216 protein-coding genes and 1 pseudogene (1 of these 217 running past the window's edge) are annotated in these 225,035 nt (G+C 70.5%); 111 read left to right on the top strand and 106 right to left on the bottom strand.

Annotated elements, in window-relative coordinates:
* Positions 1–700: the 3' portion of an HAD-IIA family hydrolase gene (locus tag H5965_RS08045; RefSeq protein WP_310968717.1), read on the top strand. The gene continues 95 nt to the left of window position 1, outside the view; the window shows 700 of its 795 coding nt (coding positions 96–795); its start codon lies off the left edge, out of view; its stop codon occupies positions 698–700.
* A gap of 37 nt (positions 701–737) precedes the next feature.
* Positions 738–1,538 (top strand): metallophosphoesterase family protein, encoded by an 801-nt coding sequence (locus H5965_RS08040; protein ID WP_310968716.1) that lies wholly within the window; start codon positions 738–740, stop codon positions 1,536–1,538.
* On the opposite strand, the gene H5965_RS08035 is transcribed toward H5965_RS08040, so the two are convergent.
* From H5965_RS08035 to H5965_RS07980, 12 genes are all read right to left on the bottom strand, one after another.
* Positions 1,535–1,909 (bottom strand): YccF domain-containing protein, encoded by a 375-nt coding sequence (locus H5965_RS08035; RefSeq protein WP_310968715.1) that lies wholly within the window; start codon positions 1,907–1,909, stop codon positions 1,535–1,537. The two genes, H5965_RS08040 and H5965_RS08035, sit on opposite strands and share 4 nt — an antisense overlap.
* Positions 1,909–2,655 (bottom strand): PhzF family phenazine biosynthesis protein, encoded by a 747-nt coding sequence (locus H5965_RS08030; RefSeq protein WP_310968714.1) that lies wholly within the window; start codon positions 2,653–2,655, stop codon positions 1,909–1,911. Before H5965_RS08030 ends, H5965_RS08035 begins: the two co-directional genes overlap by 1 nt.
* 47 nt (positions 2,656–2,702) lie before the next feature.
* Positions 2,703–4,187 (bottom strand): hypothetical protein, encoded by a 1,485-nt coding sequence (locus H5965_RS08025; RefSeq protein WP_310968713.1) that lies wholly within the window; start codon positions 4,185–4,187, stop codon positions 2,703–2,705.
* Positions 4,130–4,684, bottom strand: a complete 555-nt coding sequence (locus tag H5965_RS08020) for a DUF3558 family protein (RefSeq protein WP_310968712.1) — start codon at positions 4,682–4,684, stop codon at positions 4,130–4,132. Before H5965_RS08020 ends, H5965_RS08025 begins: the two co-directional genes overlap by 58 nt.
* Positions 4,684–5,178 (bottom strand): hypothetical protein, encoded by a 495-nt coding sequence (locus H5965_RS08015; RefSeq protein ID WP_310968711.1) that lies wholly within the window; start codon positions 5,176–5,178, stop codon positions 4,684–4,686. Before H5965_RS08015 ends, H5965_RS08020 begins: the two co-directional genes overlap by 1 nt.
* 72 nt (positions 5,179–5,250) lie before the next feature.
* Positions 5,251–5,952, bottom strand: coding sequence for an ESX secretion-associated protein EspG (locus H5965_RS08010; RefSeq protein ID WP_310968710.1), 702 nt, complete (start codon positions 5,950–5,952; stop codon positions 5,251–5,253).
* Between the two features lie 23 nt (positions 5,953–5,975).
* Complete coding sequence (locus tag H5965_RS08005) at positions 5,976–7,151, bottom strand: helix-hairpin-helix domain-containing protein (RefSeq protein ID WP_310968709.1); 1,176 nt, start codon at positions 7,149–7,151, stop codon at positions 5,976–5,978.
* Complete coding sequence (locus H5965_RS08000) at positions 7,148–7,591, bottom strand: hypothetical protein (protein ID WP_310968708.1); 444 nt, start codon at positions 7,589–7,591, stop codon at positions 7,148–7,150. The genes H5965_RS08005 and H5965_RS08000 overlap by 4 nt, the downstream gene beginning before the upstream one ends.
* Complete coding sequence (locus H5965_RS07995; RefSeq protein ID WP_310968707.1) at positions 7,588–8,163, bottom strand: 4Fe-4S single cluster domain-containing protein; 576 nt, start codon at positions 8,161–8,163, stop codon at positions 7,588–7,590. Before H5965_RS07995 ends, H5965_RS08000 begins: the two co-directional genes overlap by 4 nt.
* The gene (locus tag H5965_RS07990) at positions 8,151–8,366 is read right to left on the bottom strand and encodes a DUF2997 domain-containing protein (protein WP_176174579.1); all 216 of its coding nucleotides are present in this window, start codon (positions 8,364–8,366) and stop codon (positions 8,151–8,153) included. The genes H5965_RS07995 and H5965_RS07990 overlap by 13 nt, the downstream gene beginning before the upstream one ends.
* Positions 8,363–9,967 carry an AAA family ATPase gene (locus tag H5965_RS07985; protein ID WP_310968706.1) on the bottom strand — a complete coding sequence of 535 codons (1,605 nt, stop codon included), beginning with the start codon at positions 9,965–9,967 and terminating at the stop codon, positions 8,363–8,365. Before H5965_RS07985 ends, H5965_RS07990 begins: the two co-directional genes overlap by 4 nt.
* A 37-nt stretch (positions 9,968–10,004) precedes the next feature.
* The gene (locus H5965_RS07980) at positions 10,005–10,904 is read right to left on the bottom strand and encodes a hypothetical protein (RefSeq protein WP_310968705.1); all 900 of its coding nucleotides are present in this window, start codon (positions 10,902–10,904) and stop codon (positions 10,005–10,007) included.
* Between the two features lie 102 nt (positions 10,905–11,006).
* Here H5965_RS07980 and H5965_RS07975 point away from each other — a divergent pair, with 102 nt between their 5' ends.
* A complete protein-coding gene (locus H5965_RS07975; protein ID WP_310968704.1) occupies positions 11,007–12,665 on the top strand; it encodes an AMP-binding protein in 1,659 nt (552 codons plus the stop codon).
* An 89-nt stretch (positions 12,666–12,754) separates the two neighbouring features.
* Positions 12,755–13,894: a hypothetical protein gene (locus H5965_RS07970; RefSeq protein ID WP_310968703.1), complete on the top strand. Its 1,140-nt coding sequence runs from the start codon at positions 12,755–12,757 to the stop codon at positions 13,892–13,894.
* A gap of 159 nt (positions 13,895–14,053) precedes the next feature.
* Here the strand turns inward: H5965_RS07970 and H5965_RS07965 are convergent, their stop codons facing one another.
* Both H5965_RS07965 and H5965_RS07960 read right to left on the bottom strand, forming a co-directional pair.
* On the bottom strand, positions 14,054–15,022 hold the full coding sequence (locus H5965_RS07965; protein WP_310968702.1) for a R2-like ligand-binding oxidase: 969 nt from the start codon (positions 15,020–15,022) through the stop codon (positions 14,054–14,056).
* A complete protein-coding gene (locus H5965_RS07960) occupies positions 15,019–15,618 on the bottom strand; it encodes a TetR family transcriptional regulator (RefSeq protein WP_310968701.1) in 600 nt (199 codons plus the stop codon). The genes H5965_RS07965 and H5965_RS07960 overlap by 4 nt, the downstream gene beginning before the upstream one ends.
* Positions 15,619–15,713: 95 nt before the next feature.
* On the opposite strand from H5965_RS07960, the pseudogene H5965_RS07955 reads away from it, so the two are divergent.
* A pseudogene (locus H5965_RS07955) lies at positions 15,714–16,328 on the top strand (HAD family hydrolase); the annotation flags it as partial.
* Here H5965_RS07955 and H5965_RS07950 read toward each other — a convergent pair.
* On the bottom strand, positions 16,328–16,564 hold the full coding sequence (locus tag H5965_RS07950; protein WP_176174588.1) for a hypothetical protein: 237 nt from the start codon (positions 16,562–16,564) through the stop codon (positions 16,328–16,330). The pseudogene H5965_RS07955 and the gene H5965_RS07950 overlap by 1 nt on opposite strands.
* A gap of 131 nt (positions 16,565–16,695) precedes the next feature.
* Between H5965_RS07950 and H5965_RS07945 the strand changes: the two genes are divergently transcribed.
* Positions 16,696–17,082: a cold-shock protein gene (locus tag H5965_RS07945; protein WP_013230216.1), complete on the top strand. Its 387-nt coding sequence runs from the start codon at positions 16,696–16,698 to the stop codon at positions 17,080–17,082.
* Here the strand turns inward: H5965_RS07945 and H5965_RS07940 are convergent.
* From H5965_RS07940 to H5965_RS07930, 3 genes are read right to left on the bottom strand one after another with little or no spacing between them, the layout of a single operon-like run.
* Positions 17,079–17,555 carry a DUF2771 family protein gene (locus H5965_RS07940; RefSeq protein ID WP_310968700.1) on the bottom strand — a complete coding sequence of 159 codons (477 nt, stop codon included), beginning with the start codon at positions 17,553–17,555 and terminating at the stop codon, positions 17,079–17,081. The two genes, H5965_RS07945 and H5965_RS07940, sit on opposite strands and share 4 nt — an antisense overlap.
* A gap of 11 nt (positions 17,556–17,566) precedes the next feature.
* Entirely contained in the window at positions 17,567–19,492 is a 1,926-nt protein-coding gene (locus tag H5965_RS07935; protein ID WP_310968699.1) for an MFS transporter, read from the bottom strand.
* A 38-nt stretch (positions 19,493–19,530) separates the two neighbouring features.
* Complete coding sequence (locus H5965_RS07930; RefSeq protein WP_310968697.1) at positions 19,531–20,310, bottom strand: glutaminyl-peptide cyclotransferase; 780 nt, start codon at positions 20,308–20,310, stop codon at positions 19,531–19,533.
* A gap of 51 nt (positions 20,311–20,361) precedes the next feature.
* On the opposite strand from H5965_RS07930, the gene H5965_RS07925 reads away from it, so the two are divergent.
* Together H5965_RS07925 and H5965_RS07920 are read left to right on the top strand one after the other, a co-directional pair.
* Positions 20,362–22,218: a DUF3027 domain-containing protein gene (locus H5965_RS07925; RefSeq protein WP_310968696.1), complete on the top strand. Its 1,857-nt coding sequence runs from the start codon at positions 20,362–20,364 to the stop codon at positions 22,216–22,218.
* Entirely contained in the window at positions 22,215–25,022 is a 2,808-nt protein-coding gene (locus tag H5965_RS07920; RefSeq protein WP_310968695.1) for a sacsin N-terminal ATP-binding-like domain-containing protein, read from the top strand. Before H5965_RS07925 ends, H5965_RS07920 begins: the two co-directional genes overlap by 4 nt.
* Here the strand turns inward: H5965_RS07920 and H5965_RS07915 are convergent.
* Positions 25,019–25,246: a DUF2530 domain-containing protein gene (locus tag H5965_RS07915; protein ID WP_310969660.1), complete on the bottom strand. Its 228-nt coding sequence runs from the start codon at positions 25,244–25,246 to the stop codon at positions 25,019–25,021. The genes H5965_RS07920 and H5965_RS07915 overlap by 4 nt on opposite strands.
* Before the next feature lie 82 nt (positions 25,247–25,328).
* Here H5965_RS07915 and H5965_RS07910 point away from each other — a divergent pair, with 82 nt between their 5' ends.
* Positions 25,329–26,798 carry an NCS2 family permease gene (locus H5965_RS07910; protein ID WP_310969659.1) on the top strand — a complete coding sequence of 490 codons (1,470 nt, stop codon included), beginning with the start codon at positions 25,329–25,331 and terminating at the stop codon, positions 26,796–26,798.
* On the opposite strand, the gene H5965_RS07905 is transcribed toward H5965_RS07910, so the two are convergent.
* The gene (locus H5965_RS07905) at positions 26,799–27,371 is read right to left on the bottom strand and encodes a hypothetical protein (RefSeq protein WP_310968694.1); all 573 of its coding nucleotides are present in this window, start codon (positions 27,369–27,371) and stop codon (positions 26,799–26,801) included.
* 108 nt (positions 27,372–27,479) lie between these two features.
* Between H5965_RS07905 and H5965_RS07900 the strand changes: the two genes are divergently transcribed.
* Complete coding sequence (locus tag H5965_RS07900; protein ID WP_310968693.1) at positions 27,480–27,911, top strand: MarR family transcriptional regulator; 432 nt, start codon at positions 27,480–27,482, stop codon at positions 27,909–27,911.
* 113 nt (positions 27,912–28,024) lie between these two features.
* Complete coding sequence (locus H5965_RS07895; RefSeq protein ID WP_310968692.1) at positions 28,025–29,281, top strand: MFS transporter; 1,257 nt, start codon at positions 28,025–28,027, stop codon at positions 29,279–29,281.
* A gap of 239 nt (positions 29,282–29,520) precedes the next feature.
* Here H5965_RS07895 and H5965_RS07890 read toward each other — a convergent pair whose 3' ends face one another.
* The 5 genes from H5965_RS07890 to H5965_RS07870 all read right to left on the bottom strand — a co-directional run bounded on the left by H5965_RS07890 (position 29,521) and on the right by H5965_RS07870 (position 34,099).
* Positions 29,521–30,336, bottom strand: a complete 816-nt coding sequence (locus H5965_RS07890; RefSeq protein WP_310968691.1) for an arylamine N-acetyltransferase — start codon at positions 30,334–30,336, stop codon at positions 29,521–29,523.
* A 105-nt stretch (positions 30,337–30,441) separates the two neighbouring features.
* A complete protein-coding gene (locus tag H5965_RS07885) occupies positions 30,442–31,065 on the bottom strand; it encodes a superoxide dismutase (protein ID WP_003088226.1) in 624 nt (207 codons plus the stop codon).
* 189 nt (positions 31,066–31,254) lie between these two features.
* A complete protein-coding gene (locus H5965_RS07880; protein WP_310968690.1) occupies positions 31,255–31,914 on the bottom strand; it encodes a biliverdin-producing heme oxygenase in 660 nt (219 codons plus the stop codon).
* A gap of 73 nt (positions 31,915–31,987) precedes the next feature.
* Positions 31,988–32,584: a TetR/AcrR family transcriptional regulator gene (locus tag H5965_RS07875; protein ID WP_310968689.1), complete on the bottom strand. Its 597-nt coding sequence runs from the start codon at positions 32,582–32,584 to the stop codon at positions 31,988–31,990.
* Between the two features lie 15 nt (positions 32,585–32,599).
* Positions 32,600–34,099, bottom strand: a complete 1,500-nt coding sequence (locus H5965_RS07870) for a glutamate-cysteine ligase family protein (RefSeq protein ID WP_310968688.1) — start codon at positions 34,097–34,099, stop codon at positions 32,600–32,602.
* Positions 34,100–34,309: 210 nt separating this feature from the next.
* On the opposite strand from H5965_RS07870, the gene H5965_RS07865 reads away from it, so the two are divergent.
* Positions 34,310–35,116: an RNA methyltransferase gene (locus H5965_RS07865; protein ID WP_310968687.1), complete on the top strand. Its 807-nt coding sequence runs from the start codon at positions 34,310–34,312 to the stop codon at positions 35,114–35,116.
* Between the two features lie 31 nt (positions 35,117–35,147).
* Positions 35,148–35,759 carry a DUF2537 domain-containing protein gene (locus H5965_RS07860; RefSeq protein ID WP_310968685.1) on the top strand — a complete coding sequence of 204 codons (612 nt, stop codon included), beginning with the start codon at positions 35,148–35,150 and terminating at the stop codon, positions 35,757–35,759.
* Here H5965_RS07860 and H5965_RS07855 read toward each other — a convergent pair.
* Positions 35,756–37,186 carry a hypothetical protein gene (locus tag H5965_RS07855; protein ID WP_310968684.1) on the bottom strand — a complete coding sequence of 477 codons (1,431 nt, stop codon included), beginning with the start codon at positions 37,184–37,186 and terminating at the stop codon, positions 35,756–35,758. The genes H5965_RS07860 and H5965_RS07855 overlap by 4 nt on opposite strands.
* Positions 37,187–37,226: 40 nt before the next feature.
* Between H5965_RS07855 and H5965_RS07850 the strand changes: the two genes are divergently transcribed.
* Positions 37,227–37,577 carry an MmcQ/YjbR family DNA-binding protein gene (locus H5965_RS07850; RefSeq protein WP_310968683.1) on the top strand — a complete coding sequence of 117 codons (351 nt, stop codon included), beginning with the start codon at positions 37,227–37,229 and terminating at the stop codon, positions 37,575–37,577.
* Here H5965_RS07850 and sepH read toward each other — a convergent pair.
* The 3 genes from sepH to H5965_RS07835 form a co-directional block, all read right to left on the bottom strand.
* A complete protein-coding gene (sepH, locus tag H5965_RS07845; RefSeq protein WP_310968682.1) occupies positions 37,574–38,419 on the bottom strand; it encodes a septation protein SepH in 846 nt (281 codons plus the stop codon). The genes H5965_RS07850 and sepH overlap by 4 nt on opposite strands.
* A 330-nt stretch (positions 38,420–38,749) precedes the next feature.
* Positions 38,750–39,901, bottom strand: a complete 1,152-nt coding sequence (locus H5965_RS07840) for an ATP-binding protein (RefSeq protein ID WP_310968681.1) — start codon at positions 39,899–39,901, stop codon at positions 38,750–38,752.
* On the bottom strand, positions 39,898–40,560 hold the full coding sequence (locus H5965_RS07835; RefSeq protein WP_086844992.1) for a response regulator transcription factor: 663 nt from the start codon (positions 40,558–40,560) through the stop codon (positions 39,898–39,900). The genes H5965_RS07840 and H5965_RS07835 overlap by 4 nt, the downstream gene beginning before the upstream one ends.
* Positions 40,561–40,670: 110 nt before the next feature.
* Between H5965_RS07835 and H5965_RS07830 the strand changes: the two genes are divergently transcribed.
* The 6 genes from H5965_RS07830 to H5965_RS07805 all read left to right on the top strand — a co-directional run bounded on the left by H5965_RS07830 (position 40,671) and on the right by H5965_RS07805 (position 47,632).
* The gene (locus H5965_RS07830) at positions 40,671–41,210 is read left to right on the top strand and encodes a hypothetical protein (protein WP_310968680.1); all 540 of its coding nucleotides are present in this window, start codon (positions 40,671–40,673) and stop codon (positions 41,208–41,210) included.
* A complete protein-coding gene (locus H5965_RS07825; RefSeq protein WP_310968679.1) occupies positions 41,207–42,301 on the top strand; it encodes a peptidoglycan-binding protein in 1,095 nt (364 codons plus the stop codon). Before H5965_RS07830 ends, H5965_RS07825 begins: the two co-directional genes overlap by 4 nt.
* Positions 42,298–42,984 carry an ABC transporter ATP-binding protein gene (locus H5965_RS07820; RefSeq protein ID WP_310968678.1) on the top strand — a complete coding sequence of 229 codons (687 nt, stop codon included), beginning with the start codon at positions 42,298–42,300 and terminating at the stop codon, positions 42,982–42,984. The genes H5965_RS07825 and H5965_RS07820 overlap by 4 nt, the downstream gene beginning before the upstream one ends.
* Positions 42,981–44,186, top strand: coding sequence for an ABC transporter permease (locus tag H5965_RS07815; RefSeq protein ID WP_310968677.1), 1,206 nt, complete (start codon positions 42,981–42,983; stop codon positions 44,184–44,186). Before H5965_RS07820 ends, H5965_RS07815 begins: the two co-directional genes overlap by 4 nt.
* Before the next feature lie 636 nt (positions 44,187–44,822).
* Positions 44,823–46,349, top strand: a complete 1,527-nt coding sequence (locus tag H5965_RS07810; protein WP_310968676.1) for an amidohydrolase family protein — start codon at positions 44,823–44,825, stop codon at positions 46,347–46,349.
* Positions 46,350–46,396: 47 nt separating this feature from the next.
* Positions 46,397–47,632, top strand: coding sequence for a glycosyltransferase 87 family protein (locus tag H5965_RS07805; protein ID WP_310968675.1), 1,236 nt, complete (start codon positions 46,397–46,399; stop codon positions 47,630–47,632).
* Here H5965_RS07805 and serC read toward each other — a convergent pair.
* Complete coding sequence (gene serC, locus H5965_RS07800) at positions 47,625–48,749, bottom strand: phosphoserine transaminase (RefSeq protein WP_310968674.1); 1,125 nt, start codon at positions 48,747–48,749, stop codon at positions 47,625–47,627. The two genes, H5965_RS07805 and serC, sit on opposite strands and share 8 nt — an antisense overlap.
* Positions 48,750–48,951: 202 nt before the next feature.
* Between serC and H5965_RS07795 the strand changes: the two genes are divergently transcribed.
* The gene (locus tag H5965_RS07795) at positions 48,952–49,269 is read left to right on the top strand and encodes a hypothetical protein (protein WP_310968673.1); all 318 of its coding nucleotides are present in this window, start codon (positions 48,952–48,954) and stop codon (positions 49,267–49,269) included.
* Positions 49,270–49,310: 41 nt separating this feature from the next.
* Here the strand turns inward: H5965_RS07795 and H5965_RS07790 are convergent, their stop codons facing one another.
* The 5 genes from H5965_RS07790 to H5965_RS07770 all read right to left on the bottom strand — a co-directional run bounded on the left by H5965_RS07790 (position 49,311) and on the right by H5965_RS07770 (position 54,313).
* On the bottom strand, positions 49,311–50,651 hold the full coding sequence (locus tag H5965_RS07790) for a serine hydrolase domain-containing protein (RefSeq protein ID WP_310968672.1): 1,341 nt from the start codon (positions 50,649–50,651) through the stop codon (positions 49,311–49,313).
* A 242-nt stretch (positions 50,652–50,893) separates the two neighbouring features.
* On the bottom strand, positions 50,894–51,514 hold the full coding sequence (locus H5965_RS07785) for a response regulator transcription factor (RefSeq protein ID WP_310968671.1): 621 nt from the start codon (positions 51,512–51,514) through the stop codon (positions 50,894–50,896).
* A complete protein-coding gene (locus tag H5965_RS07780; protein ID WP_310969658.1) occupies positions 51,511–52,671 on the bottom strand; it encodes a sensor histidine kinase in 1,161 nt (386 codons plus the stop codon). Before H5965_RS07780 ends, H5965_RS07785 begins: the two co-directional genes overlap by 4 nt.
* On the bottom strand, positions 52,668–53,477 hold the full coding sequence (locus tag H5965_RS07775) for an ABC transporter permease (RefSeq protein ID WP_310968670.1): 810 nt from the start codon (positions 53,475–53,477) through the stop codon (positions 52,668–52,670). The genes H5965_RS07780 and H5965_RS07775 overlap by 4 nt, the downstream gene beginning before the upstream one ends.
* The gene (locus H5965_RS07770; protein ID WP_310968669.1) at positions 53,474–54,313 is read right to left on the bottom strand and encodes an ABC transporter ATP-binding protein; all 840 of its coding nucleotides are present in this window, start codon (positions 54,311–54,313) and stop codon (positions 53,474–53,476) included. The genes H5965_RS07775 and H5965_RS07770 overlap by 4 nt, the downstream gene beginning before the upstream one ends.
* A 215-nt stretch (positions 54,314–54,528) precedes the next feature.
* Here H5965_RS07770 and H5965_RS07765 point away from each other — a divergent pair, with 215 nt between their 5' ends.
* Together H5965_RS07765 and H5965_RS07760 are read left to right on the top strand one after the other, a co-directional pair.
* On the top strand, positions 54,529–56,223 hold the full coding sequence (locus H5965_RS07765) for an SDR family oxidoreductase (RefSeq protein ID WP_310969657.1): 1,695 nt from the start codon (positions 54,529–54,531) through the stop codon (positions 56,221–56,223).
* Positions 56,224–56,237: 14 nt separating this feature from the next.
* On the top strand, positions 56,238–56,840 hold the full coding sequence (locus H5965_RS07760; protein ID WP_310969656.1) for a TetR/AcrR family transcriptional regulator: 603 nt from the start codon (positions 56,238–56,240) through the stop codon (positions 56,838–56,840).
* 7 nt (positions 56,841–56,847) lie between these two features.
* Here the strand turns inward: H5965_RS07760 and H5965_RS07755 are convergent, their stop codons facing one another.
* Positions 56,848–57,996: a citrate synthase 2 gene (locus tag H5965_RS07755; protein ID WP_310968668.1), complete on the bottom strand. Its 1,149-nt coding sequence runs from the start codon at positions 57,994–57,996 to the stop codon at positions 56,848–56,850.
* 288 nt (positions 57,997–58,284) lie between these two features.
* On the opposite strand from H5965_RS07755, the gene H5965_RS07750 reads away from it, so the two are divergent.
* Genes H5965_RS07750 through H5965_RS07725 form a run of 6 tightly spaced genes read left to right on the top strand, consistent with a single transcriptional unit; the run spans position 58,285 to position 62,665 of the window.
* Positions 58,285–58,587, top strand: a complete 303-nt coding sequence (locus tag H5965_RS07750) for an urease subunit gamma (RefSeq protein ID WP_310968667.1) — start codon at positions 58,285–58,287, stop codon at positions 58,585–58,587.
* A 10-nt stretch (positions 58,588–58,597) separates the two neighbouring features.
* Complete coding sequence (locus H5965_RS07745) at positions 58,598–58,903, top strand: urease subunit beta (protein WP_086844441.1); 306 nt, start codon at positions 58,598–58,600, stop codon at positions 58,901–58,903.
* Between the two features lies 1 nt (position 58,904).
* Positions 58,905–60,620 carry an urease subunit alpha gene (locus tag H5965_RS07740; protein WP_310968666.1) on the top strand — a complete coding sequence of 572 codons (1,716 nt, stop codon included), beginning with the start codon at positions 58,905–58,907 and terminating at the stop codon, positions 60,618–60,620.
* On the top strand, positions 60,620–61,291 hold the full coding sequence (locus H5965_RS07735) for an urease accessory UreF family protein (RefSeq protein WP_310968665.1): 672 nt from the start codon (positions 60,620–60,622) through the stop codon (positions 61,289–61,291). The genes H5965_RS07740 and H5965_RS07735 overlap by 1 nt, the downstream gene beginning before the upstream one ends.
* Entirely contained in the window at positions 61,281–61,973 is a 693-nt protein-coding gene (gene ureG, locus H5965_RS07730; RefSeq protein ID WP_310968664.1) for an urease accessory protein UreG, read from the top strand. Before H5965_RS07735 ends, ureG begins: the two co-directional genes overlap by 11 nt.
* Positions 61,970–62,665 carry an urease accessory protein UreD gene (locus tag H5965_RS07725; RefSeq protein ID WP_310968663.1) on the top strand — a complete coding sequence of 232 codons (696 nt, stop codon included), beginning with the start codon at positions 61,970–61,972 and terminating at the stop codon, positions 62,663–62,665. The genes ureG and H5965_RS07725 overlap by 4 nt, the downstream gene beginning before the upstream one ends.
* A 42-nt stretch (positions 62,666–62,707) precedes the next feature.
* Here the strand turns inward: H5965_RS07725 and H5965_RS07720 are convergent, their stop codons facing one another.
* A complete protein-coding gene (locus H5965_RS07720; RefSeq protein WP_310968662.1) occupies positions 62,708–63,808 on the bottom strand; it encodes a lipase family protein in 1,101 nt (366 codons plus the stop codon).
* An 89-nt stretch (positions 63,809–63,897) separates the two neighbouring features.
* On the opposite strand from H5965_RS07720, the gene H5965_RS07715 reads away from it, so the two are divergent.
* Positions 63,898–64,608 carry a TetR/AcrR family transcriptional regulator gene (locus H5965_RS07715; protein WP_310968661.1) on the top strand — a complete coding sequence of 237 codons (711 nt, stop codon included), beginning with the start codon at positions 63,898–63,900 and terminating at the stop codon, positions 64,606–64,608.
* Positions 64,609–64,654: 46 nt separating this feature from the next.
* Here H5965_RS07715 and H5965_RS07710 read toward each other — a convergent pair whose 3' ends face one another.
* Complete coding sequence (locus tag H5965_RS07710) at positions 64,655–66,322, bottom strand: hypothetical protein (RefSeq protein ID WP_310968660.1); 1,668 nt, start codon at positions 66,320–66,322, stop codon at positions 64,655–64,657.
* 219 nt (positions 66,323–66,541) lie between these two features.
* On the opposite strand from H5965_RS07710, the gene pdxH reads away from it, so the two are divergent.
* The 3 genes from pdxH to H5965_RS07695 all read left to right on the top strand — a co-directional run bounded on the left by pdxH (position 66,542) and on the right by H5965_RS07695 (position 69,535).
* Positions 66,542–67,219, top strand: a complete 678-nt coding sequence (pdxH, locus tag H5965_RS07705; RefSeq protein WP_310968659.1) for a pyridoxamine 5'-phosphate oxidase — start codon at positions 66,542–66,544, stop codon at positions 67,217–67,219.
* A gap of 482 nt (positions 67,220–67,701) precedes the next feature.
* The gene (locus tag H5965_RS07700; protein WP_396136886.1) at positions 67,702–68,967 is read left to right on the top strand and encodes an MFS transporter; all 1,266 of its coding nucleotides are present in this window, start codon (positions 67,702–67,704) and stop codon (positions 68,965–68,967) included.
* 13 nt (positions 68,968–68,980) lie between these two features.
* Positions 68,981–69,535: a DUF3558 family protein gene (locus tag H5965_RS07695; RefSeq protein WP_310968657.1), complete on the top strand. Its 555-nt coding sequence runs from the start codon at positions 68,981–68,983 to the stop codon at positions 69,533–69,535.
* A 163-nt stretch (positions 69,536–69,698) separates the two neighbouring features.
* Here the strand turns inward: H5965_RS07695 and H5965_RS07690 are convergent, their stop codons facing one another.
* Genes H5965_RS07690 through H5965_RS07680 form a run of 3 tightly spaced genes read right to left on the bottom strand, consistent with a single transcriptional unit; the run spans position 69,699 to position 71,928 of the window.
* Positions 69,699–70,523 (bottom strand): MBL fold metallo-hydrolase, encoded by an 825-nt coding sequence (locus H5965_RS07690; RefSeq protein ID WP_310968656.1) that lies wholly within the window; start codon positions 70,521–70,523, stop codon positions 69,699–69,701.
* Positions 70,520–71,350, bottom strand: a complete 831-nt coding sequence (locus tag H5965_RS07685) for an MBL fold metallo-hydrolase (protein ID WP_310968655.1) — start codon at positions 71,348–71,350, stop codon at positions 70,520–70,522. Before H5965_RS07685 ends, H5965_RS07690 begins: the two co-directional genes overlap by 4 nt.
* Positions 71,350–71,928: a TetR/AcrR family transcriptional regulator gene (locus H5965_RS07680; RefSeq protein ID WP_310968654.1), complete on the bottom strand. Its 579-nt coding sequence runs from the start codon at positions 71,926–71,928 to the stop codon at positions 71,350–71,352. Before H5965_RS07680 ends, H5965_RS07685 begins: the two co-directional genes overlap by 1 nt.
* 66 nt (positions 71,929–71,994) lie before the next feature.
* Here H5965_RS07680 and H5965_RS07675 point away from each other — a divergent pair, with 66 nt between their 5' ends.
* The 4 genes from H5965_RS07675 (at position 71,995) to H5965_RS07660 (ending at position 75,334) form a co-directional block, all read left to right on the top strand.
* A complete protein-coding gene (locus tag H5965_RS07675; protein ID WP_310968653.1) occupies positions 71,995–72,900 on the top strand; it encodes an aldose 1-epimerase family protein in 906 nt (301 codons plus the stop codon).
* Positions 72,867–73,352 (top strand): GNAT family N-acetyltransferase, encoded by a 486-nt coding sequence (locus H5965_RS07670; protein WP_310968652.1) that lies wholly within the window; start codon positions 72,867–72,869, stop codon positions 73,350–73,352. The genes H5965_RS07675 and H5965_RS07670 overlap by 34 nt, the downstream gene beginning before the upstream one ends.
* A gap of 90 nt (positions 73,353–73,442) precedes the next feature.
* Positions 73,443–74,096, top strand: coding sequence for a TetR/AcrR family transcriptional regulator (locus H5965_RS07665; protein ID WP_310968651.1), 654 nt, complete (start codon positions 73,443–73,445; stop codon positions 74,094–74,096).
* Between the two features lie 20 nt (positions 74,097–74,116).
* Complete coding sequence (locus tag H5965_RS07660; protein WP_310968650.1) at positions 74,117–75,334, top strand: amidohydrolase; 1,218 nt, start codon at positions 74,117–74,119, stop codon at positions 75,332–75,334.
* A gap of 48 nt (positions 75,335–75,382) precedes the next feature.
* On the opposite strand, the gene H5965_RS07655 is transcribed toward H5965_RS07660, so the two are convergent.
* From H5965_RS07655 to H5965_RS07645, 3 genes are read right to left on the bottom strand one after another with little or no spacing between them, the layout of a single operon-like run.
* Positions 75,383–75,988, bottom strand: coding sequence for a Uma2 family endonuclease (locus tag H5965_RS07655; RefSeq protein ID WP_310968649.1), 606 nt, complete (start codon positions 75,986–75,988; stop codon positions 75,383–75,385).
* A 34-nt stretch (positions 75,989–76,022) separates the two neighbouring features.
* Entirely contained in the window at positions 76,023–76,556 is a 534-nt protein-coding gene (locus H5965_RS07650; protein ID WP_310968648.1) for a Uma2 family endonuclease, read from the bottom strand.
* Between the two features lie 50 nt (positions 76,557–76,606).
* Positions 76,607–77,743 (bottom strand): acyl-CoA dehydrogenase family protein, encoded by a 1,137-nt coding sequence (locus tag H5965_RS07645; RefSeq protein WP_310968647.1) that lies wholly within the window; start codon positions 77,741–77,743, stop codon positions 76,607–76,609.
* A gap of 101 nt (positions 77,744–77,844) precedes the next feature.
* Here H5965_RS07645 and H5965_RS07640 point away from each other — a divergent pair, with 101 nt between their 5' ends.
* From H5965_RS07640 to H5965_RS07625, 4 genes are all read left to right on the top strand, one after another.
* Positions 77,845–78,426 carry a TetR/AcrR family transcriptional regulator gene (locus H5965_RS07640; protein ID WP_310968646.1) on the top strand — a complete coding sequence of 194 codons (582 nt, stop codon included), beginning with the start codon at positions 77,845–77,847 and terminating at the stop codon, positions 78,424–78,426.
* Positions 78,427–78,467: 41 nt separating this feature from the next.
* A complete protein-coding gene (locus H5965_RS07635) occupies positions 78,468–79,409 on the top strand; it encodes a carbohydrate kinase (RefSeq protein ID WP_310968645.1) in 942 nt (313 codons plus the stop codon).
* Positions 79,410–79,606: 197 nt separating this feature from the next.
* Entirely contained in the window at positions 79,607–80,923 is a 1,317-nt protein-coding gene (locus H5965_RS07630) for a citrate synthase (RefSeq protein ID WP_310968644.1), read from the top strand.
* 61 nt (positions 80,924–80,984) lie between these two features.
* Positions 80,985–82,331, top strand: a complete 1,347-nt coding sequence (locus H5965_RS07625) for a deoxyribodipyrimidine photo-lyase (RefSeq protein WP_310968643.1) — start codon at positions 80,985–80,987, stop codon at positions 82,329–82,331.
* Here H5965_RS07625 and H5965_RS07620 read toward each other — a convergent pair whose 3' ends face one another.
* From H5965_RS07620 to H5965_RS07595, 6 genes are all read right to left on the bottom strand, one after another.
* Complete coding sequence (locus H5965_RS07620) at positions 82,332–83,522, bottom strand: ABC transporter permease (protein ID WP_310968642.1); 1,191 nt, start codon at positions 83,520–83,522, stop codon at positions 82,332–82,334. It lies immediately after the preceding gene.
* Positions 83,519–84,433, bottom strand: a complete 915-nt coding sequence (locus tag H5965_RS07615; RefSeq protein ID WP_310968641.1) for an ATP-binding cassette domain-containing protein — start codon at positions 84,431–84,433, stop codon at positions 83,519–83,521. Before H5965_RS07615 ends, H5965_RS07620 begins: the two co-directional genes overlap by 4 nt.
* Positions 84,426–84,965, bottom strand: a complete 540-nt coding sequence (locus H5965_RS07610) for a hypothetical protein (protein ID WP_310968640.1) — start codon at positions 84,963–84,965, stop codon at positions 84,426–84,428. Before H5965_RS07610 ends, H5965_RS07615 begins: the two co-directional genes overlap by 8 nt.
* Entirely contained in the window at positions 84,962–85,231 is a 270-nt protein-coding gene (locus H5965_RS07605; RefSeq protein ID WP_043776467.1) for a helix-turn-helix transcriptional regulator, read from the bottom strand. Before H5965_RS07605 ends, H5965_RS07610 begins: the two co-directional genes overlap by 4 nt.
* A gap of 68 nt (positions 85,232–85,299) precedes the next feature.
* A complete protein-coding gene (locus tag H5965_RS07600) occupies positions 85,300–86,841 on the bottom strand; it encodes a glycerol-3-phosphate dehydrogenase/oxidase (protein WP_310968639.1) in 1,542 nt (513 codons plus the stop codon).
* A complete protein-coding gene (locus H5965_RS07595; protein ID WP_310969655.1) occupies positions 86,838–87,401 on the bottom strand; it encodes a helix-turn-helix domain-containing protein in 564 nt (187 codons plus the stop codon). Before H5965_RS07595 ends, H5965_RS07600 begins: the two co-directional genes overlap by 4 nt.
* 97 nt (positions 87,402–87,498) lie before the next feature.
* Here H5965_RS07595 and H5965_RS07590 point away from each other — a divergent pair, with 97 nt between their 5' ends.
* Positions 87,499–89,118 carry an FAD-binding oxidoreductase gene (locus H5965_RS07590; RefSeq protein WP_310968638.1) on the top strand — a complete coding sequence of 540 codons (1,620 nt, stop codon included), beginning with the start codon at positions 87,499–87,501 and terminating at the stop codon, positions 89,116–89,118.
* Here the strand turns inward: H5965_RS07590 and H5965_RS07585 are convergent.
* Both H5965_RS07585 and H5965_RS07580 read right to left on the bottom strand, forming a co-directional pair.
* Complete coding sequence (locus tag H5965_RS07585) at positions 89,115–90,212, bottom strand: S-(hydroxymethyl)mycothiol dehydrogenase (protein WP_310968637.1); 1,098 nt, start codon at positions 90,210–90,212, stop codon at positions 89,115–89,117. The genes H5965_RS07590 and H5965_RS07585 overlap by 4 nt on opposite strands.
* Before the next feature lie 301 nt (positions 90,213–90,513).
* Complete coding sequence (locus tag H5965_RS07580; RefSeq protein WP_310968636.1) at positions 90,514–91,368, bottom strand: sigma-70 family RNA polymerase sigma factor; 855 nt, start codon at positions 91,366–91,368, stop codon at positions 90,514–90,516.
* A gap of 78 nt (positions 91,369–91,446) precedes the next feature.
* Between H5965_RS07580 and H5965_RS07575 the strand changes: the two genes are divergently transcribed.
* Positions 91,447–91,896, top strand: coding sequence for a carboxymuconolactone decarboxylase family protein (locus H5965_RS07575; RefSeq protein WP_310968635.1), 450 nt, complete (start codon positions 91,447–91,449; stop codon positions 91,894–91,896).
* A 46-nt stretch (positions 91,897–91,942) separates the two neighbouring features.
* Here H5965_RS07575 and H5965_RS07570 read toward each other — a convergent pair whose 3' ends face one another.
* The 7 genes from H5965_RS07570 to H5965_RS07540 all read right to left on the bottom strand — a co-directional run bounded on the left by H5965_RS07570 (position 91,943) and on the right by H5965_RS07540 (position 100,290).
* Positions 91,943–93,205 (bottom strand): peptidase C39 family protein, encoded by a 1,263-nt coding sequence (locus H5965_RS07570; RefSeq protein WP_310968634.1) that lies wholly within the window; start codon positions 93,203–93,205, stop codon positions 91,943–91,945.
* Between the two features lie 71 nt (positions 93,206–93,276).
* Positions 93,277–93,678: a PaaI family thioesterase gene (locus tag H5965_RS07565; protein WP_191306884.1), complete on the bottom strand. Its 402-nt coding sequence runs from the start codon at positions 93,676–93,678 to the stop codon at positions 93,277–93,279.
* 19 nt (positions 93,679–93,697) lie between these two features.
* Positions 93,698–95,422 carry a TIGR03767 family metallophosphoesterase gene (locus H5965_RS07560; protein WP_310968633.1) on the bottom strand — a complete coding sequence of 575 codons (1,725 nt, stop codon included), beginning with the start codon at positions 95,420–95,422 and terminating at the stop codon, positions 93,698–93,700.
* Between the two features lie 145 nt (positions 95,423–95,567).
* On the bottom strand, positions 95,568–96,383 hold the full coding sequence (locus H5965_RS07555) for a carbohydrate ABC transporter permease (protein WP_310968632.1): 816 nt from the start codon (positions 96,381–96,383) through the stop codon (positions 95,568–95,570).
* The gene (locus H5965_RS07550; protein ID WP_310968631.1) at positions 96,380–97,276 is read right to left on the bottom strand and encodes a sugar ABC transporter permease; all 897 of its coding nucleotides are present in this window, start codon (positions 97,274–97,276) and stop codon (positions 96,380–96,382) included. Before H5965_RS07550 ends, H5965_RS07555 begins: the two co-directional genes overlap by 4 nt.
* Complete coding sequence (locus H5965_RS07545) at positions 97,273–98,562, bottom strand: sugar ABC transporter substrate-binding protein (RefSeq protein WP_310968630.1); 1,290 nt, start codon at positions 98,560–98,562, stop codon at positions 97,273–97,275. The genes H5965_RS07550 and H5965_RS07545 overlap by 4 nt, the downstream gene beginning before the upstream one ends.
* Positions 98,563–98,661: 99 nt before the next feature.
* Complete coding sequence (locus tag H5965_RS07540) at positions 98,662–100,290, bottom strand: long-chain fatty acid--CoA ligase (protein ID WP_310968629.1); 1,629 nt, start codon at positions 100,288–100,290, stop codon at positions 98,662–98,664.
* Between the two features lie 444 nt (positions 100,291–100,734).
* Between H5965_RS07540 and mihF the strand changes: the two genes are divergently transcribed.
* On the top strand, positions 100,735–101,046 hold the full coding sequence (gene mihF / locus H5965_RS07535) for an integration host factor, actinobacterial type (protein ID WP_051767699.1): 312 nt from the start codon (positions 100,735–100,737) through the stop codon (positions 101,044–101,046).
* Between the two features lie 84 nt (positions 101,047–101,130).
* A complete protein-coding gene (locus tag H5965_RS07530; protein ID WP_310968628.1) occupies positions 101,131–102,282 on the top strand; it encodes an isochorismate synthase in 1,152 nt (383 codons plus the stop codon).
* 1 nt (position 102,283) lies between these two features.
* Here H5965_RS07530 and H5965_RS07525 read toward each other — a convergent pair whose 3' ends face one another.
* Together H5965_RS07525 and H5965_RS07520 are read right to left on the bottom strand one after the other, a co-directional pair.
* Positions 102,284–102,970: a 4'-phosphopantetheinyl transferase family protein gene (locus H5965_RS07525; RefSeq protein WP_396136879.1), complete on the bottom strand. Its 687-nt coding sequence runs from the start codon at positions 102,968–102,970 to the stop codon at positions 102,284–102,286.
* A gap of 64 nt (positions 102,971–103,034) precedes the next feature.
* Positions 103,035–103,955: a M91 family zinc metallopeptidase gene (locus H5965_RS07520; RefSeq protein ID WP_310968626.1), complete on the bottom strand. Its 921-nt coding sequence runs from the start codon at positions 103,953–103,955 to the stop codon at positions 103,035–103,037.
* A 167-nt stretch (positions 103,956–104,122) separates the two neighbouring features.
* On the opposite strand from H5965_RS07520, the gene H5965_RS07515 reads away from it, so the two are divergent.
* Complete coding sequence (locus tag H5965_RS07515; RefSeq protein ID WP_310968625.1) at positions 104,123–105,292, top strand: acyl-CoA dehydrogenase family protein; 1,170 nt, start codon at positions 104,123–104,125, stop codon at positions 105,290–105,292.
* Positions 105,293–105,352: 60 nt separating this feature from the next.
* On the opposite strand, the gene H5965_RS07510 is transcribed toward H5965_RS07515, so the two are convergent.
* From H5965_RS07510 to H5965_RS07495, 4 genes are read right to left on the bottom strand one after another with little or no spacing between them, the layout of a single operon-like run.
* Positions 105,353–105,673, bottom strand: a complete 321-nt coding sequence (locus tag H5965_RS07510) for a hypothetical protein (protein ID WP_004561305.1) — start codon at positions 105,671–105,673, stop codon at positions 105,353–105,355.
* Positions 105,674–105,731: 58 nt separating this feature from the next.
* Positions 105,732–106,367, bottom strand: coding sequence for a TetR/AcrR family transcriptional regulator (locus H5965_RS07505; protein ID WP_206785479.1), 636 nt, complete (start codon positions 106,365–106,367; stop codon positions 105,732–105,734).
* Complete coding sequence (locus H5965_RS07500) at positions 106,364–107,887, bottom strand: ATP-dependent acyl-CoA ligase (RefSeq protein ID WP_310968624.1); 1,524 nt, start codon at positions 107,885–107,887, stop codon at positions 106,364–106,366. Before H5965_RS07500 ends, H5965_RS07505 begins: the two co-directional genes overlap by 4 nt.
* Positions 107,884–108,621 carry an enoyl-CoA hydratase/isomerase family protein gene (locus tag H5965_RS07495; protein WP_310968623.1) on the bottom strand — a complete coding sequence of 246 codons (738 nt, stop codon included), beginning with the start codon at positions 108,619–108,621 and terminating at the stop codon, positions 107,884–107,886. The genes H5965_RS07500 and H5965_RS07495 overlap by 4 nt, the downstream gene beginning before the upstream one ends.
* 48 nt (positions 108,622–108,669) lie before the next feature.
* Between H5965_RS07495 and H5965_RS07490 the strand changes: the two genes are divergently transcribed.
* A complete protein-coding gene (locus H5965_RS07490; RefSeq protein ID WP_310968622.1) occupies positions 108,670–110,256 on the top strand; it encodes an amidohydrolase in 1,587 nt (528 codons plus the stop codon).
* Positions 110,257–110,260: 4 nt separating this feature from the next.
* On the opposite strand, the gene H5965_RS07485 is transcribed toward H5965_RS07490, so the two are convergent.
* Positions 110,261–110,581, bottom strand: a complete 321-nt coding sequence (locus tag H5965_RS07485; RefSeq protein ID WP_310968621.1) for a hypothetical protein — start codon at positions 110,579–110,581, stop codon at positions 110,261–110,263.
* A gap of 55 nt (positions 110,582–110,636) precedes the next feature.
* On the opposite strand from H5965_RS07485, the gene H5965_RS07480 reads away from it, so the two are divergent.
* From H5965_RS07480 to H5965_RS07450, 7 genes are all read left to right on the top strand, one after another.
* A complete protein-coding gene (locus H5965_RS07480) occupies positions 110,637–111,077 on the top strand; it encodes a GNAT family N-acetyltransferase (RefSeq protein WP_285986644.1) in 441 nt (146 codons plus the stop codon).
* 40 nt (positions 111,078–111,117) lie between these two features.
* A complete protein-coding gene (locus H5965_RS07475; RefSeq protein ID WP_086839591.1) occupies positions 111,118–111,801 on the top strand; it encodes a metal-dependent transcriptional regulator in 684 nt (227 codons plus the stop codon).
* Between the two features lie 128 nt (positions 111,802–111,929).
* Positions 111,930–112,052 carry a hypothetical protein gene (locus H5965_RS07470; protein WP_310968620.1) on the top strand — a complete coding sequence of 41 codons (123 nt, stop codon included), beginning with the start codon at positions 111,930–111,932 and terminating at the stop codon, positions 112,050–112,052.
* 41 nt (positions 112,053–112,093) lie between these two features.
* Entirely contained in the window at positions 112,094–112,912 is an 819-nt protein-coding gene (locus H5965_RS07465) for an LLM class flavin-dependent oxidoreductase (RefSeq protein ID WP_310968619.1), read from the top strand.
* A 73-nt stretch (positions 112,913–112,985) separates the two neighbouring features.
* The gene (locus H5965_RS07460; protein ID WP_167384931.1) at positions 112,986–113,318 is read left to right on the top strand and encodes a transcriptional regulator; all 333 of its coding nucleotides are present in this window, start codon (positions 112,986–112,988) and stop codon (positions 113,316–113,318) included.
* Between the two features lie 20 nt (positions 113,319–113,338).
* Complete coding sequence (locus H5965_RS07455) at positions 113,339–114,397, top strand: zinc-binding dehydrogenase (RefSeq protein WP_310968618.1); 1,059 nt, start codon at positions 113,339–113,341, stop codon at positions 114,395–114,397.
* A 248-nt stretch (positions 114,398–114,645) separates the two neighbouring features.
* On the top strand, positions 114,646–115,269 hold the full coding sequence (locus H5965_RS07450; RefSeq protein WP_310968617.1) for an alpha-ketoglutarate-dependent dioxygenase AlkB: 624 nt from the start codon (positions 114,646–114,648) through the stop codon (positions 115,267–115,269).
* A 90-nt stretch (positions 115,270–115,359) separates the two neighbouring features.
* Here the strand turns inward: H5965_RS07450 and H5965_RS07445 are convergent, their stop codons facing one another.
* The 5 genes from H5965_RS07445 to H5965_RS07425 are packed head-to-tail and all read right to left on the bottom strand — an operon-like array spanning position 115,360 to position 119,598.
* A complete protein-coding gene (locus H5965_RS07445) occupies positions 115,360–116,196 on the bottom strand; it encodes a biotin-dependent carboxyltransferase family protein (protein ID WP_310968616.1) in 837 nt (278 codons plus the stop codon).
* Positions 116,193–116,804 (bottom strand): allophanate hydrolase subunit 1, encoded by a 612-nt coding sequence (locus tag H5965_RS07440; RefSeq protein ID WP_310968615.1) that lies wholly within the window; start codon positions 116,802–116,804, stop codon positions 116,193–116,195. Before H5965_RS07440 ends, H5965_RS07445 begins: the two co-directional genes overlap by 4 nt.
* Entirely contained in the window at positions 116,801–117,550 is a 750-nt protein-coding gene (locus H5965_RS07435) for a 5-oxoprolinase subunit PxpA (protein WP_310968613.1), read from the bottom strand. Before H5965_RS07435 ends, H5965_RS07440 begins: the two co-directional genes overlap by 4 nt.
* A gap of 1 nt (position 117,551) precedes the next feature.
* On the bottom strand, positions 117,552–118,346 hold the full coding sequence (locus tag H5965_RS07430) for a putative hydro-lyase (protein WP_310968612.1): 795 nt from the start codon (positions 118,344–118,346) through the stop codon (positions 117,552–117,554).
* Positions 118,347–118,356: 10 nt separating this feature from the next.
* Complete coding sequence (locus H5965_RS07425; RefSeq protein ID WP_310968611.1) at positions 118,357–119,598, bottom strand: MFS transporter; 1,242 nt, start codon at positions 119,596–119,598, stop codon at positions 118,357–118,359.
* A 116-nt stretch (positions 119,599–119,714) separates the two neighbouring features.
* Here H5965_RS07425 and H5965_RS07420 point away from each other — a divergent pair, with 116 nt between their 5' ends.
* Positions 119,715–120,437: a GntR family transcriptional regulator gene (locus H5965_RS07420; RefSeq protein ID WP_310968610.1), complete on the top strand. Its 723-nt coding sequence runs from the start codon at positions 119,715–119,717 to the stop codon at positions 120,435–120,437.
* A gap of 214 nt (positions 120,438–120,651) precedes the next feature.
* On the opposite strand, the gene H5965_RS07415 is transcribed toward H5965_RS07420, so the two are convergent.
* From H5965_RS07415 to H5965_RS07395, 5 genes are all read right to left on the bottom strand, one after another.
* Entirely contained in the window at positions 120,652–122,010 is a 1,359-nt protein-coding gene (locus H5965_RS07415; protein WP_310968609.1) for a ricin-type beta-trefoil lectin domain protein, read from the bottom strand.
* Complete coding sequence (locus tag H5965_RS07410; RefSeq protein WP_310968608.1) at positions 122,007–123,866, bottom strand: ricin-type beta-trefoil lectin domain protein; 1,860 nt, start codon at positions 123,864–123,866, stop codon at positions 122,007–122,009. The genes H5965_RS07415 and H5965_RS07410 overlap by 4 nt, the downstream gene beginning before the upstream one ends.
* Positions 123,863–124,930 carry a ricin-type beta-trefoil lectin domain protein gene (locus tag H5965_RS07405; RefSeq protein ID WP_310968607.1) on the bottom strand — a complete coding sequence of 356 codons (1,068 nt, stop codon included), beginning with the start codon at positions 124,928–124,930 and terminating at the stop codon, positions 123,863–123,865. Before H5965_RS07405 ends, H5965_RS07410 begins: the two co-directional genes overlap by 4 nt.
* 25 nt (positions 124,931–124,955) lie before the next feature.
* Entirely contained in the window at positions 124,956–126,167 is a 1,212-nt protein-coding gene (locus H5965_RS07400) for a family 16 glycosylhydrolase (protein ID WP_310968606.1), read from the bottom strand.
* A 935-nt stretch (positions 126,168–127,102) separates the two neighbouring features.
* A complete protein-coding gene (locus H5965_RS07395; RefSeq protein WP_310968605.1) occupies positions 127,103–128,347 on the bottom strand; it encodes an ROK family transcriptional regulator in 1,245 nt (414 codons plus the stop codon).
* A 132-nt stretch (positions 128,348–128,479) separates the two neighbouring features.
* Here H5965_RS07395 and H5965_RS07390 point away from each other — a divergent pair, with 132 nt between their 5' ends.
* The 8 genes from H5965_RS07390 (at position 128,480) to H5965_RS07355 (ending at position 137,808) form a co-directional block, all read left to right on the top strand.
* Positions 128,480–129,667, top strand: coding sequence for an ROK family transcriptional regulator (locus H5965_RS07390; protein WP_310968604.1), 1,188 nt, complete (start codon positions 128,480–128,482; stop codon positions 129,665–129,667).
* Between the two features lie 205 nt (positions 129,668–129,872).
* Positions 129,873–131,543, top strand: a complete 1,671-nt coding sequence (locus tag H5965_RS07385; protein ID WP_310968603.1) for an ABC transporter substrate-binding protein — start codon at positions 129,873–129,875, stop codon at positions 131,541–131,543.
* 17 nt (positions 131,544–131,560) lie between these two features.
* Positions 131,561–132,628, top strand: coding sequence for an ABC transporter ATP-binding protein (locus H5965_RS07380; RefSeq protein WP_310968602.1), 1,068 nt, complete (start codon positions 131,561–131,563; stop codon positions 132,626–132,628).
* Positions 132,625–133,605, top strand: a complete 981-nt coding sequence (locus tag H5965_RS07375) for an ABC transporter permease (protein WP_310968601.1) — start codon at positions 132,625–132,627, stop codon at positions 133,603–133,605. The genes H5965_RS07380 and H5965_RS07375 overlap by 4 nt, the downstream gene beginning before the upstream one ends.
* A 1-nt stretch (position 133,606) precedes the next feature.
* A complete protein-coding gene (locus H5965_RS07370; protein WP_310968600.1) occupies positions 133,607–134,590 on the top strand; it encodes an ABC transporter permease in 984 nt (327 codons plus the stop codon).
* On the top strand, positions 134,587–135,576 hold the full coding sequence (locus H5965_RS07365; RefSeq protein ID WP_310968599.1) for an ABC transporter ATP-binding protein: 990 nt from the start codon (positions 134,587–134,589) through the stop codon (positions 135,574–135,576). Before H5965_RS07370 ends, H5965_RS07365 begins: the two co-directional genes overlap by 4 nt.
* Positions 135,577–135,611: 35 nt before the next feature.
* Complete coding sequence (locus H5965_RS07360; protein ID WP_310968598.1) at positions 135,612–137,015, top strand: GH1 family beta-glucosidase; 1,404 nt, start codon at positions 135,612–135,614, stop codon at positions 137,013–137,015.
* Positions 137,016–137,187: 172 nt separating this feature from the next.
* Positions 137,188–137,808: a DUF2306 domain-containing protein gene (locus H5965_RS07355; RefSeq protein WP_310968597.1), complete on the top strand. Its 621-nt coding sequence runs from the start codon at positions 137,188–137,190 to the stop codon at positions 137,806–137,808.
* Here H5965_RS07355 and H5965_RS07350 read toward each other — a convergent pair.
* Positions 137,759–138,919, bottom strand: coding sequence for an acyl-CoA dehydrogenase family protein (locus tag H5965_RS07350; RefSeq protein ID WP_310968596.1), 1,161 nt, complete (start codon positions 138,917–138,919; stop codon positions 137,759–137,761). The two genes, H5965_RS07355 and H5965_RS07350, sit on opposite strands and share 50 nt — an antisense overlap.
* Positions 138,916–141,258, bottom strand: a complete 2,343-nt coding sequence (locus H5965_RS07345) for a bifunctional salicylyl-CoA 5-hydroxylase/oxidoreductase (protein WP_310968595.1) — start codon at positions 141,256–141,258, stop codon at positions 138,916–138,918. Before H5965_RS07345 ends, H5965_RS07350 begins: the two co-directional genes overlap by 4 nt.
* A gap of 67 nt (positions 141,259–141,325) precedes the next feature.
* Between H5965_RS07345 and H5965_RS07340 the strand changes: the two genes are divergently transcribed.
* Positions 141,326–141,721 carry a RidA family protein gene (locus tag H5965_RS07340; RefSeq protein WP_310968594.1) on the top strand — a complete coding sequence of 132 codons (396 nt, stop codon included), beginning with the start codon at positions 141,326–141,328 and terminating at the stop codon, positions 141,719–141,721.
* Between the two features lie 42 nt (positions 141,722–141,763).
* Here H5965_RS07340 and H5965_RS07335 read toward each other — a convergent pair whose 3' ends face one another.
* Both H5965_RS07335 and H5965_RS07330 read right to left on the bottom strand, forming a co-directional pair.
* Positions 141,764–142,141 carry a hypothetical protein gene (locus H5965_RS07335; protein WP_310968593.1) on the bottom strand — a complete coding sequence of 126 codons (378 nt, stop codon included), beginning with the start codon at positions 142,139–142,141 and terminating at the stop codon, positions 141,764–141,766.
* An 88-nt stretch (positions 142,142–142,229) separates the two neighbouring features.
* Entirely contained in the window at positions 142,230–143,072 is an 843-nt protein-coding gene (locus tag H5965_RS07330) for a PaaX family transcriptional regulator C-terminal domain-containing protein (protein ID WP_310968592.1), read from the bottom strand.
* 52 nt (positions 143,073–143,124) lie between these two features.
* Here H5965_RS07330 and H5965_RS07325 point away from each other — a divergent pair, with 52 nt between their 5' ends.
* The 3 genes from H5965_RS07325 (at position 143,125) to H5965_RS07315 (ending at position 145,001) form a co-directional block, all read left to right on the top strand.
* Positions 143,125–143,802 carry a GNAT family protein gene (locus H5965_RS07325; protein WP_310968591.1) on the top strand — a complete coding sequence of 226 codons (678 nt, stop codon included), beginning with the start codon at positions 143,125–143,127 and terminating at the stop codon, positions 143,800–143,802.
* 121 nt (positions 143,803–143,923) lie between these two features.
* Entirely contained in the window at positions 143,924–144,583 is a 660-nt protein-coding gene (locus H5965_RS07320; RefSeq protein WP_310969654.1) for a hypothetical protein, read from the top strand.
* Between the two features lie 58 nt (positions 144,584–144,641).
* Positions 144,642–145,001, top strand: coding sequence for a PLDc N-terminal domain-containing protein (locus H5965_RS07315; protein WP_310968590.1), 360 nt, complete (start codon positions 144,642–144,644; stop codon positions 144,999–145,001).
* Between the two features lie 164 nt (positions 145,002–145,165).
* On the opposite strand, the gene H5965_RS07310 is transcribed toward H5965_RS07315, so the two are convergent.
* Positions 145,166–145,630 carry a MarR family winged helix-turn-helix transcriptional regulator gene (locus tag H5965_RS07310; RefSeq protein WP_310968589.1) on the bottom strand — a complete coding sequence of 155 codons (465 nt, stop codon included), beginning with the start codon at positions 145,628–145,630 and terminating at the stop codon, positions 145,166–145,168.
* Positions 145,631–145,729: 99 nt separating this feature from the next.
* Between H5965_RS07310 and H5965_RS07305 the strand changes: the two genes are divergently transcribed.
* Positions 145,730–146,152, top strand: coding sequence for a nitroreductase family deazaflavin-dependent oxidoreductase (locus tag H5965_RS07305; RefSeq protein WP_310968588.1), 423 nt, complete (start codon positions 145,730–145,732; stop codon positions 146,150–146,152).
* Here H5965_RS07305 and H5965_RS07300 read toward each other — a convergent pair.
* Together H5965_RS07300 and H5965_RS07295 are read right to left on the bottom strand one after the other, a co-directional pair.
* Positions 146,149–147,315, bottom strand: a complete 1,167-nt coding sequence (locus H5965_RS07300; RefSeq protein ID WP_310969653.1) for an acyltransferase — start codon at positions 147,313–147,315, stop codon at positions 146,149–146,151. The two genes, H5965_RS07305 and H5965_RS07300, sit on opposite strands and share 4 nt — an antisense overlap.
* Positions 147,316–147,394: 79 nt before the next feature.
* Positions 147,395–148,687 (bottom strand): FAD-binding oxidoreductase, encoded by a 1,293-nt coding sequence (locus H5965_RS07295; RefSeq protein WP_310968587.1) that lies wholly within the window; start codon positions 148,685–148,687, stop codon positions 147,395–147,397.
* A 70-nt stretch (positions 148,688–148,757) separates the two neighbouring features.
* Between H5965_RS07295 and H5965_RS07290 the strand changes: the two genes are divergently transcribed.
* Genes H5965_RS07290 through H5965_RS07280 form a run of 3 tightly spaced genes read left to right on the top strand, consistent with a single transcriptional unit; the run spans position 148,758 to position 151,474 of the window.
* On the top strand, positions 148,758–149,642 hold the full coding sequence (locus tag H5965_RS07290) for a LysR substrate-binding domain-containing protein (protein ID WP_310968586.1): 885 nt from the start codon (positions 148,758–148,760) through the stop codon (positions 149,640–149,642).
* A gap of 31 nt (positions 149,643–149,673) precedes the next feature.
* Entirely contained in the window at positions 149,674–150,477 is an 804-nt protein-coding gene (locus tag H5965_RS07285) for an oxygenase MpaB family protein (protein WP_310968585.1), read from the top strand.
* Between the two features lie 31 nt (positions 150,478–150,508).
* Positions 150,509–151,474 (top strand): ATP-dependent DNA ligase, encoded by a 966-nt coding sequence (locus H5965_RS07280; protein WP_310968584.1) that lies wholly within the window; start codon positions 150,509–150,511, stop codon positions 151,472–151,474.
* Between the two features lie 74 nt (positions 151,475–151,548).
* Here H5965_RS07280 and H5965_RS07275 read toward each other — a convergent pair whose 3' ends face one another.
* Positions 151,549–152,304 (bottom strand): CDP-alcohol phosphatidyltransferase family protein, encoded by a 756-nt coding sequence (locus tag H5965_RS07275; RefSeq protein WP_310968583.1) that lies wholly within the window; start codon positions 152,302–152,304, stop codon positions 151,549–151,551.
* A 67-nt stretch (positions 152,305–152,371) separates the two neighbouring features.
* Here H5965_RS07275 and H5965_RS07270 point away from each other — a divergent pair, with 67 nt between their 5' ends.
* From H5965_RS07270 to ribA, 6 genes are read left to right on the top strand one after another with little or no spacing between them, the layout of a single operon-like run.
* Positions 152,372–153,334, top strand: coding sequence for a zinc-binding alcohol dehydrogenase (locus H5965_RS07270; RefSeq protein WP_310968582.1), 963 nt, complete (start codon positions 152,372–152,374; stop codon positions 153,332–153,334).
* Positions 153,335–153,365: 31 nt separating this feature from the next.
* Positions 153,366–153,764: a 6-carboxytetrahydropterin synthase gene (locus H5965_RS07265; RefSeq protein ID WP_310968581.1), complete on the top strand. Its 399-nt coding sequence runs from the start codon at positions 153,366–153,368 to the stop codon at positions 153,762–153,764.
* Positions 153,761–154,828 (top strand): glycosyltransferase family 4 protein, encoded by a 1,068-nt coding sequence (locus tag H5965_RS07260; RefSeq protein ID WP_310968580.1) that lies wholly within the window; start codon positions 153,761–153,763, stop codon positions 154,826–154,828. Before H5965_RS07265 ends, H5965_RS07260 begins: the two co-directional genes overlap by 4 nt.
* Entirely contained in the window at positions 154,825–155,652 is an 828-nt protein-coding gene (locus tag H5965_RS07255) for a class I SAM-dependent methyltransferase (RefSeq protein ID WP_310968579.1), read from the top strand. The genes H5965_RS07260 and H5965_RS07255 overlap by 4 nt, the downstream gene beginning before the upstream one ends.
* Entirely contained in the window at positions 155,649–156,668 is a 1,020-nt protein-coding gene (locus H5965_RS07250) for a lysylphosphatidylglycerol synthase transmembrane domain-containing protein (RefSeq protein ID WP_310968578.1), read from the top strand. The genes H5965_RS07255 and H5965_RS07250 overlap by 4 nt, the downstream gene beginning before the upstream one ends.
* On the top strand, positions 156,665–157,318 hold the full coding sequence (ribA, locus tag H5965_RS07245) for a GTP cyclohydrolase II (RefSeq protein ID WP_310968577.1): 654 nt from the start codon (positions 156,665–156,667) through the stop codon (positions 157,316–157,318). Before H5965_RS07250 ends, ribA begins: the two co-directional genes overlap by 4 nt.
* Here the strand turns inward: ribA and H5965_RS07240 are convergent.
* Positions 157,307–158,005 (bottom strand): creatininase family protein, encoded by a 699-nt coding sequence (locus H5965_RS07240; RefSeq protein WP_310968576.1) that lies wholly within the window; start codon positions 158,003–158,005, stop codon positions 157,307–157,309. The two genes, ribA and H5965_RS07240, sit on opposite strands and share 12 nt — an antisense overlap.
* Positions 158,006–158,033: 28 nt before the next feature.
* Here H5965_RS07240 and H5965_RS07235 point away from each other — a divergent pair, with 28 nt between their 5' ends.
* The 3 genes from H5965_RS07235 to H5965_RS07225 all read left to right on the top strand — a co-directional run bounded on the left by H5965_RS07235 (position 158,034) and on the right by H5965_RS07225 (position 161,634).
* Positions 158,034–158,834: an inositol monophosphatase family protein gene (locus tag H5965_RS07235; RefSeq protein WP_310968575.1), complete on the top strand. Its 801-nt coding sequence runs from the start codon at positions 158,034–158,036 to the stop codon at positions 158,832–158,834.
* Positions 158,835–158,972: 138 nt separating this feature from the next.
* Positions 158,973–160,451 carry a serine/threonine-protein kinase gene (locus H5965_RS07230; RefSeq protein ID WP_310968574.1) on the top strand — a complete coding sequence of 493 codons (1,479 nt, stop codon included), beginning with the start codon at positions 158,973–158,975 and terminating at the stop codon, positions 160,449–160,451.
* A gap of 124 nt (positions 160,452–160,575) precedes the next feature.
* A complete protein-coding gene (locus H5965_RS07225; protein ID WP_310969652.1) occupies positions 160,576–161,634 on the top strand; it encodes a glycosyltransferase family 4 protein in 1,059 nt (352 codons plus the stop codon).
* Positions 161,635–161,845: 211 nt separating this feature from the next.
* Here H5965_RS07225 and H5965_RS07220 read toward each other — a convergent pair whose 3' ends face one another.
* Positions 161,846–165,076: a GH92 family glycosyl hydrolase gene (locus tag H5965_RS07220; RefSeq protein ID WP_310968573.1), complete on the bottom strand. Its 3,231-nt coding sequence runs from the start codon at positions 165,074–165,076 to the stop codon at positions 161,846–161,848.
* A gap of 92 nt (positions 165,077–165,168) precedes the next feature.
* Positions 165,169–166,491: a PLP-dependent aminotransferase family protein gene (locus tag H5965_RS07215; protein WP_310968572.1), complete on the bottom strand. Its 1,323-nt coding sequence runs from the start codon at positions 166,489–166,491 to the stop codon at positions 165,169–165,171.
* A 46-nt stretch (positions 166,492–166,537) separates the two neighbouring features.
* On the opposite strand from H5965_RS07215, the gene H5965_RS07210 reads away from it, so the two are divergent.
* The 7 genes from H5965_RS07210 (at position 166,538) to H5965_RS07180 (ending at position 175,372) form a co-directional block, all read left to right on the top strand.
* Positions 166,538–167,530 carry an aldo/keto reductase gene (locus H5965_RS07210; protein WP_310968571.1) on the top strand — a complete coding sequence of 331 codons (993 nt, stop codon included), beginning with the start codon at positions 166,538–166,540 and terminating at the stop codon, positions 167,528–167,530.
* 201 nt (positions 167,531–167,731) lie between these two features.
* A complete protein-coding gene (locus H5965_RS07205) occupies positions 167,732–168,328 on the top strand; it encodes a TIR domain-containing protein (RefSeq protein ID WP_310968570.1) in 597 nt (198 codons plus the stop codon).
* The gene (locus tag H5965_RS07200; protein ID WP_310968569.1) at positions 168,325–169,947 is read left to right on the top strand and encodes a CATRA system-associated protein; all 1,623 of its coding nucleotides are present in this window, start codon (positions 168,325–168,327) and stop codon (positions 169,945–169,947) included. Before H5965_RS07205 ends, H5965_RS07200 begins: the two co-directional genes overlap by 4 nt.
* Before the next feature lie 9 nt (positions 169,948–169,956).
* Positions 169,957–170,610 carry a hypothetical protein gene (locus H5965_RS07195; RefSeq protein WP_310968568.1) on the top strand — a complete coding sequence of 218 codons (654 nt, stop codon included), beginning with the start codon at positions 169,957–169,959 and terminating at the stop codon, positions 170,608–170,610.
* Entirely contained in the window at positions 170,607–173,717 is a 3,111-nt protein-coding gene (locus H5965_RS07190; protein WP_310968567.1) for a helicase HerA domain-containing protein, read from the top strand. Before H5965_RS07195 ends, H5965_RS07190 begins: the two co-directional genes overlap by 4 nt.
* Before the next feature lie 175 nt (positions 173,718–173,892).
* Entirely contained in the window at positions 173,893–174,072 is a 180-nt protein-coding gene (locus tag H5965_RS07185) for a hypothetical protein (RefSeq protein ID WP_310968566.1), read from the top strand.
* A 100-nt stretch (positions 174,073–174,172) separates the two neighbouring features.
* Positions 174,173–175,372, top strand: a complete 1,200-nt coding sequence (locus H5965_RS07180; RefSeq protein ID WP_310968565.1) for a helix-turn-helix transcriptional regulator — start codon at positions 174,173–174,175, stop codon at positions 175,370–175,372.
* Positions 175,373–175,374: 2 nt separating this feature from the next.
* Here H5965_RS07180 and H5965_RS07175 read toward each other — a convergent pair whose 3' ends face one another.
* Positions 175,375–178,305 (bottom strand): tetratricopeptide repeat protein, encoded by a 2,931-nt coding sequence (locus H5965_RS07175; RefSeq protein ID WP_310968564.1) that lies wholly within the window; start codon positions 178,303–178,305, stop codon positions 175,375–175,377.
* A 145-nt stretch (positions 178,306–178,450) separates the two neighbouring features.
* Here H5965_RS07175 and H5965_RS07170 point away from each other — a divergent pair, with 145 nt between their 5' ends.
* On the top strand, positions 178,451–179,092 hold the full coding sequence (locus H5965_RS07170) for a hypothetical protein (RefSeq protein WP_310968563.1): 642 nt from the start codon (positions 178,451–178,453) through the stop codon (positions 179,090–179,092).
* On the top strand, positions 179,089–180,015 hold the full coding sequence (locus H5965_RS07165; protein WP_310968562.1) for a hypothetical protein: 927 nt from the start codon (positions 179,089–179,091) through the stop codon (positions 180,013–180,015). The genes H5965_RS07170 and H5965_RS07165 overlap by 4 nt, the downstream gene beginning before the upstream one ends.
* Positions 180,016–180,019: 4 nt before the next feature.
* Here the strand turns inward: H5965_RS07165 and H5965_RS07160 are convergent, their stop codons facing one another.
* From H5965_RS07160 to H5965_RS07120, 9 genes are all read right to left on the bottom strand, one after another.
* Entirely contained in the window at positions 180,020–180,475 is a 456-nt protein-coding gene (locus H5965_RS07160; RefSeq protein ID WP_310968561.1) for a hypothetical protein, read from the bottom strand.
* Positions 180,476–180,761: 286 nt separating this feature from the next.
* Positions 180,762–181,361: a hypothetical protein gene (locus H5965_RS07155; protein WP_310968560.1), complete on the bottom strand. Its 600-nt coding sequence runs from the start codon at positions 181,359–181,361 to the stop codon at positions 180,762–180,764.
* Positions 181,362–181,366: 5 nt separating this feature from the next.
* Positions 181,367–182,074, bottom strand: a complete 708-nt coding sequence (locus H5965_RS07150; RefSeq protein ID WP_310968559.1) for a VWA domain-containing protein — start codon at positions 182,072–182,074, stop codon at positions 181,367–181,369.
* Positions 182,071–183,102: a protein kinase domain-containing protein gene (locus H5965_RS07145; RefSeq protein WP_310968558.1), complete on the bottom strand. Its 1,032-nt coding sequence runs from the start codon at positions 183,100–183,102 to the stop codon at positions 182,071–182,073. The genes H5965_RS07150 and H5965_RS07145 overlap by 4 nt, the downstream gene beginning before the upstream one ends.
* Entirely contained in the window at positions 183,099–184,118 is a 1,020-nt protein-coding gene (locus H5965_RS07140) for a serine/threonine protein phosphatase (RefSeq protein ID WP_310968557.1), read from the bottom strand. Before H5965_RS07140 ends, H5965_RS07145 begins: the two co-directional genes overlap by 4 nt.
* A 7-nt stretch (positions 184,119–184,125) precedes the next feature.
* Positions 184,126–185,121, bottom strand: coding sequence for a hypothetical protein (locus tag H5965_RS07135; RefSeq protein WP_310968556.1), 996 nt, complete (start codon positions 185,119–185,121; stop codon positions 184,126–184,128).
* The gene (locus H5965_RS07130; RefSeq protein ID WP_310968555.1) at positions 185,118–187,256 is read right to left on the bottom strand and encodes a hypothetical protein; all 2,139 of its coding nucleotides are present in this window, start codon (positions 187,254–187,256) and stop codon (positions 185,118–185,120) included. Before H5965_RS07130 ends, H5965_RS07135 begins: the two co-directional genes overlap by 4 nt.
* Positions 187,257–187,290: 34 nt before the next feature.
* Entirely contained in the window at positions 187,291–187,887 is a 597-nt protein-coding gene (locus tag H5965_RS07125) for a toll/interleukin-1 receptor domain-containing protein (protein ID WP_310968554.1), read from the bottom strand.
* 396 nt (positions 187,888–188,283) lie between these two features.
* Entirely contained in the window at positions 188,284–192,294 is a 4,011-nt protein-coding gene (locus tag H5965_RS07120; protein WP_310968553.1) for a CHAT domain-containing protein, read from the bottom strand.
* A gap of 125 nt (positions 192,295–192,419) precedes the next feature.
* On the opposite strand from H5965_RS07120, the gene H5965_RS07115 reads away from it, so the two are divergent.
* Together H5965_RS07115 and H5965_RS07110 are read left to right on the top strand one after the other, a co-directional pair.
* Positions 192,420–193,049, top strand: a complete 630-nt coding sequence (locus H5965_RS07115; RefSeq protein WP_310968552.1) for a hypothetical protein — start codon at positions 192,420–192,422, stop codon at positions 193,047–193,049.
* Positions 193,050–193,053: 4 nt separating this feature from the next.
* Positions 193,054–194,199 carry an RES domain-containing protein gene (locus H5965_RS07110; protein ID WP_310968551.1) on the top strand — a complete coding sequence of 382 codons (1,146 nt, stop codon included), beginning with the start codon at positions 193,054–193,056 and terminating at the stop codon, positions 194,197–194,199.
* A 6-nt stretch (positions 194,200–194,205) separates the two neighbouring features.
* Here H5965_RS07110 and H5965_RS07105 read toward each other — a convergent pair whose 3' ends face one another.
* On the bottom strand, positions 194,206–194,409 hold the full coding sequence (locus tag H5965_RS07105; RefSeq protein WP_310968550.1) for a hypothetical protein: 204 nt from the start codon (positions 194,407–194,409) through the stop codon (positions 194,206–194,208).
* Entirely contained in the window at positions 194,406–195,818 is a 1,413-nt protein-coding gene (locus H5965_RS07100) for a glycoside hydrolase family 3 N-terminal domain-containing protein (RefSeq protein ID WP_310968549.1), read from the bottom strand. Before H5965_RS07100 ends, H5965_RS07105 begins: the two co-directional genes overlap by 4 nt.
* Before the next feature lie 267 nt (positions 195,819–196,085).
* On the opposite strand from H5965_RS07100, the gene H5965_RS07095 reads away from it, so the two are divergent.
* From H5965_RS07095 to H5965_RS07060, 8 genes are all read left to right on the top strand, one after another.
* Positions 196,086–198,791 carry a hypothetical protein gene (locus H5965_RS07095; RefSeq protein WP_310968548.1) on the top strand — a complete coding sequence of 902 codons (2,706 nt, stop codon included), beginning with the start codon at positions 196,086–196,088 and terminating at the stop codon, positions 198,789–198,791.
* An 8-nt stretch (positions 198,792–198,799) separates the two neighbouring features.
* Positions 198,800–199,210, top strand: coding sequence for a hypothetical protein (locus H5965_RS07090; RefSeq protein ID WP_310968547.1), 411 nt, complete (start codon positions 198,800–198,802; stop codon positions 199,208–199,210).
* A complete protein-coding gene (locus tag H5965_RS07085; RefSeq protein WP_310968546.1) occupies positions 199,207–199,674 on the top strand; it encodes a hypothetical protein in 468 nt (155 codons plus the stop codon). Before H5965_RS07090 ends, H5965_RS07085 begins: the two co-directional genes overlap by 4 nt.
* Complete coding sequence (locus H5965_RS07080) at positions 199,671–201,377, top strand: Hsp70 family protein (RefSeq protein ID WP_310968545.1); 1,707 nt, start codon at positions 199,671–199,673, stop codon at positions 201,375–201,377. Before H5965_RS07085 ends, H5965_RS07080 begins: the two co-directional genes overlap by 4 nt.
* Positions 201,378–201,397: 20 nt before the next feature.
* Positions 201,398–202,135: a VWA domain-containing protein gene (locus H5965_RS07075; protein WP_310968544.1), complete on the top strand. Its 738-nt coding sequence runs from the start codon at positions 201,398–201,400 to the stop codon at positions 202,133–202,135.
* Positions 202,132–203,106: a protein phosphatase 2C domain-containing protein gene (locus H5965_RS07070; protein WP_310968543.1), complete on the top strand. Its 975-nt coding sequence runs from the start codon at positions 202,132–202,134 to the stop codon at positions 203,104–203,106. Before H5965_RS07075 ends, H5965_RS07070 begins: the two co-directional genes overlap by 4 nt.
* A complete protein-coding gene (locus H5965_RS07065; RefSeq protein WP_310968542.1) occupies positions 203,103–204,077 on the top strand; it encodes a hypothetical protein in 975 nt (324 codons plus the stop codon). Before H5965_RS07070 ends, H5965_RS07065 begins: the two co-directional genes overlap by 4 nt.
* Positions 204,078–204,310: 233 nt before the next feature.
* Positions 204,311–204,811 (top strand): protein DA1, encoded by a 501-nt coding sequence (locus tag H5965_RS07060; protein WP_310968541.1) that lies wholly within the window; start codon positions 204,311–204,313, stop codon positions 204,809–204,811.
* On the opposite strand, the gene H5965_RS07055 is transcribed toward H5965_RS07060, so the two are convergent.
* Positions 204,800–205,603 (bottom strand): zinc ribbon domain-containing protein, encoded by an 804-nt coding sequence (locus tag H5965_RS07055; protein ID WP_310968540.1) that lies wholly within the window; start codon positions 205,601–205,603, stop codon positions 204,800–204,802. The two genes, H5965_RS07060 and H5965_RS07055, sit on opposite strands and share 12 nt — an antisense overlap.
* 171 nt (positions 205,604–205,774) lie before the next feature.
* Between H5965_RS07055 and H5965_RS07050 the strand changes: the two genes are divergently transcribed.
* Positions 205,775–206,155, top strand: a complete 381-nt coding sequence (locus H5965_RS07050) for a hypothetical protein (protein ID WP_310968539.1) — start codon at positions 205,775–205,777, stop codon at positions 206,153–206,155.
* Positions 206,156–206,319: 164 nt separating this feature from the next.
* Complete coding sequence (locus tag H5965_RS07045; protein ID WP_310968538.1) at positions 206,320–207,045, top strand: hypothetical protein; 726 nt, start codon at positions 206,320–206,322, stop codon at positions 207,043–207,045.
* Between the two features lie 41 nt (positions 207,046–207,086).
* Here H5965_RS07045 and H5965_RS07040 read toward each other — a convergent pair whose 3' ends face one another.
* Positions 207,087–207,680, bottom strand: coding sequence for an ImmA/IrrE family metallo-endopeptidase (locus H5965_RS07040; protein WP_310968537.1), 594 nt, complete (start codon positions 207,678–207,680; stop codon positions 207,087–207,089).
* A gap of 19 nt (positions 207,681–207,699) precedes the next feature.
* The gene (locus tag H5965_RS07035; protein ID WP_310968536.1) at positions 207,700–208,170 is read right to left on the bottom strand and encodes a helix-turn-helix transcriptional regulator; all 471 of its coding nucleotides are present in this window, start codon (positions 208,168–208,170) and stop codon (positions 207,700–207,702) included.
* A gap of 244 nt (positions 208,171–208,414) precedes the next feature.
* Between H5965_RS07035 and H5965_RS07030 the strand changes: the two genes are divergently transcribed.
* Genes H5965_RS07030 through H5965_RS07010 form a run of 5 tightly spaced genes read left to right on the top strand, consistent with a single transcriptional unit; the run spans position 208,415 to position 212,067 of the window.
* Complete coding sequence (locus H5965_RS07030; RefSeq protein ID WP_310968535.1) at positions 208,415–209,281, top strand: AAA family ATPase; 867 nt, start codon at positions 208,415–208,417, stop codon at positions 209,279–209,281.
* The gene (locus H5965_RS07025; protein WP_310968534.1) at positions 209,278–209,748 is read left to right on the top strand and encodes a hypothetical protein; all 471 of its coding nucleotides are present in this window, start codon (positions 209,278–209,280) and stop codon (positions 209,746–209,748) included. Before H5965_RS07030 ends, H5965_RS07025 begins: the two co-directional genes overlap by 4 nt.
* The gene (locus H5965_RS07020) at positions 209,745–210,266 is read left to right on the top strand and encodes a hypothetical protein (RefSeq protein WP_310968533.1); all 522 of its coding nucleotides are present in this window, start codon (positions 209,745–209,747) and stop codon (positions 210,264–210,266) included. Before H5965_RS07025 ends, H5965_RS07020 begins: the two co-directional genes overlap by 4 nt.
* Positions 210,263–211,147 (top strand): CBASS oligonucleotide cyclase, encoded by an 885-nt coding sequence (locus H5965_RS07015; RefSeq protein ID WP_310968532.1) that lies wholly within the window; start codon positions 210,263–210,265, stop codon positions 211,145–211,147. Before H5965_RS07020 ends, H5965_RS07015 begins: the two co-directional genes overlap by 4 nt.
* Complete coding sequence (locus H5965_RS07010) at positions 211,144–212,067, top strand: S-4TM family putative pore-forming effector (RefSeq protein WP_310968531.1); 924 nt, start codon at positions 211,144–211,146, stop codon at positions 212,065–212,067. The genes H5965_RS07015 and H5965_RS07010 overlap by 4 nt, the downstream gene beginning before the upstream one ends.
* Positions 212,068–212,199: 132 nt before the next feature.
* Here the strand turns inward: H5965_RS07010 and H5965_RS07005 are convergent, their stop codons facing one another.
* Positions 212,200–212,382, bottom strand: a complete 183-nt coding sequence (locus H5965_RS07005; protein WP_310968530.1) for a hypothetical protein — start codon at positions 212,380–212,382, stop codon at positions 212,200–212,202.
* A 104-nt stretch (positions 212,383–212,486) separates the two neighbouring features.
* Between H5965_RS07005 and H5965_RS07000 the strand changes: the two genes are divergently transcribed.
* From H5965_RS07000 to H5965_RS06990, 3 genes are all read left to right on the top strand, one after another.
* Positions 212,487–215,228: a hypothetical protein gene (locus H5965_RS07000; RefSeq protein WP_310968529.1), complete on the top strand. Its 2,742-nt coding sequence runs from the start codon at positions 212,487–212,489 to the stop codon at positions 215,226–215,228.
* 94 nt (positions 215,229–215,322) lie between these two features.
* Complete coding sequence (locus H5965_RS06995) at positions 215,323–215,937, top strand: hypothetical protein (RefSeq protein WP_310968528.1); 615 nt, start codon at positions 215,323–215,325, stop codon at positions 215,935–215,937.
* Positions 215,938–216,717: 780 nt separating this feature from the next.
* Positions 216,718–218,172 (top strand): HEPN domain-containing protein, encoded by a 1,455-nt coding sequence (locus tag H5965_RS06990; protein WP_310968527.1) that lies wholly within the window; start codon positions 216,718–216,720, stop codon positions 218,170–218,172.
* An 890-nt stretch (positions 218,173–219,062) separates the two neighbouring features.
* Here the strand turns inward: H5965_RS06990 and H5965_RS06985 are convergent.
* The 3 genes from H5965_RS06985 to H5965_RS06975 all read right to left on the bottom strand — a co-directional run bounded on the left by H5965_RS06985 (position 219,063) and on the right by H5965_RS06975 (position 222,748).
* Complete coding sequence (locus tag H5965_RS06985) at positions 219,063–221,153, bottom strand: NACHT domain-containing protein (RefSeq protein WP_310968526.1); 2,091 nt, start codon at positions 221,151–221,153, stop codon at positions 219,063–219,065.
* 354 nt (positions 221,154–221,507) lie between these two features.
* Positions 221,508–221,771 (bottom strand): hypothetical protein, encoded by a 264-nt coding sequence (locus H5965_RS06980; RefSeq protein ID WP_310968525.1) that lies wholly within the window; start codon positions 221,769–221,771, stop codon positions 221,508–221,510.
* Positions 221,768–222,748, bottom strand: coding sequence for a Scr1 family TA system antitoxin-like transcriptional regulator (locus H5965_RS06975; protein WP_310968524.1), 981 nt, complete (start codon positions 222,746–222,748; stop codon positions 221,768–221,770). The genes H5965_RS06980 and H5965_RS06975 overlap by 4 nt, the downstream gene beginning before the upstream one ends.
* A gap of 260 nt (positions 222,749–223,008) precedes the next feature.
* Here H5965_RS06975 and H5965_RS06970 point away from each other — a divergent pair, with 260 nt between their 5' ends.
* On the top strand, positions 223,009–224,067 hold the full coding sequence (locus H5965_RS06970) for a helix-turn-helix transcriptional regulator (protein ID WP_310968523.1): 1,059 nt from the start codon (positions 223,009–223,011) through the stop codon (positions 224,065–224,067).
* 36 nt (positions 224,068–224,103) lie between these two features.
* Entirely contained in the window at positions 224,104–224,757 is a 654-nt protein-coding gene (locus tag H5965_RS06965) for a YdcF family protein (RefSeq protein WP_310968522.1), read from the top strand.
* Positions 224,758–225,035: the final 278 nt, after the last annotated feature.

Below are 225,035 nucleotides of genomic sequence, written 5' to 3'. Positions count from 1 at the left end.
GCTGAAGGCGAACGGCATCGACTTCCTGGTGCTGACGAACAACTCGATCTACACCCCGCGCGACCTGCGGGCGCGGCTGGAGCGCACCGGGCTCGACATCCCCGAGGAGTCGATCTGGACCTCGGCCCTGGCGACCGCGAAGTTCCTCTCGTCGCAGCGGCCGAACGGCTCGGCGTACGTCATCGGCGAAGCGGGCCTCACCACGGCGCTGCACGAGGTCGGTTACGTGCTGACCGAGCGCGACCCCGACTACGTCGTGCTGGGCGAGACCCGCACGTACAGCTTCAGCGCCATCACGCGCGCGATCCGGCTGATCGAGGGCGGCGCGAAGTTCATCGCGACCAACCCCGACGCGACCGGCCCCAGCCTGGAGGGCTCGATGCCGGCCACCGGGTCCGTCGCGGCGCTGATCGAGAAGGCCACCGGCCGCTCGCCGTACTACGTCGGCAAGCCGAACCCGCTGATGATGCGCTCGGCGCTGCGGCGGCTGGGCGCGCACTCGGAGTCGACGCTGATGATCGGCGACCGGATGGACACCGACGTGCACTCGGGCATCGAGGCCGGCCTGCAGACCATCCTGGTGCTCACCGGCATATCCACCCCGGAGTCGGCCGAACGCTATCCGTACCGGCCCACGCTGGTGATCGACTCGATCGCCGACCTGATCGGGCGAACCCAGGACCCGTTCGGCGAAGGCTGACCGCGAGGCGGCTGGCCACAGGGCATATCGTCAGCGGATGAGCAAGTCGACGTACGTCGTCGGCGACGTCCACGGCCACCGTGACGAACTCGCCGACGCGCTGAGATCCGAAGGCCTGGTCGACGAGGAGGACAACTGGTCCGGCGGCGAGGACCAGCTGTGGTTCCTCGGCGACTTCGTCGACCGCGGCCCGGACGGCGTCGGCGCGATCGACCTGGTCATGCGGCTCGAGGCGCAGGCGGCCGAGGCCGGCGGCCAGGTCCAGACGCTGCTGGGCAACCACGAGATCCTCGCGCTGGGGATGTACCACTTCGGCGACGAGCCGGTCCCGTCGGACTTCGGCCCGCGCAGCTTCGCCCGCAGCTGGGAGATCAACGGCGGCCTGCTCTCGGACCAGGACCGGCTGACCCCCGAGCACATCGAGTGGCTGACCGCGCGCCCGCTGGCCGCTGTCGCCGCCGATCACCTGCTCCTGCACTCGGACACGCTGGAGTACCTCGACTGGGGCTCGTCGGTCGACGAGATCAACGAGGCGGCTCGCGACATCCTCGAGGGCAGCGACATCGAGGCGTGGTGGGACGTCTGGCGCCGGATGACGACGCGCTACGCCTTCCGCGGCCCGGACGGCGAGGAAAACGCCCAGAAGCTGATGGACGCCCTCGGCGGCACGCGGATCGTGCACGGGCACAGCGTCATCGCCGACCAGCTGGGCATCCACCCGACCCAGATCGAGGGCCCGTTCCTGTACGCGGGCGGCAAGGCGCTGGGCGTCGACGGCGGCCTGTTCGTCGGCGGGCCGTGCCTGGTGGTCGAGCTGCCGTTCTCGCCGGAGTCCTAGGCGATCTCGACGATCTCCTTGCCGAGCGGCACGAGCGACACCGGGATCAGCTTGAAGTTCGCGATGCCGAGCGGGATGCCGACGATCGTGATGCAGAGCGCGATGCCGGTGAAGACGTGCCCGAGCGCCAGCCACCACCCGGCGAAGACGAACCAGACGACGTTCCCGACGCACGAGGCGGCGCCGGCGTCCCGGCGGTCGACGATGGTGCGGCCGAACGGCCAGAAGGCGTAGCGCGCGATCCGGAACGACGCCAGCCCGAACGGGATGGTGACGATCAGGATGCAGCAGATGACGCCGGCGATCAGGTAGCCGACGGCCATCCAGAAGCCGCACAGGACGAGCCAGATGATGTTCAGCAGCGTGCGCATCAGACGTGCAGCTCCCCGCTCAGGACGGTGACGGCCTGGCCGGCGAGGTGGACGCGGTCGCCGTCCTGGCGGGTTTTCACGATGCCGCCGCGGGAGGAGGCTTGCTCGCCGGTGAGTTCCTTCTGGCTCAGCCGTTCGGACCAGTAGGGCGAGAGGATGCAGTGCGCGGAGCCGGTGACGGGGTCTTCGTCGATGCCGACGCCGGGGGCGAAGAAGCGGCTCACGTAGTCCGTTTCGTCGCCTTGCGCGGTCACCAGGAGCCGTCCGGTCCAGGTGTCCTTGAGCCGGCCGAGGTCGGGTTCAAGGGCGCGGACCGTCTCGGCGTCTTTCACGACGGCGAAGAGGTTCTCGACGCCGCGGCCGGTGTACATGAGCTCGGTTCCGGGCAGGATCTCGGACAGGTCGTCGTCGGTGGGGCGCGGCGGGTCGGAGGGGAAGTCCATCTCGACCCAGCCGTTTTCGGCTTTGGCGCGCAGCTCGCCGCTTTTGGTGACGTAGGTCTGTTCCCCGCCGAGAACGTGCGTGACGGCGAGGGTGGCGTGCCCGCAGAGGGCCACCTCGACGGCGGGGGTGAACCACCGGAGCGACTTCGTCTTTCTGACGAAGAAAGCGGTCTCGGCGTGCTTCATCTCGGCGGCGACGGCCTGCATCCAGGCGGGGTCGGCGGGCTCGTCCAGCAGGACGACCCCGGCGGAGTTCCCGGAGAAGGCGCGATCGGTGAAGGCGTCGACGATGAAGAAGCGCATGTCACCAATGTAGCCGGGCTATTTCGGGTTTCCCTCGGGTCTGTCCCTTAGGTGGTCTCCCCGATGGTCGGCTTGACGACCTTTTCGCCGTCGGGCCCGCGTTCGGGCTTGAGATCGAAGACCTCGTCGTCGACGGCGTACTTGTTCTTGTGTTCTTTGTCGTCTTCCTTCTTTTTCCCGGCCGCCCCCGGAGCGGCGGCCCCGGTGCCGCTTTTGCCCTTGGCCGCGGCGGCCGCGGTCGCCCCGCGCTCGAGCCGTTCGCCGGTCTTGCTGCCGGTTTTGGCGCCTTCCTTGGCGCCATCTTTGGTGCTGTCCGCGCTGCCGGCGCTCCCGGACACCCGCGACCCGGCGAACCCGGAGCCGGCCCGCCCGGCGCTCTTCCCGCGGACGGTGTCCCCGCTGGTCGTCGAGCCACCACCGGCGGTGGTCCCGGGCAAGGCGAGCCCGTCGGGCGTCACCCGGCCGAAGGTGCCGGCCGCGGGGGCGACGCGGAAGTTGGTGTTGCCGCTGAAGGTGCCGGTGCCGCTGCTGCTCCCGGGGGGCACGTAGGTGGGCGGTGGGGTGGGTGCCGGACCGCCCGGCCCTCCCGGCACTCCTGCCCCGCCGGTGCCGGCCGGTCCGCCGGGGACGAAGGTGCCGGTCGTCCCGCCGGTCCCGCCGCCGATGGTGGGGGTGCCGGTGAAGCCGGCGCTGCCGGTGCCGTGGAACCCGCTGACCGAGGTGGAGTCACCTTGCCCGAGCTGAGGAGGCGGGGTGTAGGTGGGCTGGGTACTGGCGGTCTCGTGGTAGGTGGAGTCAAGACCTTGCAGGACCTGAACGGCTTGCTGATGAGCGGCATCGGCCTGCTGCTGCTTGGCCTGGATGCCGACCATCGTCGTGTTCATCCCGATGAGGTTGCCGGATTCGTACTGTTGCCGGGCCTTGTCCATCTCGGCTTGCTGGTTGAAGCCGGTGGGCTCGGGCATGTTGGTCTTGGCGTAGTGGGCCGCCGCCGACTGCTGCGAGTAGTGGTTGGAGACCAGCTGCATGGCGTTGCCGGTCTGTTCGGTGTGGCCGGCGGTGCTCTGGAAGAAGGTGTTCGCCTGCTCGGCCGCGGGCCCCTGCCAAGACCCCCCGGCGGCGGTCGCCGCATCGCGGAACTGGTTGGAGGCATCGGCAAGCCAGTTGCCGTAGACATTGGCCACCCGGCTGCGGTCGTTGATGCCCTCGATGTCGAGGTCCTTGTGGACCATGTCGTAGAGCACTTCGTGCGGGCTGTTCGCGTAGTTCTCGCCAGGAGCCGGTGAATCACTCCGCAAGGTCTGTCCCTCTTGCAGGAGTTTCCCTTGCGCGACCGAGTAGTCCGACGCGGCCTTTTGCGAGAGGTGTTGTGCGTCCTCGTTGCCTTGAAGCTTCTGCTCGGTGGCCGCGTAGTAGTCACCCTCGGACTGGCGGTGCTGCGCCCGGTGCGGCTGACTCATGGCTGGACTCCGTCTCAGTTCTTCGGCAGTAGCGGTTCGACCTTCGCAGCGATGTCTTCGACCTGCTTGCATGCGCTCGCAGTATCAAGATCCGAGCTGAGCACCAGCAGAGCCCGGGAATTCTGCTTCACCTGGAAGCGAATCGAACATTGGCCCGACGAGTGCTGCGGCTCTTGCTCCTCGATTGCGGGGCGCCCGTTGACTTTCCCCTCGCTGGCCTGGCCTGGGTTGTTCACATTGTCCCTGTAGTTCCCGCCGGGTTGGAGGACCAGTGCGACATCCACGGACTGGACGTTGCCGGACGTGGGCTTCTTGGTACCGCAGCCGTTTTTGGAGTCCGCGAGCGTCGGAGTCGCCGGAGGGAAGCCTTGCTCCGCGAGAACCTGGTCGAGAATGGCGCAGGGACTGAGGCCCGCGAACGGATTGTCCGGGTCGCCGGTCGCGGGCGTGGTCGTTCCCGCTGCCTGCGAGCTCGGAGCCGCCTGGCCTCCGACCTCGCTCGCACAGCCCGCGAGGCCTCCGGCGAGAGCCGCAATGGCAAGAACTATCTTGATGCCTCGCGCGGTCACTACTCCTGCAGCCCCTTGTTCATTTGGGCGAACGTCATGCTGTGCGCTTCCTCGGTCTCGCGGTAATTCTTGCGAGCGATGATCATGGCTTCGCGTGCTTGCTGGACACCGTCACGCATCTTGATGAGATTGGGGATCAGCGACTCTTCGTCGCCGTTCGCCACCTTCACGTTGAACTCCGCCACGGCCTTGGCGTACTCGCCACCCCCCATCCGAGCCGGGTTGGCCAGGACGAATACCTCGCGGATCATGCTGTTGTAACCATCGAGGAAGAAGTCGCAGGCTTTCATGTACGCCTGGAAGCCCTCTTCGTTGACCGCGAACTGGCCGCCCTCGGCGAGGGACTTCAGGTGGTGGCCGCCCTCGCTTACCCGCTGTGCCGCTTCCGAGTCCGCCGGTCCCTCGAGCAGGCCTGACAGGAAGTTCGTCCCGGCGTCGCCGGCTGCCGGTGGGGGTGTGAACGACCCCGGTGCGCCGAACTGCGATCCGCCCATGACGCCCTCCCCGTCGTCCAGGGACCACCCTGCGTGGTCCCTTCGCACTGTACTAGTGACGAACCGGCGGTGTCAGTGGTTCCGGCCACGGTCGAGGAGCCAGTTCCGCAGGTGAGAACCATCCGAAGGGGTGAATCGCACGCGGGTTTCGTGGCCCGGGAGCGGCTCGTTGAACATGACGAACCGGCCGCCGTCGTTGTCGATGAACGTGGCTGCGCCGATCGGGTGGAGTGCGCCCTGGCCCTGGCGGGCCGACAGCTCGAACGTGCCGTAGCGGTGCAGGGGCCAGGCTGAGAACTCCGCCGCCGCGGCGGCGTCTTCGCGGGTGCCCGGCGCGACGAACGCCAGCTCCGCCAGCGGCACCGGCCGGTAGCTCGGCAGCATGCCGACCACCAGGTCGACCAGCCTGTCCGGCCGCGTCTGCGCGAACAGGATCTCCTCACCCGCCAGCTCCGAAAACACACCCAGGCCGTGGCCGATCGCTGCTCGGTAGAACACCTGGCGGGCGTCCGTCACCTCGGCCGCTCGGACGATGATCAGCACGTCCGGCTGGGTCCACGCCCGGAGTGTCTGCTCGACCTCGATGTCCAGCTTCTCCGGCCCCGCCAGGCCGCGCTCGCGCATCGCGTCCCACGCCGCCGCCAGGATGCGCTCGTTCTCCTCCAGCGTGTGGCCCGGGCTGCGGATCTCGAACGGGTGCCAGTTCGCCGGGAGGCCCGTGCGCCGGATCGCGGCGGCGACCTCCGTCAAGCCCAGCGAGAATTCCTCCGGCACGTCCGCGAGCGTAGCGGAACTCCTCAGATGTCGAGCTGACGAACGCCCGTCTCGCGGAACGTCACCCGGCCGCCCGTCGCCCGTCCGCGGAGGCGGACTATTTCGTGTGGCTGCAAGCCGATCGCCACTCCGAACGCCTCCACGCTCGGGAAGCCGCCCTGCCGCCGGCGCAGCTCCACCGCCGAAGCCGCGCGTTCCGGAGTCATCCCCGGCAGGCCCGCCAGATCCGGCTCCGAGGCCACATTGACGTCCACCGAAGGAGCCGGAGGAGGCGCCAACGGCAGCTCATAAGCCTCGAGGACGTCGTTCTGCCGCAGCTCCCGCGTCCCCAGCCCCACCGTGAACACCCGCGACCCCGCCGACGACGCAACCGCGATCCCGTCCCGTGCCAGCGAAAGCACCGGCAGCCCCGAAGCGATGACCGTGTGGCGCTCGTTGAACGTCGTCCCGATCGGGCGCAGGACCCGGACCCCGATCCCCACCGTGAACGCCGCGCTCCGCCCCTCCGGCACCTCGACCGCCGCCACCTGTGCGCCGGTGCCGAGTTCGGTGACGCCGTGCACCACCGCGGTCCCGGCGCGCTGCTCCCCGGCGTCGCCGGCCGGGAACGCCGTCAGCGTGTCCCCGGCCAACGGCGGTACGTCGCATTGGAAGCCCAGCAACACCGTCGCCGGCCGGCCCGCCCGCAGTTCGTCGAGCGGTCCCGCCGGCCCGAACAACCCGAGCACCCGCATCGGCTGGCCGCCGCGCGACGACGCACACAGCGCACCGAACCGCAGGACGCCCTCCCGGACGGCCACCTGCGCGTGGAACCCCGTCAGCGGCTCGAAAGCCGGCGCCACCACCGTCGCCACCCCCTCCGGGCGGCTCAGGTCCGGCCCGACGACGTCGTCCGTGTAGAGCTCCAGCGCGTCGCCGTTGCCGAGGTCCCGCCGCCCGACGGCGACGAACACGTCCTTCAGGAACCCGGCGCCCGTCACCGGCTCGACTTCGCTGGAGAAAAACTTCTTCCGCACCATGATCCCCAGGCGCAGGTTCTCCTCCAGCACCCGGTCACCGCGCACCAGCCGCGCGCGGGCGCCGCGGACCGCGCGCCCCGTGCTCACCTGCCCTCCGGGCAGCTCACCGAGGCCGGGGACGGTGACCGAGTCGTGGATCGCCTTGCCGAACTCGATCAGCCCGACCCTGGTCTCGGTCACGACGTGGCGGCCAGCGTGACGCTGATCGACTGGTCGGCGTTGACCCGCTCCGACTCGACGCGCATCCCCGCCTGCCCCGCCCGCTCCTTCAGCCGGGCCAGCACCGCCCGCTGCACTTCGGCCGCGTACGCCTCGTCGACCGACAACACCAGCCGCGAAGCTTCCGCAGGCACCAGGCCAGGCCCGTCGACGTGCGCCACCTGGACGCCTTCGGGGCCGTAGCCGAACGTGATCCGCCGCCCTTCCCAGGCGGCGATGACGGTGGTGCCGTCGTCGGTCACCTGGGCTCGCAGCCCGGCCAAAGCGCGCGCGAGCAGATCGCGGTGCCGCATCCGGGTCCGTACGGTGACGACCCCCGGCCGCGCCTGCGCGTGCGCGGCGATCGTGGCGGCGTCGAGCTGGGCCAGTGCCGCACTGCGCAGCTTGAGCGTGACACTCATCGGCGTTCCCCTTCGAGCAGCGCTTCGAGTACTTCGGTGGTGGCGAACCCGTTCAGCTCGATCGCGCCATCGGGGGCGATCGTCAGTTCCAGGCGGTTCGGGGTGCTGAAGATCGACTCGTCGTAGCGGTCGGTCAGGAAGTGGAACCGCTGGTTCGCCGAGCCCGCCCACGGCCGGGACGGCTCGGGCCGGTCCGCCAGGAAGGGCCCGTCCACCAGCAGATCCGTCGACTCCAGCAGCAGTGACGGCGGCAGGTCCTCCAGGACGTGTCCGGTGAAGGTCATCACCGACAACCCCTCGGCCCGGACCGCCGCGGCGAACCGACCCAGCGGCTCGGCCTGGTCGAACGGTTCACCGCCGAGCAGCGTGACGCCTTCGATCCCCGAGACAGCCAGCACCCGGGCGGCCAAATCCGGCCACGACAGGGAAAACCCGCCGCGGGTCGTCCACGTCTGCGGGTTGAAACACCCCGGGCAGCGGACCGAACACCCCTGCGTCCACACGGCACACCGCGCACCCGGGCCTTCGGCGAGGGTGACGTCGACGATCCGGTGCAGGTTCAGGAGTTCCATTGCGACTGCTGCTGCGAAGCGGTGTCTTCAACCGAAGCGGACGTGCGCCGGTAGTCCTCGGTGAACTCCGACGTCTCGGTCTCCGCGCCGAGCAGGTCCTCCAGCAGCGGGATGTAGTCGAGGCACTTCGACCCGGTCACGCCGTGGGTCTCGGCGCTGATCGAGCCGTCCTTGCCGATCGTCACGGTCACGCGATGCGTCATACGTCGATCGTCCTCCCACTCGGTGACGCCGGTGGCGGCGCGACGGGCTCGGGATCGCCGGTGTCCGTGGCGGCCACGGCCCTGGTCTCCGCCCAGTTCCGGATGGCCAGGATCTCGTCGGCCTGGGTGACCGACAGCGGCACGGTCGACTTCACCGCCCGCACCAGGTCGTCGCGGCGCAGCGGCCGCTTCTCGGCGAACGCGTCGACCAACCCGGACAGCACGGCCTGCTCGATCTCGGCGCCGCTGTAACCCGCGCTGACGTCGGCGAGCTCGGCGAACAGCGCGTCGTCGAGCCCCAGTTCGCTGCCCACGAACGGATCGGTGACGCGCTTGCGCAGGTGGATCCGCCAGATCGCGGCGCGCTCGGGCGCCGAGGGCAGGTCGACGAAGAAGATCTCGTCGAACCGGCCCTTGCGCAGGAACTCCGGCGGCAGCGAGCCGACCTGGTTCGCCGTTGCCATCACGAACACCGGCGCCGACTTCTCCTGCATCCAGGACAGGAACGTGCCGAACACGCGCCGCGCGGTGCCGCCGTCACCGCCGCCGCCCGCGCCGGCGAGGCCCTTCTCGATCTCGTCGACCCACAGCACGCACGGCGCGATGCCTTCCGCGGTGCGGATGACCGTGCGGATGTTCTTTTCGCTGGAACCCACGAGCCCGGCGAAGACGCGCCCGAGGTCCAGACGCAGCAACGGCAGCCGCCACATGTTCGCGACGCACACCGCGGACAGGCTCTTGCCGCAGCCGGGGACGCCGGTGAGCAGCAGCCCCTTCGGCGCCGCGAGGTTGTACGCCGACGCCGCGGGCGTCCACGTGCCGGTGCGCTTGGTCAGCCAGCGCTTGAGCCGGTCGAGGCCGCCGACGGCGTCGAAGCTCGTCTCCGCCGGCACGATGTCGAGCATCCCGGAGCGCCGCACGGCCTGGCGCTTCTCGGCGAGGATCAGCTCCAGGTCGCTCGGATCGAGCCCGCCGCCTTCGACCAGGGCCCTGGCGAACGCGTTTTCGGCCTCGGGCAGCGTGAGGCCGCGCGCGGCGGCGACGATCATGTCCCGGTCGTCGCGGTCGATGCTGATCCGGACGTTCTGCCGGTGCGCGGCGACCATGCTGTCCAGCAGCTCGCCGATCTGGCGCTGGTCGGGCAGCGGGAAGTCGACGACGGTCGCGTCGTGCTCCAGTTCCGGCGGCACCGGCAGTGACGGCGACACGAGGATGAGGCTCAGCGGCACCGGCCGGGTCTTGAACGCGGCCGCGAGCTCCCGCAGCCGGCGCACGACGTCGGGATCGGGCCGGTGCCCGCCCTCGGACACCAGCGACGGGTGCAGGTCGGCGAACACGAAGACGGCGGGCTCACCCCAGCCGTAGACGCGCTCGAGCGCGGCGGCCGCGGTGCGCGTCTCGCTGATCGGCGGGCCGCCCGCGGGGGCCAGCCCGGTGGTCGACGACCAGACGTAGACGCGCCGCGGGGTCCGCAGCCGGTGGGCGTCTTCCGCGACCGCGCGGATCTCTCGCAGCACCCGCTGCTCTTCGTGCGTTTCGACGACGAGCAGCGGGTAGCGCGCCTGCAGCAGCTGGGTCAGTTCGTCGCGGAACCCGGCCATCGATCGCCCCCTCGAAGTCCGTTCGGACCCTACCAACTCAGGCGCCGACGACGAGGATCTCGTACGTCGGGCTGGTGGGCGGGTAGCCGCTGTAGATGTGGGAGTTGACCACGGCGAGGTGGTTGCCGATCTTGATGGCCGAGACCGGCTGGTCGAACAGCGGGTCGGTGATCGTGCCGGCCGAGGTGCCGTGGCTCAGGTCACCAGCGAGACACCAACGGGTGATCTTGTCGTCGAGCTGCACCGCCCAGAGCCGGTTCCCTTCGAGCACGAGACTGGCGACGCTGGGCGCGTTCACGCCCGCGATCTCCTCGCTGACCCCGGTGCGCGGATCGATCGTGAAGACCTCGCCGGGAATCGTGGCGGCCACGAGCAGGGTGTCGCCGGACGGCGTGGCGATGATGTCGTTCATGAAGAAGTCGCCGGGTGCTCCGCCCGCGCCCGGCCCGCTCAGCGCCAGGGTGCGCGGGGTGCCCAGCCCGCCGGCCACGAACGGCACGAAGAACAGCTGCGGGTGGTAGGAGTCGGTGAACCACGCGCCCCGCGGCGTCACCACCACGTCGTTGACGTAGGACGTCTGCGGGTCGCCGAAGGTGTAGTCCGCGACCTTCGCCTTGGTGCGGACGTCGTAGACGTAGGCCTTGCCGCCGATCGCGCCGGCGACGAACAGCAGGTCGTGGCGCCGGTCGAAGTCCACTCCGGCCGCCATGGTGCCGGGCGGTACCTCGATGAAGCGCTCGGCCGTGCCGCGCCGGACGTCCTCGCGGAAGATCGTGCCGGCGATGAGGTCGCCGGTGTAGTAGGTGCCGCCGCCGGCGGCGGTGATCCCTTCGGCGGACGTGGCGCCGGGCAGCACGATCACCTTCGTCGCCGCCGACGCCGGGGTGGCCACCGCGAGCAGCAGGACAGCGGACACCAGAGCCAGGATTCTTCGCATCGGTTCCCTCCCTCTTCCCAGGGGGATCCTGCCACCGTGCTGGCCGACCCGGCACCGGATTCCTAGACTCGGCCCCAGTCACCGCCGACTTCAGGAGGCACCATGCCTGACGCGCCCGCCATGCCGAGCTACGCCTCCGGAATCTCGGAGGTCCCGCTGCTCGGGGACACCATCGGCGACAACTTCGACCGGACGGTGGCCGCGTTCGGGGACCGGGACGCCCTCGTCGACCGGGCCGCGGGCAAGCGGTGGACCTACCGGGAGCTGGCCGCCGAAGTGGACGCGCTGGCGCTGGGGCTGGTCGCGCAGGGCATCGGCAAGGGCGACCGGGTCGGGATCTGGTCGCCGAACCGGGCGGAGTGGACGTTCCTCCAGTACGCGACGGCGAAGATCGGCGCCATCCTGGTCAACATCAACCCGGCCTACCGCGTGCACGAGCTCCAGTACGTCCTCGACCAGGCCGGCATCCGGCTGCTGGTGGCGTCGGACAAGTTCAAGACGTCGGACTACCCCGCGATGGCCGAGGAGGTGCGCGGGAAGTGCGCGGCGCTCGAACAGGTCGTTGTGCTCGGCGGCGGGGACTGGGACGCGCTGCTGGACGCCGGCCGCGGCGGTGACCCGGCGCAGCTGGCGCATCTGCAGGCCGGGCTGTCGGCCGACGACCCGATCAACATCCAGTACACGTCCGGGACCACGGGCTTCCCCAAGGGCGCCACGCTGTCCCACCACAACATCCTGAACAACGGCTACTTCGTCGGCGAGCTCTGCAACTACACGGAAGCGGACAAGGTCTGCATCCCGGTGCCCTTCTACCACTGCTTCGGCATGGTGATGGGCAACCTGGCCTGCACCAGCCACGGCGCCTGCATGGTCATCCCGGCCCCCGCGTTCGATCCGGAGGCCACCCTCGAAGCGGTCGCGGCCGAGCGGTGCACGTCGCTCTACGGCGTGCCGACGATGTTCATCGCCGAGCTGAACCACCCGGACTTCGAGAGCTTCGACCTGTCCAGCCTGCGCACCGGGATCATGGCCGGCTCGCCCTGCCCGGTCGAGGTGATGAAGCAGGTCATCGACCGGATGGGGATGGCGGAGGTGTCCATCTGCTATGGCATGACCGAAACGTCCCCGGTGTCGACGCAGACCCGCGCGGACGACTCGATCGAGCGTCGCGTGTCGACGGTCGGGCGGGTCGGGCCGCACCTGGAGGTCAAGGTCGTCGACCCGGAAACCGGCCTGACGGTCCCGCGCGGCGAGCCGGGCGAGCTGTGCACCCGCGGCTACTCGGTGATGCTCGGGTACTGGGAGCAGCCGGACAAGACGGCCGAAGCGATCGACGCGGCCCGCTGGATGCACACCGGCGACCTGGCGGTGATGGACGGTGACAGCTACCTCAACATCACCGGCCGCATCAAGGACATGGTCATCCGCGGCGGCGAAAACCTGTACCCGCGCGAGATCGAGGAGTTCCTCTACACGCACCCGGACATCCTCGACGCGCAGGTGATCGGCGTCCCGGACGAGAAGTACGGCGAAGAGCTGATGGCCTGGGTGCGGATGCGCGAGGGCGCGGAACCGCTGACGGCGGAGAAGGTGCGCGAGTTCTGCAGCGGCAGGCTGGCGCACTACAAGGTCCCGCGGTACGTGCATGTCGTCGAGGAGTTCCCGATGACGGTGACCGGGAAGGTCCGCAAGGTCGAGATGCGCGAGAAGTCGATCAGCCTGCTGGGGCTGGAACAGGCCGCCTCGACGAAACACGCCTAAACCGGACGGCCGGGCTGGGCGTTGCTCCTTCGCGGCGGAGGGGGCGCTTCCGACACGGGAGCGACGGGACCGCCGGCGGAGGGGGAGTCGTGCTGTCCTGCCTGAAGAAACCGATCACCGTGGGAACGCTGCTCGCGGCGGCCGCGCTGGGCCTGCCGGGCGTGGCGGCCGCGGCCGGCGTCGCGCCGGTCGACCTGGGCACCCTGCCGGGTGACGCGTTCAGCACCGTGGCGGCGATCAACGCCACCGGCACCATGGTCGGCGAGTCGCTCCCGTACGACGTGCGGATGCGCTTCCACCCGGTGAAGTGGGACAGCCAGGGCCGGATCAGCGCCCTGCCGACGCTGGGCGGCGAACAGGGCCGGGCGGTCGCGGTCGACGACGCCGGGGTGGCCGTGGGCTGGGCCCAGGACGCGAGCGGTGCGGAGCACGCGGTCCGCTGGGCCCCGGACGGTTCCGTCACCGCGTTGCCGTGGGCGGGGTCCTCCGAGGCGAAAGCCATCAGCCGGTCCGGCGTGGTCGCCGGAAGCGGCAGCACCCCGCAGGGGACGTACGTCGCGCTGCGCTGGGCCCCGGACGGCTCGGTCACCCAGCTCGCTTCGCTGCCCGGCGGCGGGCAGGGCGTCGTCACCGGGATCACCGCGGACGGCTCGCTGATCAGCGGAAGCGCCTCGGACGCCGCCGGCAACGAGCACGCCGTCCGCTGGACGGCCACGGGCGCGATCACCGACCTCTCGCCGGGCAACGTGGGCAACCCGGGCGCCACGGCGGCCGCGATCAACGACTTCGGCGTGATCGCCGGGAGCGTCACCGAGGCGGGTTCGCGGGCCCCGGTGGCCTGGAAGCGGGACGGGCAGCGGATCCGGCTCGACTGGCCGGCGGCACCGGCCTCCGCGACGCCGCGCGCGATCAACCGCGCCGGGGTGGTCGTGGGCAACGGGTCCGTCGACTTCGCCCAGGACCGGGCGGTGCGCTGGAGCGCGCGCGGGGCCACCGTGCTGGAGCCCGCCCGGCGGTCCGAGGCGGTGGCGCTCAACGACTCCGGCACGGCCGTCGGCAACGTCGAATCGGTGGCGGCCCGCTGGGCCGCGGACGGCACGGAAACCATCCTCGGCGCCTTGCCCGGCGGTGGCTACAGCTGGGCGACCGGGATCTCCGCCGACGGGACGATCATCGGCCGGTCCGACCTGTCCTTCGGCTGGCACGCCGTCTACTGGCCGGCGAGCTGACGGACCGGTGTCCGCGAAGCACGGCTAAACCGCTCCGGGCGGCCAGGCGTGGTCCTGCGCGATTCCGCGGAAGGAGGCGTCCGATGATCATCCTGAGCTGGGACTGGTGAAGATCCGGGTGGGGCACCTCGGTCGAGGTGCCCCACGCCGGGGGCGTCCTCAGCCCACCGCGGCAGCGGCTTCCGCGATCGCCTTCGCGTCCTCTTCGCCGAAGGTTTCTTCGAGCTGCTCCGGCGAATAGTCGACGTCGATCTGCTCCACCGGCATCCCGCGCGCCGACTCGATCGCGCCCAGCCGCCGCTGCGCCCGGTCGGCCGCGTACTGGATGATCTCCTGCGGGTCGTTGTCGAACGGGATCTCCTCGAACTGGTCCTGCACCCACTGGATCATGTTCAACGCGTGCGGCAGCAGCTCGCCCATCCGCTGCTGCACCGCGTCCCACAGGGAGTCGTCCGCGGCGACGTGCCGACGGCAGGTGAAGGTGCCCCAGGCCATGTGGCGGCGCTCGTCGTCGCCGATGCGGCGGACCAGTTCCTGCATGCCCGGCAGGATGTCGTGCTGGGTGCAGATCAGCTGCCACGAGTAGTAGCCGGTGAGCGCCAGGCTGCCCTCGATGACGTGGTTGTACGTGACGCTCGCGCGGATCTGGTTGAGCGGGCTGGGATCGTCCTCCAGCGCCCGCAGCGACTGCGGCAGCTCTTCGTAGAACAGCTTGCGGTAGTGCGGGTTCTCGGCGACGAACGGGTGGAGGTCCTGGGTCAGCCCGACGGCGTCCATCCAGCGCCGGAACACCTCCGTGTGCTTGGCTTCCTCGAAGCAGAACTGCGTCAGGTACATCTCGTCGCCGAACCGGCCGGTCGCCGACATCGCCCGCATGAACGGCTGGATGTCCTCGGTGACAGCCTCTTCGCCGGCGATGAACTGCGCGACCAGGTACGTCGTGCTGCGTTTCTGCTCGTCGTTGAGCGTGTCCCAGCCTTCGCGCTCGCGGCTGAAGTCGATGTCGGCCGGGTTCCAGAACTTCTTGTTGCCCTTGACGAACAGCCGCAGCGGGAAGGAATCCCAGTTCAGCCCGCCCTTGCGCAGTGAGGAAAAGCCGGTCCGGAGCTCCGGGAGCGTGTCGGTCATCGTTTCACTCCATTGTGGACGAATTGGCGGATGGCGGGTTCCAGGACCGCGGTGACGGCGCCGGCCGCCTCGGTCGCCGAGTGCGTGGAAAGCACCAGGTGGGACAGGGAAAGCCGGACGACGGTCTCCGCGAGCAGGGCCGCGGCCTCGGCGGAGAGCCCGGGCTCGAACTCGCGGTACTGCTCGGCGGCGAGGTCCGCGGCCGCGGTGAGGATCGGCTCACCCCGGGTGGTGAGCAGGGGCAGCAGGTCCTCGCCGGCTTCGGTGCCGAGCGCCGCCGCGACCAGGCGGTTCTCCCGCGCGTGCTCGATCGTGTAGACGACGGCGTGGTGGATGCCCGCCAGGAGCCCGTCCGCCGTTTCGAACCGCTGCCGGATCCCGTCGAGGAACTCCGACGCGGTGCGCAGCGCCACCGCCTGGGTCAGCGCCGCCTTGTTCCCGAACTCGTTGTAGACCGTCTGCCTGCTCACGCCGGCTTTCGCGGCGACGTCGGCCATCCGCAGGCCCGCGTGGCCACGGTCCGGCAGCAGGTCGGCGGCGGCGTCGAGCAGCGCCTCCCGCAGGGACGCCTTCGTCCGTTCGGTGAAGCTGGTCACACCTCCACCTTGACACAGATCACTCCGCTGTCAAGGCGCTGTACATGATCGGCTCACGTGTAAAACTGTCGGTGTCTCGGGTTACCGTGTTGATCGTGGGCATCACCGTGGGGTTCGACCTCGACATGACACTGATCGACGCCCGGCCGGGCATGGCCGCGGCGATGAACGCGCTGGGCGCCGAATCCGGCCTGCCGCTGGACGGCGAGGCGTTCGCGGCCAACCTGGGGCCGCCGCTCGACGACATCCTGCGCGGCTTCGAAGCGCCCGAGGAACGCATCCCGGGGCTCGTCGACCGGTTCCGCGCGATGTACCCGGAAGTGGTCGTGCCGAGTGCGGTCGCGCTGCCGGGCGCGGCCGAGTCACTCCGCGCGGTGCACGCCGCGGGCGGGCGCACGCTGGTCGTCACCGGGAAGTACGGGCCCAACGCGCAGCTGCACGTGGACGCGCTCGGGCTGGACGTCGACGAAGTCGTCGGCGAACTGTGGTCGACGCAGAAGGCCGAGGCGCTCCTCGCCCACGACGCCCGGGTGTATGTCGGAGATCACGCGGGCGATGTCCGAGGTGCTCTCGCCGCCGGGGCGATCGCCGTCGGCGTCACCACCGGGCCGTGTGATCGCACGCTGCTGCTGAGCGAAGGAGCGGAGGTGGTGTTCGAGTCGCTGACGGAGTTCCCGGCGTGGTTCGAGAAGACGTTCGCGGCGGTGCCCTAGTTCTTGGCTCGGGCCTCGATCACCAGGGCGATCAGGCCGAGGAGCAGGCCCAGCGGCGTGATGACCCCGGCGGCGACCGACAGCCAGATCGGCAGGTTCTCCAGGCCGGCGGCGAACATGATGAACACCGCCAGCACGGCGAGCATGCCGAGGCCGAAAAGCCCGATGCCGACGCGCATCAGGAACGGTTTGCCGGGAGCGGCCACACCGGCCTCCTTCGTCGTGCTCTTCATGACGCATGAGGGTATCCGCCGGTATCGACTTCTCCCCAGGGGCTGTGGCGAGATACCCTTTACCCAGCGCGCCCTGGGTACGCCCCGGGCGCGTTCGTCGTGAGCGGACAGCAGAAGGACTGGTGAGGGAAGTGCCGACCGGCAAGGTCAAGTGGTACGACGCGGAGAAGGGGTTCGGGTTCGTCACGCAGGACGGTGGCGCCGACGTCTACATTCGCAAGGCCGCGCTGCCGCAGGGCGTCGAGGGGCTGAAGGCCGGACAGCGGCTGGAGTTCGGCGTCGCCGACGGCCGCCGCGGGCCGCAGGCGCTCTCCGTCCGGCTGCTCGACCCGCCGCCGTCCGTCGCCGAAGCGCGCCGCCGCCCGGCCGAGGAGCTGCACGGCCTGATCGAGGACATGATCAAGCTCCTGGAGCTCAAGGTGCAGCCGGACCTGCGGCGCAACCGCTACCCGGACCGCAAGCACACCAAGCAGATCGCCGAAATCATGCGCGCGGTCGCCCGGGACATCGACCCCTAAGCCTCCAGCCGGAGACCCCAGACGTCGCTGGGCAGCAGGCCCGATTCACCGGTGCTCGAGTTGAGCACGGCGGTGTACTTCTGCACGTCCACCGCCGAAATGCGGTCGGCGGGCGTCGGGGGCATCACCGTGTAGGCGTAGCGGTCCAGCGACGTGAACGGGATCGGGTCGCTCTGCTTGAACTCGCCCTGCGGGGTGACGTACTCGTAGACGATCTGCCACGGCGCGTCCGCGACCTCGCCGGGCACCGAGATCTGCACCGGCTTGCCCGGGCGCACCTTGAGCGTCTTTGTGTCGCCCGTGGCGCTGCACGGCTGCGCGAGCTGCCGGGAGTAGTCGCACGAGAGCACCGGCGTCGTGTTGATCGTGTGGCCGTCGGCGTAGAAGGTGACCTCGGCCGGGCCGGGCGCCGAGCAGCCGGCCACCGCGAACCCACCGGCCGCAAGCAGGGCCACCACCCGGGAACGTCGCATGGGCCCAGACCCTACCGGCGGGCCGTCGGGTCCCGGGGCAGGCCCTGGGCCGGGAAGCTGCCGGTCGGCTCGGGGCGCAGCGGCCGGTCGCCGCCGAGGCCCGGCACGAGCGACCCGCCGCGGCGCACCAGGTACGTCTGGGTCAGGCCGACCGCCAGCAGGATGCTGATCACCAGGAAGCCGATCCAGTACGTCGGCGGCAGCAGCAGGCCGACCGCCCCGCCGAGGCACCAGGCCAGCTGCAGCACGGTTTCCGACCGGCCGAACGCCGACGCGCGCGACTCCTCGGGCAGGTCTTCCTGGATGACGGCGTCGAGGCTGATCTTGGCCAGCGCGCTGGCCGTCGCGCCGATCAGGCCGACGATCGCGGCCGTGGCCAGGCCGGGCAGGAGCGTCGCGACCAGCGCGGCGAGCACGCAGCCCGCCACGCAGCCGACGATCACCTGGTCGGGGCTGCCGAAGTGCAGGCGCGAACCCAGCGCGTTGCCGAGGAACCCGCCGGCGCCCGCCGCGGCGCCGATCACGCCGAGCAGCAGCAGCTGCATGAACGGCGTCTGCCCGCTGCCCTCGGTCTGCGCCTTGACCGCGAACGCGGCGAACATCATGAGGAAGCCGGTGAGCACGCGCACCGAGCCGTTGCCCCACAGCGCGACGACGATGTGGCGGCCCAGCGGCTGACGGCGCTTCTTCTCCTTCGGGTGCGCCGACAGGGACGTCGGCACCTCGCCCTCGGTCGCCTCCACCCAGGCCGGGATCCGCATCGACTGCACGGCGGCGGCGACGCAGATCAGCGCGGTGAACCACAGGGCGCCCGCCGAGCCGGTGATCGCGTTGACGCCGCTGGCCAGCGCGCCGAACACACCCGCCGCGACCAGGCCGAACGTGGTCAGCCGGGCGTTCGTCTTGGAGAGCGTGATCTCCGACGGCAGCACCCGCGGTGTCACCGCGGCCTTGAGCACGGTGAACGACTTCGACAGCACCATCATCCCGAGCGCGGCCGGGTAGAGCAGCCAGTCGTCGAAGTGCAGCGCCATCACGACGGCCATCAGGCCCTGGCCGATCGAGGAGGCGCACATCGCCAGCCGCCGGCCGCGCTGCACCTTGTCGAGCGCGGGCCCGATCACCGGCGCGACCAGCGCGAACGGCGCGATCGTGATGAGCAGGTAGAGCGCGACCTTGCCCTTGCTCTCGCCGCTGGTCGCGGCGAAGAAGAGCGTGTTGGCCAGCGCGATCGCCATGGCCGCGTCGCTGGCGTAATTGAGCATCACGGCGTAGGTCAGCGAGGTGAGGCCGGACTTCTCGGCGCCGTCGGCCTTCGTCGCGCGCTGGAAGGCGTCGACGGCCTGGCCGGTCAGCTGCCGGCTGCGCATCGCCGCCACCCGAGTGACGGTGATCTTCTTCGGCAGCTTCGGCGTGCCGCCCGGCGTGCGCGGCTCTTCCCGCGGCGGCGGCGGCCCCGGCTCCGGCGGCCGCGGTTCGCCCGCGTAGCCGCCGGTGTCGTAGTGCTCGTACTCACCGCTGCCGGGGTGGCGTTCGCCCTGGTAGAAGCCGCCGGGCGGCTCGCGGCGCACGGGCTCGGTGCGGTGCGGGTCGTAGGGCCGGGCCCCGCGCGGCGGCGGCCGGTGATTCATCGGCGCGGCCGCGGTGGGTGCTTCGTCGGCGTTGGGCACGCGGCCGTCGTGGAACCCGGCGCGCGGGGGCGGCGGATTGCCGTGCTCGACGGGGCGCTGGACGCGGGTGGGCGGCGGGCCGCCCTGCGCCACGGGCCGCTGGACGCGGGTGGGGGGCGGCGGGCTGCCGTGCTCGGCGCGCGGCGCGGCGGCGTCCCGCCAGGACCGAGCCTGGGCGGCGCCCGGCTCGGGCGTCCAGCGCCGCTTGGACTTCCGGCCGCGCTGCTGCGAGCCGGAGCCGTCGGAGCGGGAGCCGAAGAGTGCCACGTGTCAATCCTGCCTTACCGGGGGTCGGTTCCGCCTGCTCATCCGTGCTTTCCGGCCGGAGCCGGGACGAACCTCACCCGGAACGTGGTCGGCCACTGCTTCCCGGTGAGCAGGAAATCGCCGGTGCCCGGGACGGCGGCGATACCGTTGAGCACGTCTTCGGCGCCGGTCGCCTTCACCTTCGCACGCAGCTGACCTGCGTCGATCGTCCCGGTGACGCGCCCGGTGGCGGCGTCGATCCGCAGCACGGTGTCGGTGTGCCAAACGTTTGCGTAGACGTCCCCGCCGACGCATTCGAGCTCGTTGAGCTGGTCGCGCCCGACGTCGACGCTCCCGGTGACGGCGAAGGTCTTCGGGTCCCGGAAGGTGAGCTGCGCCGAGCCGTTGCTCATGACCAGGCGGCCGTCGGCCTGGTGGCACAGGCCCCAGCCCTCACCCTGGAAGGGGACCCGCCGCAGCTCGGCGAGGGTGGTGGCGTCCCGTTCGATGGCGACGCCGTCCTGCCAGGTGAGCTGCCACAGCGTCGGCCCGAGGACGGTGACGCCCTCGCCGAACATCGGCGACGGCAGCGTGGCCGTGGTCCGCGGCGGCCCGCCGGCGGGGCCCGCGGTGAGCGTGGACTTCCCGGCGAGCCCGGTGCTCTCGTACAGCGTGTCACCGGCGAACTCGAGGCCTTCGGTGAAGGCGGCGGGATCGTGCGGCAGGGTCGCGAGGACCTGGACGGTGAGCCGTTCCGGCCCGGGTTCTTGCGCTGGAGCGCTGGCGCAGCCACCGAGGGCGGCGGCCAGCAGCAGGACGGTGACGATCGGCGTGCGCACGATGAACAGCCTGGCACGGGCGCCGCGGATGCGTGCGGCACAATTGGCCGCATGACTTTGCTGCTGACCCTGGACGACGGTTCCGTGCAGCGCAAACTCGCCGACGCGGTGGAGTTCGCGCGAGCTGCGGTGCTGGAGGACGCACCCGAGGAGCAGCTCGGCGCCCACGTGGGTGTCACCCGCGAGGACGCGGTCACGGCAAGTCACCTGTTCGAGGCCCAGGTCCCGGGCTACGGAGGCTGGCGCTGGTCGGTCACGGTGGCCCTGGCGGGCGACGACGAGCCGGTGACGGTCAGCGAAGTGGTCCTGGTCCCGGGCCCCTCGGCGCTGGTGGCCCCGGCCTGGGTGCCGTGGGAGCGCCGAGTCCGAGCGGGCGACCTCGGAGTGGGCGACATCTTCCCCACGGCGGAGAACGACCCCCGCCTGGCCCCGGCATACATGCAATCGGACGACCCGGCGGTGGAGGAGACGGCCCGGGAGATCGGCTTGGGCCGAGTCCACACGCTGTCCCGCTTCGGCCGCACGGAGGCGGCGGCCCGCTGGCACGCGGGCGAGTTCGGACCGAGGTCCGACATGGCCCGAAGCGCGCCGGACGTGTGCGGGACGTGCGGGTTCTTCGTGCCACTGGCGGGTTCGCTGCGCGGAGTGTTCGGGGTGTGCACCAACGACATCGCCCCAGCGGACGGCCACGTGGTGGACGTGGAGTACGGGTGCGGAGCGCACTCGGAGGTCGAGGTCGAGGTGACGTCGTCGGTCCCGGTGGCGGAGCTGGTTTATGACGACTCACTGCTGGACTTTGAGCCGGTGGCGGAGGTGGAGGCTGAGGCGAAGCCGGAGGCGGGAGCTGAGGCGGCGGCGGAGCCGGAGGTCGCGGAGCCGGAGGCGGCCGAGGTGGAAGCGACTGCCGAAGCGAAGCTGCAGGCCGCGGAGCCGGAGGCCGCGGAGCCGGTAGCGGCGGGGGAGCCGGAGGCGGCCGCGGTCGAAGCGACTGCCGAGGCAAAGCCGCAAGCTGCGGTGGAGTCCGAGCCGGAAGTGGCCGAGGAGAAGCCGCGGGCTGCGGAGCCGGTGGCAGCTGAGGCGGAGGCCACTGATCCGGAGGCCGCGAAGCCTCAGGCGGGAGAGCCCGAGCTGGCGGTAGCAGCTACCGAGCCGGAAGCGGCTGAGGCCGAGCCGGTGGCGGCAGAGGTGGAGTCGGCGGCGGCGGAGGCTGAGACGGGGATAGCGGAGTCGGACGTATCGCCGGCGGAGGTGGAGCCGGAGCTGACGCAGATTCAGGTGGCTGCCGAGCCAGAGGTCGTGCAGGGTGAGCCCGCGGCCGAAGCGGCAGTGGCTGAGCCTGTGGCGGCGGAACCCGAGCCGGTGGCTGTGGAAGCGGCTGTCGATCCGGCCGCGGCGGTGGCGGAGCCGGTTGAGGCGGCGGCTGAAGGTGCGGCAGAGCCGGTTGCGGCCGACGAGATTGCCGAGCCGGGGGATGCGGCGGTGGCTGAGCCGGTCGAGGCAGCCGAGCCGGTGGCGGCGGAGGAACCAGCGGCGATCGAGTCGGCGGCGGGGGCCGTGGCCGATGCGCCGGAGCACGTTGCTTCGGATGTCGTTGAGGCCGTCGCGGCGCCGGTTGAGGGTGCGTCCGAGGTGGACGCTGTGGGCGCCGTTGATCCGGCTGCTGCGGTGGCCGAGCCAGGCGAAGGACCTGAGCCGACGGCCGATCAGATCGCCACGCCCGCCGAGGCTTCGGTTGTCGCGGAGGCTGAGCCCGTGGTCCCCGAAGCACCCGCTGATGAGCCCGCCGTGACCGATGTGCCGGAGCCCTCCGAAGCGGAGCCCACCCAGGCTGAGGTGACCGATGCCGTCGCCACCGAGGCCGCCGGTGATGAAGCTCAGGCTCAGGTCGACGGCTCTCCCGAACGGTGATCGGCGACACTCCTGAACCGGGCGATCCCTTCGGGACCGCCCGGCTTCGTGAAGCCACCCTGCGGTCCTGGCGGGACTCGCCCACCCGGCTCACCGAAGACACCAACGTCGAACGCGATCTTCGGGTCGGGGCCTACCGGGATCGGCTCTTCGTCGAACTTGCGCAGAACGCCGCCGATGCCGCCATGGCCGGTGGGAAGCCCGGGCGGGTGCGGGTGTCTCTTGTGGACAACGAACTGCGGTTCGCCAACACCGGCGCTCCGCTCGACGCCCGGGGTGTCGCCTCGCTCGCCTCGCTGCGGGCCTCCGGCAAGACCGGCGAAACCGTCGGGCGCTTCGGTGTCGGGTTCGCCGCCGTGCGGACCGTTTCCGATGAACCCCGCGTTGTCTCCGGCACCGGCGGGGTCGCCTTTTCCGCCCAGCGCACCCGGGAAGCCGCCGGGATCGCCGGCGACGTTCCCGTCCTTCGGCTTCCGTGGCCCGTCCCGGCCGATGTGCCGCCCGGGTTCGACACCGAAGTCCGGCTGCCCCTTCGGGATGGTGTCGACGGGCGTGCCCTTCTCGACGACCTTGCGCGGGACGTCGCCGATCTGCTGCTCGCCCTGCCCTGGCTGGCAGAGTTCGAAGTAGATGATCGCGTTTGGACACGTGAAGCCGACGGTGACTTCGTCGTAATCCGCGGCCCGGAACGGGAAACGCGCTGGCTGACTCATCGCGGTGACGTCGTGTGGGCCGTTCCGGTCGACTCCGAGGGGGTGCCCCAGCCGCTTCTCGAGGACGTTCTGCGCGCCCCGACGCCCACCGATGACGGGCTGTCGCTGCCCGCTCGGCTGCTTGCCTCCGTTCCGGTCGAACCGTCGCGGCGGCGCGCGCTTCCTGGACCCGAACTGGCGCAAGCGCTCGAGGCGGCCGCGAAAGAGTACGTCGGGCTCGTGCGGTTGCTGCCGCCCGAACAGCGGTTCGCGCTTGTTCCGGCTCCGGGGTTTCCGAAGTCCACTGTGGATAACAAGCTTCGCGACGAAGTGCTGGCGGCGCTCAGCGTGGAACCGTGGCTGTCTACTGAGGACGGCAAAGAGGTTTCCGGTCGTCAGGCTCGGGTGCTCGACGTTGAGGTGCCTGGGCTGTCCGCGCTTCTGAAGGACCTCGTGCCGGGGCTGATCGACGGGCCTGCGCAGGTTCTCAAAGTCGTTGCGGTGCAGGTGATCGGCATCGAAGAGGTGCTGGACACGCTGACCGGCGTCACCCGGGATCCGGGCTGGTGGCGGGACCTCTACGCCGCACTGGCGATCGCCGTCGAGTCGCACGCTCTGGCCGGGGAACGGCTGGACGGGCTTCCCGTCCCTCTGTCCGACGGGCGAACGCTGCCGGGTGCTCGAGGCTGCCTGCTCGTCGAAGGCTCGGCCGAACTGCTCGACCTGCTGTCCGATGTGGATATTCCGGGCCTGCGGCTGGTGCACCCCGCCGCCTCGCATCCGCTGCTGGAACGGCTGGGCGCCAAGCATGCCGATGCCCGGGAGCTGCTCAACGCCGACCAGCTGCGGGACGCCGTCGAGCGCAGTGTCGAGGACGTCCGGTCCGGTTTGGACGGTACGACGCTCGCCGGTGCCGTGCTGCGGCTGATCGCCGACTGCGGGGACGATGCCCCGCGCTGGGTCGGAGCGCTCGCCCTGCCCGGCACCGACACCTGGCGCCGCGCCGACGAGCTGGTCCTCCCGAACTCGCCGCTCCTCGACATCTTCGACGAAGAGGTCTTCGAGGAAGACGGCGCCATGGACGTCCTCGACGAGGACTTCGCCGGCGACTGGCCGCAAAGCACCCTCGAAGCCGCCGGCGTGCTCGACTCCTTCGCCGTGGTCGTCGACGACGAACCGCACGAACCCGACCACGATCTGCCCGACGAAGAAGCCTGGTGGGATTCGCTGCCGGAACCGCCGTCGACGCTCGTCGCGATCCGGGACCTCGATCTCGTCGCCGACGACGCCTGGCCCGCCGCCTTGCGCCTCCTCGCGGCCCGGCCGGAGACCTGGCAGGCCCTGCGCGCGCCGAACGGGCACGCCGCCTGGTGGATCGCGCAGTACGCCGTGCTCGAGGGAGCCGCGCCGAACGAGTGGCGGCTGCCGGACGCCGATCTGGCGGGGCTCTTCGACGAGATTCCCGACGTCGGCCTGAGCGAGGAGCTCCTCGAGATCGCCGGCGTGCGCAAAGACCTCGATCTGTCCACTGTGGATGAGGCCAGGGACCTCCTCACCCGGCTCGCCGACCCGGACCGCGAGGTGTCGCTCGGGCTGACCACGCGCGCCTACGACGCCGTCGTCGAGGCCGGAGTGGACCCGGGTGTGCCGCGGGCCGTCCGAGCCGCCGATGGGTCCGTTGTGGACGACGCGCTGGTGCTGGACGTGCCGTGGGTCGCCGGGGCGCTCGAACCCAGCCGGTACGTGGTCGCCCCCGAGGACCCGGAGCGGCTTGCCGACCTGCTCGACCTGCCGCTCGCCAGCACGGAGGAAGCCCGGGTCGTCAGCGAAGGCGAGTACGCGCCCTGGGCCGAGCTGCCCGCGCTGAAGCTCGTCGCCGACCAGCTCGGCATCCGGGTCCCGGACGGCGGTGTGCTGGTGCACGACCCGCTCACCGTGCGCATCCAGGACGCCGACCACGACGTCCCGTGGTGGTCCGATGACCGGCTGCACGCGGCCGACACGTCGGAGGGCCTGGCGCGCGCGTTCGCCTGGGCGGCCGGGCGCTGGCCCGACCGGCACCTGATCACGGCGCTGCTGGACGACCCCTCGCCGAGGACGATGCTGGGTTAGAGGCGCTGAGCCGACTTCGAGCCGCGGCGGGCGGCGGCGCGCTGCCAGGCGATGATCGCCATGCCGATGAAGCCGAGCGCGAAACCGGACAGCGCCGTCTGCACCCACAGCCCCGAAGTCGTGAAGAAGAGCACCACCAGCGCGACAGCCCAGATCGAGGTGCCTACGATCACCACCGGCGTCAGGTCGGTCAGCTTCTTGGGCAGCTCCGGCGTGTGCCGCAACGAGCCCGTAACCTCCGGTGGATTGATCGGTTCACTCACGAGGTGCAGGGTACTCCGCAGCAGCGAGAGAATGGGCAGGCGAATGGCGGAGCAGGAGACGACCCGCACCGGGACGTCCACACTGGACCGGTTCTTCAAGATCACCGAGCGGGGGTCGACCGTCTCGCGCGAGCTGCGCGGCGGCCTGGTCACCTTCGTCACGATGGCCTACATCGTGGTGCTGAACCCGCTGATCATCGGCAGCTTCTCGGCCGACGACGCGGGCGCGCACAAGGACGTCCTCGGCGGCATCCTGCCGGTACCGCAGGTCGCCGCGGTGACCGCGCTCGTCGCCGGCGTGCTGACCATCCTCATGGGCCTGATCGCGAACTACCCGTTCGCCATCGCGACCGGCCTGGGCATCAACAGCCTGGTCGCGGTCACCATCGCCCCGCAGATGACCTGGCCCGAGGCGATGGGCCTGGTGGTCATCGAGGGCGTGATCATCGTCCTGCTGGTGCTCACCGGGTTCCGCACCGCGGTGTTCCGGGCCGTGCCGGCCGCGCTGAAGTCCGCGATCGCCGTCGGCATCGGCGTGTTCATCTGCCTGATCGGCCTGGTCGACGCCGGTTTCGTGCGCCGGCTGCCGGACGCCGCGCACACCACCGTCCCGGTCGGCCTCGGCATCAACGGCTCGATCGCCTCCTGGCCGACCGCGGTGTTCGTCGTCGGCCTGCTGGTCACCGGCATCCTGGTCGTCCGCAAGGTCAAGGGCGCGATCCTGATCGGCGTGCTGAGCTCGACCGTGCTGGCCATCGTCGTCGAGGCGATCGTCAACGCCGGGCCGTCGAAGGGCACCGACCCGAAGGGCTGGAACCTCGGCTACCCGGCGCTGCCGGACCAGGTGTTCGGCCTGCCGAACCTGTCGCTCGTCGGCGACGTCTCCTTCGGCGCCTGGACGCGGCTGCCGATCATCACCGTCTGCCTGCTGGTGTTCACCCTGGTGCTCGCCGACTTCTTCGACGCCATGGGCACCATGACCGGCCTCGCGAAGGAGGCCGACCTGCTCCCGGAGGACGGCCAGCTGCCCAACGTCGGCAAGGCGCTGTTCGTCGAGGGCCTCGCGGGCGCGGCCGGCGGCTTCGGCTCGGCCAGCTCGAACACGGTGTTCGTCGAGTCGGCGTCCGGCATCGCCGAGGGCGCGCGGACCGGCCTGGCGAACATCGTCACCGGCGTGCTGTTCCTCGCCGCGATGTTCCTGACGCCGCTGTACCAGGTGGTGCCGGTCGAGGCGGCCGCGCCGGCGCTGGTCGTCGTCGGCGCGATGCTGATGTCGCAGGTCCGCGAGATCGACTTCACCGACTTCTCGATCGCGCTGCCGGCGTTCCTGACCATCGTCGTCATGCCGTTCACGTACTCGATCGCGAACGGCATCGGCGCCGGCTTCGTCAGCTACGTCGTCATCCGCGCGGCCACCGGCAAGGCCCGCCAGGTGCACCCGCTGATGTGGGTGATCGCGCTGGCCTTCGTGGCGTACTTCGCCGTCGGGCCGATCCAGGCGGCGTTCCGGTGATCAGCCCGGCGCGCTGACCTTCATCGCGGCGTCCAGCACGCCGCGGTTGCGGTCGAACTCGGCGGGCGGCGCCTCGTAGCGGATCGTGACGAGGCTGTCGCCCGCGCCGACCCCGATGACGGCGGCCCGTTCGGGGTGGCCGTCGCGGAGGTAGGTGTAGTCCCATTCCGCCGCGTCCGGGATGTCGCCGGCCTGCGCGGGCTTGACGACCGAGCTGTCCTGGTGCGCCTTCGCGGCCACGGCTTCGAGCCCGCTCAGTGCGTCCTCCTGCGTGATCGGCACCTTGTCGGTCTCCAGGAGGAGCTGACCGCTGCGGTAGCTCGCCCGGTCATTCTCGCGGGTGACGGCCCAGCCCGCCGGGACCGGGATCTCGATCGACCAGCCGCGCCCGCCGGCCGCATCGGGGAAGCGGTAGACCTCCAGAGACCCCTGGACGATGGCGGAAGCCGGCGTCGACGGTGGTGGTGCGGGCGCGGCCGCGGGCGCGTCGTCACCGCCGCCCAGGAACTGCGCCGCCACCACCGCCAGGACCGCCACGCCGACGACGGCCGAGCCCACCAGCTTCTTGTTCATCGTGCTCCCCAGGGTTTCGCTCCTGGTGAGGACGCGCGACCGTATTCCAGGTTGCGGGTTGACGGAGATCACCCGCTCGGCCGAAGTTTCGTAAGGTATGCTAACTATATGCCCGGCGACACGCACGAACGCTCGTTGGCGAGCCGTCTGCGTCTCGCGGTGGTCCGGCTCAACCGCCGGCTGCGGGCACAGCGCGTCGGGGACGACCTCACGCTGACGCAGGTCGCCGCGCTGTCCACCCTCCACAAGTGCGGTGCGCTGACCCCGGGTCAGCTCGCCGCGAAGGAAGGCGTCCAGCCCCCTTCGATGACGAGGGTGATCGCCGCGCTCGAGGAGCTGCGGTTCGTCGAGCGGCGCCCGCACCCGACCGATGGCAGGCAGGCCATCGTCGAGCTGTCCGAGAGCGGGCTGGCCTACGTGCAGAAGGCCATCTCCGTGCGGGAGGCGTGGCTGGACCGGCAATTGGCGGAACTCGGCGACGAAGAGCGGGAAGTGCTCTCCAAAGCCGCCGAAATCATAGACAGGATGGCGGGGAACTAACCACGGTGACGGCCACGGGTAGCGAAACCAAGCGTTCGATCCAGACCACTGCTACCCGGGAGACGGCCGCACCGCCGTCCGCGTCGCCTCCATCCTCTCCCCAGCGCGGCAGCATGTTCGCCTCGCTGCGCGTCCGCAACTACCGGCTGTTCTTCACCGGCCAGGTCATCTCGAACATCGGCACCTGGATGCAGCGCATCGCCCAGGACTGGCTGGTGTTCACCCTCAGCGGCAACAACCCGATCGCCCTCGGTGTCGCAGTCGCGCTTCAGTTCACGCCCACGTTGTTCCTTTCGCTCTGGGCCGGCGTCCTCGCCGACCGCGTCGACAAGCGGCGGCTGCTCACCTGGATCCAGGTGGCAGCGTGTTCGCAGGCCGCGATCCTCGGCGTGCTCGACCTGAGCGGGATCGCCGCGCTGTGGCACGTCTACGTCCTGTGCTTCACGCTCGGCGTGACGGCCGCGCTGGAAGTGCCGACGCGGCAGTCGTTCGTCGCCGAGATGGTGGGCCGCGACCAGGTGGCCAACGCCGTCGCGCTGAACTCGTCGATCTTCAACATGGCGCGGATCGTCGGCCCGGCGATCGCCGGGTTCGCGATCACCTGGATCGGCACCGGCTGGCTGTTCATCGCGAACGCGCTGAGCACGGTCGCGGTGATCACCGGGCTGGTCCTGATGAACCCGGACAAGCTGTTCCGCGTCGCGGCGGTGCCGCGCGAGAAGGGCCAGCTCGCCGAGGGCCTGCGCTACGTGCGGCGGCGGCCGGATCTGGTGACGGTGATGGTGCTGGTGCTGTTCGTCAGCACGTTCGGCATCACGTACTTCAGCTCGCTCCCGATCGTCGCGGCGAACGTGTTCCACACCGCCGCCGACGGCTACGGCCTCCTCTCGACGCTGGTCGCGGTCGGCACGTTCACCGGCGCGCTGATGTCCGCCCGCCGCGGCACCAAGGGGCGGCCGCGGGTGCGGCTGATGCTCGTGTCGGCGTTCTTCCTGGGCGTGTTCGAGCTGCTCACCGCGTTCATGCCGACGTACCTGACGTTCGGCCTCGGCCTGATCCCGCTCGGCTTCGCCACAATGACCTTCCTCAACACGGCGAACGCCCTGGTGCAGACGTCCGTCAGCCCGGAGATGCGGGGCCGCGTGATGGGGCTGTACGTGCTCGTGCTGATCGGGGGGAACCCGATCGGCGGGCCGATGGTGGGGTGGATGGCCCAGGAGTTCGGCGGGCGGTCTCCGTTCTACATCGGTGGGGCGGTCTCGGCCGTGGCCGCGGTGGTGTGCGCGGTGGTGCTGATCCGGCGGGGCGGGATTTCCTGGCCGGTGAAGCGCGGCCTGGGGCTGCGGGTGCTCAAGCGGGCCAAGGTCTGACGGAACGTATCGGTTGGTATCCATGGCGTGACCGTAGCCGCGACCACCGACAAAAAACCGGGGCTCCTAGCCATGAGTGTCACCCGGAAGAGTGAGATCCGAGTCTCCGCCGCCGACCTCTTGCCCGCGGAGATGAGGTTAGGCTAACCTCATACATGTCCGCTTCGTGGTGGGAGCGGCAGTCAGTTCGGGAACGGACGGAGCCCCGGCCCTGGGAAAACCCCAGGCCGGGGCTTCGTTCACCTCAGCGCAGTGTCGGGCTGGGGCACGTCACCCGTCAAGGGACTCCCGCCCGGTGGTACCGGCAAGCGCGTCAGCGTCATCCCGAAGTACACGCGATACGCCAGGTGGACCGCCTCGGGAGACGGCAGGCGAACCTCGTTCCGGACGCCGTCCACCGTCTCGATCAGCTTGTCGCCCGACAGTGTGACGCGGCCCTGGGACGTCGGGCGGGAGCACGTCAGCGACTGCGTGAAGTGGGACTCGGGGGACGTCGTCTGCCACCACGCCATCGGGATGAAGTCGGCCAGCGGGCGCGGGCGGCGCTCCAGGCGGTACTGCGGCTTGCCGTCCAGCAGGATGTCGACGTCGCCGTGCGGGGCGTCCAGGATCAGGAACTCGCCGTCCGGGTCGAGCTGGGCGTCCACGGCGGACAGGCGCAGCGGGTGCCGGGCGAAGCGGCCGAAACCGACGTCCACCAGCCACTCCTCGGCGTCCAGGGAGACGACGATCGCCGCGTGGTCCAGCGGTGGGCCGACTGTGCCGTCGGGGCGGAAGACCTGGGCCGCGCGCAGCGAAGCGTCGTAGCCCAGCTCGCGCAGCAGGGCCGCGAACAGGCCGTTCAGCTCGTAGCAGAATCCGCCTCGCCGGCGGCCGACGATCTTGGCGAACAGCGCCTCCTCGTCGAGGACGACCGGCTCGCCGAGGTGGCTGCTCAGGTTTTCGAACGGCACCGCGGCCAGGTGGCGTTCCTGCAGGTGGCGCAGCGTCGCGAGGTCGGGCGCCGCCGCCGGGCGGGCGACGCCGAGGCGGGCCAGGTACGCGTCGATGTCCATGGCGCCCACTCAAACACCTCGACCGCGCTCGAGGTCAAGGCGTTTTCACCCGGCGCGAAAACGGGGCCCTCCCGGAAGGGAGAGCCCCGTTCGACGCGGAAGAACTCAGCCGAGCAGCAGGCCGTTGCCGCCCGCGACGGCGTTGTCGAAGCGCTTGCTGATCTCGGCCCAGTTGAAGATGTTCCACAGGGCCTTGACGTAGTCCGGCTTCACGTTCTTGTAGTCCAGGTAAAACGCGTGCTCCCAGACGTCGACCAGCAGGATCGGCACGGTCGGCAGGATCAGGTTGTTGTGGTGGTCGCGCAGCTGCTGGGTGATCAGCGTCTTGCCGATCGGGTCCCAGGACAGCGCGCCCCAGCCGTTGCCCTGGATCGTGGTCGAAACGGCGGTGAACTGCGCCTTGAACTTGTCGAAGGAGCCGAACGCCTCGTCGATCGCCGCGGCGAGCTCGCCGGTCGGCTTGTCGCCGCCTTCCGGCGACAGGATCTTCCACCACACGACGTGGTTGGCGTGACCGGCCAGGTTGAAGGCCAGCGTGGTCTCCAGGCCGACGATCGAGCCGAAGTCGTTCGCTTCGCGGGCGGCTTCGAGCTTGTCGAGCGTGTCGTTCGCGCCCTTGACGTAGGTCGCGTGGTGCTTGCTGTGGTGCAGCTCGTTGATCTCGCCGGAGATGTGGGGCGCGAGGGCGCCGTAGTCGTAGTCGAGATCGGGGAGCTCGTAGCGGGCCATTGGCCCTCCTTCTGTCTTCGACACAAGTTTCCGGTACCGAACCTAGTAGCACAGGCCCCCTCGCGGCGAGCGGGGGCGCGTGGCCGTCACAGCTTGGGACGGCGGTTCGTAGGTGGCGTACCCCGGAGGTGCACCACCCGAAACCGAGCCTGCAACTTGGACTTAAGTGGAGGTCAACGGCCTGTGAGATCAGGCACGGAACTCGTCGAGGCGCAGCGCCAGCTCGTCGAAGACGGCGACGTTGCACTCGAAGGCCACCAGCGTCTCGTCGATCACGCGGGCGCGCTCGGCCTCGTCCCAGGGCGCGTTGTCCAGCTTCGCCCGGTACTGGTCCCGGAAGCGGGGGGCGCTGCCGATGCGGTCGAAGTGGTAGAACAACGCGCCCGCCTCGGCGACGTCGTAGTTCTTCTCGAGCGTCCGCCGGATGACCTGGCCGCCGGCGATGTCGCCGAGGTAGCGCGTGTAGTGGTGGGCGACGTACCCGCCGGCCCACGCCGACGCTTCGCGGATCCGGTCGGCGTACGCCCGGGTGGAGGCGAGCGGCGAGATCGTCGCGCGCCAGTCCGGGCCGACCAGGTGGGCGAGGTCGCGTTCGAGGAGCGGGAGGCGCCGCAGCTCGTCGAAGACGAACTCGCCGCCGACGGGGTCGCCGGCCATCGCGTCGCTCGCGGCCTCGATCGCGCCGTAGATGACGTAATACTGGATCGCCAGCTGGGTGTAGCCGTCGCGGGTCAGCTCCCCGCCGAGCAGGGCGCGCATGTACGCGGAGTAGTTCGCCCGGTCGTGGACTTCGAGGGTCGACGCGCGCAAGGTCGCCGAGAAGGGGCGGGCGTCCGTGGTCACCGACATGGGCAGGCCTCCCGGCGATCGATCTGACACGCTGTCAGAAAGATCGTAGGGCATGAATCGGACTTAGGCCACCCTAAACTCTCGCGCCCACCGCCCGCAGGACGAACCGCACCGCCGCTTCGACGACGTCCTCCAGCTGGTCGGCGGGCCCGTCGACCAGGGTCCGGTTGCCCAGCGCGGCGGTGATCATCGGGATCAGGACGTCCGGGTCCTCGGCCGGCCAGCGGCCCAGGTCGACGCCGCCGGCGAGGATCGCGCGGAGGCGGTCGGTGATCGGGTCGGCGTGCGCGCTGATCCGCCGGTACGCCGCCGGCGCCAGTGCCGACGCGAGGGCCGTTCCCGGTGGCATGTGGTACTCGGCCAGCACACGCAGCTGCAGCCGGACGAACGTCGCCAGCTGGTCGACCGGGTCGGCCTGGGCCTCGACGGCTTCGGTCAGCCGCGTGACGTACTGGGCCGCTTCGTCCTCGACGAAGGCGACGAGCAGGCTCTCCTTGTCGGGGAAGTGGTTGTACAGCGCCGTCCGGCCCACCCCGGCCGCCGAGGCGACGCCGGCCAGCGTGATCGCGTCGAAGCCGCGCTCGTAGAGCTGCGCGCGCAGCACTTCGAAGACCCGGGACCGCACCTCACGCCGGTGCGCCTCCAGCGACTCACCGAGAATTTTCGGCATCCGCCCAGGCTAGCGTCAATCGGCCACCGGCCACGTGTGAACCGGTTCGCCCGCCTCGGACAGTTCCAGGTAGCGCCCCAGCATCAGGCTCAGCGCCGCCTCGCGGTCGAGGCCGCGTTCCTGCGCGCGCAGGACGTAGTCGCGCTGCCAGGTCGCGCCCGTCCGCCGCGCCAGGCAGCGGCGCTCGATGATCCCGAGGTAGCGCTCGCGGGCTTCGTCGGAGACGTCGGAGCGGCGCAGGCCCTCGTGGGCGAGCGGCAGCAGCACGCGCAGCGCCAGCTCGTCCGGCGGGATCCAGCCGATGCCCGGCCAGTACAGCTGCCCGTCGAAGCCGCGCCGCGCGCCCGCGTAGAGGTTTTCCTCGGCGGCCTGGAACGACATCTGGCTCCACACCGGGCGTTCCGCCTCGGCCAGCGCGCGCTGGGCGCCGTAGAAGAAGGCCGCGTTCGCCACCGTGTCGACCACCGTCGGCCCGGCCGGCAGCACCCGGTTCTCGATCCGCAGGTGCGGCAGGCCGTCGACGACGTCGTACACCGGGCGGTTCCAGCGCCAGATCGTCCCGTTGTGCATGCGCAGCTCGGTGAGCTTCGGCGCCTGGCCCGCGTCGAGCGCCTCGATCGGGTCTTCGGCGTCGGTTTCCGGGAGCAGGCCGGGGAAGTAGCGGACGTTCTCCTCGAACAGGTCGAAGATCGACGTGATCCAGCGCTCGCCGAACCACACCCGCGGCCGCACGCCCTGGTTCTTCAGTTCTTCGGGCCGGGTGTCGGTCGCCTGCAGGAACAGCGGGATCCGCGTCTCGTGCCACAGCGCCTTGCCGAGCAGGAACGGGGAATTCGACGCGAGCGCGATCTGCAGCCCGGCCAGGCACTGCGCCGCGTTCCAGTGCGCGGCGAACTCCTCGGGCGCGACCTGCAGGTGCAGCTGCACGCTGGTGCACGCGGCCTCCGGCAGGATCGACTCGGCATAGCTGCGCAGGCGTTCGGGCTGCTGGCCCGGCAGCGGCGCGCCCTCCATGGCGAGCACCGTGCGTTCTCCGCGCGCGGCGAAGATCTGGTCGTTCAGCGTCGCGTAGCGGGCCTTGTTGGTCAGCCACTTCTGGTCGAAGTGCTCGTGCTTCAACGTCGGCAGGATGCCGATCATGGCCAGCGACGAGCCGGTGTCACGCGCCTTCGTCGCCGCGGTGTCGAGGTACGCGCGCAGGTCGTCTTCCAGCTGGAGCGCGGAATCGCCCGCCAGCGGCCGCGGCGGGACGTTCAGCTCGATGTTGTGCTGGCCCAGCTCGGTGGTGAACGACGGGTCGTCGAGCGCCTCCAGCACCGCGGTGTTCGTCATCGACGGCCGCATTTCCCGGTCGACGAGGTTCAGCTCGACTTCGAGGCCGATGTTCTTGCGGGGGAACGAAAAGCTGCCGTCGGTGAGCATCCGGGCCAGCGTGTCGAGGCAGCGCTGCACCTTCCGGCGGTACCTTCCTCGGTCCAGCGTGTTGAACGACTGAGCCTCGAGGTCCATCCCCATGACCATCCCTGCTTCGTGTCGGCGTGGACTAGGACGTGTTTCAGGCCCCGGCGGACAACCGTTACACAGGCGATGCACCCGGGCTAGCGGCCAAACTGGTGCAGTCCGTCACGGTCGGTTAACCCACAGCAAATTGAGCCCGTTCGTACCACGGCGCGGTCGACGTTCGGACCAGTGAAGCGCCCGGCAAGCGGGTGACAGACTGGGCGGATGGGCGTGATCCACATCGACCACTCCGGCGACCCCCGCGTCGACGATTTCCGCGACCTGTCCACTGCGGACCGTCGCCCCGACCGGCCCGGCGGGCGGGGTCTCGTCATCGCCGAAGGCACCGTCGTGGTGTCCCGGCTGCTGGCGTCCCGCTACCCGGTCCGTGCGCTGCTCGGCGTGTCGCGGCGGTTCGAAGAACTGGCCGATGACCTGGCCGGGCTCGACGTGCCGCAGTACGTGGCCTCCGCGGAAACCATGGCCGACGTGGTCGGGTTCCACCTCAACCGCGGGATCCTCGCCGTCGCCGACCGGCCCGCGTCGCTGACCGTGCCGGAGGTCGTCGGCGGCACCGGCCCGATCGCCGTGTTGGAAGGCGTCGGCGACCACGAAAACCTCGGCGCGCTCTTCCGCAACGCGGCCGCGCTCGGCGTCGGCGGGGTGCTGCTGGGCCCCGGCTGTTCCGATCCGCTGTACCGGCGCAGCGTGCGCGTGTCGATGGGCCACGTCCTGCGCGTGCCGTTCGGGCACCTGACGGACTGGCCGGGCGGGCTCGACGACCTGCGGGCGCGCGGGTTCGCCGTCGCGGCGTTCACCCCGCGGCCGGGTTCGATCCCGCTGCCCGCGCTGCGGGAGCACGCGCCCGGGCGGGTGGCGCTGCTCTTCGGCGCCGAAGGTCCCGGGCTGACCGAAACGGCGCTCGCGGCGGCTGATCATGCCGTCCGGATACCCATGCCGGCCGGAGTCGATTCACTGAACATCGCGACGGCCGCCGCCGTCGCCTTCTACGAACTGGCCAGGGGCGGCTAAAGTGCTGGTCTCCGAGGCGGGAAGGGGCACCATGGAGCTGCGGATCCGCGGCGAACGCGCCGTGCTGGCCGGCCCGGGCGGGGAGCACGCGCGCGAGGTGGACCCGCACAAGCTCGCGATCGGCGCCGACCTGGCGCGGGCCCTGCACGAGTGGGCGCGCGTGGCTTCCGCGGTCACCGCCGATCCCGGGGTGGAGGCGGGTGCGGTGGTTTCGCAACGCGGCCGCCAGCTGGCCACCCGGCTCGCTTCGGTGATGGGCACGACCGTGCGGTTCGTGGATCCGGTGACCGGTGAAGACACGGTCGTCGAGCCGCCCGCGCCGCCCACCGAACCCGGCTACCGGTTCGTCCGCGCGGTGCTCGGCCCGCCCGGCCCGCCGGGCGAGCCGACGCCCTGGCTGACCGGCCTGACCGTCTCGGCGTTCATCGCGGCCGTGGTCGTGGTCGCCATGCTGGCGCTCGCCTCGACGCTGGTCCGCGAAACCAGCGGCTGGGTCGCGCTGGGGGCGTCGGTGATCGTGACGGCCGGGATCGCGCCGTCGCTGTGGCTGATCCGCCGCACGCCGATCCTGCGCTGGGCCGCCTACGGCGCGGCCGGCGGGGTCGTGATCGCGTGGTTCGGCGTGCTGGTGATCGCCTTCTAGCGGAACCTGGCGTAGGTCAGGCGGAGGCCCTGCGCGGTGGTCGCCGCGTAGCCGCGGAAGGCATAGCCGTGGAACGCGGCGATCTGCCGGGTCAGCTCGGGGGAGACGCCGAACTGCCCGGAGAAGAACGACACGCTGACGCTGCCGTCGAATTCCTGCGCGAGCCAGCCGACGCGCGCGGAGCGGGGGAAGGCCCGGAGCACCCACAGCAGCGGGGGCGCTCCCACCACGGTGAGGGCGAGGCCGATCTGGGCGAGGCGCTCCTCGCCGTTCAGCGCGGCCGTGAAGATGCCGCCGCCCAGGCACACCACGGCCCAGGCCAGTGCGGCGAGGTAACCGGCCTGCGACATCCGCATCTTCGCCGCGCGGACCGGCGACCCGCGGCGCAGCAGGAGGATCCGATCGGTGCCGTCGACGAAGTCGGCGGCGGGGAGCAGGCCCTCGTCGTGCGCGATCTCGGCGACACGGGCCGGCGACAGCTGTGCGTGCCGGACGCTCACCCATAGCTCGTCGCGGCCTTCGAGGTGGTTGCGCAGCCACTGTTCCCGGCCCGGTGCCCCGGCCGGCACCCGGTAGGACGGCGCGGCCGACGGCGCCGGCGTGCCGAAAACCAGGCCACGACGGGTTTTCCGGAACAGCATGTCGCGGCCTGAGCCGTACCCGTACTGCCCGGCGTAGAAGTAGCCGTGCAGCGAGGCGACCTCGCCGAGCAGCTCGACGGACAACGACGGCGGCGGGGACACGAGCACCTGCGGGCTGCCGTCGAACGGCTCGTCCAGCCACGGCACGCGCGGCGACCGGCCGGCGACCGCGCGGATCAGGAACGGCGCCGCCACCGCGGCGATCAGGAAGACCGGGATCAGCAGGACCGGCCACGTCCGCTCGGTCGTGGTCGCGAACCAGGCGCCCGTGGCCGTCCCGGCGAGGCAGACGACCAGGGCCAGACCCTGGATCAGGCCGAGGTTGAGCCCGCGCTTCGCCGTGCGGGGCCGCAGTTCCTCGTCGGGCAGCCCGGTGCGCCGCAGCAGCAGGAGCCGGTCGGTGCTGTCGGCGACCTCGGCGACCACGGTCATCCCGGCGGCCGCCGCGGCCTTGCCGATGTCGTCGCGGCCGAGGCGCAGCCTGCGCGAACCGGCCCAGAACTGGTCCTCCCCGTCGAGCAGCTTCGCGAGCCGCCGGCGGTCGGCGTCCGTGCCCGGGCCGTGGTCGAACGGCGGCGCGAAGAGCCCGGGCGCGAACTCGAACCGCAGGGATTCCGGCTGCGCGGGCGCGATTTCCCGGTACCGGCGCGAGTGCGCGGCCTGCCGGACGGCCGTCGGGTCCAGACCCCACTGCGCCGGCACCACGTCGACCACCGGAACGCCGCTGAACGCGCGGTGTCTGAGCTCGCCGAAGCGGACGAGCCAGGCTTGCTGGTCACGCTGCATGATCGGTTCCTCCCCCTCAGTGATATCGTAGCCTGACGGGATGGAGCAGCTGGACGTTTTGCGGGGGTTGTGCCTGGCGCTGCCGGAGACGACGGAACGGCTCAGCCACGGCGAGCCGACGTGGTTCGTGCGCGGCAAGAAGACGTTCGTGATGTTCGCCGACCACCACCACGACGACGTGCTCGCCTTCTGGTGCCCGGCGCCGCCCGGGGTGCAGGAGGAACTGGTGCGCACCGAGCCGCAGCGGTTCTTCCGGCCGCCGTACGTCGGCCACCGCGGGTGGCTGGGGGTGCGGCTGGACGTCGACGTCGACTGGGCGGAGGTCGACCGGATCGTGCGCGAGGCCTACCGGCTGGTGGCGCCGAAGACGCTCGCGGCGCGGGTGGTCTAGCCGCGCTGCGAGCGGACCCCGAGCAGCACGTCCTCCCAGGACGGCACGATCGGGTGGTTCTTCTTGGCCTTCGGCCGGGGCTCCGGCACCGCGGCGTCCTCGTCCGGGTCCACCGGGACGCGCGGGATCTCGCGGGTGTCGTCGTCCGGGTCCGGCTCGGCCGACGGCAGCTGCGCGCGCTCCGGCTCCACCGAATCCAGCGTCGGCTGGAACTCCGTCTCGCGGGCCGGCTCGAGGGCGCGGACCGTGCGCGGCGCGCGGTAGGCGTTCGGGTCCAGCAGGACCTCGGCGTTCTCGTCGAGCGCCGTCACCGTGCCGCCGTGCGCCCCCGGCGAGAACGCCCAGTGCGCGCGGTTGTCCGAGCGCCCGGCCTTCCAGCTGAGCACGACGACCCAGCGGCCGTCGTCGCCCTTCCAGGAGTCCCAGGTGGCGCGTGAGTAGTCGTGGCCGCGGACGCCGAAGCTGTGCGCGACGACCTCGCCGAGCGTCTGCACGTCGGGGCCGTCTTCGCGGACCGGGTGGGCGCTCTGCGCCAGCTCGGCGGTCCGGGACCGCTCGAGCAGGACGGGGTAGGCGTAGCGCTCGACGCGCTGCGTCGAGACACCGGCGCTCGCGGCGACCTGCTCGACGGACTCGCCGGCCCGGATGCGCTGCTGGATCTCGCGTGGCCGCATCTGGCTCTCCAACTCGATTTCGATCTGGCCGAGGCGGGTGATGTCACCCCGCGCCGCCGCGCGCAGTCGCTCATCAGCCGGGAGCAGGAAACGAGTACGGCTCGCCGGGTCTTCGAGCACGATGGACTTGCCGTCCTCGTGCAGTCCGACCACTCGCAGCGCCCGCATTGTTCTCGCCTCCCCGATCTTCTTCACCGTTGTGGGTGCCCACGTTAGAACGGCGCGTCGGCTTGACGTGCGAGGCGCGCCGAGTCCGCACCGAACTGCCCACTGTTCACTTTGTGTCCTCCGCATCCTCGCTCAGCCAGGTCAGCGGCAACAGGGTGACACGCCGGACACGCAAAGTCACGATCGAGTGGATCAAGAAGGCGGCGCGGCGGCAGGGCCAGGGGTAGGGGCCGGGGCGGCGCGTGTGTCGCGAATGACTCATTCGAGGCGTCGGAGGTCCCCAATGAGTCATTCGCGGCGTTCGGGGGCCGGGTTGGCGGGGCGGGTCCGTCAAGAAGGCGGCAGCCGGACCGTCACCACGAGCCCGCCACGCCGGCCGGGCTGGGCTTCGGCGTAGCCGCCGTGGGCCTGGGCCACCGAGCGGACGATCGACAACCCGAGCCCCGCGTTGCGCGTGTCGCCCGTCCGCTCCGCGCCGCCCAGCCGCCGGAACGGCTCGAACAGCGTCGGCACCGCCTCGGGCGGCACCACCGGCCCCGAGTTCCGCACCTCCAGGGCCGGATCACCGCGCACCTCGACGTACACCCAGCCGGCGGGGGCGTTGTACGTGATCGCGTTGACCACCAGGTTCGTCACCAGCCGCTCGAGCAGCACCGGGTCGCCCGCCACCACCCGCGGTCGCAGGCGGGTCTCCACCGTCACCCCGGCCGCCTCGGCCTGGGCCGAAGTCGCCCGGACGACCGACGCGGCGACCTCGTCGAGGCGCACCGGCGTGCGCGCGTGCAGCCCGCGGTCGCTGCGGGCCAGGATCAGCAGCCCCTCGATCATCCGTTCGCTGCGCTCGTTGGTGTGCAGCAGGTGCGTGCCGAGCTTCTTCAGCTCCGGCGGGACGTCGGGGTCGGCCATCGCCACCTCGATCAGCGTCCGCTGCACCGCCAGGGGCGTTCGGAGCTCGTGGGACGCGTTCGCGACGAACCGCTTCTGGCTGTCGAACGACTCCGCGAGCCGGTCGAGCATGCCGTCGAAGGTGTCCGCCAGCTCCTTCAGCTCGTCCGGCGGCCCTTCGAGGTTGATCCGCCGGTCGAGCTTGCCGGCCTCCAGGCGGCGCGCGGCCGTCGTGATGTCGTGCAGCGGCCGCAGCGCGCGGCCCGCCATCAGCCAGCCGAACAGCACCGCCAGCGCGGCCGTGGCCACCAGCGCGATCGCCGAACCGACCAGCAGCGTCGACAGCGTCGAGGAGCGGTATTCGTCGAGCGAGCCGCTGAGCAGCTGCACCGCGGCACCCGGGGACGGGATGGCCGTGCGGGCCGCGACGCCGAAGGTCACGTCGGCCGAGCCGACCGTCGTCAAGGCGGCCCGGGTGGGGTCCGGCAGCGTGCTCCGCACCAGCAGGTAGTTGATGACGACCAGGACCACCCCGGCGACCAGGAAGAGCCCGCCGTACCAGGCCGTCAGCTTCGTCCGGACGGACAGGCCGTTCACGGCGCGCCGAACCGGTAGCCGGCACCCGGCACGGTCTCGATCACCGGCGGGTCGCCGAGCTTGCGCCGCAACGTCATCACCGCGACGCGCACCGCGTTGGTGAACGGGTCCGCGTGCTCGTCCCAGGCCTTTTCCAGCAGTTCCTCGGCGCTGACCACCGTGCCCTCGGCCCGCATGAGCACCTCCAGCACGGCGAACTCCTTCGGCGAGAGCAGCAGGAACCGGCCGTCGCGCGCGGCCTGGTGGCGCGGCAGGTCGAGCACGACGCCGTCGCGTTCCAGCACCGGCGGCAACGCCGGTCGCGCGCGCCGCGACAGCGCCTGCACCCGGGCGACCAGCTCGGCGAACGCGAACGGCTTCGTCAGGTAGTCGTCGGCGCCGAGGCCGAGGCCGGCGACCCGGTCGGTGACGTCGGCGGCCGCGGTCAGCATCAGCACCCGCGCCTCGCCGCCCGCGCGGACCACCGCCGCGCAGACGTCGTCGCCGTGCACCTTCGGCAGGTCGCGGTCGAGGACGACGACGTCGTAGCCGTGCACGCCGACGCGTTCCATCGCCTGCTCGCCGTCGTAACAGACGTCGACGGCCATCGAAAAGCGCCGCAACCCCTCCGCGACCGAGTCGGCCAGCAACCGCTCGTCCTCCACCACCAGCACCCGCACCGGCCCAGTCTGCGCAGGGAGGCCATAAGGACCGCATAAGCGACGTCGCTTAGCGCGCCCGAATCCCCCGATCCGTAGACCTGACCCCACCGGACGAAAGGAAGCGAGCCATGCGGACACGGATCGTCGTCGCGGCGCTGGGGACAGCCCTGCTGCTCGGCGGCTGCGGGGCGAAGCCCGACGACGGGTCGAAGGTCGCCTCGATCTCGACGCCGCCGAAGACGGGCGGGCCCACCGCGGCCGACAACAGCGGCAAGAGCGACGAAGACAAGATGCGCGACTTCGCCAAGTGCATGCGCGAGCACGGCATCGACATGCCCGACCCGAAGCCCGCGGGTGAGGGCGGGGGTATGGCGATCACCCTCGGCGGCGACGGCGTCGACTCCTCGAAGCTCGAGGCCGCGCAGAAGGCGTGCAAGCACCTGATGCCCAACGGCGGCGAGATGAAGCCGCCGAGCGCCGAAGAGCTCGACAAGATGCGCAAGGACGCCAAGTGCATGCGCGAGCACGGCATCGACATGCCGGACCCCGATCCCAGCGGCAAGGGCGGGATGCGGATCGGCGGGCCGGGCGACGACCCGAAGAAGTTCGAAGAGGCCGCCAAGGCGTGCGGGCTCGGCATGAGCATCAGCTCGAGGGCGGGCAAGTGAACGAAGTGACGCACCTGAAGCCGCGCCGCCGCGGCCGGACGCGGTGGTTCATCGCCGGCGCCGTCCTCGTCGTGGTCCTGGGCACCAGCTCGGTCGTGATCCTGACGCGCGTGTCGAGCGCGACGCCGGTCAAGGAGGCCGCACCGCCCGCTGTCGAAACCGCAGAGGTGGTCAAGACCGACCTGAGCGAGGAAGAGGAGGCCGACGGCACCCTCGGCTACGGCGACGAATCCGTCGTCGCGGGCCGCAAGCCGGGCACGATCACGTCGCTGCCGGACGCGGGCGTCACCCTGACCCGCTGCAAAGCGGTGTACGGCGTGGACGCGAAGCCGGTACCGCTGTTCTACGGCACGCTGCCGTTCTACCGCGACCTCGCCGCGGGCGTGGACGACGGCGCCGACGTCGAGCAGCTCGAGGAGAACCTCAAGGCGTGCGGCTTCGGCGGCTTCGGCACGCCGGACAAGAAGTTCACGTCGGCGACCGCGGCCGCGCTGAAGAAGTGGCAGAAGTCCCTCGGCCTGGAGCAGACCGGCACGTTCGGGCAGGGCGACGTCGTGCTGGCGGCGGGCGAAGTCCGCGTGTCGGCGCTGGCGGCGAAGCCCGGCTCGCCGGCCCAGGGCGAGGTGCTCAAGACGACGGGCACCGTCCGGTCGGTGCAGGTGAAGCTCGACGCGGCGAAGCAGAGCCTCGCCCAGCAGGGCGCGAAGGCCTCCGTGACGATCAACGGGAAGACGACGCCGGGCACGATCACCGACGTCGGGCGGACGGCGGTCGAGGGCAAGGACCAGGCGGGCCAGGACGACGGCAAGCCCAAGATCACCGTGACGGTCCGGCTCGACGACCCGGCCGCGGCCGGCACGCTCGACTCCTCGCCGGCGACCGTCCGGTTCACCAAGGACGTCCGGCGGGGCGTGCTCGCGGTCCCGGTCGGCGCGCTGCTCGCGCTCGCCGAAGGCGGGTACGCGGTCGAGGTCGACGAAAACGGCCGGCGGCGGCTGATCGGTGTCCAAACGGGACTGTTCAGTGGCGGGAAAGTCGAGGTCACCGGCACCGGCCTGGCCGCGGGCCTGCGGGTGGTGACGACGTCGTGACGCCCGTGCTGCGCGTGCACGAGGTCACGCGCACCTACCCCGGCGGCGTCGCCGCGCTCGACGGCGTCTCGCTCGCGCTGGAAGACGGCGAGATGGTGGCGATCGTCGGGCCGTCCGGATCCGGCAAGTCCACCCTGCTGCACCTGATGGGCACGCTCGACCGGCCGTCGGCGGGCCGGGTGGAGCTGCGCGGCCACGACGTCGCCGCGCTGCCCGACCGCAAGGTCTCCGCGCTGCGCTCGCGCTGGATCGGGTTCGTGTTCCAGCAGTTCTTCCTCGACGAAGGGATGAGTGCGGTGGACAACGTGGGCACCGGCCTGCTCTACGCCGGGGTGCCGCGCCGGCGGCGGCGCGCGCGGGCCCTGGCGGCGCTCGACCGCGTCAAGCTGGGACACCGGGCGTGGCACCGGCCCGGCGAGCTCTCCGGCGGCGAACGCCAGCGCGTCGCGATCGCCAGGGCGGTGGTCAACGACCCGGCGATCCTGCTGGCCGACGAACCGACCGGCAACCTCGACACCGGCACCGGCGCGTCCGTGCTCTCGCTGCTCGGGGAGCTGTCGGCGGAGGGCACCACGATCGTCGTGATCACCCACGACCGCGAGATCGCGGCGGGCATGCCGCGCCGCATCGAGCTGCTCGACGGCCGGCTGCGGCTGGACACCGGCCTGGTGGGTGCGCGATGACGCTGGTGACGTTGCCGGAGCCGGCCCGGCTCAAGCCGCCGGACGTCGTCGCGCTGGGGGCGCACGGCATGCGCACGCGGCCGGTGCGGGCGGTGCTGTCGGCGCTGGGCATCGCGATCGGCGTCGCCGCGATGGTGGCGGTGCTGGCGATCCCGGCGTCGGGGGCGCAGGCGTTGCACGACCGGCTGTCGGCGCTCGGCCCGAACCTGCTGACGGCGGGGCCGGGCCAGACGCTGTTCGGAGCCAACGCGACCCTGCCGGACGACGCGGTCGCGATGGCCCGCCGGATCGGCCCGGTCCAGGCCGCGGCGGGCACCGGGACGACGTCGGCGAGCGTCCGCCGCAGCGACAAGATCGCGCCGGACGACACGTCCGGGCTGGCGGTGTACGCGGCGCGCCCGGACCTGCTCGGCGTGCTGAACGGCAAGGTGCGCGCCGGCGCGTTCCTGGCGACGGGCGACCAGAACTACCCGGTGACGGTGCTCGGGTCCCAGGCCGCGGCCCGGCTGGGCATCGACCACATCGACCCGGCACGGCCGCCGCAGGTGCTGATCGGGACGCAGTGGTTCACGGTGGTGGGCATCCTCGCGCCGATGCCGCTGGCGCCGGAGATCGAGCGGTCGGCCCTGGTCGGCTGGGACGTCGCTAAGCGGCTCCTGGAGTTCGACGGCCATCCGTCCACTGTGTACGTCCGCGCGGCGGACTCCGCGGTGGACGAGGTCCGTTCGGTCTTGGCGGCAACGCTGAACCCCCAGGCCCCGAACCAGGTCGAGGTCCGCCGGCCATCGGACGCGCTGGCGGCGCAGAAGCTGACGGACACGACGTACAGCGCGCTGTTCCTCGGCCTCGGCGGCGTGGCCCTGCTGGTCGGCGGCGTCGGGGTGGCGAACACGATGGTGATTTCGGTGCTGGAGAGAAGACGCGAGATCGGCATGCGGCGCGCGCTCGGGGCGACGAGGCGGCAGATCCGGGGACAGTTCCTGGCGGAATCGGTGCTGTTGTCGGGCCTGGGCGGGCTGGCGGGGGTGCTGGCCGGCGTGCTGGTGACGGCGGGGTACGCGCTGAGCCAGGGGTGGCCCGCGGTGCTGCCGACGGGGGCACTGGCGGGCGGTGTCGGGGTCGCCGCGCTGGTGGGCGCGGTGGCGGGAGCGTACCCGGCGGTGCGGGCGGCTCGGCTGGCACCTACGCGGGCGCTGGCTTGAGGTGGGCCGGGTCGGTTCCGCGTTGCGGGGCCGGCCCGGCTCGCCGGCACGCGTGTTGGTGGGTGTTTGGCGGGGTCGGCCCGGCTCGGCTTGGCTCGCCGACGTAGGTGGGTGCGTTTGGCGGGCCCGGCTCGGCTTGTCGACACGCGTGTTGGTGGGTGTGTTTGGCGAGGCTGGTCCGGCTCGGCTTGGCTCGCCGACGTAGGTGGGTGCGTTTGGCCGGCTCGGCTCGGCTCGCCGGCACGCGTGTTGGTGGGTGTGTTTGGCGGGGCCGGCCCGGCTCGCCGATATGTGCTCCGGTCGCGGTGGGCTCGCCGGGCCGGCCCGGTTCCGCCGCCCGCGTGGTGGCGGGTGCCGTGAGCTGGCCGATCCCCGCTCGGCCAGGTGCGGTGGCCCTACCCGGCCAAAGGGCGCCACCCGCTGCCCGAGGTCAGCCCGCCGGGGCGCCCCCCGTTTTCGACGCTACCGGCACCCACCGACAATTCCGCGGCGCCCGCACGCCCTCGGGCCCGATCATGCACAACCACCCCGCCCGCCGGTTACGTTCCACGCGGAATCCAGCACGTCGGAAGATTCCCCACCCCCGCCGCCCGGTGTTGGATTATCGGACGGGAGCCGATCGAAGGGTGGGGCGGCGTGCTGCGAGTCGAGGCGAATCGGCGTGATTTCCTGCGGTGGCTGACGACAGCTGGTGCCGGGCTCGCCGCCAGTGGGGTGGCTCCCGCCGTCTTCGCTCAAGAAGCCGTCGCCACCGGGCGTGAGGTCGTGGTCGTCAGCGGGGCGACCGTGGTCGATGGCACCGATGGTCCCGCGCGGCCGGGCTCCTCCGTCGTGCTCGTCGGGGACCGGATCGCCTGGGTCGGTCCGGCCGGTGAGGTGCCGCCGTGCGGGGGCGCGCGGGTCGTCGACGGCCGCGGGCGGTACCTCGTGCCCGGGCTCTGGGACATGCACACCCACGGCATCGAATTCGAGGACATCGCGCCGCCGCTCTTCCTCGCCAACGGCATCACCGGCATCCGCGAGATGCAGGGCTACGACGAAAACCGCGCCACCCGCGACAAGCTCGACACCGGTGCGCTGCTCGGCCCGCGGATCGTGCTGGCCAGCGGGATCATCGACGGCCCGGTGACCCTGCTCGGCCCGCCGGTCGTCCAGGTCGGGACCGTTGCGGAAGCGCGGGCCGCGGTCCGGGACGCCGTCGCCCAGCGGTCGGACTTCGTGAAGGTCTACTTCTACCTGCCTCGGGACGTGTTCGCCGCGATCGCCGACGAATGCCGGCGCCACGGCCTGCCCTTCGCTGGGCACTGGCCCTACCGGCTTCGCGTGCTCGAAGCCGCCCGGGCCGGGCAGCGCAGTTTCGAGCACAACTTCGGGTTGCCGATCGCGACCTCGAGCCGCCGGGACGAGTTCCTGGCCCGCCTCGACGCGACGCCGTTCGACCCCGCGTCCCCGCGCGACTTCTTCAACCTGGCCCGCGAACTCGACCGGCAGGCCGCGCAGGCCTACGACCCGGCCACGGCGGCCCGCCACTTCGCCGGTCTCAAGGCCGCCGGCGGCCGGCTCAGCCCGACCTTCGCGGTCAACCGCGTCATTTCGCGGCCCACCGGCGCGTTCGCGAACGATCCGCGGAACAAGTACATCCCGAAGGTCATCCTCGACCTCTGGGCCGACCGGCTACCGCTGTTCACCCCGGTCACGCCGCAGCAGATCGCCCAGCAGGAGGCCTACTTCCAGGCGCAGCTGCAGCTCATCGGGGAGGCGCACCGCGCCGGTGTCGGGGTGCTGGGCGGCACCGACTGCCTGAACCCGTACGTCTACCCGGGGTTCAGCCTGCACGACGAGCTCGACTACCTGGTCGCGGCCGGGCTCGGCCCGCGGAAGGCGCTGCAGACGGTGACGCGCGACGCCGCCGCGTTCCTCGGCCGGGCGGCCACGGCCGGGACGATCACCCCCGGCAAGGTCGCCGACCTGGTGCTGCTCGACGCCGATCCGCTCGCCGACATCCGTGCGGTCCGGCGGATCGACACCGTCGTCACCGCGGGCCGCGTCCTCGACCGGGCCGCGCTGCGCGGGTTGCTCGCCGGCGCCGAAGCCGCCGCGAGCCAGCCGGCCGCGACGGCGAACGCCAGGTCAGTGCGGTTGCCGGTGCACGGCTGCTGCTGAGCGCCGGGTAATCTCGGCCGGTCGAAGACCTGGTTCGAGGGGGACGTGTGCTCACTGGGCGGAAGCTGGTCGGGGCGCTCGTCGTGCTCGAAATCGCCGCCGTCGTCCTGGTGCTCGTGCTCAAGCGGTTCGACGGCCTCGACCTCGAGGTCTACCTCGGCGGCGCCAAGGCGCTGGCCGAGCGGGGCTCGCCGTACGACGCCTGGGTGCCGACCACGCACCAGATCCTGCTGCCGTTCACCTACACGCCCTTCGCCGCGGCCGCGTTCTGGCCCGGCACGCTGCTGCCCTTCGCCGTCACGATGAAGCTGGTCAGCATCGCGTCGATCCTCGCGACCGGCGTGGTCGCCTACCTCTACGTCGCGACGCTCAACGGCTCGCTGACCGACCCCACCAAGGTCCGCGGCCGGGTGGTCGCCGCGCTGGTCGCCATCGGCGCGCAGCTCGCCGGCGCCCTGCTCGAGCCGGTGCGCTCGACGCTGGGCTTCGGGCAGATCAACGCGCTGCTCATGGTGCTGGTGGTGCTCGACGTCCTGCTGCCCGGCGAGCGGAAGCGGACGAAGGGCCTGCTGATCGGCGTGGCCGCGGCGATCAAGCTGACCCCGGCCGTCTTCGTCGTCTACTTCCTGTTCCGCCGTGACTTCCGGTCGGCCGCGCGGGTGGTCGGCGGGTTCGTGGTGGCCGGCGCGCTGCTGTGGCTGATCCGGCCGTCGGCGTCCTTCACGTACTGGACGAAGCTGGTCTTCGACGCGGGCCGCATCGGCGGTGTCGACTACGTCGGCAACCAGTCGCTCAAGGGCCTGGTGACGCGGATCGGGCTGCCGGAAACCGCGGGCAACGCCGTCTGGCTGCTCGCCGCCGTCGCCGTGATGGCCGTGGTCGCGGTGACCATCGTGCGCGCCGCCGAGCCGGTGCTCGGGCTCACCGCGTGTGCGCTCGGCGGGCTGCTGGTTTCGCCGATCTCGTGGACCCACCACTGGACGTGGTGCGTGCCGGTCCTCGTCCTCGCCGGCTGGTACGCGTGGCGCTTCGACCGGGCGATCCGGTGGCTGGCGGCCGCGGTCGTCGTGGCCGGACTGGCGTTGTTCATCGTCGGCCCGATGTGGTTCGCCCCGCGGCCGGCGCCGTCGGCCGGCTGGTGGCTGGCGACGGAGTCCTACGAGCTGTACGGCTTCGCGCTGCTGGCCCTCGCCGCGTTCGGCGCCCGCCGCCTGGCCACGAAGAAGGGGACCCCCACCGCGGAAGCGGCGGAGGTCCCCTCCAAGGAACCTCAGGTCAGCTGAGCCGCTCGACGACGTACTCGATGGCCTGCGTCAGCTTGGTGACGTCGTCCGGGTCGATCGCCGGGAACAGGCCGACGCGCAGCTGGTTGCGGCCCAGCTTGCGGTACGGCTCGGTGTCGACGATCCCGTTGGCGCGCAGCACCTTCGCGACCGCGGCGGCGTCGACGTCGTCGCTGAAGTCCACCGTGCCGACCACCTGCGAGCGCAGGTCCGGGTCCTTCACGAACGGCGTCGTGTAGCTCGTCTTCTCAGCCCACTCGTACAGCCGCGACGAAGAGTCCTTCGTGCGCGAGGTCGTCCAGGCGAGCCCGCCCTGGCCGTTCATCCACTCGATCTGCTCGGCGAGCAGGAACAGCGTGGCCACGGCCGGGGTGTTGTACGTCTGGTCCTTGCGGGAGTTGTCCAGCGCGGTGGTCAGCGACAGGAACTCGGGGATCCAGCGGTCGCCGCCGCCGATCTCGCCGATCCGCTCGACCGCGGCCGGGGAGGCCAGCGCGATCCAGAGCCCACCGTCCGCGGCGAACGACTTCTGCGGCGCGAAGTAGTAGACGTCGAAGTCTTCGGCCTTGACCGGCAGGCCGCCGGCGCCGGAGGTGGCGTCGATCGCGACCAGGGCGCCCTCGCTGCCCTCGGGGCGGCGGACCGGCACGGCGACCCCGGTGGACGTCTCGTTGTGCGCCCAGCCGACCAGGTCGGCACCGGCTTCGTAAGCGATGTCCGGGGCGCTGCCCGGCTCGGCCTTGACGACGATCGGGTCGGCCAGGAACGGCGCGCCCTTGGTCACGGTGGCGAACTTCGAGGAGAACTCGCCGTAGGTGAAGTGCTGCGCGCGCTCGCGGACCAGGCCGAAGGCGGCCGCGTCCCAGAACGCCGTGGTGCCGCCGTTGCCGAGGATGACTTCGTAGCCCTCGGGCAGGGAGAACAGCTCGGACAGACCTGCCCGCACGCGCCCGACGAGGGACTTGACCGGCTTCTGCCGGTGCGACGTGCCGAGGTAGGTGGAGCCGGACTCCGCCAGGGCACTCAGCTGCTCGGCGCGGACCTTCGACGGGCCGCAGCCGAAGCGGCCGTCGGCCGGCTTGAGGTCGGCGGGGATGGTCAACTCAGCGTCGGTCATGTGGCCAGTCTCTCAGGTCGGGACAAGGCAGGTAACAGAGGTGGGGCGGTGTCCGGAATGTGGAATCGGCGGGTGATCGGCCGCGCCGCCGGTGGAGCGCGCCGCGGCCTTCCGGACGGCGACGGTTACGCCGTCGGGCTGCACCGCGGTGGGGGTAAAAACACGGTTACCGGCCCGTCGGGGCGCCGGTAGGGTCCCGGCCGTGACGACTGTGCAGCAGAGTTTCCCGGCGCCGCCGCAAGCGCTGTGGAACGCGCTCCCCGCCGGGGTCGCGGCGATCGGCGGACAAGGCCCGTTCTACGACGCGCAGCGCGGTTTCGTGTCCTGCCGCACCGGCATGAGCCTCCTCAGCTGGGGGCAGGAGATCACCGCGTCGGTGGCCCCGGCCGCGGGCGGCTCGACGCTCACGATCCTGACGAACCTGAAGTTCGGCCTCTTCGACTGGGGCGAGGGCAAGCGCCTCGCCAACCGGTTCGCCGCCGCCGTCGCCTACGCGGCGCGCACCGCCGCCCTGAACTGAGGGTCCCGCTCGCCACCCTGGGGGTGCGAGCGGGGCCCGGCTCACCGCCAGTTCTCGACGCCGCCCGGCACCGGGGCGGCCGGGTCGTACGGCGTGCGGGTGAAGACGAACGTCGCCAGGTCGAGGTGGGTGGCGACGCCGTCGGCGTTCCGGCCCACTTCGAGCGTCTCGCCGGCGTAGTACCCGTCGAGGCCGACGTAGGTGTCCTTGCCGGTGGCGCGGAAGCGGGAGCTGCGCCCGGCGCCCTCCACCGGCGCGAGCAGCAGCAGCCCGTCGCCCTGGATGCGCAGGTGGTACGCCGTCGGGCCCCAGTGCCAGAGCCCGGTCAGCGCCAGCAGCCCGGGGTCCACCGGCGACGGCAGCCACTCGGCGGGCAGCCGCGGCTCCAGCTCGTCGGTCATGGTGATGAGGTCGAGGCAGAGCTGGGTGATGCCGACGCCGGACGTCGAGTTGGCGAGCACCAGCGCGCCGGTCTGCGCGGCCGGGTCGACCAGCGTCACGGCCAGGAAGCCGGGCATCGAGCCGGTGTGGCCGGCCAGCCGGCGGCCGCGGTAGCGCACGACCATCAGGCCGAGGCCGAACCCGGTCGTCCAGACGTCGGTGTCGTCGACGGTGACCATGGTCCGCATCTCGTCGACGGTCTCCGGCGCGAGCACGCCGCCGGTCTCGCCGCCGAGGAACGCCGTCCAGCGGCCGAGGTCCCGCGCGGTCGACCACAGCTGCCCGGCCGGGGCCATCGCGCCGGCGTCCGGGCTCGGCTCGGGCAGCAGGACGTCGGCGAAGGGGTGGACGGCGAAGCCCTCGGCGTGCGCGCCGGCCGGGTGCGGGGTCGTGCGGGTCATCCCGAGCGGGCCGAGGACCTCCTCGTCGAGCACGGACAGCCAGCTCTTGCCGCGGTGCCGGGAGAGGAGTTCGCCGAGGACGCCGTAGCCGACGTTCGAGTAGTGGAACCGAGCGCCCGGCCGGTGCTTGGTCGCGCCTTCGGCGAGGCTGCCGACCAGCGCGTCCCAGTCGGCGCCCGGGGTCCGCTCCCACCACAGGCCGGGCGACTCGGACGTCAGGCCGGAGGTGTGGGACAGCAGCTGGGCGACGGTGGCGGCGCCGAACGGCGTGCCCGGGACGTGCTTTTCCAGGGGGTCGTTGAGGTCGAGCAGGCCTTCGTCGCGCAGCCGCATGACGGCGGTGGCGACGAGGGTCTTGGTGATCGAGCCCAGCCGGTACTGGGTGTCGGTGCCCGGGGTCTCGCCGCCGACGCGTCCCCGGCCACCGGACCAGACGATCTCCCCGTCCCGCACCACGGCGGCGACCAGCGACGGAGCCCGGCAGGCGGCCTGCTCGTGCGCGATCCGGCGGAGCAGGGCGAGTTCGGTCGAGGCAAGCATGGGGGCATTCTGCCGCGCTCGGGCGGCCGAAGCAGGTCCCGGCCCGTGCAGGAGAGGTCGACACGCGTGATCGAAGAGCCGACACGCGTGATTGAAGGGTCGACACGCGTGATTGGAGGGTCGACACGGCGGGTGCCCCGGCTGTGGCCGTGTCGACTGCTCAATCACGCGTGTCGACCTCCTGATCACGCGTGTCGACTGCTCGATCACGCGTGTTGACCCTTCCTGCACGGGTGGGTGGGTCAGGACAGGAGGTTGCGGGCCATTGCTGTCGTCACCGCGGCGGTGCGGTCCGAGACGCCGAGCTTGCCGAACACCCGGAGCAGGTGGGTCTTCACCGTGGCCTCGCTGATGTGCAGCGCGCGGCCGATGTCGGCGTTCGTCCCGCCCTTGGCGACCAGGCGGAGGACCTCCACCTCGCGGGCCGACAGCGGCTGCGGTTCCGGGTTGCGGACCCGGTTGACCAGCTTGCCGGCCACCGACGGCGCCAGCACCGTCTCCCCGCGGGCCGCCGCGCGGATCGCGTTGGCCAGCTCCGCGCGGGACGCGTCCTTCAGCAGGTAGCCCGAGGCGCCCGCCTCCACCGCGCGCAGGATGTCCGCGTCCGTCTCGTACGTCGTCAGCACGACGATCCGGCGGCCGGGCTGCTCGCGCAGGATCCGCTTGGTCGCGCCGACGCCGTCGAGGCCCGGCATCCGCAGGTCCATCAGCACGACGTCGGGGACGGCGACCCGGTCGAGCGCGACGGCTTCGTCCCCGGAACCCGCTTCCCCGACGACCGTCAGGTCCGGTTCCGCTTCGAGCATGCCGCGGAGGCCTTCGCGGACGACGGGGTGGTCGTCGACGAGCATGACGCGGATCAAGCCGGCACCTCCAGGGTGAGTTCGGTGCCGCTGGGGCCACTCCGGACACTCAGTCTGCCACCGACCTGCTCGGCCCGGGACCGCATCCCGCGCAGGCCGAAACCGGTGGCGTGGCCGGGGTCGAAGCCGGCGCCGTCGTCACGGACGGACAGCCGCACCGAACCGTCCACAGCGGACAACCGCACCGACACCGCCGACGCCGCCGCGTGCCGGCGGACGTTGTTCAGCGCTTCCTGGGCGCCCCGGAGCAGGACGACCTCCCCGGCCATGCCGAGCGCGGGCAGCGGACCGTCCACTTCGTACCGGACCACCACGTCGGACGAATCGGCCAGCCGATCGGCCTGCCGCCGGACGGCGTCCACCAGCGAGCCGGCCGCGAGGTCCGCCGGGGCCAGCGCGGCGACCATCGCGCGGGCCTCCGTCAGGTTGTCCCGCGCGGTGCGCGCGGCCAGCTCGGCGTGCCGCCGGGCCGCGCCCGGGTCGGTGTCCAATTCGGACTCGATGGCCTGGGCGAGGGTGACGATGCTGGTGAACCCCTGCGCGAGGGTGTCGTGGATCTCCCGCGCCAGCCGCTCGCGCTCCGCCGCGGTGCCCGCCTCCCGGGAGAGGCGGGCGACTTCCGCCTGGCTCGCCTCGAGCTTGGCGATCAGGTCCGCGCGCCCGCGGCTCTCCTCGATGACGTGCCCGATGAACTTGCCGCACAGCACGCCGAAGACGACCAGGATGGCCGTCATCGGCAGCATGATGTGCAGCGTCGGGCCGGTGAACCCGTCGTTGACGACGGCCGCCGCGGGGTTGAGCAGGATCGCCACCGTGGTCAGGACCGCCGCCGGCCGGAACTCGAGCGTCGAGAACAACAGCGGGCACGCCATGAAGAGGATGAAGCCGGACGTGCCCTCGGCGAGCATGGCGATCCCGACCAGCACCAGCACCACGAGGGCGAACACCCACCGCTGCCGGATGGACGAGTCGTCGTCCCGGACGAGCCGGCGGCCCCACAGCAGGTAGCTCAGCGCGAGCGCGGTGAGCGCCCCGGCCGCGACGGCCGTCCACCCCGGGTCGGCGCCGTCGAGCAGCACCAGCGTGGTCGTGGCCAGGTAGGCCACCGCGAAGAGGATCTCCCAGAGCCAGTTGAACCGGTCCCAGGCGTCCTTCACTTCGCGTCGGTCCACCGGAAGGTCAGGCGCGCCAGCACCGCCCCCGCCACGCACCAGATCCCCAGCACCAGCGCCACCCGCGGAAGCTCCCATGTCCCGGCCATCTCCATCCTCACGGCGCCGTCCGGCAGGAAGACCGACCGGAACCCCTGGCAGATCCACTTCAGCGGGAAGAACGACGCGATGTCCACCATAACTTTCGGCAGGTTCGTGATCGGCGAGACGAACACGCCGGAGATGAACTGCAGCACCAGGTACAGCATCTGCACGATGGCGACCGCGCCGTTGGTGGACTTCGCGAGCGAGCTGATCGCGATCCCGAGCAGGGTGCACGAGACGATGCCGAGCGCGAACACCCACAGCAGCGTCAGCCACTTCGCCGGGTCGGACGGCAGCTGCAGCCCGAACAGCAGCACGGCGACCCCGGCCATCAGCACCGTCTGGGCCAGGCTGGACACCGCGACCAGCACCATCTTGCCGATGAAGTACGACGCCGGCGGCATCGGCGTGCCGCGCAGGCGCTTGAGGGCCCCGGTTTCGCGGTCGGCCGAGACGCCGGTCGCGATGCTGTTGAACGACGTCGACACGATGCCGGAGCCGATCATCCCGGCCGCCAGCAGCTGGCCGGACGTGACGCCGTCGAGCGCGGTCGGACCGTCCAGGATGGACCCGAGCAGGATCATCAGCACCGCGGGCAGGGAGAAGGTGAAGACCACCTGTTCCTTGTGCCGGAAGAACTGCCGCAGCTCGGTGCCGCCGCGGGCGAGCCCGAGCGTCAGCGGGCCGGGCAACGTCAGGGTGGTCATGCCTTGTCTCCGATCAGGTCCAGGTAGATGTCCTCCAGGCTCGGCCGGGTCACCGTCAGGCCCGCGAGCTCCCGACCCCCAGCCGAGAGCTCGGTGACGAGCTTGGTCGGGTACACGGTGCGCTCGACGTGCTCGCCGCGTTCGTCGACCCAGCGCACGGTGGCCTCGGCCGCCGCCCGGCCGCCGAGGTTCTGCGGCGTGTCCTGGGCGACGATCTCGCCGCGCGCGATGACCGCGACGCGTCCGGCGAGCGCTTCGGCCTCGTCGAGGTAGTGGGTGGTCAGCAGGATGGTGGTGCCTTCGGCGGCGAGGTCGCTGATCAGCGTCCAGAACTGCCGCCGCGCCTCGGGGTCGAAGCCGGTGGTCGGCTCGTCGAGGAAGAGCAGCTCGGGCCGCCCGATGATGCCGAGGGCGACGTCGACGCGGCGGCGCTGCCCCCCGGAGAGCGCCTTGACCCGCGCCCCGGCCTTCTCGGTCAGCCCGACTTTCTCGATCACCTCGTCGGGATCACGCGGGTCGGGGTAGTACTTCGCGAAGTGCCGGACGGTCTCGGCGACGCTCAGCTCGGCGGCGTCGGTCGCCGTCTGCAGGACGATGCCGAGCCGGGCCCGCCAGGCGCGTCCGGCCTGGCCGGGGTCCTCGCCGAGCACGGTGACCTCGCCGGCCGTCCGCCGCCGGTGCCCTTCGAGGATCTCGACGGTGGTGGTCTTCCCGGCGCCGTTCGGGCCGAGCAGGGCGAACACCTCGCCCTGGGCGATGTCCAGATCGAGCCCGGCCACCGCGAGGTGGCCGGGGTACTGCTTGCGCAGGCCGCGCACGTTGACTGCTGTGGTCATGCTCAAAGCCTGGCCGTTCGCGACGCCGGATCCGACCAACGGCCAGTGGAATCCGGCTGTCCACCGATCGGTGGACACGCCGGCTTGGTTTCCCGTGGAACCACGAAAACGCTGTCATACAAGCAAAAACCCGAAGATCCGAGCTTGCGGAACCGCCGCGCGGGTGAACGCACTGTTGACAACTTGTCTAACATGACAGAATGTCTCACAAGTGGGTGACCGCCAGCGACGGTGTCCGCCTCTCCGTGACCATCGACGGCCGGAGCGATGGACCCACGGTCGTGCTCGTGCACGGCTACCCGGACAACAGCTCGATGTGGGACGGGGTAGCCGCCGGGCTGACGGCGAAACACCGCGTCGTCACCTACGACGTCCGCGGGGCCGGACAGTCGGACAAGCCGCCGGGACGCGCGTCCTACCGGCTGGACCAGCTGGCCGACGACCTGCGGGCGGTCGTCGAGGCGGTGCAGCCGGCCGGTCAGGTGCACCTGGTCGCCCACGACTGGGGCTCGATCCAGACCTGGCACGCGGTCACCGGGGACGGCCTGCGCGGGCGGATCGCCTCCTACACGTCCCTCTCCGGCCCGAGCCTCGACCACGCCGGCGCGTGGTTCCGCGCGCAGCTGCGCCGCCCGACGCCGAAGCGGCTCAAGAACGCGCTGAGCCAGTTCCTGCACTCGTGGTACATCCTGGCGTTCCAGATCCCGGTCATCCCGGAGCTGCTGTGGCGCACGGGCCTGCTGGGCAAGCAGATCCAGCGGATGGAACCGGACGCGGCGCCGCCGGACAGGTCCGACGGCCGGCACGGCCTCCAGCTCTACCGCGCCAACATGTTCACCCGGCTGTCGCGGCCCGCGCCCCGCCCCGCCGACGTCCCGGTGCAGGTGCTGGCCCCGACCGGCGACGCCTACGTCACGACGCCGCTGCAGACCGAGGTCACCCGCTGGGCGCCCGACCTGCGGATCCGCCGGATCGTCGGGACGCACTGGGTGACCAGGGCGAAGCCGGCGGTGGTCGCCGCCGCGGCCGCCGAGCTGATCGACTACGTCGAGACCGGCACGGAAAGCCGTGGGCTGCGCCGGGCCCGGGTCGGCGCGGGGCCGTTCGATGGCAAGCTCGTCGTCGTCACCGGGGCGGGCAGCGGGATCGGCCGCGCCACCGCGCTGGCCTTCGCCGAGCAAGGCGCCGACGTCGTCATCACCGACGTCGACCAAGCGAGCGCGGCGGAAACCCTGAAACTGCTCGGAGAACACGGGCTCGCCGAGTACACAGTGGACTCTTCGGACGGCGCGGCCGTGCACCGGTTCGCTCAAGACGTGCGGGAAAACCACGGCGTCCCGGACATCGTGGTCAACAACGCCGGCATCGGGATGTCCGGCCCGTTCCTCGACACGTCCGTCGAGGACTGGGAACGCGTCATCGACGTCAACCTCTGGGGCGTGATCCACGGCTGCCGCGCGTTCGCGCCGATGCTCGCCGAGCGCGCCGAAGGCGGCCAGATCGTCAACCTCGCCTCGGCCGCCGCCTACCTGCCGTCGAAGATCCTCTCCGCCTACGCGACGACGAAGTCCGCCGTGCTGACCCTGAGCGTCTGCCTGCGGGCCGAGCTGGCCGCGCACCACATCGGCGTCACGGCGGTGTGCCCGGGCATCGTCAAGACCAACATCACCAACACGACGAGGTTCGTCGGGGTGTCCGAAGAGGAACAGCGCCGGCGGCAGAAGGAGAGCTCGAAGCTGTACGCCCGGCGCGGGTTCGGCCCCGAAGGCGTGGCGCGAGATATCCTCCGTGCCGTGGAGAAGGACATCGCGATCGCACCGTCCACTCCGGAGGCGAAGGCCGCACTGGTCCTTTCGCGACTGACGCCCGGCCTGCTCCGCACGGCCGCGAAGCTGGACCTGACGCCGTGAACCGGCCGCGGCGGATGTCGCCGCAGGCCCGCCGCGACCACCTGATCCGCGCCGCGCTCGACCTGTTCGGCTCGCGGGCGCCGGAACTGGTCACGGTGGACGACATCGTCGCGCGCGCCGAGGTGTCGCGGCCGCTGTTCTACCGGTACTTCGCCAACCTGCGCGAGCTGCAGGTCGAGGCGCTGCGCACGGTCACCGACGGGCTGATCGACGGCCTGGCCGGGCTCGAGGAGGGCCCGCCGGAGGTGCGGCTGCGCGCGGCCGTCCGCGGCCTGGTCGACGTCGCCGACCACTACCGCGCGGGGTACATCGCGTTGCTGCGCAGCGGTTCGGTGATCGCGACGTCCGAAACGGACGCGGCCATCGACGAGGTCCGCAACCGGGCGGTGGCGCTGATCCTGGACGCCCTCGGCGTCACCGAGCCGTCACCGCTGCTGTCGTTGACCCTCCGCTGCTGGACGGCGGTGGTCGAAGGCGCGCTGCTGAGCTGGCTGCAGGAACGCAGTGTCGCCCGCGAAGACCTCGACGGCTGGCTGGTCGACCAGCTCACGGCCATGCTCGAGGCCACCGCGAAGCACGAACCGGCCGGCACCACGGGGGTACCGGCCGGTTCGTGAACGGGTGTCAGTGCTTGGTGACGAGCTCCCAGCCCTCGACGTCCTCGGGGCTGCGCGGCGCCGGGCCGACGTACTTGGCCGACGGCCGCACCAGGCGTCCGGTGCGCTTCTGCTCCAGGATGTGCGCGGCCCAGCCGGCGGTGCGGGCCGAGCTGAACATCGCGGGCATCATGTGCGGCGGGACCTGGGCGAAGTCCAGGATGACCGCGGCCCAGAACTCGACGTTGGTCTCGATCGGGTGATCCGGGCGCCGCTCGCGCAGCTCCTTCAGCGCGGCCTGCTCCAGCGCGGCGGCCGCTTCGTAACGGGTCGCGCCGAGTTCCTGGCAGGTCCGGCGCAGCACGCGGGCCCGCGGGTCCTCGGCGCGGTAGACGCGGTGGCCGAAGCCCATCAGGCGTTCCTTGCGGTCGAGGATGCCCTTGACCAGGCCCTCCGGGTCACCGGTGCGCTCGACCTCTTCGATCATCGGCAGCACGCGCGCCGGGGCACCGCCGTGCAGCGGGCCCGACATCGCGCCGATGGCACCGGACATGGCCGCCGCCACGTCCGCCCCGGTGGAGGCGATGACGCGGGCGGTGAACGTCGAAGCGTTGAGGCCGTGCTCGGCGGCCGACACCCAGTAGGCGTCCAGCGCCTTGACGTGCGCGGGGTCCGGCTCGCCGCGCCAGCGGACGAGGAACCGCTCGGTGATGGAGTGGGCTTCGTCGACGCGGGTCTGCGGGACCGCGGGCTGGCCGATGCCGCGCGCCGACTGGGCGACGTAGGACAACGCCATCACCGAGGCGCGGGCCAGCTGCTCGCGGGCCTCGTCGTCGGTGATGTCGAGCAGCGGGCGGTACCCCCAGATCGGGGCGAGCATGGCCAGCGCGGCCTGGACGTCCACCCGGACGTCGCCGGTGTGCACCGGCAGCGGGAACGGCTCGGCGGGCGGCAGGCCGTGACCGAACCGGCCGTCCACGAGGAGGCCCCACACGTCACCGAAGGTCACCTTGCCGGCGAGGTCCTCGATGTCGACGCCGCGGTAGCGCAGCGCACCGCCGTCCCGGTCGGGTTCGGCGATTTCGGTGTGGAAGGCGACGACGCCTTCCAGACCCGGTCGGAAGCCGTCGTCGGGTTGGCCGGACGGCTGAGGCTTGCTGATCGTGGAGGTAGTCACTGTTTCGCGGAACCTTTCGGTGCGCTTTTCCCCGGCTGGTTGGTGCTGGTCGCGCGGTTGGGACAAGCGCACTGAACGCGCGCCACATCGCACGGATGGATAGACCTTGCTCTCTTGACGGGCGGGTGGCAATCGAAAGAAGCGGTGGTTTCGGTCACGATTACGAGAACGATTCAGTCACACGTCCGGTCAAGCCGGAGAATTTTCACCACGTAGTGTGACGAAGCCCAGGTAAATCCTGTGTTTCCGAACCAGGCGCTCCCCGGTTTCGGGTGATAGACCTAGCGGATGCACCTCAGCCCGCAGGAGCGCGACAAGCTGCTCATCCACGTGGCGGCCGACGTCGCGCGGAAGCGGCTGGACCGCGGTGTCCGGCTCAACTACCCCGAGGCGGTCGCGCTGATCACCGACCACGTCCTCGAAGGGGCCCGCGACGGCCGCACGGTCAGCGACCTGGTGGCCAGCGGCCGGACCGTGCTTTCGCGGGAGCAGGTGCTCGACGGCGTGCCGGAGATGGTCGACTCCGTGCAGGTCGAGGCCACCTTCCCGGACGGCACGAAGCTCGTCACCGTGCACGACCCGATCGTGTGAGGAGCAGCTGATGCGCCCTGGCGAGATCATTCCCGGCGACGAGCCGGTCGAGCTGAACCCCGGCCGCGCGCGCGTCCGGCTGCTGGTGCGGAACCTCGGCGACCGGCCGGTGCAGGTCGGCTCGCACTACCACTTCGCCGCGGTCAACCCCGGCCTCGAGTTCGACCGCGACGCCGCCCGCGGTCACCGGCTAGACGTGCCGGCCGGGACGTCGGTCCGCTTCGAACCCGGCGTCGAACGCGAAGTCGACCTCGTCCCGCTCGCCGGCGCCCGGCGCGTGCCGGGGCTCCGGTCCGAATTCGCCGGAGAGTTCTGAAATGCCGCAGATCGACCGCGAGCGCTACGCCGAGCTGTTCGGCCCGACCACCGGCGACCGGATCCGGCTCGCCGACACCGACCTGCTGATCGAGGTCACCGAAGACCGTTCGATGGGGCCCGGCGGCTCCGGCGACGAGGTGCTCTTCGGCGGCGGCAAGGTCATCCGCGAGTCCATGGGCCAGGGCACGGCGACCCGGGCCGAAGGCGCACCGGACCTGATCATCACCGGCGCGGTGATCCTCGACCACTGGGGCGTCGTCAAGGCCGACGTCGGCGTGCGCGACGGCCGGATCGCCGGCATCGGCAAGGCGGGCAACCCGGACACGATGGACGGCGTCGACCCGGCCCTGGTCATCGGGCCGTCCACCGAGGTGCTGTCCGGCAACGGCAAGATCCTCACCGCGGGCGGGATCGACTGCCACGTCCACTTCATCTGCCCGCAGCTCGTCGACACGGCGCTGGCCGCCGGACTGACCACTTTGGTCGGTGGCGGCACCGGGCCCAACGAGGGCACGAAGGCCACGACCGTCACGCCCGGCGCGTGGAACCTCGGCCGGATGCTGTCCGCCATGGACGGTTACCCGATCAACGTCCTGTTGCTGGGCAAGGGGAACACCGTCCGGCACGAGGCGTTGCGCGAGCAGCTGGCGGCGGGCGCGGGCGGGTTCAAGCTCCACGAGGACTGGGGTACGACGCCGGCGGCGATCGATGCCTGCCTGACCGTCGCGGACGAAGCCGGTGTACAGGTGGCGATCCACACCGACACGCTGAACGAAGCCGGGTTCCTGGAGTCCACTGTGGACGCGATCGGCGGGCGGTCGATCAACGCGTATCACACCGAAGGCGCCGGTGGCGGGCACGCGCCGGACATCATCCAGGTCGTCTCGCTGCCGAACGTGCTGCCGTCGTCGACCAACCCGACCCGGCCGCACACCGCCAATACCCTCGACGAGCACCTCGACATGCTGGTGGTCTGCCACCACCTCAACCCGTCGGTGCCCGAGGACCTCGCCTTCGCCGAGAGCCGGATCCGGCCGACGACGATCGCCGCCGAAGACGTCCTGCACGACCTGGGCGCGATCTCGATGATGAGCTCGGACTCGCAGGCGATGGGCCGGATCGGCGAGGTCGTCATCCGGACCTGGCAGACCGCGCACGTGATGAAACGCCGCCGCGGGGCGCTGCCCGGCGACGGCGCGGCGGACAACCTGCGCGCGCGTCGCTATGTCGCGAAATACACGATCAACCCGGCCATCGCGCACGGCATGGAGACCGAAATCGGCTCGGTCGAGGTCGGCAAGCTCGCGGACCTGGTGCTGTGGGAGCCGAAGTTCTTCGGTGTCCGCCCGCACGTGGTACTGAAGGGCGGCTTCCCGGCGTGGGCGGCGATGGGTGACGCCAACGCGTCCATCCCGACACCGCAGCCGGTGCTGGCCCGGCCGATGTTCGGTGCTTCGATCGGGGCGGCGTTGAGCCTGCACTTCGTCGCGCCGTCCGCTTTGGACAGTGGGCTGCGCGAGCGGTTCGGCATCACGCGGCCGCTGGTCGCCGTGTCGGACATGCGGGCGCGGACCAAGGCGGACATGGTGCTCAACGACACCACGCCGGACGTCCGCGTCGAGCCGGACAGCTTCGCGGTGCACGTCGACGGCGAGCTGATCGAACCGCAGCCGGTGACGGAACTGCCGATGGCGCAAAGGTACTTCCTGTTCTGATGGACCTTTCGGCACTGATCCTCGCGGACTCCCGGTTCCCCGGCGGCGGGCACGTCCACAGTGGCGGGCTGGAGGAGGTCGTCGCGCGGAAGCTGGTGACGTCCGTGCGGGATCTGCCGGGATTCCTTTCCGGACGGTTGCGGACGGCGGGGTTCCTGGCGGCGGTTTTCGCGGCTGCCTCAGCGCATGCGGCGGCCAACCGAGGCAATTGGTCGCGTTTGGACAGTGAACTGGACGCGCGCACGCCGTCACTCGCGCAGCGCGAAGCCTCCCGAGCGCAAGGCCGTGGAACCGCGCGGGCCGGGCGGATCGCGTGGCCTTCGCCGGTCTTGGAAGAGCTGCTGGCCGAGACGCCGCGGCCGCACCACCCGATCGTGCTGGGCGCACTGGTCGGCGTCGCGGGCGGGTCGCCGTACGACGCCGCGATGGCGGTCGCCTACCTGTCGGTGAGCGGCCCGGCGAGTGCCGCGGTCCGGCTGCTGGGGCTGGACCCGTTCGCCGTCAACGCCGTCGTGGCCCGGCTGGACCTCGCTTCCGTCTGCTCGGAAGCCGCGGCCGTGGCGGGCGACGACCCGGCGTCCCTGCCGTCGCCGGGGTCACCCGCGTTGGACCTGTTCGCCGAGGCGCACGCCCGGCACCACCAGGAAGAGGTGCGTCTCTTTGCCAGCTGAACACGGACACGGGCACGGGCACGTCCACCCGGTCAGCTTCGACCCGACGGCCAGCGAACCCGACCACTACGACGCCGCGCCCACCGCGGGCCGCGCGTATCGGATCGGCATCGGCGGCCCGGTCGGCTCCGGCAAGACGGCGCTGACCGCGGCACTCTGCCGCGCGCTCGGCGACGAGATCCGGCTCGCCGTGGTCACGAACGACATCTACACGACCGAGGACGCGGACTTCCTGCGCCGCGCGGGCGTCCTCGACCCGGAGCGGATCGAGGCGGTGCAGACCGGCGCGTGCCCGCACACGGCGATCCGCGACGACATCACCGCGAACCTCGACGCGGTCGAGCGGCTGGAGGAGAAGTTCCCCGGCCTCGACCTGGTGATCATCGAGAGCGGCGGCGACAACCTGACGGCGGTGTTCAGCCGCGGCCTGGCGGACAGCCAGATCTTCGTGGTCGACGTCGCGGGCGGCGACAAGGTCCCGCGCAAGGGCGGCCCCGGTGTCACGACGGCGGACCTGCTGGTGATCAACAAGATCGACATCGCCCACCTGGTCGGCGCGGACATGGACGTGATGACGTCGGACGCGCACCGGATGCGGGGCTCGCTGCCGGTGATCACCCAGTCCCTGGTGGACACCCCGGACGCGCCCGCGGTCGCCGACTGGGTCCGTTCCCTGCTGTGAAGGCCCACGCGCGGCTGACGGCGTGCTTCGACGGCTCGCGCACGGTGCTGCGGGAGCTGTGCTCGATGGCGCCGTTGACGTTGTTCCCGCGCCGGCGTTCGGGTGCGACGGCCGTGGTGCACCTGGTCAACTCGGCGACGTCACCGCTGGGCGGGGACGACTTGCTGCTCACCGTCCGGGTCGGGCCGGGTGCCTCCCTCCGGTTGTCGGGGGTGGCGGCCACGTTGGCCCTGCCGGGCCTGCACGGCGAGTCGTCGTTGTCCACTGTGGACGTAGTCGTGGAAGACGGTGGGTCGCTGGAGTACCTGCCGGAGCCGACGGTGATCACGGCGCGGGCCCGGCACAATGCGGTTTTCCGGGCCTCACTGGCTGCCGACGCCTACCTGCACACGCGGGAGGTGCTGGTGCTGGGGCGGGCCGGGGAGAAGCCGGGTTCGCTGGTGACCACGCTGGACGTCGTGCGGGCCGGAACCCCGGTGGTGCGTCAGACGCTTTCGGTGGGGGACGCGGGCTTGGACGGGAGCCTGGCGGTGCTGGCGGGGCGCCGGGTGCTCGCGACCGACCTGGAGGTCGGGGGCCCGGAACGGCCGGCGGCGTCGGGCGAGTGGTGGTCCCGCAGCCCCCTCGCTGCGGGCGGCACCCTCACCACTTCTCTCGCACCGGACGCGGTTGCTGCGCTGCGGCCGTTCTGAGCAGCCCCCGTTTTCCACGCTACCGGTGGGCACCGACAGTTTTCAGAACTTGGTGCCCAGCCAGGTCATCGCCACCGGGCCGCCGATCGACACGCCCCCGATGTGCTCCAGGAGCGGGAACTCCTGCCACGTCACCTGCGCGCCGCGGGACTTCCAGCGGTCGCGCAACGCCGTTCCGACGCTGAACGGGATCAGCTCGTCCAACGTCCCGTGGTACAGGTACACCGGCGGCTTCGGCGCCGTCGTGCCCAGGTAATTCTGCGCCAGGCGGGCCTGCCAGCGCGGGTCGTGGATCGGGTCCGGCACCGTCACGAAGTCCTGCAGGTGCGCGAACGGCGCCGCCGCGCCCAGCTCGATCGTGCACGCCTTCGAGACGCGCGCCACCGCCTCGCGGCCGCGGTCGTTCAGGATCGACGCGAACGGGACGTCCGGGTACGCCGCCGCGAAGCCCGTTGCCGCGCCCAGCACCAAGCCGAACGCCGCGCCGCCGTCGTTGGAGGCGAACACCGCGTTCAGGTCCGCCGGGACGCCGCCGGCCGCCACGCCGACCACGTTCAGCGAAGGCGCGTACGTCGCCTGGAGCTCCGCCGCCCACGCCGCAGCCTGGCCGCCCTGCGAGTACCCGAACACGCCCACCGGGCCGGACGGGGACAGCCCCGCGCCGGTCACCCGGGAAGCCGCCTTCGCCGCGTCGAGCACCGCGCGGCCTTCGGACTGCCCGACCGCGTACGTGTGCGTTCCCGGCGTGCCGAGTCCTTCGTAGTCGGTGACGACGACCGCCCAGCCCTGCGTCAACGCCTGCGCCAGCAACGCGCTCTCGTTCTCGATGCCGTGGGCCAGGAGGTTCGAAGGCGCGCACTGGTCGCCGAGGCCGTGCGTGCCGACCGCGTACGTGATCAGCGGCCGCGGGCCCCCGCGCAGCCACGGTGTCGGCGGCACCACCAGCGTGCCGGAGACGGCGTTCGGGGCGCCGGTCGCCGACGTCGAGCGGTACACGAGGTGCCAGGCTTTGACCGGCGCCGGGAACGGGCCGACGAACACCGTCGTCGGCTTCTGTTCCAGGAGGACGCCCGGTTCGGCGTGTGCCGTGGGGGCGGCTGTCACGAACAGGAGCGCGACGGCGACCAGTAACCGACGAAGCATCGTTGCCTCCGGCTGTTTGGTAATCGAGGTTTTCACAATTTAGCCAGCCCGGTAGGATCCGGCAATCCCTCAGAAGGAGGACACAACCGTTGGCTCGCACGTACGGCGGCGTCGCACCCGAACAACGTCGCGCCGACCGCCGCGAGCGGCTGCTCACGGCCGGTCTCGAGCTGTTCACCACCGCCGGCTTCCGGCAGACGAAGATCACCGAGATGTGCGCCCGCGCCGGCGTCTCGACGCGGAACTTCTACGAGGAGTTCACCGGCAAGGAGGACGTCCTGCGCACCCTCCACGACCGGATCAACAGCCTCGCGCTGGAGCACGTCACCGCCGCGCTCGACAAGGTCGCCGAGGCCGACGCCATGACCCGGATCGCCACGCTGCTCGACGTCTTCATCGACACGGTCACCGTGGACCCCCGGCTCCCGCGGCTCAACTACGTCGAAGCCGTCGGCGTCAGCGCGGAGCTGGAGGAGCAGCACCAGGTGTGGGTCGACCGCTGGGCGACCTTCATCGAGACGGAGGCGCGGCGCGCGGCCGAGCACGGCGTCGCCCCGAACCGCGACTACCGGCTGACGGCGATCGCCCTGGTCGGAGCGGCCACCGGGCTGCTGCGCGAGTGGCAGGCGCACGAGCCGCCGCTGCCGGTGGAGGACGTCGGCGCGGAGCTGCGCGCGCTGATGCTGGCCGCCATCATGCGGCCCGGAAAGATCTTGGAAATCCCGGGCAACCCCGGCGCGCCCTCCGGCGTGGAACAGTCGAGCCGGGAGGGGGACCCGGGGGGAGGCCGGCTCACGTGAGGGCCCTTTCCCGGCTGCGGACGCCGGGAAAGGGCCCTCACGGACACTACGGCGTCCGGATGGTCGGCAGGCCCAGAGTGACTGGGCCGGCCGTCCGGCACATGTCGTGACAGGTGTTGTCGAGCGTGCAGCAGAGCGAGCAGATCGGGCCGTCCTGTTTGGCGCAGTCGGCGACGTCCGGCAGCTCGTACGGGTCGCCGCAGACCGAGCAGGTGTGCGTCGCCCGCGGGTCGGCCTCCGTGGTCATGACCGTGTTCTCGCGCGCCAGGTAGTACTTGCCCTTCGTCGCGACGGCCAGCGTCGGCACCAGGACGATGGCGATGACCAGGGCGAGCAGCGGGCTGAACGCGGCCAGGAACTGCCCGAACGCGCCGAAGTAGGCCACGATCGACACCGCGGACGCGACGACCATCGAGCCGAACCCGACCGGGTTGATCTTGTGCAGGTAGGCCCGCTTGAACTCGATGTAGCGCGGGGACAGGCCCAGCGGCTTGGCGATCACCAGGTCGGCGCAGACGGCACCGATCCACGCGATGGCCACGTTCGAGTAGAAGCCGAGGATCTTGTTCAGGAAGCCGAACGCGCCGAACTCCATCAGCGCGAGCGCGATCCCGCAGTTGACCAGCACGTACCAGACCCGGCCGGGGTGCTTGTGCAGCACGCGGGAGAAGAAGTTCGCGAACGACAGCGAGCCGGAGTAGGCGTTGGTGGTGTTGATCTTGATCTGCGAGACGACGACGAACAGCGCGGCGAACGTCAGCGCGACCGGCCCGAGCGCGGGTTTGACCGCTTCGAGGTACGGCGCGATCGGCTCCAGCGCGTGCGTCTTCCCGACGACGCCGAGCGCGAGGAACGCCAGCAGCGCGCCGCCGATCTGCTTCGCGGCGCCGAGGATCACCCAGCCGGGGCCGGCGGCGAGCACCGCGGCCCACCACGACCGCTTGTTCTCCGCCGTTTTCTCGGGCATGAAGCGCAGGTAGTCGGCCTGTTCGCCGATCTGCCCGATCAGCGACAGCGCGACCCCCATCCCGAAGCCGAACCCGATCGCGGAGAACCCGGCGCCCGCGCCCTCGGTACCCCCGAAGTGGGTGAATTCGGCGAACTTGCCGGGCTCGCGGACCAGCACGACGACGAACGGCAGCACCAGGCCGGCGATCCACAGCGGCTGCGTCCAGGTCTGCATCTTCGCGACCGCGCCCATGCCGTAGAGGGCGAAGGGCAGCACGATGAGCGTCGCGAGGAGGTAGCCGATGGGCAGCGGGATGCCGAGGGCGAGCTCGAAGGCCTGGCCCATGATCGAGCCTTCGAGCGAGAAGAAGATGACGGTGAAGCTGGCGTAGACGAGCGACGTGAGCGTCGACCCGAAGTAGCCGAAGCCGGCTCCGCGGGTCAGCAGGTCCATGTCCACTCCGGACTTCGCGCAGGCGGCCGCGATGGGCACGCCGGTCACGAAGATGACGACGGCCGCGGCGAGGATCGCCAGGACGCCGGAGGTGAAGCCGTAGGAGAGGACGATGCTGGCGCCGATCGCGAAGTCGGCGAGGTAGGCGATGCCGCCCAGCGCCGTCGTCGCGACCACGAACGGCGACCATTTCCGGAACGAATGCGCGGCGAAGCGCAGTGAGTAGTCCTCGCGGTTTTCGTTCGCCGCGAGCGGGGCGTATCGGCGTTTCGGCGGGGTGCTCTTTTCCGTGCTGGACAGGGTCTCGGTCATGCCTGCCTCCGGGGGTGGTGGGGAACGGGCCGAAGGTAGGTGCGTCCTGTATCGATCCTGGTCCGGCAGGTAACGCACGGGTTACGGCTTGTTGTCCAGCGGTTACTTCGTGGTGGTGGCGGGTGTCACCGTTAGGTGGGTTCCGCTGCCGGTCGCGAGGCCCTAACGTGCCTAGAGCCGAAGTCGACTGATGCCCCGACCGGGCGTGGAGGTTTGGCGATGATGCCGGAAATCGAGGACCAGGTGGAAGACGCCGTAGTACGCCTTCCCGGAATGCGCGTGGCCTACGACGGCGCGGCGTTCGACGAAACCGCGCTCGCCGCCACCTGGACCGATCAGCTGCAGGGCTGGCTGAACCAGGCGGTCGCGGCGGGTATCGCGGAGCCGAACGCCATGGTCCTCGCGACGGCGGACGCCGAGGGGCGCCCCTCGTCCCGCACGGTCCTGTGCAAGGGCCTCGACGACCGCGGCGTGGTGTTCTACACGAACTACACGTCCTCGAAGAGCCACGACCTGACGGCGACCCGCTACGCGTCGGTGACGTTCCCTTGGTACGCGCTGCACCGCCAGGTCCACGTCCGCGGCGAGGTCGAGAAGGTCGGCGTCAAGGAGACGGCGGAGTACTGGGCCCAGCGTCCCCGCGGCTCCCAGCTGGGGGCATGGGCGTCCCCGCAGTCGCGGGTGGTGGACGGCCGAAGGGCGCTGGACAACGCGCTGCACGGAATCGAGCGGCGCTTCGCGGACGTGGAGAGGATCCCGGCACCCCCGCACTGGGGCGGCTGGCGGATCCGGCCCGACCTGGTGGAGTTCTGGCAGGGCCGCGAGGACCGGATGCACGACCGGCTGCGGTATGTGCGCAACGACGACGGGTGGCACATCGAGCGCGTGGCCCCCTGAGTCAGGTGGGCTGTCCACATGCCGGCCGGGGTGTGGACAGCCAGGCTGCGGCGGCGGCTTTTCGGGGTTTTTGCCGGTGGTCGCCGATAGGATGGACCTGGGGACGCCCCCCTGGGAGCGGCGGGGGAGTCGGTTGCTGCTGCGTGGTGGATGCGGGTCTGCCCGGGGTGCAGCTGGCCTGCGGGTGCGAGGTCGCTTCGCCTGGGGAGCGGCTTGGTGCCCACCACCCCGAAGCCGGGATTGTCACTACGGCCGGTGGTACCGCGTCAAGGCGGGAAAGCGTGCCTTGACCCGGCACCACCGGCCGTGTTCTGGCTTCGGATCGGGGTGGTGGGGAGGTCTGGGTGGGGTGCGAGTCCGGCGTCAGCGTTCCGTTTGGGCCGGTGAGGCGTGCGTTGGGCGTCGCCGGGCGACATAAATCACCTGCGTGGAGATAGTTAGCCCCGCTAAGCTGATGTGTTGTGACTGGTGAACCGGGGACCTTGCCGCCCCGCTCGGGCATCCGCAAGCTCCTCGGCCGCATCATCGTCGACACCCGGCCGCTCAAGATTCCCGCCTTCCGGCGGCTTTGGCTGTCCACTGTGGTCACCGCCGTCGGGACTCAGCTCACCGCCGTGGCGGTGCCCAAGCAGGTCTTCGACCTCACCGGGTCCTCCGCCTACGTCGGCCTGACCGGCCTGGTCGCCCTCCTGCCGCTGTTGATCTTCGGGCTCTGGGGCGGCGCCGTCGCCGATGCCGTCGATCGGCGCAAACTGCTCTTCGTCACCAACGTCGGCGTCGCCATCACCTCCGCCCTTCTCTGGCTGCAGGCCTTCGCGAACTTCGGCTCCGTGTGGCTCGTTCTCGGCCTTCTCGCCGTCAACCAGGCCTTCTTCGCGATCAACATGCCGACCCGCGGCGCCGTCGTCGCGCGGCTCGTGCCCGCCGAACTGCTGCCGTCGGCCAACGCGCTCAACACCACGATGTCCACCTTCGGCGCCGTCTTCGGGCCGCTGCTCGCCGGGGCGCTGATCCCCGTCCTCGGCCTCTCCACCCTCTACCTGATCGACGTCGTCGCCCTCACCATCACCCTCTTCGCCGTCTGGCGGCTGCCGGCGATCCCGCCGCTCAACGGCCCTTCGCGCCGCGCCGGGGTCCGGGACGTCGTCGACGGCTTCAGGTACCTCGCCGGGCAGAAGATCCTGCTGGCCTCCTTCGTCGCCGACATCATCGCCATGGTCTTCGGCATGCCGCGAGCGCTGATCCCGGAGATGGCCGAACGCACCTTCGGCGACCCACCCGGCGGCGGCCCCGCGCTCGGCTGGCTCTACGCCGCCCTGCCGCTGGGCGCGATGCTGATCGGGCTGTTCTCCGGCTGGCTGACGCGCATCCACCGCCAAGGCGTCGCGGTCGTCGTGTCGATCTGCGCGTGGGGTGCCGCGGTGGCGGGGTTCGGGCTCGCGCACTCGCTCTGGCTCGCCGTCGTCTTCATGGCGCTGGCCGGCGCCGCGGACATGGTCAGCGCCGTCTACCGGATGGCGATCCTGCAGGTCGCGACCACCGACGAGATGCGCGGCCGGCTCCAGGGCGTCTTCACGGTCGTCGTCGCCGGCGGGCCGCGGATCGCCGACCTCACCCACGGCTGGGGCGCGGCCGCGTTCGGCACCACGACCGCGGCGACCGGCGGCGGGCTGCTGGTCATCGTGCTCGTCTGCGCGTCGATGTTCCTGCTCCCGGCCTTCTGGCGATACCGGGCACCGACGGCATAGGTAGGGTGCGAACATGCGTACCCTAGTTGTCGCTTTTGTCGCTTTGGCTGCCACGTTGACCGCCTGCTCGTCCGGCGACGAGCCGTCGAAGACGCCCTCGTCGTCCGCCGCCCCGAAGCCGGCGCCGAGCACGAACGCCGCCGCGGCGGCGCTCGACCCGTGCAAGCTGCTGCCCGCCGAGGCCGTCTCGAAGGCGCTGTTCCTCGACAACCTCAAGGCGGTGCCGGGCCCGGTCCGGGACAACGCGGCCAACGGCGGCAAAGCGCGCAGCTGCGAGTACCAGAACGGCGGCAAGGCCGCGGGCGCGCTCGCGGTGACCCGCTACGAGGGCAAAACGGGCAAGCCCGCCGAGATGCTCGCGGCCATCAAGAAGGCGAAGCCGGGCGCGCAGGACGTCCCGGGCTTCCCGGACGGCGCCGTCTACTACGTCGACGGCCAGCAGGCCGCCACCCTCGTCTCCGGCGAGCTGGTCGGGGGCACGCCGGTGCTGGTCAACTACACCGGCCCGGCGAAGATGACGCCGGAGCAGCTCGCCCCGCTCGTCAAGCAGGCCCTGGCCGCCGGCTGATCACGCCCGGCCGACGAGCTGCCTTGGCCGGCCGCGACGTGTCCCGGCCGGGCAGCGGCAGGACTGTGCTGACCGCCCGGGCGGCGCGGCGTCGCGGTCGCGGCGGGGTGCGGGGCCGGATCGCTCCCGCACGCCGCCGTCAACACGGCCACGGTTCCCGAACTCACCGGCGCAGGGCGGCCAGCTCGATCGGGCTGTGGGCCGAGAACACCGTGACCTCGTCCTGGTGGGTTCGCGCCAGCTCGTGCAGCCTCGCCAGGTTCTCCAACCGAGGACCGCGCAAGGTTTGGACGATCGTCTGGAACGCCGTCAACCCCGGTGGGCAGTGCGGGGCCACCGGGTCGAGCTGGCCGTGGAAGAAGTACGCGTCGCCCGCGTGCAGGAGCCAGCCGGTGCCCGTGGCGACCGCCACGCCCGTGTGGCCGCGCGTGTGGCCCGTCAGCGGGACCAGGAGGATCTCCTCCGGCAGGCCCTTCAGCGACCGGACCGCCTCGAAGCCGAACCAGGGCTCGCCCGTCTCGTCGTAGGTGCTCCACAGCGGGCGGTGCGCGAACTGCGCCGCGCGGTACCGGTTCTTCTCCGCCGCGTTCGCCGGGGCCGTCGCCGCGCGGTGCTCCTCGGACCGGACGTGGACGACCGCGTTGGGGAAGTCCGCCAGCCCGCCCGCGTGGTCGACGTCGAGGTGGGTCATCACGATGTGGCGGACGTCGGCCGGGTCGAGGCCGAGGGCCTTGATCTGCGCGACCGCCGTCTCGGCGGCCGCCGGCTTCGCGCCGACCATCGCCAGGAACGGGCGGCCCAGCCACTCGCCCGGACGCGCCACGGCCTGGCTGCCGAAGCCGGTGTCGACCAGGACCAGGCCGTCGCCGGTTTCGATGAGCAGGCAGTGGGCGACCAGCTCCGCCCGCCGCAGCAGGCCGGGCTCGCCGTCGAGCAGCTTGCCACCCGCCGGGCGCATCGTTCCGCAGTTCAGGTGGTGCACCTTCATACGCTGCTCCTGGTGCTCAGCCGGAGGAAATCGGTCTCGTCGTGCGCGGCGAAGACGCTCACCTCGTCGCCGTGCTCCTGAACAAGCTGGCGCAGGCGGCGGTGATTGTCCAGCCGGGCGCCCCGCACCGTCTCCATGTGGCCTTCGAACCACTTCAGCCCCGGCGGGCAGTGCGGGTCGGCGGCGACCTGGCCGTGGAAGAAGTACGAGTCGCCCGCGTTGAGCAGCCAGCCGTGCCCGGTGTCGACGGCGACCCCGGCGTGCCCGCGCGTGTGCCCGGACAGCGGGACCAGCAGGATCTCCGGCGGCAGGCCGTCGAGCTGGCGGACGGCGCCGAAACCGAACCACGGCTCGCCGGTGTCCGCATAGGACGTCCACTGTGGACCGTGAGCGAACTGGATCCGGCGGTACCGGCCGCGTTCGTCGGCGCGCGGGTCGGTGAACGCCCGCAGCTCCTCGGCGTAGACGTGCACGCGCGCCCACGGGAAGTCGATGAGCCCGCCCGCGTGGTCGAGGTCGAGGTGGGTCAGGACGATGTCGCGGACGTCCGCCGGGTCGAAGCCGAGCGCGCGGACCTGCGCGATCGCCGTCTGCGCGGGGTCGGCGACCGGGTTGGACTGGCGGACGAAACCTGCGCCCAGCCAGGCGTCCCGGTCTACGGCGGCCGGCGTGCCCATGCCGGTCTCGACGAGCACGAGGCCCGTGTCCGTCTCCAGCAGCAGGCAGTGGCAGACCATGGTGGCCCGCCGCAGCAGGCCCGGCCGTCCGTCGATCAGCCGGCCGCCGAGCGGGCGCAGGGTGCCGCAGTTCAGGTGGTGGACACGCATCAGGAGACCTCCCGGTCGAGGGTCGTGTGCAGGTGGGCGGCGACGGCGCGCAGCGGCGCGAGGTCGCGGCGGGTGCGGGCCAGCAGCAGGCCGCCTTCGATCGCGGCGAGCACGATGGTGGCGAGCTCGTCGGCCCGCTCGGCGGAAAGGCTCTGCGCGGCAAGGTATCCGCTGAGGATGCCGTGCCAAGACTCGTAGCCGTCCGTGCAGGCTTCCCGGATGGGTTCGCTCGTCGCGGCGGCGTCGAGGGCGACTGTCGCAAGTGGACAGCCACGCTGGAAGTCCGATTCGGTGAGGAAGCTCGCGAGCGCCTCGACCGCGCGGTCGATCCCGGTCGCCGGATCGGGGGCGTCGTTCAGGACGGCTTCGAGGAGAGCGCCGGTGCGGTTGCTCGACAGCCGGACGGCTTCGGCGGCGAGCTGTTCCTTGCCGCCGGGGAAGTGGAAGTAGAGCGACCCCTTCGGCGCGCCGCCGGCCGTCGTCAGCTGGGTGAGGCCGGTGGCGTGGTAGCCCTGCGTCTGGAACAGGTCGGCGGCGGTGTCGAGCATCCGCTGCCGCGTGTCGGTGCGGCGAACCATGACCGAACCGTAGCGCAAACTATGACGACCGGTCTAGTGATTTCGCGGATCGGTAAGGTCGTGCGCATGGGCAACCCGACCGGTCAGCAGTTCGAGATCACCCGCGGCAACGCCCGCGCCGTCGTCACCGAAATCGGTGCCGGGCTGCGCGCGTTCGAAGTCGCCGGCGTGCCGTACGTCGAGGAGTTCCCCGAAGACGCGAAGCCGCCGATGGGCGCCGGGCAGGTGCTGCTGCCCTGGCCGAACCGCACCAAGGGCGGCCGGTGGACGTTCCAGGGGGAGACCCAGCAGCTCGAGGTCACCGAGGAGGCGCGCGGCAACGCCATCCACGGCCTGACCCGTCACCTCGAGTGGGAGCTGCTGGAGCACGCCGAGTCGTCGGTCACCCTGGCCGTCGACGTCGAGGTGCAGCCCGGCTGGCCGGTGCCCCTGCGCGCGACCGTGACCTACGAGGTCGCGCCGCGCGAACTGACCGTCACCCACGAGATCCGCAACGAAGGCGAGCAGCCGATCGGCGTCGGCGTCGGCACGCACCCGTACTTCCGGATCGGCGACGTCCCGACCGACGAGCTGACGCTGACGCTCCCGGCGAGCCGCGTCCGGCCGTCGCTACCCGAAGAGCAGATGCCGTACGCCGAAGAGCAGGACGTCGAAGGCACGGAGTACGACTTCCGCGCCGGCCGCGTGCTGGCCGGCGTCAACCTCGACACGGCGTTCGGCGGCCTGGTGCCGGCCGAGGACGGCCGGCACCACATCGTCCTGAGCCACGACGGCACCCAACTGCTCGTCTGGACCGGCCCCGACTTCCGCTGGGCCCAGGTGTTCACCCCGGACGACCTGATCGGCCGCGGCCGCGCGGTCGCGATCGAGCCGATGACCTGCCCGGCCGACGCGCTCAACACGGGCACCGACCTGATCGAGCTGGAGCCCTCGGCGTCGTGGACGGGCAGCTGGGGCATCCGGGTCCCGTGACGCCGCTTCGCCTGGGCGTCGCCGACGCGGGCGAAGTCCTGACGCTGCAACGGGCCGCGTACGTCACCGAGGCCCGGGCGCACGGAGACCTGGACCTGCCGCCGCTGCTGGAGACCCTGGAGGAGACCAGGACGGCCCTTGCCGGTTTGTCCTGGGGGCTGCGCGAGTCGGGGCGCCTGGTGGCGTCGGTGCGGCTGACGGTGACCGGGCCGGTCGCGGTGATCGGCCGCCTGGTCGTGGCGCCGGACCGGCAGGGGTTCGGGCTGGGTGGGTCGCTGCTGCGGTTCGCAGAATCGGCGGCGCCCGCGGAGGTGACGCTGTTCCGGCTCTTCACGGGCTCGAAAAGCGTCGGACCGTTGCATCTTTACGCCAGGCACGGGTACCGGGAGACGCATCGGACGCCCGAGAACAACCACGAGCTGGTGCACCTGGAGAAGACCAGGATCACCTAGCTGCGTCGTAAACTTAGTACCGGCGTAATTTTACCCAGGTTCACGCTGAAGAGTGTAAGCGTAAACTTACTACCAGGGTATGATTACGTCATGGCTATCGAGACCACCGGGCTACGCGAGACGAAGAAGCAGGAGACCCGGCAGCTCATCTCCGAACATGCCACCAGGCTATTCATCGCCCGGGGGTACGAACGGACGACCATCGTCGAGATCGCCGACGCCGCCCGCGTCGCCAAGAAGACCGTCACCAACTACTTCGCGCGCAAGGAAGACCTGGCCCTGGGCGACCAGGAGGAGTTCGTCGGCTCCCTGGCCGAGGCCGTGGCCACGCGCTCGCCGGGCGAATCAGTGCCGGCCGCGCTGCGCCGCACGTTCGCCGACGCCGTCGCCACCCGCAATCCGGTCGTTGGCTTCTCCCGGCCGGAACTCGCCCGCGTGATCGCCGACAGCCCGACCCTGACCACGTGCCTGCGTGGCCTTCACGACCAGCGCGAACAGCGACTGGCCCAGGCGCTGGCCGAGGCCGCTCGGGTCCAGCCGGACGACGTCGCCGTCGAGACTGCCGCCGGGTTGCTGAGCGCCGTTCATCGCGTGCTGTTCGAGCGCGTCCGGGCGCTCACCCTCGCCGGGCACTCCGACGACCGGATCGCCGACACCATCGGCGCCGAGGCGGTCCGGGCCTTCGAGCTGCTGGAGACCGGCCTGGCCGGCTGGCCCTACACCCGCGTGCAGGCGCCGGGGTGAGTTCGTTAGCGTGGCGAACTATGGCGAAGGCAATTGTCGGGGGCTATGTCGTCCCCATCGACGGTGATCCCATCGAAGGCGGCACGGTCCTGATCGACGGCGGCAGGATCGTCGCGGTCGGCACCGAGGCCGACGTCGACATCCCGGAGGACGCCGAACTGGTCGACGCGGCCGGCACCTGGGTGCTGCCCGGCTTCATCGACGCCCACGCCCACCTCGGCGTCCACGAGGACGGCGAAGGCTGGGCCGGCAACGACACCAACGAGATGACCGACCCGAACGGCGCCCGGTTCCGCGCCGTCGACGGCATCGACCCCTACGAGCCCGGTTTCGACGACGCACTGGCCGGCGGCGTGACGAGCGTTGTCATCAAGCCCGGGTCCGGCAACCCGATCGGCGGCCAGACGATCGGCGTCAAGACCTGGGGCCGCAGCGTCCTGGACATGACGTTCGCCGAGCACGTCAGCGTGAAGAGCGCGCTCGGCGAAAACCCGAAGCGCGTGTACGGCGACAAGAAGCAGACGCCGTCGACGCGGCTGGGTGTCGCGGCGATCCTGCGCGAGGCGTTCACCAAGGCCCGCAACTACCAGGCGAAGCGCGCGCACGCCGAGTCCGAGGGCAAGCCGCACGAGGTGGACCTGACCCTGGAGACGCTGTCGAAGGTCCTCGACGGCGAGCTGTATTGGGACCAGCACGTCCACCGCGCGGACGACATCGTGACGGCGATCCGGCTGGCCGACGAGTTCGGCTACAAGCTGGTCATCAACCACGGGACCGAAGGCCACCTGATCGCGGACCTGCTGGCCGCGCGCGAGGTGCCGGTGATCCTGGGGCCGCTGTTCACCACGAAGTCCAAGGTCGAGCTGCGCAACCGCACCCTGCGCTCGGCCGGCATCCTGGCGCGGGCCGGCGTGCGGATCGCGATCACGACGGACCACCCGGTGATCCCGATCAACTTCCTGGTCTACCAGGCGGCCCTCGCGGTGAAGGACGGCCTCGACCCGGCGACGGCGCTGCGTGCGCTGACCGTCAACCCGGCGTCGATGCTGGGGCTGGACGGCCAGATCGGCTCCCTCGCGCCGGGCCTGGACGCGGACGTGGTGCTGTGGAGCGGCGACCCGCTGGACGTGATGAACCGCGCGCTGCGCGTGTTCATCCGCGGCGACGAGGTGTACCACTTCGACGAGTCACTGGGTGAGGGCGTGTCGAAGGACCGCCGCTACCGGGAGACGCGCTGAGTTTCGGGTGGCACGCCGGTGACCGGGCGGTACCGGCGTGCTGCCCGATCAGCCGAGGAGTGCGGTCAGGTCCAGCTTGACCGGGAACGGGACCTCGGTGGCGAAGGTCCCGGTGACCGCGGCGGCGTCCATATAGCCGAATTCGCCGGCTTGGTGACACGCGACCAGCGAGATGGGCTCACTCATGTCGATGATCCAGTAGTGCGGGATTCCCGCATCGGCGTACTCGTCGTGCTTCACGTGGTAGTCGGTGCGCTCCGAACCCGGGGACACGATCTCGATGACGACGGCCACGTCCTCCGCTCGGAGCATGGCACTGTCCTGCCGCACGCGGGCAATGGCCGCTCTCTCGACGATGAGCAGGTCCGGGCGCCGGGAAAAACCAGGTTTGCCCGGAGGCGCCAAGCCGAGGTTCACATCGGTTTCGGGCAGAACACGCAGGTGGCTGGGCACCTGCGGGGCGAGTTGCTGCCCGAGTTCGAACACTGCGATGTTGTGATCTGCGACGAGGCTGGGGGACATCAGGACGCGGCCTTCCACGAGTTCGGTGAAACCTGTGTCGGTTTCACCGAGCGCCGCGTACTCCTCGATCGTCAGCAGGTGATCCGGGATCTCCCACCGTCGATCAGCGCCCGGCTTGGGAAGTGCAATCACAGGGGCCTCCTCCTCGACGCGGTGAACCACGAGGTCAAGGGGCCAAGGCGTCGAGGTCGAGCCGCGCGGGGAACGGGACCTCCGCGCTGAACACGCCGGTGACCGCGGCGGCGGCCAGGTGGCCGTCGCAGGCGACCAGCGATACCGGCCCGGTGATGTCGACGATCCAGTAGTGCGGGATGCCGGCGTCGGCGTACTCGTCGCGTTTCACCCGGTAGTCCGTGCGCTTCGAACCCGGCACCACCACCTCGGCCACCAGGACCACGTCCTCCGCGCGGAGGAGGCCTGCCGCACGGCCGAACGCGGCCCGGTCGAGGACCAGCAGGTCCGGACGGCGGACGAAGCCGGGCTCGCCGTCCGGGGACAACCCCAGGTCCAGGTCGTTGGCGACGACGAACGCCAGCCCGCGCGGCAGCTGCCGCTCGAGGGCGGCGGCCAGGAGGCAGACCGCGAGGTCGTGACGGCGGCCGGAGCCGGGCGAGGGCACCACGCGGCCCTCCACCAGCTCCGTGAAACCGGTGCCATCGAGCGCCGAGTACTCCTCGATGGTCAGCAGATGACCGGGCATGCGCAGAACGCTAGCCGTCCCCGAGCGGCGACACCGGTCGCTGGATCGAGTTACGCGTTCTTCAGCTCCCGCGCGATGACGACCCGCTGGATCTGGTTCGTCCCTTCGAAGATCTGCGGCACCTTCGCCTCGCGCATGTACCGCTCCACCGGGAAGTCCCGCGTGTACCCCGCCCCGCCGAGCACCTGCACCGCGTCCGTGGTCACCTTCATCGCGCCGTCCGTCGCCACCAGTTTGGCGATCGACGCCTGGCGCTTGAACGGCATCCCGCGGTCACGCCGCCGGGCCGCGTCCAGGTACAGCGCGCGGGACGCCTCCACCGTCGCCGCCATGTCGGCCAGCATGAACTCGACGCCCTGGAAGTCGATGATCGGACGGCCGAACTGCGACCGGCCCTTCGCGTACGCGACCGCTTCGTCCAGCGCCGCCTGCGCCAGGCCCACCGCGCACGCCGCGATCCCGAGCCGCCCCGAACTCAGCGACGACAGCGCGATGCGGAGCCCGTCGCCGCGCGAGCCCAGCAGCCGCGTGGCCGGTACGCGAGCGTCTTCGAAGATCATCTGGGCCGTCGGCGAGCCGGTCAGGCCCATCTTGCGCTCCCGCGGAGCCGCCGACAGCCCCTCGGTGGCCCCGTCGACCAGCAGGCACGAGATTTCGTCCGCGCCCGTGCGGACCATCGTCGTGTAGAAGTCCGCCACGCCCGCGTGGGTGATCCACGCCTTGGTGCCGTTGACGACGTAGTCCGAGCCGTCGAGACGCGCGCGCGTCGAGAGCGCCGCCGCGTCCGAGCCCGCGTTCGTCTCCGACAGCGCGTACGCGCCCAGCAGCGAGCCTTCGAGCATGTCCGGCAGCCACTGGTCGCGCTGCTCGTCGGTGCCGTACTCCGCCAGTGCGTAGCAGGACATCGTGTGCACCGACAGCCCGACGCCGACCGTCATCCACGCCGCCGCGATCTCCTCCAGCACCTGCAGGTAGACCTCGTACGAAACCTCGCCGCCGCCCCACCGCTCGCGGTACGGCAGGCCCAGCAGTCCGGACTTGCCGAGCAGGCGGAACTGCTCGCGCGGGAACTGTTCGGCTTCCTCCGCCGCTGCCGCGCGAGGCGCAAGCTCATCGCGTGCGATCTCCCTGGTCAGCGCGACCAAGTCCTCGGCTTCCGACGAGGGCAGCAGGCGTTCGGCGGGCATCGTTGTCCTCCAAAGCGGTACTGAAAACAGTACTGTGGGCTCGTGCAGAGTACCGTACGGCACGTCTGGGGTGGCTGGAAGACGTAGGAGATAGTGAGCCGATGCGCCCCGAACCACGCCGCCGGCCGACCGCCCGCCAGCTGGCGCTGCTCGGCGACCTCGAGGCGCTCTTCCTGGCCGAGGGCTTCGCCGCCTTCACGCTGGACGACCTCGCCGGCCGCCTGCGCTGTTCGAAGTCGACGCTCTACGCGCTCGCGCCCAGCAAGGAGCAGCTCGCCGTCAAGGTCGTCACCCGGTTCTTCCGCGGCGCCGCGGAGCGGATCGAGGAGCGCATCGCCGGGATCGACGACGCCCGCAAGCTGATCGGGGAGTACCTGGCCGGCGTCGCCGAGCACCTCAACCGGGCGTCGCCCGCCTTCATGCACGACCTCGCCGGGTTCGGCCCGGCCCGGGAGGCCTACCAGCTCAACAGCCGGTTCGCCGCGAAACGGCTCCGGCAGTTCATCGACAAGGGCGTCGCCGACGGGGTGTTCCGCGATGTCCACGCCCGGCTGCTGGCCGAGATGACCGGGCTGATCATCGAGGGCATCCAGACCGGCGTGCTCGCCCAGCGGACCGAGGTGTCCGACGCCGAGGCGTTCACCGCTTTGGGCGAACTGCTGCTCGGTGGCTTGAACAAATAGCGGACAGGAATTGTCAGGCCGGGGTCAATTAAACTCCCGGCGTGATCGTCGTAGGCGGAGAAGCTCTGGTCGACCTGGTTCCCGGCGACCCCCTGGATTCCACTGTGGACAGTGGGCTGCGCGCGCTGCTGCCCCGGCTGGGCGGCGGCCCGTACAACGTCGCGCTGGCCGCCGGGCGGCTCGGCGTGCCGGCGGCGTTCTTCTCCCGCGTCTCCACCGACCGGTTCGGCGAGGCGATGATCGAGCGGCTGCACGCCTCCGCCGTCGACACCTCGCTGCTGCAGCGCGGTGACGAGCCGACGACGCTGGCCGTCGTGGCGCTCGACGCGAAGGGCGCCGCGCGCTACACGTTCTACGTCGAGGGCACCGCCGACCGGCTGGTCGCGGATCCCGGCCCGCTGGCCGACGATGTGACAGCGCTCTCACTCGGCACGCTCGGCATGGTCCTCGAACCCGGCGCCTCCGCGTACGAGGCGATGCTGCGCCGCGAAGCGGCCCGCGGCGTGCTGACCGTGCTCGACCCCAACATCCGCGAGGCGCTCATCGCCGACCCGGCCGCCTACCGGGCCCGGTTCGCCTCCTGGCTGCCGGACGTCCGGCTGCTGAAGATCTCCGACGACGACGCCGCGTGGCTCACCGAAGGCGCCGATCCGGTCGCCGCCGCGAAGAAGTGGATCGAGTCCGGAGTGGACGCCGTGGTGCTCACCCGGGGCGCCGACGGGCTTTCGGTGATCACCGCCGCAGGTGAGCTGGCCCACGTGCCGTCGCGAAAAGTCGCCGTGGTGGACACCATCGGCGCGGGCGACACCGTGCACGGCGCGCTGCTGGCCTGGCTGCACACCCGGGAGGCCACCGACCTGGCCTCCCTCGACGCCGGCGCGTGGCGCGAGGCCCTCACCTTCGCGGCGAAAGCGGCGTCGATCACGGTGTCCCGCAGCGGCGCCGAGCCGCCCACCTCCGCCGACCTGGCGGCCACCGTGTGAACCTGGTCCCAAATGGGCCCCCACGGGCAACGTCACCGCTGCGCGAAGGCGGGTTTCTCGACTAACGTTGAGGGGCATTCTTCATACCCCAGCGGGGCGGTGTGCAGCGAGGCGCCAGTGTTTCCTCGCGTGAACACGTGGCTACCTGTGGAACGTACAGGCGCCGCCGGCCCGTGCCCAACGTGAGAGGGACTTGCATGTCCGACGCGACGACTGCGGGGCAGTCCGGCGGAGAAACCGCGAAGCTGACCCTGCCGAGTGGCGAGCACGAGTTCAAGATCGTCCACCCGGTCGAGGGCGCGCCCGGGATCGAGCTGGGCAAGCTGCTGGCGCAGACGGGGTACATCACCTACGACCCCGGTTTCGTCAACACCGGTGCCGCGTCGTCCGCCATCGCCTACATCGACGGTGACGCCGGCATCCTCCGCTACCGCGGGTACCCGATCGAGCAGCTGGCCGAGAAGTCGACCTTCATCGAGGTCTCCTACCTGCTCATCTACGGCGAGCTGCCGACGCAGGCCCAGCTGGCCGACTTCACCGAGAAGATCCAGCGGCACACGCTGCTCCACGAGGACCTGAAGGCGTTCTTCAGCGGCTTCCCGCGCGACGCCCACCCGATGCCGGTCCTGTCGAGCGCGGTCTCGGCGCTGTCGACCTTCTACCAGGATTCGCTCAACCCGTTCGACGAGCCGAACGTGGAGCTGTCGACCATCCGCCTGCTCGCCAAGGTCCCGACGCTGGCGGCGTACGCGTACAAGAAGTCCGTCGGCCAGCCGCTGCTGTACCCGGACAACTCGCTGGGCCTGGTCGAGAACTTCCTGCGGATGACGTTCGGCTTCCCGGCCGAGCCGTACGACGTCGACCCGGACGTCGTCAAGGCGCTCGACCTGCTGTTCATCCTGCACGCCGACCACGAGCAGAACTGCTCGACCTCGACCGTGCGCCTGGTCGGCTCGTCCGAGGCGAACCTGTTCGCCTCGATCTCGGCCGGCATCAACGCGCTGTTCGGCCCGCTGCACGGCGGCGCGAACGCGGCGGTGCTCGACATGCTGGAGGGCATCCAGCAGGACGGCGGCGACGTCGCCAAGTTCGTCGAGCGCGTGAAGAACAAGGAAAAGGGCGTGAAGCTGATGGGCTTCGGGCACCGGGTCTACAAGAACTACGACCCGCGCGCGAAGATCATCAAGAACACCGCCGACGAGATCCTCGGCAAGCTGAAGGGCGGCGACCAGCTGCTCGACATCGCCAAGAAGCTCGAGGAAACCGCGCTTTCCGACGACTACTTCGTCGAGCGGAAGCTGTACCCGAACGTGGACTTCTACACCGGCCTGATCTACCGGGCGCTGGGCTTCCCGACGAAGTTCTTCACGGTGCTGTTCGCGCTCGGCCGCCTGCCGGGCTGGATCGCGCACTGGCGCGAGATGATCAACGACCCGGCCACCAAGATCGGCCGCCCGCGGCAGATCTACACCGGCCACGCGACCCGGGACTACATCCCGATGTCCGAGCGCTGATCGATTCCGCGAAAACGCCCCGTCGTGCACCGGCACGGCGGGGCGTTTATCGTTTACCGTCGTGACCCGAGAAGCGCCGGTTGTCCTGTGGTTCCGTCGTGACCTGCGGCTGGGCGACCACGCTGCCCTGCTGGAGGCGTCGAAGCACAGCAAGCACGTGCTCGCGCTGTACGTCCTCGACGAGGCGCTGCTGAAGCCCGGCGGCGCGCCGCGGGAAGCGTTCTTGTACGGCTGTCTCGAAAAGCTGAACGAGCAGCTCGGCGGCCGCCTGATGCTGGTCCGCGGCGACCCGGCGACCGAGGTCGTCCGCGCGGCGCGCAAGATCGGCGCGGCCGCGGTGCACGTCAGCGCGGACGCCGGTCCCTACGGCCGTCGCCGGGACGAAGCGGTGGCGAAAGCGTTGGCGGAAAACAACATCGAGTGGGTCGAGACGGGTTCGCCGTACGCGGTGACGCCGGGCCGCGTCACCAAGCCGGACGGCAGCCCGTACCGCGTCTTCACGCCGTTCTTCCGCGCCTGGACCGGCCGCGGCTGGCATTCGCCCGCGGACACCGGACCGTCCCTTGTGGACTGGATCGAACCGGCGAAGTCGCTGGGGATCCCGCGTCCGCCGAAGGTCTCCGCGGCACTGCCCGAGCCGGGCGAGCAGGCGGCCCTGGACGTCTGGCGCGCGTTCCTCGACGACGGCGTCGAGACCTACGACGAGGATCGCGACCGCCCGGACCGCGAAGGCACCACGCGGCTTTCGCCGTACCTGCGCTGGGGCTGCATCCACCCGCGGACGATCCTGGCCGACCTGTCCGGCGACGACCGGGTGGGCGCGAAGTCGTTGCGCAGCGAGATCTGCTGGCGAGAGTTCCACGCCGACGTCCTGTGGCACCGCCCGGAAACCGCCCGCGAGAACTACGACAAGCGGTTCGACGGCATGAAGCACGACGACGACCCCGAGGCCTTCGCGCGGTGGTGCGAGGGCCGGACGGGCTACCCGATCGTGGACGCCGGGATGCGGCAGCTGCTGGCCGAGGGCTGGATGCACAACCGGGTGCGGATGGTGGTGGCGAGCTTCCTGGTGAAGGACCTGCACCTGCCGTGGTGGCTGGGCGCCCGCCACTTCATGAAGCACCTGGTGGACGGCGACCTGGCGTCGAACCAGCTGAACTGGCAGTGGGTGGCGGGCTGCGGCACCGACGCGGCCCCGTACTTCCGCATCTTCAACCCGACGACCCAGGGGGAGAAGTTCGACCCGCAGGGGGACTACGTGCGGAAGTACGTGCCGGAGCTGCGTTCGGTGCCGGGCAAGGCGGTGCACAAGCTGAAGGACCGCCCCGAGGAGTACCCGGAACCCATGGTCGACCACGGCCACGAGCGCCAGGTTTCCCTAGAGCGGTACGGCAAGATCACGTCGTGATCAGCCACGCAGGGCTTCCGTCAGCTTGATCCGGCTGCCGATCCGCAGCACGCTGTTGCCGTAGATCTTCCCGCCGAGCCAGGTCAGCAGCGCGACCAGCGCCACCGTCAGCGTCAGCGACAGCCCGATCTCCCAGCCCGCCGCCGCGCCCGTCGAAATGCGGGCCGGCATCAGGATCGGGGACAGCAGGGGGATCAGCGAGACGATCCGCGTCGCCGAGCCCGCCGGGTTCTGGACCAGCAGGTTGAACCCCGCGATGAACCCGACGACCAGGATGATGTTCAGCGGCCCGACCACCGACTGGGTGTCCTCCTGCCGGGAGACCAGCGAGCCCAGCGCGCCGTAGATGGTGGCGTACAACAGGAAACCCAGCAGGTACCAGAGCAGGCCCCACAGCACCGCGCCCGTCGCGAAGCCGGACAGCGTGAACACGCCGGTCGCCGACGCCGCGCCCAGGCCGACCACCGCGAGGATGACCAGCTGGGTCAGGCCGACCAGGCCGAGCCCGATCACCTTGCCCAGCAGCAGCTGCCACGGCCGCACGCTGGCGAGCAGGATCTCCACGACCCGGCTCGACTTCTCCTCGACCACGCCCTGGGCGACCATCATCCCGTAGGTGATGATGCTCATGTACAGCAGGAACGCCACGACCAGCCCGACGACCAGCCGCTGCGTCTGGTCCGCCGGCTGCGGCGAAAGGGCGTCGTCCCGGACGTGGGTGCCGTTGACCCTGGCCATCACCTCGGCCGGCTCCAGCTGCGCCGACGACAGCACGCCGTCGAGCACCTGTTGCTGGGCGACCTGGTCGAGCACCCGGCGCAGCTGTTCGTCCAAAGAGGACTTGTAGGTGGCGGTCAGCTGCGCCGCGCTGCCCGAGACGAGCGCGTCGAGGTCGCCGTCTTCGACCTTCTTCCGGCCCTCCGCCGGGTCGGTGACGACGACCGTGCTGATCTCACGGCCCGAAAGCGCCGCTTCGGTCTGCAGCTGGCGGGCGATGCCGATCGCCTGGCCGGTCAGCCCGACCGTGTTCTTGTCCGCCGAACTGGCCAGCGACGTCTGGAAGAAGACGTACCCCAGCAGCAGCACCAGCAGGACGCCGGTGCCGACCACGAACGACCGCGTGCGCAGCCGCGTGTTCAGCTCGCGCTTCAGCACGAGCCAAACGGCGCGCCGGCCACTCAACGTCCTCATCGCGCTTCCCCCTTCTCGGACACCGCGTCGCGGAACAGCTCGGTGAGCGAGCGGCGACGGCGGCTGAACTCGGTGACCGGCCCGGTCGCCAGCGCGGCGGCCAGCACGGCCTGGTCGTCCGCGCCCGGTTCGAGGTCGAGCACGGTGGTGCTGCCGTGCTGTTCCAGCACCCCGACCCCCGGCAGGCCCGCGGCCCAGCCGGGGGCCGCGGCGGGCGCGGTGACGACGAGCTTGCTGCGCGCCCCCGCGGTCAGCTCATCGACGGTGCCGACAGCGACCATCCGGCCGCCGCGGATGATCCCGACCCGGTCGCACAGCCGCTCGACGAGGTCGAGCTGGTGGCTGGAGAACACGACCGGCACCCCCGCGGCGGCCTTCTCCCGCAGGACGCCGCTCATCACGTCGACGGCGAGCGGGTCGAGGCCGGAGAACGGTTCGTCGAGCACCAGCACGGCGGGGTCGTGCACCAGCGCGGCGGCGAGCTGCACGCGCTGCTGGTTTCCGAGGGACAGCTTCTGCACCTCGTCCTTGCGGCGGTCGGCCAGTCCGAGCCGGGTGATCCAGGTTTCCGCGTTGCGGTGGGCTTCGTTGGCGTTCAGGCCGTGCAGCTCGGCCAGGTAGACGAGCTGGTCGAGCACCTTCATCTTCGGGTACAGCCCGCGTTCTTCGGGCATGTAGCCGATGTGGGTGCGCGTCTCGTGCGTGACCGGTTCGCCGTCGAAGCGCACCTCACCGCCGTCGGAGGCCAGCACGCCCAGCGCGATCCGCATGGTGGTGGTCTTGCCGGCGCCGTTGCTGCCGACGAAGCCGAACAGCTCGCCGGCCCGGACGTCGAACGAAACGCCGTCCAGCGCGACCTTGGCGCCGTAGCGCTTGGAGATCCGGTCGATCTCCAGGGTCCCCTCAGGCATTTCCCATCCCCTCTTCGAAGTCCTCGGGGTCGTCGTCCGGCAGCGACCAGCCCAGCACGATGGCCGGGATGGTGGTGCCGGTGACCAGCAGCGCGGAGAGCATCATCGCGCCGCGTTCCGGGGTGCCGGCGGCGAACAGGCCGTAGAGCATGGCGATCAGCATCAGGTAGCTGAGTGCCTGGTAGCCGATGTAGGTAACGCGGTGGCGCCATTCGCGCTCGCGTTCGTCGAGCAGCCGCGAGAAGCTGCCGCACATCCGGCCGGTCAGGATGCGCAGCGTGATGAACGCGAACCCGCCGGCGACCAGCCCGGTCAGCCAGAAGGCCGGGAAGGCCCACTTCGGCTGGCTTTCGAACTGCGTGGCCCCGGCGACCAAGGCGAGGTCGGCGAGCACGAGGACGACGACGAGCGTCCGGCGGTGCTTCCGGGTGCGCCAGCCCGGCAGCTTCCGCGCTCGGTTCTGTTCGGCTTCTTCGAGTTTGTCGAGCTGGCGTTCCCAGTAGGCCGTGAGACGGCCCGGTTGCTCGGTCATGCTCCCCCCTCGCGGTAGACCTGGGTGGAAAGAGGCGTGAACGGCTCGCGGCTGAAGACCGCCTCGACGGGCAGGTCGAACACCGCGCAGATCCGGAACGCCAGGTCCAGGCTCGGATAGTGGTCACCGCGTTCGAGCGCGCCGATGGTCTGTGGGTTGACTTCGACGGCGCTCGCCAGCGCGGCTCGGGTCATCCCGCGCTCGGCCCGGAGCACGGGAAGCCGGTTGTAGATCGGCAGCTCTTTGCCGCGTCTGACCGGGCTCATGCAGCTAACTGTTGCAAAAACCCAACGAGTCGTCAACTTAAGAGAACATCAAGAGAGGTTGATGGCCCTTAGGTCAACCCGGCTAGCGATTTGTCGACAAGTTCCGCTACTCGCGCCCGCGCGGCTTCGGCGTCCGACGGGATCAGCGACAGCCGCGTCCGGCGTTCCAGGACGTCCTCGACGTCCAGCGCTCCCTCGTTCCGGACCGCCCACACCACCTCGGCCGCCGTGATCTCCGTTCCCGGGCCCACCGGAGCCGCGAACTCCGCGTCCAGTTCGCCCAGCGCCGCCACCCGGGGCGCTTCGGTGCCATATCGCTCCACCAGCCGCGGTGCGGCGTCCACGAACGACAACTCGGGCCGGGGAGCCGCGCCCAGCAACGGCAACCGCGCGGTGCGGCAGGGCGAAAGCGGCAAGCCCGCGAGGCGGACGGCCGCGTCGACGGCGTCCTCGGCCATCCGGCGGTACGTCGTGAGCTTGCCGCCGACCACGGTCAACAGCCCGTCGGAACCGGCCAGGACCGCGTGCTTGCGGGACAGGTCCGCCGACCGGCCACCCGTTCCCTCGACCAGTGGCCGCAGCCCCGCGTAGGACCCGGCGACGTCCGCGCGCGTGAGCGGCCGCGCCAGAACCGACGAAGCCAGCGACAGCAGAAAGTCCGCATCGGATTCGGGAACTATTGGCACGGACGGGATCGGCCCGGCCACGGGTTCGTCCGTAAGTCCCAAGTAGACACGACCGTCCGGCTGCGGAAGCAGGAAGACGAACCGGTTCGTCTCACCGGGCACGCCGATGTTCACCGACGTCGTCCCCATCGGCACCGTCCCCGGCGCCAGCACCAGGTGCGAACCGAGCGACGGCCGCAGCCGCACCGCGCCCGTCAGCGTCCCGGCCCACACGCCGGTCGCGTTGATCACCTGCCGCGCATGGATGTCCACTGTGGAGCCCGAAAGGCCGTCGCGCACCTGGACCCGGTCCGCCGAAACCGAAGTGGCCGAGAGCCGGGTCAGGATCCGGGCGCCGAACGACGCCGCCGTGCGGGCGAGGGTGACCACCAGGCGCGCGTCGTCGACCAAAGCGCCGTCGTAAGCCAGCAGAGCGCCGCGCAGGCCGTGGGAAGAAAGCCCGGGGGCCAGGGACAAGGCGAGCGCCGCGGGAATCGAGCGCGGCCGGGGCAGCACCGACGACGGCGTGCGCGCCGCCCGGCGGAGCGCGTCCCCCGCGCGCAGGCCCGCCGCGACCAGGGCCTGCTGCGCCCGGGAGGTGCTGGGGTACAACGGGAACAGCTGCGGCATCGCCCGGGTCAGGTGCGGGGCCGTGCGCGTCATCAGGATCCCGCGCTCCACCGCGCTCTCGTGCGCCAGCCCGAGTTCGCCGTGCGCCAGGTACCGCAGGCCGCCGTGGACCAGCTTCGACGACCAGCGGGACGTCCCGAACGCCAGGTCGTGCGCCTCCGCGAGGGCCACCGACAGGCCGCGCGAAGCCGCGTCCAGCGCGATGCCCGTGCCGGTGACGCCGCCGCCGACCACCACGATGTCCACGCGCTCGCCCGACGCCAGCCGCGCGAGCTCGCGTTCGCGGCGCCGCGCGTTGAGCGAGCCGGACGTCATGGCCGCAGTGCCGCGTCGAGCACGTGGGTGAACTCCGCCATCAGCGCCGCCTCGTCGACGTCCGCGGTGGCCGGGCGCAGCGAGAACGCGAACGACTGCACCACCAGCAGCACCGACCGCGACTGCACCGCGACCGGCGCGCGCCGGATCGAGCCGTCCCGGTGGCCGGCCTCCAGGAGCCCGTGCAACGCCTGCTCGGCGAACTTCTGCGTCGCGCCGAGCCGCTCGACGATGTACGGGAGGACGAGCTCCGGGTCGACGTCGAGCAGGGTGCGGAACAGCGGGTCGGTCGACAGCGCGCGGACGCCGGCCGCCGCGATGAGCACCAGGCGGTCGCGGCTGGTCGCCGCGTCGGCGCCGCTTTCGCTCGCCGTGCGCAGCAGCCCGCTGAACTCGCGGGTCATCAGCGCCGCGAGCACGCTGCGGACGTCGGGGAACCGGCGGTAGACCGTCATCCGGCTGACGCGCGCGGTGCGGGCGATCTCGGCGAGTGTGGTGCGGCGCACACCGACGGCCAGCACGCACGAGCGCGCGGCGTCGAGCAGCACGTCATCGGCCACTCGCGTCGCCGTTTGGCGGTTGCGGGTGTCCGCGAGCGCGGAGGAACCCGCCGTCTGCGTGGTGTGACGTTTTACGTCCATGTGTCACACTGTAGTCGTGAACGCTCTCATTGACCACCGCCTCCGCCGGTCCTGGACCGCGGAAGCCGCCGGCGCCGCCCCGCTGCCCGCGCGTGCGGCCAGGTGGCTGGACCAGCGTATCGGCCCGGTGGTCCCCGGTGCCGCCCCAACCGGCGACTTGCCGGTAAAAATACCGTCAACGAAACTGGCGAAATCTGCCGAGGAAGCGCTGGCGAAGGTCGTCGGCGCGGAAAACGTGCAGGTCGATGACCCGGCGCGGCTCGCGCGGGCGACCGGGCTGTCCTACCTCGACCTCCTGCGGCGCCGTTCGCCTTCGGCGGACTTCCCGGTGCCCGACGCCGTCGTGCTCCCGGCCGACCCCGAAGAGGTCCAGGAGGTCCTCGACGTCTGCGTGCAGCACGACGTGGGCGTCGTGCCCTTCGGCGGCGGGACGTCGGTGGTCGGCGGCGTCGCCGCTCTGCGCGGGGAGAAGACGTCGGTGATCGCGCTGGACCTCGTCCGGCTCGACGCGCTGGTGTCGGTGGACGCCGAGTCGCGCATCGCCGTCCTGCAGGCGGGTGTCCGCGGCCCCGAGGCCGAGCGGCTGCTCGCCGGGCACGGCCTGACGCTCGGGCACGTCCCGCAGTCGTTCGAGCGCGCCACGATCGGCGGCTTCGCGGCGACGCGCTCGGCCGGCCAGGCGTCGTCGGGCTACGGGCGCTTCGAGGACATGGTGACCGGCGTGCGGCTGGCCACCCCACGCGGCGCGTGGAAGCTCGGCGTCGCCCCGGCGTCCGCGGCCGGGCCGGACCTGCGCCAGCTGGCGATCGGCAGCGAGGGGACGCTCGGCGTGATCACCGAGGTCGCGCTGCGGGTGCGGCCGGCGCCGGCGGTCCGGCGCTACGAGGGTTACGCGCTGCCGGGCTGGGCGGCCGGCGCCGAAGCGGTGCGGGACCTCGCGCAGCACCACGCGCTCGCCGACGTCACCCGTCTGTCCGATGTGGACGAAACCGAGGTGTCCCTCGCGCTGAACGCGGGGGTGAAGACGGCGGCGCTGCGCCGTTATCTGGCCGCGCGGGGCGTGCGCCGGCCGTGTTTTCTCATCGTGGGCTGGGAAGGCACCGCGCACGACGTGGCGCTGCGCCGCCGGGAGACGGCCCGGCGGCTGAAGGCTTCGGGTGCCGTGCGCGTCGGCAAGGCGCTCGGCGAGTCGTGGCGGCACGGCCGGTTCGCCGGGCCCCGGCAGCGGGACACGTTGCTGGACCTGGGTGTCTGCGTCGAGACGCTGGAGACCGCCGCTTATTGGTCCAATGTGGACGAACTGCGCGACGACGTCCGTGCGGCGCTGACGGCGGCACTGGGCCGTTCGATCGTCATGTGCCACATTTCGCACGCGTACGAAACGGGGGCGTCGCTGTACTTCACGGTGCTGACGGCCCGCGACGAAGCGGACCCGGTCGGGCAGTGGCAGCGCGCGAAGGCGGCGGCGTGCGAGGCGATCGCCGGGCTCGGCACGATCTCGCACCACCACGCCGTCGGCGTCGACCACGCGCCCTACCTCCACGCGGAAATCGGCGCGCTGGGCGTGGAGGTGCTGCGCGCGGCGAAGTCCGCGGTGGACCCGACCGGGATCCTCAACCCCGGGAAGCTGGTTTAGAAGGTCACCACGCTGCGCAGGACGTCACCGTGGTGCATGCGCTCGAAGGCCTGCTCGACGCCGTCGACGCCGATGCGCTCGGTGACGAACTTGTCGAGCGGCAGCCGGCCCTGCAGGTAGAGGTCGACGAGCATCGGGAAGTCGCGGCTGGGCAGGCAGTCGCCGTACCAGGAGGACTTGAGCGAGCCGCCGCGCGAGAAGAAGTCGATCAGCGGCAGGTCGTTCAGCCGCATTTCCGGTGTCGGCACGCCGACCAGCACGACCGTGCCGGCCAGGTCGCGCCCGTAGAAGGCCTGCCGCCAGGTCTCGGGACGGCCGACGGCGTCGATCACGACGTCGGGGCCGAAGCCGCTGGTGGCGTCCTGCATGGCCTCGACGACCTGCGCCTCGGACAGGCCCTTGCTGTTGAGCGTGTGGGTGGCGCCGAAGTCCTTCGCCCAGGTGAGCTTCCGGTCGTCCATGTCGATCGCGACGATCGTGGTGGCCCCGGCCAGCTTCGCCCCGGCGATGGCGGCGTCCCCGACCCCACCGCACCCGATGACGGCGACCGAGTCCCCGCGCGTGACGGCGCCGGTGTTGATGGCCGCACCGAGCCCGGCCATCACCCCGCACCCGAGCAGCCCGGCGACGGCGGGTTCGGCGGCCCGGTCGACCTTCGTGCACTGTCCGCTGTGGACAAGGGTCTTCTCGAGGAAGGCCCCGACGCCGAGGGCGGGCGACAGCTTGGTGCCGTCCTGCAGGGTCATGGGCTGGGTGGCGTTGAAGGTGGAGAAGCAGTACCACGGCTTGCCGCGCTTGCAGGCCCGGCAGGTGCCGCAGACGGCGCGCCAGTTGAGGATGACGTAGTCGCCGGGCTCGAGATCGGTGACGCCCTCGCCGACGGCCTCGACGACCCCGGCGGCCTCGTGGCCGAGCAGGAACGGGAAGTCGTCGTTGATCCCGCCCTCGCGGTAGTGCAGGTCGGTGTGGCAGACCCCGCAGGCCTGGACGTTCACGACGGCTTCGCCGGGACCGGGATCGGGCACGAGGACGGTCTCCAGCGAGACGGGCTCGCCCTTCGCCCGCGAAACGACCCCCTGGACCTCGTACGGCATTCGAACCACCTTCCGGCTGCGCTGCTGGTCGACCGCAGCTAATCACGGATCATGCGGGGATGGCGACATCCGCATGAGTGAGGTTTTGCGCAACATGTTGCGTGTTACGCAACTGCGGGTCGCCAGGTGGCCGTGCGGGACCTCGGTTGCCACCGATGTCGCGAATGACTCATTCGGGACGTGGGAGGTCCCGAATGAGTCATTCGCGACGAGCCACAGCGGCGTTGCCGGAGTCCTGCTCCCTCTGGGGGGGGCTCGAAACCGGCATCAGGAGGCATGCCTCCGGCCCCCGGTATCCAGCTTATCGGGCACCACCGACAGTTTCCGGCGGCTCCGGGAGGGCCATCGACGCCAGCTTCACCGGGTCCGCCACCGCCGCGATGTTCGTGATGCGGCCGTCCGTCACCGTGAATGCCACCACCGACAGCGGCGTTCCGTCCGGGCGCCACGCCACCACGCCCGGCAAGCCTCCCACCAGCACCGTCCGGCCACCGGCCGCCGCTCCGAAGCGGGCTCCCGCCGCCACGTTCGTCGCCCCCAGGACCACCACCACGCCGTCCGGGGTGTCCACCGTCAAGCGGACCTCCGGGTCCAGTACGCGCAGGAGCTGCTCGAAGTCGCCGTCGCGGGCTGCCGTCAAGAATGCCTGGACCACCTCGTGCTGCGAAGGCCCTGTCGGGGGCGAGGGCGTCCGGACCTTGCGGCGGGCCCGGCTGGCCAGCATCTTGGCCGCCGCCGTCGACTTGCCCAGGATGCGGGCGATCTCGTCGAACGGCACCGCGAACAGGTCGTGCAGGACGAACGCCAGCCGCTCGCTGGGGCCGAGGGACTCCAGGACCACCAGCAGCGCCAGGCCCACCGAGTCGGCCAGCTCCGCGTCCTCCTCGGGAGAGCCGGCCACCGTGACGACGACCTCTTCGTACAGCCCTTCGGGCCGCGCTCGGCGCGCTCGCAGCACGTCCAGGCTGATCCGGCCGACCACCGTCGTCAGCCAGCCCTCGAGGTTCTCGATCGCCGCCTCGTCCTGGCGGGACAGGCGCAGCCAGGCCTCCTGGACCACGTCCTCGGCGTCGGCGTGGGAGCCGAGGATGCGGTGGGCCACCGCGCGCAGGCGGTCTCGCTGCGCTTCGAACGTCGAAGCCAACCCGTCGGTCATGGTCGTTACCTTCCTCGCTTCCGCTCCGTCGTGGACATGACGGGCCCGGAGGGGCACAGGTAACCGATGGAGGAACCGATGGAACCACGGCTGAAGACCCAGAGCGATCCCGACGTGACCGGCGCGGTCCAGCAGCTCTACAAATCAGTGCACAGCGCCGGGGTCGATCCGCTGCTGCTCGAACTGGTCCACCTGCGGGCCAGTCAGATCAACGGCTGCGCCCCCTGCACCTACGCCGGCGTCCGATCGGCGAAGCGGCAGGGCGAGACCGACGACCGCCTGCACAGCGTCGTCACCTGGCGCGAAACGCCGTTCTTCACCGAGCCGGAACGGGCCGCGCTCGCGCTCACCGAGGCCGCCACGCGGATCGAGGACGGCCAGTCCGGGGTGACCGACGAGATCTGGGCGGCCGCCGCCGAGCACTTCGACGAGACGCAGCTGTCCGCGATCGTCACGCACATCGCGCTCACCGGCTTCTTCAACCGGATCAACCGGGCGATCCGGGAGCAGGCCGGCAAGACCTGGTGAGCCCGGCGGGGCGCCGGGAAGGCGCCCCGCCGAGCCCGGCCGGTGGTCAGGCCGGCGTGATGATGTACGCGATGCCGCCCGGGCCGCCCGCCACGGTGCCGTCCGCGCGGTACCGCTTCGTCCGCTGCCAGATCTTCTCGAACTGGTCGCGCTGGTAGATGTTTCGGACGCGGTCGTTGCTGCTCGACGCCGGGTCGTTCGCGATCACGTCGCCGTCCTTCGTGAAGCCGACGACGACCATGATGTGCCCCGCCGTGCCGTAGCCGGCGCCGTCGAGTTCCGACGACAGGAACGACTGCGACGTGATCACCGGGATGCCCCGCGCGATGTAGTTCTCCAGCTCGTTCAGGGAGTGCAGCCGCGTGATGTGGCCGCGCAGCCCGCGCGACGCCGCGTACGCCGTGTTGAACGGCCAGTTGCCGGTGCCGTCGTAGGCGTGGTCGTAGGTGTAGCGCGCGGCGAAGGCCACCTGCGGGTCGACGTAGCCCGCCGGGATCCACGACATCTCCGCCGGCGACGGCTTCTTGCCCCAGTACTCGGCCACCATCTCGGTCGACGTCGGGCTGCACCAGGCCTCGCCGCCCCCGCCGTACTCCGGGAACTGTCCCTTGTGGAGGTTCTGCGCGTACGCGGGCACCTTCAGCTCGATCCCGGTGGCGCGCCCGGGCTTCGTCGGCTCGACCTCGAAGCGGTCCGGGACGGCCGAGGTCATCGCGCCCAGCAGGCTCACCGACGGCGTCGCGCCCGACCCGGCTTCGCGGTAGAGGCTGATCCGCAGGTGGTAGGACTTCAGCGTCACGCCGGTCTTCATCACCAGCGTGTCGACGTCGACCAGCGCGTTCGCGTCGTCCTGGCCGTCGACGCTGGTGCGCAGGACGTCGGCGTCGCCGCTGGCCCACCGGCCCATCACGTACCACGCCGTTTCGGCGCCGGCCGACGTCCGGCCCTGCGCCTCGACCTGCAGCCAGGTCTTCGCGGGCGTCTTCGCGTTCCACGACGCGACCAGCTGCGTCGCGCCGAAGCCCTGCCGGTACTCCGGCGACGTCCACTGGCCGTACTCGTACGTTCTGGTCGTGCCGAGCTCCGGCTCGGTGTGCTGGACCGTGCCGGCCGGGTGCGTGATGCGCAGGCCGTCGCGGGTGAGCGCGACCCCGGCGAAGCCGCCTTCGTGGAAGCGGCCGCCGGTCCACTCGTGGTAGTCGATCGCCTCGTCGTCGTGCGGCCGGACGGGCGTGGCCTCGGCGACTTGCGCGGTTACGGCGGATAACACAACCACTGACAATAAGGTGAACAACTCACGTGCGCGCATCGCGGCTCCCTGATAGACCCACCCAGTTGCCAGGGATTTTCGCCGCTCCGGCCGGGGCTGTAAACAGGTACCTACAGGACGGCCTGCGTCTGTGTCACTTTCGCGACCAGCTTGCCGTCGTCGTCGTGGATTTCGGTCTCCACCACGACGAACTTGCGGCCCGCGTGCAATGGTCTGGACGACGCAACGGCGTAGCCCGAACGCACGGCACGCAGGAAGTTCGTCTTCGATTCGACGGTCGTGGTGCCCTGCCCGCCCTCGGGCAGGTTGAGGAACGCGCACACGGCGCCGGTCGAGTCGGCCAGCGCCATGAGCGCGCCCCCGTGCAGCGCGCCGCCGAGCGTGCAGAGGCTCTCGTCCCACTTCAGCCGGCTGCGGACGAGCTCCCGCCCGTGCTCCAGCACCTCCACGCCGAGGCGTTCGGAAAACGGCATGGAGCGGTGGAAGAGCTGCGTACCTTCAAGATCGGTCATGCGACCACTGTGCCGTACCTCAGCTCAGCGGGTTGACGAGCAGCAGCTCCGTGTTGTGGTCCTCGGCCGCACCGACCCGGCCCAGGTCGGTGTGGATGTCGTTGTACGACAGCTCGCGGTACAGCGACGCAAGCGCTTGCGGCGTCCGGGCGTCGTAGTCCACGGCGTACGGCGCTTCAGCCTCGATCAGCGTTGTGAACAGCGACAACGTGCCGTCGGCGTTGTCCGCGACCTCGACGATCCGGGCGTGCTGCGGGAAGTCGACGTGCGATGCCGTGTTGATCTCCCAGAAGCCCTGCTGCGGCGTGTTCCCGGCGTGCGGCGTGATCTTGTTGAGGTGCGTGTGGCCGTTGACCCAGGCCAGCACGTTCGGGAACCGCTTGAGCAGCGCGACGAAGGCGTTGCCGTCCAGCCGCGGGTCGAGCAGGTGGCGCGAGTCCGGCAGCAGGTTGCCCATCGAGCCGCTGGTGTGGTGGCTGAACAGCAGGAACAGCTCGTCGGTGACGGAGTGGGTGACCTTGCGGCCGAAGAAGTCGTAGTAGGTGGAGCTGTTGCGCTTGAGCGTCGACTCGACCCAGGAGTACTGCGCGAGCCCGATCGAGCCGTCGGCGAACCCGGCGTCGGTGGTGGTGTCGAGGCTGATCCCGGTGATGCCGGGCGCGATCCGGAAGGTGTAGTAGACGTTCTGGCCGTCGGCGTTGGCGCTGGTGAAGCCGTGCCCGACCGGGCCGGGGCCGGTGTTGGCGCTGTCGAGGTGGGCCCGGACGAACTCGCCGGTGCTGAACGGACGGCGCCGCGCGTCCGGCGTCACCTCGCGGATGGTGCCGCTGCCGCCGAACAGCTCCGCGACCGGCACCCCCGAGCCCTTCTTGATGGCGTCGGCGAGCTTCTTGGACGTGGTCTCGTCCTTGCCGATCACCTTGTACTTCCCGGTGTACCAGGCGTCGATCCCGGGGATCTGCGCCGGCAGCGAGCCGACGATGCTGTCGTCGTGGTTGCCGAAGGTGCAGAACCACGGGACGTCGAGGCCGGGCGCGGTGAAGGTCCGCAGGCCGGCTTCGAGCAGGCCGGGCAGCTGCGGGAAGCCCTTCGCCGAGTACTTGTCGCCCACGCCGGGGATCGAGGGGTTCCAGTACTCGTCGTTGCCGGAGCTCTGGACGCCTTCGTACGCGTTCTCGTCGCCGGAGTTCGGGGTGACCGTGCCGCCGTTGAGGACCTTGAGGAACCAGTCGAGCTCGATCAGCTCGTGGTTGTCGGTGTTGTCGCCGGTGGTGACCATCAGGTCGAACGGCCGCCCGGTGAACGGGCCCTGCCGCACGCTGTTGACGCGCTCGACGAGCGCGCTGGTGGCGACGGTGCCGAGCGCCTCCTGCGGCCGGTGCGCCGAGCCGATGAAGGGGTGCAGGTATTCGAACCGCGCGGGGCTCTCGGCGTCGGTGATGTGCAGGTCGGTGAACTGGACGAAGGCGGACAGCGCCCGGCGCCGGTCGTCGCGCCCGCTCTTCGCGGTGGCTAGATCGCTCCGGACGACCAGCGGCCACCCGGGGCCCGCGGAGAGACGCGAGTAGGTGCTGGTGCCGCCGCCGGTGGCGACCTGCTCGAGCGTGGTGCCGGCGGTGCTGACCGAGCGCGTCCTGGTGAGCCGCAGGGCGCGGTCGAGGGCGTTCGCGGCAGGCGTGCAGAGCAGCAGCCCGACACCGGCGGCGCCCGCGGTGGTGAAGGTGCGCCGGGTGAGTTCGGCCATGAGTTCGCTCCCCAGTCTTCTCGGTTGACCGGCACCGTGCCGGACGCCGGTGACCGGACGGTGAACGTGACATTTCGAGCTACCTTGTCACAGGTGTCGGGATGGCTGTACCGCCGAAGGTCGTGGTCATTTCGGCGGACCCGCTTCAGCCCTTCAAGCCGGACTCGGCCACCCCGCGCACCAGGTACCGCTGCAGGAACGCGAACAGCAGCACGATCGGCAGGATCGACACCGCGGCCGCCAGGAACAGCAGGTTCAGCTGCGGGTTCTGGGCCGTCAGCAGCCCCGACAGCGCCACCTGGACCGTCCACGAGTCCGGCGACTGCGCGATGATCAGCGGCCAGAGGAACGCGTTCCAGCTGCCGATCACCGTGATCACGGCGATCGCCGCGAAGAAGCCCTTCGAATTGGGCACCACGATCCGCCAGAACACGCCCCAGCGGGACAGGCCGTCCACCCGGCCGGCCTCCTCCAGCTCGCGCGGGAAGTCCAGGAAGTACTGCCGGAACAGGAAGACGCTGAACGCGCTGAACAGCCCGGGGATCACCAGGCCGCGGAAGTCCGACAGCCAGCCCAGTGACGAGACGACCACGAAGCTGGGCACGAACGTCACCGACGTCGGGATCATCAGCGTCGCCAGCACCGCGTAGAACACGATCTTGGAATGCCGGTACGGGATCCGCGCCAGGCCGTAGCCGGCCAGCGAGCAGATCACCAGCAGGCCGGCTGTCTGCAGGGTCGCGACCAGCGTCGAGTTCAGCAGGCTGCGGGCGAACGGGACGTCCGACAGCGAGAACAGCCGCGAGAAGTTCTCCCAGTGCACTGTGGACGGAAACAAAGTCCACTGTGGAGAGGTGATGTCCGATCGCGACGCCAGCCCGTTGCGCAGCAGCAGGTAGAACGGCAGCAGGAACAACACCGCCGCCACCACCAGGCAAGCCCACCGCAGGAACGTCCTCATGCGGCACGCCCGAACCGCAGTACCCGGCCCTGCAACAGCGTCACCAGGGCGATGATCAGCGCCAGGATCACCGCGCCGGCACTGCCGCGGCCGAGGTCCTGGCCGCCCGACCCCAGGGACGTGTAGTACAGGTAGACCAGCGGCGGCCGGGCGAACGGCGGGTAGCCGCGGGCGTCGCCCATGATGTTGTAGAACTCGTCGAACGCCTGGTACGCGTTGATCAGGTTCAGCAGCAACACCGCCACCGCCGTCGCGCGCAGCTGCGGCAGGGTGATGTACCGGAACACCTGCCAGCCCGGTTTGGCGCCGTCGAGCCACGCCGCTTCGTACAGCTGGGCCGGGATGCGTTGCAGCGCCGCGATGAACAGGATCATGTAGAAGCCCAGCTGCAGCCACAGCCGCGCGGTCACCAGCACCACCCAGTACAGCGGCGGGTCGACCGTCCCGGTCCAGGCCACCGGGTCGGCGCCGAACAGGCCGAGCACGGTGTTCGCGAGTCCGTACCGGACCCCCGAGAACAGCGAGGTCTTCCAGATCAGCGACGCCACCACGTAGGAGCACGCGAACGGCAGGAAGAACACCGACCGGAAGAACGCCCGCGCGAACCGCAGCTGGTTGACGCCGAGCGCGAGGGCCAACGACAACACGAACGTCAGCGGCACGATGAACACCGCGAACACGCTGAACGTCCCCAGGCTCGACAGGAACGGCTCGTCGGTGAGCATGTACCCGTAGTTGTCCAGCCCGACGAACTCGGTCGGCGTCACCGTGTTGCGCGCGTCGAAGAACGAGAGGTACGCGCTCCAGCCGATCGGCAGGTACGCGAAGATCGCCAACCCGACCAGGAACGGCCCGACGAACAGCCAGAACGCGCGCGCATCGCGCCGCTTCATCCGAAAAGGCGCTTCAGCTCGGCCTTCGCGACTTCAACGGCGGTCTTGACCTGCGCGGCCGGGTCCGCACCCTCCTTGGCGATCTTCGCGACCGCGTCGGACAGCGCCGTGTTCGACTGCTGCGTCCACACCGGGCCGCCGACGAGGTGGCTGTTCTCCTTGACGAACCGGGCCGCGTCGGCGGCCGGGCCGGACTTGAGGTTGTCCGCGCGGCCGATCAGGCTCTGGCGGGCCGGCACGTGGAAGCCGAACTTCGTCGCGAACTCCAGCTGGTCCTGCGTCTGGTCGATCCACAGCCACTTCACGAACGCCTTGGCCTCGGTGACGTGCGCGCTCTTGGCGTTCACCATTGCGCCGTACGCGCCGACCGGGACCGACGGCGCGCCGCTGCCGTCCAGCTTCGGGAAGGGCAGGACGCCGAAGTCGTCGTCGAACGCCTGGCGGATCTTCGGCACGTTCCACAGGCCGGTCCACTGCATCGCCGTCAGCCCGTCGATGAACGCACCCGGGTCCGACCAGTCCGCCGGCGCGCCGAGCAGCAGGGAACCGTTGGCGTTCAGCGTGTGCAGCTTCGCCAGCGCCGTCGCCGCGCGCGGGTCGTCGAAGCCGACCTCGCGGTTGCCGTTCTTCAGGAAGTCGAGCCCGGCCGACCACAGCAGCGGGCCGGTGAGCACGCCGACGCCGCCGTCGTTGCCCGCGAAGAAGCCCTTGACGCCGTCCTTCGTGAGCTTTCCGGCGGCGTCGATGAGCTCGTCGACCGTCTGCGGCGGCTGCACGCCCGCGGCCTGCAGCAGGCTCTTGCGGTAGAAGAGCACCTGCGTGTCGGTGGCCTGCGGGATGCCGTAGACCCGGCCGTCGACGGTCTGCGCGGCCAGCACGGCCGGGCTGAAGTCGTCCTTCACCGGCCCGATGACGTCGTCGAGCGGGACGACCTGCTTCTGCCGCACCCAGTCGATCTTGACCTGCGCCTCGAAGACGTCCGGCACCTTGCTGTTCTGCAGCGCGGTGACGATCTTCGAGTCGTAGTCGCCGGGGTTCCACTGCACGGTCACGGCCGCGCCGGGGTAGCTCGCCGCGTACCGCTTGACGGCGTCCTGGACGCCTTCCTCGCCGTAGGCGTGGTACCACTGCTGGAGCGCGACCTTCGGGGCGTCCGACGGCGGCGGCCCCGCCGAGTACGCCGTCGAAGGCGGCGGATCACCCTGCCGCCCGGTGTTCGACCCGCACGCCGTCGCCAGCGCGCCCATCCCGGCCAGTGCGAGGAAACTCCGCCTGTTCCGCTGCATCCCCAGAACCCCTCCGACGTGCTCTGAAGGTCACCATAAGGGCGCAAGGGTCCCTTATGGTGACCGCCAGAGGCATGAGACTCGCCGGAGATTTACCCGTTAGAGCTGTGCGATGTCGAGCTTTCCCTCGGAGTAGGACGCGCGGATCCGCTTCTTGTCGAACTTGCCGACGCTGGTCTTGGGCACTTCGTCCACGAACGTCCAGTTCTCCGGCAGCTGCCACTTGGCGACCTTGTCGCTGAGGTAGTCGCGCAGCTCTTCCGGCGTGACGCTCTGGCCTTCCTTGAGCACGACGGCGACCAGCGGCCGCTCGTCCCACTTCTCGTCCGGGATGCCGACGACCGCGGCCTCGGCCACCGCCGGGTGGCCCATGACCTGGTTCTCCAGGTCGACCGAGGAGATCCACTCGCCGCCGGACTTGATGACGTCCTTGGCGCGGTCGGTGAGGGTCAGGTAGCCGTCGGCGCTGATCCTGCCGACGTCGCCGGTGCGCAGCCAGCCGTCGTGGAACTTGTCCGGGTCGACTTCCGCGCCGCCGTAGTACGAAGCCGCGATCCACGGGCCCTGGACCTCGAGCTCGCCGACGGCGTCGTCGTCCCAGGGCAGCACCGCGCCGTCGTCGTCGATCAGCCGCGCGCGCACGGACGCCGGGAAGCGGCCCTGCGTGTAGCGGTACTTCCAGATGTCGTCGCCGGTCGCCGACGCCGGCGGCCGGGCGACGCTGCCCAGCGGCGACGTCTCGGTCATGCCCCAGGCGTGCAGGATCGACACGTGGTGCCGCTCCTGGAAGGCGTGCATCAGCGACGGCGGCACCGCGGACCCGCCGACGACGACCTCGCGCAGGTGCGAGATGTCCTGCGGGTGGGCTTCGAGGTGGGCGAGCAGGCCCTGCCAGACGGTCGGGACCGCGCCGGCGAACGTCGGCTTCTCGGCGGCCAGCATCGCCGAGATCGGCGCCGGCTGGAGGAACCGGTCCGGCATCAGCAGTGACGCGCCGACCATGAGCGCCGCGTACGGCAGGCCCCACGCCATCGCGTGGAACATCGGCACGATGGCCAGCGCCTTGTCGCTCTGCGCGAGGTTCATGCTGTCGCTCATGCAAACCTGCATCGAGTGCAGCCAGATCGACCGGTGTGAATAGGCGACGCCCTTGGGGTCACCGGTGGTGCCCGAGGTGTAACACATCGCGGCGGCCGAGCGCTCGTCGACGTCCGGCCAGTCGAAGGTGTCCGGCTGGGCGGCCAGCAGCTCGGCGTAGGAGTGCACCTCGACGCCGTCGGGGGCTTCGAGGGACGCGGCGTCGCCGTTGGCCACGATGACGTGCCGGACCGTCTTGAACTGCGGCAGCTGCTTGGCCAGCAGGGGGACGAGGGTGCCGTCGACGATGACGACGTGGTCCTCGGCGTGGTTGGCGACGAACACGAGCTGCTCCGGGAACAGCCGGATGTTCAGCGTGTGCAGCACGGCGCCCATAGCCGGAACGGCCAGGTAGGCAGCCATGTGCTCGGCGTTGTTCCACATGAACGTGCCGACGCGCTGGTCGCCCGTCACGCCGAGGCCCCGGAGGGCGTTCGCGAGCCGGGCGGCGTGCCTGCCGAGGTCGCCGTACGTCTCGCGACGGGCTTCTGAACCGGTCCAGGTGATGACTTCGCTCGCCGAGTGCACCGACGTGCCGTGGCGGAGCAGGTTCGCCAGCGACAGCTGGCCGTCCTGCATGGTGCTCAACATGGTCGCTCCCGGGGGTCGTTCGCCGGTGAACTGGGGTTGCGCCGACTCTAGTGCGGATCGGGTGAAGCGGGCATGGTCAACAACGGCTCCGTTCGGTCACGGTCGTCGCGCGATCGGGCGACGACCGGACGATGATCAAGATCATCTCTTTTTCGACTTTTCCTTATGTGCAAGGAAATGTGCACGAGAACGGCGCGTAACGGAGGCTCCACTTCCGGGTGAGAAGGGCCACGCGGAGCACTTCTTGGGAGCGTTTCCGCAGGCCGGAGCGGGTTGCCCGGTATCACCTCCGGGGGTAATAAGTGCGTGTCGGTTGCACGGCCAGGAAGCGGGTGGCGTTTACTGGGCCCGTGGCAAGAGACGGCTGAGCAGCGCTTGCAGGAGCAAGCACTCACAAAAGCTGTCGGCCGCGAAAGCGGAGACCTGAGAGGAAAGGACACTACGTTGGCTCTGCCTACGTTGACTCCGGAGCAGCGCGCCGAGGCCCTGGCCAAGGCCGCCGAGGCTCGCAAGGCGCGTTCGGAGCTGCTCGCGTCGATCAAGTCCGGCAAGGAGAGCATCGAAAAGGTGCTCAAGCAGGCCAAGGAGAACAAGACCATCGGGAAGACGAAGGTCACCCAGCTGCTGAAGGCCGTCCCCGGCCTCGGCGCGGTGAAGGTCGCCGCCCTGCTCGAGCAGGCCGGCATCGACCCGGACCGGCGTGCGGCCGGCCTGGGCGAGCGCCAGCGCGAGGCGCTCATCGACGCGCTCAAGTAGCTCGTCACCAGGAGCTGACCGCGAGGGGAGTGTCGCTGGCGACACTTCCCTCGCGGATCTCCCATCGCCTGGGAGGCTGGTCTTGTGAGTTCTCCTGACCCGGCCACCCCGGTTGACCTCGCCGCCCGCTACGAGCGAGGCGACTTCCTGTTCACGACGGCCGCGCGCGCACTCCTCGCGCAGGGCACGATCCGCACGGTCACCGAGACGGACCCGCGGCGGCTCGCCTCGGCGATCCCCGGTGTCCTGGCCGAGACGGGTGCCCCGCTGGCCGTCGGCGTCCTGCCGTTCGACACCGGGCCCGACACGAAGGTGCCGGGCCACCTCGTGGTGCCCCGGACCGTCCACCGGTCCTCGGGGGCGCCTTCACTGCCGCGAGAGGCCCTGCCGGCACCCGTGCGGGTGCGTGCGGTGCCGTCGCCGGCGTCGCACATGGCGGCCGTGCGCGCCGCCGTTTCCGCTCTCGGGGACCGTGACCTGCGGAAAGCCGTGCTGGCCCGGGCCCTGGACCTCGAGTTCGCCGCGCCGGTGCCCGCCGAGAGCATCGTGCGGAACCTGGCCGTGGGCAATCCCCGCCACTTCACGTACGCGGCCGAGCTGCCGGGCGGCCGGTCACTCGTGGGGGCGACGCCGGAGCTGCTGCTGCGCCGCACCGGCCGGACGGTGTTCTCGTCGCCGCACGCCGGGTCGATGCCGCGCTCGGCGGACCCGGTGGCCGACCGGGCCAACGGTGAGGCGCTGCGGACGTCCCGGAAGGACCAGCTCGAGCACGCGGTGGTGATCGACTACCTGGTCGAGGCGCTGCGGCCGTTCTGCCGGACCCTGGACGTCCCGGCCGGCCCGGAGCTGGTGACCACGCCGGCGATCTGGCACCTGCGCACCCCGATCACGGGCGAGCTGGCGGACCCGGACATCACGGCGCTGGACCTCGCGGCGGCCCTCCACCCGACCCCGGCGATCTGCGGCACCCCGACGGAGGGCGCACGCGAGCTGGTCCAGGAACTGGAGCCGTTCGACCGCGACTACTACGCGGGCGCGGTCGGCTGGGTCGACGCGGCGGGCGACGGCGAGTGGGCGGTGGCGATCCGCTGCGCGGAGATCGCCTCGACCTCGATGCGGCTGTATGCGGGTGGCGGGATCGTCGCGGCGTCGGACCCGCGGTCCGAGCTGGACGAGACGACGGCGAAGTTCCGGACGCTGCTGACCGCGATGGGGCTGGCGGACCTGCCGGTCTGAGCTACGGGACCCAGTGTTCCTCGGTGACCGACAGCTCCTCGGTGGTCAGCACCGCGATGGCCGCCCGGTACCCGTCGGCGGCCTTCAGGTCGACCAGCCGGGTCGTCGCCGGGTCCAGGGCGGGATCGCCCGAAGCGACCAGGCTCGCCGGCTCGTCGTAACGCGAGAACGTGATGCTCTGCAGCGGGATGCGCAGGCCTTTGCCGGTGGCCTTCATCACCGCCTCCTTGCGGGTCCAGTAGACGAAGAACGCCGCCGCCTTCGCGGTCCCGTCGAGGCCGGTCAGGTGCTCGGCCTCCGCGGGGCTCAGCGCGTACTCGATCAGGCCGTCGTCCGCTCGGCGGGTGGCCGTCTCGACGTCGAGGCCCACCGGGACCGAGGGCGTCGCCGCGATGCCGATCAGGTCGCCCGAATGGGAGATCGACAGCGTCAGGTCCGCGCCCGGGATGCGGGGCCGCCCGTGGGGCTTGCCGCAGTCTTCGCAGGTCGCGTCGAACTTCACCGCCTCGACGGCCAGGCCGAGCCGCTCGGCCGCGACCGTCTTCGCCAGGACGCGGCCGGTGAGGAACCGCCGCTTGTCCGCCTCCTGCCGGTACGCCTCGAACCGCCCCTGCTCGACGTCGTCGAGCAGGCGCAGGAAGCGATCTTCGGGGGGCAACGGCGACGACCAGCGGACCTCGATCTCCATCACCCCTCCGATCCTTCCGGGCCCGGAGGCCGTTGTCACGGGATCGGGCCCAGGACAGGGGGTGTCACAACCGGCGTGGCACGGACGGGAGGCTCGGCAGCGGGTCGAGGGACCGGCCGTAGCCGTGGTGGCCGTGGCGCCGCGGTGCCGGTTGCCCGGGCCGGGCGTCGACGTGGTGTTCCTCGCGCAGCTGGTTTTCGGTGAGGTCCCCGGTCTCGATGGTGTTCTCCTCCTCGCGGTTGTCGTAGGCGGGATCGGCGGCGGGCCGGGTGCTCGCGTTCGTACCCGCGATGTCGTGGCGGGCGTGGATCAGTTCGTGGCCGACGCGCACGACGTCGGGGACGGTCAGCGCCGCGCCGTGCGCATCCAGGACGTGTACCGCGCTCCACGCCGGGTCGAGCCTGATCACCACGTCGGAGCCGGTGTGCGGATTGTGCGCGCCGGCCTGGTCGAGAGCCTGGGTTTCGCCGCCGTCCTGCAGCAGGGCGACGGCCTCGGACGGCTCGATCCGCACCCGGTGCGACCCGGCGGCCAGCTCGACGACCAGCCGGCGGCCGTGGCGGCGGGACATCAGGGCGGCGAGCGCGGCGAGGACGCGTTCGCGGAAGCCGGGGTAGGTGCGGCCGAAGGTCTGGGTGTCCGAGATGGTCAGCGGCGACTGGCCGGAGGTGATCGCGGACCACGTTCGCGTGGCCGCGTCGAGCTCGGCGCGGGTGATCCGGTCGTCGCCCCGTGCGTCGCGATCGACGACCACGAACCGGCCGAACGGGGTCGTGACGCGGCGGCCGGCGGCCCGGGCGGGTGCGCTCTGGCGCTGCACCAGGAGCCCGGTCAGCGCGTGGTTGCCTGCCTGGCGCTGCAGGGCGAGGGCGGAGCCCGCGGTCAGCGCGCCCCGCGGATCGCAGGGTGCGGCGATCGACGGCGTGGGCATCGCCCGGGTGGCAGCGCGCGGCTCCTGCTCGCCGGGGTGCGTCGCCTTCGTCACGCGGACAAGGTAAGCCCGTCCGCGGCCGCCCGTCCTGCCCCCGGATGCCGCCTCCCGGGCTGCTCCGGCTGCCCTCGGTGCGTCCCGCCGTCCTTGCGCCCGGGTGGCGCGTGCCGCACTATGGGAGTAAGCAAGCGCTTAGCCAGTGTCGGAGGAGCAGCCACCCCATGGACTTTTCACTCAGCACCGAAGAACGGGAAGTGCGCGACTGGGTCCGCACGTTCGTCCAGCGGGAGCTGGTCCCGCTCGAGCAGGAAGTCCTCCGGCGCGAGCGCGCCCACCAGCCCGGCCTCACCGGCGAGGAGCTCAGGGACCTCCAGCTCAAGGCGAAGGAGTCCGGCTTCTGGGGTGTCCTCACGCCCGAGGAGTACGGCGGCATGGGCCTGTCCGCCGTGATGGCCGCGCTGCTGGAAGCCGAGCTCGGCCGCACCTTCGTGCCGTTCCGCTTCGGGGGTGCCGCCGACAACATCCTGTTCCACGCCAACGAAGAGCAGAAGCAGACCTACCTGCTGCCGACCATCTCGGGCGAGCGCAAGTCGTGCTTCGCGATCACCGAGCCGGGGGCCGGGTCGGACGCCAAGGCCATCCGGACCACCGCCCGCAAGGACGGCAGCGACTGGATCATCAACGGCGAGAAGACCTTCATCACCGGCGGCAACGAGGCCGACTTCACCATGGTCTTCGCCATCACCGACCCCGAGAAGGGCGCGAACGGCGGTGTCACCTGCTTCCTCGTCGACCGCGAGGCCGGCTGGAAGTCCGAATACATCGACACCATGGGCGAGTGGGGCCCGGCGTCGCTGATCTTCCAGGACGTCCGCGTCCCGGAAACGCAGATCCTCGGCGAGGAGGGGCGCGGCTTCGAGCTCGCCATGCAGTGGATCGGCCAGGGCCGGTACCTGCTGCCCGCCCGCGCGATCGGCTCGTGCGAACGGCTGATCTCGATGGCCATCGAGCACGCCAACACCCGCGAGACGTTCGGGCAGAAGATTGCCGAGCGGCAGGCCATCCAGTGGATGATCGCCGACTCCGGGGTCGAGCTGGAAGCACTGCGGTGGCTGGTGCTGCACGCCGCCTGGCAGGTCGACCAGGGCCTCGATTCGCGGCACGCGCAGTCGATGGCGAAGCTGTACGGCGGCCAGAAGGCCAACGAGATCGTCGACCGCGTCCTGCAGATCCACGGCGGCATGGGCTACACGCGGGAGCTGCCGGTCGAGCGGTGGTACCGCGAGCTGCGGCTGCTGCGCATCTACGAAGGCACCGACGAGATCCAGCGCCGGACCATCGCGCGCAACCTGCTCAAGGGGCACGTGAAGGTCGGCGGCACGCTGGGCTGAGAACGTGCGAGAAGCCGTCAGGGCCGCCGGGAAGGCGGCCCTGACGGCGCTTCGGCTTGCCTACTTCTTGTTGCGAATGGCGATCGGGACGCCCGCTAGGTCCTCTTCGTTGCACAGGAGCTTCACGTCGTAGTACGGCGAACCCTGACGGTCGTCGTAGTCGAGGTGGATGGCCAGCACGTCGAGCGGCTCGCCGAGCCACTCCTGTGCCTGACGCAGCCACTTGGCGCAGCGCTCCAGAGCCGCGGGGAGATCGTCGTCACGGAACTCGACGGGGCGATAGGGGACATCCTGCACCTGATCGCGGGGGTGTGCCGGCGCCGGGAGGCCCGGCGCGAGACCCGAGTCGTCCAGTTCCAGTTGGATCGTTTCCTCAGTCACCCTTCGAGCGTCCCCCACCCGCGCCGTCTGGGCAAGGCGTACACAGGTAAAAGCGCCGCTAAACGGACACGCCCCACTCTTTCGCGACGATTTCCCGGCACCGCCGCAAGTCGGTCACGCCGGGTGCGGACGTGCAGCCCAGCGCCCTCGACGCCAGTTCCGCGTAGTGCTCCGCCAGCTCGTCGAGCGCCAGCGGGCCGCGTGGTGAATACCACCTCGCGACGCCGCTGCACATCTCCAGCAGGGCGAGCCGGGTCACCGCCGGGTGCTCCACACGGAACACCCCGGCCGCCACGCCCTCGTCGATCGCGGCCGCCCACAGCCGTTCGTAGGCGTCCCGCAGGGCCACCACCGGCTCGCGCGCGGCCGGGGACAGCACGTCGACTTCGTTGTCCACCACCCGGGTTTCCGCCGGGCCGACGGCGTGCGCGAGGACGTGCAGCGCGACCAGCGTGCGCAGCCGGTGCACCGGGTCGCCGCCACCCGCGGTCGCCTCACGGGCGGCGTCGAGCAGCCGGTTGAGCGCGGTGTGCATGATCTCGGCGAGCAGATCCTCCTTGGTGCCCATGTAGTGGTACAGGCTCGCCGAGGAGAGTTCCGCCTCCTGCGCCAGATCCCGGATGCCGGTGCCGTGGAAGCCCTTGGTGGCGAACAGCTTCACCGCCGCCGCGCGCACCCGCTCCCGGCTGCTCACAGCCATGCTGCCGCCTTCGCGTCCCAGGACCCGGCGCGCGGGTCCGCGACCTTCCGCAGCTCGCCCTTGGCCACCCGCTCCGACGGCGTCATCGGGAGCGCCTCGGCGAACGCCCAGAACCGCGGAACCTTGAAGTAGGCCAGTTTTCCGGCGCAGAAGGCGGCCAGCTCGGCGGGGTCCGGCCGGTCGCCGTCGCAGACGACGTACGCCTTGATCTCCTCGCCGCGCAGCTCGTCGGGCACCGCGACGACGGCCGCCAGCCGCACCGCCGGGTGCAGCAGCAGCGCGCGCTCGACCTCGTCGGCGGAGACGTTCTCGCCGCTGCGGCGGATCATGTCCTTCGTGCGGCCGACGTAGTAGACGCGGCCGGCGGCGTCCATCCGGGCGAGGTCGCCGGTGTGGAACCAGCCGTTTTCGAACGCCTTCGCCGTCGCGTCCGGATCGTCGTGGTAGCCGTGCATCAGGCCGATGCCGCGGATCAGCAGCTGCCCGGTTTCCCCGCGCGGCAGCGGCTTCCCGTCGTCGCCGGCGATCAGCACCTCGCGATCGCGGCTGGGCCGCCCGATGCAGCCGGTGCCGACGGTCTCGTCGTGGTCGGCGGCGGTCATCCGGATGTCGCCGCCGGTCTCGGTCATCCCGAACGCCTCGTACCACGGCACGCCCCACCGGGCCTCCAGCTCGGCGTGCAGGTCGTGCGGGATGGCGGACGCGCAGATCGCGCGGACGCGGTGGTCGCGGTCGGCTTCGGACGGTTCCTGGCGCAGCAGCAGCGTCGGCATCAGGCCGAGGCAGTAGAACCAGGTGACGCCGTGTTCGCGCACCTTCGCCCAGAACGTGCTGGGGTGGAACCGGTCCAGCACGACGAGGGTGGCGCCGCCCGCGAGTCCCAACGCGACATTCCACTGTGGATCGATGTAGTGGAACGGCTGCGCGGTCAGGATGACGTCGTCCTCGCCGACGGCCGGGAAGTCGGTGGCCAGGCTCACCGCGAGGGTGGTCCAGTAGCGGTTCGGCAGGACGCAGCCCTTGGGTGCGCCGGTGGTGCCGGACGTGTACTGGATGTTGACCGGCAATTCGGGCACCGGGGTGAATTCCGGCGGTTCGGCGTCAGTGCGGAGTTCGTCCGGCGTGATGACCTCGGTCACCCCGATCCGGCCGAGCAGGTCGGTGAACTCCGCGGCGGCGACGACCAGCTTCGCGCCGGAGTGCCGGAGGATGTGGGCGCCGTCGAACTCCTGGTAGTTCGTGTTGACCGGCACCAGTTGCGCGCCGATCTTCGCCAGCGCGAGCCAGGTCAGCGGGAACGCGGGCACGTTCCGCAGCATCACCGCGACCCGGTCGCCGGGGCCGATGCCGCGTTCGGCCAGCGCCGCGGCGATCCGGGAGCTTTCGCGATCGACCTCGGCGAAGGTGAAGCGCTGGTCGTGCTCGTCGAAGAGCCAGGCCGTGCGGTCCGGCCACAGCGCGGCCGCCCGGGTGACGAGCTGCGCGAGGGTCCCGATCTCGGCCAGCGGCGTCACGCCCGGCTCCGGAACGCTTCGGTGGACGCGGCGACCGCGGCCGAGTGCTCGGTGATCAGGGCGTGGCTGACCTCGAGCTCCAGGGCGGGCTCGACGTCGATCGGGGCGTCGAGGACCCGCTTCGCCATCGCCGCGGCGGCCGGCGGGTGCTCGGCGATCCGCTTGGCCCAGCTCAGCGCCTCGGCCTGGAGCTGCTCGGCGGGGACGGCCGCGTTGACCATGCCCAGCTCGGCCGCCTTCCGGCCGTCGAAGCGCTCGCCGAGCAGCAGGAGTTCCTTCGCCTTGAGCGGGCCGACCAGCAGCGGGAGCAGCCGCGACGCCGCGCCGGTGACGCTCAGCCCGAGCGAGACCTCGGGAAACGCGAACACGGCGTCCTCGGCGGCCAGGATCAGGTCGCAGCCGAGCGCGAACTCCGCGCCGGCGCCGATCGCGTAGCCGTGCACCGCCGCGATCACCGGCTGGCGCAGCCCGCGCAGCCGCCGCGTGACGTCCTGGAGCCGGTCCAGCCGCGCCCGCGAATCACCCTCGGGGGTGGGTTCCTTCAGGTCGTGGCCGGCGCAGAAGGCGCGCCCGTTCCCGGACAGCACGACGACGCGCGCGTCGCTGCCGGCGGCCGCGTCGAGGGCGGCGAGGAAGTCGTCGACCAGGACGGCGGCGACCGCGTTCAGCCGCTCGGGCCGGTTCAGCCGGATGTGCGCGATGCCGTCCTCGACGGCGAAGTCCACGGTGGGCATGAGGCCGATGCTAGACGTTCGATCGATCGATCGATAGCCTCTGATTTTATGCAGGTGGACACGGTCTACGAGAACGCCACGGTGTGGACGGGCGCGGGCGTCACCAGCGCACTTGCCGTCCTGCACGGCCGGGTGGTCGCGCTGGGCGACGACGCTCTGTCGCTTTCGGCTCGCGCGCGCGTCGACCTGGCCGGCGGCTTCGTCGTCCCCGGCTTCCACGACGCCCACAACCACATGGCGTGGTTCGGCATGGGCCTCGACGACGTCCCGCTGAACGACTGCCGCAGCGTCGAGGAGGTCTACGACGCCGTCGCCGCGCGCGCCGCGACGCTGCCGGCCGGGAGCTGGGTGGTCGGCAGCGGGTACGACCAGAACAAGCTCGCCGGCGGGCACCCGGACCGGCACGGCCTCGACCGCGCCGCGCCGGGCATGCTCGTGCGGCTGAAGCACACGTCCGGGCACATGACCGTGGTCAACTCGGCCGTGCTCGACCAGCTCGACCTGGCGCACGTCCCGGTCGGCGGCGACGTCGTGGTCGCCGCCGACGGCTCGCCGACCGGCCTGCTGCGCGAGCAGGCCCAGCTCCTGCTGCGGCCGCTGACGTACCCGACGCCGGTGGCGCGGGTCGTGCGCGGGCTCGAGCGCGCGTCCGAGCGATACCTGGCCGAGGGCATCACCAGCGTCCAGGAGGCCGGGATCGGCGGCGGCCTGGTCGGCGAGACGCCCGCCGAGCTGGCCGCCTACCAGCAGGCGCGCGATACCGGCGTGCTGCGCGTGCGCAGCACGGTGATGGTCGCCGCGAGCGTGCTGCACGACCTGCCCGACGACGCCGGCTTCGGCCTCGACCTCGGCCTGCGCACCGGCCTCGGCGACGAGTGGCTGCGCGTCGGCCCGATGAAGTTGTTCGCCGACGGCTCCCTGGTCGGGCGCACCTGCGCAATGCACGAGCCCTTCGACGGCGAGCCGGACAACCGTGGCTACTTCCAGGTGCCCGAGGACGAGCTGGCCCGCACGATCCGCCGTGCCCACCAAGCGGGCTGGCAGATCGCGACGCACGCGATCGGCGACCGCGCGATCACCGTCGTCCTCGACGCCTACGAAGCCGCGTTGGCCGCTTCGCCGCGCACGGACCACCGGCACCGCATCGAGCACTGCGCGGTGCTTCAGCCCGCGGAGCTGCGCCGGCTCGCCTCGCTCGGCATCATCCCGTCGCCGCAGGGCCGGTTCGTCAACGAGCTCGGCGACGGCATGCGCGCCGCGCTCGGCGAGTCGCGCGTCCCGTGGTGCTACCGGCTGCGCAGCGTCCTCGACGCGGGTTGCGTGCTCCCCGCGTCCTCGGACCGGCCCGTCGTGAACGGCGCGCCCCTGCTCGCCCTCGCCGACATGGTGCGTCGGCGCACGGCATCAGGCGCGCCCTTCGCACCCGAAGAGGCGCTGACGCCGGAGCAGGCGTTGCGCGCGTACACGTACGGCTCGGCGTACGCCACCTTCGCCGAGCGTGACCTGGGCACACTCGAACCCGGGAAGCTCGCCGACTTCGCCGTGCTGTCCGGTTCGCCCCTGGACGAGTCCGGTTTGGACGACCTCACCGTGCAAGGCACCGCCGTAGGCGGCGAACTGCGTTATCAAGCGTGATGACTCACTTCCTTCCCACGTGTTCGAGTGCTTCCTCGGCCAGCTCGGCCCAGGGGTGTGGCGACCCCGGGGCCAGCGCCAGCCATTCCTTCATCGGGGTGCCCTTGTTGGCGTCGAAGCGCACCCCGTGCCCGCCCTCCACCAGTTCGTCCACCCGGACCCGGGGCAGCTTGAGCACGAGCTGCCCGCGGACGAACATCGCGAAGATCCGGCCGTGCGCGCGCAGCGCCGTGCGCCCGAACCCGCCGGTCGTGCCGGGTGGCGTGATGCCCGGACGTCCGGTGAACTCGTCGACCAGGTCCTCGAACTTCTCCTCTGGTGACATCGACCACCTCCGAGCCCGACAGTAACGACCACCACCGACAAAACCGGGAGGCGAAATGCCCGTCCGCGACGCCGTCTTCGAAGACATCGAGGAAATCTGCGCGCTCATCGAGGAGCACGCCGTCTACGAGGACAACCACGACCTGAAGCTGGACCGCGCCGAGATGAGCGGGCACCTGTTCGGGCCGGACCCGAAGGCGTGGGTGCTGATCGCGACCCCGCCCGGCGAGCCGGGGACGGTGGCCGGCTTCGCGTTCTGCAGCTGGAACTTCTCCACCTGGGAAGCGCGGCCGGGGATCTGGCTGGACGACCTGTTCGTCCGCCCTGCGCACCGCCGCCACGGGCTCGGCGGCGAGCTGCTGGACGAGCTGCGCAACCGCACGACCGGCCGCGTCGAGTGGGACATGCAGGAGGGCAACGAAAAGGGTTCGGCGTTCTACGCGCAACTGGGTGCCGAGCCGGTCCCGGGCTGGATCCGCTACCGCTGGCGGCCGTGAACTTTCACGAGAAAGTACCCGGCCCCGTATCGTATGCGGCATGGGAGATGGTTCGGTCCGGAGGTCCTCGTCGGTCGAGGACTACGTCCGGGTGATCTACGGGCTGGTCGAGCGGGGTGAGGCGGTCACCAACGCGTCGCTCGCCGGCCGGCTGGAGGTCAGCCCGTCCTCGGCGTCGGGGATGGTCACGAAGCTGTCCCAGCTCGGCCTGGTCACCCACGCCCCGTACCGCGGCATCGAGCTCACGGCCGACGGCCGGCTGCTGGCGCGGTCGGTGCTCCGGCGGCACCGGCTGATCGAGACGTACCTGGTGTCGGAGCTCGGCTACACGTGGGACGAGGTCCACGCGGAGGCGGACGCGCTGGAGCACGCGGTGTCGGACAGGCTGGTCGAGCGCATCGCGGCCAAGCTCGGCAACCCGGTCCGCGACCCCCACGGCGACCCGATCCCGGCCCCGGACGGCAGCGTGGAGGAGCTGCCGGTCCGCATCCTGGACGACCTCCCGCCGGGCGCGGTGGGCGAGATCGTCCGGGTCTGGGACACGGACCCGGAGCTGCTGAGGTACCTGACGGAACACGCGATCAACCTGGGCGAGCGCATCGAGGTCGTGGAGCGGCAGCCGTTCGGTGGGCCGATGGTGGTGAAGGTGGGCTCGCCCCCGGACGCGGCTACGCACGCGATCGGCAAGGAGATCGCGCAGGCGTTGTCGGTCACCCTGCGCTGAGCCGGCTCAGTACGACCACTCCCAGCCGTGCGCGCCGGGGCCGAACAGCCCTGAAGCGTCCGTGAGCTGCAGGGGGCCGTTCTTCGCCGCGGTCGAGATCGCGACTTGACCGGTGCAGGTGCGGTTGGGTGCGTATGCCGACGGCGATCTCGGTGACCCAGAACTCGACCGCCATGCTGCCGTCGGTGTTCGAGATCCCGGCCGTCTCGTCGTTACGACGCTCAAGGGCGTACGCGCGGGTGACGTCGTGAAGCGGATGTGGTGACGACCGTCTCCGCAAGACCATGGCCGCATGAACTCCTTCCGCTTCGGCGTCGTCGCCGGTCATGCGCCTGATCTCACCTCCTGGACCGCCCAGGCCGAACGGGTCGAGAAGCTCGGCTTCGACACCCTGCTCGCCACCGATCCCGTCGGGAGCTCCGATCCCTTCGTCCTGCTCGGGGCCGCCGCCGCGGTCACCATCGATCTCACCATCGGCACCTTCGTCCTCGCCGATCCCTTCCGCGACGCCCGGGCTCTCGACTGGCAGGCGAAAACCCTGCACCAGCAGACTCGCGGGCGGTTCGAGCTCGGGCTCGGCGTCGGGCGCCCCGGGGCCGACGGGCACGCGACGAGCCTCGGGCGGGAGTTCCCCTCACCGAGTGAGCGCATCACACGGATGGCCGCCACCATCGCGCACCTGAAGCGAACACCCGATCGGCCGCCGTTGATGCTCGCCGCCGGGGGGCCGAAAATGCTGGCGCTCGCCGCGCAAGAAGCCGACATCGTCACCTTCACCTGGATGCCGAGGACCACCGAAGGCGAGGCGCAGTCCATTGTGGATCGATTCCGAGAACTCGCCGGGGCGCGCCTTCCCGACATCGAGCTCGGCCTGAACCTGATGGCCGTCGGAACCGCGCCGTCGCCGGGAATCGCGCGGTGGGCCGGGGTCGACGTGCCCGAACTCGCGGCCGAGGGTGCCGTGACCGTCCTGCCCGAGGACCCCGGCGCGGCCGCGGAAACGCTTCTCCGGTGGCGGGAACGGTGGGGGATTTCCTATGTCACGATCAACTCCGGCTACGCGGAACCGTTCGCGGCGATCGCGGACGAGACGCGCAAGGCAGGTGGGTGAGGGCCCTTCCGATCTTGGGAAGCTGCGCCTACGCTCCAATGTTCTGTAATCGGGATTGCTTCGGAGCGTTGTGATGACCGGTCAGCGAACACGCACCATCGACCGGGGGGAACAGGCGGAGCTGAGCCGGCTGCTGGCAGCCGGACCGTTCGACGTGGCCCTGCGGGCGGCGATCCGGGCCCGCGGCCTCGGCCTCGAGCGGATCCGCTATCGCTTGCGCGGCAGGGGAACCACGGTCAGCCTGGCCACCCTCAGCCACTGGCAGTCCGGACGGTGCCGGCCCGAGCGGCCGGAATCGCTGGAGGCCCTGCGGAATCTCGAGGACATCCTGAACGTGCCCGACGGCTCGCTCAGCAAACTCCTCGGCCCGCCGCGGGCGAGAACGAGGTTCCACGCGCTCAATTGAGCGACGGTTAGGCTCGCGGCATGCGAGCTGTCGTGATGGAGGAGTTCTGCGTCCCGCCCGTCGTGCGGGACGTGCCCGAGCCGGTGGCCGCGCCGGGAGGTGCGGTGATCGAGGTCGACGCCACCGGCGTCTGCCGCAGCGACTGGCACACCTGGCAGGGGCACGACACCGCCGTCACGCTGCCGCACGTCGCCGGGCACGAGCTCGCCGGCCGGATCGTCGCGCTCGGCGAAGGCGTCCGCGGCTGGGAGCTCGGCGCGCGCGTCACCGTGCCCTTCGTCTGCGCCTGCGGCAGCTGCGCCCAGTGCGCCCGCGGCGACCAGCAGATCTGCGACCGCGAGTTCCAGCCCGGCGCCACGCACTGGGGGTCGTTCGCCGAGCGCGTCGCCATCGAGCACGCCGAGACGAACCTGGTCGCGCTGCCGGACTCGCTCGGCGCCGCCGAGGCCGCGGCGCTGGGCTGCCGGTTCGGGACGGCGTTCCGCGCAGTGCTGCGGCAGGGGCGCGTCACCGCGGGCCAGTGGGTTTCGGTGTACGGCTGCGGCGGCGTCGGGATCTCCGCGGTGCTGCTGGCCGTCGCGGCGGGCGCCAAGGTCGTCGCCGTCGACGTCTCCCCGGCCGCCCTGCAGCTCGCCGCGAAGTCGGGCGCCACCGTCACCGTCGATTCCTCGGCGTTCGACGGCCCGGAAGCCGTCGCCGCGCACGTCCGCGAGCTCACCGGCGGCGGTACGCACGTCTCGCTCGACTGCCTCGGTGCGCCGTCGACCTGCGCCGCGTCGGTCGGCAGCCTCCGCAAGCGCGGCCGGCACGTCCAGGCGGGCCTGATGCCGCCCGCGCAGGGCATCGCCCCGATCCCGATGCACCGCGTCATCGGCGGCGAGCTGGAGCTGGTCGGCATCCACGGGCTCCAGGCGCACGAGTACCCGGAGCTGCTGCGCGTCGTGGAGACGGCGGGCATCGACCTCGCCGCGCTGATCGGCCGGCGCATCGGGCTCGACGACGTCCCCGCCGCGCTGGCCGCGATGAACGACCCGGTGCCGGCACAGGCGGGCGTCACCGTTGTGACGTTCCGTGACTGATCGGCGGCGCCGCGGTCAAGAGACGCGTTCGTAGCTGATCCACCCTGGTTTGTGACATTCAGGTGTGAGAACGTCGAGGCCATGGTGGCCCAGAGCGAGGGGACGCGGTCGCAGGGCCGTCCCGCTGGTCCGATGGGGCGGCTCCTGCGGCTGTTCGCCACCGCGGGTGTCACGTTCCGCGGTCATCGCGTGGTGCCCTCGACGATCACCGAACGTGTGCGGCAGGAGTCTCCGGCACAATCGAAGTGATGGACGCTCTCCTGCCGCGCCCCCGCGCCGAGCTCGCGCCCGGGGCGGTGCACCTGCCCGACTGGCTCGGCTTCGACGAACAGCGTGCGCTGGTCGCGGCTTGCCGCGGCTGGTCCGGCTACCGGCACACCCGGCTGCCCAACGGCGGGGTGATGTCGGTGAAGTCGGTCTGCCTCGGCTGGCACTGGTACCCGTACGGCTATTCGCGCACGACCGGCGAAGGGAAGCCGGTGCTGCCGTTCCCGGACTGGCTCGGCGACCTCGGCCGCCGCGCGCTGGCGGCCGCGTACGGCGAGGCCCAGCCTTACGAGCCGGACATCGCGCTGGTCAACTTCTACGACGCTGCCGCGAAGATGGGGTTGCACCAGGACAAGGACGAGCGCAGCCTCGAGCCGGTGGTGTCGTTCAGCCTCGGCGACGCGTGCGTGTTCCGCTTCGGCAACACCGAAACGCGCGGGCGGCCGTACACCGACGTCGAGCTGCGGTCGGGTGACGTGTTCGTGTTCGGCGGCGCGTCCCGGCTCGCCTACCACGGCGTCCCGAAGACGCTGCCGGGCACGGCGGACCCGGCGCTGGGCCTCGACGGGCGGCTGAACATCACGCTCCGGGTGTCCGGGCTCTAGTCCTCTGTGGACTTTTCGATCAGCTCCGGGTCGGCGCGTGTGGCTCGTGGTGGTGACGGTGGGCGCGGCTGGGCGCTCGGCTCGCGGGCCTCAGCTCACCGCGCGAAACCGCACCGTCTGGCCCGGCCGCAGCTGGGCGGCCAGGTCGAGGTCCTCCTCCTCGACGACCGCGATCACCGGGTAGCCGCCCGTCGTGGGGTGGTCGGCGTGGAACAGGATCGGCCGGCCCGAGGGCGGCACCTGCAGCGATCCCGGCACGCACGCCTCCGACGGCAGCTCGTCGTGGCGCGCCCGGGACAACGGCGGTCCGGTCAGGCGGATGCCGACGCGGTCCGAGTCCGGCGAGACCGTGTACACAGTGGACAACAACTCCTCCGGATCGGTGAACCAGTCGCGGCGGGGGCCCGGTGTCACGCGCAACACCGGTTCCGCCGGCAGCGACGCCCGGGGTGCGAGGTCCACCACCGGGAACGCCCGGGGCGCCGGGCCGATCGGCAGCAGCATCCCGGCCGTCACCGGGGGCGGGCCGAGCTTCCCGAGGGTGTCCGTCGCCCGGGAGCCCAGCACCGGCGGCACGTCGATCCCGCCGCGCACCGCGACGTAACACCGCAACCCCGACACCGCCGTGCCCAACGTCAGCTCTTCCCCGGGCCACAACGTGATCGGCCCGTTCAGCCCACCCTTCGACAGCGGGCACGAAGCGCCGGTGACCGCCACCGTCGTCACGGCCGACGCCCGCAGCACCAGCCCGCCCAGCGTGACCTCCAGCGCCGCCGCCTCCGGAGGGTTCCCGACGAGCCGGTTGGCCAGCCGGAACGAGCCGCGGTCGGCCGCGCCGGAGCGGCCGACGCCGAGGGCCGCGTGGCCCGGGCGGCCGAGGTCCTGCACCGTCGTCGCGAAGCCGGGCCGGACGACTTCGAGCTTCACGACCGCACCGCCGTGAACCGGACGCGGGTGCCCGGCGGCAGCAGGTTCGGCGGGTCGCGCTCGACGTCCCACACCGGCACGTCCGTCCGGCCCAGCAACCGCCAGCCGCCCGGGGACGCACTCGGGTAGACCGCGCTGTACTCGCCGGCGATCGCCACCGAACCCGGCGGGATGCGGGTGCGCGGCGACGACCGGCGGGACACGTGCAGGGCGGGATCCGACCCGGTGAGGTAGGCGAACCCCGGCGCGAAGCCGCAGAACGCCGAGACATACGTCCCCGCGGTGTGCCGGGAAACCAGCGCCGGCACGCTCATCCCCGTCTCCGCGGCGACGTCGGCCAGGTCTTCGCCGTCGTACACCACCGGGACCACCACCTCTCCCGCGTCCGCCGCCACACTGTCCACAGGGGACACTTCGCGCAGCAGCGCACCCAGCTTGTCCGCGTTCGTCACCGCCGGGTCGAAGCGGACCAGCAGGGTCCGCGCCGCCGGGACCAGTTCTTCGACGCCGTCCGGAGCCAAGCCGGCCAACGCCGTTTGGTAGCCCAGCACGTCGGCGGTCTCCACCAGCACCGCGCGCCGTCCGCACGGCAGTAGCCGGACGGTCATCCGGTGAACGCGCCGAGCTGGATGCCCGCCCCGGTCAGCGCCGCCTCGATCCGCCGGGCCAGCTCGACCGCGCCCGGCGTGTCCCCGTGCACGCACAGGGAATCCGGGCGCACCTCGAGCTTGGTGCCGTTCTCCGTCACGACGCCGCCGGTCGCCATGCCGACCGCGCGTTCGGCGACCACGTCGGCGTCGTGGATGACCGCGCCCGGCTGCTTGCGCGACACGAGCTTGCCCTCCGCGGTGTAGGCGCGGTCCGCGAACGCCTCCGCGTACGCCACCACGCCTGCCGCCTCCGCCTGCCGCTGCATTTCCGAATTCGGCAGGCAGAGCAGCGCGAGCGCGGGGTCGTAGCGGCGCAGGCCGTCGACGATCGCCGCGGCCTGCTCGGCGTCCACCGCCGCGGTGTTGTACAACGCGCCGTGCGGCTTCACGTACGTCACGCGGCTGCCGGCCGCGCGGGCGAACGCGTCCAGCGCGCCGATCTGGTAGAGCACTTCGTTCGCCAGGTCGTCCGGTGCGATGTCGAGGGCGCGCCGGCCGAACCCGGCCAGGTCGTGGTACCCGACGTGTGCGCCGATCGCGACGCCGCGCTCGGCCGCCAGCTCGCACACCCGCCGCATCACCGACGGGTCGCCGGCGTGGAAGCCGCACGCGACGTTCGCGCTGGTCACGATGTCGAGCATGGCTTCGTCGTCGCCCATCTTCCAGGCGCCGAAGCCTTCGCCGAGATCGCTGTTCAGATCCATTTCACCCCACCCGGTATTCGCTGTCGTACCGATCGGTGATGAACATGTACCCCGGTGCGTGGGTGATCGCAAAGGGGGGCCGGGACGCCATCAGTGCCGCCTGCGGGGTGACCCCGCAGGCCCAGAACACCGGGACGTCGCCGGGTGCGGCGTCCACCGGATCGCCGAAGTCCGGCCGCGAAAGGTCGTCGATGCCCAGTGCGCCCGGGTCGCCGATGTGCACCGGCCCGCCGTGCACGGCAGGCATCGCGCGGGTGATCCGGATCGTGTCGGCGACCCGGTCCTCCGGGATCTGCCGCATCGACACGACCATCGGGCCGAACAGCCGCCCGGCGGGCTCGCACGGCCGGTTCGTCACGTACATCGCGACGTTGCGGCCCTGGTCGACGTGCCGCAGCGGGACGCCCTCGGCGGCCAGCGCCGTCTCGAACGTGAAGCTGCAGCCGATGGAGAAGGCGACCATGTCGCTGCGCCACAGGCCGGTCGCGTCCGAGACCTCGCCGGCGAGGACGCCGTTCTGCCAGATCCGGTACCGCGGCAGGTCGGTGCGCAGGTCCGCGCCCTCGGCGAGCCGGGTTTCCGGGTCGCCGGGGTCGGTGACGTCGAGCAGCGGGCACGCCTGCGGGTTGCGGGTGCAGAACAGCAGGACGTCGTAGGCCCAGTCCTCGGGCACGGCGATCAGGTTGGTCTGAGTGAAGCCGGTGGCCCAGCCCGTCGTCGGGTGGGCGGTGCCGGTGCGGAACGCCGCCCGGGCCTGCGCCGGGGTGTAGGTGGCCGGTTCGTCGAAGGTCGTCATGAGTTCCCCCTCAATCGGCGAGTTCGATACCGCGGGTCTCCGGGAGGCCGAGCAGGGCCAGCACCGCGATGCCGTACCCGACCGCGCCGATCACGATCGCGCCGCCCGCGCCGAGGAAGCCCACGACGGTCGGGAAGATCGCCCCGACCGCGCGGCCGAAGTTGTAGGTGAAGCCCTGCCCGGTGCCGCGGAGCGCGGTCGGGTACAGCTCGGCGAGGAACGCGCCGAAGCCGCTGAAGATCGCGGACATCGAGAAGCCGAGCGGGAAGCCGAGCACCAGCACGAGACCGTTGGCGCCCTTCGGGATTTGCGTGTAGGCGACGATGAGCACGGCCGAGAGCAGCGCGAACGTCAGGAAGGTTTTCTTGCGGCCCAGCAGATCGGTGAGGTAGCCGCCGCAGACGTACCCGACGAAGGCGCCAGTGATGAGGAAGACGAGGTAGCCGCCGGTGCCGATCACGGTCAGCTCACGCGTCTTCTTCAGGTAGGCGGGCAGCCAGGTGTTGATCGCGTAGTAGCCGCCCTGGACACCGGTGGCCAGCAGCGAGGCGAAGAACGTCGTCCGCAGCAGGTCGGCCCGGAAGATCCGGCCCAGGGAACCGCGGGTCCGCACGGCGACGCGGCGCTCCTCCGCGCGCGGGGCGTCTTGCACGCTGCGGCGGACCCACAGCACGAGCAGCGCCGGGATGACGCCGGTCCAGAACATGATCCGCCAGGCCACGTCGTCGCTCGCGAAGCTGAAGACGATCGTGTAGACGATCACCGACAGGCCCCAGCCGACGGCCCACGCGCTCTGCACGAACGCCACGGTCCGGCCGCGGTACTTGGCCTGCGAGTACTCGGCGACCAGGGCCGCGCCGGCCGCCCACTCGCCGCCGAAGCCCAGGCCCTGCAGCGCCCGGAAGACCAGCAGCGTCTCGAAGTTCGGCGCGAAGCCGCAGAGCACGGTGAAGATCGTGTACATCGCGATGGTGAGCTGCAGCGTCCGGACGCGGCCGATGCGGTCGGCGAGGATGCCGGCGCCGACGCCGCCTACGGCCGACACGACCAGCGTCGTCGTGCTGAGCAGCCCGGCTTCGCCGCTCGAGATGCCGAAGAACGCGGTGATCGCGGCGAGCCCGAGCGGGAGGGTCTGGTAGTCGAACGAGTCCAGGCCGTACCCGCCGAACGCGCCGAGGAAGGCGCGGCGTCCGCGTTTTCCGAGCGTGCGGAACCAGTCGAACGGCCGGGCCTCGGTAGCTGTGGCAGTCATGGGCACCTCCTGGCCAGTGTCTCTCATCGTGGCGTGCCTCACACGGTAGGGATTGTTGAACAATTCCACAAGATGCCGATTGGATCGTCCCCCGAGTGGCGGGTAGCCTTGTCCCCGTGGTCATCGAAGACGGCGTGGTCCCGGGCCTGGAGGCCGACCGCGGCCTGGTCACGCGCAAGAGCACGGCGGAGCGGGTCGCCGGCGTCCTCCGCAAGCGCATCGCGGAGGGGTTCTTCCTGCCTGGCGGGCGGCTCTCGGAGCAGGACATCGGCAACGCGCTCGGCGTCTCCCGCAACACCCTGCGCGAGGCGTTCCGGCTGCTCACGCACGAGCGGCTGCTCGCCCACGAGCTCAACCGCGGGGTCTTCGTCCGCATCCCGAGCGTCGAGGACGTCGTCGACATCTACCGGGTGCGCAAGATCATCGAGTGCGCCGCGGTCCGCGGGCTGAAGGCCAAGCCGGCGTCTTTCGCGCGGATCAAGGAAAAGGTCGAGATCGGCGACGAGGCCGCGCGCACCGGCAACTGGAAGGACCTCGGCACCGCGAACGTCTGGTTCCACCAGGAGCTCGCCGCGCTGTCGGGCAGCGAGCGGGTGAACGAGCTGGTCGGGCGGCTGACCGCCGAGCTGCGGCTGGTGTTCCACATCATGGCCGAGCCGCGGCGCTTCCACGAGCGCTACCTGCCGCGCAACCACGAAATCCTCGACCGCATCGAGGCCGGCGACGGCCCGGGCGCGGAACAGCTGCTGCTGAAGTACCTCGACGACGCCGAAGAACAGCTGGTGGGCGCGTACGCCGACCGTGCCGAGGCAGCCCGCGCGGCCATCGCGGCGGAGTAGGTCCATTCGGGCACGGTTCGCGTCCGGACGGGCCCACCACGAGCCGCGCGGTACACGCGGTCGATAACCTCGGTGGCGGTCCCGCCGCCGGATACCCCCAGCGGCAGGCGGGACTCCACGCTGCCGGGTCGCCGCTTCCCCAGGGCCGCGGCCCGGCAGCCCCACGCTCGAAGGCCCGGCCGGGGTTCCCGGCCGGGCCTTCGTGGTACCGCCGTCAGCCGGCGTAGCGGGCGAAGATCCTCGTGAAGTCCCACGCCTGCTGGGAAACCCCGGAACAGGTGTCGTTGTTCGGGTAGCCGCCCGGGCAGGGGCGGTCGCGGTTCGCCGACCAGAACGTCAGCCGGGCCAGGTGGTGGGAGTTCGCGTAGGCCAGGATCGTGCTGAAGTCGTTGAGCGTGACCGTCTCGTTGTTGTCGGTGATGCCGTTCATCGACGAGATGCCCATGTGCCGGTAGGCCGTGTCGTCGTCGTAGCCGTACGCGCTCTTGACGACGTTCTTCAGGCCCTCGGCCGCCCGCTGCGTCAACGTGCCCATGTTCTGGCCCGCGCCGCCGAAGTCGAACGGCATGATCACCCAGCCGTCGACCGTGAGCCCGGACTGGGCGGCCCGGTTGACCAGGCTGTTGTCCGGCCCGGACTGGCCGGTGCCGAAGGTGACGTACAGCTTGATGCCCGGGTTGTTCGCCCGGACTGTCTTCAGCGCGTCGACCGTGCGCTGCTGCACGGTCGGGTTGCTGTAGGCGTCGGCCTCGATGTCGATGTCGATCGCCTTGAGGCCGTAGGCGTTGATCACCTTCTGGTAGCCGGCCGCCAGCTCGCCCGCGCTGCCGCACGACGACTCCAGCTTGTTGCCGGAGTAGCCGCCGAAGGACGGGATGACGTCGCCGCCGCCCGCGCGGACGGTGTTGATCGTGTTCTGGTCGACGCCGCCGGTGAGCGCCCGGCCGCCGTCCCACTGCGGGTTGCAGTAGCCGTTGGAGAGGATGAACGCCAGCGTGAACCACTTGACGCCGGTGGCGTTCTGGATCGTCGCCGGGTTGGGCGGGTCGCCCCAGCCGTTGTAGAGGTACGGCGCGACGGCCATCACGCCCGGTCCGGGCGGCGGGGTGGTGCCGCCGCTCGGCAGCGTCCACTGCTGGTTGGCCGTGCTCGCGCAGGTCCAGATCTGCAGGCGGGTGCCGTTGGCGCTGGAGTTGCCGGTGGCGTCGAGGCACTTGCCGGACCCGGTGTTGACCAGGTTCTTCGCCGCGTTGGCCGTCCACTTCTGGGCGTTCGAGCCGTTGCAGTCCCAGAGCTGGATCGTCGTGCCGTTCGCGGTGCCGGCGCTGGTGACGTCGAGGCACTTGCCCAGCGCCTGCAGGGAACCGTCGCTGCCGACTGTCCACTGTTGAGCGTTCGTCCCGTTGCAGTCGTAGAGCTGGACGGCGGTGCCGTTGGCGTTGCTCGCCGCGGCGACGTCGACGCACTTGCCGGCGATGCCGGTGATCGGCCCGGTCGCCGCCTGCGCGACGCCCGGTGCGAGCACCAGTGCCGATGCGGCGATCAGGGCGCCGAATACTGCTGTTTTCTTCATGCGGGTACGTTCCACTTCTGGTTGGCGGCGCCGGTGCAGGTCCAGATCTGCAGCCGGGTGCCGTTGGCGCTGGAGTTGCCGGTGGCGTCGACGCACTTGTTCGAGCCCGCGCCGACGAGGTCCCGGGCCGCGGTGGCCGCCCACCGCTGGTTGGCCGTGCCGCCGCAGTCCCACAGCTGGAGCTGTGCTCCGTCCGCTGTGGACTGTCCGGTGACGTCGAGGCACTTGCCGAGCGCCTTCAGGGTTCCGTCCGTGCCGACGGTCCACTGTTGAGCGCCCGAGCCGTTGCAGTCGTAGAGCTGGACCGCGGTGCCGTTGGCGCTGTTCGCACCCGCGACGTCGATGCACTTGCCGCCGAGGCCGGTGATCGGGCCGGTCTTGCCGGTACCGCCGCCGTTGCCCTGGTTGCCGCTCCAGGTGAACGTCGCCGACGTGCGGCCGGGCAGGGTGTAGGTGAACGACGAGTTGCCCCAGTTCACCCGCACGCTCTGGTTGCCGGTGCCGGAGTTGTACGCGATCAGCGCCTTGGAGCCGTCCGGGTTCTTCCAGGCGACGTTGCGGACGGCCGAGCTGTCGTTCGAGTCGATCCGGTAGGCACCCGGCTTCACGAACTTCGTCAGGTGACCCATGGTGTAGTACTCGACGGTGTAGTCGACCTGCCCGCTGCGGGAGTCTCCGTTGTGGACGGTGATCAGGCCGGTGCAGGTGCCGCAGCCGCCGTTGTGCGGACCCATGTTCTGGTCGACGGCGAGGCTCCACTTGGTCACGCTCTTCGACCAGTTGCGGGTGTAGTCGACGATGTTGTTCATGTCCTCGGCCTGCTGGTTCGAGATCCAGGTGCCGCCGGAGTGCTCGGTCGAGTAGGCGTTGACGTTCGGGTACTGGTTGTGCGTCGTCGTCTGCTGGGCGATGTCGCCGCCGTAGCCGTGCCAGGCCACGCCCCCGAAGTTCGGGTGGTTGCGGATGGCCGCGTCGTCCAATGTGGGCGCACCGTAGGAGGCGTAGGTGTCCCAGTTCCAGTCGAGGGCCAGGACCTTTGTGGACAGACCGGCGTTCTGGAGCGCGGGCAGCAGGTTGTTCTTCGCGAAGTACGCCAGACCGGCGCCGTTCCAGTTCGTCGACGGGTAGCTCGCGCAGCACGTCGGCTCGTTCTGCATCGAGACGTAGTCGATCGGCACGCCTGCGGCCTGGTAGGCCTGGAGGTACTTGACGAAGTACTGCGCGTAGGCCGGGTAGTACTGCGATTCGACCCAGCCGAGCAGGTAGCTGTCGTTGTCCTTCATCCACGGCGGTGCGCTCCACGGCGACGCCATCACCTTGGCCTGCGGGTTGAGCTGCTTGGCCTGCTTGGTGAGCGGCAGCACGTCGGCCTGGTCGTGGGCGATCGAGAAGTGCGTCAGGTTCGGGTCGGTCTGGCCGGCCGGCATGTCGTCGAAGGTGTAGCTGTAGCGGGCCAGGTCGGACGCGCCGAGCGGGTTGCGGATGAAGCTCAGCCCGATGCCACTGTTCGGGTCGAACAGCTTGCGCATGGTGTCGTCACGGGTGGCTTGGGAGAGGGCGCCGCTGGAGTTCATCAGCCAGGCCGCGGTGTCCGTGAAGGACGCTCCGCCGCCCTCGAACTGCTGGTAGGTGGTGTTTTCGTTGACGTTGATGGTCACGCCGCCGCTGCCGGTGCCGGCGGCGAACGTGACCGGCGTCTGCTGCTGGAGGCCGCGGGTGACCTGGCGGCCGCCGGCGTCGCTGGTCGTGGTGAGCCAGATGTTGACCGTTTCGCCCGCGGCCTGCGCGGGTGCGGCGAAGGTGGCCGCGGCGATCGCCGCCACCCCGGCCAGGGCTGCGAGAGAGCGTTTTCTCATGGGAGCGTCCACTTCTGGTTCGCGCCGGACCCGCAGGTCCAGATCTGGAGCCGGGTGCCGTTGGCGCTGGAGTTGCCGGTGGCGTCGAGGCACTTGCCGGAGCCGGTGTTGACGAGGTTGCCGGCCGCGTTGGCCGTCCACTTCTGGGCGTTCGAGCCGTTGCAGTCCCAGAGCTGGGTCGGCGTGCCGTTCGCGGTGCCGGCGCTGGTGACGTCGAGGCACTTGCCCAGTGCTTTCACGGTCCCGTCGGTGCCGACTGTCCACTGTTGAGCGTTCGTGCCGTTGCAGTCGTAGAGCTGGACGGCGGTGCCGTTGGCGTTGTTCGCCCCCGCGACGTCGGCGCACTTGCCGCCGATGCCGGTGATCGGGCCGGAGTTCTGCGTGGGCGGTGGCGTGGTGCCGCCGGCGAACTGCGACGCGACCTGCTCACCGAGGCTGACCGCGTTGGCGTGGTTCTCGATCGGGTTGACGTGCGTGTTCGGGAAGACGATGTAGGTCACCGGTCCCTCGGTGCCGCCGTTCTTCGGGTCGGGGTTGATGCCGAGGCTGACGGCGGTGGCGTAGGACGCCTCACCGATGATGCTCGTCGGGCCGGTGTCGCCGACCACGGCGTAGGTGACCTGGTTGTTGTAGATCACCGCCACGACCGAACCGCCGTCGATGCCGTAGTTGCGGTAGTCCCAGGTGGACGTCGGCTGCGGCAGGACGATGTACGGCAACTGTGCCGCGTTGAGCGGTTGGTCGGTCGAAGTGTGGAACGCGGTGTCGGGGTAGAAGCAGCAGTCGGTGTTCTCGTTGCACTGCGTGGTGCGGACGCCGTCGCAGTCGATGTCCATGTCGGCCTTGAAGAACACCGCGCCGTTCGCCTGGCAGACGGGCACCGTCGCCGCGCCGCCTTCGTCGAAGGAATACTTGCCGTTCGAAATCTGTTGGCAGGACTGGGTTTTCGCGAGTAGCTGGCTCGCCGATGGGCCCGCGTCGATCGCGGCCTGAGCGGAGCCTGTCGCGAGGAAGGAAAGCGCTAACAGGGCGCACCCCATTAGCGCGACGAGGATTCGCCGCACTGGTTTCTCCTTGTGGGGGCTCAGATCAGGGAGTGGTCCACTTCTGGTTCGCGCCGCCGCCGCAGGTCCAGATCTGCAGACGGGTGCCGTTCGCGCTGGAGTTCCCGGTGGCGTCGAGGCACTTGTTCGCGTTGGGGTTCACGATGTCCTTCGCGCCGGTCACGACCCATTGCTGGGCACCGGTTCCGTTGCAGTCGTAGAGCTGCACCGGCGTGCCGTCCGCGGTGCCTGCCGCGCTCACGTCCATGCACTTGCCGAGGGCGCGGATGGTGCCGTCGGTGCCGACGGTCCAGTTCTGCGCGGCGTTGCCGTTGCAGTCGGTGATCTGGATCGGCGTGCCGTTGGCGGTGTTCGCGCCGGCGACGTCGACGCACTTGCCGCCGATGCCGGTGATCGTGCCGGTCCGGCCGCCGCCCTGGCTCGAGGAGTTGGTGACGTGCACGTAGTCGACGATCAGCTGCTGCGGGAACTGCGTGCTGCTGTTGGGGTCGCCGGGCCAGTACCCGCCGACGGCGAGGTTGAGGATGATGAAGAAGTTGTGGTCGTAGACCCAGCGGTTGCCGTTCAGGTCCGACGGCGTGCGCGTCTGGTAGAGGTTGCCGTCGACGTACCACTTGATCTGGTTGGGTGCCCAGTCGATGGCGTAGGTGTGGAAGTCGTCGGAGAAGTTCGGGCCGTTGTAGGCCGCGCCGATGCCGCCGGAACCGGAGTAGCCGGGGCCGTGGATGGTGCCGTGCACGGTGTTCGGCTCGAACCCGACGTTCTCCATGATGTCGATTTCGCCGTCGGTCGGCCAGTTTCCGCCGCCGAGCATCCAGAAGGCCGGCCACATGCCCTGCCCGCGCGGCAGTTTCATGCGCGTCTCGAAGTGGCCGTAGGCCTGGCTGAACTTGCCGGCGGTGTTGAGGCGGGCGGAGGTGTACTCGCAGCGGCCGTACCAGCAGTTGTAGTTGCCGGGGTTTTCCTTCTTGGCGGTGATGACGAGGTGGCCCTGCCCGTCGAGTTGGGCGTTGTTGGTGCCGGAGGTGTAGTACTGCCGCTCGTGGTTGTTGACGTTGTCGCCGGTCTCGAGCTGCCACTTCGACCCGTCGACGGCGGCGCCCGCGGGGCCGTTGAAGTCGTCGGTGAAGGTGGCCGCCGCGGCGGCTGGGGTCATCGTGAGGGCTTGCTGCCCGAGGAACAGCAGCGCGGAGGCGGCGAGGAGTGCCGCCCAGCGGTTCTTTTTGGAGGTGGACATCGTTGTCGCCTCTTTCACCGTGGGGGAACGGCGTTCCGCGCGCAGCACGGAACGCGGGGAGGGGAGGTGGTCCCGCATGCCGGGGCGGCGGCAGGCGCGACCGATCAGCCGGTGCTCGCGGTCCTGAGCGGGCTCGGACTTGCGGGGCCTCGGCGGGCGCTTTGTTGTGTCTGGCAACAAAGTATGCATGGTCCAGACAAGCCGGGCAACCGTCGGGCGGTCATTTTTTTTCAACCCGAATTAAGGGTGGGTTCGTGGCGGGGCGCTTGTTGCGGTGCTGGTTCCCGCTCAGTGGGGCACGGCCTTGTGGTCGAGTTGCGATGGTTCGGGCGGTGCCGGGTTCGGCGGTGCGGGGTTCGGGTGGTGCCGGGTTCGGCGGTGCGGGGTTCGGGTGGTGCCGGGTTCGGCGGTGCGGGGTTCGGGTGGTGCCGGGTTCGGCGGTGCGGGGTTCGGGTGGTGCCGGGTTCGGCGGTGCGGGGTTCGGGTGGTGCCGGGTTCGGCGGTGCGGGGTTCGGGTGGTGCCGGGTTCGGCGGTGCGGGGTTCGGGTGGTGCCGGGTTCGGCGGTGCGGGGTTCGGGTGGTGCCGGGTTCGGCGGTGCGGGGTTCGGGTGGTGCCGGGTTCGGGTGGTGCCGGGTTTGGTCGGTCGCCGCCTTGTCCACAACTGGGGCGGGGTGTGGACAAGGCGGGCCGGTTGGGGCTTTTGCGCGCTTTCTGTCCGGCGGTGCCGATACGCTGGAGCGGGGATGGACCCCCTGGGAGGGTGGGCCGCCGGGTGGGTGGGCCGCCGGGTGGGTGGGCCGCCGGGTGGGTGGGCCGCCGGGTGGGTGGGCTGCCGGGTGGGTGGGCCGCTGGGTGGGTGGGCCGCCGAGTGGGTGGGCGCCGGATGGGCTGGCCGCTGGGTGGGGCGTCGGCTATGCCTGGCTCACCCCGGCACTCACGCCGCGTCGGAGTTCGGGGTGCCGGAGGTGCCCGGCTTGGCGATCCTCGATGTCGCCCCTTGCTCCAGCAGGTCCGCCACCGGCAGGGTCGCCGCTCCCGTGGCCACCGCGTCCAAGCCCAGTGACCCCAGCTGGATCGATGTCTGGCTGAACGGGTGCCTCAGCGCGTGCTCGCCCGCCGCCTCGCGGATGCGGGGCAGGAGCTGGTCGCCCAGGGCCAAGCCTGCCCAGCCGCCGATCACTATGCGCTCCGGGTTGAACAAGTTGATCAAGTTCGCGATGCCCGCTCCCAAATAACCCGCCGTCTCGTCGAGTACGCGGGCCGCCGTCTTGGACTTCGGGGCCGCCGCCAGCAACGCCGAGAACTGGGCCTGCTCGTCCTCGCCCGTTATGTCCTTTCCGCGTGCCCTGCGGTACCTCGCCAGGACCGCTCCCGCGCCGATGTACGCCTCCAAGCACCCGCGTGAACCGCAGCGGCACTCCTGACCGCCGTACGCGATCGTTGTGTGGCCCCACTCGCCCGCGCTGCTCGTCGAACCCCGGTACGTCGTCCCGTCCGTCACCACCGCCGCTCCGACGCCCGAACCGAGCAGGGCGATCACCGCGTGGCGCGCCCCCCGGCCCGCGCCGAACCACATCTCCGCCTGGCCCTGGGTCTTCGCTCCGTTGTCGATGAACAGCGGCAACCCCACGCCGGCGTCGACCAGCAGCGAGGCGAACGGCACCGCGTCCCACCCGACCGTCGGGGCGTGGACCAGCACCTGCGTACCCTGTTCGACCGTTCCCGGCACGCCGATGCCGACGCCGAGCACGCCCGGCTCGTCGATGCCCGCGCTCGCGAACACCTCGCGCAGCCCGGACGTCACCTGCTCGACCGCCGTCGCCGGGTCCGGGGCCTTCGGGAGGGGGTGCTCGACCGTCGCCAGGCGGTTCATCGCCAGGTCGAACAGCTCCACCTTGACGCCCGTTTCGCCGATGTCGACACCCGCGACGTGCCCGTACGCCGGGTCCACGCGCAGGAGCACCCGGGGGCGGCCGCCGTCCGATTCGACCTGGCCGGCTTCGGTGATCAGGCGTTCTTCGCCCAGTTCGGCGGTCACGTTGCTGACCGTGGCGGCACTCAATCCGGTGAGCTGGCTGAGTTCGTGCCTCGACAGCGGGCCGTCGAAGTACAGTTTCGACAGCAGCAGGGATCGGTTGTGCCGCCGCAGATCGCGGACGGTGGTGCGCTTGCTCGCCATGGGCAACCCATCTGGACTCTTACCGGCTCACTGACAGGATGCCTGATCACCGTAAGTTGTGGCTATGTATTAAGTGGTGAACTAAGTCCCGAACCCATGGTGGCGGGGCCGCGGTCTGGCAGAATCCTCCCGGTGACCCAGGTGGTGCGCCAGACGACCCGTGACCTCAGGCGGCACAACCGCGCGGCGCTGCTCTCCTCGCTCTACCTCCGCGGTCCCGTCAGCAGACTGGAACTGGTAGCTGAATCGGGACTGTCGGCCGCCACCGTTACCAACGTCGTTTCCGAGCTCATCGCGGACGGCGTCGTCGCCGAAGCCGGATCGGTCGAATCGGACGGCGGGCGGCCGCGGACGCTGCTGGCCGTGCGGCCGGACTTCGGGCAGGTCGTGGGGGTCGACGTCAGCGAAACGCACGTCGAAGTCGGCCTGTTCGACTGCGCGCTCGGCACCCTCGGCACCGTGCGCCACCCGCTGGTCGGCACCCGGCTCGACCCGGACGAGGTGGCCGGGCTGGTGCGCACCGGCATCGCCGAAGTGCTCGAAGGCGGCGATCCGGACGCGGTGTTCGGCGTCGGCATCGGCGTGCCGGGGGCGGTCCGCGACGGCGGGATCGTGCACGCGCCCACCCTCGGCTGGCGCGGGGTGGACTTCGCCGAGCTGATCCACCCCCACATCCAGGCGCCCCTCCACCTCGACAACCGCGCCCGCACCCTGGGCCAGGCGGAGACCTGGCGGGGAGCCGGCCGGGGCGCCGAACGCGCCATCGTCGCCCTGCTCGGCGTCGGCGTCGGGGCGGCCGTCGCGACCGCCGGGCGCTCGCACCCCGGCATCACGACCAGCGAGTGGGGCCACACCGTCGTCAAGGCGGCCGGCGCGGCCTGCCGGTGCGGCTCGCACGGCTGCCTGGAGGCCTACGTCGGCACCGAGGCGGTCGTCCGCCACTACGCCGCCCGCGTCGGCAAGGAACCGGTCATCGGGGACGAAAGCGACGTCGAGCTGGCGCGGATCGTGGCCGAAGCCCGGCGGGGCGGCCCGGCCGCCGACGTGCTCGCCGAGACCGGCGAGTACCTGGGCATCGGCATCGCCAACCTGATCAACCTGCTCAGCCCCGATCGGGTGGTGCTTTCCGGCTCGGCGGGGGCGATCATGGGACCGGCGATCCTGCCCGCGGTCCGGGACGCCGTCGGCCGGCACGCCCTGGACTACCTGGCCGAGCGCACCGAGGTCGTCCTGGGCCGGCTCGGGCCGGAGGCGGTCGCGCTCGGCGCGGCGACCTTACCGATCGCGCAGCTGCTGGCGAACGGCGGCCGGACCGGCTGAAACCTTTGCCTCGTAAGGAATCGTCCGACCAATAGGTCCAGACCGGCCGTTCTTTCAGTACTTAAACTTAGGTACAAAAAGTTACCGCCGTGTTATTGACGTGACCCGAGTCACCCGGGTTGACTTCGGGGCGTCGTTCGGTCGCCGGCGGTCGGGGCTCGCTACCAGTCGACAGCAAGTAGTCGTCGATGACCAGGAGGAACCGATGCGAGTCAAGCGCTCCATCGTCGCAGCGCTCGTAGCCGTGATGGCCGTCGGAGGCCTGACCGCGTGCAGCGGCGGCAGTTCGAACGCCGCCCAGAGCAATCCCGACGCCGTGCTCAACGTCGGCAAGCCGGACGGCCCGCAGGCGGAGAACAACAACCCGTTCCTGGAGACCTCCGCCCTGTCGAACATGGGCTACCGGTGGATGATCTACGAGCCCCTCGTCATGCTCAACCGCGTCAAGCCGCAGGAGCCGGGCAAGCCGTGGCTGGCCACGAAGTGGGACTGGTCGGACAACTACAAGAAGCTGGTCCTGACCGTCCGTGACGGCGTCAAGTTCTCCGACGGCCAGCCGATGACCGCCGAGGACGTCGCCTACACCTTCCAGCTGCTGCGCGACAACAAGGCGCTGAACGTCGACGCCGTCCCGTACAAGGACATCACCGCGGCCGGCAACCAGGTCACCCTGGCCTTCGACAACTCGCAGTTCGTCAACCAGGTCAAGATCCTGCAGACCCTGGTCGTGCCGAAGCACGTCTGGAAGGACGTCAAGGACCCGGCGCTCGACCTCGTCAAGAACCCGATCGGCACCGGCCCGTACACCCTCAAGTCGGCCACCCCGCAGACGATGATCGTCGTGCGGCGCGACAGCGGCTACTGGCAGGAAGCGCCGAAGGTCAAGGAAATCCGCTACACCTCCTACACCGACAACAACGCGCAGGTCAACGCGCTGGTCAACGGTGCGGCCGAGTGGAGCTTCGTGTTCATCCCGAACTACAAGGCCGTCTACACGAACAAGGACCCGCAGCACTACAAGCTGTGGTTCCCCGCGCAGCTGGCCGTGCACGGCCTGTGGTTCAACACCGAGAAGGCGCCCTGGAACGACGCGAAGCTGCGCCAGGCGATCAACAAGGTGATCAACCGCGACGACATCTTCAACCAGGGTGAGGCCGGCTACTTCTACCCGAAGAACGACCAGGTCACCGGCATCCCGACCCCGGCGGGCGACCCGTTCATCGCGCCGCAGTACAAGGGCCAGACGGTCCAGGTCGACGTCCCGGGCGCGAAGTCGCTGCTGACCGGCGCGGGCTACAAGTTCACCGGCGACAAGCTGGCCGACCCGAGCGGCAAGCCGGTCACGATCAAGCTCACCGTCCCGTCGGGCTGGTCGGACTACATCACCGACCTGGAGATCATCAAGGACAACCTGGCGCAGATCGGCATCACCGCCACGGTCGAGAAGATGAACCAGGACGCCTGGATGAAGTCGGTCGACACCGGTGACTTCGAAGGCCTGATGCACTGGACCAACGACGGTTCGACGCCGTACGACATGTACCGCGACGTCATGGACGGCAACCGCTACAAGCCGACCGGCCAGGGTGGCATCAACGGCAACTACGGCCGCTACAAGAACGACGAGGCGACCAAGGCGCTGGAAACCTACGCGAACGCCGAGGACGACGCCGCCCGCACCGCGGCGATGGCGACGCTGCAGAAGATCATGATCGAGCAGCAGCCGATGATCCCCACGTCGGCGGCCAACTCCGGCGGCGAGTACAGCACGAAGAACTGGGTCGGCTGGCCCGACGACGCCAACCCGTACGCGCCGGCCCAGCCGACGCTGCGCAACGCGCTCGACATCGTCCTGCACCTCAAGCCCGCGGCCTGACGATGGCGGATTCAGCCGTGACGACCGAGCAGTCCCCCTCCGACCCCGTCGCCGTCGGGTCGGAGGGGGACCTCCCCGTGGTCCTCGAAGCCGCGGGCCTCACCAAGCACTTCCCGGTCCGCCGCAAAGGCCGGGCCGCCCTGACCGGGCCACGCCGCAGCATCCAGGCCGTCGACGACGTGAGCCTGACGCTCCGGCGCGGCCGCGTCACCGCGCTGGTCGGCGAGTCCGGCTCCGGCAAGTCGACGGTCGCGCGGCTGCTCGCCGGCCTCTACCCGCGCACCGGCGGCGACATCCGGCTGCACGGCGACAGCATCGACGTCAAGCACGGCAAGGCGTTCCGCGCCTACGCCCGCCGCGTCCAGATGATCTTCCAGGACCCGTTCGCCTCGCTGAACCCGGTGCACACCGTGCGCTACCACCTCACGCGGGCGCTGAAGATCCACGGCCGGGCGGGCGACGACCTCGAGCAGTCGCTGCACGAGTTGCTCTCGCGCGTCCAGCTGACCCCGCCCGAGCGCTACATCGACAAGTTCCCGCACGAGCTGTCCGGTGGCCAGCGCCAGCGCGTCGCGATCGCGCGGGCACTCGGCGCCGACCCGGAGGCGCTGCTGGCCGACGAGCCGGTGTCCATGTTGGACGTCTCCATCCGGCTCGGCGTGCTGAACCTGCTGCGGGACCTCAAGGAGCGCCTGCACCTGGCGATCCTGTACATCACGCACGACATCGCGTCCGCGCGCTACTTCGCCGACGACACGATGGTGATGTACGCGGGCCGGATGGTCGAAGGCGGCGACAGCGAGACCATCACGCAGCGGCCGGCGCACCCGTACACCCGGCTGCTCATCGAATCCGCGCCCGACCCGGACCGGATCGCGGACGGCGGCGACCCCTCGGAGACGCCGGCCGAACGCGGCTCCGGCGAACCGCCGAGCCTGATCGACCCGCCGCCGGGCTGCCGGTTCCACCCGCGCTGCCCGGTCGCCCTCGCGCGGTGCGAGACCGAGCTGCCGCCGCGGTTCGACGTCGGCGACGCGCCGGGGCACTGGACCGCCTGCTGGCTCTACGACGGGGCCGCCCGATGAGGTACCTGCTGCAACGGCTGGGCTTCTACGTCTTCACCGCGTGGGCCGCCGTCACCATCAACTTCTTCATCCCGCGGATGATCCCCGGCGACCCGGTGCAGTCGCTGATCGCGAAGAACCAGGGCATGATCAGCGCGGAAGCGATGCAGTCGTTGTACGTCCTCTTCGGACTCGACAAGAACGAAAGCCTGATCTCCCAGTACTTCGACTACTGGGGGCAGCTGTTCCGCGGCGACCTCGGGATCTCGTTCACGTTCTTCCCGACGCCGGTGTCCGACCTGCTCACCGACAGCCTGCCGTGGACGATCATCCTGGTCGGCATCACCACGGTCGTCGGCTTCGCGCTCGGCACCGGGCTCGGCGTGGTCGCCGGCTGGAAGCGCGGCTCGTGGGTCGACGGCCTGCTGCCGGTGACGACGTTCCTCTCGTCGATCCCGTACTTCTGGCTCGGCCTGATCGCGCTGACGATCCTGGCCGGCCCGGGCAGCTTCTTCCCGTCGTCCGGCGGCTACGACCCGGGCACGGTGCCGGGCTGGGACGGCGAGTTCATCGGCAGCGCGATCCAGCACAGCCTGCTGCCCGCGCTGACCATCCTGATCAGCTCGATGGGCAGCTGGATCCTCGGCATGCGCAACATGATGGTCACCGTCGCGTCGGAGGACTACGTCACCGTCGCGCACGCCAAGGGCCTGCCGGAACGCCGGGTGATGGTCGGGTACGCGGCGCGCAACGCGCTGCTGCCCAGCGTGTCCGGCTTCGCGCTGGCGCTCGGGTTCATCGTCGGCGGGACGCTGCTGGTGGAGATCGTCTTCTCCTACCCCGGCGTCGGCTACCAGCTGTTCCAGGCGGTCGGCTCGCAAGACTACCCGCTGATGCAGGGCATCTTCCTGATCATCACGCTCTCGGTGCTGGTGGCCAACCTGTTCGCCGACGTCGCCTACCTCGCACTCGACCCGCGCACCCGGAAGGAGGGCTGACATGGCCGTACCCGCGGCGGACGTCAAGGCCGCCCAGGCCCTCCCGCTCGAAGCGGTCGCGCGCCGGCGCCGCTTCCGGTTCCTCACCGGCGGCAAGACCGCCACCGGCCTCGCCGTCATCGTCTTCTTCGTGGTCATCGCGATCATCGGGGAGTGGATCGCGCCGTACGACCCGTCGGCCCGCAGCAGTGACCTGCTGGAGTCGCCGTCGGGACGGCACTGGTTCGGCACCACCCACCTCGGCCAGGACATCTTCAGCCAGGTCGTGGTCGGCACGCGCAGCGTCATGCTGGTCGGGCTGGCCGCCGGGATCGTGGCGACGATCCTCGCGGTGATCGTCGGCGTGACGTCCGGGTACCTCGGCGGCACGCCGGGCGAAGGCCTCTCCGCGCTGTCCAATGTGTTCCTGGTGATCCCGGCGCTGCCGCTGATCATCATCATCGGCAGCGCGGTGCCGGGCGGCGGCGACATCCTGGTGGCGGTGATCATCGGCTGCACGTCGTGGGCGTGGGGCGCGCGGGTGCTCCGGGCGCAGACGCTGTCGCTGCGCGGCCGGGAGTACGTCGAAGCGGCCCGGGCGACCGGCGAGTCGACCTGGCGGATCATCTTCTTCGAAATCCTGCCGAACCTGACCGCGGTGATCGCGTCCAGCTTCGTCGGCACGGTGATCTTCGCCGTGATGTCGGAGATCACCCTGGCCTTCGTCGGCGTCTCGGGACTGTCCAACTGGAACTGGGGCACGATCCTGTTCTGGGCCCAGAGCCAGCAGGCGCTCGCGCAGGGCGCGTGGTGGTGGTTCGTGCCGGCCGGGCTGGCGATCGCCATCCTCGGCACCGCGTTGTCCCTGCTCAACTTCGGCATCGACGAGTTCGTCAGCCCGCGGTTGCGCGGCAGCGGCAAGGCCCGCGTGCGCGGCGCCGACGGGAAGACGCATCGCATGCGGGTGGGCTTCACGCCCGTGCTCGGGCGGGAGGAACGGCCATGATGGACCCGGTGCTGGAGATCAAGGGCCTGGACGTCGACTACGGCGTCGGCGACGAGGCCGTGCGCGCGGTCCGGGACGTGCACCTGACGCTGCACCGCGGCGAAGTCCTCGGCCTGGCCGGGGAAAGCGGCAGCGGGAAGTCCACGTTGGCCTACGGGCTGACCCGGCTGCTCGCGCCGCCGGGCGTCATCCGCGGCGGCGAGGTGATCTACCACCCCGCCGACGGCGAGCCGTACGACGTCCTCCGCCTGACGCACAAGCAGCTGCGGGACTTCCGGTGGGCGGAAACGTCCATCGTGTTCCAAGGCGCGATGAACTCGCTGAACCCGGTGCACAAGGTCGTCACGCAGCTCGTCGACGTCATCAAGGCGCACGAGCCGGGTACGACCCGCGCGGGCCGGGTCGCGCGGGCTCGCGACCTGCTGAAGCTGGTGGGGATTTCGGCCGACCGGCTGGAGGCGTACCCGCACCAGCTGTCCGGCGGGATGCGGCAGCGGGTGATGATCGCGATGGCGCTCGCGCTGGAGCCGCGGATCGTCATCATGGACGAGCCGACGACCGCGCTCGACGTCGTCATGCAGCGGCAGATCCTCGGCCAGCTCGTGGAACTGCGCGAACGGCTGGGGTTCTCGGTCCTGTTCATCACGCACGACCTGTCGCTGCTGGTGGAGTTCTCGGACCGGATCGCGATCATGTACGGCGGCCGGATCGTCGAGCAGGCGCCGGCGGCGGACCTCTACCGGGACGCGCTGCACCCGTACAGCCACGGCCTGCTGAACTCGTTCCCCGCCCTGCGGGGGCCGCGGCGCGAGCTGTCCGGGATCCCCGGATCGCCACCGGACACGCGCGGGATGCCGTCCGGTTGCGCGTTCCACCCGCGGTGCCCCAAGGCTTTCGAGCCGTGCCCCGACCGCGTGCCGCTGCTGGGCACGCCCGGCGACCCGGCGCGCGAAGTGGCGTGCTGGCTGCACCCCGTCACTTCTTGAACGCCGGTGTCCGATACCCCTGGAGGAGAGCCGCCTTGACCGAGACCACAGCCGCGACCGCCGAGCAGCAGGCGCTGATCGACACCCTGCCGCCGGACTTCCGCTGGGGCGTGGCGACCGCCGCGTACCAGATCGAAGGCGCGGTCTCCGAGGACGGGCGCACACCGTCCATTTGGGACACGTTCTGCCGGGTGCCGTGGGCGATCGACAACAATGACAACGGTGACATCGCCTGCGACCACTACCACCGGATGCCGTCCGACATCGGGCTCGTCACCGAGCTCGGAGCGGACACCTACCGGTTCTCCGTGGCGTGGCCCCGGGTCCAGCCGCACGGCCGCGGCGGCGTCAACGAGGCGGGCATCGGGTTCTACGACCGGCTCGTCGACGAGACGCTGAGCCGGGGCATCACGCCGTGGCTGACGCTGTACCACTGGGACCTCCCGCAGGAGCTCGAGGACGCGGGCGGCTGGCCGGCCCGCGACACGGCGTACCGGTTCGCCGACTACGCGATGCTGGTGTTCGACCGGCTCAAGGATCGGGTCCGCCACTGGACGACGCTGAACGAGCCGTGGTGCTCGGCGATGCACGGGTACGTGCACGGCGTGATGGCGCCGGGCCGCCGTGACTACGCGGCGGGGTTGCACGCGGTGCACCACCTGCTGCTGGGCCACGGGCTGGCGGTGCAGCGGATGCGCGAGGCGGCTCCGGCGGACACGCAGTTCGGCATCACGCTCAACATGTGCACCGCCGACCCGGCGACCGACTCGCCGGAGGACGTCCGCGCGGCCCGCCAGGCCGACGGCCTCGGCGTCCGCATCTACCTGGACCCGCTGGTCCACGGCCGGTACCCGGAGGACGTGGTCGAGGACCTGGCGGCGCGCAACGTCCGCCTCCCGATCCAGGACGGCGACCTTTCGGTGATCTCGACGCCGCTGGACTTCCTGGGCGTGAACTACTACTTCGGCCAGCAGTTCTCGGGTGTGGACGACGCGGGATCCGCGGTCGACGCGGACGGCGTCCCGGCGTCCCGGGTGATCCCGTTCGGCGAGCCGACGACGGCGATGGGCTGGGAGATCCTGCCGGGGAAGTTCACGGAGCTGCTGACCCGCCTGGGCCGCGACTACCCGGGCTTGCCGATGTACATCACGGAGAACGGCTCGGCCTTCGACGACGACCCGGACTCGACCGGATTCGTGCGTGACGACGGCCGCACGGCGTACCTGGCCTCGCACATCGCGGCGGTGGCGGCGGCCCGTCAGGCCGGGGCGGACGTGCGCGGGTACTTCGCGTGGTCGCTCTTGGACAACTTCGAGTGGGCGTACGGGTACGCGAAGCGGTTCGGGTTGATCCGGGTGGACTACGAGACGCAGGAGCGGACGATCAAGCAGAGCGGGTACTTCTACCGCGACACCGTCCGGCGGGTCCGCGGCAGCTGAACGGCGGTGGGGTGGGCCCCACCACGGTGGCGGTGGCTCACCCCATGGCTCCTCCCTCGGCCTTTCCCTAGCGTCGGAAGAAAAGCCGACCCCGGGGGAAGCCATGACCGTCCGGACCGATGTCAGACCCGTACCTGCCGGTGCGCCGCCGAAGTGGTGGCGACGGCCCTGGGTGGCGCCGCTCGCCCTGGTCGTCGCCGTCTTCCTCGCCTTCTCCGTGCCGCCCTACCTCACGCTCGACCCGGCGCGGTCGCGCGTTCCCGCGCCCGCCGGGTTCGCCGCGCACTACTGGTTCCTCGTGGCGCACATCGCTTTCGGAAGCGTGGCCATCGTCGGCGTCATCCTGCAGATCTGGCCTTGGTTGCGCCGGGAGCACCCGATCGCGCACCGGCGGATCGGGCGCGTCTACGTCTTCGCCGGCGCCATTCCCTCCGCCGTGATGGCGGCGACGATCGGTGCGGTGAGCCCGTTCGGGCCGGTCGTCGCCGCGCTCGACGTCGTGGCCGCTCTGCTCTGGCTCGGCTTCACCGTGGCCGGGTGGCGGGCCGTGCGGCAGCGCCGGTTCGCCGATCACCGGAAGTGGATGATCCGCAGCTTCGCCATGTGCATGAACACGCTGATGACCCGCGTCCTCTCACCGATCGGCTTCCTGCTCGTCATGCCGCGGGGCGGCGACAAGGAGACGATGATCCTCAGCGCCGCCACGGTGTCGGCCGCCCTGAGCATCCTGACGCTGCTCCTGCTCAGCCAGTGGTGGCTCGACCGGCACCCGAAGCCAGCCAGCGCGCGATGATCGTCCGCTGGATCTCCGACGCGCCTTCGTAGATCCGAGGCGCCCGGACCTCCCGGTACAGGTGCTCCAGCAGGTGCCCGCGCCGCAGCGCGCGGGCGCCGTGGAGCTGGACCGCCGAGTCGACGACGAACTGGGCCGCCTCGGTGGCGAACAGCTTCGCCATCGCGGCGCGGCCGCCGAGGTTCGGCTCGCCCGCGTCGTACGCGCCCGCCGCCGCGTAGACCAGGAGCCGAGCGGCTTCGGTGCGGGTGGCCATCTCGGCGAGGGTGTGCGCCACCGCCTGCTGCTTGAGCAGCGGGCCACCGAAGGCTTCGCGCTCGCCGGTGTGGTCCACAGTGGCGTCCAGCGCGGCTTGCGCCATCCCGACGGCGAACGCGCCGACGCTCGGGCGGAACAGGTCCAGGGTCCGCATCGCCACGGCGAAACCGCGGTTCTCTTCGCCGAGCAATTCCTCACGCTGCACCGAAACGCCGTCGAACGTCACCGTGCCGATCGGGTGCGGGCTGACCAGGTCGAGGTGCTCGCCGCCGAGGCCCGGCCGGTCGGCGGGGACGACGAACGCGCTCACCCCGCGTGCGCCCGCTCCCGGTGTCGTACGCGCGAACACCGTGTAGAAGTCGGCTTCGGGGGCGTTGGAGATCCACATCTTTTCGCCGGTCAGGCGCCAGCCGTCGCCGTCGGGCTCCGCCGCGAGGGACAGCGCAGCCGCGTCCGAGCCCGCGTCCGGTTCGGTGAGCGCGAACGCCGCCACCGCGTCGCCGGCCGCCACCGCGGGGAGCCACTTCGCGACCTGTTCGTCCCTTCCGGACTGGAGCACCGGATAACTTCCCAGGCCCTGCAACGCCAGCGCGGTCTCGGCCTCGGTGCTGACCGTGGCGAGGTGCTCGCGCAGGATGCACAGGTCCGTCGCGGCCGCCTGCCTGGACGGCGTGCCCGAAGCGACGCCGGGGAAGAGCCGGGCAAGCAGGCCGAGCGCCCCCATCGCCTTGAGGAGCGGACGGTTGACCGCACCCTCCACTCCGGACTCGGCGAGGGGGAGCAGCTGCTCGGCCGCCACCCGCCGGACTTCCTCGGCGAAGGCGCGTTGCTCCGGATCCAGGGTGAAAGTCATGCGGACGCTCCCGGTCGCCAGCGGGCGTGAGCGGTGCCGGTGGGACCGGACCGGACGAGGTCGAGGCGCGGCTCCGGCCCGTCGGAGCGGCCCGTCTGCGGCTTGCGGCTGCCCGCGGCGAACGGCTTCGGCCACGGCATCGGGTACTCCTGCTCGGCCGCCGCGTGCAGCGTCCACTGTGGATCGTAGAGGTGAGTCCGGCCCAGGGCGCACAGGTCCGCGCGCCCGGCCAGGATCAGCGAGTTGACGTCGTCGTAGGACGAGATCGCGCCGACCGCGATCACCGCGATCCCGTACTCCTCGCCGATCTCGTTGCGGATCCGGTCGGCGTACGGTGTCTGGTAGCTGCGGCCGTACTGCGGACGCTCCTCGCTGACGACCTGGCCGGTCGAAACGTCGATGCCTGCGGCGCCGTGGGCGGCGAACGCCCGCGCGATCTCGACGGCGTCGTCGGCGTCGATGCCGCCCTCACACCAGTCGGTCGCGGAGATCCGGACCGTCATCGGCCGCTCGGCGGGCCACACCGCGCGGACCGCGTCGAAGACCTCCAGGGGGAACCGCAGCCGGTTCTCGAGCGAGCCGCCGTACTCGTCACTCCGGCGGTTGGTCAGCGGCGAGAGGAACGACGACAGCAGGTAGCCGTGTGCGCAGTGCAGCTCGAGGACGTCGAACCCGGCGCGAGCGGCGGCCTCAGCGCAGGCGACGAACTGCTCGCGGATCTCCGCGAGGTCCGTTGTGGACAGTTCACGCGGGACTTGATTGCGGTCCGAATAGGGCAGCGGTGAAGGGGCGCAGACCTCCCAGTTGCCGGACGGCAGCGGCTCGTCGATGCCGTCCCACATGAGTTTCGTCGAGCCCTTGCGCCCCGAGTGTCCCAATTGGACGCCGATGCGGGCCGGTGTCTGCGCGTGGACGAAGTCGACGACCCGCTTCCACGCGGCTTCCTGTTCCGCTGTGTACAGTCCGCCGCAGCCGGGCGTGATCCGGCCTTCGGGGGAGACGCAGACCATCTCGGTCATCACCAGTCCGGCACCACCGAGGGCCTTGCTGCCCAGGTGCACCAGGTGGAAGTCGCCCGGCACGCCGTCCACCGCGGAGTACATGTCCATCGGGGACACGATGATCCGGTTGGGCAGTTCCAGGCCGCCCAGCGAGAACGGCTGGAACATCGGCGGCCGCGACGTCGTCCCGAGCTTGCGCGCGAACCAGTGGTCGAGCTCGGCGGCGAATCCGGGGTCGCGCAGGCGGAGGTTGTCGTAGGTGACGCGGCGGCTGCGCGTGAGGATGTTGAACGCGAACTGCGGCGGCTCCTGGTGGGCGTACTGCGCGATGTTCTCGAACCACTCCAGGCTGGCCTGCGCGGCACGCTGCGTCGACGTGACGACCGGGCGCCGTTCCAGCTCGTAGGCCTTCAGCGCCGCCGCGACGCCGTCGTTTTCGTGCAGGCACGCGGCCAGCGCGAGGGCGTCCTCCATCGCCAGCTTCGTGCCCGAGCCGATCGAGAAGTGCGCGGTGTGCGCGGCGTCGCCGAGGAGGACGACGTTCTCGTGAACCCAGGTCTCGCAGCGGACCGTGCCGAACGAGACCCACTTCGAGTTGTTCGCCATGACCTGGTGGCCGTCGAGGACGTCGGCGCACAGCTCGCGGATCAGCGCGATCGACTTCTCGTCGCTCTCGCCGGGCTTGAGCGACGTCCCCGCGATCGGCCCGAACGTCCGCTGCCAGACGTCTTCCTGCACCTCGAGGATGAACGTGCTGCCGTCGCGGCCGTACGGGTAGCCGTGGATCTGCATGATCCCGGCCGGCGTTTCGAGGACGTAGAACTTGAAGGCGTCGAACACCAGGTCCGTGCCCAGCCAGATGTACCGGCACCGGCGGGTCTCGACGCTCGGCCGGAACGTTTCGGCGTACCGCGCGCGCACGGCCGAGTTGACGCCGTCGGCCGCGATGACGAGGTCGTACCCGTCGAGGTCGGTGGGTGCTTCCTCCCGGAAGTGCAGGCCGACGCCGAGTTCGCCGCAGCGGCTCTGCAGGATGCCGAGCAGGCGCTTGCGGCTCATCGCGGCGAAGCCGTGGCCGCCCGAGGTGGTGACCGTGCCGCGGTAGTGGACGTCGATGTCGTCCCAGCGGGCGAATTCGGCCTTCATCGCCTCGTGCACCGCCGCGTCGGCGTGCTCGATCCCGCCGAGCGTCTCGTCGGAGAACACGACGCCGAAGCCGAAGGTGTCGTCCGGCGCGTTGCGCTCCCAGACGGTGATTTCGTGGCCGGGACCGAGCTGTTTCGCGAGCGCGGCGAAGTACAGACCCGCCGGGCCGCCACCGATGACCGCGATTCGCACGCCGTCCAGGGTATGTCGCGGTGACTACGACCGTCAATAACGCGAAAGATGGCGTACCGTGTCCCGCATGGAACGCATCAACCCGCCGGAGCTGGGCAAGCCGTCCGGGTTCTCGCACGCGGTGGTGGCCGAGGGCCGGGTGGTCTTCCTCGCCGGGCAGACCGCACTGGACGCGTCGAACAAGATCGTCGGCGACGGCGTGGTCGAGCAGTTCGAGCGCGCGCTCGGCAACCTCCTGGCGTCCCTGCGCGCGGCCGGCGGCTCCCCGGCGGACCTGTGCAGCGTGACGATCTACATCGTCGACATGGCCGACTACCGCGCCCACGCCCGCGAGATCGGCCGGGTGTGGAAGCGGCTCGCGGGCACGGAGTACCCGGCGATGGCGGGCATCGGCGTGTCCCGGCTGTGGGACGAGGAGGCGCTGGTCGAGGTCCAGGGCTTCGCGGTGCTCAGCCGAGGTTGATCGCCTTCGCGGCATCGGGAACGCGCGGCCCGGGGACGCGGGTCAGCCGGCTTCCATGCAGGCCAGGATCGAGTCCAAAGCCTGCTTGGTCTGCTGGACGGCCGCGGTGAGGTAATCGATCACGTAAGACACGGCGGCCGTCCCCGCCTGCTGTGGCGAAATCTGCTTTTCGGCCAGCTTGATCGGTCCGCGGTAGTGTTGCTCGCCCGTCGAGCTGTCGTTGGTGATCTCATGGAGGTACCAGTAGTGGCCGTCGGTCGTGACCACAGCATTCACCTGGGCATTGATCCAGAGACTGACTGCGGGCGAGCCGTCTTGCAGTGGGGTGACCGTCGGCCGGGTAAACCTCGCGGCAGCGTGGATGACTTCGCAGACCGTCCGGAGGGTTTGCTGCACCTGCTGGTGGCTGATGGGCAGCATCGACGCCTCCGCGAGTCCGGGAATTCGCCATTTCACTTCCCTGCGTGGCGCACTCCAAGACTGCCGATGGCCGCCGATCGAGGCCGGGTCAGCCGAGGTTGATCGCCTTCGCGACGTACGCGCGGGCCGGCGTCTCCAGTTGCGCGTGCAGCTGGAAGAACAGCTCGGCCGCGCGGATCCCGGACCACCCGGCCGGCAGGAACTCCGCGGGCAGGCCCGGGTCGAGGTAGGGCATCCGCCGCCAGCCGGTCAGCACGCGGACGTAGTCGGCGAACGCCTGCTCCTCGGTCACGGACTTGCGGCGCAGCGCCGGCCCGTGCTCGTCGAGGAAGGTCGTGTACAGCTCGTCCAGCCGTTCGAGGTCCCACCAGTCGCGGACCTTCGCCGCGACGTCGCCGAACGCCAGGTGGTCGGCGCGGAACAGGTCGGCGTACCCGGCCAGGCCGAGCCGGGTGAGCGCTTCCTCGGTCGCCGCGTGCAGGTGGGCCGGGGCGATCCAGACGCCGGAGGCCGCCGTGCCGAAGCCCATCCGGGCCAGCTGGGTGCGCAGGAGGTGACGCTTGTGGCGTTCGGTCTCGGGCACCGAGAACACCGCGAGCAGCCAGCCGTCGGCCGGGGTCGCGCGGCCGCGGCGGAAGATCCGCTCGTCGCCCTCGCGCAGGATCTCGCGGGCTTCGTCGGACAGCTCGTAACCCGCCGTCGCGTCGCGGCGGACCGCTTCGAGGATCCCGCGCCGCTTCAGCCGGGAGATCGACGAGCGCACCGCGGGCTCGTCGACGCCGACCGCGGCCAGCAGGTCGATCAGCGACGCGACCGAGAGCCAGCCGCCTTCGGTGCGCGAGTAGAGGCCGTACACCGTCACGATGAGCTGGCGAGGCTGGGCGGACCGGCCGGAGCCGTCCAGTTCGGTTGCCTCGGGTACGGCCGTCATCGCGCCACGATAGCAACTCCCGGCCGGATCGCTCCGCTACGATTTCGCCGCGATGCTGCCAGCCACCAAGGGGATCTTCGACCGGCTCACCCGCCGGGGCCGCCTGATGACCAAGCGGACCTGCGACCGGCAGGGCCACGTGCTGCGCGGCGGGCGCTTCCTCTTCCGCACGCCGACCGCGTGGGAGTACGCCGCCGCCGTGGCCGGGGGCAGTGATCCGGCCGCGCAGCGGTGGCTCGGCTGGCAGCGCGACTCGATCGTCGCCGAGCCGGCGCGGGCGGACGCGCTGCGGGTCGTGCCCGGCACCGGGCCGGACTGGGCGTCCCCCGATCCGCAGTCCGTCGACCTGGTGATGATCGACGTCGAGGCCAACCGCTGCGTCGGCCTGGTGAGCGTGCACACCGGCGAGGACGGCGGCCCGGAGACCGGCGGCTACCTCGCGCCGGCGTACCGCGGCCGCGGGTTCGGGCGCGTGCTCTTCGCGGCCGGGCTGACGCTGGCGCACGACCACCTCGGCCTGGCGCGGGTGCGGGCCGGCGCGGAGGTCGGCAACGTCGCCAGCGCGCGGTCGCTGCAGGCGGCCGGGCTCGGCCGGGTGGGCGGCCCGCCGACGTACCGGCTGCCGGACGGCCGCGTCACCGAGGCGTGGTGGTTCCAGCACGACGTCCCGCGCCCGACGCGGTGCGGTGGGCCGCAGGCGACGTGGTTCCCGGCTGCTCCGGTGCTGTGAAACTTCGGCGCTCGCCGACGTTTTCCGCGGCTAACTTCGCGGTATGACTTCGCTTTCCGCTCCGGTTCCGCCCGTGCCCGTCGACGTTGCTCCGGGGAGCGTTGCGTGGTTGCGGGCGTCCGTGGCCCGCTTCAGCAACGGCGCCGACCACGTCCGGCGGCGGGCGCTCGCCGTGGATCTGCTGGGTACTCTTGATGTGGAACTGTTGCAGGATAACGCTTTCTCGCGTACTTCGGCGATCGTGGCCGGCGTCGACGTCGTCGACGTGATGGCGCGGATCGCGCGGCCGGTGCCGGTGGGGGTGCTCGCCGAAGCGCTGGGCCTGCCGGACGTCTCGGCCGACGTCGCCGGAGTCGCGGCGGCTTACCACCCGCACGTGACGCCGGGCGCGGACGCGGAAGCGGCGCTGGCGCGGCTGATCGAGGTGTGCGGCGGACCGACGGAACTCGCGGCGGCGCGGATCGGCCTGCTCGTCCAGGCCTGCGACGCCACGGCGGGCCTCATCGGCAACGAGCTTTTCGCGGCCCTGACCGGAAAACCGGCCGAACAACCGGTGCTCGCCACACGCCGCCGGGTCGACGGCACCGACGTGACAGTGTCCCTCGCCGGGACGCCGTTCGGGGCGGGGCCGCGCGCGTGCCCGGGATCGCGGCAAGCGCACGCTCTCGCGGCCGGCGTTCTCGGGGCGTTGCGTGGTTTCCGCCTGACAGAAGCGGAAGTCTCCTGGATTTCTTCGCCGAATCTCCGGATGCCCGTTCGGCTGTGGGTGACCCGCGGCTGAACCGCCCGGGCCTTCTGCTAAGACTTACCGCGTTCATTCTTTGGGGGAAGGCGGGGAATTGCTGTACTTCAACGGCTTGCTCGGCGTCGTCACGTTCGGGTTGTGGATCTTCTGCCTGGTCGACGTGATCACCACCGACGAGGGATCCTGCCGCAACCTGCCGAAGGGGCTGTGGCTGCTGCTCGTGCTGGTGGTGCCGCTGGTCGGCTCGATCATCTGGCTGGTGGCGGGCCGCCCGCAGCAGGAGACGCGGGCGCGCGGCCCGTACGAGCGCCAGGCGCCGGCGTTCCCGGAATACGACCGCCCGGGCCGCTTCGCGGCAACGAGCCCGGAAGACGACGAGGAATTCCTCCGCAAGTGCCGGGAACGCGCGGAGGCCCAGCGCAAGCTGGCCCGCGAAAAGCGCGGCGACGAATAACGCCGTGTCGTCCGCCCAGGTACGCGTGTCGTCCATCTGGGTACGCGTGTCGTCCGGTCGGAATGGATGGATACGGCCGGACCGAAACGGCGAACTTGCGTACCTGGATGGACGACACGCGTACGTGAATGGACGACACGCGTACTCAGGCGGACGACACGGGGTCAGCAGGTGGGGCCGTCGCAGGTGCCGCGTTCGTAGGCTTCCAGTGTCGTGATGACCAGGCGGCGCTCGGCCGGGGTGAGCGGGGTCAGGGCGTCGCTCCAGGCCTTGGCGCCGCGGGCTAGCCAGGCGTCGACGGCCGGGCGCTTGTCCTCGGTGATGCTGACGATCGTGCGGCGGCGGTCGGCCGGGTCCTCGTCGCGGTTCAGGACGCCCTGGCGGCTGAGGTCGCCGACCATCAGGCTGGCCGTCGTCGGGGCCACCTGGAGGCGGGTGGCGAGTTCGGTGACCGTCATCGGGCCGTCGAAGAGCAGGTACGACAGCAGCGAAAGGTGCCGCGGCGCCAGCGCGCAGCCGTCCAGCTCGGCCGGTACCGGGGTGCGCTTCGCGCGGCCGACCAGGCGGGGCATGAGCAGCAGGAGCTGCCGCACGCCGTCCTCGACACTCGGTCCGGTCTCCGTTGACACCGCTCACCTCCCGTCGGTACTTTTGCTTGCAAAACAAACTCTTCGCCCGAGCGTACCTCGCGCCCGCTTGAGCGTACCGGCCAGAAACAAGGGGACCCCATGACCACGCCAGCCGAGATGAACGACTTCAACAAGCAGGTCGTCGAGGAATTCCGGGCCAACGGAGGCAAGGTCGGCAACTACTTCGAGGGCAAGAACGTGCTCTTGCTCACCACCACCGGCGCGAAGAGCGGGGCGGAGCGCCTGTCGCCGCTCGTCTACACGAAGGACGGCGACCGCTACGTCGTCGCCGCGTCGATGGGCGGCGCGCCGAAGAACCCGGCTTGGTACCACAACCTGGTCGCCAACCCGAAGGTCACGGTGGAGGTCGGCACCGAGAAGTTCGAGGCGACGGCCACCGTGATCGCCGACCGCGCCGAGCGCGACCGCCTGTACGCGGGCATGGTCGCGCACGCGGAGGGCTTCGCGGAGTACGAGACGAAGACCACCCGGGTCATCCCGATCGTGGTCCTGGAGCGCTAGGAACCGATCGGCGCGGGCTCGGGCTCGGCGCGCGTCGCGGCAGGGCGGTCCGCCTCCTGCCGTTCCGCGCGCCGGGTGTCCTTGCGGGTGATCAGGCGCTTGCCGACGTCGATCAGGGGCTTCTCGACCCAGCGGTGGATCAGGTCCGCGATCGCCAGCCCGACGATGAACACCGTCAGCGCCGAGACCGTCCGGTGCGGCGCGAGCCCCGGCACCGCCTGGACCACCGCGAAGTGCACCGGCCCCTGCAGCAGGTACAGCGAGTACGAGCGCTCACCGACGAACCGCATCGGGGCCGTGCTCAGCAGCCAGCGCAGCGGGCCCGGGCTCACCAGGACGATCAGCAGGAGCATCGTCAGCCCCGCGTACGCCACCAGCAGCCACAGGTTGTTGCGGGTCTCGTGCCACAGGTCGTCGAAGTTCGTGTGCAGCAGCGCGAACGCCGCGACGATCGGGATCGCCGCCAGCGGGTGCGTCAGCGGCTTCAGCAGCGCGTACCCGCGGCGGTAGTGCAGCAGGATCGCCAGCAGGCAGCCGCCCGCCAGGATGAAGTAGTGGATCGTCGAGCGGTAGATCGCCGTCTGCGATTCGTTCAGCACGAAGCCGCCGGTGGTCACCGGGACCAGCGCCAGCAGCGCGATCATCGCCGTGCCGACCAGGAGGAACTTGCGCTTCGCCGCGCCGATCCCGATCGCGACCAGCAGGAACGGCCAGACCAGGTAGAACTTCTCCTCGATCCCCAGCGTCCACGAGCCGCTGAAGAAGTTGTCCGTGCCGGTGGTGGCCGCCGGCAGGAACTCGTTGAGGAACGTCAGGTAGTACTTCAGCGCCTGCGGGAAGTCGCGCGAGTAGAACTCGCCGCGCAGGATCACGAACGCCACGATCCCGCCGAGGATCACCAGGTACGGCGGCAGGATCCGGAACACGCGCCGGATGTAGAAGTTCGACAGCGAGATCCGGCCGTTGCGGTCCTGCTCGCGCAGCAGCAGCGTGGTGATCAGGAACCCGGACAGCACGAAGAAGAGGTAGACGCCGACCCAGCCCGACAGCCACGTCCAGTTCGGCCCGCCGAAGTGGAAGAAGATGACCATCGTCGCGGCGAGCGCGCGCAGGCCGTCGAGCCCGGGGAACCGCCGCATGCCGAGGTAGTCCTCGTGACTCATCGTGCGCAAGACGGTTCCCCTATCGGTGTGATCAGGCCGGCCGAGTATATGGCCCGCGATCCCCGGCCCTTTGCCCGCCTCACCCGGCCCGGAAGACGTTCCCGGCGTCGTACCGGCGCTTCAGCTCCCGCAGCCGCCGCAGGTCGGCGCCGGAAAAGACGCTCTCCGCCACCTCCTCCGGCGCGTGCTCGCCGTAGACGAACGGCAGGAGCCGGCCGGTCGTCCACGGCGCCAGCGCGTCGAACAACTTCGCGTGCACGCGCCGGGCCGCCGCGACGCCGTCGTCGCCGACCACCGTCAACGCCCGGACGACGAACTCGGCCGACGAGTCCCAGCCCACGCCCGGCACCTCCGGGGTGCGGGCGAGCGCGCCGCCGAGCCGGTCGATGATCAGCACCGGCGGCGCGGCCGCGCCCGGGCCCGCGTGCTCGACGATCGCGTCGAGCATGGCGTCGTTCAGCTGGGAGACGGTCGCGTTGGTGCCGTGGTAGCCGTGCGGCTGCCGCGGCTCGGCCGCGATCGACCCCGACTCGGTGAACGGCAGCCGTCGCAGCGTGTCCGCCAGCGCGGGTGCGACGGCCCGCAGCGGCGCGACGACGTCGTCGCCGTCCTCGCCGAGGTAGGCGATCCGGACCTGGGCGACGTGCCGGCCGCGCACCGGCGCGGGCACCATCGGCAGGTCGGGGTACTGGATCATGGCCAGTGACGTCGTCAGCGTGTCCGGCGCGGCCGCCGACCACGTCCGCCAGGCCCGCAGCACGGCCGGCACGTCGGCGCTGTCGAAGGTGAGGCTGCCGCCGTAGAGCTCGGCGACCGGCAGGAGGGCGAACTCGATCGCCGTCACGACGCCGAAGCCGTCGCGGCCACCGCGCAGGGCCCAGAACAGGTCCGAGCCCGGCTCGACGTGCCGGAGCTCGCCGTCGGCGGTCACGACGTCGAGGGCGCGGACGTGGTCGGCGGCCCGGCCGTACCGGCGGGCCATCAGCCCGAAGCCGCCGCTGAGCGTGTAACCGACGACGCCGACGTCCGGGGACGAGCCACTGAGCGGCGCCAGGCCGTGCGCGCCGGCGGCCTCGATGACCGCCTCCCACCGGACACCCGCCTCGACACGGGCGGTCCGGGCCGCGGCGTCGATCTCGACGCCGGTCATCCGGCGGGTGCTGATCAGGACGCCGTCGGTGCCCGCCGTCAGGCCGTGCCCGGTGGCCTGGACCGCGACGGGCAGCCGGTGCTCGGCGGCGTAGCGCACCGCGGCGACGACGTCTTCGGCGCTTTCGGCGGCGACGACGGCCGCGGGTGACGTGGGCACCGCCGTCTGGAATCCGGCGACTTCTTCGGTGTACCCGTCCTGGCCGGGCTGGAGGAGGTTCATGCCTCCAGCTTCGGGCGAGCCCGATCAGAAGTCCAAGATCTGATTTTTCTGCTGACTAGAATCATTGCTTATGGAACTGCACCAGCTCGCCTACTTCGTCGCCGTCGCGGAGGAAGGCAACTTCACCCGCGCGGCCGAGCGCCTGCACGTGGCTCAACCCGGGGTGAGTGCGCAGGTCAAACGCCTGGAGCGAGAGCTGGGACAGGAACTGCTGGACCGCTCCGGCCGGACGGTCCGGCTCACCGACGTCGGCGCCGCGGCCCTCCCGCACGCCCGGGCCGCGCTCGCGGCGGTGCAGGGGGTGCGCGAAGCCGTCGAGGAGCTCGCCGGGCTGGTCCGCGGGCAGGTCGCGATCGGCATGGTGACGTCGGTGGGCCCGGTCGGGCTGCCCGACCTGCTGGCCGGCTTCCACGAGCGGTACCCGGCGGTCGAGATCACGCTCTCGGAGGCCGACTCCGACACGATGCTGGCGGCGCTGCGCGAGGGACGGCTCGACCTCGCCGTCGTCGGCATCTCGACGGCTCCGCCGCCCGGCATCGCGACGCAGGTGCTGCTCGAAGAGCCGTTCCTGGCCGTCGCCGCGCCGTCCGGTCCGCTCGCCGGGCGGGACGAGGTGGCGATCCCCGACCTCGACGGCCTGCCGCTGATGGCGCTGCCCAGGGGGACGGGCCTGCGCACGGCGTTGGACGCGGCCTTCGCCCGGGCGGGGCTGACGCCGCGGATCGCGTTCGAGGCAGCCGATCCGAACTTCCTGGTGCAGCTGGCGACGCGGGGGCTGGGGGTGGCGATCGTGCCGGCGTCGCTGGCTCGGTACCACCAGGCGGAGCTGCAGGTCGTCGGGCTCCGCGGGCCGGGGCTGCGGGGCATGCTCGCGCTGGCGTGGCGGACGGAAGGGCCGCTGAGTCCCGCCGCGCGGGCGTTGATCGCGTTCGCCCGGGCGGCTCAGCACTCTTGACAGGTCGTCAACAGGGGCGTTCCCTCAGGTGGTGACCGAGACCGCCCTTCGCGACGCCGTGATCGGCGCCGGGCTGCTGGCCGGCAGCGCGAACGTGATCATGCAGCTGTCCCGCGCGCCCGTCGGCCACGGCGTTCTGGAAAGCCGGGTCGACAGCGGCAACCTCTTCCGCCACCCGGTCAAGCGGACGCGCACCACGCTGACCTACCTGGCGGTGGCGACGATGGGCACCGACGCGGAGCGCGCGGCGTACCGGCAGGGCGTCAACCGGGCGCACGCTCAGGTGCACTCGACCGCGTCGAGCCCGGTCGCGTACGACGCCTTCGACACCGACCTCCAGCTGTGGGTCGCGGCCTGCCTGTACAAGGGCTTCGAGGACGTCTACCTGGCGTTCGTCGGCCGCGAGCCGGAGCGGTTCTACGCCGAGGCCGCCGCGCTCGGGACCACGCTGCAGGTGCGACCGGAAATGTGGCCCGGCGACCGGGCGGCCTTCGAGGAGTACTGGGCCGGCGGGCTGGCCGCGATCGGCGTCGACGACACCGTGCGCCGCTACCTGACCCGGATCGTCGACCTGGAGTTCCTGCCGCCGGTGTTCGCCGTGCCGGGACGGCGGTTCCACCGGTTCGTGACCACGGGGTTCCTCCCGCAGCGCTTCCGCGACGAGATGCGGCTGCCCTGGACCGCCGCCGACCAGCGCCGGTTCGACGCGCTCCTCGCCGCGCTCGGCCGGGTGGTCCGCGTGCTGCCCGGGCCGCTGCGGCGGTTCCCGTTCAACCTCTGCCTGGTGGATCTGCGGTGGCGGCTGCGGACCGGGCGCCCGCTCGTGGGGAGTTGACCACCTCCCGCGGGGACGCGAGGGTGGGCCCATGAGCGGTGATGAGGTGCGCCACGGCGTCAAGCTGAGCAGTCTCGACCAGGAGGTCTTCCCGGACGCGGGGGTCACCAAGCGGGAGCTGCTCGACTACCTCGAGGCGGTGTCCGGCCGGATGCTGCCGGAGCTGCACGACCGGCTGCTGAGCGTGGTGCGGGTGCTGCGCGGCCAGGAGCCGTTCATGCAGAAGAACCTGCCGAAGTACACGCCGGAGTGGGTGGAGCGCCGGGCGCTGTGGGCCGACCGCTCGCGGCGCGAAGTCACCTACGCGCTCTGCAACGACCTGCGCACGCTGCTGTGGTTCGGCAACCAGCGCGCGATCGAGTACCACACGACGCTGTTCCGCGGCGAGCCCGCGAGCGGGCCGACGCACCTGATCCTCGACCTCGACCCGCCCGCGGACGCGCCGTTCTCGCTGGCCGTGGGGGCGGCCAAGCTGGTGCGGGAGGCGTTGCGCAAGGACGGTCTCGACGGCGCGGTGAAGACCAGCGGTTCGAAGGGCGTCCACGTCTTCGTGCCGCTCGCGCCCGGACAGTCGACGGAGGACATCGCGGCGGCGACCCGCGCGGTGGCGGCCCGCGCCGAGCGGATCGACCCGGCCCTGGGCACGACGGAGTTCGTGGTCGAGCGCCGGGAGGGCAAGGTGTTCCTGGACTCCACGCGCGCCGGTGGCGCAACGGTCGTTTCGGTGTACAGCCCGCGCCACCGCCCGGGCGCCCCGGTGTCGTACCCGGTCCGCTGGGCCGACGTCGACGACGTCGAACCGGGCGACTTCACGGTGCACACGGTCCCGGCCCTGCTGGACGACGGTGACCCGTGGACGGAGGAGATGCCGGAGCCGTTCGTGCTGCCCGCGGACCTGGTCGAGGAGGGGCACACGATCCCGATCGCCCGGGTGGTGGCGATGCACGAGGGCAAGCGGCGGGCCCGGGCGGCCCGTGAGGCGAGCGAACCAGGCTGAGCCGAACGCTGCGAATGACTCATACGGGACCTCCGACGTCCCGAATGAGTCATTCGCGGCATCGGGGCGCGGGATCAGGCGGCCTGGTTGTGGCCGTAGCCCAGGGGGCGGCGCAGGGTCGCCCGGGTGAACGTCACGATGCGGGCCGGCGGCTGCTCGACGCGGTGGCGGGCCAGCCAGACGACGTCCCGGCCGAACGACCACGCCAGTGAAGCCAGCGCGACCGCCACCGCGGCGAACGTCAGGACAACCGGCAACAGCCCCGAGACCGCGACCACCAGGACCACGCCCTGCACCGCGGCCACCGTCTTGCGGGCCATGCTCGGGTACAGCGGCGAGGTCAGCCACGGCATCGCCCAGGAGGCCGCGACGAACACGTACCGCATCAGGCCGATCGCCAGCACCCACAGCCCGAACGTGCGGGACACCTGGATGCAGAGCAGCAGGATCAAGAACGCGTCGACCTCCATGTCGAAGCGCGCGCCGAACTCCGACGCCGTTCCCGTGCGGCGGGCCACCTGGCCGTCGAGGCCGTCCAGGAGCAGCGCGACGCCGACCAGGCCGACCAGCCAGCCGAGGGAAAAGTCACCCGAGGCGATCAGCTGCGCGGCGCAGCCGACGAGGATCGCGCGGGCGAAGGTGATCCAGTCCGCCGGCCCGAAGGCGGCGCGGCCGCTGCGGCGCAGCCCCCACTCGGTCAGCAGCACCAGCGCGAGGCCGTAGACGACTCCGGTCGCCCAGGCCAGCGGGGCGGAACCGCCCGCGAAGACCCCCGCGGCGAGCACCGGCGCCGGGATCACCGCACGCAGGAGAAGGTCCTGTTTGATCATCGTCGACTCCGCGAATTGCTCATAGGGTGGCGACACCAGCCTCCGGTCGCCCGCTGAGGAGAAACACGTGGAACAGGCTTTCTGGGTTCAAAGTCCCGGCGCGGGACAGCTGCGCGAGGAGCGGCTGCCCGACCCCGGACCGGACGACGTGCTCGTCCGCACGCTGTGCTCCGGCGTCAGCCGCGGCACCGAAACCCTCGTCTTCCGCGGCGGTGTCCCGGCGAGCCAGCACGACGTCATGCGCGCCCCCTTCCAGGAGGGCGAGTTCCCGGGTCCGGTCAAGTACGGCTACCTCAACGTCGGCGTCGTCGAACGCGGCCCGGAGCACCTCCGGGGCAAGACCGTGTTCTGCCTCTACCCGCACCAGACCGCGTACGTCGTCCCGGCGAGCGCGGTGACGCCGGTGCCCGAAAACGTCCCGCCCGGCCGCGCGATCCTCGCCGGCACGGTCGAGACGGCGGTGAACGCCGTGTGGGACGCGCGCCCGCGGCTCGGCGACCGGATCGCCGTCATCGGGGCCGGGATGGTCGGCGCGAGCGTCGCCAAACTCCTCAGTGGCTTTCCGGCGGCGCGAGTGCAGCTGGTCGACGTCGATCCGGCCAAAGCGGACATCGCCGCCGCGCTCGGCGTCGACTTTTCTACTCCCGAAGAAGCACTGGGCGACTGCGATCTCGTCGTGCACGCCAGCGCGTCCGAGGCGGGCCTGGCCAAAGCCCTGGAACTGCTCGCGCCGGAAGGGGAAGTCGTCGAGCTGTCCTGGTACGGCGACCGCCGGATCAGCGTCCCGCTCGGGGAGAACTTCCACTCGCGACGCCTGGTGATCCGCAGCAGCCAGGTCGGGACGGTCGCGCGGCCGGACCGCGACTACGCCGAGCGCCTCGGCGTCGCCCTCGAACTCCTGGCCGATCCGGCGTTCGAAGCGCTGGTCAGCGCGGAGTGCATGTTTGAAGATCTCCCTTCCGTGTTACCCCGGTTGGCGGCAAATGAACTTTCCGCCCTGTGCCTCCGTGTCATGTATCAGCCGCAGTGACCACGTCCACCCGAACGCATCGGAGGTCTTGGTGTTCAGCATCACCGTCCGTGACCACGTGATGGTCGCCCACAGCTTCCGCGGGGAAGTCTTCGGTCCCGCGCAACGCCTGCACGGCGCGACTTTCCTGGTGGATGCGACTTTCCGCCGCACCGAGCTCGACGAGGACAACATCGTCGTCGACATCGGCAAGGCCACGGAAGAGCTCAAGGCGGTGCTGAGCGACCTGAACTACCGCAACCTCGACGACGAGCCGGAGTTCAAGGGCATCAACACCTCGACCGAGTTCCTCGCGAAGGTCATCGCCGACCGCCTGGCCGACGCCGTCCACGCCGGACGCCTCGGCGAAGGCGCGCGCGGCCTCGAAGGGATCACCGTCTCGCTCCACGAGTCGCACGTCGCGTGGGCGAGTTACGAGCGTGCACTGTGAACAGCCTGTACGTGGTCCTCCCCGGGGACGTCGACGACTCGTCCGTCCCCAGTGGCGGCAACACCTACGACCGGCGGATGTGCGACCGGCTCGCCGCCGCGGGCTTCGACGTGCACGAGATCGCCGTCGCCGGCAGCTGGCCGCGGCCGGACACCGAGGCCCGCGCGGTCCTCGGCCACCTGCTCGCCGCGCTGCCCACCGGCTCGGCCGTGCTGCTCGACGGCCTGGTCGCCTGCGGCGTGCCCGAGGTCGTCGTCCCGGCGGCGCGGCGGCTGTCGGTGTCGGTGCTGGTGCACCTGCCGCTGGCCGACGAGACCGGCCTGCCGCCCGCGCTCGCCGCCGAGCTCGACGCGCTGGAGCGCGAGACGCTGCGGGCGGTCGGCTCGGTCGTCGCGACCAGCGAGTGGGCCGCACGCCGGCTGATCGACCACCACGGCCTCGCCCCGCACCGCGTGCACTCGGTGACGCCGGGCGTCGACCCGGCGCCGCTCGCCGTCGGCACCGACGGCGTCTCCCGGCTGGTCTGCGTGGCCAACGTGACCCCGCGCAAGGGCCAGGGCGTGCTCGCCCAGGCCCTCGAGACCGTCGCCGACCTGCGCTGGACGTGCGAATGCGTCGGCGGGATCCGCCGCGAGACCAAGTACGTCGAGCGGCTGCGCGAGCACCGGCTCGGCGCCCGCTTCACCCTCACCGGCCCGCGCACCGGCCGGGCGCTCGAGGCGACCTACCACACCGCCGACCTGCTCGTGCTGCCTTCGCGCGCCGAGACCTTCGGCATGGTTGTCACCGAGGCCCTCGCCCGCGGGGTGCCGGTGCTGACCACCGACGTCGACGCGCTGCCCGACACGGTCGGCGTCGCGCCGGACGGCTCGGTCCCCGGGATGCTCGTCCCCGGCGACGACGTCGAAGCGCTGGGCACCGCCCTGCGCCGCTGGCTCACCGAACCGGCGCTGCGCGCCCAGCTGCGGGCGTCGGCGAAGCTGCGCCGCGAGACCCTGACCGGCTGGGACGACACCGCCCGCCGGATCGCCGACATCCTCCTCCGGCAGGAGGCGGCGGCATGAGCGCGTTCGAGCCGGACTGGCTCTACCTGCGCGAACCCGCCGACGCCGCGGCCCGCGCCACCGAACTCGTCGACCCTCTCCGCGACTTCCTGCCGGAGGACTTCGTCGTCCGCGACCTGGGCTGCGGCACCGGCTCGCTCGGCCGCTGGCTGGCCGCCCGGCTGCCCGGCACCCAGCACTGGATCCTGCACGACCACGACACCGAGCTGCTCACCCACGCGCAGGCGAGCCTCCCGGGCACCGCGCTCGACGGCAGCCCGGTCGACGTCGTCGCCGAGCAGCGCGACATCACCGCGCTGCGGGCCGCCGACCTCGCCGGGACGTCGCTGGTCACCGCGTCCGCCCTGCTCGACTTGCTGACCCGCGACGAGATCACCGCGCTGGCCACGGCGGTCGTCGAAGCGGGCTGCGCGGCGCTGCTGATGCTGTCGGTCACCGGCAAGGTGGAGCTGTCGCCCGCCGACCCGCTCGACCCCGCGCTCGCCGCCGCGTTCAACGCCCACCAGCGGCGGGTCACCGAAGACGGCCGCCGGCTGCTCGGCCCGAACGCCGTGGACGTAGCCGCGACCGCGTTCGGCAGGCTCGGCGCCACCGTCGTCCGCGCGGACAGCGCCTGGCGGCTCGGCCCGGACCAGGCGGAACTGCAGCGGCAGTGGCTCGAGGGCTGGGTCGGCGCCGCCGTCGAGCAGCTGCCCGAGCTGCGCCCGGTCGCCGACGTCTACCTGCAGCGGCGGCTCGAGATGGCGGCGGCCGGCGAGCTGCACGCGGTCATCCACCACGGCGACCTGCTGGTCCTGCCGCCGAGCCTGGAGGTGGCGGCGTGAAGCGCGCACTGGCCTGGCTGCGGATCCTCGGTGCCGTCGGCATCCTCGCCGTCCTCGTCTGGCAGCTCGGCAGCGCCGCGTTCCTCGACGGGCTCGGCCGGATCAGCGCGCCCGGCGTGCTGGCCGCCCTCGCCATCGGCTTCGCGACGACGGTGTTCAGCGCGGGCCGCTGGCAGATCGTCGCCACCCGGCTCGGCCTGCGGCTTTCGCTGCGCACCGCGGTCGGCGATTACTACCGCGCGCTGTTCCTCAACGGCGTACTGCCCGCCGGCGTCCTCGGCGACGTCCACCGCGCGGTGCGGCACGGCCGCGACAGCGGGGACGTGCCGCGCGGCGTGCGGGCCGTCGTCCTGGAACGCACCGCGGGGCAGGTCGTCCTGATCGCCTCCGCGGTCACTGTGGTGCTCGCGTCGCCGTCGGTCGTGCCCGCGGCGTTCCGCGAGGTCGTCGTGGTGGCCGGGGTGGTCGTCGTGCTGGCCGCCGTCGCCGCGCTGGTCGTGGGCCGCCTGCTGGGCGGGCGCTGGATCCACAGCCCGTCGAAGTGGCGCCGCGGTTTCGCCGTCACCCTCGCCGACGTCCGCCTCGGCCTGCTGACCCGCGAGACCTGGCCCAGCGTGGGCTTCCTGTCGGTCGCGACCCTGGCCGGGCACCTGGCGCTGTTCGTCGTCGCCGCCCGCGTCGCCGGGGTGGCCGCGCCGGTGTGGCAGCTCGTGCCCCTGATGGTCCTCGCGCTGCTCGCGATGGGCCTGCCCCTCAACGTCGGCGGCTTCGGCCCGCGCGAGGGCGTCTGCGCCCTGCTCTTCGGCGCGGCCGGTCTGGGGGCCGCCCAAGGTGTCACTGTCGCTGTCGTCTACGGCGTGCTCACGCTGGTCGCGAGCCTGCCCGGCGCCGGTGTCCTGCTCGTCCGGAGTGTCGCCGGGTTCCGCGTGACCCGCGCTCCGCACACCGGTGCCGTGCCCGCTCCGCGCGTCGCGGCCGGCACCGGGATCGAATCGGAAGTGGGGTTACAGTCATGACCGCAAGTGAGGTCGTCGGGGATCTGCCGCGCCGGGCCGTGGTCGAACGAGTCGTCGAGACCCGGCTGCCGACCCGGCACGGGACGTTTCGCGCGGTCGGCTACCTCGACCGCACCGGCACCGAGCAGGTCGCGCTGGTCTACGGCGACGTCTCCCCGCTCGGAGCGTTGACCCGGGTGCACAGCGAGTGCCTGACCGGCGACGTCTTCGGCTCGACGCACTGCGAGTGCGGAGACCAGCTGGCAGCGGCGCTGGACCGGATCGTCGAGGAAGGCTCGGGCGTGCTCGTCTACGTCCAGGGCCACGAAGGCCGCGGGATCGGCCTGCTCGCGAAGCTCGAAGCGATGCGGCTGCAGCAGGACGAAGGCCTCGACACGGTCGACGCGAACGTGGCGCAGGGCTTGCCGGTCGACGCCCGCGACTACCACGCGGCGGCGGGCATCCTGACCGACCTCGGCATCCGCTCGGTGCGGCTGCTGTCGAACAACCCGAAGAAGGTCGAACAGCTGACCCGCTACGGAATCCGGATCAGCGAGCAGGTCCCGCTGCTGGTTCCGCCGAATCCGGAGAACCTGCGTTACCTGCGCACGAAGGCCGAGCGCATGGCCCACCTGCTGCCGCACCTGGACCAGGCCTTCTCAGGCGCCTAACACCTCGAGGACGTTGGCGAAGCGCTGCACCAGCGTGTCCAGAACGACGTGCCCCTTCGCCGCGGTCGCCAGCGAAGGACGGCCGACCACTCCCGACTCCGTGTACGCCCGCAGGCCCAGCGTCAGAAGGTGCTCCCGGTCGGTGACGTGGTCGGCCGTTTCGTGTCCGGGCCGGACCAGGTGCGGGTGGGCGTGCAGCAGGATCGACGTCTCCAGCTCGCCCGCGTGCATGTCGTCGTCCAGCGACGTCCGCAGGCCGGCCGCGGTGTGTGCCGCCTGCCAGTCCGCCACGCCGGGGAAGAGCGCCATCGCGCCCGCCGCTTCCTGGACCACATTGGACAGTACGTAGTTGCCGCCGTGCCCGTTGACCAGCACGAGCCGCTCCACCCCGGACGCCTTCAGCGACGCGGCGACATCGGTGACCACCGCGTGCAGCGTGCGCGCCGAAACGCTCACCGTGCCCGCCCACCCCGCGTGCTCGTGCGAGCACGAGATCGTGATCGGCGGCAGGTGGAGGACGGGGTACGCGGCGGCGACCGCGCCGGCCAGGGTGGCCGCGATCACCGTGTCGGTCGCGAGGGGCAGGTGGGCGCCGTGCTGCTCGAAGCTGCCGATCGGCAGCACCGCGACCGACGCCCGCCGCTCCTGCTCGTCGGCGGTGGTGGCGAGCGGGAACAGATCGGTCATCTCCGCGGCCCTTCACTAGGTTGGTGGCATGACCGAGCATGCCGCACTACTGGACGTCGCGCGCGAGGCCGTGGCGAAGGCGACGGAGATCGTCCGGTCGCGCCCGAGTTTTTCGGTTTCCGCGAAAGGCGATCGCGACCTGGTGACCGACGTCGACACCGCGGTCGAGGACGCGCTGCGGGCGTTCCTCGCCGCCGAGACGCCGGAGATCGGGATTCTCGGGGAGGAGCGCGGCCGCAGCGGGGACGGCGGTGGCCGCTGGTGGGCGCTCGACCCCATCGACGGGACGGCGAACTTCGCGCGCGGAATTCCACTGTGCGGGATTTCCCTGGCGCTCGTGGACGGCGAACACAGCACGGTCGCCGCGATCACGCTGCCGTACCTCGGAGTCACCTACACCGCCGCGCGCGGCGGTGGTGCTTTCGCGAACGGAGAGCGCGTCGGCGCTTCCACCGCCACGGAGATCTCCGACGCGATGATCGCCGTCGGGGACTTCGCGATCGGAGAGCTCGCCGAAGAGAAGAACCGCGCCCGGCTGACCCTGCTGTCGGATCTCGGCGCGCGGGCGCAGAAGATCCGGATGCTCGGCACGGCGGCCATCGACCTCGCCTGGGTGGCGGACGGAAAGCTCGACGCCGCACTGATCCTGTCCAACAACCCGTGGGACACCATGGCCGGCGTGCTCCTCGTGCGCGAGGCCGGTGGCGTCGTCGTCGACCGCGACGGCACCGAGCACACGGTCGGTTCCGCGGCGACGATCGCCGTCGGCGCCGGGCTGCGCAAGGAGATCGTGGACGCACTTGATCGCGCGTACGGGGTTGTTCGTTAGGATTCCGGGGTACACCGTGGGCGGCGCCACAGCGCTCGTTTGCGCTGTCCGCGCAAGGTTTTCGGTTACGTTGGTACCGGTCGGCCGCCCAGCCTGGCATGCTGACCGGATCTCGTCGGCCACTTCGGAGAATGGTGGATGCTCGTGGAAAGTCGCCGGATCCGCGATCGGTACCGGCTGGTCGAGCCGATCGGCGGCGGCGCGATGGGCACGGTGTGGCGGGCCCAGGACGAGAAGCTCGACCGCACCGTGGCGATCAAGGAACTCCTGCTGCCGCACGACCACGACGAGCAACGCACCCAGGAGGCGAAGAATCGCGCGATGCGCGAGGCGCGGATCGCCGCCCGGTTGCAGCATTCCCACGCGATCACCGTGTTCGCCGTCCTCGAGGAGGAGGACCGGCCGTGGCTGGTGATGGAGTACCTGCCGTCGAAGAGCTTGGCCCTCGTGCTCGGCGAGGAGCCGGCCACGGTGGACGACGCCATCCGCGTCGGCGTGCAGATCAGTTCGGCGCTCGCGGGCGCGCACCGCGCCGGGGTGGTGCACCGCGACGTGAAGCCGGCCAACATCCTGGTCTCCGAGGACGGCACGGCGAAGATCACCGACTTCGGCATCTCGCGCGCGATCGGTGACGTCAAGCTGACCGCCACCGGCGAGATCGCCGGCACGCCCGCGTACCTCGCGCCTGAAGTGGCCCGCGGCGAGGACGCGGACTTCGCCGCCGACGTCTTCTCGCTCGGCGCCACGCTGTACGCCGCGGTCGAGGGGCAGTCGCCCTACGGCACCGCCGACAACCCGATCGCCTTGCTCTACAAGGCCTCCAGCGGCGAGATCGTGCCGCCGGAGAAGGCGGGCCGGCTGACGCCGCTGCTGGTGCGGATGCTCGCCTCCGAGCCGGCCGAGCGCCCGTCGATGGACGAGGTCGAGCAGGAGCTGCGGGCGTTGCTGCCGGACGCGGAGCCCGGCGATTCGGTGCTCGCGGCGACCGTCCCCGAAACCGAGCCCCCGGCGGTGCCGGTCGTGCCGGCCGCCGTCACCGTGCCCGCGGGCGAGGTCACCGCGGTGTCGCCGGGCGCGCGCAAGGGCCTGATCGCCGTCGGGGCGGGCGCGGCGCTGCTGTGCGTGGCCGTCGTCGTGGCGATCCTGCTGGTCGTGCGGCAGAAGCCGCCGCAGGACAACGTCGCCGCACCGCCGTCGCCGACGCCGTCCACCTCGGCGTCCGCGGCTCCTTCCTCGACGCCGCCGTCGACCCCCGCGCCCTCTTCGCCGCCGACGTCGGCGCCGTCGACCGCCCCGACTTCGCCGACCGTTTCGACGGTGGCCTCCTCGAAGACCCCCGTCGAGGCTCTCACCGCCTACTACGGGTTGCTGCCGAGCAACCCGGCGGCGGCGTGGGACCTGCTCACGGCCCGGTTCAAGGCTTCCCGCAACCAGACTTACGAGACGTACAAGAGCTTCTGGGGCCGGTACAAGTCGGTGACCGTGAGCAATCCCCGCGATGCCGGGGGCGGCCGGGTCACGGCGACCGTCCTCTACGACGGCGGAAAGGCCGAGAACGACACCTTCACGCTCGTCCAAGAGGGCGGCGTCTGGAAGATCGACTCGCAGAGCAGCTGAACCTTCCCGGCTTGGGGTGCGTGTGACGTATGAGCCGTCACCGCCGTCGACCCACGCTGGAGGTAGCCGTGTCTGTTTCCGAACCCCGCCTGCTCCGGCGCGCGCGATGAGGCCCGCCGACCCGATGGTGTTCATCCTCCCGGCCGCGCCGCCGGGCAGCGACACCTACGACAAGCGGATGTGCCAGAACCTGCCCGCCGTCGGCCAGCCCGTCTTGGAGCTGCCGATCGCCGGCGACTGGCCGGAGCCGGACGCGACGTCGAGACGGAGACTGGCGCGGTCCCTCGCCGCGCTGCCGGACCGCACGGTCGTGCTGCTCGACGGCATGATCGCCTCCGGTGTGCCCGAGATCGTCGTCCCGCACGCGCGGCGGCTGCGGCTGGCCGTGCTGGTGCACCAGGCGCTGGCCGACGAGCCCGGCCTCGCCCCCGCGCACGCCGCGGAGCTCGACGCGTGCGAGCGCGAGACGCTGCGGATGGCCGGCATGGTCGTCGCGACCAGCCCCTGGCTCGCCCGGCTGCTGATCGACCGCCACGACCTGGACCCGGCCCGCGTCTACGTCGCCAAGCCCGGCACCGACGCGGCCCCCCTCGCGGCGGGCGCGGACGGCGTGTCCCGCCTGCTCTGCGTGGGGGACGTGACCCGCCGCAACGGCCACGACGTGCTGGTCCAGGCCCTCGGCGAGGTCGACCACCTGGCGCTGTCGTGCGTGTTCGCCGGCTCCCTGACGGCGGACCCGGCGTACGTCGACGAGCTCGGCTGGACGATCGAGCGCCTCGGCCTCGGCAACCGCATCACCTTGGCGGGCGACGAGGTCGACCTGGGCGCGGCCTACAACGCGGCGGACCTGCTGGTCATCCCGGCCCGCGCGGCGACGTCCGGCATGTTCGTGGCCCAGGCACTGGCCCGCGGCATCCCGGTCCTGGCCACCGAGGTGGGCGGGGTGTACGACGCACTGGGCGTCGACGCCGACGGCGAGATGCCGGGCCTGCTGGTGCCGCCGGACGACCCGTACGCACTGGCGGACGCGCTGCACCGCTGGTACGCCGACCCGGAACTGCGCCGCTCCCTGCGCACGGCGGCGCTCGGCCGGGGCAGCGCGCTGGAGGAGTGGGACGTGGCGGCCCGGCGGCTGACGCACGTCCTGTCGCGGCTGGCGTCCGAACCGCGGATCGTCGCTTGACACCCTTGCCGGGGTGCTGAGATTCCACGACCCTGGCCCGATGGCGTCCCCGCCGCAGCGACCCGGCCACTACATCGTCACGACCCCCGCGGCCGGCTTGCGGAATTCTTCACCGAGCACCAGGTCGTCTGGGACGAGACCAGCCGCCAGTGGGTCGAATTCCGCAAGCTCGACCGCCCGCCTCAGGCGCCCGAAGTCCGCGGCTGACGCGTCACGCCAAGGTCAGCGCGTAGATCTCCACCCGCGGGTCGTTCGGCAGGCTCACCGACTGCACGGTCTTCCCGCCGTCCAGCGCGGCCGAGATCCCGAACAGCCGGACGGGCGGCCCGTCGACCCCGCTGCCGGCCTTGATCCGGTGCGGCATCTCGAGCAGCACCGGACTCCCGGACCCCGCCCAGTCGCCGAAGGTCACCGCCAGATCGGCGCTGGTCCCGTCGGTGTAGTGCGCCGTCACCGTCGTCGACACCGGGCCGTTGTGCGACGCCCCCACCATGCGAAGCCCCGAGTGCTGACCGGCCGGCAGCAGCAGCGACTGCCCGCGGGCCTCGACGAAGTTCGGTGCCGTCCCCGAAGCGTCCGGCGCCGCGTACGTGACGCCGTCCCAGACCACCGGTCCGGCCGCCGGGAGCAGGTCGGCGTCGTAGCTCCAGCCGCCGCCGTCGAAGTTGCCCTGGTCGGACGCGGCCACTGTGGCCGTGCCGTCGTGGTTGCGGTCGCGGGTCAGGTCGACCGCGCACTGCGGGCCGGTCGCCACGCACGCCGACGGCGTCCGGACCTCGACCGTCGCCGAGCGGGTCACCGTGTTCGGCCCGGACACCCGGACCTGCACCGGGTACGTCCCCAAGGCCGCGCCGGCCGGCACGGTCAGCGTGATCGGGACCGTCCGCGACACCGGCAGCCGTCCGGACCAGACCAGCAGGAGCGGCTGGACCCGCGACTTCCACGGCGAAGTCACCGAAACCGTCACCGGCTGCAGGCCCGGGTTCTGCGCCACCACGTCCAGGTCGAGGTGTACCTGCTGCGCGGCACCTGCGGGGATCACCACCGACGTCTGCCGCAGCGACGCGTCGACGTGCCGCCGCTGGTCGCCGGTCGCGTTGTTCACCGAAGGCGGCGCCGCAGCCACCGACGTCCCCCACGAGGACGGGCGAGAGCCGAGCTTGTGCGACAGCGTCCCGCCGTGCGCCAGCGAAGCCCAGTCCAGGGACGTCTTCCGGACGTCCCGGCCGTTGAGCGACACGCTCTGGATGTACCGGTTCGCGTCGCTCGCGCCCGGCGCCGACACCGTGAGCGTCCCGCCCTGGGCGGACCCGTACTGTCCGATGCGGACGGTCGCCGACTCGAACTGCGGGCTCGACAGCGCGAGGAAGTTCGCGCCGCTCATCGTCGGGTACAGGCCGAGCGAGGAGAAGACGTACCAGGCCGACATGGTGCCGAGGTCGTCGTTGCCGGTCATGCCGTCGGGGCCGGTGGTGAACAGCGTCATCGCCGCGCGGACGACGGTCGCCGTCTTCGCCGGGGCGCCGACCCAGTTGTACATGTAGGGCGCAAGCAGGTCGGGCTCGTTGTTCGGGTTGTAGGTCGCCTTGCCGTAGTAGTCGTACGGGCTGGCGATCCAGTCCTTCCGCGCGGTGCCGGCCGGGTCCTTCAGGAGGTTGCCGTAGGAGAAGAAGGAGTCCAGGCGCTTCTCGGTCGCCGTCCGGCCGCCCATCAGGGAGACGAGCCCGGCCGGGTCCTGCGGCACGAGCCACTGGTACTGGTAGGCGCCGCCTTCGTGGAACTGGTGGCCGGCGTCGACCGGGTTGTACGGCGTGACGAACGTGCCCTCGGCGGTGCGCGGGCGGAACTGGCCGATCGAGGCGTCCCACAGGTTGCGGTACCACTGGCCGCGGTCGGCGAACATCCGCGCGTCGGCCTGGTGGCCGAGCCCGCGGGCCATCAACGCGAGCGACGCGTCCGCGGCGGCGTACTCCATGGTCGCCGACGCCGGGTGCTCACAGTCGTTGTCACCGCCCTTGGCCGCGCAGTCCTTGCCGAGTTCGAGCCCGCTCGGGAGGTACCCGCGCTCGTTGTAGTAGTTGACGCCGGAGCGGCCGTTGTACGGCGAATCGGCGGGCGGCGTGCTCGTCGCGTTCTTCTTGAGCAGCGCGTACGCCTCTTCTTCATGCCCGGCGAGCAGGCCCTTCGACCACGCCTCGACGAGGAACGGCGTCACCGGGTCGCCGGTCATGATGTTCGTTTCGCTCTCGGCCAGCGCCCAGCGCGGCAGCCACCCGCCGTCGCGGCCGATGGCGACGACCGACAGCGCGACGTCCCGCGCGACCTGCGGTTCCAGCATCTCCAGGAGCTGGTTCTGCGGCCGGTAGGTGTCCCACAGCGAGAAGTTCTGGTACGGCGTGTAACCGCTCGCGGTGTGCACCTTGCCGTCGAAGCCGGTGTACGCGCCGTCGGTGTCGCCGGCCAGGTTCGGGTGCAGCTGGGCGTGGTATAGCGCGGTGTAGAACGCCGTCTGCCGGTCGGTCGTGCCACCCGCGATCTTGATCGCGCCGAGGCGGTCGGCCCACTGCTGGTGCAGCGCGGCCCGCGTCGCGTCGAAGTCGTAGTCCGACGTCTCCGCCGCCAGGTTCTTCCGGGCGCCGTCGAGACCGGTGTAGGAGAGGCCGACCTTGAGCACGACGTCGTGGTCGGTGCTCGCGTCGAAGCTGGCCCAGGCGCCGTTGCCGCCGGTGCCCGCGGCGTCGCGGCCGCCCGGCGTGCGCGTCGAGCCGCGCCAGGTGCCGAACGAGCTGAACGGCCGGTCGAAGGTGGCGGTGAAGTAGACGGTGTGCTCGTCGTGGCCGGCGCAGAAGCCGCCGGCCTTGACCCGGCCTTCGAGCGTCCGGTCGCCGACGACGTGGATCTCGGAGTCCTTGACCGACTGGTTGGCCTGGCCGGTGTTGAACAGGACGTTCGCCTGTCCGGTCGAGGGGAACGTGTAGCGCTGCCAGCCGGTGCGCGCGGTCGCCGTCAGTTCGGCGTTGATGCCGTACTTCTTCAGGCCGACGCGGTAGTAGCCGGGCTCGGCGTGCTCGTCGTCGTGGCTGTACCCGGACTTGTAGGCGTCTTTGTCAACGTTGTCCACGGCGCCGGTCGTGGGCATGATCGGCAGCTCGCCCATCACGCCGCAGCCGACGCCGGACAGGTGTGTCTGGCTGAAGCCGTAGATCGCGTTCTGCAGGTAGTCGTAGCCGCCCTGGCCGCCGGTGTCCGGGCTGACCTGCACCATTCCGAAGGGCGCACTGGCGCCGGGGAACGTGTTGCCGAAGTTCTGCGTGCCGACGAACGGTTTGACCAGGCCCACCGGGTCGACCGGCGCGGCGGCGTGGGCGGTGGCCTGGGTCGTGGCGGCGACCACGAGCGCGGCGGCCGCCGCGGCGATCAGTTGTCTGCTTGGCGACCCCATGGGGCGCGCACCTCCCAGGTGACAACGTTGTCAGAAGCGGACTGTCTGGCAGCTTTTCACATCCGCGAACATTTGAGAAGGCGGCAACCAGGTCAAACCGTTGTCATGGCCCGCCGGAGCAGCCGCGCGGCGGCCTCGACGCCGGTGTCGGCGAGGTTGCCGTAGCCGAGGACGAGCGCGGGTTCGCCCGGCGTCGTCCGGTAGCCGTCGAGATCGGTCACCTTGACCCCGGCCGCCCTCGCCTTCCGGACGACGGCCGCGGCGTCCTGGTCGAGGTGGAGCACGAGGTGCAATCCGGCGGCGACCCCGGAGAGCCGCGCCGGCCCGAGCGCGTCGACGAGCTTGTCGCGCCGCGCGCGGTAGCGCAGCCGTGCGGCCCGCAGGTGCCGGTCGTAGCCGCCGCTGGTGATGAAGCCCGCTAGCGCGAGCTGGTCGAGCACGGGCGGCGGATGGGCCCGCACTGTCCACTGTGGAGGTACGACGACCCAGCCGAGTCCGAGCGCGGGACTGAGCGTCTTGCTGACCGAACCGAAGAGCGCGACCCGGCCCGGATCGGTGCCCTGGACGGTGCCGACGGGCCGCCGGTCGTAGCGGAACTCGGCGTCGTAGTCGTCCTCGAGGATCAGGCCGTCGACGTCCCGCGCCCAGGCCAGCAGCTCGGCGCGCCGCCGCGGCGAGAGGACCGAGCCGCTGGGGAACTGGTGCGCGGGCGTGACGAGCACGGCGCGCACGCCCGCCGGAATCCGCCCGACGTCGATGCCTTCGCCATCGACGGGCACCGGGTGGACGGTCATCCCGGCGCCTTCGGCCGTCCGCTGCAACCGCGTCCACCCGGGATCCTCGACGGCGAGCCGCGTGCTGCCGCGCTCGACCAGCGCGCGGCATACGCCGGCCACGCCGTCGGTGACACCGCCGCAGACCAGCACGGTGCCGGGCGCGGCGCCGCGGACGCGCCGGAGGTAGTCGCCCAGGACCTGGCGCAGCCGCGGGTGACCGCCCGGCTCGGGCAACCCGAAGTCCGCGTGCGGCGCGTTCGCGAGCACTTCGCGGACCGCTTCGGCCCAGGCCCGGCGGGGGAAGTTGCGCAGGTCGGGCAGTCCGGGAGCGAGGTCGTACCGCGGCGCCGGCACCCGCGCCGGTTCGGGCGGCGCCACCGCGTCACCCACCGGCCGGACCCGGGTGGCCGACCCGGTGCGCCCGGCCAGGTACCCCTCGGCGACGAGCTGGGCGTAGGCCTGCGTGACGACCCACCGCGAGCACCCGAGGTCGGCGGCGAGCCGGCGGCTGGGCGGGACGGTGCCGGTCAGGACGCCGTCCCGGATCGCCTTGCGCAAGGCCCTGGCCAGCTGTTCGTGCTTCGGACCCGGTCCGGCCGGCTCCAGCAGCACGCCCCAATCGGTCTGTGATCCTGCCACGATATTGGACTGTAGTACCGGACCGATCCGGCCTTAGCGTGGTCGTATGAAGAAGGTGGAACTGGGCCTGACCGGTCAGCACGTCAGCCAGGTGTCGCTGGGCTGCATGACGATGGGCACGTCGACGGACGAACCGACGTCGAAGCGCATCCTGGACGCCTACCTCGACGCGGGCGGCGACTTCCTGGACACGGCGAACTGCTACGCCTGGTGGGCGCCGGACGCGACCGGCGGCGAAAGCGAGTCCCTCCTCGGCCGCCTGTTGAAGGGCCGCCGCGACCGCGTCTTCCTGGCGACGAAGGTGTCGGCGGGCATCACGAACCTCCCAGCGGCGCGCGCGGCCCGGCATCCGGACGGCACGGTGGACTGGGCCGGGGTGGAGCGCACGTTCGAGGGAGCGGGCGCGGCGGTGATCGAGCGCGAGGTGGACCACAGCCTCCGGCGGCTGGGCACCGACCACATCGACCTCTACTACATCCACGTCGACGACCGCCGCGTCCCGCTGGAGGAAACCCTGTCCGCATTGGACGGTCTGGTCCGGGCGGGCAAGGTGCGGCACATCGGCTGGAGCAACGTCCGCACGTGGCGCCTGGAGCGCATCAGGTCCCTGGCGCTGGCCAACGGCTGGGCCTCCCCGGCGGCGGTCCAGGTCCAGCACTCGTACCTGCGCCCCACCGGCGCCGACGTCCCCTCGATCGCGGGCGCCGAGCTCCTGGACTGGCTGTCGCTGCACCCGGACGTCTCCCTGGCGGCGTATTCCTCACTGCTACGCGGAATCTACGACGACGCCGCGTACCGCGAGTCCACTCCGGTCTGGCGGTCCTATGCGGGCCCGGAGTCGGAAGCCCGCCTGGCCGCGGTGGCGAAGGTGGCGTCGGCACTGGGCGCGTCGGGCAACCAGGTGGCCCTGGCGTGGTTGCCGCACCACGGCGTCATCCCGCTGATCGGCCCACGCACGTGGGAGCACTACGAGTCGATCGCCCCGGCGTTCACGTTGGAGCTCCCGGAGGAGCTGTTGTCCGTACTGGACAACGCATAGGCGGCGGCGAGCAGCGCGGCGACACTTGGCTTGTGCTCGTCGCGCCGCCGCCACGTCATGGTGACGTCGGTGGCCGATCATCGGAAGGCGGGTTGACCTTTCGGGAATGTCCACTTTTTAGCAAGTTTTTGGACATTATCGCGTTTATTGGCCAGCGCGTGACCTGGTGAACGGCGCAGTCGGCTGCTTATCATCGTCGGCGTGCCCGGCTACAAGTACGATCTGTTCATCAGCTACCCCCGTCGCGGAACTGCGTCGAAATGGCTGCTGACCAACTTCTATCCCTGGCTTGTCGACTTCCTCGTCGATGAAGTCGGGTACGAACCGAAAATTTTCCTCGACAAGGGCATGCATCGCGGCGTGCACTGGCCTTCACAGCTGGAGAACGCCCTGCGTCACAGCAAGATCATGGTCGCAGTTCTTTCTGCTCCGTACTTCACGTCGAAGTGGTGCATGGCCGAGTGGAAAAGCATGCAGGCGCGTGAGGAAGTCCTCGGTCTGGCGAGCCCGCAATGCCCGCAGGGCTTGATCTACCCCATTCGCTACTCGGACTCGAACGCGTTCGAAGAAGAGGGACTCCGCCGATCCTGGTGGGACTTCAAAGGGCTGGACAACCCGGGACCGGGGTACCAGGACACCCGGGACTGGCACTCCTTCCAGCAGAAGGTGAGGCAGTGTGCGCAGGACCTCGCCGACCTGCTGAAGCAGGTGCCGGCGTGGCAGTCGGACTGGCCGGTCATCGCGCAGCCGGACCCCGTGCTGCCTCCGCCGCCGCTGCTGCCGAGGTTCGGCTCATGACCGGAACCGTCATCACCTTCTACTCGTACAAGGGCGGAGTGGGGCGCAGCTTCACCTTGGCCAACGTCGCCCTGGTGCTGGCCCGGTGGGGTTATCGCGTCCTCACGATCGACTGGGACCTCGAGGCTCCCGGACTCCACCACTACTTCCGTCCGCTGCTGCCGAAGGCGCCCAAGGGCGGCGTCGTCGATCTGGCCTCCGACTTCCGCGCCGGCGCCGAGCGCCCGGCCCGGCACGCGATCCGGCTCGATTTCGCGGACGGTGAGGTTTCCCTCCTGGCTGCCGGCCGCCAGGACGCCGATTACACGCGCAGGGTCCAGGACATCGACTGGGAAAGTCTTTACCGCGATGGGTTCGCGGAGTTCCTGGAGCGGTGCCGGGCCGAGTGGACCGCGAAATACGATTTCGTCCTGATCGACAGCCGCACGGGGATCTCGGACAGCGGTGGCATCTGCACCGCACACCTGCCCGACCGCCTGGCCGTGCTGTTCACCGCCAACCAGCAGAGTGTCGAAGGTGCCGTGGACATCGCGCAGCTCGCGAACGTCGCTCGCGACCGGCTGCCCTACGATCGCCCGCCGCACCTCGTGCTGCCCATCCTGTCCCGGCTGGACAACCGGGTCGAGTACGAGCGGGCCGAGGCCTGGCAGCAACGGTGCGCGGAAGTCGCCTCGCCGCTGTTCCGGAACTGGCTGGCCAAGAGCGTCACGCAGGATCTGATGCTGCGGCACACCACCGTGCCGTACGTCTCCTACTGGAGCTTCGGCGAGCAGTTGCCGGTCCTGGAGGAGCGCACCCCGTCGCCGGATCAGGTCTCCTTCGCCATGGAGACGGTCGCTGCCGTCTTGGCGCAGCAGTTCGACCGCACCGATCTGCTCGCGGACAACCGGGATGCGTATGTGGCCGCGGCCCGCACCCAGCGGCAGTCCTACGACCTGGACCTGCTGGTGTCGGTTCCCCGGCCGGAACCGAAGGTGGCCACGGATCTGATTCAGGGGCTGGGCGAACTGGGTCTGCGCGTCGACCGGTCACAGTCCGGCGATCCGGAGTTCCTGGAGCAGACCGGCAACCCGGCGAAGCACCTCTGCCTGGTCGTGGACGGCTGGGTGAGCCGTTGGCAAGCGATGGAGGCGGAACGGTTCCTGCGGCACACGCTGGATGCCGACACCGGACGACAGCTCTTCTGTGTGCTCACCCGGGCGACCGATCCGGACCGGATGCCCGCGTTTCTCCGCAACCTGCGTCTCTTCCACCTCGACGCCAACACCCGGCCCCGGCAGGTGGCGCGTCAGCTGCACGAAATCGTCACGGATTCGGCACCGAGCCGGCCCGATTCCGACCAGGCTGCGTTGCAGGATGCCGTTGCGGCACTGAGGAAGGTGCCCGCCGAAGCGGGGCATCGCGGACGCTGGTCCCTCGTCCAGCAGACGGTGACCGAGATGACCACGGCGTTGAAGGACGGCGACATGCTGCTGTTCAAGGATCTGACGGTGGATCTCGAGCAGCTGAATGAGGTCCGGGCAACCGGCAGGCGTTTCCCTGCGCCGGAGCAGCTTCGCACCGAAATCGACGCACTGCTCAGCCGGCTCGAGCGCCGGATCACCGTGTACAACCAGTGAGGAGATCAAATGGCGGAGAAGTTCGGGACCGATGAGCGGGGTGCACTCATCGCGCTGACCTTGGCGAACGAGGAGGTGCCGAATGCGGAGCTCGTGAAGACCTATGGAGTGAAGCTGAGCCCCACTGCTCGTGAAAGGCTGGAGACGAAGGGGCTGATCGCTGTGCGTAAGCAGAGCGGCCGCTACTACCTGCAGATCAAGGGCCCCGGCATCACGTGGTGCGAGGATCACCTCGCCGAGGTCGAGCCTCCGCAGAGGCCCGGCCCGATGGTCCGTACCGTATTCGAAGTCCTCCGGCGCCTGGTGCGTCGGCTCCGAGATCGCAAAGTCAGTCTGGTCGATTTCCTCCACGGGGAAGACGAACAGCGCCGGCTTGATGCCCTCGATACGGCCGCGCCCGTCGATCTCGAGACCTTGATCCGCGAGGCTTACCGGCAGCTCGCGACCAGGCCCCAGCAGTTCGTGCGCTTGGCGCAGATCCGGCCCAAGCTGAACGGCGTGGCCAAGGCCGAAGTCGACGAGAAGCTGCTGGAGCTGATGAAAACCAGCAAAGCCCAGCTGGCTCCCGATTCGAACCGCAGGGGGCTCACCGACGAGGACCGCGCGGCGGCGATCCGAGTCGGCAGGGAGGACAAGCACCTTCTGTCGATCGGGGAGTCATGACGGAAGAACAGCAACGCCAAGCTCTCGCCGCGGTCCGGTTCAACTCGGCGGAGACGCCGGACGACGTCTGGGGTACGTCGCCGTTCCACGTCGAAGGACTGCACACGCTGGCCGAAAACCGGATCCGGGCGGGCATCCAGGACGCGAAGAACAGCCGGGGCCCGAGCCCGATCGGCCTCGCGTTGCAGGGGCAGAAGGGCGTGGGAAAGACCCATCTGCTGGGCCGCGTCCGGAGGATCGTGCAGCAGGAAAGCGGCTACTTCTTCTTGATCGACATCTCCACGGGCAAGGCCTTTTGGGATGACGTCCTGCGTGCCATGCGCAGTGAATTGTGGCGCAAGGGCGATGACGGTGAGCTCCAGTTGACCAAGCTGCTGCGACGGTTGTGCGACAAGGCGGAAGTCGCCGAGCCGGTGGCCAAGGTGATCCGCGGTGACGCACCGCTCACGAAGGCAGAGCTCAACAGTTTCATCGGGGCACTTCGCAGGGTCGATGCCCAAGTCGCCGTCGAGTGCGCGGACAGCCTCCGTGCGCTGGTGTTGTACGCGGCAGCCGACACTGATCTGTCGGCCACCGGCAAGGAATACCTTTCAGGTCTGGCGGGTGAGGACTCGGCGAAGAAGCACCGGCGCTGGGGACTGCCGGCCGACCCGAAAGAGCCGCGAGACGTGGTCGCGGAGATTTCGCGCGTGCTTGCGCTGACCGGGCCGAGCGTTGCCGCGATCGACCAGCTGGACTCACTGATCACCAAGGTGGCGGACGAATCGGGCCGGGAAGCGACCAGCGAGCTCGCGCAGATCGCCGACGGCCTGATGCAGTTGCGCGAGAAAACTCGCCGGACGTTGTCCATCGTGGCGTGCCTGCCCACGACTTGGAACCTCCTTCGGGACGCGGCGACCGACTCGTTCGACGACCGGTTCGCCGAAACGCCGAATCTCGGTGCCATCGTCGACCCCAGGCTCGGCTGTGCCGTGGTGGGTAAATGGCTGGGCATGCTCTACCGGGAGATCGGGTTCGAGCCGCCGCATCCCACCTGGCCGGTGGCGCCGGGGGCATTTGGTGCTTCGTGGAGCGCCTACACCCCGCGGCAGCTGCTGAGGCGAGTCCAGGAGCACGCCGAAGCGTGCTTGTACGGCCGGATCAGAGAACTGGCTTCTTTCGATGAGGAGCCTGGCGAAGTGGTCATCGAGGTTTCCCGCGAATTCGATGAGGAACCTCCCTACTTCGAGGAGTTCGACCGTCAGTTCCGCGATCTCTACGACCGCGCGGACGTCCGATCCCCGATGAGCAAGCGCCAAGTGGACGAGATCATGCCGGACCTCGTCCAAGCCGCGCTGAAGTCGTGGATCACGGAGGTGGGCAACGACGACCGATCCTGGGCGACCGAATCCTTGAACGGTGCCGGCGAACTCCACGCCGGGTTGCGCCGCACGGTGGACGAGGAGGGAGATGTCTGGGAGCAGTGGGTGTTCCGGGCAATCGCCTCTCAGCACGGCAACATCGTCCTGCGCAAGCTGCGTGAGGCCCGGATGGCCGCCAAGGTCCAGGAAGGGGTCCGAAATCGGCACTTGGTGCTGATCCACGACGGGGGAAAGGGCTGGGGCGGTGACGTGACCATCGACGAGCTCGGGAAGCTGGATCAGCTCGGCAGCCCGCGCGTGAAGATCAGCGAGGCGGACATCCGGACGTTCTCGGCGCTGAAGCAGCTGCTCACCAGGCAGAGCTACCACCTGCTCAACTGGCTGGTCGCCCGCAAACCGGCCAGCAGGACGGACCTCATCCGCCAGATCCTGCCCGACCCGGGGCGTCCCGAGGGCAACCAGCGGGAAACCCGGCCGCCGCCGGCAACGGCCGAGCCGGAGCCGGAGCCGGAGCCGGAAGCGAAACCCGGTGAGTTCACCCTTGGCGTGGACGGTGAGATCCGCATCGAACTCGAGTCCCTCCGCAAGCACGCCGTCGTCTTTGCCGGGTCCGGGACCGGGAAGACCGTTCTGCTCCGCCGGATCATCGAGGAATGTGCCCTGCGGGGTGTCTCCGCCATCGTCCTGGATCCGAACAACGACTTGGCCCGGCTCGGCGATGCCTGGCCCGAACCACCGGAAGCCTGGCGGCCCGGCGACGCCGAAGCCGCCGCCGGTTACCTCGCCGGGACCGAAGTTGTCGTCTGGACTCCCGGACGTGCTGCCGGGCGGCCGCTGAGCTTCCACCCGCTGCCCGATTTCGCGGGCGTTCGCGATGATGAAGACGAGTTCGCCGCGGCGGTCGAGGCCGCCGTGGCGCGGCTCATCCCGCACGCGCGCGTCAGCGGTGGGGCGAAGTCCGCCGTACGGGGGCAAGCCGTTCTGCGGGAAGCGCTCACCCACTACGCGCGGAAGGAGTCGCGCAGCCTTTCGGGGTTCGTCGACGTGCTCGCCGAACTGCCGATGGGCGTCAGCAAACTCGCCACGGGTACCAAGACCGCCGCCGACCTCGCCGAAACGCTGCGGGCCGCGATGGTCAACGATCCGCTGCTCGGGGGCTCGGGTGAGCCGGCCGATCCGGCCGTGCTGCTGACGCCCTCGCCCGGCAAGCGGGCCCGGATCTCGGTGATCAGCTTCGTGGGGCTGCCGTCCGACGAGCAGCGGCAGGGGTTCGTCAGCCAGCTCCAGCTGGAAGTGTTCGCCTGGATCAAGCGCCACCCCGCGGCCGACCGGCCGCTCGGCGGACTGTTCGTCATGGACGAAGCCCAGACGATCGCGCCTTCGGGCGGGTGGACGGCGAGCACCCAGAGCACCATCATGCTGGCCTCCCAGGCCCGCAAGTACGGGCTCGGCCTGCTGCTCGCCACGCAAGCGCCCAAGGGGCTGCACAACCAGATCACCGGGAACGCGACGACGCAGTTCTTCGGCCGCCTGAACAGCCCGGCGCAGATCGCGGCGGCGAACGAGATGGCCAGGGCGAAGGGCAGCACCGTCGGGGACATCTCGCGGCTCGAACGCGGGCAGTTCTACGTGACCGGGGAGAAGTTCGGGTTCCGCCCGATGCGGGCCCCGCTCTGCCTGAGCCACCACCCACCCAGCCCGTTGAGGCTGGAGGAAGTGCTCGACCGGGCCCGCGAGGGTCGCTGATCCGGAGGCCGCGTTCCGAGGGGGAACGCGGCCTCCGCGTGTGTCCACCGTTGACCCTTCCGGTGGGAAACGGTCAACTCCTTGTCGCCGAATCGCGCGTGACGAATCCTGATTGCAGGGCGCAGAAATTCCGCAAAGCGCCCGAAACAATCACCTTTCTCAGGGAGGATTCGTCATGTCCTTGTCTACGAAGCTGGCCAAAATCGGCGGCCCGTTGCTCGCGCTCTGCATCGTCGCGGCGGCTCCCGTGATCGGCTCCACCGCCGCGTTCGCCGACGGTGACGGCGGGACGCCGCCGCCCGTCACCACCACTCCGCCGCCGGCGGGCACGGACGGCAACCCCTGGCACGGGTGATGTGTGCCGGGCCGGCCGCGGCTCGTCCGCGGCCGGCAACGGCAATTGCGCACCCGGATTGAAAATGGTGTACTCGAACGCGGTGAGAATGGAGGTCCGCATGGCCAGATCTTTTGGCGGGTTGTTGCGTGAATGTCGTGAGTCCGCCGGGATCTCCTTGGGGCAGCTGGCCAAGCGGGTCAACTACAGCAAGAGCTACATCAGCAAGATCGAGAACGACCTCAAGCCACCGAACCCCACGCTGGCGCGGATCTGCGACAGTGTCCTGGACGCCGGTGGCGCCCTGATCGAGGCGGCGCACGAGACGCGAGCACGCGCCCAGTCCGCGAACACGCTGGACCGCCGCCAGATGCTGGCCGGCGCCGGAGCGGTGCTCGGCATCGCACTGGCCGGCGGGCCGCGGCCGCTCCTGGACGAGCGCGCGGTGGCCGGGCTGCGGGCGTCGTTCGAACAGCTGCGGACGCTGGGCATGCAGACCAGCCCGGCGGTGGTCCTCGAGTCGCTGGTCACCCAGACACACACGGTGCACGCGCTGGCCAGGGGCAATCCCGAGCCCGTCCGGTCCCGGCTGCTGCTGCTCGCCGCCCGGATGGCCGAATACACCGGGTGGCTGAGCCAGGAAGCCGGCAACGAACACGACGCACTGTCGTGGACGCAACACGCCTCCGAGCTGGCTCGCGCCGCCGGGGACCGGGACATCGCGAGCTACGCCTACGTCCGTGAGGCCGGGCTGGCGCTCTACCGGCACGACCCGATCGCCACGATCGACTTGGCGCGTCAGGCGCAGCGGCTCGGCAGACCCGGTTCGCGCACGATCGGCCTGGCCGCGCGGCGGGAGGCGCAAGGACACGCGCTGGCCGGCGACCGGAGTGCCTTCGAACGGGCGATGGACGGCGCCGCCGGACCGCTGTACTCGGCTGCCGACAGCAGCGACTACCCCGTGCTCGGCTCGACCGCGCCGGACCCGCTTGCCCTCGCCCGCGGCTGGTCCCTGGTCGACCTCGGACGACCCCGTGAAGCGGCGGTCCTGCTGACCGAGGAGCTCGCGGGGGTCCCGGTCACGAACCGGCGCACCCGGGCGCGCTTCGGCGTCCGCAGGTCACTCGCCTACGCGCTGGACGGGGAGATCGACGAGAGCTGCCGGACCCTGGCCGCGACGATCGACGACGTGGCCCAGGTCGACTCCGCGACCGTGCGCACCGACCTGCGCGAACTGGGCCGGTGCCTCAGCCGGTGGCGCGGTCACCACACCGTCCGGGAGATCTACCCCGACCTGAGCCGCGTGCTGCACCGGCACTGACGTCAGCGCGGGCCGCAGGCGCAACCCAGTGCCGAGCGTTCCTCCCGCACCTCGCCGGCCTCCGGCAGCTCGAGCGCGGCGAATTCGGCCTCCGCCGCGGCCCAGTGGGCGACGGCGCCCCCGTGGTCGCCCATTTCGTGCAGCGTTTCGGCCACACCGCGGTGGGCGCGGGCCCGGTAGGCGCGGTTGCCGCTTCCGTCGGCCATGTCCAGCGCCGATTTGCAGGCCGTGAGCGCCTCCGCCCGGGCACCACGGGCCAGGGCCGTCGCGCCGCGGTCGAGGTAGAGCTGGGTGCGCAGGTCAGCGTCCGGCACGTTCGCCGCCACTTCCTTGGCCTTGTCGTGGTAGCGCACGGCTTCGGCGTAGCGGCCGCGCTGGCGGTGCACGTTGCCGATGTTGTTCAGCGCGTAGGCCTCGACGCAGCGATCGCCGACTTCGGCGGCAAACGCGTGCGCGTCCGTGTAGCTGGCCAATGCCTCCGAGAGCAGTCCCAGCTTCTCCTGGACGGACCCGAGGTTGTTCAGTGTGTGCGCCACCCCCTGCACGTGGCCGATCGTGCGCAACATCCGCGCGGCCGCCGAGTGCTGGCCCAGCGCGACGTCGAGGTTGCCGCGTTGTTCGTTCAGGTAGCCGAGCATGCTCAGCGCATGGGCCTGCCCACGGAGGTCTTCGCTCTGCTCGTACTTGGCCAATGCGGCGGCCAGGTGGGCCATCGCCTGTTCGTGCCGGCCCAGTTCCATGGTCGGGATGGCCAAGGCGCACAGCGTCGCCGCTTCGCCGTGCGGATCGTCGAGGCGGCGCCACTTGGGCAGCGCCTGTGCGGCCCTCTCGAGGGCTTCGGCGAGCCGTCCGCCCCGGTCGTGCGCGGTGGCCAGCCGCAGGAGCACGTGCGCCTGGCCGTAGTCGTTCCCCTCGTCGGCGGAGACGATCTCCCAGGCGAGCTCGAGGGTGGCGATCCAGTCCTCGAACTGGTTCGTGGTGTTGAAATAGCGCCACAGCAGCACCGCGAGGCGCCAGGTGTGCTCGGGCTGGTCGTGCGTGGCGGCGTAGTGGATCGCGGCGACGAGGTTGTCGCGCTCGGCGACGATCCAGCGCAGCCCGGCCTGTGCGTCGGCGAAGACCGGCCGAACCGGGGACGACCGGTCCATCGTGGGCAGCTGCGCGCGGTCGAACGGGTACGCGGCGGCGACCGCGGCAGCCAGCGTGACCAGGTAGTAGTCGAGCAGCCGCATCAGGGCGCCCGGCCGGCCGGGCGTCTCCCCGGTCGCGAACTCCTTGAGCGGATCGAGCATGTGGTAGCGCTCCGGCGCCGCCTCTTCCAGCAGGCTGACCTCATGCAGGTCGTTCAGCAACAGGCGTGCCTCGGCCGGGGTGCAGCCGGCGAGCGCCGCGCCGCCCGTGACGTCGACGTCCGGCCCGGGCAGGCTGCCGAGCAGCCGGAACATGGCTCGCTGCGGTTCGCCGAGCTGCTGGTAGGACACCCGGACCGCGGCCGTACCGCCGCCGTCGTCCGCGCCCCAGGGGCCGCCCGCTTCGAGCAGGCGGAGCAGGTGCTCCAACGGCCACCGGTCGTGCCGCCGGAACAGCGCGGCCGCCACGCGGATGGGCATCGGCAGGAAGCCGCAGCACCGGACCACCGCGGAGACCTCGGCCGCGCGGCCGCGCACCCGCGGCGAGTCGGTCAGCGCGTGGAACAGCTCGGTCGCCTCCTCGGGCGACAACGGCGAAAGCCTGAGGTGCTCGCCGGTGTCCGCGTCACCCATCCGGCGGCTGGTGACGACGGCGAGGCAGCCGTCCGCCTCCGGCAGCAGCGGCCGGATCTGGTCCGGCGTCGCCGCGTTGTCGAGCACCACCAGCGTGCGCGTCCCCCACAGGGTGTCCTGGTAGAGCCGTACTTTCCGGCCGGTGGTGGCCGGAATCTGCTCGGACGGCACCCCGAGTTCGACGAGCAGTTCGGTGAGCGCGTCCCCGACCGCCGTCTCCGGTACCCCGGGGGTGAAGCCGTTGAGGCGGACCATGAGCTGGCCGTCGGCGAACCGGTCGCGGAGCCGGTGCGCGGCTTCGACGGCCAAGCCGGTCTTGCCGACGCCCGGCGCGCCGCTCACCCAGACCGCACGCCGTCCGGCCGCGGCGGCCGCTTCGATCGCGCCGATTTCCGCCGCGCGGCCGGTGAACCCGCCGGGCCGCGACGGCAGTGAGCTGGGCGGATCACCCCGCTCGGCGCGCGCCGCGAGCTTGCGCAGCACCGGACCGGGCTCCATGCGGTGTGCGGCGAGGGCGGTGCGGGTGCCGTTGAAGACGCGCAGCGCCGCGGTCCGGTCGCCACCGGCGAGCAGCGCGCGCATGAGGAGCTCGGCGTGGCGCTGGCCGGCCGGGTCGGCCTGGACGAGCGGCCGCAGCCGGTCGCGTGCCGAGCGGTGATCACCCGACTCGAGTTCCAGTTCGGCCAGGTCGCCGACCACGTCGAGGTAGCTCTCGTCCGGGGAGATCACCTCGGCGCCGCCGACGCGGTCGATGTCGATGTCTTCGAGGAACTTCCCGCGCCACAGGCCGACGGCCTCGCGCAGCAGGGTGATCGCCCGGCGCGGGTCGACCGCAACGGCCGTGGCGGCTTCGCTGCGCAGCCGGGCGAACCGCGCCGTGTCGAGCTGGTCCTCGCCGATGCGCAGCAGGTACCCGGTCGGTGTCGTCTCGATGGTCACGTCGTCCGCGACCTGGACGATGTCGCGCAACCGCTTGATGTAGCTGCGCACGAGGTTGGGCCGGGTTTCCCGGCCGCCGGCCCAGACGATCTCCGTGAGGCGTGCGGGCGTCACCGGCTTGTTCGCGTGCAGGAGCAGCACGACGAGGACGAACCGCTGCTGCTGGTCACCCAGCGATACCGGGGCGCCGTCGTGCCACGCCTCGAGCGGGCCGAGCATCCGGAACTCCACACGGCCTCCCCGGCTTCAGCTTGCTGTTCGCCTTTGACATCGCGCAATCGGCCGTAAGGGTTTCGAAAATCCGCATTTCTTCCACGTTCGGTACACGCGCGCTTGCCAAGCTCCGCCGGTCGATCAGGGTGAAGGAGAAACCGGTATGGGGTCCGAGGCGTTGCCGTGTTACGTGGCTTGCGATGTTTCGCTGTCGATGGCCGATCACATCGACGAGCTGAACGCCGGGCTGCGCGAGTTCCGCGGTGCGGTTCACGCGGACGCGGCGGTCGCCGAGCGGGTCCTCTGCAGCGTCATCGGGTTCGCGGAGACGCCGCAGGTGGTGCAGCCGCTGTTCCCGATGGACGACCTGGCCGCCATGCCGGCACCCGGGGCGTGTGCCGGCACGAACTTCGGGCCGGTGTTCACCTTCCTGCGTGACGTCATCGAAGCGGACGTGCGGGCGCTGGAGGCGCACCGCGTGCGGGTTCACCGGCCGATCGTGTTCTTCCTGTCCGACGGCCAGCCGACGGACCCGGTGACCTGGCCGCCGGCGTTCGCGGCGCTGACGGACCCGGGCTGGGCGCGCTGCCCGCGGGTGGTGACCTTCGGCCTCGGCGACGCCGACCAGGACGCGTTGGCGCGGATCGGCACGTTCCGCTCGTACCTCGGCCGCGACGGCGTCCGCGTGGGGACGGCGCTGATCGCCTCGGTGATGCACGTTCTGTCCACTTCCCGTCCACCGGCCGGTCGCACCCTTCCCGGGAAGGAGACGCCATGGAAACGCACTGAAGGAGACCGACCGTGAGCGGGCAAGCGGAGCTGGTGCAGGAGCTGAAGTCCCTCCGCAAGGGACGCGGCCTCCTGGGCAACGTCGAGGACCGGGTGGGTCCGGTGCTGCGATCGGCCTGCGCGGTTTCGGAAGAGGACGGGATGGTGGCGGTCCGCCGGAAGGTGGCGAGCCGGCTCACGGAGCTGGCGGGTCAGCTCCCGGAGGACCTGCGGGTGGTGGTGCTGGCGGCCTTCGCGATCGGTGCGGAGGCCCGCCAGCCGCTGTACCAGGACCGGGTCAAGTGGGCGGCGGAGAAGCTGGACCGCGACCCGCGAACGGTCCGCCGTCGCGCGGACCAGGCGATCGACCTGCTGGCCGAGCTGGCGACGGGTACGACGGCCCTGCACCAGCACCCGGGCGGGCGGTGGCACACAGCGTCGCTGGCGGTGGCACTGGTGCTCGACCAGCCTCGGCCCACGGTGCTGGAGCAGCGTCGCATCGTCGCCGACGGGGACGACCTCCGGTCCGTCGACCTGGCGGTTTCGCTGCCGTCGGGGCGGTCGGACCTCACGGTGACGGTGTTGTACGGCGGCGACCTGGTGGACCGCGGGATGGAGGCGAGCGACCGGTGGGGGTACGGGCTGGAACTGCGTCGACCGTTGTCCACCGGTGAGTCGTGCGAACTGGCCGTGCTGTTCCAGCTGCCTTCGGCGGCGGCGCTGAGGCCGCACATGGCGAGCGTGCCCCGGCAGCCGTGCGATGAGTTCGACCTGCGCATCCGGTTCGGGGAGGAGCGGCCGTCGGAGGTCTGCGTCCTGGACGGCGCGTTCCAGCGGGACGTGGCGGACCCGGGCTATCGCGGCCGGCTCGTCCCGGTCGAGCCCGCGGGTGAGGTGCACCGGCGGTTCAGCCACCTCACGCCCGGCATGGCGTACGGGATGCGGTGGGAACGCCCGTGACCGCTCACGGAGCGAGCCGTGTGAGCCGCCACGACTTGACCGGCTTCCCGGACTTCGTGAGGCGCAGGTCCAAGCCGTCGATCTCGTAGAGGTAAGCGGCGTTGCGCGCCTGGAAGCCCGTCGCGGTCGCGGTCGCGGTGAGCGAGATGTGGGTCTCCGACGTGGCTGCTTTCCCCTTCACCTGACCGTCGTAGTGGTACTGGCCGCCGTTGTCGCGGCAGATGGTGACCAGATGCTGTCCCGTGTCGTACTGCGCGATCAGGACCGCTCCCGTGCCCGAGCCCGGCAACCATCGCGCGGCCGCGTCGGGGCAGGCCGGACCGGCCGTCGACGTCCCCGAACCGGACGTCGACATGTCCGGGAGCAGCTCGGCCAGCCGGGGCAGGTTCCCCGCGAGCAGGACCAGCGCGAAGACCCCCAGCACCACCTTGACCAGCTTCCGGATGGTGGCCCTCGGCACCGGTGGCCGCGCCGGAGCGGGCCGGGGTGGCCGCGGGGGTGGTGCAGGCCGTGCCGGCGGTGCCGGCGGTTTCGGCGGCACGGGAGTCAGCGTGATGGTGGGCCGGGGTGCGGGTCCGTGCTTCGACGGGACGAACTTCAACTGTGGCGATTCGTCCGGTTGCCGTTGTTCGTGGACGACCACTTCGGTCGCCCCGGTCGCACTCCCCGGCTCCAGCTGGCAGACGCGGCAGAACTCGGCGTCCCGGTAGTTGTTGGTGTGGCAGGAATCGCATTTCCACGCGGCGTTATCCGTCATTGCCGACCTCGTTTTCCCGTCCCGGGCGCCGCGGCAGCACCGCTTCTCCTTCGTCCGCGGACCTGAAGGTGATCCAGTCGTCGTCATCGGGTGCCCTGGTCACTTCCAGAGGCACCAAAGCAGGTCTCGGGGCCGGCTGGCGCGTGGTTCGACCGGGTGCCCGCCCGCTGACCTCGTCGACCAGCTGCTGGAGAAAACGGCGGCTCCGCGAGGGAAACCACAGGGGAACCCGGAACGTGGCCTGCCGTCCCAGCCGGACCACGAGAACGAGCCGCACCAGAGCCGTTCCGGGCAGCCCGGGCTCGTCGTCGAGGGTGGCGGTCACGCACGACGAGACGGGAACGCGGAGCTCGACCCCGCGGACCGCGTTCCCCGGGCGCTGGTGTTCTTCGATGACCAGCGTCGCCCGGTCCCGGAACAGCCGGACGTCCGGACCGTGCAGACCGGGTGGCTTGCCCGTGCCGTGGTCCCAGCCCATCACCGCCACCAGGCCGGTCGGCCGTCCCCGGTCGTACTGGCGCAGGTCGTAGCCGGGGCCGGGTTCCGGCCGCCATTCCGGCCTCGGACGCCGCCGGATCGTCACACCCATCCGCGTCAGAGACTGTTCGCGATGGTCGCGATGATTTCGTCCATTTCCCACTCTTCCAGGCCCTCACCTGCCGTCGACGGGAAGAAGAGCGTGTTGTTCCAGTCGTCGGCGATGTCGGTCCAGGGATACTGCTCCGGGGCGAACAGCAGCAGGCGCTTCGCGGAGTTTTCCATCAGCGCCGTGCGGCTCTGCCCGTGTCCCCACTGGGAGAACAACGCGTCCAGTGAGGACGGCATCGAGCGCGGGTAGGTGCGCGCGCCGGTCTGCCGCGGGTCCCCGAGCCGGTGCGCCGGGGCGTCGGTGAACACGACGACGACGTGCCTGCGCCGGTCGAGACCCGTTTCCCAGTCCGAAGCCAGCGCCAGCGCCAGTGCCTCCAGCCCGGATTCCGGCGCGTCACCGCCGCCGCGTGGGACGAGCGCACGAACCGAACGCTCGAATTCCCCGAGCTCTTCGGGAACGGTCATGAACGCGGTTTCGGTGAGGGCGTCGTCCGCGCAGTCGCCGAAATCGCGGAAGGCGATCACCTTCAGGCGGAGGCGGCTGATCCCGCGTCCCTTGTCCGCCATCTCCTGGGCGAGCCGCCCCGGGAACGACAGCGCGCTGTGCTTCACGTTGGCCAACGTGGGTCCCATGCTGCCGGTGGTGTCGATGCAGAGCACGATGTCGACCGCGTACTCGAGGTTCGTGCGCTGCCGGTCCTGGGTGGTCATCGGGTCCCTTCGTCGGGTAGTGGCGGGGTGCTGAGATTGATCCGCAGCCGGCCGCGTGGCCGGGTTTCCGCGCGGCCGGCGAGGTTGATGCGCACGCGGCTGCGCCCCCGCGCCGGTGCGGGCCGATCCGGTGACCGGCCGCGGCCCGGGCCGAGGAGGACGCCGATGTCCGTCGCCGCCGCCGAGACGTCCGGGCGGGCCGCCGGATCGGCGTCGGTCATCGCGTCGAAGACCTCGGGCCAGCCCTCGCCGAGCGCGCGGTCCCACTGCAGCGGGCTGCCGGCCCGCACCGCCGCGGCGGGCGATTCGTGCCGAGGATCGTGCTCCGGCGGCGATCCGGTGAGGTAGGTGTGGACGAGCAGCGCGAATGCGAAGACGTCGACGGCGCCGGTCAGGTCCTTCCGCGAGACATCGGGTTCGGCCCGGATGTAGCCGAGCCACTCCGGCGCGCCGTAGAGCGGGTTGCCGGCGACCACCGTCCTGGGCGGCGGGTCACCGACCGGGTAGGCGTCGTCGAAGTCGATCAGTTTCGCGATGTGGAGCCTGCTGCCCTCGGGCTGGTGGAGCAGGACGTTCTCGGGTTTGAGGTCACCGTGCACGATGCCGGTTTCGTGCAGCAGGCTCAGGCTTTCCGCCAGGGTGCGCACCAGGACGAGCTGACTCGCCGGATCCAGTTCGTGTGGCCGGACGTCGGCCGCGGCGATGCGTTCGGTGACCTTGTAGTACCGGGTGCCGTCGACGAAGAAGTCCCGGGTGAGCACCAGGTTGCCCGCCTTGGGATGGTCGCTGCGCAGCGAGTCCGCCACCTGCCGCTGCCGGAGTTCGAACCGGCGGCATTCGGCGTGGCGGCGCTTCTTGTCGGCGACCGAACCCATCGAGTCGGGTCGCGGGCGCTTGGGGTCGAGGTACTCCTTGATGAAGAACTGCTCGCCGTCCTTGCGCGCGAAGGCCCAGAGGCACTTCCCGGCGTCGGCGTTGGTCGGCCTCGTCACGACCTCGTAGCCGTTCAAGATCTGGCCCTTCCTCACCGGCGCTCCCGGTACCCGGCCGCCAGCCGGCGCTCGTAACCGCCCCGGTACGCCTGCCACGACCGTTCCCGCGCCACGACCAGGGCCTGCCGGTCGGCGGCCGGAACGGCGTCCATCGGGCCCGCGTGGACGGCCCGCAAGTAGTCGAGCCGCTCGCGGAAACTCGCACGCAACGCGCCGAAGTCGGTGAACCCGAACGCGGCCAGCGCGAGCGACGCGTCGTCGCCGGTGTAGGAACCGACCCGTTCGGCCAGCTGGCCGGCCCAGTGCAGGCAGTCCTGAGACGACAGCAAGGTCTCCAGCAGGACGAGCTCGAACCGGGCCGGCGTATCGACGTAGCCGAAGAAGCCGTCGGTCGCGCAGAGGAGGACGCACGGCAGCCCGGCGGCACCCGGACTGGTGTTGATCGTGAACGGGCGGTTGGCGCAGATCACGTTCGTCATCGGCGGATCCTGGAGGAGCTGGGCCAGCACGTCGTCGATGTCGCAGTCGTCCCGGCTCAGCTGTTGCAGCCCCGTTCCGGTTTCGACGACGTAGCACCGCGAATCGCCCGCCCACAGCGTTTCCCAGCGGACGCCGTCGGAGCCGAAGTCGAACGCCAGCCCGGCGAACGTCGTCGGGAGCTCGCGGTGGATGGATCCCCGCACCCGCCCGCGCCGGGGAACGCCCTCGCCGAGCCGGGCCGCGACGAGGGCGGCGAGGCCTTCGGCGGACGCGGCCGAACGTTCACTGACGAACCACTCCTCGACGAGGCCGCGGACCCGGCGGGAAGCGAGCCACGCCTGGGTGCGCTCGACTTCCCGCGGTGTCCGTCCCGCGACGGCGCGGCCGGCCCCGCCGACGCCGTCGAACACCCCGAGCAGGCCCATCCCGCTGCGCCGGTGGAAGACGAGGAGGGGATCGGCGTCCTCGCCCCGTCCCGGGATGCGTTCGGTCCAGATCGCCACCGCGGTGAAGCCGGGTTCGACGTGGTGCCACAACCGGGCCGGGCCGCGCGGGCCTGCTTCGACGTCCACCCGGCGCTCACTCGTTCCCGGACGGGGCCGGCGGCCCCATCGTCCCGCGGACACGGCTGGTCCGGCGTTCGCCCGAGGCGGGTTCGCCGGTCTCGGGCGGGACCGCCGCGGCGTCATCCGCCGGCACATTGCCCTCGACGACGGGACTTTCGGGAAGGGCGCCGCGTGAGGCGGTGCTGAGCCGTTCCCGGATGGTGCCCCGCCGGGGGAGGGAAGGAGTCTCGCCGGGGAAGAACTCCTCCAGCACCTGTTTGCGCACCTCCGCGGCGTCGAAACCCTCCCGTTCCTCGCCCATCAGGATGCGCAGAGCGTCGAGCTTGGCCTTCGTGTCGGCCTCGCGGTCCTTCCGCTCACGGTCCAGCAGGGACATCGGGCTTCCGCCGTCGAGCGACATGAGGTGCGCGAGCATGTCTTCGCGAGAACCGCCCGCGATCGGCCGCATCGCGTCGTAGGTCATCTTCTGCACGCGGAGCTTGCGCTGCGTGGTGACGAACTCCTCGGTGTCGACCACCGAGACCGACACCGTGTAGCCGCTGAGTTCGATGGTGGTCATCGGATGGGCGGAGTGCAGCCTCCGCGTGATGGCCGTCTCCGCCGCGGTCGGCTGGAGAGCGTCGAACTCGGCCGCGACCTCCCGCACGATCGCGCTCAGCGAAGGGGCCAGCGCGGCCGTCATGTCCCGTACGTCGTCCCTCGCGATCGTCACGGGGTCGGTCACGCGGCAGGCGAACCGCACCGTGACGGTGAACGGGAAGGCAGCGTCGGCACTGGCCGCGTTGACGGTGAAGGAGAGCCCGCGCGTCGCCACGTCGACCAGGCACACGCGGCGGTAGTTCCCGGTCCTGGCGTCGGGCACGCGTTCGCCGTGCCGGACCACCAGCGGGTCGCCCGTGGCGCGTTCGAGGACGAGCGCGGTACCCAGGTCGGGCGCGCGCAGTGGTGCCGTGATCCGGAACCGCGGCAGCTCGGTGCGCTGGATGATCGGGTTGTACGTCTGGGTCATATCGCCTCTTCCGCCTCTACGAGCTGGTCGTGGAACGTCATCGCCTGCCGGGACGGGTCGTCCGGGTCGAGCGCCCACCCCCGCAACGCGTGGAGCAGGCGGTCGAAATCCGTCGGTCCGCGGTCCGCGATGCCGGCGATCACGTCGAGCACCACGGGGGCCGTTCGCGAGTCCTGGTCGGCGAACCTGATCCACTCGCGGAGCGCGTTGCCGGCCAGGACGCGGGCGGAGGAATTCGCCAGTGCGCGGCCCCACAGCTCCGGGATCACCTCGCGGTGCCGCGCCGCGGTCCGGAGGAGCAACGGTGCTTCGCTGACGGAGTCCTCCGGCATGACGGCGAAGGCGAACATCATCAGTCCTTTGAGGACGGTCTCCTCGTCCTCGGCGGGCTGCGTCCACTCGAGCAGGGCGTCGAGCACCTCTTTCCCGCAGCCGGCTTCGAGCAGCGTCTGCGTGCTCACCGCCACCGGCTCGAGCAGGCCCCAATCCTTGTCGACGACCAGCGAGTGGAGTACGCGGAGCGCCCGGTGGGGAGAGCGTTCGCCGAGCGCGCCCCCGGCGGCCAGCCCCGCGGTCGCCGACAAGTTGCTGGTTCCCTGGGTCTGGTGACCGGCCAGCTCGGCCCACTGCTCGATGTAGGACCACGCGGCGTCCGCGTGGTTCGCCAGCGTGCCCGCGGTGTTGAGGCTCTGAGCGGCACTTTGCCGGAGCATGGCGGACTTGCCGTGCGCCCAGGGCAGGAGGTAGCGGTGCACGCCGTGCTCGAAGTCGTTCGAGGTCAGGATCCCGGCCGCCTGTGCGGCTCGCGCGCGCACCTCGACGTCGGTGTGCCCGGCGAGCTCCTGCAACCAGGCGAGGACCTTCGTCCGGGCGCCGTCGAGTTCGAACCAGATCACGCTCAGGATGAACGCGCGCAGCCGCGGGTACTTGAACTTCAGTGACAGTGGCGCGTCGTCCGAACGCACGAGATCGATCCAGCTCCGTTCGGAGATCAGGTGCTGGAGGTAGCGCGGAACCGCGGTCGCCGTACTGCCGGACAGCTCCCGGAAGAGCTTCGTCGCGGCATCGGCGACGTTCAGGTAGCTCGACCCTTCGAGCACCGCCGTGGCCAGGACCAGGGCCACCTCCGCCGGCTCGGGTTCGTGGCTCAGCCACTCGTGCACCTGGCCCTCGGGATCGTCGAGCTTGGTCAGCACTCCGGCGAGGTCCGCGCCCGCCCGCAGCGCCTCGACGATGGCGGCGGCCGCGCGCTTGGCGAACGCCGGGTCGTCCCGGTCGTGCAGGAGGTCGGCGAGCCCGGCCGCCGCGAGGCCGGCCAACCGCGCGCCCGCCCAGGGAACCTCACCGGTGACGTGCCGCTCGACGATCTCCATCGGGTCGGGCAGTTCCATGTCTTCGAGCACGAATTCGGCTCGCTTCGGCGCGGTTTCGAGCGTGCCGCGGACCGGACCGGTGACGACGATCAGCCAGCTGCCCTGATCGGCCAGCTGTTGCGCGGTTTTCGACAGCCAGTCGTCGGTCACCTTCTCGGCGGCGGGCTTGCTGCCGGCGCCAGGGGTGTCGGAGACGAGGAAGCCGGCGCCGGGCTGGGGGACCCGCCAGTTGAGGTTGCCCACGACCGGGCCGTGGAGCCGGAAGACCGGCGCGCCGGGCGCGTGCTCTCGCAGCACCTCGTCCAGCATGGCGATCGCGCAGGTGCGGCGGCCGGTCTTGGTGGGACCCGAGAGGATGAGCAGGTTGCGCTCGGCCAGCATCTCGACCCCGGCGTCGAAACCGGGGGGTGTGACGAAGTACTCGATCGCCGCGCTCAGGTCCTCCGGCCGCAGCCGTTCGCGGGACGCCCGCCGGGAACCGGACCTCCGGCCCGAGCCCGCCGTGAAGTCGCCTTCGACGGTGAAATCGCCTTGGAACACGTTGACGGTGTTCACGCCGGCGAGCTGGTCGAGCCCTTCGGCGATGATCTTGCCGAAGCGGACGCTGGAGAGGTCCGGTGTGGTCCCGCGGAGCCGGTTCAAGGCCTGGTCACGCGTCGTCGGGGCGGCAGTACCGGGATCTGCCGCGACCTTGTCGGCACCGGCCGCCGGTGCCCCTTCGGGTGGTGCGGGAGACGGGCCTGCGGCCTGCTCGTCACTCAAGGGAAGGTCCTCCGGAAATGTTCGTGAGCTGGTGTCAGCCGAGGCGCGGGCCGGCGATGAAGTCCCCGGCCACGTCGATCCGCTCGGCTTGCGTGACGGTGCCGCCCGCGTGGGCGTGGGCGACGAACTTGGGCGTGGCTTGTGCCGTCGGCGGTCGCAAGTCGGGCAGCGAGGGGATCAGCCTGCGCAGCCGCTCCGCGAGCCGGTCGATGTCGGGCTTGGTCGTCCGGCAGTGGATGTGGATGTCCTGGAGGCCGGGCAACGAGGCGAGCGGCTCCGGCAGCTCCGCCGCGGTGAAGCGGCGCACGTCGAGCCGGACCGGGATGACCTGCTTCCCGAGTTCGAAGGCGGTCAGGATCTCTCGCCGGACGAAGTCGTCCGGATCGTCGATCCGCCGCCGATCGGTGCCGGGCAGGCGGGATTCGAGCCAATTGGGGCCCATGATCACGAGGAGTGCCTCCGACCTGCGCACGGCGTCGAACATCTCGCGTTCCCATTCCGCACCGAGGTCGATCGACCGGGATGCGAAAAAGATCGCGGACTCACCGAACACCTCCGATAAGGCGCGGTCGATGAGCGCGACTCCGAATTTTTCGTCGTCGCCGCGGTAGTTGAGAAACACCTGCGTCACTCCGGTCGACCCTTCTCAGTCGGATGGCGCACCAGGGTGCGCGACAGTGTGGTCCGGCGGCGCCGGTGCGGGACGGTGGGTAATCATTGGGGTCCGATCGGCGTCTTGACAAGGGGTTACTTATTGGTAGTCAGAAGTTTCCCGTTTCCCGTTGGTTCTTGTCGCCGATGTGGCCAGTATCTGTCCAGTTCGATGTGTTCGGGCCAGACGTCGGCCTTGTACCGTTTCTTTGTGGACTTCTCCGGCGCGGTAATCGCTGGTGAAGTGACCGGCGGAGAACGCTCGGTGTCGAGGGGAAACGTTTACCCGGTACCCCGGTCAAACCGTTCTTTCCGAAGCTGGTATATGTCCACATATCGGCCCATCTCGGAGGGCGAACGGGCGCTGGCGTGGACGTCAGCGCCCGTGATGGGTGAACGCGGCCCAGTACCGGGGATCGGCCAGTGCCGGGGAGACCGCGATCGCCGCGAGTTCCCCGGGCAGGCCTTCGAGCGGGGTGCGGTCGGGATCGAGAGCCCAGACCTGGGTGGCGTGCAGGGCCTCCGACGGACTGCGGCCGAGGCTCAGTTCGTGGTGCAAGAAGCACATCAGGACGGCGGTCTGGTGAGTGGAAACCCGCCACTTCGTGCCGATCACCGACGATGCCCCGGTGGCGAGCAGCGCGGTCGCGATGGTGAGGCCTTCGTCGGACGCGCCGCCGAGATCGGTCTCGCAGGCCGCGGTCACCACCAGACCACCCGGTTCCCGATCGGCGCGCCGGGCCCCGGCGGTCAGCAGGTCGAGGACCGAGATCGCCGCGGCACCGCTGCCGATCCGCGCGTTCACCGGGTCGGGCTCCGCGACCGCGTGGCAGGCGAGGTGGAGCACCGCCGGACGGTCGTCCTCCAGCAGGACGTCCACCAGCGCCCGGCGCGAGACCGGGGTCGTCCCGGTCCAGGACGGGTGACCGAAGAACCGGCCGTGGGGGTGAAGGCCGGCGAGGTAGCGGGCCTCGTCTTCCCCGATACCGGCGTCCACCGCGTCCGCCACGAAGACCATGCCCGCCTCCCGTGGGAGCGCCGGACGACGGGACAGTTCGCCGAGCTGGTGGGCCGAAGCACCGTAGGTGACCCGGAGCCGCTCGGGCAGGTACCGGCCGGTGCCCGGTTCGCGCGCGGCATGCCAAGGGATCCGGCCGAGGTCGCCGCAGGGGATCAGCGCGATGCGGCGCGCGTCGGGCAAGTGGGCGCACAACGGTCCCATGGCGGTCCGCCAAGCCCACTCGCACGACGTGCCGACGTCCGCCGCGTTCGCTCCATCCGGCACCAGGTCCGGGAGCGGAAGACTGCCCAGTTCGCCGGACCGGGAAAGGTGCACGGCGTACCCGGCCGTGCCTTCTTCGCCGGGGACGAGGTAGACCAGGAAGTCGAGCCTGAGCCTCCGCAGGGCGCGGGCCAGGTCACCGGCGTCCGGAGTGGGCGGCCACTGGTCGATCTCCCGCGGATCGGCCGCGTCGAGGGCGCGCCGGCGTCGATCGTCGGGGATGGCGACCCGGCCCCCGGCGATGGCCGAGGCCTCGGCATCGGTCAGCACCTCCGACGGGCCGTGCAGCGCGGTGACGTCGGGCGCGATGGTGCCCCGCAAGACCGCGGGCAGGTTCGTCGCCGCGTGCAGCCGCAGCGTGCGGCCGATCTCGAGCAGCGCGAACGCGGGTTCCGGCCGGCCAACGGAGAGGCAGCGCCGGGCCCAGCCGACCGCGGCCGCGGCGGCCGTGGCGGCGAGCGAAGCGCACTCGGCGAGGTCGCGCTGGATCAGGATCTGCCTCGCGTAGCGGCGGAGGAACAGGTACCCCGTGGCCACCGCGGTGTCGACGTCCACCTCGGTCCCGCGCAGCCACCAGGCCTCGGTGAGGTGCTCGGCCGCGCCCAGGGAGGCGGGGAGATCGAGGAGCCCGGCGGCGACGCTCTTCTCGAGCAGCTCGACCGCATCGTCGAGCGCAGCCGCGTCACCGCTCATCCGGTGCGCGGTCAGGCACCCCATGCTCGCCATCATGGTCAGCACGACGCCGGTCTGCCATTCGACCACTTCCCGGCCGGCCGCGGCCTTGAGCTTCGACGCGGCTTCACGGATGCCCGGAACGTCCTGGGCCCGGACGTTCTCGAGCAGGTCCAGGTAGGTACCGAAGGCTGCGGTGTGCTCGCCGATCCCCGTGTTGAGGCGGCGCAACGTGAGAAGCGTGTCGGCGACTTCGGCCGAGGTGGCCGCGTCGCTCGACAGCAGCGCGGAAAGGTCGATCGGGTCGTCGGCCACTTCGGTGCTCTGGAAGAAGCCGATCATCGTTTCGAGGTTTTCCAGGTCGTGCGGTTCGTACAGGGCGTTCGCGGCCCGCGGCCTGCTGCCCACGTCCCGCAGGTGGCCGGCGGCCGCGCGCAGGTCCTCCGCGTCCCCCGTGGCCAGGTACCGCATCAGGAGGCTCCACGCGAGGCCGCAGACGGCGTTGTGGCGAGCGTGGTCGCCGAGCGCGAGCCGGTCGAGCATCTCCTGGTGCCGGGTGACACCGCGGTTGAGCATGTCGGGATCGCGGGTCTCGGCGCCGAGCAGGACTTCGACGCGAGCGAGCGCGAACCGGGCCAGCGCCCAGATCGGCTCGTCGAGCAGCTCACCGGGATCGGCGGTCAGCAGCAGCTCCCGGACGCCGGCGAGGTCGACCGGGAGCTCGAACTGGTTGTGCCGGTGGAGCAGCGCCGTCCCGAGGAGAATCTTGACGAGCGGGTTCAGCGGGTGGCCGTGCGGGCAGTCTCCGAGCAGCTTCTTCAGGCTTCGCAGCACTTTCTCGAGCCCGGGCGGGTCCTTCAGCACGGCTGTGCGGTTCATGCGCTGCAGGGCGAGCTGAAGGCGCAGTGGCGTCCGCAGGGCATCATCGGGGCGCAGCTGGATGACGACTCGCGACAGCTCCTCGATGGTCGCGCGTTGTTCTTCGAGTTCCTCGACCGCTTCCGGGCCCGGCACCTCACCGCACAGGTGGGACCGGAACAACGCGATCGCAGCCTGCAATTCCGCACCACCCGGGGTTCGTGGCGGCAACGCCGTCTGCCAGCTCCGCAGCAGAGCGAGCTCCCGCGGACCGGTCACCGCGTTGAAGTCCGGCATCGCGCCCAGCGGCGACCAGCCGCCGGTGGACAGGAGGTGCCGCCGCGCGAGAACGTGGGCACCCGCGATGAGCAGCGTCAGCAGTCCTTTGTGGTCCGACACGTCGGCCCGCGCGGTCGCCCACAGTCGTGCTGCCACCCGGTCCAGCTGCTCGTCGCTGCAGTGGCCGGCGAGTGCTTGTTCCGCTTCGGCCAGCACCCGCCACGCGCGCACGAACGCTTCGTCGCCGGACAGTTCGCCGAGCAGTTCGATCAGCCGTCCGACGTCGTTCCGCCGCTCGGAGCGGCGCAGGCTGTAACCCTCCGCCAACGCGAGCCGCACGAGCTCGCTCTCGTCCTGCACCTGGTTCCTCAACGCCTCGAGCCGGGCGACCGCCGAGTTCGCTTCGGCTGGACTGCCGGTCCGGCAGAACGTGACATAGAGCTCGCTGAGTTCGTCCCCGAGCATGTCCGCCGGTTCGGAGCCGGGCGCGACTTCCGTCAAGAGGCGTTCGAAGAGGCCGATCGCGTCGCTGCGATCCGAGTCCTCCGCGGAGATCGCGAAGCGGCGGCCGAGCATGTGACCGAGGTCGTAGGCCTGCTCGGGATCGTCCAGGTCCCCGCTGCGGGCGTGCTCGATCGCGGTGTCGAGTTCCTTGAGCTTGGCCAGGCTCGCCGGACTGGTGACGTGCTGGGTGAAGTGCAGCCTCGAGAGCCGGTGCGTCACGAGGTCGAGCAACGGCTCCTCGAGCTCGTCGCTCAGCAGCAGATCGCGCAGGAGGGGCAACGCCTCCCCCTCGCTTTCGTGCTGCAGTTCCAGCGCGATGCCGAGGAACGCCTGCGTCTCGTGGTCGGCGTCGGGCCGGGACTGTGCGGTCCGGAGCCATTTGATCGCCGCTTCGACGTCCTCCTCGGACCGCCGCGCCACGTTCCGGGCGAGCAGAAGCCGTCCGAGCATGGTGAGCGGAAGAGCGGACCCCAAGAAGGGGGCTATTTCCTCGAGATGATCGATCGCCTGGCCGAGGTCGGTGGTGTCCCGGGTCACCTCCCAGCGTTCCTCGTACCGGAACGCCAACGCGAAGTGGAGGTCGAACCGCAAGGAGGGATCGTCCTGCGCGCGGGCCAGCGCACTTTCCCCGTGGACGATCGCCTCGTCGAAGGGCGTCTCCGGCAGCTGGGTGAGCAGCAGCCGGACGTGCTGGCCGGTTTCGTCCGTGGGATCGAGCTCGCCGAGCAGCCGGCGCAAGCCGGCGACGCTCGGTACGTGACCGAAGAAATCCGCGTCTTCGCCGTCGGTCACGCGCACCTCCGTTCGCCACCCGAGTTTACGTCCCGCGGGCGAGACGGGAGGTGGCGACAAGTTGTCAGTTCGTTCGCTGGCGGATTCGGCGGAGCACGAGTAGACATGGCCCCGAGGAGGTGGAAGTGGCTCACTACAACGGGATCATCGAGATCGCCCGGGATCTCGAGCACGTCCTCGCCCGGTTCGAACCGGGCGACGCGGCGGAGCTCGTCTCGTTGTTGCGCGTGTTTTCCGCCAGCACCGAAGCCGGCCGGGACCGCGTTGCCTCCGAAATCGCGAGACTGGTGATGCGGTCGCTCGGGCCCGACGATCCGGTCTTCAAGGCGTTGAACGAAACACGGTACGCACACGTCCGCCAGGGATCTCTCGCGGCGCTGTTCTCCGTCCGCCTCGCCCTCGGCCTGCCGGCGTCGGACGATCCGCGCGAGCGGATCCTCGGCAGCCAGCCGGTGACCGCGGCGACCGAGCTCCGCAGCCACGGCGTCGACCCCGATCTCCCCGACCTGATCCGGCTGCCGCGGCCCGACGGCTCGGTGTCCGTACCGGACTTCCAGTTCGACGTCGATCGCCGTCCCCGATCCGTGGTCCTGCAGGTCAACCGCGTCCTCGGCGCGGAGACCGACCCGTGGGCCGTGGCGGACTGGTGGGTCAGCGGCAACGTCTGGCTCGACGCGGTTCCCGTCACGCTGGTGGCCGACCGGATCGCCGAGCCCGGCCTGGTCGCTGCCGCAACCGCTGCCGTGGACGGGTGATCCCGTGCCGCCACGTCAGCCGCCGGCCGAGCTTCCCGGGGAACCGAAGCGCCGGCACATCGCCGCCGGGACCGTGCTCTGGCGGGTGCACCCGGACCACGTCGGAGCGGCCGTGGCCGACCCGCCGATGCGGTCGGTGTTCGGGGGCGGCCGGTTCGACGCCGTCGCGCCGGAAGTCCGCGGGCAGATGTACGTTTCGGCGTCCGATGCCACCGCTGTGCTCGAGCGCTTCCTGCCGGGGCTCGTCTTCGGCGCCGACGGCCGCCGGCTCCTCCTGCGCCGGGCGATCGAGGGGAAGCGTCTGTCAGCGCTGGAGGTCACCCGTGATCTCACACTGCTGCAGCTCGTGTCGAGCGAGGACTTGGCCGCGATCGGCCAGGACCAGTGGCTGCTGACCGAGACGCAGTACGGCGCCACGCGCGAATGGGCCCAGTGGCTCCGGGAGAAGGCGCCGTGGGCGGACGGGATCGTTTGGCAGTCCACAGTGGACATGCCGGGGGAGACGATGGTCCTCTTCGAGCGGGACACCCCGGCGGTGGCGGTGGTGGACCGGAGGTCCTGCGAACTCGGCGGAACGGAGCGTGCGGAGTGGCTCGAAGGCGTGCTCGATGCCCACGGCGTGCGGACGGACCCCCTGAGCCGTCCTCGCGTCAAGGCGTTCATCAACTACCGCAAGGGCGAGTGCAGTGAAGCGGCGTTGCTCCTGCACAACGAGCTGTCCCGGCGCCTGGGGGAAGGAAGGGTTTTCCGGGACAACCGCTCCATCCGCCCGGGGCAGGTCTTCCCGGGCGAGCTGCTCGACAAGGTGCGCACCTGCCGCGTGCTCTTCGTGCTGATCAGCCTGGGCTGGGAGGAGCACCGGGGCGGCAACGGCCGCGCGCTCGACGACCCGCACGATTGGGTCCGGCGGGAAATCGAGGAAGCGACGACGGCGGGGGCCGAAATCGTCCCGGTGCTCGTCGGTGCCCGGCGGCGGCTCAGGAAGCCGAACCTGCCGCCCGCGCTCGGGCACCTGGCCGAGCGTCAGTCTCCGCACCTCCCGCACGGCTTCCGGGAGGTGGAGGTCAAGTGCCTGGTCGACCGGATGTTTGAGCAGTTGCCGGGCCTGGAGGACAACGAGGACGACGAGGACGACGAGAAGACGGCCTGACGGAGGTCAGAGCCAACCTCGCTTGGCGACCGCAACGCCGGCGGCGAAACGGTTGTCGACGCCGAGCAAGGTGTAGACCGCCTTGATCCGCCGTCGGACTGTCGTGACGCTGATGCCCAGACGGCGGGCGATGACGTGGTCGTCGTAACGCGCCATGAGCGCCAGGACACGGCGTTGTTCTTCATCGGGAACGTGATTCGCTTCGGTCATCGCGCGCACCCCGTCTTGAGATGGAGGACACGGGTGACGGCCTCCCGCACCCTGGTCTGCGCCAGCTCGCCGGTGGCGACGGCGTGCTGCAGCTGATCGAGTACCGGTGCAACGGGCATGGGCGACGACCACAGGACCAGGTCCGCGCCCGCGGCGATCGCGCGTTTGGCGGCTTCAGGCAGGCCGAAGCGGTTCGTTATGGCCCGCATCGCTCCGAGATCATCGGTCATGGCGACTCCGTCGAATCGGTACTTACCGCGGAGCAGGCGATAGGCCTCCGCGCTGAGTGAGGCCGGGGAGCCGCCGGTCAGACCGGGAACGTCGAGGTGTCCCAGCATGACCACCGGTGCCCCGGCCGGGATGAGCGTTTCGTACGGCTCGAGGTCGTGGTTCTCCAGAACGGCCAGCGGAGGTGTCCGCGGCAGTTCGCGGTGGGAATCCCCGGACGCGGTGCCGTGTCCGGGGAAGTGCTTGAGCACGGGAATGACACCGGCCGTCCGGAGCCCGGCCGCGAACGCGCCGGCGTACCGGGTCACGACCGCGGGCTCGGCGCTGAACGAGCGGTCGCCGATCACGCTGTTCGCCGGGGCGTCGCTGACGTCGGCGACGGGCGCCAGATCCATGGTCACCCCGCGGGACAGCAGTTGCCTTCCCCGTCGGTGACCCAGATCGCGGGCTTGGTCCGGGGTAGCGGTCGTGGCGAGCGCGCGGGCGCTGGGTGTGGTCCCGTCGAGGTCGTCGATCCGCTGGACCCGCCCGCCCTCTTCGTCCACGGCGATCAACGGCGGAATCGACGCCATCGCCCGGATCGCGGTGAGCCGGCCGCCGGTCAGCAGTCTCGTCGAAGTGCCTCCGATGAAGAGCGCACCGACGTGGTCGTCCCGGACGAGTGCGGTGGTCGACGTTTCCCGTCCTGGGTCGGCCCCGGCCATGACCAGCTGCGCGAGCTGGTCCCGGCCGGCCAATCCGGACAGCAGGGTGGCGCAGGAGCCCGCCGGGCGGCCCGAGACACTCGGGGGAACGGCGACGGTGATCGGCATCGCGGGAACCGCAGGCGCCGATGGGGTCGCCGGCGAGCCGGCTCCCAGCAGGCAGGCGACGGCACCGACGGAGAAAGCCAGCAGCAGCGCGCAGGTCTGCGTGCGCTCGCCCGGACCCTTCACCTTGCCTCCGTCTCGGACGTCCGGTTGATATTCGTGTCCATTTTCGATTTTCGGAGCGCGGACGTTACAAGATTTTTCGTGACCCTGGCGAGACGGTGCTGTCCATTTTCTGTCCAGATTCGGGCGGTTTGATTTTGACGGAGATCCGGCGTGTGCGTGCGAGATCCTGGCCACCGCAACGAGCTGATAACGCCTCGTCGTGTCGGCTGTCCGGGCTCGTAACACGGAAAGCGAGCCGACCGACATCGCTGGCATCCCGGCCGCGGAATAGCCGCTCCGCCGGCTTTCGTGTCGTTTTCGAATGGAGTCGAGGTGCCTGTTCTCAATTCGAGGCCGCCGGCCGAGGCCCGGGTACCCGTCGCAGCCGATTGCCCGGGGTGTGGTGCGCCCGGCCTGGTCGGTGACCGGTTCTGCGCCGTGTGCGGACGCCCGTGTGAGCGATCCGCACCCGGAATCGCGGCCCGGCCGCCGGGCGAAGCCGCGCCGCCGGCGGGTGATCGCGGCGAAAAGCTGTTGGGACTGCTCGAAAGCCGCGGCGAACTACAGCCGCAACGGGTCGCCGCGGCCATCGGTGGCGAGGCGATGTGCCTGTCCTGTGGTGCCGACACCGGCTCCGCGCAGGTCGCGTGCTCCACGTGCGGAGTCACCACGGTGCTCCCGCCGGGCGCGGATCGGCCGCGCGAGCTCGGGATGTTCTACAAGCACGGTCGCCGGCTCGTCCGAGCGAAGTTCGCACTGTGCGTCGGTTTCGAGACCGGCGGCGCGAGGCTCCTCAAAGCGAACGGAGAACTCGACATCGTCGCCGTGACCGAGCTGCCGTCGGCGGACGTCCCGCTGAACGGCGAACCGGACCTCGGTGCGCTGCGCGGCCCGGCCGCGGCGCTCCTGTGGTGGGCGGCCCGGCCGGCGGCTCCACCGGGCGTGTCGTGGTCCCCGGCCGATCTGCTGGGCCACGTCCGCTCCGCCTACGGAACGGACATCGGGGCGACGCGGTTGCACGCGCTCGATCTCCTCCGCCTCGATCGCCCCGACCTGCTCACCGAGGTCGGGCTCCCCGAGTCCGAGGCGACTTGGCTACGCGCTGTCCACGCTGCCCGGCGAGGACGATTCGACCTCCTGACCGAGGCGGCCGCGAATCTGCCCACCGGCCGCTACCGGCGAGTGGTGGCCGTCCTGTCCGCCTGCGCCGACGGAATCGCACGGGTACCGGATGCGGCCCGGCGCCTGGCCGGGTGTCTTGCCGCCTTCTCCGCGGACGAGCCGCTCGCGGCGGCGCTCGAACGCAGGCTCGGGATCCGGAGGACCGAGCACGGCGATGTCATGGCGGACACGCGGCTGCGCGCGCAGCGGCACGGTGTGCCCGGCACCGTCCTGGCCATGCTCGACGGGCGTCCCGACGCGGAGACCGCCGGCCTGCTGGGACCGGCCGGGCGGCTGGGCGCGGCCCACGCCGGCGCGGACACGGCCCTCGGTGCGGCCGAGATTTCGATCGCGCCCCTACCCGTTCTCGACGACATCGCCGAGCGCGACGGGATCGATGCCGAGGCCGTGCGAACCGCGCGGCGGCCGGCGCACGAGCTCACCTACCTCGTCGGACGGGCGCAGCCCGGACAGCTGACCGAAGCGGAGCTCGAAACGCTGGGGCACCGGGAAGAACTGGACCGGCGCGCCTTCGCCCGCACCGGCGAAGTCCCGGAAGACCGGCGCGAAACCCGCCTCGGCAAGCACTTCGCGGCGATCGAGGCGTTCGAGCGCAACCGGCCACAGGATGTCGTCGTCGCTGCGGTCCTCGAGGAATACCGCTCGGTGGCCGAGCACCTGATCGCTTTGCTCGTGGAGCACCCCGAGGATCCTCCCCAGCTGCCGGAGCCGGTCGTGGCCGACGTCTCGGTGTGGGATCACCTGGTTGGCACCTACGGCGCGGATCGCCTGCGGGCGATTCCCGGGCTGGCGGTCCGGCACCCCAGGTTCTTCGAGTGGGTCTCGCTGTATGCCGCGAGAGAACACCTCTACCTGGCCCAGTGGCGGAACGGAGCGGACGCCGCGCGGGAGTGCCTGCGCGTCGCGGTCGACGAGGCTGTTCGCGACGAAGCCCAGAACCTCCTCGCCTGCGCCCTGCACTACCTGGGGGACCACGTCGGTGCGGTCCGCGAACTCGAAAACGCCCTCGAAGGCGACTACTCGCCGTCCCTGCTCGCGAACATCGGTGTCGTCGCCCCGTACCTGGACTCCGAGCTCGCCGCACGGCACCTCGCCCGGCTGGTCCGGGAGGCGCCGACGACGGCGATGCGGCGGGCCGCGGCCCTGCGCGCCCTCGAGATCTGGCGCGGCGAGGGCGAGCGGGTCTGGGAGGGTGAGCAACCCGGGCGTGAGCTGCCGACCGTGTTGCGCGAGCCGTTGCGGTGCATCGTCACCGAGGACATCCCGTTGCCGGACTTCCGCGAGATCAGCCTGGTGTTGTCGAGGTTCGACAGCGCCTGGATCCGGCAGCCGGAGAGCCTCGCGCCGTCCCCGCACGCGAAGAGCTTGGAGGCGCGGTACGCCAGGGCCCGGGCGGAGGAGGACTTGTCCGAGGTCGTCGACTTCTTCGCTTCGGTGCGTGACTGGGAGGCGGCACCGGACTGGTTGCAGGCCGCTCGGACAAGGCTGATCGACGACGCGCGGACCGCCATGGTCGAAGACCTCGACGGAGCGGACGTCGCCGGGTACACGGCCTTCGCGCTCGCCACCCGCCTGACCGGGCTCAGCCCCTACGACCAGGTGTCGTTGAGCATGCTGTCGACCTGCACGCTCAGCTACGTACTGCTCCTCGACGACAAGGAGATCTCCGACGCCATCGTCTCGATGCACCAGTCCGCGCTCGAGCTGTTCGCGAAGCTGAGCGATGAGGACCGGGCCCGCATCGAGCCCTTCGTCGAGCTGGCCACCCGTCGTGCGGCGATCAACATCCAGCAGGCCCGGGTTCGCGAGTTCCAGCAGGTCGTCGAGCCGTACAACGACGCACTCGACGTCATCGACATGTCCCAGCGCGGGACGCCGGCGTGGTTCGCCGCGCGTGGGGTGGTCGCCCAGACCGTCGACCTCTGCCGGGCCATCCGGACGCAGTTGCTGCCCTGGTCCCGAGCCGTCGACCACGCGAACACGCGGACGGACCTGCTCGACTTCCTCGACCACGTCCGTGACCTCGAGTTCAAAGCCCAACGCGCCCTCGGCGGCTGAGGAGAATCATGCGCAACCCCTACCTGCTGCTCGGGGTCGACTACGGCACCCCGCCCGACCTCGCTCGCCGTCAGTTCGCCCGCGCGGCCCGGCGGGTGCGCCGGGCCGCCGGCGGCCCGGTCGGCATCGAAGACCTGAACTGGGCTCTGCACGAGGTGCAGAGCAGGGCGAGCACGGCCGCGGACGACGTCAGCGTCTACCGGGTGCCTGCCAACCCGGCGGTTTTCCGCCCTCTCGCGCACGGTCTGTTCGCCGTTCCGCCGATCAAGCTCCCGCGGACGACCGAGACCTCGGACGAGGACCGCGCGGTCCTCGCCGACGAGCTCGCGAAGGACGTCGGTGAGCTGGTCGCCACGGTCATCCGGGCGACGACCACCTTCGACTACGGCTATCGCACTCCTGAAGGGAACGAGTCATGACCCGACGCACGCTTCTCGCGCGGCTGTCCGAGGTCGAGCGATCACTCGACCGGATCAGCCGCTCGATCGAACGCATCGAGGTGGCGACCATCGTCCGCGAACCTTCCTCGGCGCTGTCCGTCGACGCCTACGACGGGTTGCGGCGCCAGATCGTCGCGGCCGCCCAGGAGCGGACAGCCCACCTGAGGCAGCTCGCGGTCTTCGCTGAGGCCGCGCAGAACCAGGCTCCGCAGCTCGGACCGGTCGTCGAAGAATGGCTCACCCAGGCGGGGCTGGTGCGCTGGCCCGACCCGGCCGACTCGCGGTACTACGACGAGCTCGGCGGCGAAGGGGAGGACCTGCGAATCCTGCGGCACGCCTTCGTCGACGAAGCCACGGGCCGCCCCGTCGTGATGGGGCAGACCGAGCGGGTCTCGCGCCTGTCCACCGCGCGGCACGCGGGAGAGCACGAGGTGCGGTCGTGAACCCCTACGGCATCGACTTCGGCACGACCAATTCCGTCCTGGCCCAGTGGAACGGCCGCGAGGTCGAAGTGCTGTCCATCGACTCGCCTCCGGGTGAGTGGGAACAGCTCGGGTTCGACAAGGTGATGCCCTCGGTCGTCGGGGTTTCCCCGGACGGGCATCGGACGACGTTCGGCTGGGCGGCGAAGAGACAGCAGGAAGGCAAGCTCGAGACCGTCAAGCGGCTGTTCGCCACCGAGGAGTTCGTCGACATCGGCGGTTCGCGGGTTTCTGTCGAGGAAGCCGCCGCGCTGTTGTTCGCCCACCTGCGCAACGCTTCGGCCGGCGTCGAAGTCGACCGCGCGGTCGTGACGATCCCCGCGAACAGCCGCGGCCTGGCCCGCTACCGCACGAAACTCTGCGCCGGACTGGCCGGCATCGACGTCCAAGCGCTCGTCAACGAGCCGACCGCCGCCGCGATGGCCTACGCCGTCGACGCCCGCCGTGACCAGAACATCCTGGTGTTCGACTGGGGCGGCGGGACGCTCGACGTCACCGTCCTCGAGACGATCGAAGGCGTCTTCATCGAACGGGCGTCCAAGGGCATCCCCCGCTCCGGCGGCGTCGACCTGGACGAGGCGTTCGGGCTGGCGATCCGCGGCCTGCTGCCGCGTCCTCCTTCGTGGTCGCCGGCGCAGGAGGCGCAGTTCCGGCTGGAGGTCGAGCGGGCGAAGATCCTGTTGTCCGCCCAGGAGGAGACGAACCTGCGCCTGCCGGACGGCGGCTACGTCCAAGTCGACCGCCTGCTGTTCGAGAATGCGATCCGCCGGCTCCTCGAGGAGGCGCGGCAGCCGATCCTGCAGTGCCTGCGCGACCTCCAGATCGGTCCGGACGGCATCGACCAGCTGGTGATGGTGGGCGGCAGCAGCAAGATCCCGGCCGCCCGGCGGCTCGTGTCGGAGACCGTCGGCCGTGAGCCGGCGACGGGGTGCGACCCGATGACCGCGGTGGCGCAGGGTGCCGCCATCGCGTCCGCGATCCTGCTCGGCCAGTTGGACAAGGACTTCTTCGTGTCCACGGAACACGCACTCGGCACGATCGTGCACGACGACAACCAGCGGCCGCGGTTCAGCGTGCTGATCCCGCGCAACCGCCAGCTGCCCGCCAAGGAGAGCGACAACTACATCCCGGCGGTCCAGGGACAGCGGAGCGTCCTGGTACGGGTGATCGAAGGCGATCCGGACAAGGACGTGTCCGATCCGGACAACGTGGTGCTGAAGGAGTGGAGCATCGACGTCGACCCGGACCTGAGCCAGCAGGAGAACGCGTTCGACATCGGGTACGAGTACAACGTCGACGGGATCCTGCACATCACGGTCACCAACACGAGGACCGGCCGGGTGATGCTGCGCGACGACGTCTCGTTCGGCGTCACCAAGGACAAGTCGAAGCTGATCGACCTCGCGAACCGGGTCCGGACGACGGTCGAATCCGGGCACCAGCCCGCCGCCCTGCCGTCGCCGGTGCCCGTCCCCGCATTGGACAGCGCGACGGTCCACCTCCTCGAACGGGCGCGGAACAAGGTGGTCCCGTTCGTCGGGGAGGACGAGGGGGAACGGCTCGAAGCGTTGTGCGCGGACCTCGAGCGATCCGTCGGCGCGGCGTCCGACGAGTGCCGCGAGGCCCTCGAACGCAAGCTCCGCCAGTACGCCTACCTGTTCTGACCCGATCGAAAGAAGGAACCATGCCCGAGGAACGCGCCAAGATCCTGCCGTTCTACCTTGTCATCGACGTTTCGTGGTCGATGGACGGGGAGCAGCTGCAGACCGCCAACAACATCATGCCGGAGCTGTCGGACGCGCTGGCGAAGGATCCGATCCTGACCGACAAGATCCGGTTCGCGCTGATCGACTTCGCCGGCGACGCCCAGGTGCGCCTGCCGCTGTGCGACGTCCTCGACCCCGACGTCGTCCTGCCGGGGCTGGCGTGCCGGGGCGCGACCTCCTACGCTGCGGCGTTCCGCCTGCTGCGCAAGGAGATCGAGGCGAACGTGACCCAGCTCAAGGCCGACGGGTTCAGCGTCCACCGGCCGGCGGTGTTCTTCCTGACCGACGGGGTGCCCACCGACACCGAGGACGAATGGACCAGTGCGTTCCGGGAACTCACCGAGTACGACCGCCAGGCGGGCGTCGGCTTCGCGATGTACCCGAACGTCATCCCGTTCGGCGTGAAGGACGCCGACCCGCAGGTCCTGCGGCGGCTGGTGCACCCGTCCACCGGCGCCAAGCAGAGCCGGATGTACCTGATGAACGAGGGGAACAACCCGGCCCAGGCCATCGCGGGCATGGCCGAGATCATGGTGTCGAGCGTGCTCAGCTCCGGAGCGAACCTGGCCGGCGGAGACTCCGGGCTGATCCACCCCGACCCCGCCGACCTGCCGAGCGGGATCACGGCGGCGAACGCGGACGGGGATTTCCTGTGACCCACCACCTCGACGAGAGCGTCGCCGAGCCCGCTCCGCCGTTCGAGCCGGTCGAGCCGGTCCGGATCGGCGACCCGGGGCGCGCCTTCGACGCGGTCAAGCCCAAGCTCGATCAGCGGTTCCCGGACGTGCCCGCTTACGTCGTCGACGCGGACCAGGTGCACGACGATCGTGGCGGAACCGGGCTGGCGCTGCGGGCCGCGAGCGTCCGAGGGTTGTCGCACCGCTTCTACGGCACCGTGCGACAGGACGCCTACGCCCGGATGCTGAGCGAAGACGGGCGATACCTCGTGGCGTGCGTCGCCGACGGTGTCTCCGCCTGCGAGTACTCCCACCTCGCCGCGGAGATCGTGACGCGGGCCGGCTGCCAGAACCTGGTGGAGCAGCTCGCCGCGGTGCCCCCGGAGAAGCTCGACTGGTTGCTGGTGCTGGAAAAGCTCGTCTCCCGGACGGTGTCGGCGGCTCAGGGGATCGCCCACCGCAACGGCGACGTCCCGCTGGGCACCGATCCCCGCGAGGCAGGTCGTTACCTGGCTTCCACCGCGCTTTTCGCCGTGATCGACCTGGAAACGGGTGACGACGGTGAGCACACCGCGCACGTCGTGACGCTGGGCGACACGTCGGCGTGGTTGCTCACCCCGGCGGCCGACGTCGCGTGGACGCCGTTGCAGCACGTGAAGAATTCGGACAGCGTCGTGGCGTCGAGCGCGACCGCCGCCATCCCGGTGGTGCCCGCGGTCGCGCCGGAGGCGGTGATCGCCCGGTTCGGCCCGGGCAGCGCGCTGGTCTTGATGACCGACGGCGTCGGCGACGCGCTCGGGAACGGCACGGGCGAGGTGGGCGCCTTCCTCTCGCGGTGCTGGGCCACGCCACCCACCCCGCTCAACTTCGCGGCGCAGGTCGACTTCGCGCGGCGCTCCTACGACGACGACCGCACCGCGCTGGCGGTCTGGCCGTCCGCCGGATCATGAGCGACGACGAGATCGATCGCGCGGACCTCGGTGATCTGGGCGATCGGCTCGGCAAGGGCGGCCAGGCGACGGTGCACCGGCTGCCCTCGTTGCGGCTCCCCGACGTCGCCGGCGAGGTGGTCTACAAGCACTACCACGTCGGGCACCAGCCGCCCCACGGTCTTCGCGCGATCGTCCGCGCCCGCAGCAAGCTGGCCGCGCCGGTGCGCGCCCGGCTCGACGAGATCGCGTCTTGGCCCGCCCGCGTCGTCATCGACCGGGGAGCCATCTGCGGCGTCGTGATGCCGCTGATTCCCGGTTCGTTCTTCGACCACCGGCGCCTGCCGAGCGGCAAGGTGAGCACGCTGCCGCGCGAAGTGCAGAGCCTGTTCATCGGGCCCGAGCTCGCCGCCCGCGCCGGGTTGGCGTTCCCGGACACGACCGAGCGGCTCGCCGTCTGCCGCGATCTGGCCGGGGCCCTGGCGCTGCTGCACGAGAACGGTCTGGTCTTCGGTGACATCAACGCGAAGAACGAGCTCTTCCGAACCGGTGCGACGCCTTCGGTGATGCTGGTCGACTGCGACGCGGTCCGGATCCGGGGTTCCGCCCCGGTCGTCCGGCAGCTCAACGCGCCGGACTGGGCCCCTCCGGAGGGAGCGGTCCTCACTCAGGCGACCGATTTGTACAAGCTGGGCCTGTTCATCCTCCGGACGCTCTCGCCGGGACCGCAGGCGAGCACCTCCCGCAGTCCTCAGAGGCTGCGGTCCGTCTTGGACACCGAGGGCCGGCGCCTGCTCGGTGCGGCGCTGGCCGATCTGGGCAGGCTCCGGCCGCAGGCAGCCGAGTGGGAGTCCTACTTCGCGGACAGGACCGGTCTGGGTGCCGTGCCCGCCCAGGTCAAGGACGCTCCGGTGCCGCAGCAGGTCCCGGTGACGACGACAACGGGATGGCGACGTGATCCCGGGACCGGCCGTTGGGTCCCGGCACTGTGACGCTCGGGGAACCGGTCCACTGCACGGTGTGCGGCGTGATGGTGAACGGCATGGCCGCACTCGGGTTGCGCGGTGACCTCAGCTGTGCGGCCCACCACGAGAGTGTCATCTGCGCCTTCTGCGAACGCCGCGTGCAGACGAAGCCGGCGACCTGGCACGACCTCGGAAGCGGGCTGCTCCGATGTGACGTCTGCGCCCGCGGCGCGATCGACCACCGGCACCAGGTCGCACCGGTGCTCGCCCGGGTGCGGGAATCGCTGTCGCGGCGCGGCCTGGTTCTGCGGGAACCCGTCAAGGTGCTGCTCGTGCCCCTGTCCGAGCTGCTCGAGATGGGCGGCCAACGTGGCCACACCATGGGAGCGACGACCCTCGGCTATCCGAAGGACGGGCTCGGGCAGGTCACCGGCATCCGGATCGCGGCGGGCCTGCCGCCGGAAGTCTTCCACCGGGTCGCGGCGCACGAATTCGGGCACGCCTGGATCGGGCAGCGGCGGCGGGGAACGCTCCGGCCGGAATTGGCGGAAGGAATTTCCGAAGCGCTGGCCTACGGCGTTCTCCGCGATCTCGGATCGCCGTTCGCCGACAGCATCAGGGAGCGGATGAAGATCAATCCCGATCCGGTATACGGAGCCGGGTTCCGTACGGTGCGCACGTGCCTTCTCCGGTTCGGGTTGACCGCGGTTCTCGAGGCACTGGTGCGCGACGGCGAACTCCCCGGCACCTCATTTGCGTAGCATCGTGTTGCCGGCGTATCCGCCCGTGTGCATCAGCCGTTTCGCGTAGCAGTCGTCCTTGGGGATCTCGTACGAATCACACCACGCGTTGGCCGAGGCGCCGTCGCTGAACTGCTGGGGCACCACGGTGATCCAGAAGTCCGCGTACCGGAAGCTGGAGTAGTCACCGGACCACAGCAGCAGGGCGTCGGGATGCAGCTGCCGGTTGGCGAGGAAGTCGGCCCAGATCGTGTCGTAGTCGTGTGTGGTGCCGTTGGGGAGGGTGCCCGGCTTCTTCGCGGACAGCTGCGGCAGCCAGGAGCCGACGAGCTGCTCCACCGAGGACCGGTCCTGCTCGACCTGCCGCTGCAGCAGGGTTCGGGCGTCGGTGGGTGTCGCGCTCGTGGTTTCCGTGGCAGGAGCAGGAATCGTTTCCGTGACCAGAGTTCGCGAAGACGTCGCGCCGCCGGCGAAGGCGCCGCTGCCACCTGAGCCGCCCGGTGCGGGCCGGTTGCTGCCGCTGCCGGCGGAGATCGCGACCACCGAGCCCACGACCAAGGCGCAGATGCCCACGGCGATCGCGGTTTTCGCTCCCTGGCTCAGCCCGGGGCCCGCGGTGACCCGAGCCGGGGCCGGCGCCGACGGGTAGGGAGGCGCAGGCGGTGGCTGGAGGGTCACCGACGGCGCGTCCGCAGGGGGTGCCGTCCGGTCGGCCGGAGCCTCGGCTCCGCGCGGAACCGACGCTCCGCAGCCGACGCAGAATCTGGCGTTGTCGCGCAGGTCTTCGCCGCATTCCCGGCATTTTTCTGTCATGCCAGACGCACCTTCTGCCGTCGATACTGGGTTTCTTGTTCGAAGTCGCCGGTGTCGACATAACGTTACGGGTCCCGGTGCGGATTTCGCGCATCCCGGTGCAACGATCCGGCCACTCCGGACGACTACTCGGCAGCAGTGAGGAAGTGAGCTCACGAAAGGTGACAAAAAATGGAAGTCTTCTGGATGCTGGTTGTCTTCGCGGTCCTGGGATGGGCGATTTTCGTCCAGGTGGAAGCACGCCGGCACGCCGTGGTGGAGGTGGCGATGTCCGAGCAGGCGGCCGCAGAAGTCGTGGCGGCTTGTTTCAACATCACCTGGAACCGCATTTCCGGGGAAGGTGATCTCAACTTCCAGCCGAAACTGAGAGTCCGCGCCCCCGTCGTTTCGGTCGCGTTCACCCCGGACGGTGCCAGCAGGTGCGGTGTGGAGATCTGGACGTCCCGGTTCACCACTCGTTACGGCATGATGCACCACGCGCAACTGGTGTGGCGGAAGAAGCGGAAGATCACCGCGGAGCTGGCCAAGAGCCTCAACACCGCAGCCGGTTGACGCACACGCTCCGCAGCCGAGCCGGCCGCGCATCGTCGACGAGCCTGAAGGGTGCCCCCGGCAGGATTGCCAAAGGAAGGGAACGGGCCTGACCAGGGGCTTTACGTCGGCACGTTGGCGGTCGAGGCAAGCTTCGAGCTCCCGGACCTCGGAGGAGGCCGGTCATGAGCGCCAACTCGCAGGCGGTTGCTCGGTTCGTCACGGCGACGATGGGCCTGGTCATCGGGCTCACCTTCATGTTCGGGTTCGGGAATGTGTTGAACCTGGCGTTGAAACTGCAGGTGCCGGTGTTCGTGGCACCCCTCGTGGCGCCGGCTGTCGACTTGACGGTGCTGGGGTTGCTGGTCGGTACGCGGCATCTGGCCCTGTCCGGGGCCAGCGATGCCGTGTTACGGCCGGCGCGGCACCTGTTGCTGGCGGCGAGCGCGGTGACCCTGTTATTGAACGTCGCCGACCCGGTGTTCGCTGGCCAGTGGGGCAAGGCCGCGTTCGACTCGGTCGGCCCGCTCCTGCTGATCGGGTGGGCTGAGGCGGGGCCAGGCCTCCTTCGCGCGTTGGCTGCAGAGAGTTCCGCTCTACGACCAGCGGCGCTCGCCGAGCCTTCGTTCACGGAGCTGGTGAGCGGCAGCCTCGAACAGGAGGCAACGAACTCGACAGGCCCGCGGTGCGACAAGCGGGTGGAACGAATAGCCCGCGGGGTTGTCGACCTCCGCGAAGAGCTCGTGGAGCGCGCCCGGCAGGCCGACGCTGAACACTGGCGGCGCTTCCGACGTCCCATCTCTGCGGAAACTCTGCGGAAGCAGCTTCGGGTCGGCGCAGTGACTTCGCGGGATCTCGTCGCGGTGGTTAGGCGCGAGAACGCGCCGGTCGGTGCGACTGGCCATCGGTGAGCGGTGACCGATCCGCCTCACCGGTCGTGGCTGACCCGATATCAGCGAGCTTGCCGACCAGTACGACCTTGGCTGGGGCGCGAGGAGCGGGCTCGGCGGACCTGGAGCATGACTCCGCTGGTGTTCAGGCGGTACCGCGCCATTTGCACGCTGACCTCGTACTTCTCCGCAATAGTTTCTGCCGAGGAGTCGGCATATGCCTCACGGAGGAGCAACGCGCGGGGCAGCAAGAGGCAGCCGGCCAGCCAGTTGGCCTCGGTTTCCTGCTCCGGGTTACAGGTGAAGAAGGTCTCGCCGGCGAGTTGCTGAATGTCGCGGACGTCGTGATTGAGCAACAGATGCGCGAGCTCGTGGGCGATGTCGCTGTTTGTGCGTGCCGCAGAGTTCTTCGGGTTGTTGACGACGACGATCCCGCCGTCCGGGAGATGGAAGGTCGCCGCGGAGAACGCGCCTGGCTGTAACTGGTCGAGCTCGTCGAGCTCTGCCGGATCCACCAGTTCATCCGCCGCGTAGACGGGGACACCGAGGAAGGTGGCGAGATCCCGAATAGGAAGGTGGTCGGTGGGAGCGAGCCCGAGTTCCTCACGGGTTCGGTCAGCAAGGCGCTCCGCTTCGGACTTAAAGCCTCTTCGCATCGTTGGTCCCAGCTTCGCTTCAGCTGCTCGCCGAAGGCGTGGACTCGAGACGTTTCTGCATTGCCGTCAGCAGGCCGGCCAGTTTGCGCGACGCGGCGGGCTTGAACGTCTGGGCTGCTCGCAAGTGAACTCGTACACCATCGTCCTTGTCGGCGAGGGTCTCGTAGAGATCTCGGACCAAGCCTGCGATCCGGTCTGCAGCCGCCGGGGTGAGGTTCGGGTCGTCGGCCAGGTGCTGGGCGATCAACTCGGGCGTGGTCTGCGTCCGCACTTTGGGCGGTTGGAAGAACCGCTCGGGAGAAAGCCCTAGCCACTCGACGATACGTCGGAAGTTCGCCAGATCTGGCAGGTCGCCTTTCTCGACGCGGGCGAGCGTGTTGAACGGGACCTCGGCCTGTTCGGCCGCGGCACGAAGACTGAGCCGACCTCGCCGCTCGCGCTCCTCCTTCACGAGCCTGCCCAAGGTCTCGATGTCGATCGGCTCCTGCACGAACACCTCCTCCAGCTGGTCGTCCTTGCCGTTCTCGCGATCACGCTACCGGCACCTTGCTTTCCGTGAGCTCCTGTGGTGCGACACGCCTGGCTGACCCAGCTTGTACCGCGCACGGTACAAGGCGTACAGTCGTCGCCAATCCGTAGGGTTGAGCCGCCTGGAGGCAACTTCGTCAGGGTGCTCACCAGTACTTATAGGGGCCATTATGACGCAAGTCACAACATCTCGGCGGCTGCCGGATGTGGCGTCGCCGGGCATCGCGGATGCTCGGCTGCTGCCGGATCCGGACCTCGCGGAGTCATGGGCGGCCATCGTGCTGCCCGACGGCATGAAGGGGGAGATGGCCAGGTCCGCGATCGCTTCGACGCGCCTGCGGAGCGCGGTGCCGTTCGACGAGCTGCCCCTGCACGGAGTGCTGCTGCTGTCCGGGCCGCCCGGCGTCGGGAAGACCACCGTCGCCCGCGGCCTGGCGGACAAGGTCGCCCGGACGCTGACCGGCGAGCCGTGGGTGTTCGTCGAGATCGACCCCCACGGCCTCGCGAGCTCAGCCTTGGGACGAAGCCAGCGAGCCGTTGAGCAGCTCATGGGTACCCAGCTCGACGAGCTTGCGCAGGCCGGTCCGCTCGTGGTGCTCATCGACGAGGTCGAGACGCTGTTCACCAACCGCGCCGCGCTCTCGATGGAGACCAATCCGATCGACGTGCACCGCGCCGTGGACGCTGGCCTGGTCGGGCTGGACCGTCTCGCGCGGCGCCACACCAACGTGCTGATCATCGCGACGACCAACTTCGCGGACGCAATCGACCCCGCCTTGTCCTCCCGCGCCGACCGTGTCTTCACGGTGCCGCTGCCGGACGCGTCAGCCCGCCGGGAAATCTTGGAGCGCACCATCGCCGCGGTGGCCGCGGCGTTCCCGGGGGCAGAGTCACTACTCGCCCCCGAGGTCCTGGACACCGCTGCTGAAGTGGCCGAGGGGCTCGATGGTCGACAGCTGCGTAAGGCCGTCGCCGCGGCCTGCTCCGTCCGGCCGGGCGCCCAGGGGGACCCGGACCGGGTCACCCCAGCGGATCTGCTGGACGTGCTCCGGTCTCGAGGAGGATGGGCATGAGCGTCATCGTCCGCACCGTCCCCTCGACCCCGATCCGTACGTCCGTGCAGACCTGGGAGACCATCGTTGGCCTGCTCACCGAGGCTGGCCAAGAGGCACAAGCCAAGCTGACCGCGGTCACCGGCGTCGCGGCCACGCTGATCGCGGAGGAGTACACCAGCCTCGCTCCGATCGTCGTCAAGCCCGCCCGCGGCGAGCGGGTACGCATCTACACCGCTCACGGCGCCTTGGCTCTCGAAGGGGAGGAGCCGCCGCCCCTGGCGACCTGGCCCCTCGTCGAAGCCGGCTGGTCGCTGTCGCTGCCGTGCGCGGCCGAGGACATCGACGAGATGCGCGACCTCCTGGAGAAGCACCCGGAGATCGAGGTCCGCGATCTCGCCGACGGCATCACGGCCGCGGCGGCTCCGGCCTGTGCCAGCGCGCCCGGCACATTCACGATCAATTACGACGAGCTGGAGCGCCCATGACCACCGGCGTCCGCGTCAACACCGCGGTCTACTCGACGACCCACGTCGCCACCGGGATGCTGCGCGGCCTGCGCCAGATCATCCGGGCAAGCGGCCTGCCGACGACCAAGATCATCAACCAGTGGGAGGTGCTCGAACGCGGGGTCGCTACCTGGCTCGGCTCGGGCCACCTCCGCGCACTCGTGCTCGAGGTCTACGACCCCGCGAAGCCGAAGAACTCCGACCTCGTCGGGCGGTTCGACTTCACCATCGAGTACGACTACTACTCCGACGGCGACGGCGAACTGTGGCTCGACCCCGACACCGTCGCGTACACCGTGCGGAAGAACGGCAGCTACCCGTCGACCTGCGACTACCGCCTCGTCGCCGACACCGCCGACGGCTACCCGCCCGTCACCGGCTGGAGCGGTACCACCTTCAGGTCCACCGACGGGTTCACCCGCCACTCCGCCGGCACTGCCCTCGGCGGCGGAAGCCTCGGAGCCAACCTGTCCTACTACCGCAGGGGCACCCCGTGATCACGCCGAACGAGGCTCTCCGCAAGTTCCGCGGGCGCCTGGAGACCACCGACCGCGAAGACAGGTCCGCCAGTTCTCGGCAGCGCCGGCTGCGCGGCGAACTCGACGCCGCGCTGGACATCGAGAAGGATTTCCTGACCGGCGCATACCGCAGACACACGAAGACGAAGCCCCTGCGCGATGTCGACATCATGATCGTCCTGCGCGACATCAGCTACCTCGACCGGCACCCGCATGACATCCTCGAGCTGATCCGCAGCGTGCTGGCGCCGATCTACGGCGACGATCGGGTCACGTGCGACCGGTTCGCCGTCCGCGTGGACTTCGGCGTGAAGATCGTCGACGACGTCAGCGACGAGGTCGTGTCCTTCGACGTGGTGCCGGCCTTCGAGCACGAGGACCACTACCTGATCCCGGACGACGTGCTCGGCGAGTGGATCTACACCAACCCCGAGATCCACCGCGAACTCGCCACAGCGGCCAACCAGGCCTTCTCCGAGCAGTGGAAGCCGCTGGTCAAGATGGTCAAGAAGTGGAACGACGAACACGACCACCCGATCGAGCCCTCGTTCCTCATCGAGGTCATGGCCCTCAACCTGATCGACGGCCCGTGGACGGGTGATCACCGACGCGAACTGCGCCAGTTCTTCGCCAGCGCCGCGGCCCGGATCGCGGAGGGCTGGTCGGACCCAGCCAAGCTCGGTCCCGACGTGTCCGGCCCCCTGGACGCCGATCCGCTCAAGATGGACCGCGCGCGCCGGGCACTGCGCGACGCGGAAGCCGCGTGCACCAAAGCGATCAATCTGGAGCGCCAGGGACGGACCGGCGACGCGCTCAAGGCATGGCGGGACCTCTTCGGCCCGCTGTTCCCGCTGTCGTGACCGCGCCGCGTTCCGGTCCGGTACCGCCTGGTGAGTCTGCCGACATCACCAGGCGGCAGGACGAACCCGAGCACCTGCATCGGCTCTTCGCCTACAGCCACCTCTACCGGGTCGGATCCCGGTGGCGACGCGTCAGAACCACCGGCACCCTGATGCTCGCGACCGTCGGCCCCACGCTCTCCCTGCTGGTTCCCGCGGCAGCCGGAGTGGTGGGTACCGTCGGCGCGGCTTGGCTGATCGTCGGCCGGACAGTGCTGAGCTGGGCCGAGCAGCGCGCGACGCTCGAGGCGGTACGCACGCAGGAGCTGTACGACACTGAGCTTTTTCATCTTCGGTGGAATTCCGCGCTTGCCGGCCGGGCGCCATCGCCTGAAGACGTCGCCGATGCCGCGCGCCACATCGACGACGACCGCGAGTTCATCAACTGGTACAGCATTGAGCTCGGTGACACGCCGTGGCCCGCTGACGTTCTGTTGTGCCAACGACAAAGCATGATCTGGAGCAAGGGTGACCATCGCGCCTACGGGCTGACGATTCTCAGCCTGGGGATCACCTGGCTCGTGGTCGGGCTGATCGTCGGGCTGATCGTCGACTTCAGCTTGGCCAGCTACCTGGTGAAGGTCTTCTTGCCTTCCGCGCCTGCGCTGCTGGACTCCGTTGAGCAGTCTCGCCTTCACCTCCGGCACGCCACCAGCAGGCAACAGGTGGAGCACAAGATCCACGACATCTGGCAGCAGCACCGCGATGCCCCGGACAGCCTTGTGGAGGAGCAGTGCCGTGAGATTCAGGACGCCGCGTACTTACTTCGTCGCGACGGCCCGAGAGTTCCACGTCGGTTCTACCAGTTCCGAAAAGCATTATCACAAGCGAAGACCGCGGCAGGTGCAACTGCCCTCCGGAGAACGCTGCCGAAAACCTGACACGCTGAGTAGGTGGCAAGTCGAGGTGCTGCCCGATCGGCGGTGTCGCCGTGGGTCCTCGGGCGTCGGGTCGTACAGACGGGCTGGCAGCCGCCCCGGTTTCCGAGGCGACTGCCGGACCCGATCCGTTGGTTAGTGGTAGGCGGAGACCGCGGTGAAGAACACCGTCAGGACGGTCAGTGCGACGCCGCCGCCGACCAGCGCGGCGGCGGCCAGAGCCTTGCCGGACGCGCGGGCCAGACACCCGGCGACCAACCCGATGTTGAAGGCCCCGGACAGAGCGAGCAGGAGAACCAAGATGGCGTTCATCGTCATGGCCGCGACGGTGGCCGCGAACATGTCCGCTCCGGGAGTGTTCAGCGTTCTACCGTGGCCGCAAGCGGTGCTCACCTCGCCCTGCTCACCCTTAGGGTGTGCACATGGAGCAGCCCGACTACGCCAAGCTGATGGCCCAGCTCGCCCGCGCGCGGGATGAACTTGGCGACCGGGCGTCGGTTCGGAGCTTGGCCAAAGCAGCAGGTGTATCGGCCACGACTGTAACCAAATGGCTGGACGTCAAGTCGTTTCCCCAGAACGTCGATCCGCTCGTGGCTCTGGTGGACGCGATCCGCACTGCGGCCACGCGGCACAACTGCCTGACACCCGAATTGGACGTGCTGACCACGAGGAATCGCTGGGAAGCCGCCTACCTCGCCGAGAACATCGCCCGCGCGCGCGGCACCCGGGACGCGGTGGTCCGCGGCGCCGCACAGCAGGTGCTCGCCGCGGCAAGGCCTGGGATGCCGGTCGAGCGGTGTGACCCGCTGCAACTTGGAGTGAAGCAGGCAGTCGACGCTGGGACCGATAATCCGGCCGGGTTGCCGCGCTACGTCCGCCGCGCCCACGATGCCCGGCTCCGCCAAGCAGTTCGCACCGGCGGGGTGATCGCGCTGGTGGGTGGGTCGTCGACCGGGAAGTCCCGTTCCGCCTGGGAAGCGATCCGTGAACTGGACACAGGTTGGCGGGTGTGGCGGCCCGGGGACTGGTCAGAGCTGGCCCGGATCGAGCCGCGCACCGTGATCTGGCTCGATGACACGCGGACCCAGCTATCCGAGGAGCACGCAGAGGCCCTGACTGAGGTCGTCGCCGACCCGGCGCGGAGGCCGGTGACGGTGCTGGCACAGATGTGGCACGAAGACTGGCGGGACATCCGCGACGGCGAGCGCACGGCAGCTGAGCGGCTCCTGACCGGCCCGGTCGTCCGTATCCCGGAGGAGTTCACGCCGCTGGACCCGTCCGAGTGGGATGCCGCCGCGGCCGCCGACCCGCGCCTGGCCCGCGCCGCCGCCGAGGCAGGTACGGAGATCACCCAGTACCTGGCCGGGGTGCCCGCCCTGATCGACGTCTACCAGCACGGCCTCCCCATGACCAGGGCATTGATCACCGCGGCCATCGATGCCCGTCGACTCGGCCTGCCTGAGCCGCTGCGGCTGGATATCCTCGCCGACGCCGCCACCGGCTATCCGACAGAGGCTGAGTGGGAGCAGGTCCGCGGTCAGGACTGGCTACCGGAGGCGCTGGCTGAAGCGCGCGCCCCCGTCCGCGGTCTGCCAGGACCACTGCGCGTGGCCGGGCCGCGTACCCGCACGCCGAGCGAGCCCACTGAGCTTCGCGTCGCTCCCTACCTGGAAGAGCTGGGCAGCGCCGAACGGCGGACCATCATCCCGCACGAAGAGTTCTGGTCAGCGGCCCAGCGGTACGGTTCACCCCTCGAACAAGCCACACTGGCCGACCGTGCCGACGGCTATGGCCTCTACCGCATCGGCGCCGGACTGCGCAAAGCCGCGCTCACTGCAGGCTGGCCCGCACACCCGGCTGTGCTCCTGCGTCACGTCCCCGACGCCGACGCTGCCGTCGCACGCTGGGTCGTCGAGCACACACCAGCCACCAACCTCCGCCAGATCGACGAACTCGGCGAGGAACTGGCCCGACGTCGGAACGCCGAGGAACGCACTTTGCTCTACCAGCGGGTAGCACGAACTGCTGACCTGGCCGACCGGGACATCACTCGCTTTGTCGCGCGGCTGGCCGAACTGGGCGACGCCACCGCGACAGCTGACTTTCTCGCCCGTCACCCCCGACTACTACTACCGGCAGACGCCGCCATCGTCGCACCGCTGGCCCGGCTGGACCACGACGAGGCGGAGACCCTCGCCGAACGCGTGCTAGCCCAAGACGTGCCCTACCTCGCGTGGTTCGTGCATCCGCTGGCCGTCGCTGGGTTCCGGCAAACGATCAGCAGCTACGTCCTGGCCTTGACCTCGACCGACGAGCTCCAAGCAGTCATCCGGCTGCTGGAAGTACTCCACGACAACGGCTTCGTGGACGAGGCCCGGTACCTGATCGAGTGCACCGACGTGACCACCTTGCCGTGCGACAGTCTCACCGATGCTGTGACTCTGCTGCGCGTACTGCACAGCCTGGGTCTTTTCGAACAGGTCTCCGCCGTCATCGCCAGGGTCAACACCGATAGCCGGTTGCGCGCTTGGAACATCAACCGGGATGCGCTGCTGGCTCATCTGCCGTCAGAGATCAACGATCGCCTGCGGCTCGATCCCGAACCGCCGCCCCCGCCTCCGCGGCCTCATCGGCAGACGATCAGCCTCAGCGTCCTCCTGCAAGCGGAGGACGTAGCCGAGCAGTTCGCGGACGAGTGGGGTGCCCTTGCCGCTCACGACGCGGTTGTAGCTATACAGACCGCGGATATGTCCGACATCGATCGCCTGCTCGCGCTGCTGTGGCACCTGCGCGCCGGCGGCCACCACGATGCTCGACAGATGCTGATCCGGCGGATCGACGTTGATCAGCTCCCCCCGGACATCAACAAACTGTGCGCGCTGAGTCGTGAACTGGGCCCAGGGGCCGCAGCTGAGGCTGTGATGGCGCGGGTGGTCGTCGAGTGCGGGCCTTGGTACAGCAAGTATGTCCGCCGCGTGGTCCTGCCCACACTGGAGCAGGTCGGCGCGCCTGGCCTGACTGCCCGCCTGGCATGGCGGATCGCCGACGCGGGAAACTTCGCTGCCTGCACTCGGCTGCTCCCGGATGTCGCCAGGCGGTACCCATACGGCCGCGAACCGGATGGATCGCCCGCAGCTCGCTGGAGCTGGGCCGACCTCCGCTGACGCCCGCGGCGCAGCATCGAGCCGCCGGCCAGCAGTGCTGCGGTAGCGACAGGACTGGATACTGGCCGGGCGCGAATAGGTGGGAGTGCTGACGATGGCGTGGGAGTGGCTGGCACCGACGGGGACCGTGGTGGGGGCGTCCATCACGGCCGGATTCGGTGGATGGTGGGGCGGACGCCGGTCGCGAAAGGACCAGGAGGCCCAGCAGAACTTCGAACGGGAGCGTGCGATCACCGCGCACGCCCGAGAGCGCGTCGACGATGCGATTGCAGCGTTGCGGTTTCTGCGCCGACACCATAAGGAGGTCGCGTCGTGGAAGGGCCCCCTTCCGGCCGGGACGCTGGACGAGGTGCGAGCGCAGTACGAGGTGTTGGGCCGCGCAATCGAGTACCTCGGCGACCCGACGGTGCGGTTCGACATCGGCGTCGTCCACAAGGTGCTCGGATCATTGGCCACGTTCGGCTCATTCAACGATCTGGGAGTCCATCGGGCTGTGGAACTCGTTCACGTGGCGTGCGACGCCGGGATCGGCGTACTCGGTCAATGCATGCGAGGTGAACCTCGGGTCGCCTCGGCCGACCTGGTGAGGTTGCACCAGATATACGACTCATCGGCGCTGGCGTTCGCGGCCATCCAGGAGGAGAACGCCGCGTACGAGGCCGCGGTGGCACGCGGCGAAGTTCCCGAACCCGGCGCCGAACCCAGCTGATCGTGGGGCAACCGAAGCGACCAGATGCCTAAATGGGAGACGATTCAGGCGCTCCACCCCGACACCGTAGCCCGCAACCCGGTGCTGGCGGTGTCCATGGTGAACGTGGAGTTCCAATCAGGGCGATCGTCACGTGGGAGTTCAGTGGGTTCCCGGTGGTGTAGATGGTGTCGAGCTTGCCTGCGGTGCCGCTCCAGGTCAGCGTCAGCGTGACCTGGTCGCCCTGATGGACTGCGGTTCGGGCGAAGGTGAAGACCGTGTCGCCGTTTGGGTGTCTGGTCGTTGGTGCTTTGTGCGCCGCCGTTCACCGCGAGCGTGGCGTGGACTGTCATGGAGACGTTCCGGTCGATTTGCACCGTCGCGGTGTCGAGGTAGACGATCCCAGGGCCGACGACGAATCGTTGGGTCACCGTTCCGCTGGGCATGGATTCCGGGCGACTGGGGTTGCCTGCGCACATGGCCGTTCCGGCAGTCGTGACGGGGCCGTAGTTGTCGTAGGCGAGGATCCAGCGTGCGGGGTTCGGGGTGGGTGGGGCCGGAACGGAGCTGTGAGGCGCAGTCGGCCGTCCGGCCGATCCGGGACGAGATCGATCGGATCCTCCATCAGTCCCCTGGCCGTAGGCGCCTGGGGTTCCCTGGCGGTCACGTTTTGGTGGAGGGTTCCGCGGATCTCGTGACACCGGTACTGCGTGGGTTTCTGAAGGTGGACTTATCAGTTGGATTCTGCCGATGATGTGAGATGATCGAGGTTGACGCGGGATCGGTCTACAGGGAGGTAGCTTGAGTCGAATTGATATTAACCGGGCGTTCGACGTCTATGGTGAGTTCTGGGTCGCCGGCCAGGAAGACAAGGTTGCTCGCGGTCGCATGTATCGCGACGAGACTGGTATTCGTATCCAGTTGTTCGATGACCTGCGTCCCGGGCCAAGCTATGTGCCGGTTCCGGGGATCGAGAACTCAAGCTGGGAGATTATTGAATCGCCAAGCGTAGACCTTCTGTTGACTATTCATGGTCATCTTGGTGGGATGCTTGGGCGAGTCACGGCTATCGAATGTCGGACTGTCAATTCAACTGTCGGACGCCTTAGGGGGCCGCAGGAGCATATCCTGATGCCGCTTAGGGTTATGGTCGGCGCCCATGTGTCGGGTGTGGATCAGGAGTTTACCGGTGCCCGCGTGCGACTGCACCATCTCGATGAGTGGGCGGGATTGAAAGGTTTTGCGCTCGAAATATCGGAAGATAAGAAGAAGTTCAAGTTATCCTACGAAGAGCCGTCTGTTGAATCGGTGTCGCTCGCTAATGGTGGCCAGCTGACTATTGGGCAGAGTCTGTCAATTCCGCCTCTCTCGGTGGCGGGTGGTGCGTTACGTCGCGATGTTTGGATCTGCGTCGAACAGCTTCCAAAGATGACATGGGAGGAGATTTCACGGACGGTTCTACGGCCGCTTGAAAGTTTTGTGACGCTTTGCCTTGGCGTGCAGAGTAAACTATCCAATATTAAGCTGACCGTTGATGGTGGCAACTGGATGCAAGTAACAGGCGGCTGGTTGCAGGCTGAGCCCACTGATGGTGACATTGGCGAGCCTGTCGCATACTTACCAAAAATCGGTTTAGGGGCCCTTGGTAACTGGCTGGACAAGGTTGCTGTGCTGGGGCCGTTGCCGCCTGTAGTGGCACGTTTTTCGGCGAAGCAGCAGACAGTGCACCTCGAAACTGAGCTTCTAGAGATGGCGACTGTTGCTGAAGGTCTTCATGCCAAGCTGTTTCCTAGCGAAGTTCGTCTGGATCAGAAAACCCTTGATCGCGTGCGTGCGGCGCTTGGAGAAGCCGTCGCCGATGAAGAGGAACGCGTACGCAACATTATCGGTGGCATGCTCACGCATCTGGCAGAGCCAGGCTACCCTGCGCGACTAAAACAACTCGCGGAACGTGTGCGTGGCTGCGCTCCAGAGATCACCGGCAAGACGAACCGCTGGGCCGCTGAAGTCAGTAAGGCACGTAATAGCTATGCTCATCGAACTGCTAGTGGATTTCTGACCGAGGAAAATATTGACACGCTGTTCACGGTGATCGAATCATTGCGATGGTTGCTTCGTTGTGTATTGTTACTGGAGGCGGGCATTTCGGAAAGTTACCTTGCCAAGCAATTGGAGAGAGTTAGTGCCTATCGACTATTTCTCGGTCGGGCTGTCGAGAGTCTTCCGCGCATTTATGTATCCCGGGCTGGTGAGTAGGTGCACGTGAAAATAGTACGCGCCGGCCCTGATTGGAAGACACGCAACCGAGGTTGCGGCTGATATTAGGGTAGTTCGGTAAATCCGTAGAGCATTCGCGGGCGGCCGAGGATGTTCGCCGCCGCCACTCGGCCCTGGGTATTCGCCGACGTGGGTCAGGTTCCACTGCCCGGTGACGTCGCCGACGGCCCACAGCCCATCGCTGGCGGCCACGCGGTCGTCGACGGCTTCGCCGCCGGACCACAGCATGAGCGCGACGGGTGCCGGGCCGGATGGGAGGCAGCCCGATCAGCGGGCGCTGCCCGTTCCGCTCGACGACGCGTTCCGCGGTTCCACTGCCGACACTAGTGGGCCATCAAGGGCTCGCCCTCGGGCGGCACCAGAGCCCCGGTTCGGAATCAGGATCGCCGCGATCAGCGCACCGACCACGAAGAACCCGGAGCCCCACGCCAGGGGCGGCCGTGTAGCCCCTCGAGCCCGCCCTGCGCCGCGGCCTGCGCGCTGGGCTGGTGCGAAGTCAGGTAGTCGGTCGTGGCCGACGAGGCGACGTGGTCAGGAGCGCCGTGCTGATGGAGCCGCCGATTTGCTGGCTAGAGCTCTAGGTGTCACGCTATTAAGTGAATGACTGCCCGTGGATTGCGGGTCCCGGAAGGTCTGCCCGTACTCTGCGCACGGCCGGGCACTTTGTCCATATATAGCGTTCAGCCGAGCTGATGCGACCGCAGGTCGAGTCACTGGCGACCGTCGGGAACCCGTCGGATGAGGCTCGCCTGTGTGCTGGAGCGCCGAGTGGCACGAGCGATGTTGCGGGGTACCATTGGTCAGCGTCCGAGCGGTCCGGACAGCGGGCTACAGCTCCCGGGTCGACGGCTGAAAGGGACCTGCTCCTTTCACGCGGGCGAGTGTTCGTTGCTCGAGGGCGCGGGTCGTGCGGCCAGCAAGTGGTCTTGCAGCTCACGGTGCCGGAATTGCGTGGCTGTCCCGGACATGCGGACTAAACCGGCGTCGTAGGCCCAATCGAGGAACCGCCCGGGCCGAGCAGGCAGGGCGCCACGACGAGCGAGGGCCAGGACTGTCCGGACGTAGCGCGGCCATGGCGACCCAAGTGCCGCGATCACGACTACGAACGTGCTGAACGTGAGGCTGAGCAGGGGGCCCGCGAAGATGGCGACGGTGGTCACGAACACCACTGGGAACGTCAGGTCGTGGACGAGAGACTGCCGGAGCGGATCACTCGGACGAGCGGCGGTGGCTGGAACCGTACTGAGGCCCCTCGTCAGCCCCAGTGCAAGACCGGCGGCCAGGCCCAGCGGCAACCCGATGGGGAGACCGACGATCTCACCTGCGCCAAACCCGAAGGAGATGCCTGCAACGAGTCCCAGGAACAGCCCGAAGGCGAGCGCCCGCAGCCCACGTCGGGTCAATGCTTGTCGCGGCTCGATCCGCAAGAGCCGCCACGGGTTGCCGTTGCCGTAAAGGATGTAGTGAACGCCGACACCGGCGGTGGTCAAGAAGCCGATCCACCCGCCCGTTTCAAGTCCCTTCGTCGGTGTGCTTGAGAGTGACATGAGGGCACCAAGGAGCTGGGTGATGACGTAAAACCCCACGACGCCCGCCAGCGCCACGGCGATCCACCACAGTTTCGAGCGGCGTTTCCGACTCGACTTCGGTAGCTCATGGAGGTGCAGGTCCGAGTCCGAACCACCGGCTTCGCCGACGATTACCAAATGTGCCGCGAAGGTGCGCAGCCAGCGCTCGACGTTGGCCGCCGCGTAGCGGGTACCGTCGCGGCGCGGATGATCCGCGACCACTGCCGGCACAAGTCGCTCGAACAGGTGATTGCGGAGTTGCTCCGCGTCGAGCTGCACCAGTTCGCGAGGCGTGCTGTGCCTATCGTGGTAACTCGAAGCCGCGAGGTAGAGGTACAATGGAGAGCTCAACAGGGTTGCGAGCCGCCCGCGAGGATGCTGGCGAATCCGGGTGATCACGGGTTGCCAGCGCTTCTCGACCCCGCCCGGCAAGGCTGGAGCGGGGAAGCGGTGGGCGAGCCAGTCGATCACCTGGGTCCGGACGAGCGGGCGAAGCTCGACGACCGTCGCGTCCTGAAGCCACGTGTCACGGGCGCCCGCGCCGTACGAGCCCGGGCGGCTGGTCAGTACTACGGCCCAGCGGTCGGGGCCCCGCGGAAGATTCAGTGCTTGCAGCGTCAGTGCTGCACGGCTGCCGTCAGCGCTCATCTCGTCGAGACCGTCGAAAAGCGGGAGAACCCAGCCGGCGCGAACCAGTTCGAGAGCTACCGCGATCTGGACACCGTGCACATTCCGCAGGTGGTCGGCCACCCAGCGGTCGAGCCGATTCCGGACGGTGTCCGGGTTGCTGTCGGGCGGCCAGGGGAAGGCTGACAGGCTCAGTCGCACGGGGACTCGGATCCGCGCCGGTGCTCGGCTCGAGGAAGCAATCTTGCGGTGTTCGGCTTTCGCGATGTCGAGCAGCAGGCGAATGGCGAGCACGGACTTGCCAGCGCCTGGTTCCCCGAGAATGACCAGGCGCCCGCGGTCGAGGGTGGCGTAGAAGTCGGTGATCGTCGACGACGAGCCCTCCTGTGGGCCGCCGTCCGTGCGCCAACGGACGTCGACGGGCTCCGGCTGCGCAAAATCGATGTCCGCGGCCTGCGCGTCGCCGCTGTCACCGATCAGCCGCTGCAGTGTGCTTGATTCGGCGGCGATGATCCGGTTCAGCGCTGCGCGGGCTGCGGCATCCAGCACCTCCGGCGTGTCCGGCGCTGGCCGGGACTTGAGGCCCCACAACGTCGCTACCAGGCCCATTGCCGTCAACGGCAGCGCCAGCACGTTCGCGATCCCGGCGCCGTCGTTGCCCTTGCCCAGCAGCCACCACGTCAGACACGCGAGACCGGCAGTGGTGATCGTCAGGCCGGCGGTGGCCAAAACCGCAGACCGAGACGACCATACTCGAGAACCCATCGGAACATTGTGACAACAAACCTGCCGGATGGTTGGACTAGCCCCCGCCCCGGCGTGGATAGGCATCGCTGGAGTACGCAGTCGTCGGCACCATCGCGATCTTTCTGAACGTCGATAAACCGACCGCGACGAACCCGTCGCCGACGCTCCGTTCGTGGCACCGCCCGCTGTCGACCCCGGACCGGCAGCCAGCGGACACGCCCTGTCCATCGTGGACGATATGATCGCGGCCTGGGACGGCGGAGCAGTCCGGCGGAAGCAGTGGCACCGCGGAAGTTGTCGAGGCGGCAAGGAACCAGGGACTGGACGTCGTGATCGTCTGGCCGGAGAACGCTGCTCGGTTCTGGTGGCTCCTCAGCGGCGGCCGATCCGGTCGCGCCGTAAGGGGATTCCCTCCCGTCGCCGCAAGACATCGTCGCAGGACTCGCATTGCTGGTGGATGCGGTCGGCTCGACGTTGACCCAAGAGCTTGAACTCCGCCGCGCCGGACTCGCCGCAGAGCATGGTGACGGTGTCTCCCGGTCGTGGCACCGCAGTGATATCCATGCGATGCCACTTGCCGTTGAGGACCGGCTGGATCGTCTGCGGGTCGACGTAGATGACGGCGGCGACCATCATGACGCCCGGGCTTGGAGGGAGTCGAGCCAGGCTTCGATCGTGACCGGATGGGTGAAGGCGCGCCCCAGCAGCGCCTTCGCGGTGTCGTGGTATCGGCCCAACACGGACTTGTCCGTGCCGTACGTCGTGCAATGGCTGTGCCTGAGAGCGACTGCGAGCGGCTCGGGGCCGTCCTCGAACAGGGTGAAGGCGGCCGCGGAACTCGGCCCGGATGGGACGACCAGCACCGTGACATCTTTGTGGCGTCCTGCTTCTCGGAGTAACTTGATCTGCTGCTCAGCCCCGTCGGATTCGGTGCAGGTCAGGCGCAGAGCCTGGTCGCCGATCAGGAAAACGTATCGGCGTCCACCCTGCTCCATCGTCTGTCGACGGCACTGGCGGTGAAGCAGCTCCTGGTCGCGGCGCTCAGACTGCACCCCAATGTCGCGGCCGGTTGCGGCCGGGCACGGTCGCGGCATCAGCAGATCGGGAATGCAGAATGGCGCCCACTCCACGATGCGGCTCGAAAGCTGCTCGTACGTCCACAAGAGATCGATCAGTGGGGATGCGGACTGGTCGACGAAGTTCGAGGTATCGACTTGCTCCGCGATCTGCATGACCTGGTCGAACTCGGCTCCGGTGACCCGAAGACAGCCGAGAATGCGGGAGGCCAGTTTTGCGTCGGGTTTCCTTGTGCCGAGCTCCACGCTCGACAACTTCTGGGCGCTGATTCCCAGCATGCCAGCCAACTCCCGGAGCCCGATCTTCCGACGCTCGCGGGCGTCGCGCAGTCCGATGCCGACGGCGAGTACGGCTGGCTTGCGATTCCAGGTCATGACTTGATCCTTGCTTTTACGTTCGGTGGTGAAAGGAGTTCCAGGCAGGCGACGAAGGCCATGGAGTACGCGGCTGAGCAGCACGTACAGAGCCAGGTCCTCCTCGCTCGGCCATTCGCGAGCGCACGCGGGCTCGCCGTCTGAGTTCTGTTGCTCGGTCATGGGTTCAGTTGTGGCCGGTCTTGGGTGGCACCCCGGCGGCCAGGGTTCGCACAGGTTGTCGAGCTGTACGGGTTCGCCCGTTGCCTCGGAGGGGAGGTGAGGCGGTCGACCAGTCACCGGGGTGCCGAAATCGACTTTCGCGTGTGGTACAGCTGAATCGCCAGGGCGTACATCCGGTGCGAACCTGGGGGAGATCTTGCGTTCAAGCCTCTGACCTGCGGTAATCTGATGACCTTAGGCCGTGATCGAAGGAGTGAATCATGGGAACGCGGCGCCACGGGCTCATCCGCGCTCGGAAGGCTGCCGGCTACACCCAGGAGACGCTGGCCGTCGAGCTGGGCCTCGACACCACCACCGTCGGGCAGTGGGAACGTGGCAAGTCGGAGCCGATGCCTTACAAGCGGCCGAAGCTGGCAAGGATTCTCGATGTCACGTTGCGCGGCCTCGAAGACCTGCTGGCCGAAGGCACTGTCGCGGAGCCCGCTTCCTCTTCGGCGTTGGACACGGACGTGGTGTCCGGTCCGAGCGTCGACTACGAGACCTGGGCCGACGACCTGGATCGGGTCGCCGTCTGCCTCGGTCGGCAGGAGTTCCATCTGGCGAAGCTCCTGCTGGATCGCTGGACCGGCCGGCTGGTTCCCAGCGGCGATGACCGCGGGCTCTACCTCTACGGCCGGTCGCTACGGCTTCTCGGTGATCTGCGTCAGGACCAAGGCGTCCTCACCGGACCGATGTCCGCCCGGCAGAGCTATGGCCGCGCCATGGCGGTCTTCCGCGAGCTCGGTGCCGACCGGCGGGTCGCGCAGCTCGAACTCCAGCTGGCGGTCCTCGACGAGATGGGCGGCAACCATGAGCCCGCCGCCGAGCAGTACCGGCAGCTGGCCACGGACACCCGCCTCGACGCCCGCGACCGCACCCGTGCCCAGCTTTGGGTCGGGACCGCGCTCAGCAAGGCAGGCCGGAACGCGGACGCCATCACCTTCATCAAGCCCGCTATCCAGCGGTTCGAGGCTCTTGAAGAGCCGCAGGACTGGTCGGTGGCGTTCCAGAAGCTGGCCCTGGCGCACCGTGGTGATGGCGACCTAAGCCAAGCCGGCGTCGCCTTCCAAGTGGCGCTCGACCACCGGCCCGGCGACGCACCCATGCAGCGCGTTCGCCTCGACACCGCGCACGGCCACCTCCTGCTGTCCGACCCCGCCACGGCCGATAGCGGGCTCAAGCTGCTGGAGGGCGCCGCCGCGACCTCGACGCAGTACGGGATGATGCACCAGCTACAGGCCATCTCGGGCATTCGCCGCGCGTACGAACGCCAGGCGTAAGCCCGCGCACGCGACCCGAGGGAGTACGAACGCGCCGTGACGCGGCAACTTACCGATGTGGAATGGCAGGACGCCGAGCTCGTGTGGGACTTCCACCAGGTCCACCACGAGATTTCTGCGTGCGACGTCGCCATCGCGCTGGGATGCAACGACATCGGCGTCGCCGAGTACGCAGCCGAGCTGTACCACCGCGGCATGTTCCAGACCGTCGTCTTCACCGGTGCGACCAGCCGGGACACCGCCGCCATCTTCCCGCGCGGCGAAGCCGTCCACTTCCGCGAGCGCGCCTTGGAGCTGGGCGTGCCGGACACCGTCATCCTGGTCGAGCCTGAGGCCGCGAACACCGGCGCCAACATCACGCTCTCCCGCGACCTGCTCATCGGGGCCGGGCTGACATCGGACTCCGTGCTCCTCATCTCGATGCCGTACATGGAGCGGCGGGCGTTCGCGACGTGCCGGCGGCTGTGGCCTGAAGTCGCGGTGACGTGCACGTCGGCGCCGCTGACGCTGGAGGAGTACGTCAAGACGATCGGCGACGCCGCCGAGGTCGTCGACATGATGATCGGCGATCTGCAGCGGGTGATGATCTACCCCGAACGTGGCTTCGCCATCGAGCAGCCGGTGCCGCCCGCCGTGGCCGCCGCCTTCGATCGCCTGGTCGCGGCGGGATTCAACAGCCGCCTGCTCTGATCGGCAGAAGTCGATCAAGTCAGTAGCGGACCGTCACGGCCGTGCTGCGATTGGGTGATCTGTCGCTACTTGTGTCCACATGGACACGGAGCGGGCATACCGTGGTTCTTCCAAGTAGGGGGGCCTGCCGGGCGAGTTTCGACGGCGGTGGGGAGTCTCAATGACTGTGTCAAGCAGCGGTTGCGGCCGTGATCGGTGGTGAGGGGTGAAACTCGCGGCCGTCGCGCAGCAGCGCCCAGATGACGTCGACCAGGCGGCGGGCCAGGGCGATCAGTGCT

This window comes from Amycolatopsis sp. 505, from assembly GCF_031625235.1.
Lineage (GTDB): Bacteria > Actinomycetota > Actinomycetes > Mycobacteriales > Pseudonocardiaceae > Amycolatopsis.
The sequence above is the reverse complement of the archived record's forward strand: the minus strand, read 5'-3'. Positions and strand labels throughout refer to the sequence as shown.

Bases quoted from the DNA above. Each gene is read 5' to 3' on its own strand.
- H5965_RS07170 (WP_310968563.1), top strand. From the start codon at position 178,451: ATGGGGTCCGAGGCGTTGCCGTGTTACGTGGCTTGCGATGTTTCGCTG.
- H5965_RS07770 (WP_310968669.1), bottom strand. From the start codon at position 54,313: ATGACCACAGCAGTCAACGTGCGCGGCCTGCGCAAGCAGTACCCCGGC.
- H5965_RS07515 (WP_310968625.1), top strand. From the start codon at position 104,123: ATGGACTTTTCACTCAGCACCGAAGAACGGGAAGTGCGCGACTGGGTC.
- H5965_RS07605 (WP_043776467.1), bottom strand. From the start codon at position 85,231: ATGAGCCCGGTCAGACGCGGCAAAGAGCTGCCGATCTACAACCGGCTT.
- H5965_RS07150 (WP_310968559.1), bottom strand. From the start codon at position 182,074: ATGACCACCCAGGACCGGCAGCGCACGAACCTCGAGTACGCGGTCGAC.
- H5965_RS07695 (WP_310968657.1), top strand. From the start codon at position 68,981: ATGCGTACCCTAGTTGTCGCTTTTGTCGCTTTGGCTGCCACGTTGACC.
- H5965_RS07300 (WP_310969653.1), bottom strand. From the start codon at position 147,315: ATGAGTCACGAGGACTACCTCGGCATGCGGCGGTTCCCCGGGCTCGAC.
- H5965_RS07295 (WP_310968587.1), bottom strand. From the start codon at position 148,687: ATGAACCTCCTCCAGCCCGGCCAGGACGGGTACACCGAAGAAGTCGCC.
- H5965_RS07860 (WP_310968685.1), top strand. From the start codon at position 35,148: ATGGAGCTGCGGATCCGCGGCGAACGCGCCGTGCTGGCCGGCCCGGGC.
- H5965_RS07905 (WP_310968694.1), bottom strand. From the start codon at position 27,371: ATGAACAAGAAGCTGGTGGGCTCGGCCGTCGTCGGCGTGGCGGTCCTG.
- H5965_RS07600 (WP_310968639.1), bottom strand. From the start codon at position 86,841: ATGACGTCCGGCTCGCTCAACGCGCGGCGCCGCGAACGCGAGCTCGCG.
- H5965_RS08025 (WP_310968713.1), bottom strand. From the start codon at position 4,187: ATGCAAGCAGGTCGAAGACATCGCTGCGAAGGTCGAACCGCTACTGCC.
- H5965_RS07000 (WP_310968529.1), top strand. From the start codon at position 212,487: ATGGAGCAGCCCGACTACGCCAAGCTGATGGCCCAGCTCGCCCGCGCG.
- H5965_RS07995 (WP_310968707.1), bottom strand. From the start codon at position 8,163: ATGGAACTCCTGAACCTGCACCGGATCGTCGACGTCACCCTCGCCGAA.
- H5965_RS07585 (WP_310968637.1), bottom strand. From the start codon at position 90,212: ATGCCGTACGAGGTCCAGGGGGTCGTTTCGCGGGCGAAGGGCGAGCCC.
- H5965_RS07085 (WP_310968546.1), top strand. From the start codon at position 199,207: ATGACCCGACGCACGCTTCTCGCGCGGCTGTCCGAGGTCGAGCGATCA.
- H5965_RS07330 (WP_310968592.1), bottom strand. From the start codon at position 143,072: ATGACGGCCGTACCCGAGGCAACCGAACTGGACGGCTCCGGCCGGTCC.
- H5965_RS07540 (WP_310968629.1), bottom strand. From the start codon at position 100,290: ATGTTGAGCACCATGCAGGACGGCCAGCTGTCGCTGGCGAACCTGCTC.
- H5965_RS07940 (WP_310968700.1), bottom strand. From the start codon at position 17,555: ATGCGACGTTCCCGGGTGGTGGCCCTGCTTGCGGCCGGTGGGTTCGCG.
- H5965_RS07090 (WP_310968547.1), top strand. From the start codon at position 198,800: ATGCGCAACCCCTACCTGCTGCTCGGGGTCGACTACGGCACCCCGCCC.
- ribA (WP_310968577.1), top strand. From the start codon at position 156,665: ATGACCGCAAGTGAGGTCGTCGGGGATCTGCCGCGCCGGGCCGTGGTC.
- H5965_RS07365 (WP_310968599.1), top strand. From the start codon at position 134,587: ATGATGGACCCGGTGCTGGAGATCAAGGGCCTGGACGTCGACTACGGC.
- H5965_RS07025 (WP_310968534.1), top strand. From the start codon at position 209,278: ATGAGCGTCATCGTCCGCACCGTCCCCTCGACCCCGATCCGTACGTCC.
- H5965_RS07400 (WP_310968606.1), bottom strand. From the start codon at position 126,167: ATGTCCACCTCCAAAAAGAACCGCTGGGCGGCACTCCTCGCCGCCTCC.
- H5965_RS07640 (WP_310968646.1), top strand. From the start codon at position 77,845: ATGCGCCCCGAACCACGCCGCCGGCCGACCGCCCGCCAGCTGGCGCTG.
- H5965_RS07575 (WP_310968635.1), top strand. From the start codon at position 91,447: ATGGAACCACGGCTGAAGACCCAGAGCGATCCCGACGTGACCGGCGCG.
- H5965_RS07975 (WP_310968704.1), top strand. From the start codon at position 11,007: ATGCCTGACGCGCCCGCCATGCCGAGCTACGCCTCCGGAATCTCGGAG.
- H5965_RS07240 (WP_310968576.1), bottom strand. From the start codon at position 158,005: ATGACCGATCTGTTCCCGCTCGCCACCACCGCCGACGAGCAGGAGCGG.
- H5965_RS07895 (WP_310968692.1), top strand. From the start codon at position 28,025: ATGTTCGCCTCGCTGCGCGTCCGCAACTACCGGCTGTTCTTCACCGGC.
- H5965_RS07475 (WP_086839591.1), top strand. From the start codon at position 111,118: ATGGGAGATGGTTCGGTCCGGAGGTCCTCGTCGGTCGAGGACTACGTC.
- H5965_RS07440 (WP_310968615.1), bottom strand. From the start codon at position 116,804: ATGACCGTCCGGCTACTGCCGTGCGGACGGCGCGCGGTGCTGGTGGAG.
- H5965_RS07980 (WP_310968705.1), bottom strand. From the start codon at position 10,904: ATGCGAAGAATCCTGGCTCTGGTGTCCGCTGTCCTGCTGCTCGCGGTG.
- H5965_RS06975 (WP_310968524.1), bottom strand. From the start codon at position 222,748: ATGACCGAGCAACAGAACTCAGACGGCGAGCCCGCGTGCGCTCGCGAA.
- H5965_RS07760 (WP_310969656.1), top strand. From the start codon at position 56,238: ATGTCGCCGCAGGCCCGCCGCGACCACCTGATCCGCGCCGCGCTCGAC.
- H5965_RS08040 (WP_310968716.1), top strand. From the start codon at position 738: ATGAGCAAGTCGACGTACGTCGTCGGCGACGTCCACGGCCACCGTGAC.
- H5965_RS07065 (WP_310968542.1), top strand. From the start codon at position 203,103: ATGAGCGACGACGAGATCGATCGCGCGGACCTCGGTGATCTGGGCGAT.
- H5965_RS07950 (WP_176174588.1), bottom strand. From the start codon at position 16,564: ATGAAGAGCACGACGAAGGAGGCCGGTGTGGCCGCTCCCGGCAAACCG.
- H5965_RS07410 (WP_310968608.1), bottom strand. From the start codon at position 123,866: ATGAGAAAACGCTCTCTCGCAGCCCTGGCCGGGGTGGCGGCGATCGCC.
- H5965_RS07675 (WP_310968653.1), top strand. From the start codon at position 71,995: ATGGGCAACCCGACCGGTCAGCAGTTCGAGATCACCCGCGGCAACGCC.
- H5965_RS07735 (WP_310968665.1), top strand. From the start codon at position 60,620: ATGGACCTTTCGGCACTGATCCTCGCGGACTCCCGGTTCCCCGGCGGC.
- H5965_RS07885 (WP_003088226.1), bottom strand. From the start codon at position 31,065: ATGGCCCGCTACGAGCTCCCCGATCTCGACTACGACTACGGCGCCCTC.
- H5965_RS07190 (WP_310968567.1), top strand. From the start codon at position 170,607: ATGACGGAAGAACAGCAACGCCAAGCTCTCGCCGCGGTCCGGTTCAAC.
- H5965_RS07865 (WP_310968687.1), top strand. From the start codon at position 34,310: ATGGGCGTGATCCACATCGACCACTCCGGCGACCCCCGCGTCGACGAT.
- H5965_RS07235 (WP_310968575.1), top strand. From the start codon at position 158,034: ATGACCGAGCATGCCGCACTACTGGACGTCGCGCGCGAGGCCGTGGCG.
- H5965_RS07565 (WP_191306884.1), bottom strand. From the start codon at position 93,678: ATGACCGATCTTGAAGGTACGCAGCTCTTCCACCGCTCCATGCCGTTT.
- H5965_RS07495 (WP_310968623.1), bottom strand. From the start codon at position 108,621: ATGCCCACCGTGGACTTCGCCGTCGAGGACGGCATCGCGCACATCCGG.
- H5965_RS07050 (WP_310968539.1), top strand. From the start codon at position 205,775: ATGGAAGTCTTCTGGATGCTGGTTGTCTTCGCGGTCCTGGGATGGGCG.
- H5965_RS07290 (WP_310968586.1), top strand. From the start codon at position 148,758: ATGGAACTGCACCAGCTCGCCTACTTCGTCGCCGTCGCGGAGGAAGGC.
- H5965_RS07465 (WP_310968619.1), top strand. From the start codon at position 112,094: ATGAACTCCTTCCGCTTCGGCGTCGTCGCCGGTCATGCGCCTGATCTC.
- H5965_RS07370 (WP_310968600.1), top strand. From the start codon at position 133,607: ATGGCCGTACCCGCGGCGGACGTCAAGGCCGCCCAGGCCCTCCCGCTC.
- H5965_RS07875 (WP_310968689.1), bottom strand. From the start codon at position 32,584: ATGCCGAAAATTCTCGGTGAGTCGCTGGAGGCGCACCGGCGTGAGGTG.
- H5965_RS07870 (WP_310968688.1), bottom strand. From the start codon at position 34,099: ATGGGGATGGACCTCGAGGCTCAGTCGTTCAACACGCTGGACCGAGGA.
- H5965_RS07615 (WP_310968641.1), bottom strand. From the start codon at position 84,433: ATGCCTGAGGGGACCCTGGAGATCGACCGGATCTCCAAGCGCTACGGC.
- H5965_RS07020 (WP_310968533.1), top strand. From the start codon at position 209,745: ATGACCACCGGCGTCCGCGTCAACACCGCGGTCTACTCGACGACCCAC.
- H5965_RS07180 (WP_310968565.1), top strand. From the start codon at position 174,173: ATGGCCAGATCTTTTGGCGGGTTGTTGCGTGAATGTCGTGAGTCCGCC.
- H5965_RS07395 (WP_310968605.1), bottom strand. From the start codon at position 128,347: ATGGCGAGCAAGCGCACCACCGTCCGCGATCTGCGGCGGCACAACCGA.
- H5965_RS07680 (WP_310968654.1), bottom strand. From the start codon at position 71,928: ATGGTTCGCCGCACCGACACGCGGCAGCGGATGCTCGACACCGCCGCC.
- H5965_RS07480 (WP_285986644.1), top strand. From the start codon at position 110,637: ATGCCCGTCCGCGACGCCGTCTTCGAAGACATCGAGGAAATCTGCGCG.
- H5965_RS07100 (WP_310968549.1), bottom strand. From the start codon at position 195,818: ATGTCGGTCGGCTCGCTTTCCGTGTTACGAGCCCGGACAGCCGACACG.
- H5965_RS08030 (WP_310968714.1), bottom strand. From the start codon at position 2,655: ATGCGCTTCTTCATCGTCGACGCCTTCACCGATCGCGCCTTCTCCGGG.
- H5965_RS07990 (WP_176174579.1), bottom strand. From the start codon at position 8,366: ATGACGCATCGCGTGACCGTGACGATCGGCAAGGACGGCTCGATCAGC.
- H5965_RS07485 (WP_310968621.1), bottom strand. From the start codon at position 110,581: ATGTCACCAGAGGAGAAGTTCGAGGACCTGGTCGACGAGTTCACCGGA.
- H5965_RS07910 (WP_310969659.1), top strand. From the start codon at position 25,329: ATGGCGGAGCAGGAGACGACCCGCACCGGGACGTCCACACTGGACCGG.
- H5965_RS07685 (WP_310968655.1), bottom strand. From the start codon at position 71,350: ATGCGTGTCCACCACCTGAACTGCGGCACCCTGCGCCCGCTCGGCGGC.
- H5965_RS07105 (WP_310968550.1), bottom strand. From the start codon at position 194,409: ATGACCGAAGCGAATCACGTTCCCGATGAAGAACAACGCCGTGTCCTG.
- H5965_RS07690 (WP_310968656.1), bottom strand. From the start codon at position 70,523: ATGAAGGTGCACCACCTGAACTGCGGAACGATGCGCCCGGCGGGTGGC.
- H5965_RS07385 (WP_310968603.1), top strand. From the start codon at position 129,873: ATGCGAGTCAAGCGCTCCATCGTCGCAGCGCTCGTAGCCGTGATGGCC.
- H5965_RS07210 (WP_310968571.1), top strand. From the start codon at position 166,538: ATGAAGAAGGTGGAACTGGGCCTGACCGGTCAGCACGTCAGCCAGGTG.
- H5965_RS07135 (WP_310968556.1), bottom strand. From the start codon at position 185,121: ATGACCCAGACGTACAACCCGATCATCCAGCGCACCGAGCTGCCGCGG.
- H5965_RS07665 (WP_310968651.1), top strand. From the start codon at position 73,443: ATGGCTATCGAGACCACCGGGCTACGCGAGACGAAGAAGCAGGAGACC.
- H5965_RS07005 (WP_310968530.1), bottom strand. From the start codon at position 212,382: ATGACGATGAACGCCATCTTGGTTCTCCTGCTCGCTCTGTCCGGGGCC.
- H5965_RS07560 (WP_310968633.1), bottom strand. From the start codon at position 95,422: ATGGCCGAACTCACCCGGCGCACCTTCACCACCGCGGGCGCCGCCGGT.
- H5965_RS06980 (WP_310968525.1), bottom strand. From the start codon at position 221,771: ATGATGGTCGCCGCCGTCATCTACGTCGACCCGCAGACGATCCAGCCG.
- H5965_RS07750 (WP_310968667.1), top strand. From the start codon at position 58,285: ATGCACCTCAGCCCGCAGGAGCGCGACAAGCTGCTCATCCACGTGGCG.
- serC (WP_310968674.1), bottom strand. From the start codon at position 48,749: ATGACCGACGCTGAGTTGACCATCCCCGCCGACCTCAAGCCGGCCGAC.
- H5965_RS07340 (WP_310968594.1), top strand. From the start codon at position 141,326: ATGGAACGCATCAACCCGCCGGAGCTGGGCAAGCCGTCCGGGTTCTCG.
- H5965_RS07430 (WP_310968612.1), bottom strand. From the start codon at position 118,346: ATGACGACCTTCGACGAACCGGCCACCTACACCCCGGCGCAGGCCCGG.
- H5965_RS07660 (WP_310968650.1), top strand. From the start codon at position 74,117: ATGGCGAAGGCAATTGTCGGGGGCTATGTCGTCCCCATCGACGGTGAT.
- H5965_RS07815 (WP_310968677.1), top strand. From the start codon at position 42,981: ATGACGCTGGTGACGTTGCCGGAGCCGGCCCGGCTCAAGCCGCCGGAC.
- H5965_RS07985 (WP_310968706.1), bottom strand. From the start codon at position 9,967: ATGGCCGGGTTCCGCGACGAACTGACCCAGCTGCTGCAGGCGCGCTAC.
- H5965_RS07045 (WP_310968538.1), top strand. From the start codon at position 206,320: ATGAGCGCCAACTCGCAGGCGGTTGCTCGGTTCGTCACGGCGACGATG.
- H5965_RS08000 (WP_310968708.1), bottom strand. From the start codon at position 7,591: ATGAGTGTCACGCTCAAGCTGCGCAGTGCGGCACTGGCCCAGCTCGAC.
- pdxH (WP_310968659.1), top strand. From the start codon at position 66,542: ATGATGCCGGAAATCGAGGACCAGGTGGAAGACGCCGTAGTACGCCTT.
- H5965_RS07965 (WP_310968702.1), bottom strand. From the start codon at position 15,022: ATGACCGACACGCTCCCGGAGCTCCGGACCGGCTTTTCCTCACTGCGC.
- H5965_RS07790 (WP_310968672.1), bottom strand. From the start codon at position 50,651: ATGCTTGCCTCGACCGAACTCGCCCTGCTCCGCCGGATCGCGCACGAG.
- H5965_RS07900 (WP_310968693.1), top strand. From the start codon at position 27,480: ATGCCCGGCGACACGCACGAACGCTCGTTGGCGAGCCGTCTGCGTCTC.
- H5965_RS08015 (WP_310968711.1), bottom strand. From the start codon at position 5,178: ATGGGCGGATCGCAGTTCGGCGCACCGGGGTCGTTCACACCCCCACCG.
- sepH (WP_310968682.1), bottom strand. From the start codon at position 38,419: ATGCGGGCGCTGCGAGTGGTCGGACTGCACGAGGACGGCAAGTCCATC.
- H5965_RS06995 (WP_310968528.1), top strand. From the start codon at position 215,323: ATGGCGTGGGAGTGGCTGGCACCGACGGGGACCGTGGTGGGGGCGTCC.
- H5965_RS07305 (WP_310968588.1), top strand. From the start codon at position 145,730: ATGACCACGCCAGCCGAGATGAACGACTTCAACAAGCAGGTCGTCGAG.
- H5965_RS07375 (WP_310968601.1), top strand. From the start codon at position 132,625: ATGAGGTACCTGCTGCAACGGCTGGGCTTCTACGTCTTCACCGCGTGG.
- H5965_RS07255 (WP_310968579.1), top strand. From the start codon at position 154,825: ATGAGCGCGTTCGAGCCGGACTGGCTCTACCTGCGCGAACCCGCCGAC.
- H5965_RS07555 (WP_310968632.1), bottom strand. From the start codon at position 96,383: ATGAGGACGTTCCTGCGGTGGGCTTGCCTGGTGGTGGCGGCGGTGTTG.
- H5965_RS07650 (WP_310968648.1), bottom strand. From the start codon at position 76,556: ATGCCCGGTCATCTGCTGACCATCGAGGAGTACTCGGCGCTCGATGGC.
- H5965_RS07195 (WP_310968568.1), top strand. From the start codon at position 169,957: ATGGCGGAGAAGTTCGGGACCGATGAGCGGGGTGCACTCATCGCGCTG.
- H5965_RS06985 (WP_310968526.1), bottom strand. From the start codon at position 221,153: ATGGGTTCTCGAGTATGGTCGTCTCGGTCTGCGGTTTTGGCCACCGCC.
- H5965_RS07580 (WP_310968636.1), bottom strand. From the start codon at position 91,368: ATGACCGACGGGTTGGCTTCGACGTTCGAAGCGCAGCGAGACCGCCTG.
- H5965_RS07415 (WP_310968609.1), bottom strand. From the start codon at position 122,010: ATGAAGAAAACAGCAGTATTCGGCGCCCTGATCGCCGCATCGGCACTG.
- H5965_RS07450 (WP_310968617.1), top strand. From the start codon at position 114,646: ATGGACGCTCTCCTGCCGCGCCCCCGCGCCGAGCTCGCGCCCGGGGCG.
- H5965_RS07630 (WP_310968644.1), top strand. From the start codon at position 79,607: ATGTCCGACGCGACGACTGCGGGGCAGTCCGGCGGAGAAACCGCGAAG.
- H5965_RS07425 (WP_310968611.1), bottom strand. From the start codon at position 119,598: ATGACTGCCACAGCTACCGAGGCCCGGCCGTTCGACTGGTTCCGCACG.
- H5965_RS07230 (WP_310968574.1), top strand. From the start codon at position 158,973: ATGCTCGTGGAAAGTCGCCGGATCCGCGATCGGTACCGGCTGGTCGAG.
- H5965_RS07850 (WP_310968683.1), top strand. From the start codon at position 37,227: ATGGAGCAGCTGGACGTTTTGCGGGGGTTGTGCCTGGCGCTGCCGGAG.
- H5965_RS07435 (WP_310968613.1), bottom strand. From the start codon at position 117,550: ATGGATCTGAACAGCGATCTCGGCGAAGGCTTCGGCGCCTGGAAGATG.
- H5965_RS07455 (WP_310968618.1), top strand. From the start codon at position 113,339: ATGCGAGCTGTCGTGATGGAGGAGTTCTGCGTCCCGCCCGTCGTGCGG.
- H5965_RS08035 (WP_310968715.1), bottom strand. From the start codon at position 1,909: ATGCGCACGCTGCTGAACATCATCTGGCTCGTCCTGTGCGGCTTCTGG.
- H5965_RS07645 (WP_310968647.1), bottom strand. From the start codon at position 77,743: ATGCCCGCCGAACGCCTGCTGCCCTCGTCGGAAGCCGAGGACTTGGTC.
- H5965_RS07775 (WP_310968670.1), bottom strand. From the start codon at position 53,477: ATGACCACCCTGACGTTGCCCGGCCCGCTGACGCTCGGGCTCGCCCGC.
- H5965_RS07185 (WP_310968566.1), top strand. From the start codon at position 173,893: ATGTCCTTGTCTACGAAGCTGGCCAAAATCGGCGGCCCGTTGCTCGCG.
- H5965_RS07880 (WP_310968690.1), bottom strand. From the start codon at position 31,914: ATGTCGGTGACCACGGACGCCCGCCCCTTCTCGGCGACCTTGCGCGCG.
- H5965_RS07335 (WP_310968593.1), bottom strand. From the start codon at position 142,141: ATGCTGCCCATCAGCCACCAGCAGGTGCAGCAAACCCTCCGGACGGTC.
- H5965_RS07040 (WP_310968537.1), bottom strand. From the start codon at position 207,680: ATGCGAAGAGGCTTTAAGTCCGAAGCGGAGCGCCTTGCTGACCGAACC.
- H5965_RS07545 (WP_310968630.1), bottom strand. From the start codon at position 98,562: ATGCAGCGGAACAGGCGGAGTTTCCTCGCACTGGCCGGGATGGGCGCG.
- H5965_RS07155 (WP_310968560.1), bottom strand. From the start codon at position 181,361: ATGGGTGTGACGATCCGGCGGCGTCCGAGGCCGGAATGGCGGCCGGAA.
- H5965_RS07925 (WP_310968696.1), top strand. From the start codon at position 20,362: ATGACTTTGCTGCTGACCCTGGACGACGGTTCCGTGCAGCGCAAACTC.
- H5965_RS07280 (WP_310968584.1), top strand. From the start codon at position 150,509: ATGAGCGGTGATGAGGTGCGCCACGGCGTCAAGCTGAGCAGTCTCGAC.
- H5965_RS07745 (WP_086844441.1), top strand. From the start codon at position 58,598: ATGCGCCCTGGCGAGATCATTCCCGGCGACGAGCCGGTCGAGCTGAAC.
- H5965_RS07720 (WP_310968662.1), bottom strand. From the start codon at position 63,808: ATGCTTCGTCGGTTACTGGTCGCCGTCGCGCTCCTGTTCGTGACAGCC.
- H5965_RS07710 (WP_310968660.1), bottom strand. From the start codon at position 66,322: ATGACCGAGACCCTGTCCAGCACGGAAAAGAGCACCCCGCCGAAACGC.
- H5965_RS07220 (WP_310968573.1), bottom strand. From the start codon at position 165,076: ATGGGGTCGCCAAGCAGACAACTGATCGCCGCGGCGGCCGCCGCGCTC.
- H5965_RS07350 (WP_310968596.1), bottom strand. From the start codon at position 138,919: ATGACTTTCACCCTGGATCCGGAGCAACGCGCCTTCGCCGAGGAAGTC.
- H5965_RS07275 (WP_310968583.1), bottom strand. From the start codon at position 152,304: ATGATCAAACAGGACCTTCTCCTGCGTGCGGTGATCCCGGCGCCGGTG.
- H5965_RS07740 (WP_310968666.1), top strand. From the start codon at position 58,905: ATGCCGCAGATCGACCGCGAGCGCTACGCCGAGCTGTTCGGCCCGACC.
- H5965_RS07055 (WP_310968540.1), bottom strand. From the start codon at position 205,603: ATGACAGAAAAATGCCGGGAATGCGGCGAAGACCTGCGCGACAACGCC.
- H5965_RS07075 (WP_310968544.1), top strand. From the start codon at position 201,398: ATGCCCGAGGAACGCGCCAAGATCCTGCCGTTCTACCTTGTCATCGAC.
- H5965_RS07225 (WP_310969652.1), top strand. From the start codon at position 160,576: ATGGTGTTCATCCTCCCGGCCGCGCCGCCGGGCAGCGACACCTACGAC.
- H5965_RS07610 (WP_310968640.1), bottom strand. From the start codon at position 84,965: ATGACCGAGCAACCGGGCCGTCTCACGGCCTACTGGGAACGCCAGCTC.
- H5965_RS07490 (WP_310968622.1), top strand. From the start codon at position 108,670: ATGCAGGTGGACACGGTCTACGAGAACGCCACGGTGTGGACGGGCGCG.
- H5965_RS07830 (WP_310968680.1), top strand. From the start codon at position 40,671: ATGCGGACACGGATCGTCGTCGCGGCGCTGGGGACAGCCCTGCTGCTC.
- H5965_RS07525 (WP_396136879.1), bottom strand. From the start codon at position 102,970: ATGGAGATCGAGGTCCGCTGGTCGTCGCCGTTGCCCCCCGAAGATCGC.
- H5965_RS07325 (WP_310968591.1), top strand. From the start codon at position 143,125: ATGCTGCCAGCCACCAAGGGGATCTTCGACCGGCTCACCCGCCGGGGC.
- H5965_RS07460 (WP_167384931.1), top strand. From the start codon at position 112,986: ATGACCGGTCAGCGAACACGCACCATCGACCGGGGGGAACAGGCGGAG.
- H5965_RS07550 (WP_310968631.1), bottom strand. From the start codon at position 97,276: ATGAAGCGGCGCGATGCGCGCGCGTTCTGGCTGTTCGTCGGGCCGTTC.
- H5965_RS06970 (WP_310968523.1), top strand. From the start codon at position 223,009: ATGGGAACGCGGCGCCACGGGCTCATCCGCGCTCGGAAGGCTGCCGGC.
- H5965_RS07200 (WP_310968569.1), top strand. From the start codon at position 168,325: ATGACCGGAACCGTCATCACCTTCTACTCGTACAAGGGCGGAGTGGGG.
- H5965_RS07890 (WP_310968691.1), bottom strand. From the start codon at position 30,336: ATGGACATCGACGCGTACCTGGCCCGCCTCGGCGTCGCCCGCCCGGCG.
- H5965_RS07570 (WP_310968634.1), bottom strand. From the start codon at position 93,205: ATGCGCGCACGTGAGTTGTTCACCTTATTGTCAGTGGTTGTGTTATCC.
- H5965_RS07855 (WP_310968684.1), bottom strand. From the start codon at position 37,186: ATGCAGCGTGACCAGCAAGCCTGGCTCGTCCGCTTCGGCGAGCTCAGA.
- H5965_RS07620 (WP_310968642.1), bottom strand. From the start codon at position 83,522: ATGAGGACGTTGAGTGGCCGGCGCGCCGTTTGGCTCGTGCTGAAGCGC.